Origin of the sequence: Gryllotalpicola reticulitermitis, from assembly GCF_042651345.1 — a bacterium.
In the GTDB taxonomy this organism is placed as follows: domain Bacteria; phylum Actinomycetota; class Actinomycetes; order Actinomycetales; family Microbacteriaceae; genus Gryllotalpicola; species Gryllotalpicola reticulitermitis.
The window spans coordinates 1075586-1291253 of record NZ_JBHSCN010000005.1; the positions used below are offsets into that span (position 1 = coordinate 1075586).

Here is a 215668-nt window from a genome sequence, read left to right on the forward strand (position 1 = left end):
TCCGTTCAGTCTCGTCCGCCACGACCGGCTCCGGCATCGATTCGGCCGCGGTCGGCGTCTCGTGTCGGCGCCGCGCGCTGCGTGCGTCGTCGATGACGAGGTTGCGGGCGACGGTGAAGAGCCAGGCCCGAGCGGATGCCTCTCGCTGATCGAGCACCGCCGGCTTGCGCCACGCGCGCAGCAGCGTCTCCTGCACGATGTCGTCGGCCTGCGCGGCGTCGCTCGTGAGCGACATGACGTACCGCCACAGCGGGCGCGCGTGCTCGTCGTGCAGTGCGCGCAGCAGTGCATCGTCGCTGGTGGATCCTCTCGGCATCGCCGCACCTCCTCACCACAGAACACGAGATGCATGGGGCTCTGGTTCAGGGCATCCGCCGAAAGCCGCGAGCTTCACGTCGTGTCGCGTCATGCCGTGACGTTTCACAGACGTGACGCATCATGCCGTGACGCTTCACAGACGTGACGCTTCACAGAATGGACCTCAACAGCGTCGATATGGTGCGGTCATCGTGAACTTCGACACCTTCGCCGGGCTGCCCCTGCACATTCTGCTCGTCCATGTGATGGTGGTGGGCGGCCCGCTGACGGCGCTCGCCGTGCTGCTGCACGCATTCTGGCCCGAGGCGCGCCGCCGCCTCGGCATCGTCACGCCGATCGCGGGGCTCGTCATCCTGGTGCTGACTCCGATCACGGTCAGCGCGGGGGAGTACCTTCAGGCCGTCCTCGGCACGACCCCCGCGATCGCGCTGCACGTCGAGCGCGGCCTCACCCTGCAGCCATGGTCGATCGCGCTGTTCGCGGTCGCGCTCGCCGAGTGGGCATGGTGGCGGGTGGCGCTCGGGCCTGCGTTCGGCCCGCGGCTGACGCCGGTGGTGCGGTGGGGCGGCACGACGATCATCTGGGTGGCCGCGGCCGTCATCGCGATCGGATTCCTGATCGACATCGTCTTGATCGGCGACAGCGGCGCCCGCGCGGTCTGGGGCAGCACACTGCACTGAGCGGGTGGGGACTGCGGCGGCAGTCGCCGCTCGCGTCAGGTGCGGAAGACCACGTTCTCCGGCGGCTCGCCGGCGAGCAGATGGTCGATCTGGCGGCGCAGCAGGCGTGCCATGCGAGGTTCCATCGCGGATGCCGCACCGCCGACGTGCGGGCTGATGATCACGCCCGGGGCGGTCCACAGCGGGTGGTCGGCCGGCAGCGGCTCGGGGTCGGTCACGTCGAGTCCGAAGCGCAGCCGCCCCGCCTCGGCGAGAACCGCCGACGTGTCGAGCACCGGCCCGCGCGCCACGTTGACCACCACGGCGTCGTCGGGCAGCAGCGCGAGCTCGGCCGCGCCGATGAGTCCGCGGGTGGCGTCGGTGAGGGGGGTGCCGATGACGACGACCTCGGCCCGGGGCAGGAGCTCGCTGAGCTCGTCGATGCCGTGCACCTCGCCCGAGGCATCCGTTCGTGCCCGTGAGGCAACGCGGATCACGCGCGCCACCTCGAACCCTGCCAGGCGCTGTTCGACCGCTTTGCCGACGCCGCCGTATCCGAGGATCAGGACCGTGCGGTCGGCGAGAGCCGGTCGCCGGCCGCCGCGCCACTCGCCGTGCTCGGCCTGCCGGACGAAGTCGTCGATCCCGCGCTGCGACGCGAGCAGGAGCGCGAGCGCGAGCTCGGCCGTCGCGGTCTCGTGCACGCTCGAGGCGTTGGCATAGACGAGCCCGGCGGGCAGCGCGTCGCGCACGCCGTCGTAGCCGATCGACTGCGACTGGACCAGGCCGATGGAGACGCCGTCGAGCCGGCTCCATTGCGCACGACCCTGATACGGCGGCACGAGGATGTCGATGTGGGGCACGGGAGGCGGCCCGTCGACCCCCCACGTGACGAACGTCACACGGTCGTCGCCGAGCGGGGGGAGATGCTCCGCGAGCGCGGCAGTGAGCCTGTCGTCGGGCAGGCTGACGATAATCCGGTCAGGCATGGCGTCAGCCTATCGAAACGATTCGACTCGTGACGTCCCCGCCTGCGCCTGCGATCGCCCCGGCCTGCGCCTGTGGGTCGGCACCCGGTCATGACCGCGATACACAGCGCACTCGCGACGGAAACGCCGCCGCAACACGCCGTTCCTAGATTCGGCTCATGGCAGATCTGTTCGCCGGTTACGGCGCAACGCTCGCACCGGGGCGGCGTCCCGCCTTCGATGAGATGTTCGCGGGGCCGGCGGAGGACGGGCACGTTCGCGCCCGCGAGCCGTACCGCCTCTTGCACGCCGCGCTCAGCAGGATGACGCAGGAAGAGCTGCGTGGGCGCGCCGATGCCCTGGCGAACTCGTACCTCGCCCAGGGCGTCACGTTCGACTTCGCGGGCGAAGAGCGGCCGTTCCCGCTCGACGCCGTGCCGCGCGTCATCCCCGAGAAGGAATGGCGCGACGTCGAGGCCGGGGTGCGGCAGCGCGTGCGGGCGCTGGAAGCGCTGCTCGCCGACGTGTACGGCCGGCAGGATGCGGTGCGCGACGGCGTGCTGCCCGCGTCGCTCATTGCGACGTCGGCCCACTTCTACCGGCAGGCCGCGGGCATCGAGAGCGCGAACGGTGTGCGGGTGCAGGTCTCCGGCATCGATCTGATCCGCGACGAGAAGGGCGCGTGGCGCGTCCTCGAGGACAACGTGCGCGTGCCGTCGGGCGTCTCGTACATCGTCTCGAACCGTCGGGTCATGGCGCAGACGCTTCCCGAGCTGTTCGCGTCGATGCCGGTGCGGCCGGTCGGCGACTACCCGCATCGCCTGCTCGAGGCGCTGCGCGCGTCCGCGCCGGCGGGCGTCGACGACCCGGTGGTGGTCGTCCTCACGCCGGGCGTGTTCAACTCGGCCTATTTCGAGCACACGCTGCTCGCGCGGCTGATGGGCGTCGAGCTCGTCGAGGGCCGTGACCTGTACGTGAGCGGCGGCCACGTGTGGATGCGCGCGACCGCGGGCCCCACCCGCGTCGACGTGATCTACCGCCGCATCGATGACGAGTTCCTCGATCCGCTGCAGTTCCGCGCCGACTCGGTGCTCGGTACCCCGGGGCTGCTCATGGCGGCGCGCCTCGGAAACGTCACGATCGCGAACGCGGTCGGCAACGGCGTCGCCGACGACAAGCTCGCCTACACCTACCTGCCCGACCTGATCCGCTACTACCTCAGTGAGGAGCCGATCATTCCGAACGTGGACACCTGGCGGCTCGAAGACCCCGGTGCGCTCGAAGAGGTGCTGGACCGACTCGACGAGCTTGTCGTGAAGCCCGTCGACGGATCGGGCGGCAAGGGTCTCGTGGTCGGGCCCGCCGCGTCGCGCGCGGAGCTCGACACCCTGCGGCAGAAGCTCATCGCCGACCCGCGCGGCTGGATCGCCCAGCCGGTCGTGCAGCTCTCCACGATCCCGACGCTCACGGAAGACGGCATGCAGCCGCGGCACACCGACCTGCGCCCCTTCGCCGTGAACTCGGGCAACGACATCTGGGTGCTTCCGGGCGGACTCACGCGGGTCGCACTCCCCGCGGGTCAGCTCGTCGTGAACTCCTCGCAGGGCGGCGGATCGAAGGACACCTGGGTGCTCGGCCGCGGCAAGGCGCCGACCACCGACGCGCACGACATCTCGGCCATCACCGCAGCACAGGCGGCGCCGCTCGACGACGGCACGGCGCGACCTCCGGGTCTCGGCGACGCAGCCCACGCAACGCCGCTGCTTCCGCCCCAGGCGGCGCCCGAGGATCAAGCTGACGGATCGGCGCGCCAGCAGCAGCAACAACAGCAGCAGGCCCAGCGCCAGCAGGCCCAGCGCCAGCAGCAATCGCAGCGCCAGCAGGAGGTGGTGCAGCGTGCTGTCTCGGATCGCTGAGTCACTGTTCTGGATCGGCCGCTACCTCGAGCGCGCCGACGGCACGGCGCGCATTCTCGACGTGCAGCTCCAGCTGCTTCTCGAGGACCCCTGGGTCGACGAGGACACCGCCTGCCGTGCGCTGCTCGGCGTCATGGGCTCCGTGCCGCCGCCCGGTGCGCCGATCGACCGTGACGCCGTGCTCAGCATGCTCGCGGCCAACCGGCAGCATCCGGCATCCATCGCGTATTGCCTCTACGCCGCGCGCGAGAACGCGCGACGGGCCCGCGAGATCGTGTCGAGCGAGCTGTGGGAGTGCCTCAACACGACGACGCGCCGCATGCCGAAGCAGATCGCGAACGAGCGGGCGCACGACTTCTTCCACTGGGTTCGCGAGCGGACGGCGCTCGCCGTGGGTACCAACGAGACCGTCATGAGCCGCGACGACGCATATCACTTCTTCACGCTCGGGCTCGCGCTCGAGCGCGCGGACATGACGGCGCGGCTGCTCGCGACACGGGCCCTGACGGATGTCTCCGGCCCGAGCTGGACAACGATCCTGCGCTCCTGCGGCGCCTACGAGCCGTACCTGCGCACGTACCGCGGCGCATCGTCGCTGCGCAACGCGGCGGAGTTCCTGCTCATCGACCGGGTCTTCCCCCGCTCGGTGCTGTTCTCGATCAGCCAGGCGGCCGACAGCCTCGCGGCCCTCGAGCCCCGCCACAACCGTCTCGGCGCCGGCGACCCGGCGTCACGGGTGCTCGGCCAGGCGATCGCGAGCCTCGAATACCGCCCGATGCCCGAGATCCTCGCCGACCTGCCGGGCGCGATGGGCGGAATCCAACGGGCGACCGGCGCGGCGAGCGCCGCGATCACGCAGCGCTACTTCCCGTCGCAGGTCGTGCCGACCTGGGCGGGCGACCGGGTCTGAGCAGCGGAAGGCGTACAGCGCAGATGAAACGAATCAGGGTCACCCACACGACCGGCTTCCGCTACGAGGGCGACGCGAACACCTCCTACAACGAGGCACGGATGCTTCCGGCCACGCGTCCCGGCCAGTTCGTCCTCTCGGCGCACCTCGAGACGCACCCGAATGCGCCCCAGTACGCGTACACGGATTACTGGGGCACGCACGTCACGACCTTCGAGGTGCTCTCGCCGCATCGCGAGCTCGTGCTCTCGGCGTCGAGTCTCGTCGAGCTCGTCGAGCAGCCGCACGAGGAGTGCGAGGTCACGTGGGATGAACTGCGCGAGCTCAGCCGATCGAGCGTCGCGGTCGTCGAGCAGTTGCGGCAGAGCATCCGTACCGAGCCGTCCGACGAGCTCGCAGAACTCGCCCGCTCGATCGCCGACGCGGCGGACGGCCCGTGCGACACCGCCGAGGCGATCTGCCGCCGGGTCGGCGAGGAGGTCGAGTACGTGACCGGCGCGACCGCCGTCGACGGCACGGCGCGCGACGCGTGGGCCAAGCGCAGCGGGGTGTGCCAGGACATCGCGCACATCGCCATCGGCGCACTCAGGTCGGTCGGGATTCCCGCGCGGTACGTCTCGGGCTACCTGCACCCGAAGCCGGACGCTCCGATGGGCGAGACGGTGGTCGGCGAGTCCCACGCGTGGGTCGAGTGGTTCTGCGGTTCGTGGCGAGGCTACGACCCGACGAATCTGATTCCGGCCGGCGATCGCCACGTGTACGTCGGACACGGCCGCGACTACGACGACATCGCGCCGGTTCGCGGGGTGTACGCCGGGGCCGGGACCCGCGACGCGTTCGTCACGGTCGAGATCACGCGCGAGGCGTAGCGGGTCGCAGGTTGCGGGTCGCGGCCTGCTGGTCGCGGGGCTGCGAGTCGCGGTCCGGTTCAGGCCGCGGCGACCTCGGGACGTGCGGCTTCCGGCTCCTCCATGATGAACGCGGGGCGCCCACGCAGTACCCGGAGTCGCAGGCCGCGGTACCGCACGAGGTAGTACACGCCCACGCCGCCGGCGACGATGCCCGAGGCGGCGCCGACGCCGAGCCCCCAGCGCGGCCCCATCGCGTCGGCGACCCAGCCCACGATCGGGGCGCCGATGGGCGTGCCGCCCATGAAGATCGCCATGTAGAGCGCCATCACCCGGCCGCGCACAGCAGGGTCGGCGGCGAGCTGAACGGTTCCGTTCGCGGTCGTCATGAGGGTCTGCGAGAAGAGTCCGATGATCGCGAGGGCGGCGCCGAAGAGCCAGAAGTTCGGCATGATCGCGGCGATGAAGCATCCCACGCCGAACATCAGCGCCCCCGCGAACAGCAGCGAGACGCGCGGTTTCTCGCGCCGCGCCGACAGCAGTGCGCCGATCACCGAGCCGACCGCCATGATCGAGGACAGCACCCCGAACTGCCCGGCACCCTTTCCGAACACCGTCGACGCCATCGTCGACGTGAAGATCGGGAAGTTGAGCCCGAAGGTTCCGATGAGGAACACCATGATGAAGATGACGACGATGTCGGGGCGGTGCCGCACGTAGCGGATGCCTTCGATGAGGCCCGTGCGCTTCGTCGAGCGGATCTGCGGGTTCAGCTGGTCGCGCCGCATCAGCTGCAGCGAGATGAGCACCGCGGCGAAGGTGATCGCGTTGATGAGGAACACCCACCCGGCTCCGACGACCGCCGTGAGCAGACCCGCGACGGCCGGCCCGATGGTGCGCGCGGCGTTGAACGACGCCGAGTTGAGGGCGACCGCGTTGGAGAGGTTCTGCTTGTCGACGAGCTCGCCGACGAAGGTCTGCCGCGCCGGGGCGTCGAACGCGGCGACGATGCCGAGCAGCAGCGCGAACACGTAGACGTGCCAGAGCTGCACGACGCCGGTGACGGTCATGATGCCGAGGCCGGCGCCGAGCAGGCCCATGGCCGCCTGGGTGCCCATGAGCAGTTTCCGCCGGTCGAAGTGGTCTGTCGCCCACCCGGTCACCGGCAGCAGCACGATCTGCGGGCCGAACTGCAGCGCCATCGTCACGCCGACGGCGGTCGCGTTGTTGTGGGTCAGCTCGGTGAGGACGATCCAGTCCTGCGCGGTGCGCTGCATCCAGGTGCCGACGTTCGAGACGAGCGCGCCGACGAACCAGATGCGGTAGTTGATCCCCGCGAGGGACCGGAACATGTTTTTCAAATCACAGCTGCTTTCACGACTCCGCTCACGAGTCGGCGAGGTCTTTCATGATTACGGATGCTTGGCGCAGCGTCTCGCGCTGCTCGGGGCTCAGGTCACGGGTGCGCTTGTGCAGCCAGTGCTCCCGGCGCCGGCGGGTCTCGGTGACGAACGATGCGCCGGCCGGGGTGACGCGCACGACGACCTTGCGCCCGTCGTCGGGCGAGCCCTCGCGGGCGACGTAGCCGCCCGCGACCAGAGCGTTCACGCGCCGGTTCATCGACGGCGGCGTCACGCGCTCGGCCTCGGCGAGCTCGCCCACCGTGTGCGGCCCCTCGCGGAACAGCTGGGCCAGCACGCTGAACTGGCCGTCGGAGATGTCGTCGCTCGCCTTCTCGGCCCGGATGCGACGATTGAGGCGCCCGACTGCGATGCGCAGCTGGGCGTCGAGGTCGAGCTCTTCGGTCACCCTTCGATGATACTACTTAGCCTTCGCTAATTAGCTGAACGCAACTAACCACTGTGAGGCGCAATTCTTCGCCAGGATGAGCCTGTGCCGACTTTCACCGACGACTACGGCGTCGTGGTCACCTACTACGAGTTCCCGGTCCGCGACCCCCGGGCCGTCGTGCAGCTCGCGCACGGCATCGGCGAGCACGCGGCTCGCTACGCCCACGTCGCGCGGGCGCTCAACGACGCGGGTTACGCGGTCTTCGCCGACGACCATCGCGGTCACGGCGCCACCGGGCTCGCGCAGTGGGGCGAGGACGCCAAGCTGCTCGGCAAGCTCGGCCCCGGCGGCCTGCGTGCCACGATCGAAGACCTGAGGCACCTGGAGCGGCTGATCCGCGAGCAGCACCCGGGCGTGCCCGTGGTGCTGCTCGGCCACAGCTGGGGCTCGCTCATGGCGCAGCGGCTCATCAACGAGCACGCCGCCGACTACGACGGCGTCGTGCTCACCGGAACGGCGTATCGCGTGATCGGCTCGATGCGCGCGGGCAACCTCAACGCTCATCACAAGCACCTCGGCACGACGGGCCGGGAGTGGCTGTCTCGCGACCTCGCCGTGCAGACCGGATTCAACGACGACCCGCTGACCTTCGACGCCGATGTGCTCGGCAAGTTCGGGCTGATGGACGCCCTGCGGCTGCTCGGCCGCCCTGCGCGCAATCTCGAGCGCGACGTGCCGCTGCTCATCATGGCCGGATCGGACGATTCGCTCGGCGGCGAGAAATCCGTCGTCAAGCTCGCGAACGCCTACCGCGCGCGCAGCGGGCTGTCCGACGTGACCGTGCATGTCTATACGGATGCCCGGCACGAGCTGTTCAACGAGACGAACAGGGACGAGGTGCTCGCCGACCTCGTCACGTGGTTGCGCAAACGTTTCAGTTGAGTGACTCGATCGCTTGACTTAACCAGTTAAGCGCGCGACCGTCGGGGCAGGACCCGGGCCACGGGCCTGTTCAGGACGTCTCAATGAGGAGTCATCCATGATCATTCGCACTCCACGTGCGGCCGTCGCGCTCGGCGCCGGCCTCGCCGCGGCGGCACTCGTCGTCGCACTCTCATCACCCGCCATGGCGGCGACGCCGCACACCCCGCCCGCACCGCACGGGCCGGTCGCGCCGCAGAAGACCAGCCATGTGCTCGGACAGGCGAAGCTCTTCGTCGCCGCCCCGAGCAGCGATGCCGTCAAGCAGACCATCCAGCTCGCGGCGCACCACGACACCACAGACGCGATCGCGCTCGCCAAAGTCCTCGCGACACCGCAGGCCGTGTGGCTCGACGGCGGCACGCCGGCCCAGGTCCGCAAGACCGTGCAGCGCACGATCGCCGCGGCCACCGTCGAGAGGACGGTGCCGGTCTTCGTCGCTTACAACATCCCCGGCCGCGACTGCGATCAGTACTCGGCGGGCGGCGCGACCGATACGGCGAGCTACGAGGCCTGGATCGCCGCGATCGCCGCAGGCATCGGGAACGCCAAGGCGGGAATCCTGGTCGAGCCGGACAGCCTCGGCCTGATCCCGTCGGACTGCATCGCGACGCACGGCCTCACGACGGCCGAGTATCCGTTCACCGACGCCGACCGTTACGCGCAGCTCAACTACGCCGTGCAGACGCTCGAGGCGAAGCCGAACACGAGCGTCTACCTCGACGCGACGCACCCCGCGTGGGAGAACGTCGGTGACATCTCGTCGCGCCTCATCAGCGGCGGCGTGAACAACGCCCAGGGCTTCTTCGTGAACGTGTCGAACTACCAGTACACGGTGAACGACGTCGACTACGGCACGTGGATCTCCGACTGCATCGCGCTCGTGAACGCCGGTGAGACCACGGCGGCGAACTGCTACAACCAGTACTGGAACGGTGGTCCGAACACCGGCTGGAACGGCGTCGCGCTCGACGACTACAGCCCCTGGCAGAGCACCGATCCGTCGCAGCTGTCGACCTACGCGGGCGACATCACCCTCAAGTACGACAACGACCTCGCGTCGGCGGGCGTCACGCCGACGGCGCACTTCGTCGTCGACACGAGCCGCAACGGCACCGGGCCGAACGACATGTCTGCCTACGCCGCGGCACCGTATGACCAGAGCACCGCGACGATCTCCGCGCTCGTCAGCGGCAACTGGTGCAACCCGCCGGGGGCCGGCCTCGGCCTCACCCCGACCACGCGCACGGGCAACCCGCTCGTCGATGCGTACCTCTGGGTGAAGACCCCCGGCGAATCCGACGGACAGTGCGATTCGGCGGGCGGGGCGCGGGCGTGGGACTACGGCGCGTACACGCAGCCGGGCTGGCCGACGGATGCCTCGAGCCAGGCCCTCTTCGATCCGCTCTGGGGCCAGGTCGATCCGGCGGCGGGCGCGTGGTTCCCCGCGCAGATGCTCGACCTGATCAGGCACGCGAACCCCGCGCTCTAGGGGTAGGCGCAGTCACCACCACCCATGCGCTCAGGCATAGCCTGGGGGCATGGGTGGTGGTCGATCAGATGCACGGTGAGTACAAGGTTCCCGGGGGGAAGCTCGTCGTCGTCGACCTCGAAGTGACCGCCGGGCGCATCTCCGATTTCCGACTGGCCGGCGATTTCTTCCTCGAGCCCGACGAGGCACTGCCCGCCATCAACGCGGCGGTGAACGGGCTCCCTGAGGAGGCCGACACCAAGGCGATCGCGGATGCCGTGCGCCAGGCTCTTCCCGAGGGCGCGGTGCTGCTCGGCTTCTCGCCCGAGGCGGTCGGCGTCGCGGTGCGGCGCAGCCTCGCGCACGCCACGAGCTGGAACGACTACCAGTGGGAGATCGTGCACGCCCCCGCGGTGAGCCCCGCGACCCATCTCGCGCTCGACGAGGTGCTCACGGCATCCGTCGCCGCCGGCACGCGCAACCCCACGCTGCGGTTCTGGGAGTGGGACCAGAACGCCGTCGTCATCGGCAGCTTCCAGTCGGTGAAGAACGAGGTCGACCCCGAAGGCGCCGCGCGGCACGGCTTCGAGATCGTGCGACGCATCACGGGCGGCGGCGCGATGATGATGGAGAAGGGCTCGGTCGTCACCTACTCGCTCTACGCGCCGATCGACCTCGTGCAGGGCATGACCTTCGCCGACAGCTACGCCTACCTCGACGAGTGGGCGATCCTGTCGCTGCAGGACATGGGCATCGACGCGAGCTACGTGCCGCTCAACGACATCACGAGCCCCAAGGGAAAGATCGGCGGGGCGGCGCAGAAGCGTCTCGGAGCGGGTGCGGTACTGCACCACGTCACGATGAGCTACGACATGGACGGTCAGAAGATGACCGAGGTGCTGCGGATCGGCCGCGAGAAGATCAGCGACAAGGGCATCGCGTCGGCCGCGAAGCGGGTCGACCCGCTGCGCAGCCAGACCGGTCTGCAGCGTGCGGAGATCATCGAACGGATGAAGGCGCGCTTCACCGCCATGTACGGCGCGGTTCCCGGCGACATCACCCCCGACGAATACGCGGCCGCCGCGCGCCTCGTCGAGACGAAGTTCTCGACCGACGAGTGGCTGTACCGAGTCCCCTGAGAATCGCGGTTCAGTCGCATTGGGTACCCTGGTGCGCGTGACCCCCCTGATCGTCGCGGCCATCGTGGCCGCAGTCTGCCTTCTGCTGTGGGGTCTGCACCGCCTCGGCGTCGTCGATTTCAGCGACAAGACGCAGAAGCGCGGCTCGGGCTCGGTGGGCAGCGGCATGCTGGGCGCGGCGCTCGACGAGGTGTTCCACCCGGTGCGCTACGAAGCCCAACAGGAGCTCGGGCGCCAGAGCCGGCTGCCGGCGCCGGCACCCGAGGCAGACGGTGACCCGCTCGGCATCGGTCAGGCGGGCGACCCGCGGCCGGGCCACATCGTGATCGAGCTCGACGAGTGGGGTCACACCGCTGGCGCGGCCCCCAGTTCGTCGAAGACCTCGGTGTTGAAGCGGTAGGCGAGCCGCGCCTCGTCGATGACCAGCCGGCGTTCCTCGGGTGACCAGGGAGCGGCATCCAATCGTGCGTGATACGTGTTGCGGAACGCGCGCGGCTTGGCGATGCCGTCGAAGCGGTAGAAGCCGACGCCCCGCTCCTCGAATCCGAAGCTGCGCTGCATGAGCGTGCGGACGATCTGGCCGCCGGAGAGGTCGCCAAGGTAGCGCGTGTAGTGGTGGGCGACGAAGCCGGCCGGCCAGTCGGAGGCGACGGAGCGGATGCGTGCGGCATAGCTGCGCGTGCTCTCGAGCGGCGCGATCCGCTCGCGCCAAGCATCGCCGAGGAGGAAGGCGAGGTCGCTCTCGATCGCGGGGAGCCGGGTCAGCTCAGGCGACAGGAACTCGGTGACGACGGGTTCGGAGGCGAGCAGTTCGGCTGCGCGCTCGAGCGCCGCGTAGATGAAGTAGTGCTGGGCGACCAGAGCGATGTAGTCGTCGCGCGAGCGGTTTCCCGATAGCAGCTGCGTGATGAACTCGGACCGCTCGCTGCGGGAGTGATCCTGCGCCGTGCCGTCGCGCAGTGCGGCGGAGAACGATGGTGCGGCGGAGATCGGCGGCTGGTCGGATTGGGCGGGCTGGTCGGCGTGGTCGGCGGACGGGGCGGCGGGCAGGCGGTGCTCCGGAGTCTCGATCATGGCGACAGCGTAGCGGGATTTGACCCTCCGGACTTAGGTAAGGCTAACCTTTATCAGATCGACGCCAGAAGCCCCTTCCCGCACGAGGAGACCCCATGCGCCGCTTCCTGACCGCTCCCGTCCGTGCCAGTGTCGCTGTTGCCGTCGTGACGGTGCTGGCCCTGTCGGCCTGTACCGAAGGCGCGTCGCCCGGCAGCACCGGCGGTGCGCCGAGCATCGCAAATTCGTCCGGCGCGAATCTGCCGGACCCGAAGACGATCGCGGGGCCATCGACCGCCGGATCCGTCCCGGAGGTCGTGCCGCTCGACGGCGTGAGCACCCCGCGCCTGCCTGTCAAGGTGACCGACCACCGCGGGCGCCCGGTGACGGTGACGGATGCCTCGCGCATCCTCGCGCTGGACATCTACGGAACGCTGGCCGACACCGTGATCGCCCTCGGGCTCGGTGACCGCATCGTCGGGCGTGGCTCGTCCACCACGGCCGCCTCACTCGCGTCGCTCCCGGTCGTGACCGAGAACGGGCATCAGCTGAACGCCGAGGCGATTCTGCGACTCCGGCCCACGGTCGTGCTCACCGACACCTCGATCGGGCCGCTTGCCGTGCAGCAGCAGCTGGCCGCGGCGAAAGTGCCGGTCGTGTTCTTCGACCCGCAGCGCACGCTCGCGAGCACCGGAGCGCTGATCCGGGCGGTCGCGGACGCGCTCGGCGTCGACGAATCCGGTGCGCGGCTCTCGGCACGCGTCGACGCGGAAGTCGCGGCCGGGCAGGCGAAGATCGCGGCGATGGCCCCGGGCGATGCGTCACGACGGCTGCGCATGGTGTTCCTCTACGTGCGGGGAACGGCGGGAGTGTTCTTCGTCATGGGTGCGGGGAGCGGCGCATCCGAACTGATCGCGGGGCTTCACGGCATCGATGTCGCAGCGGAGGCCGGGCTGAAGGGCATCAAGCCGGCGAATGGGGAGGCGCTGCTCGCGACGAATCCTGACCTCATTCTCGTGATGACCGACGGACTGAAATCGACGGGCGGCGTCGACGGGCTGCTCGCGCGCCCGGGTGTGGGGCAGACGACGGCGGGCCGCGCGAAGCGGGTCGTGGACATGGCCGACGGCCAGGTGCTCTCGTTCGGTCCGGGGTCCGCGGCCGTGCTGCTGTCGCTCGCTCGGGCCGTGTACGACCCGGCGGGCGCGCACTGATGCGCGGGCCACGCATATTCGTCCTGATCGGGCTTTCTCTAGGCCTGATCGGTGTCCTCGCAGGTTCCGCCATGGTGGGGCAGTTCGGGGCCGACCTCGGCGAGATCGTCGGGTCGATCGGACGGCGCATCGGTCTCGGCGCCGGCCGCCTCGGCCTGGGCCTGGGCCTGGGCCTGGGCCCCGACTCTTCGTCTGCGCCTCTGCCGGCAACTGGATCGGCGTCGGTGTCGGCATCGGCCGACGCGCTGTACCTCGACGGCGCGCTCTGGAACGTACGATTCCCGCGGCTCGCGCTCGGCGCGCTGGTCGGCGGCGCGCTGGGCCTCGGCGGCGCTCTCATGCAGGGCGCGTTCGGCAACCCGCTCGCCGAGCCCGGCGTCATCGGCGTCTCGGGCGGGAGCGCCGTCGGCGCCGCGGCCGCGATCGTCGCCGGGTGGGACTTCGCCGGGGCGACGACCGTGCCCCTGCTCGCCCTGACGGCCGGTGTCACGACCGCGGTGCTCGTCTCCCTGCTCTCGCGTTCGGGCGCGCGAACCGAGGTGCTCTCCCTCGTGCTCACCGGGATCGCCGTCAACGCGATCGCGTCGGCGCTGATCGCGTTCCTCGTGTTCATCGGCGACACGGCGAGCCGCGAGCAGATCGTGTTCTGGCAGCTCGGATCACTGAGCGGCGCCGACTGGGCGGCCGTCGGCGCGGTCCTTCCCTTCATCGTCGTCGGCACGACGGGCGCGCTCGTGTCGGCCCGGCGTCTCGACCTGCTCGCGCTCGGTGAGCGGTCCGCGGGCCATCTGGGAGTCAGCACCGAGCGGCTGCGGCTCCTCTGCGTTCTGTGCGTCGCCATCCTGACGGCAGCTGCGGTCGCGTACGCGGGCATCATCGCGTTCGTGGGCCTCATCGTGCCGCATCTGCTGCGGCTCGCGCTCGGCCCTGAGCACAGGACCCTGCTGCCGGCGTCCGCGTTGGGCGGGGCACTGCTCGTAAGCGGCGCGGACATCGCCGCGCGCACCGTCGTGTCGTTCGCGGACCTGCCGATCGGCATGTTCACGGCGTGCGTCGGCGCCCCGGTGTTCTTCGTGCTGCTGCGACGCAGCCTGCGCGGGGCTGCGGCATGAGCCTCGTCGCGGAACGCCTCGGGGTGCGGCTCGGCGGTCACGACGTGCTCACGGGCGTCGAACTCGCGCTCGAACAGGGCACCATCACGGCGCTCGTCGGGCCGAATGGCGCGGGGAAATCGACGCTGCTCGCCGCATTCGCCGGTGATCTCAGTGTCGCGTCCGGCAGGGTGCTGCTCGACGGGCATCCGATCACTCGGTTCGCCCCTCGGGATCTCGGCCGCCGTCGCGCGGTCCTCGTTCAGCAGCCGCAGACGGCGTTCGCCTATCGGGCGGGAGCCGTGGTCGCGATGGGGCGGTGGCCTTGGGAGGGCACCGCGCTCGCGGCTGATGACGAGAGCGCCATCGCCGGCGCGGTGGAGCGGGCGGATGTCGCGACGCTGGTCGATCGTTATGCGACCGCTCTGTCGGGCGGCGAGGCGGCCCGGGTCGCGTTCGCTCGCGTCGTCGCGCAGCGCACGCGCGTGGTGCTGCTTGACGAGCCCACCGCGGCGCTCGACATCGGCCACCAGACGAGAGTGCTCGCCACTGCGCGGGACCTCGCTGCGGCGGGTGCGCTCGTCGTGATCGTGCTGCACGACCTGAACCTCGCGGCCGGATACGCCGACCGGATCGCAGTGCTCGACCGGGGCCGGGTCGTCGCCGACGGGGTTCCCGCCGAGGTGCTGACCGGCCCGACCCTGAGCGCTGTGTACCGGCATCCGATCTCGGTCGTGGCGCACCCGTTGTCGGGGGTGCCGCTCGTCCTGCCGCGGCGGGGGTGATGGGCGGGGTGGATCGGTGGGGCTGATCGGCGAACTTTTTCGTTGACCTCGGGACCCGCGGGTCGCTAACGTCACAACTTAGGTAAGGCTTACCTAATATCCTCACGCACCACGCACCACGCACCACGCACCACGCACCACGCACCACGCCATCGCGTCGTCACCGCACGACCGCGCCACATCCGCACCTACGCGCACATGGAGCACCATCATGTCAACGCACTCGACTGAGTCGATCCCCCCACCCGCGTCCCGCAGGCGTCGTTCGCCGCTCAGGGGATTCGCGGCCCTCAACGCCATCGCCGTCGCGCTGGTCGCCACCATTGCCGGCGTCGCACCGCGCGCTACGGCCGCTGCCACGCCCAGTGTTGTTGCGCCCAGTGCTGCCGCGCCCAGTACTGTTGCGCCCGGTGCCGCTGCGCCCGGTGCTGGCATACCGGCTGAGATCCGCGGCGGCACCCTCAGCTGGGGCATCGACGCCGACCACCGCAGCAGCTTCAGCGACCCGAGATACGTGAGCCTCGACGGCGGTGCAGTTCAGGACGGCACCGGAGGCCCCTTCTCGTTCGCGGTCGACCCGAGTCGCTCCAGCTGGAACGAGCAGGACGGCACGGGTTCCGTTCAGCTGACCGGATCTGTACAGCTGGGCTATTTCCTCGGCCAGCCCTCACCCGGCACGACCGTAGGCAACTACGTATACGTCAAGGACCCGGTCATCACCATCGACGGCAAACGCGGCACGCTCAGCGCGATGAGCGCCGGCAGCTCGCACGACCAGCTGACCGAACTGCCGACGCAGGCGCTGCAGGTGCGTGAGCTCGCGACGCTGAGGCTGCCAGATCCGGTGATCGACGACGCCGGTACGAGCGTCACGTGGCCGAACGTATCCACCGCGGTCACGGAGGCCGGCTCGCACACCATCGCCGCCCTCGTCGACGGTGGTGTGCGGTACCGGGAGCCCGGCTCCGCGCTGGACCCGCTGAGCTTGCGCCTCAGCCGCGACGCGCCGGTCGCGCCAGTGCCAGAAGCGCCGCCGGGCACGTCGCCGGATGTGTCGCCCGGGGCTCCGCCGGACACACTGCCGGACACACTGCCGGATGCCCCGCTGGGTGCAGTCGAGACGACCACGTCGGTGCCGGAACTCAGCCCCGCAGCGCCGGTCGTCGCTGGGGTGCCGACCACCCTGGTCGCGCGAGTGAGCGCCGCCGACGATGCCGCGCCGGCCGGCACGGACGGCTTTGCCAACGCGACTCCCGCGCTGAGCAGCAGCCGTGGCCTCTCTGACGTCACCGGCGCGGCGCCGGCCGGCACGGTCCGCTTCGCCGACGCGACCGGCGTGATCGGCGCCGCGCCACTGAAGGACGGCCGCGCGGAACTTCGCGCGACTCTCCCCGCCGGCGGTCACGCCATCACGGCCAGCTATCTCGGCGACTCCGTGCACGCGCCGTCGACGAGCGCTGCCTCCGCGAACTACGGCGTCGTCGACACGTCGCAGCCAACACTGTGCACGCCGGGTCCGGATGCGCCCACCGCACACGGGGTGACCGCCGAGTGGGATTGGTCGGCCTACAGCAACGGCGCCTCCGCGTGGCCGAAGTACGCGGGCGGTGACGCGGCGGTGAGCACCGACGGGCGGACCTTCGAGCTCTCGAGCGGCACCGCGACGGCGGATGCTTCGTGCGCGACCTTCGCGTTCAGTGGCACTCTGCGCGTCGAGGCGTACCAGTCGTTCTTCCCGTCGCATGGCCAGTGGATCGAGCTCGTCGACCCGACGCTCACGATCAACAGTGCCGGCGATGGCGCCTGGAGCGCCGGAGTGCGCGCGGGGGAGAGCGCGTACACCGGCGCGGAGCCCCTCTCGCGCGTGGCGGTCGCCACCGTGTCCGGTGCGCGCTTTCCGACGTTGAGCACCGCGGGTGGGGCATCCGTTCAGCTGGACTACGCGAACACGGTCGCGCCCGGCACCTGGTCGGCCGGGTACGGCGACGCGTGGGCGAACGGATTCGTGATGCTCGCGCCGAGCTCGATCCGGGCGTTCTACTACACCTCGGGTGCCACGGCCGCGCAGGCGAGCAAGCCCCCGTCACCGGTGCGGCTGACCTGGCCGGCGCTCGGGCAGGCGGATTCCCCGAGCGGTCCGGCCAACCCGGCGACCCCCGCGAGCCCTGCAGGCCCCGCCACCCCGGGTGCCTCGAGCCCCGGCAGCCTGAGCTGGGGGTTCCTGTCTTCGTGGCGCGATTACGTCACCGCCAACGGTTCTATCGCGGTGTCCGACGGCGCGAGCAGAGCACGCGAAGGAACGTTCCAGTTCGGCCAGGCCGCCGGCGGCGACTATGACCCTGCGACCGGGAGCGGCACGATCAGGTACCGCGGTACGGTGCGATTCTCCAGTCAGGCGCACGGCTTCGACATTGCGATCGCTGACCCTCACGTGGTGATATCCGGCAAGAGCGCGACCCTCTCAGCGCGGGTGTCGACGGCGGACACCGCGGGCACGGGCAGCATGACCCGCACCGATGTCGCGCGGGTGGATCTCGGTGCGGCGACCCGCACCGCCCAGGGCGGCGTCATCACATGGTCGGCTGCGCCGACGATCTTCGCTGCCACGATGCGGCCGGCCGGCTGGGCGCGCTACGCCGGGCAGTCGGCGGACCCTGTGACGGTGCGCTTCGGAGTCCCGGCCACGAACACCGGTCTCGCGGACGCCGACCTGAGTCACGGTTCGGGCGGCCGACCCGCAGCCTCGGGCGTTGGTCCCGGCTCCGGTGCTGGTGTCGGTGCCGGTGCCAGTGCCGGTGGAGCGGGCGCGGAGGCCGGCGCGCTCACGGACGCGGCGTCCAACTCACCGGGCGAGACGTGCGTGGCGCGTTCCTCCGTCGGTGCGGAGCTCGACTGGGGAGTGAAGCGCAGCTTCCGCGACTACATCGTCGGCGGCATCGCGAACGGCGCCATCACGACCTCGGGTGTGGGCACGAACGACAGCGGATTCCGCTGGAACAACGGTTCCGGCTCGCTGAACCCGAGCAGCGGCACCGGGCGCGTCACGTTCACGGGCAGTGTGCGGATGACCGGCCACGACGGAGTCCTCGACCTGACCATCGCAAACCCGCGCCTGGTCCTGACGAGCGCGAGTCGTGCGTCGCTCTACGCGGATGTCACATCCGCGGCCCCTGATGGTGGCGCACCGAGTACGCGCACCGCCGTCCCCCTCGCCTCAGTCGCACTTCCCGGCAATGCGCCGGTCGGTGGTTCGCTCACGGTTTCGGGGGCGGCGGCGACGCTCACTGCTGACGGCGCGAGTGCGTTCGCCGGCTATTACGCCGCTGGTCAGGAACTCGACCCCGTGTCGTTCGTGCTGCCGCTCGGCGGCAAGGTCGGTTGCGACGCGTATTCGAGTGCCAAGCTCGCGAAGACAGGCACGAATGTGTCGTCGGGTGAATGGTTGGCCGGCGGCCTGCTGCTCTTTGGAGTCGCCGCGCTTGTCGTGGCGCGCCGGCGGAGTGCGGTGCGCTGACGGGACCATCCCGCGCAGCACACAGCGGGCGGCTTGGACTTCGCATTCCGAGCCGCCCGCACCCGCACTGCGTCGCACCCGCACTGCGTCGCACCCGCACCGCGCGTCACCGCGCCGGGGCGGCGACCGCTCGCGTGGAATGATCGACAGCATGCCGCTGTGGAGCCCCGACTACCCGGACACGGTTTTCCACGCCGACAATCTCGAGATCCTGCCGGAGCTGCCAGACGGCGCATTCACCGTCGTCTACCTCGATCCGCCGTTCAACACGGGACGCTCGCAGCAGCGCCGTTCGACGACGTCGATCAGACAGCCGCCTGCGTCGAGCACAACAGCAGTGCCGGGCACACCGGCCGTCTCGGCGATGCCAGCGCCGCAGACCGCGTCAGCCATGCCGACAGTGCCGACAGTGCCGACAGTGCCCGTGCTGCCAACCGCCACGGCCGCCCCAGTCACGCCAGTCCCGGCGCGAACCGGACTGGTCACGGGTTTCAAGGGCCAGACCTACCAGCGCATCAAGGGCGATCTGCTCGGTTACGACGATGTGTTCGACGACTATTGGGCGTTCCTCGAGCCGCGGCTCGTCGAGGCGTGGCGTCTACTGGCCGAGGACGGCACCCTCTACCTGCACCTGGACTACCGCGAGGCGCACTACGCAAAGGTCCTGCTCGATGCGCTGTTCGGTCGCGAATGCTTCATCAACGAACTGATCTGGGCCTACGACTACGGTGCCAAATCGAAACGGCGCTGGCCGACGAAGCACGACACGATCCTGATGTACGTGAAGAACCCCGCCAAGTACTACTTCGACTCGGAAGCGGTCGACCGCGAGCCGTACATGGCGCCCGGTCTCGTCACGCCCGAGAAGGCGGCACGAGGCAAGTTGCCGACGGATGTCTGGTGGCACACCATCGTGTCCCCGACCGGCAAGGAGAAGACCGGGTACCCGACGCAAAAACCGGCGGGGCTGCTCAGACGGATGCTCCAAGCATCGTCCCGCGAGGGCGACTGGGTTCTCGACTTCTTCGCGGGCTCGGGCACGACGGGTGCTGTCGCGGCTGCGCTCGGTCGCCGTTTCGTGCTCATAGACGAAAACCCCGAGGCGATCCGCGTGATGCGGAAACGCCTCGGGGACGGTGTGTTTTCGTCGCGCCTGCCCTAGTCAGGCGCCAGTAGGCAGATCGGCTAGCGGTCGACGCGGTCGCCGGTCAGGTCGAGCGCGCCGGTCTGGATCGACGGGCCGACGGGTGAGCCGGCCAGGTCGGCACCCGCGCGTGCGCTGATCTCGACGTCCTCGGCAGGGTTCTCCGTCGCTGCGCTCTCCGCAGCGGCGGCGTCGGCCTGCTGCTGCAGGGCCGAGACCTTGCGCAGCGGCGGAACGCGGAAGAACAGGCTGAGGATGAACGCCAGCGCGAGGACGAACATGCCGACCCAGTAAATCGTGATCGTCGATGCGTTGAAGCCGTTCAGGAACGGGCGCTTGAGGGCTTCCGTCGCGTTGTTCAGGAACGACGTGTTGCTCGTGTCGATGTTGGTCGAGCTCTTCGACGACGTGCCGCCGTTGACCTGCTTGATGATCGTCGGAACGACCTGGTTCACGAATCCCTCGCGCTGAGCGGCGTTCGAGAAGTCGAGCCCCTGCGGAGCCTGGGCCTTGAGCGGGGTGACGATCGGGGTCCAGAACTGCTTCATGATGCCGGCGTTGTGCGGTGCGGTGGCAACGGTCGGGTTGAGGGCGTCGTCCAGCGCGGCGGTGAGGTCGTGCTTGTTGGTCGTCGCGGTCTGGATGTTTCCAGGCAGCACCGAGAACAGTACCGACAGGAGCACAGCCGTACCGAGCGTTCCACCGATCTGACGGAAGAACGTCGAGGAGGCGGTCGCCACACCCATGTCACGCGGCTCGACCGAGTTCTGGCTGGCGAGCGTCAGGGTCTGCATGAGCTGCCCGAGGCCGAGGCCGATGACGAACAGCGCGATCAGCATGTACCACAGCGGCCGGTCGACGGTCATGAACGTCAGCAGGTAGAAGCCGACGCCCGTGAGTGCCGTGCCGATGACCGGGAAGATGCGGTACTTGCCGGTGCGCGAGATGATCTGGCCCGAGGCGATCGAGGCGACCATGAGGCCGAGCACCATCGGCAGCGTCGCGAACCCGGACGCGGTCGGGCTGAGCCCGGTGACGATCTGCAGGTAGAGCGGAATGGTCAGCATGGCGCCGAACATGCCGAAGCCGACCAGAACACCGAGGATCGTCGCCATCGAGAAGACGCCGGAGCGGAACAGCTTCAGCGGGATGATCGCGTCGTCCTTCATGAGGGTCTCGACGACGAGGAAGGCGACGAGGCCGAGGGCCGAGATCACGTAGCAGGCGAGCGACGCCGCGGAGCCCCAGCCCCACGTGCGGCCCTGCTCGGCGACGAGCAGGAGCGGAACGAGCGTCGCGACGACGGCGGTTGCTCCCCACCAGTCGATGCGGACCTTGCGGCTGGAGAACTTCGGCAGGTGCAGGAACGCGAGGACCATGAACAGCGCGGCGACACCGATCGGCACGTTCACGAGGAATACCCAGCGCCAGCCGGAGATGAACAGGATCTGCGACGTTCCCGCGAACAGGCCGCCGATGAGCGGGCCGATGACGGAGGAGATGCCGAAGACGGCCAGGAAGTAGCCCTGGTACTTCGCGCGCTCTCGCGGAGACAGCATGTCGCCCATGATGGCCAGCGGCAGCGACATCAGGCCACCGGCGCCGATGCCCTGGAAGGCGCGGAACCCGGCGAGCATGATCATCGAGGTGGAGAACGACGAGGCCGCGGAACCGATGATGAACACGGCGATCGCGAAGATGTAGAGCGGCCTGCGGCCGAAGATGTCGGAGAGCTTGCCGTAGATCGGCGTGGCGATCGTCGAGGTGATGAGATAGGCGGTCGTCACCCAGGCCTGCTGGTTGAGGCCGTGCAGATCGTCACCGATGGTACGGATCGCGGTACCGACGACGGTCTGGTCGAGCGCACCGAGGAACATGCCGGCCATGAGGCCGTAGATGACCAGCAGGATCTGCTGGTGCGACATCACCGCCTTGGGTCCGGACGGGGCGCCTGCGGGCGCGACAGCTTCTGACATTGAGGTCCTTTTGGTTGAGACGATGCCGAGCACGGTGCTGCTACACGGTGCCCGCTACACGGTGTTGGCTACCCGATGCGTGCTGCAACGTGGGAGCCGTTACGCGCCGATCATGCCGACGCGGCCGACATGGGCGGAAAGAAATTTGCGGTGACTGCAAATTTACACCTTGCGAAGCGGTTTTACCAATCGACGGTGAACCAGTTGATCCACCAGCAGGGTTACGCAGCCGAATCGAGTTGCGCAAGGCCCCTCTCGATGGTCGCGATCACCGTCGGATCGTCCGGCACCGTGCTCGATCGGAAGCGGGTCACGGAGTCGTCCGGCGCGATGACGAACTTCTCGAAGTTCCACTTCACGGGGCCGCCGAGCTGCGCGTCGTCGAGGGTCTGCGTCAGCTCGTCGTAAAGCGGGTGCGCCTCCTCGCCGTTCACGTCTGTCTTCTCCATCAGGGGGAAGGTGACGCCGTACGTCGCCCTGCAGAACTCAACGATCTCGCCGGCCGTGCCGGGCTCCTGACCGCCGAACTGGTTGCTCGGGAAGCCGAGCACGGTGAATCCGCGCGGCTCGTAGTCCTTCTGCAGTTGCTCAAGGGTTTCGTACTGCGGGGTGAAGCCGCACTTCGAGGCGACGTTGACCACCATCACGACCTTGTCGGCGTAGGCGGCGAGCGAAGTGGTGCCCCCGTCGATCGTCGTCAAGGGGATGTCGCGGATCGATGACATGACTACCCTTCGAGCGCTTCGTCGACGATGCGCTTGGCCTCAGCCTGCACCTGGGCGAGGTGTTCTGCACCTTTGAATGACTCGGCATAGATCTTGTACACATCTTCGGTGCCCGACGGCCGCGCGGCGAACCACGCGTTCTCGGTGACGACCTTCACGCCACCGACAGCCGCACCGTTGCCGGGCGCTTCGGACAGCTTCGCGACGATGGGGTCGCCCGCCAGCTCGGTCGCGGTGATCGCATCACCGGACAGCTTGCCGAGCTTCGCCTTCTGCTCCTTCGTCGCGGCCGCGTCGATGCGCTCGTAGACCGGGTCGCCGAACTTCTCAGTCAGCTCGCGGTAGAGCTGCGACGGGCTCTTGCCGGTCACGGCGATGATCTCGCTCGCGAGCAGGGCGAGCAGGATGCCGTCCTTGTCGGTCGTCCACGCAGTGCCGTCTTTGCGCAGGAACGAGGCACCGGCTGACTCCTCGCCACCGAACGCGACCGAGCCGTCGACGAGGCCGGGCACGAACCACTTGAAGCCGACCGGCACCTCCCACAGCCGGCGGCCGAGGGACTCGGCGACGTGGTCGATGATCGACGACGACACGAGGGTCTTCCCGATCGCGGCATCCGCTCGCCAGTCCGGCCGGTGCGAATAGAGGTATTGGATTGCGACCGCGAGATAGTGGTTCGGGTTGAGCAGACCGCCGTCGGGGGTGACGATGCCGTGCCGGTCGGCGTCGGCGTCGTTCCCGGTCACGACCTGGTACTCGTCTTTGTGCTCGAGAACGCTCGCCATCACGAACTTGCTCGACGGGTCCATGCGGATCTTCTCGTCCCAGTCGAGCGTCATGAACGGCCACTTGGGGTCGACGCGCGGATTCACGACAGTGAGGTCGAGCCCGTACTTCTCGCCGATCAGCTTCCAGTAGCTGACGGATGCGCCGCCCAGCGGGTCAGCGCCGATCTTCACCCTCGCGGCCTTGATCGCGTCGATGTCGATGATGTTGACCAGGTCGGCGACGTACTCTTCGCAGAAGTCGTAGCCTTCGACCCCGCTCGGCTCTGCGCGATCGACCCCCTTCAGCCCATTGGCGATGAGTTCGTTGGCGCGGTTCGCGATCCAGCTCGTCGCGTCGGTGTCAGCGGGACCGCCATGCGGGGGGTTGTATTTGAAGCCGCCGTCGCGGGGCGGGTTGTGGCTCGGCGTGACGACGATGCCGTCGGCCTGCGGGAGACCGGGGTGCTCGCGGTTGTACTTGATGATCGCGTGGCTCACCGCCGGCGTCGGCACGTAGTCGTCGTGCGCGTCGGTGTACACCTCGACCTGGTTGCCGATGAGCACCTCGAGCGCGGTCGTCATCGCCGGGCCCGAGAGCACGTGCGTGTCTGCGCCGATGAACAGCGGGCCGGTCGTGCCCTGCGTCTCGCGGTACTCGACGATCGCCTGGGTGCATGCCGCGATGTGGTCTTCGTTGAACGCGGTGTCGAGCGACGAACCGCGGTGCCCCGAGGTGCCGAACACGACCCGCTGTGCCGGGATCGACGCGTCGGGCTTCAGCTCGTAGTAGGCCCTGACCACGGCTTCGTCGTCGATCAGATCGGATTCCTGCGCGTACGTCCCTGCACGAGAAGTCATATTCCCCATCCTGTCAGCGCCGCCCGGCTCTCAACACCCCGTTGCGGGCGTGCGAACTCGCAGTTGCGCGATGACGCCGTGCTTCGGGATGAGTCGTACGGGTTCTCGCCCCGGCCAGTCGAGCGAGTACCTCGATCCGCGCCGCTCAACCCGGCCGCCCTGGTTGTGCAGGTTGAGGTGATGGAACCTGCACAGCAGAACCCCGTCTCTGGTTTCCGTCTTGTGATTCAGCTCATGTTCGGACCACGGATTGACGTGATGCGCTTCACACGCAGCCGGTGGCATCGTGCACCCGGGCCACAGGCACCCGCCGTCTCTGAGCGCCAATGCCTTGCGTTGTCGTGTCGAGAAGGTGCGCTCGGCTTTGGTCGCGTCGATCGCTCGCCCCGTCTCGTCGAAGAGCACCCCGGCGACCGCGCCGTTGCAGATCGCGCTGACGATCTGAGCACCGCCGACGGGCTGGCTCACCCCGTCGAGCCACCCGAGACCGTCGCCGGGGGAGGCGATCGCACTGCGGAGCTCCGTCGTGGTCACGGCGATGTTCACCGTGGGCACGTATTTTCCGAACTCGCCGGATGCCGCGACGCCCGCTGCGACGAAGCCGGTGAGCGCGTCGGCGAGCAGCTGCTCGTTCGACCGAGGGTCGAGCTCGAGCTCGGTGGCGCGCTCGCGCTCTTCCGCTGTCATGAAGCGCGGGCCGCCGAGGCGCGGTGCGAGATGACGGAAGAGGGGAGTCCAGATCTCGGCGTCGGTCAGGGGATCGACCAGCAGGTCGTACTTGACCATGCCGTCGGCGCGTACCACCCGCTTCAACGAGCGCTGCGAGTGGAGCCGTTCCGCGTTCTCGCGGGCCCACTCGCGGTCGAGGCAGGCGCGCATCGCCTTCGCCGCCCGTGACACGTCTTCCGCGGTGAGCTCGCCCTGCCAGCAGTCGTCGATGAGCTGCAGGGCCGCGTCGCGCCAGGCGCCCCCTCGCTCCGCCGGCGACGGCTCGCCGAGCGCGGCTCTCAGCCGGTCGCCCTGGTCGGTGGAGAGCCACCCATTGCGCATCGCCACCGCGACTGGCGCGTCCCATGCGCCGGTCAGCGTGCGCAGCACATCGAGCGATCGTGGCGCCGGCTCGAAAGACAGCGTCGCGCGCGGCGCTGTGCCACGCTCCCGTGCGTCGGGAGAGGCGAGTGGAGCTATCGCGTGCGCCGTCTCGAGCATTCCGCCGACTCGGACGGCCTTGATCGCGTCGCCGCGCGTGCTCCCGGTGATCTTCTGCACGAGTTCTGCGCCGGACTTCACGCCCGCGCGCCGCGCCAGTGAGTCGGGCCCGAGATCTCGCGCGGACTTCCGGTCGATGTCGGCGGCGACCAGCGAGATCGCGGCGTCGACTCGCCGTCGCAGGGCCGCGAGCTCGGTCAGCAGCGTCGTCGTCGCCGCGCCGGACAGCACGGCGACGTCGTTGACGTCGGGGAGCGCGTCGACTGCGGAAGCAGTCAGCTCGCGAACCCGCCTGATGATCTCGGCCATGAGACAAAGCTACGAGTGACCACCGACATCAGCGCCCCGAAAGGCTACTCAGAGCCGAATCTGTGTACAACTCAGCGAAATGGTCTCCGGTGCTGGGCAAGACCCGCCGCGCCGCCCGCGCCCACCCCCGGTACGCCACCCCCGCCCCACCCCGCGCCCCACCCCCGATCCCCACTACCCTGAATCCCGTGACAACGCACGGTGAGAACGCCTCAGAGACCTATAGCTACCTGGGCCCCGCCGGCACGTTCACCGAGCTCGCGCTCAAGCAGGTCGACGCGGCGCAGGGCAAGCCCTGGCGGGCCGTCAACAACGTGGGCGAGGCGCTCGACGACGTCGTCACGGGCCGGTCGACGGCGGCTGTGATCGCGATCGAGAACTCGATCGACGGCGGTGTCGCCGCGACGCAGGACGCGCTCGCGACCGTGCCGGGCCTCCGCATCATCGGCGAGTACCTCGTGCCCGTCGGCTTCGTCCTCGTGACGCGGCCGGGAACGACGATCGACCAGGTGCGCACCATCGCCGCGCACCCGGTGGCGTATGCGCAGTGCCGCGGCTGGCTCGACAAGAACCTGCCTGAGCACTCCTATGTCCCCGCGGGCAGTAACGTGCAGGCGGCGTCGCAGCTGCTCGAGACGGATGCGGCGGGCAATCCGGCATCCGTCGCCGATGCGGCCATCGCGCCGCCCACGATCGTCGACCATCACCCGCTCGACGTGCTCGCCGAGAAGATCATCGACAACCCGCACGCGGTGACGCGCTTCGCTCTCGTCAGCCGCAGCCGTGCGATCCCGCCGCGCACCGGCGCCGATAAGACGAGTCTCATCGCCGAGCTGCCGAGCGACGCGCCGGGCTCGCTGGTCGAGCTGCTCGAGCAGTTCTCCACGCGGGGCGTCAACATGAGCCTGCTCGAGTCGCGGCCCATCGGCGACGCGCTCGGGCGGCACCGCTTCATCATCGACCTCGAGGGCCACATCACCGAGGAGCGCATCGCCGACGCGGTGCTCGGCCTCTACCGCTTCACGCCCCGCGTGATCTTCCTCGGGTCATACCCGAGGGCCGATGGCGAGCCGCCCGAGTTCGATCCGCGCTACGCGGACGAGGTGTTCGTCGAGGCGCGCGACTGGCTGAGGGCACTCGTGAGCGCGGAGCCCACCGAGTCCTGAAGCTGCACCACTCGGTCGCGCACTGCCTGCTCGAACGCGTTCGCCCAGACCACGTAGCCGCGGTCGTTCGGGTGGAACAGGTCGCCGGCGAACTGGGTGGTGACGCCGCGCACGCCCTCGCGGCGCATCGTGTCGTGCAGGTCGACGACGCGCAGCCCGTATTTCGCGGCGGTGCTGCGCAGAATCCGATTGCCGGCGAGGGCTTTCCGCTCGCCGGGCAGGAAGTAGAAGCTCGGCAGGTCGGCGACGATGGCGTGGGGCGGCAGCTGGGAGAGCAGAAGGTCGAGCTCGCGCTCGAACCGCTCAGCGTCCCACGCGGCGATGTCGTTGGCGCCGACCGAGACGGTGATGACGGCCGCGTCGACCAGCTCTGACCTGATGTGCAGGAAGCGCGGCAGTTCCTTCTCGATCGCCGTGCCGAGCGTGGCACCCGAGATGCTGAGGTTGACGACCCGCACCGCGAGTCCGGTGCGCTTCTCGAGGCGCTTCGCGAGCACGCCGACGTAGCTGCGGGCGGGCCGCGAGGCTCCGATGCCCTGGGCGGCCGAGTCGCCGATCGCGATGTAGACGAGGTCGCCGGGCAGCTCGCGCCGGGCGCGCCAGTACGCGCTGTGCACCGGGATGTTGTCGGCGAGCAGGCGCTGCCACGTCAGCTGGCGGCGGCGGAGCCAGCGCCCCCAGATCAGCCCTGCGCCGACGGCGAGCCCGACGGCCCCCGCGGCGACGATCGCGCTCCGTGCCCGCATGGTCTCAGGGTACGCGCGCGACCTCGGGGGGCACCCTGACGATCAGGCTTCTGGGGTCGGTGCGGAACCGGGCCGCCGTGACGAGCCCGAACGCGTCGCCGTCGAGCTCGGCGTCGAGCGGGTGGTCGAGCTTCAGCGAGACGACCGGGCCGCGCGTGTACTCGAGCACGTTCGGGAGCACGCGCGAACGGAACGACATCATCTTCCGGCCGAAGCCGGTGCGCCGCAGGACGTGGTTCTCCCACATGACGGCGCGGCCGATGTACAGCCAGCCGAACACCGTCTTGGGGTGCATCACGGCCACGTCGAGCACGCCGTCATCGATGAGCGCGCCGGGCAGCAGCTCGACGCCGCCCGGCAGCGCTCCGACGTTGCCGACGAGCACCGAATGCGCGTCGAACGAGCGCACGGTGTCCTCGCCGCCTGGCCGTTCGACGCGCAGCTTCGTGTGAGTCGGCTTCGAGACGAACACCGAGCGCAGCACGCCGTCGACGTAGGCGATCCACCCGATCCGCTGTTTGAGCGCGGGGCTGGTGTTCGCGATCATGGCGGCGTCCACGCCGACGCCGGCGACGACCATGAACGGATGCTCGGTCACCCGCTCATCGGGTGAGGTGAACTCGGCGATCCCGACGTCGACGACCCGGTCCGCGCCGGTGAAGGCGAGCTCGACGGCCGCGTCGGGGTGGCCGATCGGGATCCCGAGGTTGCGCGCGAGCAGATTGCCGGTGCCGCTCGGCACGATGCCGAGTGCAGTGCCCGTGTTGCGCAGCGCCGCGGCCACCGAGCGGATGGTGCCGTCACCGCCCGATGCGATGACGAGTCGCGCGCCCGCGGCGGCGGCCTCGGCGGCCGCTGTGGCGCCGTCGTCGTCGCGCGTCGTCTCGAACCACAGCGGACGCCCCGCATCGGAGTCGTACGCGTGCCGCGCGATCGACTGACGCACGCGCATGACATCGCCCTTGATGGGATTGACGATGGCGGCGACCGTGCCGGCGGAGTCGCGGGCCTCAGTCATTAGCCCAAACTACCGCGGCCATAGACTGAGGCATGTGATCGACCCCGTTCTGCTGCGCGAGAATCCCGATGTCGTGAGAGCCTCGCAGGTGGCCCGGGGTGAGTCTGCCGAGACGGTTGATGCGGCCATCGCCGCCGACATCGAGCGTCGCAGCGCGATCAGCGCCTTCGAGGCGTTGCGCGCCGAGCAGAACGCGCACGGCAAGCTCGTCGCGAAGGCGCCGAAGGACGAGAAGGCGGCGCTCGTCGCGCAGGCGCAGGACCTCGCGGCGCGGGTCAAAGCGGCGCAGGCCGCCGTCTCCGACGCGGAGGCCGTGTTCGAGGCATCCGTTCGCCGCCTCGGCAACGTCGTCATCGACGGCGTGCCCGCCGGCGGCGAAGACGACTTCGTGGTGGTCAAAACGGTCGGGGAGATCCCGAGCTTCGACTTCACCCCGCGCGACCACCTCGAGATCGGCGAGCTGCTCGACGCGATCGACATGCAGCGCGGCGCGAAGGTGTCGGGCGCGCGCTTCGACTTTCTCAAGGGAATCGGTGCTCGCCTCGAGCTCGCGATCATGAACATGGCGCTCGACAAGGCGCTCGCCAACGGCTTCATTCCGCTCATCACGCCGACGCTGGTGAAGCCCGAGATCATGCAGGGCACGGGGTTCCTCGGCGCGCACGCCGACGAGATCTACCGGCTGGAGGCCGACGACCTCTACCTCACGGGCACGAGCGAGGTCGCGCTCGCCGGGTATCACGCCGACGAGATCGTCGACCTCGAGAACGGCCCGCTCAGGTACGCCGGCTGGTCGACGTGCTACCGCCGCGAGGCGGGCTCGGCCGGCAAGGACACTCGGGGAATCATCCGTGTGCACCAGTTCAACAAGCTCGAGATGTTCGTCTACACGAAGCCGGAGGACGCCGAGGCGGAGCACGCCCGGCTGCTCGGGTGGCAGGAAGAGATGATGAACGCGCTGGGCCTCAGCTATCGCGTCATCGATACGGCCGCCGGTGATCTGGGCTCGTCCGCGGCGCGCAAGTACGACGTCGAGGCCTGGGTGCCGACCCAGGGCGCGTACCGGGAGCTGACGTCGACGTCGAACTGCACGACGTTCCAGGCGCGCAGGCTGGGCGTGCGATACCGCGCGACGGATGCCGCAAACGCCGGCAGCGCCGGCAGCGCGGGCAAGACGACGCCGGTCGCGACGCTCAACGGCACGCTGGCCACGACTCGCTGGATCGTCGCGATCTTCGAGACGCACCAGCAGGCCGACGGCTCGGTGCGCGTGCCCGAGGCGTTGCGGCCGTACCTCGGCGGCCTCGAGGTGCTGACGCCCGTAGCGGCCCGCTGATGCTGATCGGCCTCGACGTCGACGGCACGCTGCTGCACGTCGACGAATCCATCTCCGACGCCGTGCGCGAGCAGGTCGATCGCGTGCAGCGCCTGGGCCATGAGGTGACGCTCGCCACCGGCCGCAGCTGGGAGACCGCGGCGCCGATCCTCGACGGGCTGGGCCTCGCGCCCGAGTACGTCGTCTGCGCCAACGGGGCCACGGTGATGCAGCGCGACCTCGCCGAGCCGAGCGGGTATCGCCGCGAGTGGGTCGAGACCTTCGACCCGACCGAGGTGCTCGAGACGATCCGCGGCCATCTGCCGCGCGGCAGCTACCTGGTCGAAGACGCCGTGGGCTTCCGCCGGTACACCGAGGGCATGACCGAGTGGTCGCTCACGAACGCCGAGCAGGTCGACTTCGAGCAGTTGAGCGGATTCCCCGCGAGCCGTGTCGTCGTCGTCTCGCCCGACCTCGGCACCGAGGAGTTCCTGCACATCGTGCGCAGTATGGGCCTCACCGAGGTGTCGTACTCGATCGGCTGGACGGCGTGGCTCGACATCGCGCCGATCGGCGTGAACAAGGCGACCGCGCTCGAGCGCGTGCGCGACGAACTACGGATTCCTGGCTCCGAGGTGCTCGTCGTCGGTGACGGCCGCAACGATGTGGAGATGTTCCGATGGGCGGTCGCAGGCGGCGGCCGTGCGGTCGCCATGGGCCAGGCGCCCGACGAGGTGAAGGCCGCGGCGAACGAGATCACGGGTGCCGTCGACGATGACGGCCTCGCCGCCGTTCTCGCCCGGATCGACTGACTAGACTCGACCACGGATGCGTGGCAGAGCGGCCTAATGCGGCGGTCTTGAAAACCGCTGACGAGCGATCGTCCGGGGGTTCAAATCCCTCCGCATCCGCCGTTCGGCGGCCTTCGATGGCGCGCTTACCAAACGCACAAGCCGTTGCGTGATAATGGCCCTCAGGCTTTTCTCGACGCGCGCCTCCCTCGACGGGCGCCATGAAACCTGAGGTGATATGAGTTCTCCGCGACGTGCGATGGCGATGGTGCGGCATGGGAAGGCCGCGGCCAGGCATCCGCTTGTCTTCGCGGGCAAACTCGTGGCCGCTGTCGTCACCGTCGCGGTGGTGAGCACGGCCGGAATCGCGGGCATCGCGCTCGCCGACGTGACCGGCAATGTGGTCTCGCACCCGGTCGTCCACCTCGTCCAGCAGGACGGCAGCTCGGTTGCGAAGTCGGTCTCGGCGTCGGCACTCAACGGCGAGTTCAACATGCTTCTCGTCGGCTCGGACACGCGCACCGATCAGGGCGCGCAGTATTCGGATGCCGCAGACCAGAGCGCGTCGAGCGGCTTCGGCAACAACGACGTGACGATGCTGCTGCACGTGAACGCGGCGCACACGGCGGCGACGGTCGTGAGCTTCCCCCGCGACATGATGGTGTCGATCCCGCAGTGCCCGAACGCCGACGGCGGCTGGTACGACGCGATGTCGTCGCAGATGCTCAACTCGTCGCTCAGCTACGGCGGCCTCGCCTGCCCGGTGCTCACGATCGAGAACCTGCTCGGCATCACGAACATCAACTACGCGGCCGAGATCACCTTCGACGGTGTGGCCGCGATGTCGAACGCGGTCGGCGGAGTTCCCGTCTGCCTTGCGACGCCGCTGAGCGACCCGTACGTCGGATTGAAGCTGCCGGCCGGCACGTCCACTCTGAAGGGCCAGCAGGCGCTCGAGTTCCTGCGCTCGCGGCACGGTGTCGACGACGGCAGCGACCTGAGCCGCATCAGCAGCCAGCAGAACTTCCTGTCGTCGCTACTGCGCACGACGACGTCAGCAGGCACACTGGCTAACCCGGTGAAGCTGTTCCAGCTGGCCGATGCCGCCACCAAGAACATGACGCTCTCCGACACGCTGCGGTCGAGCCAGACCATGGTCGGCATGGCGCTCGCGCTCAAGGGAATCCCGCTGTCGCAGATCACCTTCGTGCAGTACCCCGTCGTCGCGGACCCGACGAACGCCAACCGCGTCGTCCCTGATGAGACCGAGGGGCCCGTGCTCGCGCAGGCGATTCAGAAGGACGAGCCAGTCTCGCTCTCGGCCTCGACCGGGCGCGGAACGGAGCTGAAGGGCGGTTCGACGGCCTCGCCGAGCCCCACGGCGGCCTCGACTTCTACTCCTTCGCCCACACAGACGCCGGGTGGCTCGACGCCGACATCGACGCCGAAGCCGACGGCGGTCGCGCTCGGTCAGAACGCGACGGGTCAGACCGCCGCGGAGCAGACCTGCACCAAGGGCGTCAATGCCGGTAACTTCTAGTGCCGGTAACTTCTAGTGCCGGGAACTTCTAGTGCTGGCAACTTCTAGTTCCGGTAGCTTCTAGCGAGTGAGTGACCAGCGTGCCGAGCCCGGGCTGGGCGTCGGCCTGCTGGTCGTCCTGTCGGTGCTGGCGGCAGCCGCTCCGCTGTCGATCGACTTCTACCTGCCGTCATTCCCGCAGGTGCTGCGGTCGTTGCATACGGATGCCGCGAGCGTGCAGCTCACCATCACCGCGTTCCTCGTGGGCGCGGGCCTCGGCCAGGTGGCGTGGGGCCCGATCTCGGATCGCTTCGGGCGGCGCCGCCCGCTGCTGATCGGCAGTTCCATCGCAGTGCTCGCGGCGGCTGCCGCGGTGTTCGCGCCGAACGTGCAGATCTTGATCGGCGCGCGGTTCGTGCAGGCGCTCGCCGGCGCGGCCGGCATGGTGGTGAGCCGCGCCATCGTCACCGACCGCACGAGCGGCTTCGTCGCCGCCCATTCGCTGGCGCTGTTGCAGACGATCGTGACGGTCGCGCCGATCATCGCACCGGTGGTCGGCGGCCTCGTGGCCGGCCACCTCTCGTGGCGCGGGGTGCTCGGCGTGGTGCTCGCGGTGACGGTGATCCAGGCGCTCGGGGCGTTCACCGCGGTGCGCGAGTCGCTGCCGCCCGAGCGCCGCACCCCACGGCTGCGATATGCACACATCGGGCAGCTGCTCGGCCGCCCGGGCTTCCTGGGCTATGCGGCGACGATCGCGTTCACCTTCGGGCTGTTGATGGCGTACATCTCGTCGTCGTCGTTCGTCTACCAGCGCGTGATCGGCATGCCGAGCTGGGCGTACGGACTGGCGTTCGGCGCGAACGCCCTGGGCATGATGCTCGGCGGCGCCACCTCGGTGCGCCTCGCGCGGCGGCACGTGCACCCGGCTCGCGTCGTCCGAGTCGCTCTGGTCATCGCCGTTCTCGGTGCGGCCCTGGTGCTCGCTGTTGTGCTGTCGCCGCTGCCGACGTGGCTGATCGTGTTCCCGCTGTGGTTTGCGGTCACCTCGGTCGGATTCATTCAGGGCAACACCACCGCCCTCGCGATGGAGCAGAGCCGTGGCATCGCCGGTGCGGGCAGCGCGGTGATCGGTGGCCTCATGTTCCTGCTCGGGGGTGCCATCTCACCCCTCGGTGGCGTCGCCGGCGATGCGACGGCGCTCCCGTTCGCGATCGTGATGGTCTCGAGCGGCGTGTGCGCGCTCGGCGCATTCGCCTCTGCCCGGGCGTTCGTGCGCCGCCACCCCGACGCCGAGCGCGGCTTCGCGCGGACGGCTGCCTGACCTCGCGCACCGCGTCGTACCGCCGACTCTCTCAACCCCAGCCCTCCCGACCCGCCGCCCACGACCCCGACTCCCGGCCACTCATGAATGGGTAAAACCTAGGTGTGTGCAACCGACATGGTCCAGCAAACTCGCGGGTGTCGCCGGCTCGTCTACGTGGAACCACGCATGTACCACCTAGGCCTCCGAAGCCGGTGAGTGGTGCGCCGTGGGGTACCGGGCCAGTTCGTGCGTGCCTCCACGCATTCGGTCCACCACGCAGCACTCAGAGTCGCGACTGTTACGTGTGCTTCGCCGCGGCGGCGTTTTCGCCAGGCGGAGCCAGTGGTGGCCGGGCGACCCGCCTGCTCGCCAATCTCATTGACGAAAGGATCACGAGACGTGACGCAATTGCCAGTGTCAGAGCCGGGAACGAAGAAGAGCCGGCTTGCGAAACGCCTGATCATCGTGGGGTCGGTCACCGCTCTGGCGGCCGGTGTCGTCGGCATCGGCGCGCTCGACACCCTGAGCGCTTCGGTCGGCAACAACCGCTCGACGGTGCAGGGCACGCACGCCACCGCTCCGGACGTGAAGGTCGACGGCACGCCGTTCGCGATCGAGTACACGAGTGCCGGCGTGGTGAACGGCAGCGTGCCGTCGAAGTGGGAGTTCACCAACGTGGGCGATGCGAACGCCGACTGGGACGCCGTGTTCGCCACGGAGGCCGCCAGCGACTCGCGGGTTGCTGCCGCGACGCACCTGTCCGCGAACGTGCCGATCAGCTTCCAGCAGGAACCGGCGGGCCTTTACAGGGGCCGCATCGACCTCGACCTCGGAACCCTGGCCAATCCGATCTCGGTGAAGCAGGCGTTCGAGAACTGGCGCGCTGAAGGCGGCTATGTGGAGCTTAAGCTGATGAGCGCGGTGCTTACCCCGCAGCGGTCGGACGCGCGCATCACTCTGGGAAACTCCGGCAGGGAATACCTCAGCTTGCCCGGCTCCCTGGGCACCTCGATCGACCTGACGATCACGCCGACCATCGACGAGCTGGCGGCCGGCCCCATCGGGCAGTCCGTGCCCGAGGGCGAGTCGCGCGTGGCGGTCGCCTCGTTCGACTTCACCTACCTGAAGGCATACCCGGCCCTCGCGCCGTAACCCTCACGGCCGCCTAAGGGCGCGTTCGGCGGCATGAACTGTGCCCGATTCGCGCGAGTGTTCCCGTTGTATTGGGCACACTTGCGCGAATCGGGCACCCCGCGCGTCAGGGGGCGCTGCTCAGTTGAGGCTCGGCGGCGTGAAGGTCCACGGGGTGTTCTGCGTGTACGAGCTGCTGGTCGTGCCGTTTCCGAGCTCGCCGTCGCCGCCGTAACCGGCTCCGTAGACCGTGCTGCCGTCGGTGCTGAGGTAGGTGCTGACGTCGTAGCTGCCCGAAGCCTGCGCAACGCCCGAGGCGACGACCAGCGTCGGTGTCGTGACCACGCCGCCCGAATTGACGCCATTCATGAGCGAATTGTCCGACTCGTACCCGACGGAATAGAGGGCACCGGGCGAGGTGACCGCGAGTGAGTAGTCGTAGCCGGCGTTCAGACTCGAGACGCCGCTCGGCCACCCGCCGAGTTGGGTCGCGTACAGCACGTCGCCGGTTCCGAGCGAGGCGCCCGCGCTGCTCTTCGAGCCGAGCTGGTAAGTCGAGTTGTAGCCCCAGCCCCAGACCGCGCCGCTCGTGTCGAGGGCGATCAAATGCCGAGCGCTGTAAGAGAGCTGCGTGACGTTGCCGAGGCTCGTGAGAAGCGACGTCATGACGAGGGTCGCGATGCCTGTCGTGCCTATCGTTGTACCGTTCGCGCGTTCGCCCTCGGCGGCGGTGCCCCAGACGAACACCTGACCGCCGGCCGCGATCGCGCCGCCACCCCAGCCGCCCTGAGCCACCCACGTCGCCGAGGCGGGGATGCCGGTGACCGCGGTGGGCGTCGACATCGACGAGCCCAGGATGTTGCCGTTGGCGAAGTATCCGTTGGCGGATCCCCACGAATACACGTGACCGTCCGTTCCGACCGCGGAGGCCGTGTAGGTCGACGCGGCGATCGTGCCGTAGGACGGCGCGGCTCCGATGGCGGCATTGGGCCGGATCTGCACGGGAACGGGAATCTTGACCTGCCCGATCCCTGCGGGGCTCGCCGTGGTGCCCTGACCGGCCTCGCCGTCGGGGTTGTACCCCCAAGACCACAGCACGCCGGCCGCGTCCAGCACGTAGGAGGTGCCCTGGCTGGTCGCCACGTCGACGGCGGGCGAGCTGAAGCCTGACGGCATGCTCAGCAACGTCGGCATGAGGACGTTCGTGCCGACCTTGCTCGGGTTCGCCTGGCCGTACGGGTTGTACCCCCAGCCGTAGACCGAGCCGTTCGACCCGAGGGCCAGCGTGTGGGCGGCCGTCTGCTGTTCGTTCGCGGTCGCGATCTTCACGAACCCCCAGATGCTGACGGGCACGCTGACGGGTGTCGCGGCGACGTCCTGGTTGTTGGAGACGTTGTAGGTGATCGTGTAGCTGCCCATCGCGGTGCCCATCGCCGCGCCGGTGAGGTTCGGCGACGAGGTGTACGTCTCGGAGGCGGTGATGTCGCCCTGCACCGAGTCATTCGCGGTGGTGAGGCTCCGCAACCAGGCGTCGACGCTCGGCTGCCCGGTCGCGCCGAGCTGGCCCACGAACGCGCTCGTGACCTTCGCGTGCCCGTCGGTCCCGGTCGTCACGGCGCTGATCACCGGCGGCTGCCGCGCCGCGGTCAGGGCGATCGTGCCGTACTCGCTGTCGGTGAACGCGGCGCTGGTGACGCTGGTGAAGAAAGTCGCGGGGAGCGCGGCGACGGCGAGCCCCGCCACGATGAGGCGCATGGGCCGCCGAAGTCGGTTCACGTTCATGATGCGGATTCCTCAGCCAGTGGTGGATGCGCCGGACACCCGCGCGACCATGGCGACGGTCGAGCTGGCGAGCACCGCGCTCGTAAGCTGCGCCGAGACGCTGATCTTGACGGAGGCACCCGGCGCGAGCGCGTCGAGGGGGAGCGCGCCGAGCGCGGTGGTGGGCACGCCCGACACGTCGATGGCGCCGTCCGCGCTCACCACCGCCCAGCTGAGCGCGGCGAGCATCGCGGCGCTGCTGTCGGCTGCGGGGTTCTGCACGATGGCGAGGGTCGCGGTCGAGTCCGTCGTCGACGTCGGCGCGTTCCGGACCCAGAAGGATGTCGTCGCCGTGGTGCCCGGCAGCATCGCGCCGCCGTTCGCGACGGAGAAGGTCAGGGGCGCCTGCGTGTCGGCCGGGATGTTGTCGCTGCCGCTCGCGCCCGGGGCGATCGTGTCGGACCAGGTCGACCCGTCGGGGCTGATCTGCAGGTCGTAGCTGCCGGCGCCCACCGTGGGGAGGTTCGTGTATTCCGAGTCGCTGTACATGGCATCGGTCATGGCCGTCGTCGCGAGCGCGACGAGCACGGCGCCCGCGAGTGCGCCGAAGATCGCGCGCCGCGCGCGACGGGGTCGCGCAACGATGACGGGATAGTCAGGCATCCGGCATCCTTTCGGGAACGAGTGGGAACGAGCGGGAACGAGTGAAAACGAGCGGGAACGCGGAGGAGTTCTTTGGGTGAGGCCGGCTCCGGTCGGGCGGCCCGCTCAGCTGGTGCTCGACGCCCCGTCGACCTCGGCGGTGAGGAACGCGGCTTGGCCCTGCAGGGCGGCGTTCGCGGTCGCGCTGCCCTGGTCGGGCAGGCTCACGACGACCGTGTAGCTCTGTACATCGCCCGGCGCGAGGTGGGGTTTCGACAGGTCGACGCCCGCGGCCAGGTCCGTGTAGCTCTGCTGCGTGACGGTCGCCGATCCGTCTGAGACGGAGAACTGCAGGGCGCTGAGGAGCGCGGTGTCCGACGTGCCGGCGTTCGTGTCGAGCACCAGTTTGAAGTCGTCGATCACTGCGCTCTGGGTGCTGTTCGGCGCGTTGCGGACGGTGAACGTGAAGGTCTGGTTGGTCGTGGCGTCGCCCGGAATGAGGTTGTTCGCGGCAACGTTGCCGACGCTGCTGCCGGCGACGACGGCGGGCGCGGCGGTATCGGTCGCGAGGTTGTCTGCGGTGCCGGGGGTCAAGGGGCTCGTGGTGTCGAGCCAGGCCCCGCTGTCGCCGGCGACCTGGATGTTCCACGTCGCCGCACCCAGACCGCCGCCCGTGCTGTTGAAGCCCGCGTACTCGGAATCGGTGAAGGCAGCCGTGGTGACCGCCGCGATGCCGACGGCCGCGAGCACCCCGAAGAAGAGGAGGCCGGCGAGGCGCCGCTTGCGCAGCTTCGGCTTGACGATCACCGGAGTATCCGGTGTCGTCCCGTCGGTCGCGGTGCTCTTCATCATGCTCTCTTTCGTCACTCGCGTGCTGGTATGTCCAGTCCAGGCCCGCGCCCGCGCGCGGGAGGCCGGTGAGTGGCGCACTTGAGTGGTGGGCGGGGTGCGAGTGAGTGAGCGCCACGCCGGGCTGAGCGCTACGCCTGGGCTAAGCGCTACGCCTGGGCCGAGCGCTACGCTCGATGGCACGGCGAGGGGAGGCGTTCCTGGTGGCGGAGCTCACGCTCGATGCGGTGCGCCGCGACGCGCTGGAGTATCTGCGCTCCGGCACGAGCGTCAACCTCCGGGGGCTCCCCGGTTCCGGCCGTTCGTCCCTGTTGCGCTCGATCGCGGACGCGCTGGAGGCGGCGGGCTGGCTCGTCGTGCGCGTGAGCGGCAACAGCGCTCTCGCGGACAGGCCGCTCGAAGCCCTCGCCCTCGCCGACCTCGGCCCGTCGGCCGCGGGGCGCACCCGCATCACGGTGTCATCGGCGGTGGAGGCATTGCGCCGCGCGCTCGAGGGCCGGAACTCCGTCGTGGTCGCCGACGACGCCGACCTGCTCGACGATGCGTCGGTCGGAGCGATCTCGGCCGCGATCGATGTCGGGGGAGCAACCCGCGTTCCGCTGCTGTCGTCCGAGTCGACGGCGCGCAAGCCGGCGCGGCTGTCTCTGGCCGCTCTGGTGCACCCGGGGGTGCAGCTCAGCATGCCGCCGGTGTCCTTCGAGGACTCGGTGCAGATCGTGCGCGCGTCGTGCGATGGCCGCCAGATCCCGAGCGACGTGGTCGCGCTCATGCACGCGCGCGCCGGCGGGCTGCCGGGTCTCATCGCGATGATCGCGAGCACGGCCCAGCGCCGCGGCCTCATCCCGCAGAACGACGGGGCATGGTCGGCCGGGGCGCGCCTGTGGACCCCTGAGCTGTCTCACGCGGTCGCTCCGTTCCTGCAGGGCCTCGAGCCCGCGGCGCTTGACGGCATCACGGCGCTCGCCCTGGTCGGCACGGTCGACATCGACGTGGCGCAGCGCTTGATCGGGTGGGAGGAGCTGGAGGCGCTCGACGATCGCGGACTGCTCACGCTGACGGATGCCCCGAGCGGGGTTCTGGTCGGCGTGTACCCGCCGCTCCTCGCGGAGTTCCTCCACGACGATCGCATCAGCGCCCGCCGGCTGCGCGTGCTCGGCAGCGTCAGCGAACGCCTCGCACGGGCGGATGCGCCGGGACAGGTGCAGGTGCAGACGCGACTCGCCGACCCCATGAACGCGCGCGCCGCTCTCGGCGGCGGGGGAGACCGTGAGCAGGCCAACGTCGTCCTGAACCGGCTCGTGTTCGAGAAGCGGACCGCGGAGTCACTGGTGCTGCGGGCGGAGTGGCAGCGACGCGGAGACGCGGCATCCGCTCTGAACTACGCGCTCAGCCTGCTCGTGCGCGGCTTCGACCTGGACGAGGCCGAGAGAGTGCTGAGCACTCCTGTCGCGCCGGCCGATCTGGAAGGGCGCGCCCTGCTCACGGTGTGGCGTGCGCTCCTCATCGCCTACGCGCACCACGACCTCGCCGCGGCGGAGGCGCTGCTCGACGAGGTCAGGCCGACCGTCGGCGCCTGGTCCCGCCTGCTCGACGCGAACCGCCGCCATCTGCGCCTCTTCCTCGACCGCGCGCAGAGCGCGGGCGCCGCAGGCGCGTTGCCCGTGCAGCCGGGCGGCGCGTCATCCAACGTCGCTCCGCCGGTGGCTCCGCCCGTCGTTCAGCCGGTCGCTCCGCCCGTCGCTCAGCCCGTCGTTCCGCCCATCGCTCCGCTCGTCGCCGAATTCGAGCGGCAGCTGCGGGCCGAAGAGCTCATCGCCGCGGGATTCCCCGAACGCGCGCTCGCCGTGCTCGATGAGTCCGCGCCGGCCGACCTCACGGACCCGATCATCCGAGAGGGGATGGACGCGGTGCGCGGCGTCGCGCTCGTCGTCGCCGGGCGCCTCGACGAGGCCGAGCGGTGGGCACGGCCCCGATACGACGACGGGCTCGCGACGCTCGACCCCGCGTCGATCATCTCCCACGGCTACGTGCTCACCCTCGTCTATTTCCTGCGCGGTGATGAGGACGTCTTGCGTGAGCACATCGGGCCGCTGCTCGCCCTCGGCTACACGCCCCTGCGGTACTCGCACTACAAGCTCGGCACCCTCGTCGTCGCGACGCGGCTGGCCGCGCGCAGCGGCCGCGCCGCAGTCGTGCGCTCGCTCGCGGAGCAGGTGGCGGCGATCGGACTTCGCCGGGGACCGTTCCCGGTCATGGTCGCGGACCTGGCGTGGGCCCACGCCGACCTCGTCACCGGCCGCGACGTCATCGATGTCGCCGATGAGTTGTGGCACGCGTTCGAGGACCTCGCGGCGCGCGACTACCCGGTGACCGCCGCCGCGACGGGGCTCAGGTCGATCGAGACGTCGCCGCAGGCATCCCGCGCCGCCGATGTCGCCGCGCTCGCCGCGAGGTGCGAGTCGGAACTCGTGTCGATGATCGCGCGCTACTGCGTCGCGCTCAGCAGTGACGACGCCGCGCTGCAGCTGCGTGAGGCTGCGGCGCTGGCCGGCGCCGGCTACCTCGGCTTCGGGCTGCGGCTGCGCGTCGCCGCCGTCGGCCTGCTCGGCGACGACGACCCCGCCGCCCAGAACGAGGCGCAGCAGCTGCGCGCGGACCTCGAGCAGGCGGGACCCGGCTACCGCTACCTCGCGAACGGGCTCGCGCCGGCCGCTCAGCTCACGGCGCGCGAGCGGCAGCTCGCGAACCTCGCCGCGCAGGGATTCAGCAATCAGGACATCGCCGAGCGCCTGAGGCTCAGCGTGCGCACGGTCGAGAACCACCTGAGCCGCTCCTTCCGCAAGCTGGGAATCGACAGCCGCGAGGCGCTGGCCGCTGCATTACTCAAGAACGGCGTCTGACCACCTCACCATGACCCGGGTGCCACTCAGCGCCGGTACTCATGCGGTCATCGGCCTGGGCCGGATCCCCACCATGGAGATGCGAACAACGCAGCTCCGGAAAGGGGAGATCCATATGAGCGACAACATCGGCGGTGCCGCCCCGATCGTGGTCACCAAGTCACACAGGCGCCGTCGCGCTGCGGCAATGCTCGCGGTCGCGTCCCTCGCCACAGCCGGCATCGTCGGCGCGACGATGGCGGCCTTCACGGACTCCGAGTACGCCGGCCTCAACAACGGGCCCGGCCAGGGCGGCTATGCGGCCGCCAACTGGAACATCCAGATCAGCTCGGATAACTCCGATTGGGTGGACACGACCAATCCGAACACCGCGGGCACGACCGACAACACGGCCGACGATGTCCAGGCGCCCATCGACCTCTCGATCGACGGTGCCAGCCAGCTGATCCCGGGCGACGCGAGCACCGACGTGACCACCACGTTCTACGTCCGCAACGACCCCACCAGCACGCAGAACGCAGAGCTCGCCGACTTCAAGCTGATCCCCGACCCCGCCCAGACCACCGACACGACCATGCTCGATGCGCTGCAGTTCACCGTCACCGACGGCACCGACACCGTCACCGCGGTGAGCTACGCCGACCTCAACGCCGGTGTCGCACTCAGCAGCCCCGAGCTCACACCCGGCCAGGTTCAGACCTACACCGTCACCGTGCACCTGCCCGCTCAGGCGACCCAGGCGGAGAACAACGCCCTCGAAGGCCAGGCCGCGTACCTGATCGCCGAGGTCGACGGCACGTCCGCGAACGCCAACTGATCGCTTCCCCGCCGTTCGCTGCTCTCATCGCCGGGCGGCGGGGCACAACCACCCGAAGGGGAGTCACCATGCGCACCGCACCCGTGCGAATCACTCAGAACATCGTCCTCGCCGCCGTGGCCGTCATCGGCGCACTCGCCATCGTCTTCGTCGCCGTCGCCCTCGTCATGGGGCTTCGCCCGGCGGATGTCGTCTCCGGTTCGATGCGTCCCACGCTTCCCGTCGGGTCCATCGTGCTCACGAAGGAGGTACCGGCATCGACGCTGAAGGTCGGCGACATCGTGCAGCTGCCCCGTCAGGACACGGATGGGGTCGTCACGCACCGCATCCAGCACATCGCCGCCGCGAGCAACGGAACGTACCGTCTGACGCTCAAGGGCGACGCCAACAAGCTGGCCGACCCGCAGCCGTACACGGTGCGCACCGCGGGGCTCTACAAAGGCGACATCCCGGTGCTCGGCGCGGTCGCGGAATGGGTCAAGACCTACCCGGTGTACGCCGTCGCCATCATGCTCGGGACGCTGACCTTCGCCTTCTGGGGACGCTCCACCGTCGCCGTCGCAATGCCCGACGGTTCAACGATCGATGGCCTCAGCCGCAAAGAGGCCGAGCGCATCATCGCGGTGTACCGCGGGGCGCCGCAGCACTGAGATCTCAGCGCGGAGACCGCAGCGCTGAAAACCAATGCGGGGCAGCGGTTACGCGGCGACCGCCGAGTTCGCAGGCTCCGCGGCGGCGGCGACGGCCAGCTCCCGGCGGCGTCGGAAGAGGAACGCCGCGAGGAGGCCGCCCACGGTGAAGATGCCGGCCGTGACCCAGTACACCGTCGTGTAGCTGTGCAGGGTCGCCTCGATGGCGACCGCCTGAGTCGGCGGCTGATGGGCCGTGACATACGCAGTGGCCGCGCTCGCCGCGATGGTGTTCAGCAACGACGTGCCGATCGACCCGCCGACCTGCTGGCTCGTGTTGACGAGCGCTGAGGCCACACCCGCGAAGTGGCGGTCGACGCCAAGCGTCGCGGTCTGGATCGACGGCGGCATGATCGAGCCCATACCCGCGCCCATCACCATCAGCGGCGGCAGCACGTCGGCCGCATAGGTGCTGTGGTCACCGAGCCGCGTCAGCAGAACCATGCCGATCGCGACGACGAACATGCCGATCGGAACGAGAATCTTCGGCCCGAAGCGCGGATTGAACACGTTGGTGCCGAACTGCGCGCTCAGGATCAGCATGCCGATCATCGGCAGGAACGCCACGCCCGTCTTGATCGGCGAGTAGTCGAGCGAACTCTGCAGGTAGTACGTCAGGAACAGGAAGAGGGCGAACATGCCCGACCCGGCGATGAGGATCGAGAGGAACGACGCTCCGCGGTTGCGGTTGAGAACGACGGCCAGCGGCAACAGCGGGTGCGAGGCGCGCCTCTGCCACAGCACGAACGCGGCGAGCAGGATGACGCACGCCACAAGCAGACCCCAGGTCTGCACGGCACCCCAGCCGTCCGTCTCGGCGTTCGAGAAGCCGAGCACGAGAGCGAACAGGCCGCCGCTGATGAGCGCCGCGCCCGGAATGTCGAGGCGAGGCCGTGCCTCCCCGAGCCGGGGCGTGTGCACGAAGATAAAGGCGCCGATCACCGCCACGATGGCGAAGACGATGTTGACGTAGAGGCTCCACCGCCAGCTGAGGTCCTGGGTGAGGAATCCGCCGAGCAGCAGACCGACAGCACCGCCCGCACCGGCGATCGCGCCGAATACGCCGAAGGCGCGCGCGCGTTCGCGTGGGATCGTGAAGGTGGTCGTCAGAACAGCCAGGGCAGTGGGTGCGAGTACCGCGCCGAATGCTCCCTGCAGCGCACGCGCCGCGACGAGCATGCCGAAGCTGGTCGCCGCACCGCCGAGCGCCGACGACCCCGCGAAGCCGATCAGGCCGATGATGAACGTGACCTTACGGCCGACGATGTCCGACAGGCGGCCGCCGAGCAGCAGCAGACTGCCGAAGGCCAGAGAGTACGCCGTGACGACCCACTGCCGTTCGGCGTTGGTGAAGCCGAGGTCTTTCTGGGCGGACGGCAGCGCGATGTTCACGACCGATGAGTCGAGTACCACCATCAGCTGAGCGGTTGCGACGGTGGCGAGAACCCACCACCGCGTGGCGCTCGGGGCGGAAGTTTCGGACATGAGATGTCTCCTGGTCGGCACAGACGGGGCAGGGTAGAACTTCAGATCGCGTCTTCATCGACACAGTGGCATTGGCAGTGGCCAGAACGTAGCAGATCACGGAATCATTCCCCTGACGGCAGCAGCATTCGAACTCCGCCCCTTGAGCCACTGACTGGAAGTTTCATGCACGACGACATCCCACTGACCGTAGGCCGCGCGAGCCGGGTGCTCAGCGAGCGCATCACGCCGGCGATCCACGCGCGACGCGTACCGCTCGACGTCGAGTGGCACGAACTGCCGGGCGAGCCGATCGCGCCCGTCGACGGCATCGCGCTCGACTTCGCGCCCTACGAGATCGGCACGTCGTGGGGAGCCGCATGGGGCACGACGTGGTTCCGGCTCACGGGCCGCCTGCCCGAGGACTGGGCGGGGGAGCGAATCGAGGCCGTCGTCGACCTCGGCTTCGACGTCAACATGACGGGGTTCCAGTGCGAGGGCCTCGTCTACGTGCGCGACGCCGTGAGCGGTGAGCCGCAGCCGATCAAGTCGCTGAATCCGCGCAACCAGTGGGTGCGGGTGACGGATGCCGCGGCGCCGGGCGACCCGGTCGAGCTGTTCGTCGAGGCCGCCTCAAACCCCGTCTTGCTCGATCACCACCCCTTCCTGCCGACGCAGGAGGGCGACATCCGGACCTCCTCACCGCGCAAGCTCTACACGACCCGGCACATGGACCTGGCCGTGTTCGACGCCGAGGTGCACGAGCTCGCCCTCGACATCGAGGTGCTCGTCGAGCTGCAGGCCGAGCTGCCAGAGAACTCCCCGCGCCGCATGAAGATCCTCCAGGCCCTCGACGATGCCCTCGACGCGCTCGACCTGCAACACATCTCCGAGACGGTGGCCGAGGCGCGCGCCGCGCTCGCCGAGGTGCTGGCGCGGCCGGCCGAGGCATCCGCGCATGAGATCGCCGCCATCGGGCACGCGCACATCGACTCGGCGTGGCTGTGGCCGCTGCGCGAGACGGTCCGCAAGGTCGCGCGGACGACCTCGACGATGGCGACGCTGATCGACGAGGAGCCCGACTTCCGCTACGGCATGTCGAGCGCCCAGCAGTACAAGTGGATCAAGCAGAACCGCCCCGAGGTGTACGCGCGGGTGAAGGCCGCGGTCGGCGCCGGCCGGTTCGTTCCGCTCGGCGGCATGTGGGTGGAATCCGACACCGTGATGCCGACCGGCGAGGCGCTTGCTCGCCAGTTCCTCTACGGCCAGTCGTTCTTCCGCTCGGAATTCGGGGTCACGTGCCGCGGCGTGTGGCTGCCCGACAGCTTCGGCTACTCGCCTCAGCTTCCGCAGCTCATGCGCCGAGCCGGCTTCGACTGGTTCTTCACGCAGAAGATCTCGTGGAACCAGGTGAACCGCTTCCCGCACCACACCTTCGAGTGGGAGGGCATCGACGGGTCGCGCATCTTCAGCCACTTCCCGCCGATGGACACCTACAACTCCCAGCTCTCCGGCGCGGAGCTCGCCCGCGCAACGCGCCAGTTCCGCGAGTCCCGGCGCGCATCGGCGTCGCTCGCACCGGTGGGCTGGGGCGACGGGGGCGGCGGCACGACGCGTGAGATGACGGGCAAGGCGCGGCGTGTGGCCGACCTGGAGGGCAGCGCGCGGGTGCGCTGGGAGCACCCCGACGCGTTCTTCGACCGGGCGAAGGCCGAGCTGCCCGAGCCGCCGGTGTGGGTGGGTGAGCTCTACCTCGAGCTGCACCGGGCCACGCTGACGAGCCAGCACACGACCAAGCAGGGCAACCGGCGCGGTGAGCACCTGCTCATCGAGGCCGAGCTGTGGGCGGTGACGGCTGCGGTGCGAGCCGGGTTCGCGTACCCGTACGACGAACTCGATGAGCTGTGGGAGGTGCTGCTCCTGCACCAGTTCCACGACATCCTGCCCGGAACGTCGATCGCCTGGGTGCACCGCGAGGCCGTCGAGAACCTGCGGCGCGTGGCCGAGGGGGCCGAGGCGATCATCGGGCGCGCGCTCGACGCGCTGGCCGGCACCGGCGAGTCGGTGCTCGTGTTCAACGCGGCGCCCTTCGTGCGGGCCGGTGCGCCTGCGCTGGGTGCGGGGGTGCTGCAGGGGCCCCCGGCGGAAGCGCCTGTGACTGCGACCCGCGACGAGCGGGGCGTGACCCTGCGCAACGAACTGGTCGAGATCGTCATCTCGCCGGAGGGCCTCATCGTCTCCGCCGTCGATCTCGCCACCGGCCGCGACGCGATCGCCCCCGGCGCCGAGGCGAACCTGCTCCAGCTGCACCAGGACTTCCCGAACAAGTGGGACGCGTGGGACGTCGACCGGTACTACCGCAATCGCGTCACCGACCTGCGTGAGGTCGACAGCCTCACCGTCGAGCAGGACGCGGGTGGCGCGCACGTGGCGATCGAGCGCAGCTTCTCGGCGTCCAGCGTCAGGCAGGTGCTGAGCCTCGCACCCGGGTCGCGTGCCCTCCGCATCGACCAGAGCACCGAGTGGCACGAGACCGAGAAGTTCTTGAAGGTCGCGTTCCCCCTCGACGTTCGCGCCGAGCACACCGCGGCCGAGACGCAGTTCGGGTACTACAAGCGCGTCACGCACACGAACACGAGCTGGGAGGCGGCGAAATTCGAGACATCCATGCACCGATTCGTACTCGCCGAGGAGCCCGGATTCGGCGTCGCCCTGATCACGGACTCGACCTACGGCTACGACGTGACCCGCCACGCGACACCCGACGCTGACATCACCACCACGCTGCGCCTGTCGCTGCTGCGGGCACCGCGCTTCCCGGACCCCGAGACCGACCAGGGCCTTCAGACGCATGCGTACGGTCTCGTCATCGGCGCCGATGCGCTCGGTGCGACCGAGGCCGGCATCGCGCTCAACGCGCCGGAGCGTGAGCGCGCGGGTGCCGCGCCGGTCGCGCCGCTCGTCGAGGCGGAAGGCGACGGGGTGCTGATCTCGGCCGTCAAGCTGGCGCACGACCGCTCGGGCGATCTGATCGTGCGCGTCTATGAGGCGCAGGGAAGGCGGACGCGCGGGGTCGTGCGGGTGGCGGGGCCATTCAGCGCGGCCCGCGTCGTGTCGCTGATCGAGGACGAGATGGAGTCCACGAGTACGGATGCTTCGCGCGGCGGCGCCTCGGTCGAGCTCTCCCTTACGCCGTTCGAGGTGCGCACGCTGCGGTTCAGCCCTGTCAGCGCTGGAAGTGCGTCCGACACCCGCGCAATCCTGCCGCCGGCGACGCCGCGCTCGTAGGCTGGTCATGATGCGAGTGATCAGCTACAACCTTCGCGAAAATCATGCGAGCGGCGAGCTCGTGTCGCTCGTCGGGCGCTTCGACCCCGACGTGCTCTGCCTTCAGGAGTGCGGCTCGACGGGCCTGCCCGACAACATCGGCGAACTGCGCCTCGCGGGTGCGACGCTGCGCAACCGGCTGGGCCTCGCGCTCTACTACCGCCGGAAGCGATTCGAGCTGGTGGCCGCCGAATCCTTCGCGCTCAAGAAGTCGCTGCACGATCACGTGCTCGCGCCGGCCGACGAGCGCCTGGTCGGCACGCGTCTGCGCGACGAGGAGGAGGGCCGCGAGGTCGTGATGGCCTCCTTCCACGCCGCCCCGCTGACCGCGCTGAACTCGCTGCGCCGGGCTCAGATCCAGGCGGCGCACGACCGTCTGCGCGAACTCGGCGCGAGTGCCCCGACTCTCATGGTCGGCGACTACAACTACCCGTGGTTCCACAAGAGCCTGCGGGCGCGCATGGTCCAGTCGGGCTACGAGCTGTCACTGAGCGACCAGACCACGTACGCGCGGTACCGCTACTTCAAGGGCCACTTCGACTTCGCGACCTCGGTCGGGCTGGCGATCGGTGGCGTCCAGACGCTGCCGGCGGGCGCGTCGGACCACCGGCCGATCATGGTGTCCGCCGAGTACCAGAAGGCCGTAGGCGAGTAGCGGGGCGGATGCGTGACGCATCCGCCCCCTCGCACTTAGAGGTTCTTGCGCGCCTCTTGTTCGCTCTCTTCCTGACTGCTCGCGATCGCGTTCTGCGTGATCGGCTTGGCGAGCGCCCACCAGACGAAGAGCCCGGAGACGACGATCATGCCGATGCCGGCGACGAGGTTGACGTTGAAGCCGTCCGCTTTGGCGAGCTGGTTGCTCGGCGTGAACGCCGCGCCCCAGATGACGCAGATGACGCCGTAGATCACGAAGAGCACCGCGATGATCATGCGCAGGTCGAAGAGGATGTTGAGCGCGTTGCTCGTGGGCTGAGCGCTGTCGTTTTCAGGCATGGGTGGACCTCCTAGACGAACATGAAGAAGACGTAGCAGATGGCGGCGAGCACGAGCGCGCCGATGCCGAGCACCCACACGTTCCGGTACCAGACCTCATGCGTGCCGGCCGCCTGCGCGTCGGCCATCGCGTCAGGGTCGGTGAGACCGCGCACGAGTCCGGTGAGCGCCGAGTCGGGCTTCGGCTTCGAGAACAGCGAGACGATGATGCCGACGACGATCGCAAGCACGAGGGCGACGCCGCCGCCGAGGTAGCTCGAGCCCTGGGCCGAGATCGGGATGACGCCGATCGAGTTGAGCACCGAGACGGTGATCGCACCCGCCGTTCCCGTCGCGAGGCCCGCCCAGCCGGCGTGACCCGTCGCGCGCTTCCACACGAGACCCAGGATGAAGATCGCGAACAGCGGCACGTTGAAGAACGAGAACAGCGTCTGGATGTAGTTCATGATGTTGCCGAAGTTGCCCGCGATGAAGGCGGTGCCGATCGCGATCAGCGTGCCGATCACCGTCACCCAGCGGCCGACGGTGAGGTAGTGCTTGTCCGGCTGGTTGGGGCGCAGCCAGCCCTGCCACAGGTCGTAGGTGAAGACGGTGTTGAGCGACGACACGTTGGCCGCCATGCCCGCCATGAACGACGCCAGCAGGCCGGCGAGGGCGACGCCCAGGAATCCGTTCGGCAGCAACTGCTGCATGAGCAGGGGCACGACGTCGTTGTAGCTGACGTTCGAGGTGCCGCCCGCATTCAGCTTCTCGATGCCCGGCACCGACACCGCGGCGATGATGCCGGGAATGATGATGACGAGCGCGATCAGCGTCTTCGGGAATGCGGCGATGAGCGGCGTGCGGCGTGCAGCCGACATGTCCTTGGCGCTGAATGCGCGCTGCACCTCGGTGAAGTTGGTGGTCCAGTAGCCGAACGAGGTGACGAAGCCGAGGCCGAGCACGACGCCGATGACGCTCCAGACCGGGTTGTGGATGCCGGTGAGCTCGTGCGCCGGAAATGCGTGCAGCAGGCTGGAGTGGCCCTGGCTGATCAGCTTCTGCTTGATGCCGCTCCAGCCGCCCGCTTTCGCGAGTCCGATGAGGGTGATCGGCACCATGGCGGCGACGATCACGAAGAACTGCAGCACCTCGTTGTAGATCGAGGCGGACAGACCACCGACGAGCGTGTAGACGAGTACGACGAAACCTGCCACGACGATCGCGAGCCACAGCGGCCACCCGAGCAGAGCGTCGACGACGATCGCCATGGCGTACAGGTTGACGCCGGCGAGCAGAACGGATGCCACGGCGAACAGCACTGCCTGGAATCGCTGTGTGGCCGGATTGAACCGGCGCCGCAGGAACTCAGGAACCGAGCGCACCTTCGAGCCGTAGAAGAACGGCATCATGAACAGGCCGAGGAACACCATCGCCGGGATCGCGCCGATCCAGTAGTAGTGGACCGCCTGGATTCCGTACTCGGCGCCGTTGGCGCTCTGACCGAGCAGCTCCGTCGCGCCGAGGTTCGCGGACATGAACGCGAGGCCGGTCACCCACGCGGGCAGCGAGCGCCCGGAGAGCAGGAAGTCGAGGCTGCTCGCCACCGAGCGCCGGGCGATGAATCCGATTCCAAGAACGAGTGCGAAATAGATCGCGACCAGCACGTAGTCGATCGTGCTGGCGTGCAGGCGCAGGCCGGTATCGGCCAGCACCGCTGCGGTTGCTTCGTGGGCTCCGAGCGACGTCATCATCCTCCTCGCCGAGAGCATCCGCCCCGGCACCGTTAGTTAACGGCAACAAACGATACGCCACATGCTTCGTTGCGACCAACAACATATCGGGGGTTGCGGGCGCACCGGCCGAGTGACTAAGCCGCGGCCGCGCGGGAACGCGCGCATAGACATAGAGCGAATTCATTGTCAAGACCTGGGCTGATGTCGGTGGTCGTGCCCAGGATCGAACCATCACAAACATCCGCCGATGGAGGAGGAGATCATGGGCGCCGCAGCCGCAGCTCTCGAGTCTGATGCGTTGGGCACTCCTCGTGCGTTGGGAACCCCTCGTGCGTTGGGAACCCCTCGTGCGTTGGGCACTGGGGTGGTCGATGTCGACGTGACCCCGATCGGCGGCGAGGGCTGGCGTGTCAGCATCAGCCATGCCGATCGCTCCAACCCGTTCGCGCTGCTCGGCTTCATCACGGCCGTGCAGACGCCGGCCGGCGAGCGATTCCAGGTGTGCGTGATCGGGCGCCCCGGCGACGAGATCGAGAAGCCGACGCTGGCCGAGGCGATCGATGTGCTGCGCCCGGACCCCGGCCAGGTCGAGGCGATCCTCGCGGGCGTGCGCCACTAGCTCCTGGCTGCGCCCCGAGTTCCTGGCTGCGCCACTAGTTCCTGGCTGCGCCCCGAGTTCCTGGCTGCGCCCCTAAAGTTAAGGGCGTGTCCAAGGTCCTCAGCTCCCTTCCCGTCGGCGAACGCGTCGGCATCGCCTTCTCCGGTGGTCTCGACACCTCGACAGCCGTCGCGTGGATGCGTGAGAACGGTGCGATCCCCTGCACCTACACCGCTGATATCGGCCAGTACGACGAGCCCGACATCGCCGCCGTCCCGGGCCGTGCCGGCGAATACGGCGCAGAACTCGCGCGCCTCGTCGACGCGAAGGCGGCGCTCGTGGAAGAGGGCTTCGTCGCGCTGCAGTGCGGTGCGTTCCACATTCGCTCCGGCGGCAAGACGTACTTCAACACCACCCCGCTCGGCCGCGCCGTGACCGGCACCATGCTGGTGCGCGCCATGAAGGACGACGGCGTCGAGATCTGGGGCGACGGCTCGACCTACAAGGGCAACGACATCGAGCGGTTCTACCGCTACGGCCTCATGGCGAACCCCGCACTGCGCATTTACAAGCCGTGGCTCGACGCGAAGTTCGTCAGCGAGCTCGGCGGTCGCAGCGAGATGAGCGAGTGGCTCGTCGCGCGCGGCTTCCCGTACCGCGACTCGAGCGAGAAGGCCTACTCGACCGACGCGAACATCTGGGGCGCGACGCACGAGGCGAAGCGCCTCGAGGACCTCGACGCCGGCCTCGACATCGTCGAGCCCATCATGGGTGTCGCGGCGTGGCGTGACGACGTCGAGGTCGCGACCGAAGAGGTTTCCGTGCGCTTCGAAGCGGGGCGCCCGGTTGCGATCAACGGCGTCGAGTACACGGATGCCGTCGCCCTCGTGCTCGAGGCGAACGCCATCGGCGGCCGCCACGGTCTCGGCGCCTCCGACCAGATCGAGAACCGCGTGATCGAGGCCAAGTCTCGCGGTATCTACGAGGCTCCGGGCATGGCGCTGCTGCACATCGCGTACGAGCGCTTGCTGAACGCGATCCACAACGAAGACACCGTCGCGAACTACCACAACGAGGGACGCCGGCTCGGTCGCCTGATGTACGAGGGCCGTTGGCTCGACCCGCAGTCGCTCATGCTTCGCGAGTCGCTGCAGCGCTGGGTCGGCTCGGCCATCACCGGCGAGGTCACCCTGCGGCTGCGTCGCGGTGACGACTACACGATCCTCAACACGACGGGCTCCGGGCTCAGCTACCACCCGACGAAGCTCTCGATGGAGCGCGTCGGCGACGCTGCGTTCGGCCCCGATGACCGCATCGGTCAGTTGACCATGCGGAACCTCGACATCGCCGACTCACGGGCGCGGCTCGAGCAGTACGCGACGCTCGGCCTGATCGGCGGCCCGACGGCCGAACTCGTCGGCACGCTCGAGTCGGGTCACGCCGAGGAGATCCTCGGCGGCGTCGAACGCCTCAGCGAATCGCAGGAAGAACTCGAGCGCGCGACGGATGCAGCGTCCGAGGGCGCCGCGTTCGACACCGGCACGGACTGACGGGTTTCAGTCTTGCTGCGGGTCGCGCCCTCAGTGGCATGAGGACTTAGCCGGCGCACGCGCTCAGAGCTGACACGCGCTCAGCGCTGACGCGCGCTCAGCGCTGACACGCACCCAGCGCTAAGAGGCGGGTCACCCTGGTGGCCCTACTAACCCTGGTGGCCCTGCTAACCCTGGTGGCCCTGCTAACCCCGGCGGGCGTGCCAACCCCGGTGGCCGCGCCCGCACGGGTCGGTGCGCCGCCCGAGCCCACGGACCGGCGTGGGAGCCGTAGACCCAACGCACTTCGGGCACGCCGGCAGTTATGCGCACCCGCCATGGCCCCGTGTCGATCTGACGGTGGTGGTGCCAGCAGAGCAGAACGCCGTTATCGACGTCGGTCTGGCCGCCCGCGCGCCATGCGCGAACGTGATGCACCTCGCACCAGCGCGCGGGGATCGTGCAGCCCGGGATGACGCACCCCCGGTCACGACCGGCGATCGCCCGGCGCTGGCCCGCGCTGAAGACCCGCTGCGCCCGCCCGAGGTGAAGTATCTCGCCGTCTTCCCCGAACACGAGGCGCTGCATTCCCCCGGTGCACGCGAGCTGCTCTGCTGCGCGCACGCTGAGCCGCGCCGACTCGCCATCGGCGACGGCGGCCCCGGTGCGAGCCTCGAGGGCGACTTGATCGATCGAGACGATCAGCGTGGGATGCGCGCCGCCCATCACCGGTGCTTCGGGGTCGCGCGCTGCCGCGGCGAAGACGTCGCGAAGCACGTCGGCCATGCGCTGGCCGCGGGTGCGCCGATCTTCGGGCTGCAACTCGGCTTCGAGCCGGGGCTCGTCAGCTGCGCGTCGCTCGTCTTCAGGCCGTTGCTCGTCTTCGCGACGTGGCTCGTCGTCGGCCTGCGGCTCGAACGACACGCCCCTACCGGACCTCGGGTTCGCGTAGGCGTCGAGAAGGGCTCGCACGGTTGCGGCGTGCTCGGTGGGCAGCAGGCCATTCACCTTGGCGACGCCGTTCCGCACCGCGCCGATGCTGAAGAACCGCTTCTGCATGGCGGCGTCCTCCGCCGGTTCGACGCCGTCAGGATCGAGCGCCTGAGCCCATGCCTCTGCAGCGTCGCGGAGGGCGTCGGCCGGCATCGCCTGCGCGAGCTCGCACAGTTGCGCCTCGGCCGCGCCGACATCGTCGGGTGAGGCGACCCGCAGAGTCGGCACGAGCTTGCCGGCGATCACGTCGGCTTGATCAAGGGTGACGGACCCGGCCGCCACCGCCTCATCGACCACCGGCAGGCTCTGCAGCTTGCGGGACGTCTTCACCAGGCGATGTGCGGCCGCGCGTGTTCCACGGGTGAGGTATTCCACGGCCTCGACGACCGTGCGATGCCCGAGCTTCGCCGCGAGCGACTCGTCGCCCAGGCTTGCGTCGGACCGATTGTCGAGTTCGCGCACCGTTGCCAGCTGCACGGCAAGTGCCTGCTGCGCAGCCTCGTGGGCGGCGGCGAGCACGTCAAGCAGTTGCTGATCAGAGAGGGCGCTGGGCGCAACCGGCACGAGCGCGTCGAGGCGCTCGAGCACCGCGTGCGCGCCAAGCCCCACAACAGCCACGGTCGACCTCCAAGGTCAAAGTCGCCGGATTCGAAGAATCCGTGATCGTCTCGTGGCGCGGGACTTGGTATTAGTGTATCACACGTTCGACTCTCAACTGACAATCAATGCAAATTCGCACGACGAGTATCGAACTGATCGACACTCAGTCACCGCTCGTCTTCTGCTCGGCCAGGTTCGCCCAGTCGTGGGCGAAGATCTGGTCGAAATAGGCCGCGACCTGTGTGTTCTCGATGATCACTCCGGCGTCGCGGTTGTGCAGTGTGCCGGCGCTCGACCAGTTCTGACTCGACACCAGCACCTTCTCGCCGTCGACGACGACGCCCTTGTTGTGAACGTTGTTCTGCAGCTTCACGTCGTTCGTAACGTCGAGCCCGAGCGCCTGCAACTGTTCGAGGTACCCCGCAGTCTCGTACTCGCTCATGATGATCTGCAGCTCGACGCCGGCCTTCTGCCGGTCAATGACGGCCTGAACCAGATCGACGAACGCCTGGTTCGAGGAATCCGTCGTCTTGGGCAGCTCGATGTACTGGAACTGCATGTGCAGCGTCTTCGTCGCGCTCGCGATGAGCGCCTTGACTGCGTCCACGTAGACGCCCGGGTCGGGCGTCAGCAGCGGCGTGATGGTCATCTGGTCGGTGACCGACTTCGCGGCGAAGAACTGAGCGAAGGGCGGCGTCTCGACGGCGGGCTCAAGCAGCTCCGGCTGCTCAGCAGCAGCGGATGCCGTGTTGTGCTGCGACGCGATCGTGTAGTCGTTCTCGAGGTAGGCGCCGAACGTCTTCGTGAGGTCGGGGCTCTGCACGACGACATGCCAGTCACGGTCTCCCGAGCGCGCGGCCGTCGCGTCGCCGGAGTTCGTCACCGGGTCGATCGCCGGCTGGTTCGAGTTGTTCCAGTTCCCGCTCGAGAGCCAGAGCGTTGCCGAATCCTGCGCGGCGACCTTGATGTGGTAAGCGGTCTGGAAGATCGTCGCCGTCGCCTTGGGGTCCATGCCGGACAGCGCCCAGGCCTGCTCGAAATCGCTGCCGAGGGCGGTCTTGAGGTCGCTGACGGTCTGCTCGTCGGTCTGATCGGCGGTCGGATTCTTCGACGGGTGGTCGAGCGTCAGTGTGACGTCCTTCCCCTTCGTCGCGGCCTCGAATGCCTGCAGCACGTGCGCGGAGGTGAAGTCGTACATGCCGATCACGAGGTCGCTCTTCGCCTCACCGAGAAACGACTGCAGCTGGCCCCAGCCTGCGTCCGGCGACGCGGCAACCGAGATCGTGAGCTCACCCGAGACCGGCGTCAGGCTGACGCCCGCCGGCGGCGTGTAGGCCAGCTGCGTCTTCTTCGCGGCGGCGGCGAGGGCATCCGCCCCCGCTATGTCTTGCGGCTCGGCCTCGGGCGTGGCGACCGCGATCTCGTGCTCGAACTCCGGCACCTTGCCCTGGTCGGGTGCGGTCGCACCGTGCGCGGCATACGCCTGCGGAGTGACGATGGATGCCGCCTTCCGCGCCGACGCGACGCGCACATCGACGGGAGCGCCGCCGATCTCGGACGGCAGCCCGTGCGGGCGCTCGCCATCGACGGTGACGACGATGGCCGGGGTCGACGTGAGCCACCCGTCGACGAGCTCGAACCCTGGTCGCACGCTGAGCACGCCGGGCAGTCGGAACGCGTCGAGACGACGCGAGATCAGTTCAGGCAGTTCGGCGAACGTCGGGGTGTCAGTCACGGCCGCGACCCTACCCCGAACAGGTGACATCGCAACCCCCCGCGGAGGAGCCTGAACGGGCCCCGGCGAAAGCAGGCCGGGTTGGCCCGAGTCGGCCGCGGCGGCCCCAAGTCAGCCCGAGTCAGACGCCGAGGATCTCGCGGCGGAGCTGCGCGGCGCTGACGGATGCCGGTGGCCTGCGCTCCTCGGCGGCACGACGCGCCGCGCGCTGCAGACCCTCGTTAACCGGCGCGGGCACGCCGACACTGCGCGCGAGGCGTGCGATCTCGCCGTTCAGGTAGTCGCTCTCGATGCTGCCGGATCCGCGTGCGAGCGACTGCCAGCTGGAGCCGCCGAGCGGACCCTCCACTCCGGGCACGGGTCGCACGTCGAAGGCGTTGCCGCGCCACAGCGCTTCCTCGTCATCGCTCGGGATCGCGATGCCGGCCGCCGCGTAGACATCGAGGCCCTCCTGCCGGGTGCGCGCGTACAGGTCGCGGGCCGCCTGGTCATCGGTCTGCCCGAGGAGCGCCTGAAGGGAGTTGCCGAGGTTGCTGATCAGCTTGCGGTGCTTCCACGGCATCACGTCGTCGACGACGTGCACGCGGAACGTGGCGTGCTCCCAATCGGTGCGGAGCTCCTCGAGCAGCACGGCGTCGGCCGAGGCATCCGCCTCGTCGATCGCCTCGCCGTACCTGCCCACGATGAACACGCCGCTGACGGGGGCGATGCGCACGGTGAACTCGCCGGGCGCGAGGTGCACCGCCGGCAGCCACACGCACACGCCGAACACGCGGCGGAAGAATCGCAGCGCGAGGCGCTCGGCTTCGACGCCGTTGAGCGCGGTGAGCACGGGCAGCAGCTCGCCGGCGGTTCCGACCACGACGCCCGCCGAATCCTGCACCGGCTGGTCGACCCAATCGAGCAGCGCCCGCTGCAGCTGGTGGGTCTTCGTGGCGAACACCAGCACATCGTCGGTCGTGAGCGTCGCCTCGGACGGCTGGGTTGCGACCGGGGCGTCGACGCGCACCTCGTCGTCGGGGGAGCGCAGCAGCATGCCATCGGCCCTGATCGCCTCGGCGTTGTCGCCGCGGGCGATGACGAGCGGCGGTTGATCACTGTGCTGAGCAAGCCGCGCGGCAACGGTGCCGCCGATCGAACCTGCGCCGACGATGACGTATCTCACGCTCCCACTCTAAGGAGCGGCCGCGGATGCGGCACTTGTTGATCTCAGCGCTTGCCGGTGCCAGCGCTTGCCGATGTCCGTGGCGACGGATAGGAAGAATCCATGCCGGAACTCCCCGAGGTGCATGCGCTCACCGTCGATCTCGGCGCGCGCCTCACCGGCAGGGTCGTGAAGCGGCTCGACATCCTGGCGATCTCCGCGCTCAAGACGTTCGCCATCCCGCCCGACGCGCTGCGCGGCCAGACCATCAGCGGGGTGACCCGTCACGGCAAGTTCCTCGACATTCAGGTCGGCGACATCCACCTCGTCATTCACCTCGCGCGCGCGGGGTGGGTGCGGTGGCGCGCGGGCGAGCCGAAGACGAGTGCGCGCCCGGGCCGTGCTCCGCGGAATCCGCTCGCCGCTCGCCTGCTCCTCGAGCCCGACGGGGCCGGGCTCGACATCACGGAAGCCGGCACGAAGAAGAGCCTGCAGCTCCATCTCGTGCGCAACGCGAACGAGGTCGAGCGGGTGAGCACGCTCGGGCCGGAACCGCTCGACCCGTCGTTCACTCGCGAGGTGTTCGCGAGCATCCTGCGGGCGGCGGGGCGCGCTCAGATCAAAGGTGTGCTGCGCGATCAGGCGACGATTGCGGGAATCGGGAACGCGTACAGCGACGAGATCCTCTGGGCGGCGAAGATGTCGCCGTTCAAACCGGCGTCGATGACGGATGCTGAGACGGCACGCCTCTACGACGCGCTGCAGTCGACGCTGCATGACGCGATCGCCCGGTCCGACGGGTTGGCCGCGAGCGAGCTCAAGGCCGAGAAGCATGAGGGGCTGCGCGTGCACGGCCGCACCGGGCAGCCGTGCCCGGTCTGCGGCACGACGATCCGCCAGGTGACATTCGCCGACTCGAGCCTGCAGTACTGCCCCACCTGTCAGACCGGCGGGAAGGTGCTGGCAGACAGGGTGCTCTCCCGGTTGCTCAAATAAGCAGTTGCTCAAATGAGACTGGCGCTCATCTGCCCGGTTGATTGGCGTACCCTCAGAACTCGATGTACGTCCCAACCGAAGCCCTGTGGGCGCCGCAGTCCGAGCCGGAATCGCGCATCGAGCTGTCCCGTCGTCCGCTGGGGCGTCAGCTGCTCGCCGTCACCGGGCTCTACGCTGCATCGCGCATCTTTTCGACGGCTCTCATCATGCTCGCGACGTGGTTCGTCGTCACCCACGGCTGGCACATCCCGTGGCTGACGACGACGCCGTCGTTCTGGATCAGCGACGGCAGCTGGACTCCCAAGGTGCCGAGCCTCGCCGATATCTCCGCCCTGTGGGACGGCGCGCGCTACCAGTCCATCGCCACAGTCGGCTACCCGGTGCAGCTGCCGCGCACCAGCGACGGCGCCATCATTCCGAACACCTGGGCGTTCCTGCCGCTGTACCCGTACCTCGTCGCCGCGCTGCAGCTCGTGTTCGGCACCGGCTTCGCGTCCACGGGCGTCGTGGTCGCGTCGGTGTTCGGCGCTGCGGCGACCCTCATGCTGTACATCGTGGTGCGCGACCGGGTCGGCTACCGGCCGGCGTGGTTCACGGCGACCCTGTTCGCCTTCGGGCCCCTGGCGTTCCTGCTGCAGATGGCGTACGCCGAGAGTCTCTTCCTCTTCTTGATGTTCTCGGCGCTGTATCTCATGCAGAGACGCAAGTACTGGTGGATGCTTGCGCCTGCCGTCCTCGCCGCGTTCACCCGGCCGGGAGAGGTGGCGCTGGCGCTCGCCATCGCGGTCGTCTTCGTCGTGCGCTGGCGTGCGGCCCGACGCGACGCCGACCCGTTTCCCATCCGCCAGCGCGTGGCGATGGCGAGCGGCATCGTCGTGACCGGCCTGGCCGGCTTCGCCTGGCCGCTCGTCGCGTGGGTCGTGACCGGGTTGCCGAACGCATACACGGCGACGGAGCTGTCGTGGCGTGACGGATTCCTCGGCCACACGAACTTCCGCATCTTCACGGCCTGGTTCGAGCTCGCGGGCCGCTACCTCGGCGTCGGCGGCGTGCTCATCGTGGTGCTCGTGGTGGTGCTGTTCGCGCTGTGGGTGGGGCGGCGAGGCATCCGCCCGCTCGGAATCGAGATCGTCGCGACGACCGCGTCCTACGCGCTGTATCTGCTCGCTGTGTTCATGCCGCAGCAGAGCATCTTCCGCGTCGCGATGCCGCTCGCACCGCTGATGGGCGACCCGCGCATCGTCGAGCGCGCCTGGCTGCGGCGCGTGATCCTGTTCGTGGCGGTGGCGGCGCAACCCGTCTGTATCGCCGTGCTCTGGTTCTACGCGAACCCGTAGCCGACAGCGTCGCGCAGCACGCGCACGAGCTCGTCGGTGCGCCCGACCAGATCGTCGAACCAGGCGACGGGCTCGAACCGCTCGAGCTCGTCGCGCGGGTGGCCGCCGGTGCCGACTGCAACCCAGGGGATGCCCGAGCCGACCGCGCAGGCGCCGTCGTTGACGGTGTCGCCGATGATGACCGCAGACGGGTGCCTGGCCCGCGCCGCCTTCGCCATCTCGACCCGGTCGCTCCACTCACGGCCGAAGAAGGCGGCGTCCCAGTCGAACAGGGTCACGTCGAATCCGGCCGACTCGAGCTTCAGCCGTGAGACGGGTCGCCCGTTCCCGGTGAGGACCGAGTTGGTGAACCCCGCCGCTGCGAGAGTCGCGACGGCTTCGGCTGCGCCAGGAATCGCGACGCGCGGCACCTCGGCGAAGTGGTCGACGTAGAGGGCGTCGATCGCGGATTCGAGCGGCGTCAGGTCCTCGGGTACGGGGAGCTGCGCGTGCTCGAAGAGCCGCGTCCACACCATGCGCTCGGTAGCGCCCGCGCCGAACCCGGGCCGCTCGAGGTCGATGCCCAGCACATCGTGGATCGCGCGCATCTGCATGCGCGACCCTTCGCCGCGGGTCTCGTGCACGAGCGTGCCGTCGATGTCCCACAACACCAGAGGAGAATCGGATGCCTTCGCCGCGCCACTCACGGCACCAGCCTGTCAGGTTCTGGGGGGGCCGTGGGCCGTGGGCCGTGGGTGGGTGGCGCGCGGGTGCTGGGTGCTGGGCGCTGGGCTGTGAGCAGCCGCTGGCTCGATTTGGGCGGTGCCCGGAGCGGCTGTTATTCTATTCAGGTTGCGCCCGCGCGCCTGTAGCTCAACGGATAGAGCATCTGACTACGGATCAGAAGGTTGGGGGTTCGAGTCCCTTCAGGCGCACACTGTGTTGAGACAGTAGAACGCGAAAAGCCCCGGAATTCCGGGGCTTTTTCGTTTCCTGGGGCGAGTTGAGCAGCTGACCGACGCGCTCGGCGAACCCGGGAGCTCCGGCCGCCTCGCGTCGATGGTGTGCGGCGACAGCGCGTCAGCTGAGACGTGACGGAGGTTGAAGGTCACGAGCACTTCTGCGTTCGCTCGCACGGCCGCGGCGAAATCATGGCGGTCGCCGGCTTCGTTCGTCATCGCCGCTAAGGATCGCACTGGTGTCAAAGAATGCAAGGCCACTCGCCTACGCGTCCCCCTCGTCGGGACGTGAAGCAGCGCCACCCGCCCTGATGAAGCCGACGCGCTCAGGCTGGTCCCGGGCGGAGGGATTCCTTGGGATTCCCGCTGAGCGGCACCGACTCGTACAGCACCGGCGGTCGAAGGGGTGCTGCGAGAAGCGCCGCCAGCCGGGGGACGTTCGGCCGCATCCAGACGGCGTGCTCGTCGAACGCCTCAACGGAGGAGTAGGCCTGGATGATCGTCAACGGTCCGGTCTCATCGGGGGCCTGGTGCACGGAGTAGTGAGTGCAGCCCGGCTCCGCGTGGATGGAAACGGCGAACTCGGTCAACAGTGCGATGAGCTGATCGCGCTGTCCGTCTTTGGGCTGCATCTGGTTGATGCTCACGAACGTCGCCTTCGGGGAAGTCCCGTCGGTGCGCGGCCGTCCGTCGCGGCTGGGGTCTGGCATCACTTGGCCCCTCCAAGGCGCGCGAGGACATCGTCTGCGGCCCGGCGGTCGTGCAGCTGGAGATGCGCGCCCGGGGAGGTCGAGGCGGATGCCGCCACGGCGACGGCGCCGACCTGCTCGGCGGTGATCTGGGCGGTGTCGCCCGTCGGGATGTGTCGGGTCTTGACAGGGCCGAGTTCGAGCAGGAACACCCGCTTGGCATCCTGCAACTCGGCCGTCAGTACGCGGTGCATCATCTGGAGTGCGGCCTGCTCCATGCTCACGAGACCACTGCCGGGAATCGGCGTGGAGGCGGATTCGCCGACGATGATCGAGTAGGCGCCGATCCTGGTCATGCGGGGCAGGGCCGCTCGCAGCACCGCCATGTGCGTCGTCGCGAGCTCTACGAACGCGGTCTGCCAGTCAGCGTTGTCGATCTCCCAGAGCGTCTTGCCGTGCCACCAGCCGCCGATCGGGGCGACCACGTCATCGATGCCGCCGAGCCGGTCGAGCATCGTCGTCACGAGTGCATCCGCACCGGCGAAGGTTGTGTAGTCGTGTTCGAACAGGTGCAGGTGGTCGCCCGCCGCCGCCCCGAGGAGGCTGCGGAACTCATCCGCCCGCTCCAGGCTCCGGGTGGGGACGACGACATCGGCACCGGAGGCGAGGTAGGCGCGTACCGCGCCCTCGCCGACGCCGCCGGTGCCACCGGGAATGAGGACCCGCCGGCCGGACAGGTCGGGAGTCGAAGAGATGTCGGACATACAAATGCTCCTTCAGGAAACGGCGCAAGCAACGCTCGTGAACAATACGTTGGGGTAGCCAACGTTGGTGATCCCAATGTAACACGGAAAGTTGGGGTCCCCAACGGTTACGCTGGGTCAGTGGCCGAGATGGATGATGACCCGCTGGCGCCGGCACGGTTGCGGGCCCTGGCGAGCTGGCAGGCGAGCCGGGTTTCCACGATCGGCGCCCGTATGACCGCCCGGCACATGCCGCTGACGGCGCGCTCTGATTTCGCCGTCCTGGCCGCACTGGAGGAATACGGTCCGCTCAGCCAGGCGGAGCTCGGCCGACGGCTTGGGCTCGACCGCAACGACGTCAGCGGCATCGTGACCCGCCTCGCCGCCGGCGGTCATGTCGACCGACGGCCCGATCCGGATGATCGGCGTCGCAATGAGGTGAGCCTTACTGGCCCGGGTCTGCGTCGCCTCGACGAGATCCAGCACCACGCCGATGCGGCGCAGGCGGAGCTCCTCGCCGGACTCAACGAGGGGGAGCGGAACCAGCTCAACCTGCTGCTGTCGAAGGTTCTGGCAGCACACAGACCAGAGCCTGCCTAAGCCGCTACCTCCGCTGCGCCGGTCAATGCCTCCGTGTTGATGCCACGCCATTCGCCGCGGGTCCCACGCTCTGCCGCACTGTGAGCGTGGGCACCGGAAGCACGCGGTCGCCGTTGGAGTCGAATGTGTCCTCGCTCATCGGGAGCGCCGGCCTCGCGTACGCCCGTGCGCTGTCGCCCGCGTGGGCGTGGTTACCCAGAAGGTCGAGCAGTCGGAGCGTCAATTGCTGGCCGAACTCGACGATCGGATGTTTGAGCGCGGTGATCGGCGGCATGGCTACCTCGCACAGCGGTGAGTCGATGAACGACGCGATGGAGATGTCGTCGGGCACCCGTAACCCGAGCGCGTGGCAGGCCGAGACACCGGCCAGCGCCATGATGTCGCTGTCGAAGACGAGGCACGTAGGCGGCGTATCCGAGCGCAGCAGTTCGACGGCGGCGTTGGCGCCGGCAGCCGGGCTGTAGTCGGTGAATACGGTGACGACGGACGCCTCGTGCTCCCGCGCCCAGAGCAACGTGGCTCGCTCGCGAACGAGCACCGCGGCCTTCAAAGGGTCTCCACTGATCCAGCCGATGCGGCGATGGCCATGCTCCAACACGTGGTCCAGCAGCCCCGACACTGTGGGCAACTCGGGCAGCCACACCGACGGGGCGTGCGCACCGCCACTAGGCGCCGGTTCGCCAGAGACCCCCGGCTGAACGTTCAGCCGGCTGTGGAAAGCAGCGAAGGGCAGCCCGAGCTCATTGAGACGGTCGAATCGCCAGTCGGGGGCATCCACGTCGGACAGCAGGACTCCGTCGACACGGCGCTCGGCCGCCCAATGCGCGTAGAGCTCGTCCTCCTCCTCGCGCTCGGTGACGAGTTTCGCAACCAGAGACAGCGGGGTGGCGGCGAGCGCAAGCTCAATGCCGGAGAAGAGCTCGGTGAAGTACGGATCGATGGTGGGCGATTTGGGGGTGCGCACGATCGCCCAGCCGAGGGCATCCGCTCGCGAACCTGACAGCGCGCGCGCGATCCCGTTCGGGAACCATCCGAGCGCCGTGGCGGCGTCGCGCACGCGGGCGCGGGTGGCGTCGGAAACGCCTGGGCGGCCATTGAGGGCGTGTGACGCCGCACCCTTGCTCACGCCGGCGGCACGGGCAACATCGGCGATTGTCGGGCGAGCGGGCATGGGGGAACTTTAGGTCATATTCCTCTTGCGGATGTTGTCAAAACACTTGCGCGGGCTCTTGAGTAGTAAACCGGTTTTGCGATAACGTCTCGGCCAGGTAATAAACCGGTTTACTTCGGTGCACCAAGAACAAGGGAGTTCGAACGTGGATAGCGACGCAGTTCGTCGGCTCAGCCGACGCGGATTCATTGGAGTGGGAGCGGCGGCGGCCGTGACGCTCGGCCTAGCGGCATGTGCGCCGAACAGCGGCGGTACCACTCGCGGCGGGGGCACGCTCAAGTTCTGGGACATGGTGTGGGGCACCGGCACCCCCTACACGAACGCTTCGCGCAAGATCGCCAGCGCGTACAAGCCGACGGGCAAGAACCTCGGGGTCACCTTCCAGTCGGTGCCCTGGGATAACTGGTACCAGACATTCACGTCGGCGGCGGCATCGAAGACGACCCCGGCGGTTGCGTCGGGTGCTGCGTTCCTGCCGTTCTACTTCCTGGAGCAGGGTGCCGTCGCTCCGGCCGACGACCTCGTCAAACTGCTCGACAAGAACGGCACGAACGACTTCCTGCCGGGTCTGCTGCCGTCGATGAAAACGAGCAAGGGCTACGCTGGCGTGCCGTGGTCTCTTGATCTTCGCGTTCTTTGGGTCAACACGAGCATCTTGGAGAAGGCCGGCGCGGAAATCCCGACCGACTGGGACAGCTTCATCACCGCAGGATCGGCACTGAAGAAGCAGGGCGTGGTCGGCTTGGGCATGGCTGCCGGCAGCACTACGACCGACGCTCAGCACACCGTCGGCGCACTCCTCATCAATAACGGCGGCGGCCTGTTCGACGCGGACGGAAACCCGGATTGCGTCACGGATCGCAACGTCGAGACGCTGGACTTCCTCAATGAGTGCGTTCAGAAGGGAATCATCGATCCCAACGCCGCGAGCTACACGTCAGACAATCTTTCGAACGACTGGCTGAGCGGGCACATCGGAATGGGCTTCAACCAGACCGGCCTCGACAAGACCTTCCCGGCGGCCAAGCAGGGTGACGTGAAGGTCATCGACCCGCTCACGGGCCCCCACGGCGACAAAGGAACGGTCTACTACATCAACCCGCTGATGATGTTCACGACGACGCCGTCGCAAACCTCCTCCGAGGCGTTCCTCGCCTATTACCTCGACCAGATCCACGTGTACTGGACGAGTGGCGTCGACACCGACCTGCCGGTGAAAAAGTCCATCACGAACCTTCCGGTGATCCAGAACAACCCGAACCTCGTTAAGTCGATCAACGAGTGGCAGCCGATCGGGCAGACAATCGGCGCGAAGGATCCCCACGCGTTCGGTGCCCTGAACGCGGTGGATGGCGGCTCCGCGAGCGCGGCATTTGTGCAGCAAATCGTGCAGGGCAAGCAGTCGTCAAAGCAGATCCTGGAGACGCTACAGGCGGCACTCGAGAAGCTGGTCAAGTAGCGCGTGAGCACGCACACTCTCTCATCTGGACCGACCGCTCTCGTGCGTCGCCGCGGGCGTCGAGGCGCTGTGTTGGGACGTCGCATGACTATGACGACGTTCGCGTTGCCCGCCTTGATCGTGATGCTGGTGGTGAACGCGTACCCGGTGATCTACGCGGCCGTCCAGTCCCTGCACAATGGGTCGCTTTTGCAGACTGGACCGTTCGTCGGACTCAGCAACTTCGGCGCAGCGCTGACTGATCCGGCGTTCTGGGCAGCGGCACGGTTCACGCTGATCTTCGCGCTGTGCGGCGTCTTGGGGAGCTGGGTGATCGGGTTCGCGCTCTCGCTGCTCCTCCATCCGGACTTCCCGGGCAAGTCTCTCTACCGGGTGTTGCTCCTTGTCCCGTGGATCGTGCCGATCGTGGTGTCGTCAATGAGCTGGAACTGGCTCGTGGCCACGCGTACCAGCATCGTGCCGGAACTGGCGCGGAGCGTCGGCATGGGCAACGTTCTCTTCCTCGCGAACCCGACGCTCGCCGCGGTGGTGGTGTGCGTCTTCAAGGTGTGGATCAGCTACCCGTTCATGATGATGATGTCGTCGGCCGCGCTGGAGACGATCGACCCGAGCGTCTACGAAGCGGCGCGCGTAGACGGAACGACGGGCTGGCAGCAGCTGCGCTACATCGTTCTCCCCATCACAAGTCGGTCGACGTACATCAGCTGGATCCTGATGGCGATGTTCTCCGTGAATGACTTCGCCACGATCTACCTGATCACTGGTGGTGGCCCCGTCAATTCGACGACGTCGCTTGTCGTTCTCGCGTATCAGTCCGTCTTCCAGAACTTTCAGCCGGGGTATGGCGTCGCGGTTGCATTCCTCATGACAGCGGCACTCGTGATCATCTCGGTCGTGCTGTTCCGGCAGATTCGAAAGGCTGGCCTCGAATGAGCTCGCAGACACAGCAGGCTGCAGTGGCCGCGTTAGGCTCTGCGCGGCCGGGGGAGCGGCCATCCTCGAGTAGCCCAGAGCTGCGAGGGCAGATTCTTCAGCGTCGCCGCCGCGTCGCAGGCATTCGTCGCTCGCTCATCGTCGGCGTTGTCACCCTCGTCCTGCTGGTTCCGATCCTCGTCGTGTTGTGGCTGTCGCTACGGCCGAGGCTGTACTCGAACATCCCGGGGCCGACGCTGAGCAATTACAGCTACATCTTCGGGCATACCCAGGTGCTGGTCTGGCTGGGTAACAGTCTGCTGGTCTCGATCCTGGCCACCGTGGTCTCAGTCGCGGTAGCTGCGCCAGCCGGCTACGTCCTTTCGCGTGGTCGGGGCCGCGTGGTGTCTGCTTTCTCGCTGCTCATCTTCGTCGTGCAGAGCTTTCCCGTCGTGGTGTTCATCATCCCGCTCTTCATCCTGTTCTCCGCGGTCGGGCTGGTCGACTCGCTCGGCGGGGTGGCCATCGTGTATGTCGCCTCATCGACATCCGTCGCGTGTTGGATGATGGCGGCGTACTTCGACACGATCCCCATGGCTCTCGAGGAGGCGTCGTGGATCGACGGAGCGTCACTGTTCGGGGGCTTTGTGCGCATCGTGTTGCGCAACTCGCTCCCCGGCATACTGTCCACGGCGATCTACAGCTTCTTGCTCGCCTGGAACGACTACCTCGTCGCGCTCGTGTTCCTGCGCTCTGATTCGCAGTTCACGCTGCCGATCGGGCTGCAGACGTTTTTCCAGCAGAACCAGACGGACTGGGGGCCGGTCATGGCCTGCGCGGTCGTGATGCTCGCGCCGCCAGTAATCGTGTTCGCCGTCCTCCACCGCTTCTTCAGCGTCGGCGGCATCGGCGGCTCGCTCGCCGGTCGGTGAGCGTCACCGCGCCGACTTTACGCGGTCGACCTCGCGCCGGCACGCCTCACCCATTTGTCCGTCACCGACCGCTGTCTGATTGGCCAATCGAATGTCTCTCACAGAAGCAAGTCCCGCTGCGATCTTCCTTGCCGCACGACATGACGCCGTCGGAGTACTCGCGGACCGGGTCGTTCCGCGGGACGATTGGCCGTCGGCGTCAGACGCGGGGGCGCTCGAATTCCTCGGCACCGTGTTGGGCGAGCGCGAGGATTGGATTCCGCGGCTCGACGAGCTGCTCACGGCGATCGACCCCACCACTAGCGAGCACTGGGAGTGGTTCGCGCAGCTCATCAGTGGCGGGTTCTATGCGGACCCGGCGAATGGTGGCAACCGAGGCCGTGCATCGTGGCGAATGCTCAACTGGCGACCTGAACCGAGAGACGGCTGGCCGGCGACGGTTCCTGTTGATGACGCTCTCGTTACCCCGACGACGCCCGGCGCACTGAGACAACGATATGACGCCATCGTGATCGGTTCGGGTGCGGGCGGTGGCGTGGCGGCGGCGGGGCTCGCTGAGAGCGGCTATCGCGTTCTGGTCGTTGAGGCAGGTGGGTGGCCGACGGTGGGGGATCTGTCTCGTGACCACATTCGCAATCCCCGGTCAGAATGGAATCTCTCCGTGCTGAGCGGATTCGCCGACTTCGGACACCCTCGTGTGCTGGCTAACAGTGACGGCGAGCACGTGCTGCGTGCGTCGGACCAGGGCTACAGCAACAACGCGTCGACGGTTGGGGGCGGCACCCGCGTCTATGGCGCCCAGGCATGGCGCTTCGCGCCGATCGATTTTCGGATGGCGTCAACGTACGGCGTGCCGGCGGGCAGCTCACTCGCGGATTGGCCCATCGGCTACGAGGACCTCGAGCCGTTCTATTCGCGTGCGGAGTGGGAGCTCGGCGTGAGCGGCGACGTGCGCGATGGCGCGCATTCTGGGTCCCGGTCGAGGCCGTATCCGATGCCGCCGCTGCCCAGAACGCGGCCGGGCAATCGTCTTCGGGACGCGGCAGCGCAGCTCGGCGTCGAGACGGTGGCACCTCCGCTGTTGATCAACTCCCGCCCATACCTCGGCCGGTTGGCTTGCGTACAGTGCGCGCAGTGCGTCGGCTTCGCATGCCCGGTTGACGCAAAGAACGGCAGCCAGAACACCATGCTGACCCGGGCTTTCGCGACTGGCAACTGCAGCATCGTCGTCGCCGCAACCGCCGAGCGCATCGTGACCGATGCCAGCGGGCGAGTCACCGGGGTCGCGCTGGTCGGCGAGTCGCACGACGGCATCTGGCGCCGCAGCATCGATGCCGAGCAGGTTGTAATCGCGGGTGGCGCCGTCGAGTCAGCGCGGTTGCTGCTCAACAGTGCGAGTTCACGCGAGCCGAACGGCCTCGGAAACAATGCCGACCAGGTCGGTCGTCACTTGCAAGGGCACGTGTATGGCGGTGCGACGGCGCTGTTCGAGGACCCGATCGTCGATCTGCGCGGCCCGGGTCCGTCGATCGCGATCACGCAATACCGGCACGGCAATCCCGGAATCATCGGTGGCGGCATGATCGCAGACGAGTTCGTCCCCACGCCGTCGAACACATACAGATACCTGGTCTCGGCTGGCTTCCTGCCGTCGTGGGGCGCAGGCGCAAAGCGAGGCATGCGCGAGCTTGCCGAACGGATGCTCCGCGTGATGGGCCCGATCCAAGAAGTAACCAGCGCCGATTCGCGTGTGTCGATCGACTCGCGCGTCACTGATCGATTCGGTATCCCGGTTGCGCGCCTGTCTGGCGCACTTCACCAGGAGGACTATCGCGCTCGCGACTTCTTGGCCGACCGTGCGAGCGAGTGGCTGGAAGCTGCCGGAGCGACGCGCATCGCGCTGATCGGCCGCGGCCGGTCTGATTGGGCGCCGAGCGGGGGACAGCATCAGGCCGGCACTTGCCGGATGGGCTCGGACCCCGCAAGCTCTGTTGTGGACCCAGAAGGCCGCGTGTGGGGGCACGACAACGTGAGGGTCGCCGACGGATCGGTTCATGTCACGAACGGGGGTGTCAACCCTGTTCTGAGCATCCTCGCCAACTCGCTCCGCATCACCGACCTGATGGTCCGCGCGGGGCGCTGAGGCCGCTTTGGCACGCGGCGCCATCGCCAAACTCGTGTAACCGGCGCCCGCGACACACGCGGACCTCGAGGCGGAGGTGGGAATCTGCAGAGTTCCGCTCTCGCCTGGAGGTCCTCGTCGCAGCGACGGCGCGTCAGAGAGTGACTACGAGCTTCTTCGCGGAGACGCCACGCCTGAGCTGCTTGAGCCCGGCGGGGATCGCGTCGAGGCCGTGGCCGACGACCTCGGCGTCGGGAGCGCTGCGGTAGGCGCCGGTCGCGAGGGCGGCGGGGAGCAAGTCGACGAACACGGCCGGGCCGACCTCGTTGTCCTTGAGCGTGCCGCCCCAGATGCCGCTGACCTGCACGCCGAGTCGCTTGGCACCCCGCGACTGCAGCCGGGTGACGAACGCGGGGGCGGCCGAGGCGACCCGCTTGGTGCCGGGTGCGCGGGCAGCGAGCTGCATGACCGGGCGCACTGAGCCGTTGCCGATCGCGAGCGAGCCGGCCAGCGGACTGTCGCCGATCGCCGCGACGAGCTCGTCGACCGCGGTCGCGCTGTTCCGATCGACGGTCGCGGCGGCGCCGAGAGTGCGGAGGTACTCGAAGTTACGCGGCGATGCGGTGGCCACCACTCGGTAGCCGGCGCCCCGGGCGAGCTGGATCGCGTTGCTGCCGACCCCGGTCGAGCCGCCCCAGACGAGTACCGTCTCCGGCCGTTCGGGCGGATTCGCCGTCGGCAGCGCGAGACCGAGGTGGTCCTGTTGGAACAGCCCGGTCGCCGCAGTCGCCAGCTGCAGCGGTAGCACAGCGGCCTGCTCGAAGCTCATCGTCTCGGGAATCGGCGAGACCATGTGCTCCATCAGCACGGCGAAGTTCTGGAATGCGCCCTCGGCCGGCCGGTTCTGGGAGCGTTCGAGACCGAGCGCGAGCCCAAGAATCCGATCGCCCGCATGAAATCGGGTGACGCCCGCGCCTACCTCCACGACGTCTCCGGCGACGTCCCCGCCGAGGACTGCGGGGAACTTCAGCCACGGTGCGACAAGTCCGAGCAGAACGCCGCTGACGCTGTCGACCAGATTAAGGCCGACCGCGCGCACGCGCACGACGATCTCGCCCGGCCCAGGCGGGGTGTACGGCGCGGGGCCGACCGTCAGTCGGGCGAAGCGGTTGCGCAGCCACAGCGCGGTGTTCTGTTCGGGCACGGCATTTGCCTTTCGATGATGACATGCGATGCCATCACTGTATCAGTGACGACACGGCATGTCATCACGTAGGCTGAGTGAATGAGCCGGTGGAGTCCTGACGCGCGCGAGCGTCTCGAGGCCGCCGCCCTCGACCTCTTCGAGGAGCAGGGCTTCGCGGCCACCACCGTCCCGCAGATCGCCGAGCGCGCAGGGCTGACCACCCGGACCTTCTTCCGGCACTTCGCCGACAAGCGCGAGGTCATCTACGCAGACGATCAGCTCCCCGCCATTGCGCGGCGCATCCTCGCGGAGGCCCCGTCCGATGCGGACCCCCTCGAACTCATCGTGGAGGGCATCCGGCGCTTCGCCGATGACGAACTCGAGCAGCAGCGCGCGAAGGTACTGCGACGCACCGCGATCATCATGTCTGACGCCGGGCTGCTGGAGCGAAGCCTGCGCAAGCGCGCCGACCTCGCCGCAGCCATCCGTATCGGCTACCTCGAGCGAGGCATCCCCACAACGACTGCCACGCTGCTCGCCGAGACCGTCGCGAGCGTCGTCGAGACATCCCTCGCGGCCTGGGTCGGTGGCGACGATGGCCGCCCGCTCAGCGACATCACCGCCGAGCAGCTGCGGATGCTTCGTGCCGCGCTCACGACGGACGCGACCCGCCTCGATGCCCAGGGGAAGTCCTGACGGGCGGCGGCGCGGGCGCAAATACGCTGCTCAGCGCGTGAACGACTGAGAGGCGACGCCGTTGACGGTCGTCCCGCCCTGCTGCCAGTCACGTGCCGTCGCCTCGAGGAAGGCGAACGGGAAGCCGAGCTCGGGCGTGGTCAGCTCATCGAGGCGGTGGAGCTCGTCCGCCGGGACGTCGATGTCGAGCGAGCCGAGGTTCGCGTCGAGCTGCTCGACGGTGCGGGCGCCGATCAGCGTGGTCGTGACCGGTTGCTGCTGGCGAACCCAGGCGAGCGCGACGGATGACACTGAGGTGTCGAGCTCCGCGGCGATGCGTCCCAGCTCGTCCAGGAGGGCGAAGGTGCTCTCTGTGAGGTAAGGGGAGGGACGCAGCGCCGCGCGACCTGAGCCCTCGGGCTTCAGATTGACGCGGGTGTACTTGCCGGAGAGCACGCCGCCGGCCAGTGGGCTCCACGGCGTGACACCGAGACCGAGTGCGCGCGCCGCGCCGAACAGCTCGCCCTCAACCGTGCGCTGCACCAGGGAGTACTCGACCTGAATGCCGGCGATCGCCGACCACCCGCGCAGCTCCGCGATGGTCGCCATGCGTGACACGGCCCAGGCCGGCGTGTCAGACAGGCCGATGTAGCGGATCTTGCCGGCGCGCACGAGGTCTTCGAGTGTGCCCAGGGTCTCGTCGACGGGCGTGTGCCGATCCCAGTTGTGCAGCCAGTACAGGTCGACGTAGTCGGTGCCGAGCCGGGCGAGGGATGCCTCGAGCTGCTGCACGATCGCCTTACGGCCGGCGCCTCCGCCGTTCGGGTCGCCGGGGAACATGTTGCCCGCGAACTTCGTCGCGAGCACGACGCGATCGCGCAGGCCCGGATGCTTCGCGAAGTAGCCGCCGAGCGTCTCTTCCGAGCGGCCACCCGTGTAGCCATTCGCGGTGTCGATGGCGTTGCCGCCCGCGTCGAGGTAGTGGTCGACGATCGCTTCGGAGGCTGCGGTGTCAGCGCCCCAGCTGGGGTCGCCGAAGGTCATTGCGCCCAACGTCAGTGGGCTGACACGCAGGCCGGTGCGGCCGAAGGTGCGGAAGTCGGTGAGGTTCACGATAAAGCTCCAATCAGACTGACTAGTCGGAATTAAAAGTACGCTGTACTGACGCGGACGTCAAACCGACTAGTCAGTCGGATATACTGGAAGCCATGGCCTACGACTCTGCGGCGATGCGTCAGCGCTTTCTGGACGCGGCCTTCGACGAGTTCGTCCAGCACGGCCTTGCGGGTGCGCGCGTCGATCGCATCGCCGCAAAGGCGGGCGCGAGCAAACAGGCGATCTACTCGTACTTCGGGTCGAAGGAAGGCTTGTTCGATGCCGTCCTCACGCAGCGGCACCACCAGATGATCGAGGCCGTTCCGCTCACGCCCGACGATCTGCCCGGCTATGCGGGGGCCATCTATGACTACCTCACGGAGCATCCCGAATACGCGCGCCTCACGATGTGGCGCCGGCTCGAGCGCGAGGACGCATCCGAGGCGGATGTCGAGGCCTACCGCTCCAAGCTCGGCCAGCTCGAGCACGCCGTCGGGGTCGACACCACCAAATGGGGTGTGATCGACGTGATTCTGCTGGTGCTTGCCGCGGCGAACGCGTGGGAGAGCATGGCGCCAGGCATCCGTAACCTCGATCCGGATGCGACGGGGCCCGCCGATCGTCGAGCCCGGGAACGGCGCGCACTGACCACCGCTGTCGCGGCGGCCGCGGCCGCGTTGACGGCCCCGGCATCAATCGATAGTTAATGGCTTGACTATTAACTACTTACCTATCTAGGCTCGAAGGGCGGCGCTGACCGCGGCCCCGGAGAGCGCCTCCGGCGGCGTTGTACCGAAGGACGGCCATGATGACGGCAGAAACCGACGCGATCGCTGTGGTGCGACGCAGCCTGGCGCTGTGCCGAGCGGGCAAGGACCGCCCGCACACCGCCGACGGCGACGCGAACTCGCAGGAACTGATCAACCAGGAGTGGAAACCGGTCGATCCGGACGGTGAATCGATGGATCTCGGCATCCTGCTCACCATGACGGGGCCGCGCATCGAGTTCTTCGACGAGCAGGTCCTGAACGCCATCGCAGGCGGGATCACCCAGGTAGTGATCTGCGGGGCGGGATTCGACGACCGGGCTCTGCGCTTCCGCACCCCGGGGCTGCGATTCTTCGACCTCGACCTGCCCGAGGTGTCGGCCGAGAAAGCTCGCCGGCTCCGCAGCGGCGGCGCTGACACGTCCCGGCTGACGCTCGTCCCGATCGACTTCCGCACCGACGACGTCGCCGCGGCACTGGACGTCGCCGGCCACGACGCGAGCCAGCCGACCCTGTTCCTCGCCGAGCACCTGTTCGTCTTCCTGACGAAGAGGGACGTGATCGCCCTCCTCGCCGGCCTGCACCGGCGCGCTGCAGCGGGAAGCCGTCTTGCGGCGACGCTGGAATCGCACGCCGCCGGTCTCGACTCCGACACGGTGATCGCCGAGTTCAACAGGGAATTCTTCGGCGACATCGTGGCGATGCCGTCGATCTACTCGCGGAGCACGTTCCTCACTCTCTTCGTCGACGCCGGCTGGGCGGTCGAGGCGCCGGACGTCGTCAGAGGCGTCCCGCACACGGATGTCATCGACACGGAGTTCGTCTCCGCGATCGCGTGATCGCGTGATCGAGCGATCGAGCGATCGAGCGATCGAGTGATCGAGTGATCGCGTTATGCGCGTCGCATGGTCCTAGCCGCGTCCGTTAGCGTCGGCCGTATGCCATCCCGTCGCCCGGTCGCCGTCAGCGCTCTTGAGAAGCTCCGCGTGATCAACTGGGCGCAGGTCAGAGCCGGGCAGGAGTGGATTCGCAGTCGCGGACTGACGCTGCAGCAGGCATTCGTCCTCAACTATCTGGCCGAGCATCCGGGAGCGATGCAGCGCGACATCGCGAACGCGACGCGCACCACCGCCGCGAACGTCTCCGGCGTGGTGCGCGGGCTGGAGGGCCGGGGGCTCGTCGAGCGGCGCACCGCCACCGGCGACGAACGCAGCAAGCGCGTCCACGCCACATCCGCAGGACTCGCGCTCCTCGACGGACGCGACGCGGCGATGGCCGCCGTCGACGAGAGCCTCCTCGCGCCGCTGGACCCGTCGGAGCGGGAGTTGTTCGATCACCTCCTCGACAAGATCACGGCCGGACTTCCCGCGCCAGAACCCGAGCAACTCGAGAGCGACTAGACATCGCGGTTAGACACCGCGGCTGCGCGCCGAGACTAGGGACCGCGCCACAGGCATCCGGGCCTGACCGGCGCCGGGGACCGCGAGACGCGCGATCACGCGGAAGGCGCGTCGTATTCCGACGGCTGGTTGAAGATCACTGCGAGCGCGACGATCTTGCCGTTGCGGATCGAGAAGTAGTTGCTCAGGATCAGCTCGTCCGGCAGGTTCGTCTTGTCGTAGTCGCCGTCGTAGCGGCCGCGCACGATCACGTCGCCGTAGTGGTCGAGCACCTCGACGGGGTCGATGGTGACGTGGTCGCCGACCATCTCCTTCTCGACCCACCGGCGCACAGCATCCGTGCCGCGGATCTCGCGCCGCGCGTCGTTGACGTACGCGTCCTCTGCGAACGTCGCCATGATCGCGTCGACGTCGAACGAGTTGACGGCGCGCAGGTGCTCGGCGACAACGCCGTCCAGGGGGATCTCGGTAGCCATGCTGGCTCTCCTTTCGTGTCGTTCTCGGGCTGTTCCCGGAACTGGTTCCACGTTGGGCGATGCCGCAAGGGGAGGGTCAAGTCGCTGTCGGCACTGGACTCTCCCCTTACCGGAGAGTCCACACTGGGCTCATGTCCGAGCTGCTGTCGATCGGCGACTTCGCCCGCGCCACCCACCTGAGCGTCAAGGCGCTGCGGCATTATCACGAGCAGGGGCTGCTGGAGCCGGCGCAGATCGACCAGGCATCCGGGTACCGCCGCTACGGGCTCCGTCAGATCGGGACCGCGCAGATCATCCATCGCTTCCGTGACCTCGGGATGCCGCTGGAGGACATCCGAGACATCCTGCACACCAGTGATCTGTCTGCCCGCAACGAGCTGATCGCACGCCACCTTCGCCGCCTCGAGCGCGAGCTCGCCGGCACCCAGGCTGCCGTCGCGTCACTGCGCGATCTGCTCGAGCATCCGCAGGTCGCGACCCCGATCGAGCACCGACGGCTGCCGGCGCGCCGCGTGGCCGCCGTGACCGGAGACGTCGCGACTCCTGACATCGGCGCCTGGTACAACGGCGCGCTGGGCGAGCTGTACGCGGTCGCCGACAGCCAGCACGTCGAGCCGACGGCCGCTGCCGGGGGAATCTATGCCGACGAGGTGTTCACGGTCGAACGCGGTGAAGCCACCGTCTACCTGCCGATCGCGGCGCAGCTGCGGCCAGCCGGACGCGTCCACCTGCGTGAGCTGCCACCGGTGGAGCTGGCGGTGATCGGCCACGACGGCCCGGACGAGGGGATCGACCGCGAGTACGGCGCCCTTGCCGACTACGTGAGCCGCCACGCCTTGGCGGTCGAAGGTCCGATCCACGAGTTCTACCCCGTCAACCGGCACCACACCGCGGACCGCACCCAGTGGCGCACCGAGATCGGCTGGCCGATCTTCGCCACGGCGACGACCCCGTGAGCGGGCCGTGACCGGGGCCTTAGCGTCGCGGAGTCGGCCGGGGTTCGCGCGCGGCTCACCGTGTCGCTGCGGCGCGGCGGATCATCTCGATGGTTCTGCCGGGGTCATCGACCTCGATGACGAGGTATGCCAGCCGGTTTCCGTCGAGCTCGATGACGATCGCTGAGCCGCCGTAGCGGTACAGCCACCAGCTTGGGCCGTCCGCGCCGACCATGTATCCGGCGCGCACGCGCCCCGGCAGCCCTGTGCCGCCCACGCGCAGGTTGGCAGGATGCGACGAGCGTGGGTCGGGGTCAGCTCGGCAACCGACGACCTGGTTCAGTGACGCGACGATCCGTGTGGTGAGGGACAACACCTTCCACGGGCCGCGCGGGACGACGATGAGGCGGCCGTCCTCGATGATGACGTCGGCGAGTCCAGCCGCATCCGATCCAGCCGCGTCCGAACGTGCGCGCCGAGCTGAATTGATGCCCCACCATACGATCGCAAGGACCCCGACGGCCGCACCGACCCCGATGAGCACTCCGCCGAGAGCCTGCACGGTTGTCAGGCTACGCCGCGCGAGCCGGGCGAGCAGAGCCGGCCGGGCGAGCCGAGCGAGCCGGGCGATGCCGCAGGGATGGGAGGATCGCTTCCATGGCAGATGAGCTGGACCGCGGTGCGCTGGTCGCCACGATGCGGCCGTGGTCCGTCGGCATCAATGCCGCCGGCTACCCCGTCTCCGCCGGCTTCCCCGGTGCTCGTCGGTTCCAGATCTACGAGGGTGGCCTGCTCGTCCAGGCCCTGTCGGTCGTGCAGTTCATCGAGCGCGCTGAGATCCTGGCGATCCTGCGAGTGCCGCTCGGCGTGCGCGTGCACTGGGAGCTCGGCGCGGGCGAGGGAATCGCCTTCGTATCATCGCCGGCGCGCGGTCGCATGATCCGGGCGCTGGAATCAGCCGGCTACACCGTGGCCTGACCCGTGCCCGGAATACGCTCGACTGGTGCGCCTGTACCTGTCGTCGTACCAGCTTGGTGACCGCCCCGACCTGTTCGCGAGTCTGGTCACCGGTGACCGGCGCGGCTGGGTGGTCATGAATGCGCTCGACGGTTTGGACGAGACGCGCCGTCAGGCCGATGTCAGCGTGCAGATCGCCAATCTGGGTGCGCTGGGCCTTCGTGCCGAAGACCTGGATCTGAGGAACTACGACCCGGCCACGTTGAGCGAGCGCTTCGGGGCGCCGGACTTCGTCTGGATCCGCGGAGGGAACGTCTTCACGTTGCGGGCGGCGATGGCGAGATCAGGGTTGGACGCCATCGTCACCGAGCGGTTGCGTCAGGACACGATGGTCTATGCGGGCTTTAGCGCGGGTGCGTGCGTGCTCGCGCCAAGCCTCGCGGGCCTCGAGCTCTGCGACCCGACCGACGTGTGCGCCGCCACGTACGGGACGGTCCGGTATGACGGCCTCGGAATCCTCGATCGTCCGGTCGTTCCGCACCTGCACTCGCCGGGCCATCCCGAAACCGAGATTCTCGGAGACGTGGCTGCCCAGTATGCAAGCGCCAGACAGCCGTTCTGGCCGTTGCGCGACGGGCAGGCGCTGGTCGTGAATGGGAGCAGCGTCGCGGTCGTATAGCGCGCAGGGCGCTGGGCGCTGGGCGCTCGCATCCGCAACGGGCGTTCACGCGCCGGACGGCCGGGCGGTCAGACCGGGCGGTCACACCGGAACAGCCGCCTCGCGCAGCGCGGCTTGAACCGCCGCGATCGCGGGGTTGGTCTGTGCGACGGCACGGGTGGTGACCACCACGCGCCGATGGTGCTCCGGCGACAGCAGACGGCGGTGCACGTTCGATTCGGGGTGCGGCGGAAGCAGGTCGGGCAGGAACGCGACGACGTGGCCGGCGCCGGCGAGTCGCTCGTGCACGACGACATCCGTCGACTCGAACTGGATGTCTGGCTCGAAGCCCGCGGCGCGGCAGGCCGCCACGGCCCATTCGCGGGCGGGGCTGCCCTCAGGTTCCAGGACCCACGGGGCGTCGGCGTAGGCCCGTAAGGTCTCGTGCGATGGCGCGTGCGCCGATTCGGACAGGCGCATCGGGTCGGTGAAGAGCAGCTGCTGGTGCAGGAGCGCGGACCGCGCGAGCGGGTAGCCGGGGTAGACCTCGTCGACGACGAGGTCGAAATCGCGGGGGAGCAGGCCGGAGCGAGCGAGCTCGGACTCGGCCTGGACGATCTCGACTCGCAGCAGCGGGTGGTGCTCCTTGAGGTAGGTGAGCGCCGGGGGGAACAGCGCGAGCACCGCGGTCTGGAACGCGGCGACGCGCACGGTCCCGCTGATCTCCTCGCGAGAGCGTGCCAGGTCGGCCTCGGCCTGTTCGAGGCGATTGAGGATCGCCTCGGCGTGCGTGACCAGGATGTGCGCCTGCGGGGTGAGCCGCAGCCCCCGGCCGTCAGGTTCGAGGAGCGTGGCGCCGACCTCTCTCTGCAGCAGTTTGAGTTGCTGCGAGACGGATGCCGAACTGTAGTTGAGAGCCTCCGCCACGGCGGCGATCGTGCCGCGGAGCGAGAGCTCACGAAGGAGCCGCAAGCGGTGCAGATCGAACTTCACAGGCACTCGCGCTCCAATTGTTCGGCTTCTCTTAACGATAGTAGGCGGACAATGTTGCTTTTCCTGAGGTAGGCGATGACCGCACCATCGTCTGCATGGTGGAACTGACAACCGAAGCCCTGTGGTACGCGAATCCGACGAGTCGAGGCTGGTCGTGTGAGCCGCCGGTAGAGACTGCGATCGAGTTCCACCGCGGGCTGCCGGGCTACGCGCCGACGCCGCTCGTCGAGAGCCCCGCGCTGGCAGCCAAGCTCGGCGTCGGCCGCGTGTTCATCAAGGACGAGTCACAGCGTTTCGACCTCGGCGCCTTCAAGTTCCTGGGCGCTTCGTGGGCCGTGCATCGCACGATCGCGGAGAATCCGACCGCTGTCACGATCACGACCGCGACCGACGGCAACCACGGCCGGGCCGTCGCGCGCATGGCGCGCGAACTCGGGCTGGACGCGGTGGTCTTCATGCCGCGTGCCGTGCCCGTGCTCGCCGTCGACCGCGTCCGCGCCGAAGGCGCCGAGGTCACGGTGCTCGAGACGGACTACGACGGCGCCGTCAAGGCGGCGCGCGCCTACGCCGACAGCCACCAGAACGTCGTGATCGTCCAGGACACTGCATGGGAGGGCTACGAAGACGTACCCGGCTGGATCGTCGAGGGGTACTCGACGCTGTTCGTCGAGATCGATGAACAGCTTGCGCAGCTGCACGCACCTGAGCCCACGATCGTCGCCGTGCCGGCTGGTGTCGGCAGCCTCGCGCAGGCTGCCGTCGCGCACTACCGCAACACTGCGGTCGCGCGGCCGCCCCGCCTGCTCGCCGTCGAGCCGGACACCGCGGCCTGCGTGCTGGCGAGCGTGCGCAGCGGCCGACTCGAATCGGTCGAGACGGCCGGCACGATCATGAACGGATTGAACTGCGGCACGCCGTCGTCACTCGCGTGGCCGTATCTGCGCGGCGGCCTCGATGCCGTGATCGCCGTGACGGATGCCGCATGCCGCGCCGGCATGGAGACGCTCGCCTCAGCCGGGGTGCCATCGGGCCCGTCCGGCGCCGCGGCGTTCACCGGCATCCGTGCCGCTCTGACCGGCGCCGGCGCAGCCGAGCGCCGCGCCCAGCTCGGCATCGACGCGAGCTCGACCATCGTCTGCCTGTCCACCGAAGGCCCCATCCGCTGAATCCCGCACCACGGCCGCACCAACCACCAACCACCAAACCCGCACCACGCCACCTCACCCGCCGCCCCCAGGAGAACCCCGTGACACTCACCGCAACGCGACCCGAAGCCGGACTCAAACGGCATCTTTCCGGTCTGAACATTCTGCAGATCGCGATCAACTCGATCATCGGCACCGGTTGGCTGTTCAGCTCGCTGAACGCCGCCGCGTCCGCCGGCCCCGCCGCGCTCATCGCCTGGTTCATCGCCGCCGCCATCATGGTGCTGATCGCGTTCAACCACGCGGAGCTCGGCGCCATGTTCTCGGTCGCCGGCGGCTCGGCGCGATTCGTGCACTACTCGCACGGGACCACCGCCGGTTTCGGCATCGGCTGGATGGTGTGGATCTACGGCGCCGCCACGGTGCCGATCGAGGTCCAGGGCGTGCTGTCCTACGCGGAGGGTTACCTGCCGAGCTGGCACATGTTCCACAACGATGGCACCCTCACCGGCTTCGGCTACTTCATCGCCGCCGTGCTGCTCGCCGTCTTCGTGGTCGTGAACCTGTTCGCCATCCGGATGCTGGGACGCATTCACAACTTCATCACGTGGTGGAAGATCGCGACGATCGTGCTCGTGATCGCCGCCATCATCACCGTGCACTTCGACGGCTCGAACTTCAGTTCCCACGGCTTCGCGCCGTATGGCGTGAAGGGCATCCTCGCGGCGGTGGCGATCGGCGGAATCGTGTTCGCCTACACCGGCTTCGAGCAGACGGTGCAGCTCGGCGCAGAGACGTCGAACCCCGGTCGCAACATCCCGTTCGCCCTGCTCGGCTCGGTGATCATCTGCACCATCCTGTACGTCGGCCTGCAGGTCGCTTTCCTCGGCGGCATCAACCCCCATCAGCTCGTGCACGGGTGGTCGGGCATCAAATTCAACGGCGACACCGGGCCGTTCGCGACTCTCGCCACGGCCGTCGGGCTCAGCTGGGTCGCCGTGATCATCTACATCGACTCCGTCGTCTCGCCCGGCGGCAACGGCATCGCCTACGTCACCTCGACGGCGCGCGTCGCCTACGGGCTCGGCCGCAGCAAGTACGTGCCCGCGCTGTTCTCCTACGTCAACGCGCGCGGCGTGCCCCTCGTCGGCGTTCTGCTGACCTTCGTCGTCGGGCTGCTCGCCATGCTGCCGTTCCCCAGCTGGCAGTCGCTCGTCGGATTCCTCACCTCCGCGACCGCCGTGCTGTGGGCCGGCGTGCCGATCGCTCTCGGCGCGCTCCGCAAGACCTTCCCCGACAAGCGCCGCCCGTTCCGGTTGCGGCCCGCCGGCCTCTGGGCGCCCGTGTGCTTCATCTTCTGCGACCTGCTGCTGTTCTGGACAGGCTGGCAGACCGACTGGAAAGTGTTCGTCGCCATCCTCCTCGGCTACGCGCTGTTCATCCTGAACCGCGTCTTCCAGAGCCCGGGCGAGCGCCCGAACCTCAACCTCAGGTCGTTCTGGTGGATGGCCGTCTGGCTGGTCGGCATGGCCGTGATCAGCTACTTCGGCACCTTCGGCGAGGCGAAGCACCCGCACGGCCTCGGATACCTGCCCTTCGGGTTCTGGGACACAGCAGTCGTCGCCGCCTTCAGCCTCGGCGTCTACTACCTGGCGATCGCAACGCGACTTCCGGCGGCGCAGGCCGCGCTCTACGCGCCGGACGAGCTCGAGACCGGTGCCGTCGACCTGACCGAGATCGATGCCATGGCGGCTCGCGGGGTGTGACGGGACGCGGGGCGCGGCGGCCCGTGCCGTTCCGGGGCCCGGGTGTGCCTGCCTTCCGCACCGTCCGCTGCGGGTCCATGATGGAGCCGTCCGTCAGAGGAGGGGGCCGACATGCGCGCGTCACGGCGGCTCCCGGGCAACCCCTGGCCGCACGACATGGTCCTCGCCATCGACAGCCCGCCGTTCCTGCTCGACCTGCTGTGGATTCGCGAGGCATGGGGCCTGCGCCCGCGCGGCGGCGACCTGCCGCCCGCGCTCACGACGACGCCGGTGCCCGTCGACCCGGCCGCGCGTGCCGCCGCACCGATTTCGGAATGGGAGGCCGGCTGGCCGGACGTGTGGGATGCCTGCCTCCAGCACGCCGGCGAGGCGCGCGACGATGACCTGCTCCAACGCATCCGGCGCACGGACCTGAGCAGCGAAGAGCGCCACGCCCTTATGAGCCGACTGCGCGGACCGGCCTGGCACGATCGCTTCGGCACTGACGCGTACGCCGATGGTCGACGGGAGTGGGCGAACGGCGCGGTGAGTGAGAAGCGCGCGGCGTTTCGAGACGTCGAGCGGTCGCTTCTCGACGCGGTGATCCCCGCCTGGAAGGCGGGCCTCACCACCATCGTCGAGATTCCATGCCGCGGCACCTTCACCCGTCGAGTCGGCGCTCACGGGCTGCTCGTCACCGCCGGGACCCGCGCCGACGACGTACAGTACCGGCACGCGCTCGCCCTGTTCCAGTAGGCAAGGAAGCAGCCCCAGACTCGAGTGATTGTCGCGCACGTCGTTGCGCGATGCATCGCCATAGACTCTCGCGCGTGTTCAGGCGAATGATCTACCACCCGGCCGGCACGCGCCGCGCGGCGAAGCCGGATGACGTCGTGCTTGACCGCGGACGCATTCAGCTGCGGGGCGTACAGGTCAACCCTGGGCGCAAACGCGGCCTGGTCTACTTCGGCGGCAACGCCGAGAACTCCGAGGTTTGGGCATCCGCCTTCGGTGCAGCCTTCCCAGAGCACACGATCTACCTCTTTGCATACCGCGGGTACGGCGCCAGCAACGGCAGACCGACCCAGCGCGGCATCGTCGCTGACAGCGTCGCGCTTCATCAGCTGGTCGCCCAGAATCATCCGGAACAACGAGTGGATGTCATCGGCCGCAGCCTGGGGAGTGGCGTCGCCGTCCAACTTGCAGCCCGCGTTGCGCTTCGCCATCTCGTCCTCGTGACGCCGTTCGAGTCGACTCTTGGGTTTGCGTCCGGCATTCCGCCATGGATCGCGGGTCTGCTCATCTCCGATCACTGGAACTCGGCGTCGGCCGTCACGAAAGTCAGCTGCCCGACGCTCGTGCTCCGCGCCGGAAATGACGCGACGGTGGTTCCGGCTCGAACCGATGCGCTTCTCACGGCCGCGCCATTCGCGACGGTCCGCAGCTTCCCTGCCGCAGACCACGGCAGCATCGCGCGTGAGGACGACTACCTTCCCACGATCGCGGCTTTCCTCGCGAACTGACGGGCTCATCAATCGCGGTGCGTGCCGCGAGCGCCGGCGACTTGCCCGCGTGCGAGTGACGCTGCCCCTCGGACGCCGTCCTTTAGCGACCCGGTGCCGTCGCACACAAGGGACGTGACCCATGCGCTGCGCGCTGCAAAACTGGCGAGCATGCGGATTCCGTTCGAAAAGTCGCCACGTTCGACGGTCGGTCTCGAGTGGGAGCTGATGCTCGTCGACCCCGACACCGGGGAGCTCGTTCCGGCAGCCCCCGGGATTCTGCAGGTCCTCGACGGCGGCCCGCAGATCACCGCCGAGCTGCTGTCGAACACCGTCGAGATCACCAGCGATCCGCGCGAGCGGATCGCCGATGCGGTGAACGACCTGCGGCGGCGCGTCGACCTCGTGCGGCCGGAGGCCGAACGCCACGGGGCGCGCCTGACCTCCTCGGGCAGTCATCCGTTCGCCCGCTGGCACGAGCAGCACCTCACCGAGAAGAGCAGGTACCGCACGCTCATCGACCGCACCCAGTGGTGGGGGCGCAACCTGATGATCTGGGGCGTCCACATGCACGTCGGCGTCGACGACGTCGACAAGGTGTTCCCGATCATCAACGAGATCACGCGCTACCTCCCGCACCTGCAGGCGCTTTCCGCGTCGAGCCCCTACTGGGCCGGCGACCAGACCGGGTATGCGTCCAACCGCGCGCTCGTGTTCCAGCAGCTGCCGACGGCGGGTCTGCCGTGGGAGTTCGCCGACTGGGCCGCGTTCGAGCGCTACGTCGACGACCTGGTCGGCACCGGTGTGATCGGCCAGGTCGACGAGCTGCGGTGGGATGTGCGGCCCTCACCCCACTGGGGCACCATCGAGATCCGCGCGAGCGACTCGATGAGCAACGTGGCCGAGCTCGGGGCGCTCGCCGCTCTCGTGCAGTCTCTGGTCGAGTGGTGCTCCCGGCGCCTCGACGCGGGGGAGGTGTTCGAACCCCTGCCGCCGTGGTTCCACCGCGAGAACAAGTGGCGTGCCGCGCGCTACGGGCTCGATGCGACCGTGATCACGGGGCGCGACGGCAGCCAGGCATCCGTTCGCGATCACCTCGACCAGCTGCTGCCGACGCTCGAGCCGGTCGCCGCCGATCTCGGTTGCAGCGCCGAACTCGCGACGCTGCGGCGGATTCCCGAGCTCGGCGCGGGCTACCAGCGGCAGCTCCGCGTGGCTCAGGCGAGCGACGGCGATCTCGTCGCCGTGGTGAAGCACATCGTCGACGAGTTCGACGCCGAGCGACCGTTGCCCGCGCCGGTCGTGGAGCGCGGCGAGGTGCGATGACCGAGCCGGACCTCCCGACCCAGACCGTCGAGCTGCTGCGCGAGCTGATCCGGAACGCCTGCGTCAACGACGGCTCGCCCGATTCCGGCGGTGAGGCGCGCAATGCGGCGACGCTCGAGCGCTTCCTCACCGCGCCGGACCTGGACCCGGACCTGGCCCCGGCCGCGGGTGCCGCCGCCGGTCCCGGCCTGAGCATCCAACTGCTCGAGCCGCACCCCGGCCGCGTCTCGCTGATCGCCGAACTGCCCGGAACCGACCCGACCGCGCCCAGCCTGCTGCTGCTCGGCCACACCGACGTCGTGCCCCCGGGCCGCGGCTGGGCGCGTGAGCCGTTCGGCGCCGAGATCGTCGACGGCGTCATCTGGGGCCGCGGCGCACTCGACATGCTGCATCTGACGGCGGCGTACGCGGTCGTGATCCGCACTCTGGCGCGGAGCGCGGTACGGATGCCGGGAAAACTGATCTTCGCGGCCGTCGCCGACGAGGAATCGGGCGGCCACTACGGCGCTCAGTCGCTCGTCGCACAGCGCCCGGACCTCCTGGCGGTGAGCGGCGTGCTCAGCGAGACCGGCGGTATTCCGCTCGCGTCGGGCGGTGCCGTGCGCGGGGTGACGGTGACAGTGGGTGAGAAGGGGATGTCGGGGCGCCGGCTGCGCTTCGAGGGGCATCCGCGGCACGCCTCGACCCCGTGGGGAGCCGACAACGCTCTCGTGACAGCCGCCGATGCGGTCTCGCGCATCGCGGCGCACCCGGCGCTCGCCGAGATCGACGACCTCTGGCCGCAGTACGTCGAGGCGCTCGACGTGCCGCCCGAGCTGCGCGCCGCGCTGACCGACCCGCTGCGTATCGACGCGGCGCTGCCCGAGCTCGGACCGCTCGCCGGGCTCGCCCATGCGGTCACGCACACGACCTGTTCGCCCGACATCATTCGGGCCGGCGAGAAGCTCAACGTCGTTCCGCAGAGCGCGCACGTCGACCTCGACATCCGCACGCTGCCGGGTGTGAGCGCCGGCGCCGTCGACGCGTACCTGCGCGACGCGCTCGGGCCGCTGGCCGACCGGACCGCGATCGAGCCGATCGGCTCGGAATCCGTCGCGAGCCGGTCGCCGCTCGGCACCCCGCTGTATGCGGCGCTCGCCGAGGCCGTCGACACCGCCTACCCGGGAGCGCGGGCGGTGCCGGTGATCGCGCCAGGCGCGGCAGACAGCAGGCTGTTCCGCTACGCAGGCGTGCCGGCTTACGGCTTCGGCATGTTCTCGCCCCGGTGGACGCACGCCGACTTCCGGCACCTCGTGCACAGCGTCGACGAGCGCATCGACGTCGAGACCGTGGGCCTCGTCGTTCGCGCGGTGCTGCAGGTGGCTGAGCGCGTCCTCGCCTGAGCCGCCGGTAGGGTGAATCCGTGACGGCACTGGAGCGGCGTGGGCGCTGGTGGCGTTTCGCGCTGGTCCTGATCGTGACGGCGCTCGTGCTCGTGCCGTTGGCGGGCACCCTGTCGAACGCGCTGGGGCTGCCGGGCATACACGGGCCGGCCGGGCCGGCCGGGCTGGCCGGGCCCGGGCGATCGTGGGCGGCAGGCATCCGTCAATCGTTCGCCTCTGCTCTGCAGCCGCCCTCGAGCTACTGGTTCGAGAACAGCCTCATGCTCGCCCTCGGCGCGGTCGTCGTGTGCATCGTGCTCGGCGCGCCGGCCGGCTACGTGCTCGCGCGCGGTCGCGGGCGTCTCGTCTCGGGGTACGCGCTCGCGATCTTCCTGCTGCAGTCGTTCCCGCCGGTGATGCTGATCGTGCCGCTCTTCCTGATGTTCGCGCGCGTGCACCTGATCGACAACCTGTTCGGCCTCGGACTCGTCTATCTCGCGCTCACGCTGTCGTTCGCGATCTGGATGTGCGCCGCGTACGTCGACACGATCCCCATCGAGCTCGAAGAGGCGGCCTGGATAGACGGATGCTCCGTCTTCGGCGCCTTCTTCCGCGTCGTGCTGCGCAATGCGCTGCCCGCCATGCTGACCGTCGCGATCTTCACGTTCCTCACCGTGTGGAACGAGTACATGGCGGCGCTCATCTTCCTGCGCTCGATCAACAACTACACGCTCGGAGTCGGCCTCCAGGCCGCCGGCCACTCGCCGGTGCTCGCCGTGGTGATGGCGCTGCCCCCGGTCCTCGTGTTCGTGGTGCTGAACCGCTACTTCAGCCTCGGTGGCGTTGCGGGGTCGCTCGCGGGGCAGTGAGCGCGCGCGTCGCGTCGACCGCGGCGGCGAGAGCGGTGACGGACGCCTCGAGCTCGGCCGCCTCGACATCGGCGGTCCACGTGAAGCGGAGTGCGGCGGAAGCGTCATCGGTCGTGAGCCCGAGGGCGACGAGCACGTGCGACGGTTCCGTGCGCCCGGCCGCGCAGGCGGACCCGCTCGATGCGATCACACCGTGCCGCTCGAGTTCGAGCAGCACGGTCTCGCCGTTCACCCCTGGAACGACGAACGAGGCGTGACCCGGCAGCCGGGCGTCGGGATCGCCGGTGAGCCTGACGCCCGGAATACTTGCACATACCTGTGCGATAAAACGGTCGCGGGCGGCATCGCCCGGCTCGCTTGCGGCGCGCTCGGCCGCCAGCTCACGGCACGCCGCCGCGAGCGCGACGGCCCAGGCGACGTTCTCGGTGCCGGAACGGCGTCCGCGCTCCTGACCGCCGCCATGCAGTAGCGGCTCGAGCGGCACGCCGGCTCGGACGAACACCGCACCGGAACCCTTCGGCGCGCCCAGCTTGTGGCCGGACAGCGAGAGCGCGTCGACGCCGAGCGCCGCCACGTCGATCGGCAGGTGCGCCGCCGCCTGCACGGCATCGGTGTGGAACAGCGCTCCCGCCTCGTGCGCCACCGCCGCGAGGGCGGCGATGTCCTGCACGGTGCCGACCTCGTTGTTGGCCCAGCCGATCGTCACGAGCAGTGCTGTGCTGGTGCCTGTGCCTGTGCCTGTGCCTGTGCCGGTTCCTGTGCTCGTGCCCGTGCCGGTTCCTGTGCCGAGGGCGGTGCGCAGCGCTGCCGGCGAGACGCGGCCCGACGCATCCGTTTCGGCGAACGTCACCGCGAAGCCGTGCACCCGCGCGAGATAGTCGACCGACGCGAGCACCGCCTCGTGCTCGATCCGCGTCGTGACGATGCGCCGCGCGTGCGACCCGGCGGCGTCGAGCGCTGTGCCGAGCGCTGCGCCGAGCGCCAGCCCCTTGATGCACAGGTTCGCACCCTCCGTACCGCCGCTCGTGAACACGACCTCGGCGGATCGGCAGCCGAGGAAGCGTGCGACGGCGGCGCGGGCATCCGTCATGCCGCGCGCCGCCGCGAGGCCCGGCTCGTGCACGCTCGACGGGTTCCCGAACGTGCCGGTCAGGTACGGCCACGCCGCCTCGAGGGCGGCGCGCCGCACCGGCGTCGTCGCGGCCGCATCGAGCAGGATCATGGCGCGAGCACCACGTCCAGCCCGAGGTCGAGGGCGCGGGTCGAGTGCGTCAGAGCTCCGACCGAGATCAGGTCGACGCCGGTTTCGGCGATCGCGCGCACGGTGTCGAGGTTGACCCCGCCCGAGGCCTCGATGGTCGCCCGGTCGTGGACGACGCGCACCCCCTCACGCAGTTCGTCGATCGAGAAGTTGTCGAGCATGATCGTGTCGATGCCGGCCGCGAGCACCGCCTCGATCTGATCGATGCGATCCACTTCGACCTCGAGGTGCACCGTGTGGCCGATGCGGCGGCGCACCTCGCGCAGCGCCTGTGTCACCGACAGGCCGCCGGCGGTGAGCACGGCGAGGTGGTTGTCCTTCACGAGCACGGCGTCCGAGAGCGAGTAGCGGTGGTTGTGGCCACCGCCGGCGACGACCGCGTGCCGCTCGAACGCGCGCAGGCCCGGGGTCGTCTTCCGCGTGTCGACGATGCGGGCGCCCGTGCCCTCGACGGCCACGACGTAGCGCGCGGTGAACGTCGCGATCCCGCTCATGCGCTGGATGAAGTTGAGCGCCACGCGCTCGGCCGTGAGCACCGAGCGCGCCGGCCCGCTCACCTGGGCGAGCACCGACCCCGCCGCGAAGAACGCCCCGTCGGGCTGCCTCACGGTCGTCTCGATCGCCGCGTCGGTGAGCCGCATCGCGGCGGCGAACACGGCACCGCCCGCGAGCACCCCCGACTCACGTGCGACGAGGCGCGCCGTCGCGGTCGCATCGGCCGGGATCACGGCCTCGCTCGTCGCGTCGCCCCACGGGGCGTCCTCGGTGAGCGCTGCGGCGACGGCGGCGTCGATGATCTGCGGGGTCAGCATGCGGATACTCCTTGTTGTGCGTGCACTTCCAGTCGTTCGTGCGCTTCCTGTCGTTCGTGCGCTTCCTGTCGTTCGTGCGCTTCCTGTCGTTCGTGCGCTTCCTGTCGCTCGTGTACTGGTCGTCGTGCGTGGACCCGCCGCTCGGCGAACTCGGGTCGGGGCAGCGGGAAGTCGGTGCGGTAATGCGCCCCCCGCGACTCTTCGCGTGCGAGCGCGAAGTCGACCACGATGCGCGCGAGATCGAGCAGGTTGCGGTCTTCGGGCGTGGTCGCGTGCCACGTGTCGAGAACGGATGCCGCCCGCTCGAGCCCCTCGCCGGAGCGCTGCACCCCGGCGTGCTCCCACATGAGCCGCTGGAGCGCGCTGCGAGAGAAGCTCCCGCCCGCGCGACCAGCGCCGCCAGTGCCCCCAGCGTTGCCCGCGCCCCCCGACGCACCCGCGCCGCCGCGCCGAGAACGGAGTTGTTGCGGCTGCGCACCCCCGAAACGCGCATCTTCTCCGGTTTCGATGCCGCGCGCGTCGAGGACGTCCGCGATCGCGCGGTGCGCGAACACCGCCGCCTCGAGAAGCGAGTTCGAGGCCAGGCGATTCGCGCCGTGCGCTCCGGTCGACGCGCACTCGCCGACGGCCCACAGGCCGGGAAGGCTGGTGCGGCCGCGGGCATCCGTCGAGATCCCGCCCATCCAGTAGTGCGCGGCGGGCGTGACCGGAATCGGCTCGCGCGCCCAGTCGTAGCCGGCGGCGCGCGTCGCCGCGTCGATGGTCGGGAAGCGACGAGCGAGAACGGATGCCCCGAGCCCGGTCGCATCGAGCAGCACGGGCGTTCCGCCCTGGGCCGACATCTCCGTCGCGATGGCGCGGGCGACCACGTCCCGTGGTGAGAGCTCGGCAGTCGGGGTGTGCACGGCTCGCATGAAGCGCTCGCCGCGGGCGTTTCGCAGCACAGCGCCCTCGCCGCGGACCGCCTCGGAGATGAGGAACGAGCCGGGCGCCGCGAGCGCCGTCGGGTGGAACTGGTAGAACTCGGCGTCCGCGAGCGCGGCACCGGCGCGCCACGCTGCCGCGACGCCGTCGCCGGTCGCGACCGCGGGGTTCGTGGTGTGCGCGAAGAGCTGCCCGGCGCCGCCGGTGGCGAGTACGACGGCATCCGCGTACTCGATGGCCGCTGCCGCGGGTGCCCCCGCCGCCGCGGGTGCGCTGCCCGGATCCGCCGGGTGCGCCTCGGACCCGGGCCGCGCACCGCGGATCGCGACAGCGGAACCGGAACCGGAAGGGGCAGGGGAAACGGAGGCGGAAGGGGAAACGAGCACGGCGCGCGGGGCGGCGAGCTCGACGCCGACCACACGACCGGAGTCGACCACCAGGTCGGTGAGGGCGGTGTGCTCGCGGACCGTGACCCGAGGGGCGTCCGCGAGCGCTGCGATGAGGGCGCGCTCGATCTCGGCGCCGGTCGCATCGCCGCCGGCGTGCAGCACCCGTGCCGTCGAGTGCGCGGCCTCGAGGCCCCGCGCGAAGCCCGTGCCCGCGCCCGCGTGGGCGTCGCTGCGGTCGAACCGGACCCCCCGGGCGATGAGCTCGCGCACCCGGTCGGGGCCTTCGGCGCACAGCACCTCGACGGCCGCGGGGTCGCACAGCCCGGCGCCGGCAGCGAGCGTGTCGCTCACGTGCGACGCCACGGAGTCGTCGGCGAACATCGCCGCGGCGATGCCGCCCTGCGCCCGAGTCGTGTTCGCATCGGCGAGCGAGCCCTTGGTGATGAGCAGCACGTCTGCTCCGGCCTCGGCGGCCTCGACGGCTGCGAGCAACCCTCCGAGCCCGGACCCCACGACGATCACGCGCATGCCACGCGCCCCTGTTCGCGCTCCTGTGCCCGCTCCCGTTCCCGGCCCTGGCTCCGCGCTACAGTTACGGGCTCGAGCGCCTGGCGCATCTGCCGCGTGGGCCCGCAACTGTAGCGCGCGCCGCCCTCGGTGCCCACCGCTACGCCGCCATCGTCGTGTCGGGGCGGGCGGCAAGCATCCGCTCGAGGGCGATCCGGGCGCCGTCTGCGACCCGCTCGTCGACGGTGATGCGGTTCACGACGCGGCCGGCGACGAGTTCCTCGAGCACCCAGGCGAGATAGCCCGGGTGAATGCGGTACATGGTCGAGCAGGGGCAGATCACCGAGTCGAGGCAGAAGATCTCGTGCTGCGGGTAGTCGGCGGCGAGCCGCTGCACCAGGTTGATCTCGGTGCCGATCGCGAAGGTCGAGCCCGCCGGGGCGGCGGCGATCGCCTTGACGATGAAGTCGGTCGAGCCCGCGGCGTCCGCGGCGTCGACGACATCCATCGGGCATTCGGGGTGAACGATCACCCGTACGTCGGGGTGTGCGGCCCGCGCCGCCTCGATCTGCGAGACGCTGAAGCGCTTGTGCACAGAGCAGAAGCCGTTCCACAGGATGACGCGCGAGTCGCGCAGCGCATCGGCGGACAGGCCGCCCGAGACGCGGGCGGGGTTCCAGAGGGGCATCGCCGAGAGCGGCACGCCCATCGCCTTGGCAGTGTTGCGACCCAGGTGCTGGTCGGGGAAGAACAGCACGCGCTGCCCCCGTTCGAACGCCCACTCGAGCACGGTCGCCGCGTTCGACGACGTGCAGACGATTCCGCCGTGCTCGCCGCAGAACGCCTTGAGCGCGGCCGACGAGTTCATGTAGGTCACCGGGATCACCGGCACGCGCCCCGATTCATCGGGTGCCGAACCGAACAGTGCCTCGAGTTCGGCCCAGCATTCCTCGACGGAGTCGATGTCTGCCATGTCGGCCATCGAGCACCCCGCGGCGAGGTTCGGCAGGATGACCGCCTGGTCGTCGCCCGTCAGGATGTCGGCCGTCTCGGCCATGAAGTGCACGCCGCAGAACACGATCGCCTCGGCGTCCGGCAGCTCGCGTGCGGCGCGGGCGAGCTGGAACGAGTCGCCGACGAAATCGGCGTACTGCACCACTTCGTCGCGCTGGTAGAAGTGCCCCATCACCGCGACGCGGGAGCCGAGGGATGCCTTGGCCGCCGCGATCCAGTCGGACAGCTGCTGCGGCGTCGCCTCGCGGTACCGCGCAGGCAGCTCGCCCTGCGTGGGCGAGCCCGCAGGCAGGCTGTCGCCCTGCGAAGCGCCCGGGCCGTAGCCCGGCATGCCGAGATCGAAGGCCCACGGGCCGTCGGCGAGTTCGGGTGCGCAGGTCTCGCCCTGCAGGCCGCCGTTCGAGATGCCGGCGATGGTGTGGGCGACGGATGCTTCGAGCCGGTCACTCAGGAGGGTCATGACGTCTCTTCTCCTACTGTTCTCACTGCCGCCCGTTCTCGGGGCCGGCTGTTCTCACTGCTGCTGACTGTTCTCACTGCTGCGCCGCACGGCCCAGCGGGCCCTGGTCGGCGAGATCGACGGTCGTGTTGTAGCGGTACAGGCGCGGTGGTCGATGCCGCACGCCCGTGAGGACCTCGCCGGTGTCGACGAGGGCTCCGGTCGCCTCGACCTGGCGGCGGAAGTTCGCCGGGTCGAGGACCTGGCCGCGCACGGCCTCATGCACCTCGCGCAGTTGCGCGAGCGTGAACGTGTCGCCGAGGAAGGCGCTCGCGATGCGGCTGTACTCGACCTTGTTGCGCAGCCGCCACAGGGCGTACTCGACGATCAGATTGTGGTCGAAGGCGAGGCGCGGCAGCTCCTCGGCGCGGAACCAGCGCACGTTCTGGCCGACGCGCGCGGCGCGCGCCTCTTCCTCGCCGACGAGAGCCCAGTAGACGACCGAGACGACGCGCCCGACGGCGCGGCCCGTCTCCTCGCCTGGTGCCGTGTCACCTGAGCGGTGCGGGTCGCCGAAGGCGTAGAGCTGCTCGAGGTACCGGGGCGCGAGCCCGGTCGTGCGTTCGAGCGTGGCCGTCGCGGATTCCGCGAGGCCCTCGTCATCGCCGAGGGGCCCGCCGGGCAGTGCCCACATGCCGTCGTACGGCTCTCGAATGCGGCGCACCAGCGGCAGCCACAGGGCACGCTCGCCCTCGTCGCCGCCGAATCGGCCGGAGGAGCGCAGCGCGAAGATCACGGTCGAAACCGCGAGCGAGGCGTTCACACGTACCTTCTTTGTTATGGTCAGCGCCACTCTAACCCCGCGCAGCACTTAATGTGCAAGTGACTTGAACTGAAGTTAGGCGTCGCTGAATGCTGGGGGACGGCCCGCTGGGCTCGCCGCGTGCCGAGCCCTCATGGAAGGCTTGTCAGCCGATGAGCATGAGTGAGCAGCCCGATCAGCCCAGCACCCCCGATCAGCCCAGCACGCCCGATCAGCCCAGCACCCCCGATCAGCCCAGCACGCCCGATCAGCCCAGCGCGCCGAGCGAAGCGAGCCTGCGCCGGTGGCGCCGTTACCTTGCGGATGAGCGGGCCGAGGCATCCGTTTACCGTGACCTCGCCAGCCGCCGCCAGGGCGAGGAGCGCGAAATCCTGCTCGCGCTCGCCGACGCGGAGTCGCGGCACGAGCAGCACTGGCTCGACCTGCTCGGCGCCAGGGTCGGCAAGCCGCTGCGCACCGATCTTCGCACCCGCCTGCTCGGGTGGCTCGCCCGCCGCTTCGGCTCCGTGTTCGTGCTCGCGCTCGTGCAGCGCGCCGAGTCGCGGTCGCCGTACGAGTCGGACCCCGACGCGACCGATGAGATGGCCGCGGACGAGCAGATCCACGAGGAGGTCGTCCGCGCACTCGCCGAACGGGGCCGCAGCCGCCTCTCCGGCACGTTCCGCGCGGCGGTGTTCGGCGCCAACGACGGCCTCGTCAGCAACCTGTCCCTGGTGCTCGGCGTCGGGGCGAGCGGGGTCGCGACGCACGTCGTGCTGCTGACCGGTGTCGCGGGCCTGCTCGCCGGCGCGCTGTCGATGGGCGCGGGGGAGTTCGTCTCGGTGCACTCCCAGCGCGAGCTGCTCGCCGCCTCGACCCCGAACGTCGACGTCGGCGACGCGATCGGGAAGCTCAACGCGAACCGCAACGAGCTCGCACTCGTGTTCCGCTCGCGCGGCATGACCGAGCGTCAGGCCGAGACGCGCGCGGCGCGGCTGCTGTGGGGAATGGGCGCGGGCGCCCGCGACCTGCCCGGCGGCACCGACGGCGACGACCACGAGGCGATCGGCACCGGCATGAGCGCCGCGCTCTCAAGCTTCTGCTTCTTCGCGTCGGGCGCCATCGTGCCGGTCATCCCGTATCTCTTCGGCATGTCGGGGCTCGGCGCGGTCGCGCTCGCCACGGTGCTCGTCGGCATCGCGCTCGTCGGCACGGGCGCGGTCGTCGGCCTGTTGTCCGGCTCGTCGCCGCTGTCGCGCGCACTGCGCCAGCTCGCGATCGGCTACGGCGCGGCCGCGGTGACGTACCTGCTCGGCCTGCTGTTCGGGCACGTCGCCGGCTGAGCCCGAGATCGGCGGCGGATGACTGTGCTGGGCGATTTGTAACCGGAAGCGATGCCCATTGTCAACGGGGTGATCCGCACGCGGGGCTGCCGCTTCAATGGAACTACGCGCCACCTGATGCAGGGCGGGGGAGCGGTTAGTGGGGACAGAGGGCCTCGTTCCGGATGGGGAACGAGGCCCTACCCATGTCCGGGCGCGCCGGTGGGACTACCAGCGCCGGTGGGACTACCAGTCGGCGACCTCGCCGGTCACCGAGGTGAGCAGGTCGATCGCTCGGTGCGGGTCGCTGAGCGGGCTCGAGAAGTACGTGGCACGGATGCCGTAGGCCCGCAGCCGCTCGAGCTCGGCGAGCAGCGAGTCGCGAGTCGTCTCCTCGTCGATGCGGCCCTGCGCGGTCTTCTCGATCGTGTCGAAGTCGCGGCCGACCGCGTCGCAGTGACCCTTCAGCACGTCGATCAGGTGGGGGAAGTCGGCGTTCGCGAACCAGTTGGAGGCATCCGCGTACTGCGCGACGAGACGCAGCGTCTTGCGCTCGCCGACGCCGCCGATGATCAGATACGGGCGCGGCTGCGAGATGGTCTTCGGCACCGAGAGCGTGCGCCCGAGCTGGTAGTAGCGGCCTTCGTACGGCTCTTCCGAGTCGCTCCACATCTGCAGGATGATCTGCAGAGCCTCTTCGAGGCGCTCGAAGCGCTCCTTCGTCGGCGGGAAGTTGAAGCCGAGGCCCTTCGACTCCTCCTCATTCCAGGCGGCGCCGATGCCGAGCCCGGCGCGACCGCCGGAGAGCACGTCGAGTGTCGAGACCGCTTTGGCGAGCAGCCCGGGCTCGCGGTACACGACACCCGTGACCATCGTGTGCAGCAGCACCTTCGAGGTGTTGGCCGCCAGGAAGCCGAGGAACGTGTACGCCTCGAGCATGTCCTTCTCGGGCGGCCCGTAGCCGCGGATCTGCCAGAAGTGGTCCATGACGGTGAGGCGCGCGATGCCGCCGTCTTCTGCGTCGTGAGCGATGCGGGTGAGGGTGGGGCCGAGTTGCTCGGGCCCTGAATCGAAGGTCAGGTGTGCCAGATGAAAACCGAGGTCCATAGCGGCCACGCTACGCCGGAAGCCCAGCTACGGATGGTTGAGTGTCCCCCATGCAGGTGATCGTCGATCTGGTCCTCGCGGTCGTTGGGGTCCTCACGGTGATCCGCTATGCGCGGCGGGGTGTGATCGCGGCGGTCGCGGCCCTCATCGGCTGGGCGATCGGGTTCTGGGTCGGGCTGGTGCTCGCGCCGGGCATCGTCTCCGCGGTGGGTGCGCTCAGCTCGCTGCAGACCTGGGGGCGCAGCATCACGGTGCTGATCATCACCCTGCTCATCGCGGCGGTGTGCGCGACCATCGTGATCACGATCGGCAGCTTCATCCGCAGGGCCGTCCGGCCGCTCCCGGTCGCCGGTGGCGCCGACGCCGTGCTCGGCGCCGTCTTCGGGCTGCTCAGCTGGGCGGTCGTCGTGTGGCTGCTCGCCGGGTTCGTCGTCTCGACCGGGTACGGCCCCGCGACGCAGCTCGCGAACTCCTCGCGCATCGTCGCCACCCTCGATTCCATCGCGCCCATGCCGACTGCGCGCGTCTTCGGCGCCGTCGACGACGCGATCGCGGCCGCCGGCCTGCCGAAGGTCTTCGAGTCGACCGAGCAGGAGAAGATCCCGAACATCGCGGCACCGACGAGCGACGTGCCGTCGGCCGTGAGCGCTGTCGCGGATTCGATCGTCGAAGTCCAGGCGGACGAGCCGCAGTGCGGCACCGCGTCGTCGGGAAGCGGGTGGGTCGTGGCATCCGATCGCGTGATCACCAACGCGCACGTCGTCGCCGGCTCGTCCTCCGCCGACGTTCTCGTCAACGGGAAGAGCGAGCGCCTCTCGGCGACGGTCGTCGGTTACGACCCCGAGACCGACATCGCCGTTCTCGACGTGCCGGGGCTGCACGCGAAGCCGCTCGCGCAGAACCCCGCCGTGCAGGGCGTCGGTGCGAGCGTGTTCGCGGCCGGCTACCCGGGCGGCGGCACGTACACCGTCGCGCCGGGCCGCGTGCGCGACAGCATCCGCGCCATCGGCAAGGACATCTACGACGACAAGACGGTGACCCGCGACGTCTACTCGCTGCGCGCCATCGTCCGGCCGGGCGACTCGGGCGGCCCGCTGCTCGACGCGCAGGGACGCGTCACCGGTCTCGTGTTCGCGATGTCGACGACGGACTCCGAAACGGGCTATGCCCTGACGTTCAAACAGATCGCCCCGACGCTCGAGCGTGCGGCGACCCTCACGAAACCGGTCGCGACCGGCGCCTGCGTATCCGGCTGATGTGGAGTTTCTGTGGGTGTTCCTGGGAACAATCGACGCGTGACTGAACGGATGCCACGCCTCCTGCTCATCGAAGACGACGAGCGCCTCGCGCCCATCATGATCGAGTATCTCGGCGAGGCGTACGACGTGACGCACCGCGCCGATGGCGACGCGGGGCTCGCGACGGCGCTCGCCGAGGAGTTCGACGTGCTGGTCGTCGATCGACGGCTGCCCGGGCGCGACGGGGTCGAGGTCGTCCGCGGCATCCGTCGTGCGCGCATCGCCACGCCGATCATCATGCTGACCGCGCTCGGCGCGACCGATGACCGCGTCGAGGGGCTCGACGCGGGGGCCAACGACTACCTCGTCAAGCCGTTCGAGTTCGCCGAGCTGCTCGCGCGGCTGCGGGCGCTGCGTCGCACGTACACGGCGAACGACTCGTCGCTCACGATCGGCTCGTGGGAGTTCTTCCCCGAGGACCGCATCATCCAGTCGCCGTACCTCGGGCCCGTCGCGCTCACGCCGAAGGAGACCGAGCTGCTCGCTCTGCTCGCCCACAGCCCGGATCGCACGTTCAGCCGCAGCCAGATCCTCTCGGCGGTCTTCACTCCGAACGACCTGCCGGGCACGGTCGACACCTATGTGCACTACCTGCGCCGCAAGACGGAAGAGTCCGTGGTGCTCACGGTGCGCGGCAAGGGGTACCGGCTGGGGTATCTGTGAGCGAGCCTCGCGCAGGCAGGGCCAATACTGGCCGGGCGAGCACAGACAGCGATGTCCTCGCCGTGCGCAAGGCGGCGGCATCCGTCACGCGGCGGATCTCGATCGCGAGCTGCGCGCTCGTCGTCGCGATCATCATCGTCGCGGTCGGCGTCGTCATCTGGCAGTCCGAGCCCAGAGAACTGGCCGAGACCAACCGCCCCGGCGAGGACAAGATCTACATCAGCGCCACGAAGGTGCTCATTGCGCTCGTCATCATCGGCGCAGCCGCCATCGTGTTCGCGGCGGTCATCAGCTGGCTGATCGCCCGGCGCGCCGTGCGTCCGCTCGGGCAGGCGCTGCAGTTGCAGAGGGCGTTCGTCGCCGACGCCTCGCATGAACTGCGCACACCGCTCGCCGTGCTCGACGCGCGGCTGCAGCTGCTGCAGCACCGCCTCGGCGCGACCGACCCGAGCGCGCGCACCGTGACCGAGCTGCGGTCGGACACGGCGGCGCTCATCGGCATCGTCGGCGAGCTGCTCGCGGCGGCCGGCGGCGAGCAGGGCGAGCCGGACGAGGTGACGGATGCCTCGGCCACCGCGGCGGAGGCGATTGCGGCCCTGCGCCTGCTGGCCGACGCGCGAAACATCCGTATCGAGCTGACGGGCGATGTTGGCTCCGAGCTCGCGGCCGAGCCTGGTGCGGCCGAGCCTGAAACTGATCGCGCACCCGATCGCGCAACGCGTGTTCTGATGCCGCAGGTGTCTTTCCGGCGCTGCGTCACCGGACTCGTCGACAACGCCATCGGGCACACCCGTGATGGCGGGTCCGTCGAGGTGGATCTCATTGCGGCGCCGCGCACCGTGACGCTGTCGGTCGCGGACCACGGCCCCGGCATCCGCGGGATCGCCCCCGAGCGGGTGTTCGACCGCTTCGCCCACTCGGATCCGGACGAGAGCGACGGCCTGCCCCGCCGCCGCGGCTTCGGCATCGGCCTGGCGCTCGTGCGCGACGTGGCCGCGCGCAACGGCGGCACGGTGCGGGTCGACAGCACCGGCCCGGAAGGCACGGTGATCTCGCTCGAGCTGCCCCGCGTCTAGGCGGGCGGCAGGTTCGCGCGCAGCTTCGTGGTGAGCCGGGTGAGTTGCTCGAGCTCGTCCGGGCTGAGTGCGTCGCCGACGATGCGATCGATCGATGCGCCGTGCACGCGCGCGACGGCGTGGAACGCGTCGCGGCCGGCGTCGGTGAGGCGGATGACGGTGCCTCGCGCATCCGTCTCGTCGGGCAGCTTGTCGACCAGTCCGCGAGCCGCCAGCCGATCGACGAGCCGGCTCACGCTGGGCTGCGTGAGCAGCACTGCCCGGGTGAGGTCGCGCAGCCGTAGGGCACGGTTCGCGGCGCGCGTGAGGGTGAACATGACGTCGTACTCGTTGAATGAGATGTCGTTGCGGGGGAAGTCGGCGCCGAGGCGGCGCATCACGGCGACCTGAGCGCGGAACAGCGCCTCCCAGGCGGCGACCGAGCGCGCCTCATCTCTCATCCCGCCAGCCTACGATCGCCGTGCGCGGGCGCTGACACAGAGAAGGGCCGGAGCCTTGTTAGCTCCGACCCGTCTCTTGCACCAAGAGTGTCCTGCAATCACATTCCGCGCCGGCTGCCACAGCAAACAACTAACGCTCTACGAATGTATAACGGGCTGATAACGCTGTCTAGTTATCGTTTCGTGATTTTTCCTGCGACTTCGTTATGCGTCGGCAAGCAGAACGTCCTGAACGGCCGCCGGTCTTGAGCAACGTCATTTCTGATTCATCTTGCGATCCATCTGTAACGAACCTCCCGTCCGGGGCAATGCACCCCCACGGCGGCACTTACGGCCGCCACCGACTACGGAGGTTTATCCGAAGATGCAGAATCGAAAGCTCATGATGCTGTCGACCGGCACTGCGGTTGTCGTTGGCGGATGCCTGATCGGTGGCCTCGCGGCCAACGCAGACCCGGTCCCGGCATCCCTGTCCTCGACCGCCGCGCCCTCGACGGCTGCACCCACCTCGGGCGACCCTGCCGGCACTGCTGGCACCGGCACCTCGCCGACGAGCACATCGACCGGCACACCCGCGCCGACGTCCTACGTGCCTGTCCCGGTGCCCACCGCGACCGGAACACCGAACCCGGCTCCGACGTCGACCACGCCGCCCAAGCCGTTGCCCACCCCCGTGCACCACCGCAAGCACCATCACCACCGCCGCCACCACTTTGGCTGGTGGGGCTGGCTCGCCTTCTGGCACACGCACCACGCTCCGGTGACCCCGAAGCCCGCGTCGAGCCAGCCAGCCACGAGCACCCAGGCTCCGTCCGCATCGACGACCTCGAAGCCCGCGACCCCGGTCATCCCCGCGAAGCCGGCTGTTCCCGCGAAGCCCGCCGTCCCGGCCACGCCCGCGAAGCCTGCTGTTCCGGCCGTCCCGAGCACGCCGGCACACAGCACGGTCCCGGCCGTCCCGGCCAAGCCCGCAGTCCCGGCCACACCGGCCCCCCCGGCTTCGCCGTTCGGCTCGACCGGCTCGGCCGGCAGCATCCCTGCTCCGACCGTGACGCACGTGCCGACCCCGGTCGCGCACTGGACCGCTCCGGTGGCGCGCCACGCCCCCGCGACGCAGCAGCACGCGCCTGAGCCGCACGCCGGCGCACGCCGCTAAGCGGTAAGCACAAGACAGGGGCGCCGTCGCCGAGAGGCGGCGGCGCCCACGCACGCCCGGATCAGTGGCCGCGGATCAACAGCGGCCGATCAGTGCCCGCCGATCAGGGCTCGCCGATCAGTACCCGACGACGAAGCGCTGGTTGATGTGGGTCGGCGTCACGATCTCGTCGACGAAGGCCAGAGCGTAGTCAGCGCCTGAGATCTCAGACTTGCCGTCGGAGTCGCGCAGCACGGTGTCCGCACTCGTGCGGTACGAGCCGATCGGGGTGCCCGGGTTGTAGCCGCCGTACGTCTCGGCCGGGCTCACGTAGAACCACTGCAGACCGGCCGGAGTCTCGTCGCTGCGCAGCCAGTCCAGAACGCCGGCGTGCGCGACGGCCTCGGGCTTGTAGGCCTCGACGAAGTCGGGGCTGTCGACCAGCCGCGGGCCGCCGACGCCCTCGAAGGTCGAGCCCGCGCCGCCGACGAACGCGAGACGCGCGTCCCCGGCGACAGCACCCTCGGCGAGGCCCGGCACGAGCGCCGGCAGGACCGGGTTGTTGTCGCCGTCGACGGCATGGATCGCGACGATGACCACATCGTGGTCCGCGGCGAGCTTGTCGGTGAAGGCGCGGTCGGCGATGTCATCCGTGACGTAGGTGACGCCGTCGATCGGATGCTCCGGCTCATGCCGCGCGACCGCGGTGACCTGGATGCCGCGCTTCACCGCCTCCGCAGCGATGTTGCTCCCCGAGTACCCCGTGCCGCCGATGATCGCAATAGATGTCATAGGACGGACAGCGGTCGGCGCCGCTGTCGTATTCCATGCATTCGCAACAAAACTCGCGGGCGGCGAGGACGCCCGCGACAACAAACTCAGAACCGGTCAGGCGACGGTGCGTGCGACTGGCGGATCGCGACGTCGGCGTGCCGATCGAAGCGGTATCCGACGCCGCGCACGGTGCGCACGATGTCCTCGTAGCGGCCGAGCTTGGCGCGCAGGCGTCGCACGTGCACGTCGATGGTGCGCTCGTTCGGGATCTCTTCGTCGCTCGCGGCCGACCACAGCGAGGTGATCAGCTCGGTGCGCTCGATCGTGCGTCCTTCGCGCAGGACGAGGTACTGCAGGAGCTCGAACTCTTTGAACGTGAGCGACACGCGGTCGCCGTCGAGCAGCAGGTGGCGCCGGGTGACGTCGATCACGACGCCGGTCTGGTCGGCCCGCTCGTCGCGGGCCTCGCTGGGCCGGAACTTGGCGACGGCGGATGGGTCGCGCAGCGCGAGGCGAACCACGTCGACGTCGCGGCCGCCGGCGCCCTCTGGCGCGAGCGCGACCGAGGCGAACGATTCTGCGCCGGGGGCGACCTCGGCGAGAACCCGCTTGAGTGCGGCGACGACGGTGGTGAGGTCGGTTCCGGCCGCGGCGGCCTTGGCCTCGTCGAAGCCGACGTAGAGCCCGAAGCCCCGCGGGGTGCCGGCCGGTCGAGCTGCGGGGGAAGCGGAGGTGAGAGCGGAAAGGGGAGCGGTGATCGTCATGCGGATCAAGACCTTCTGGTGATGATGCGATGGCCGGCACCTGAGGAGGTGCGAGCGGCCGAGGTGCGCGTCTGCTGTGACGCGGCAGGGGCGGATGCCTCAGACATCCGTGGAGTCCGCTTCCCGGTGATCAAGCTGCGATGAGCGATCGGTGTCGGGGGGACTCAGGCGAACGGGGAATTCAGGCACACATTCGACACATCATGACTGCACAGCCGGGCATCATCATGCCGGCCGTCTCGCTCACCTCAAGGGTGGGACGAAGGCGCAGGGTGTCAGTCATGCCGCCCAGCAAAACACGTAACGTGGCGAAAAGTCAAGAAAAAGTCAGCCCGCGAGCCCGTAGAGTCGATCGCCCGCGTCGCCGAGGCCGGGCACGATGTAGCCGTTCTCGTTGAGTCGTTCATCGAGGGCGCCGAGCACGAGCGTGACGTCTTTGCCGACAGTGGCCTGCTCGACGTGCTCGATGCCCTCGGGGGCGCCGAGAATGCAGATCGCGGTCACGTCTGATGCGCCCCGCTGGAAGAGGAAGTCGAGGGCCGCGCCGAGCGAGCCGCCCGTCGCGAGCATCGGGTCGAGCACGAAGCACTGCCGGCCGGCCAGGTCGCGCGGCAGACGCTCGGCGTACGTCGTCGGCTGCAGCGTCTCCTCATCGCGCGCCATGCCGAGGAATCCGACCTCGGCGTTGGGCAGCACCGCCATCATGCCGTCGAGCATGCCGAGACCGGCGCGCAGGATCGGCACCACGAGCGGGACGGGCTTCGAGATGGTGAGGCCCGTGTACGGCGCGACGGGGGTCTGCACGGTGACCGGCTCGACGCGCACATTGCGGGTGGCCTCGTAGCTGAGCAGCGTGATCAGCTCGGCGACGAGAGACCTGAACTGCGGGCTCGGCGTGTTCTTGTCGCGGAGGGCCGTGAGCTTGTGGGTGATCAGCGGGTGGTCCGCCACGTGCACGCGCATAGGCTTCAGGGTACTGGACCACCCGGGGCTGGCCCCGGCCGCGCAAGCGATTCGACACTGAGCGATTCGACGCTGAGTGATACGACGCTGGGTGGTTCGACGCTGAAGGGATTCGATGCTCATACCGCCGCCGGAATATGACGCGTGGATGGGCCTCGCGCTCGATGAGGCGCGCGCGGCGCTCGCCACGGGCGACGTGCCGGTCGGCGCGGTCGTCGTCGGGCCGTCGGCCGAGGTGCTCGGGCGCGGTCGGAACGCGCGCGAGGCGCGACAGGACCCGACCGCGCACGCCGAGATCGAGGCGCTTCGGGCCGCGGCGGCCGCGCGAGGCGAGTGGCAGCTGACGGATGCCGTGCTCGTGGTCACCCTCGAGCCGTGCGCCATGTGCGCCGGTGCGATCCTCTCGGCGCGCGTGCCCACGGTCGCGTTCGGGGCGTGGGACGAGAAGGCCGGCGCCGCCGGCTCGGTCTACGATCTGCTGCGGGATCGCCGCCTGCCGCAGCGCGCGACGGTCTACGCGGGCATCCGGGAGCCCGAGTGCGCGGCCCTGCTCACCGAGTTCTTCGACGAGCGCCGCGCGCCGAGAACGGAGTAGGTGCGGCCCGAACGCGGCCTGTGGCGCAACAACTCCGTTTTCGATCGCGGCGCCGGGCGCGCGCCCGGCACTAGGGTCGGTAGACGTCGGGCTCGAGGTAGATGAGGTGCGCGACCGGCACGGCGGCACGGATGCGCCCCTCGATCACGTCCGTGGCCCGCGCGGCATCCGCCAGCGACCGCTCGGGCGGCATCGCGATCTTCGCGGCGACCAGCAGCTCCTCCGGCCCGAGGTAGAGGGTGCGCAGGTGGATGATCCGGTCCGTCTCGCCGCCCGCGAGCACCGCCTGCTCGATCGCTCGCAGCTCGCCTTCGGTGGCGCCCTCACCGACGAGCAGGCTCTTGACCTCGGTGCCGAGCACGATGGCGACCGTGACGAGCAGCGCGCCGATCGCGATCGATCCGGCCGCGTCGAAGATTCCATTGCCCGTGATGAGCGAGAGCGTGACGCCGATCAGCGCGAAGATCAGGCCGGTGAGCGCGGCGACGTCCTCGAGCAGCACGGCAGGCAATTCCGGATTCTTCGCACGCCGGATGAACTGCACCCACGTGCCGGAGCCCTTGTGCGATCGCGACTCGCGCATTCCGGTCCGAAGCGAGGTGCCCTCGAGGACAGCGGATGCCAGCAGCACCGCGATCGGCAGCCACCACAGCTCAGGGCGCACGTAGTGCGACGCCGACTGGACCTTCTCGATGCCCTCGAAGATCGAGAAGACCCCGCCGACCGAGAACAGGATGATGGCGACCACGAACGCGTAGATGTAACGCTCGCGGCCGTATCCGAACGGATGCGCGGGGTCCGCGGCACGTCTCGCGCGCCGGCCGCCGAGCAGGAGCAGCAACTGGTTGCCCGAGTCGGCGAGCGAATGCACGGCCTCCGCGAGCATCGAGCTCGACCCCGACAGCAGGAACGCGACGAACTTGACGATCGCGATTCCGACGTTGGCGCCGAGCGCGGCGAGGATCGCGAGCGGGCGGCCGCCCTCGGGCTGGTCGCCGCGCTCATCCCCGCGCTGGTCGCTCACGCGGCCCATCATATGAGTGGGCTCTGCGCCCGTATGGTGGGGGCATGAGCGACGCTCGAACGATTCAGCTGCCCGCCATCGCATTCATCGGCGCCGGTTCCATGGCCGGCGCGATCATCAACGGTCTGGCGTCGCCGGTGGTCGACGTCGAGGGCGGCATCCGCGTCACCAGCCGGAGCGCAGCGACCGCCGCCCGTTTCGCCGAACTGCGCGGCGTGAGCGCGCACGCGACCGAGAACGAGGCGGATGCCAACCCCGAGGCCGTTCGCGGCGCCAAGCTCGTGGTGCTCGCCGTGAAGCCGTACCAGGTGCCCGACGTCCTCGCCGAGATCGCGGGGGCCCTCGAGCCCGGCACCGTCGTGGCGAGCGTCGCCGCAGGGGTGACGGTCGCGACGATGGAGGCGGCGGTTCCGGCATCCGTTGCCGTGGTCCGCACCATGCCGAACACGCCCGCGCAGGTCGGTCGCGGTGTCACCGGGGTGAGCGGCGGAACGCGCGCGACCGCCGATGACGTGGCGCTCGTGCGCGCCCTCTTCGAGACCGTCGGTGCGGTGGTCGAGGTGCCCGAGTCGCAACTCGATGAGCTGTCGACGATCTCCGGTTCCGGGCCCGCCTACGTGTTCCTCCTCATCGAGGAGTTCACCAAGACCGCCGTCGCCAAGGGCTTCTCGCGCGAGCAGGCGGAACTCCTCGTCGGGCACACCTTCCTCGGCGCGGCAGAGCTGCTCGCGGCCACCCATGAGGAGCCGGCCGAACTGCGCCGCCGCGTCACGAGCCCGGGCGGCACGACCGAGAAGGCCATCGAGGTGCTGCAGGCCGCCGACCTGTCGGGGCTCTTCGATCGCGCGACCGACGCCGCACTGGCGCGGGCGAGGGAGCTCGCCTCGGGCGCGTAGCGCTAGTCGTCGAGCGAGGCGAAGCGTTGCACATCCGCCTCGCCGCCCGAGACGACGATGATGTCCTCGTGCTCGACGATGGTCGAGCTGCCCGCATAGGTGAACGGCTTGCCGGGCTCCTTGATGCCGACGACGGTGACACCGTGCACGCCGCGCAGGTCGGACTGGGCGAGCGTGCGGTCGCTGATCGCCTTCGGCGCGAACATCTTCACCAGCACGAAGTCGTCGTCGAACTGGATGAAGTCCAGCATCCGCCCGCTCACGAGCCGCGCGATGCGGGAACCCGCCTCGGCCTCCGGGTAGATGACGTGGTGCGCGCCGATGCGCTCGAGGATCCTGCCGTGCGCGGGCGAGATCGCCTTCGCCCAGACCTGGGGGATCCCGAGCTCGACCAGATTCGCGGTGACGAGCACGGATGCCTCGATCGACGACCCGACCGCGACGATGGCGATCTGGAAGTCGTCGGCGCCGATCTGGCGCAGAGCATCCACCTGGGTGGCGTCCGCCTGCACGGTGTGGGTGACCCGATCGGCCCACTCCTGTACGCGGGTCGCGTCGCGGTCGACGGCGAGCACCTCGCGGCCGAGCAGGTCGAGCTCGGTGGCTGCGGCCGAGCCGAAGCGGCCGAGGCCGATGAGCAGCACGGGCGCGTCGTTGTGAATCGGACTAGCCAACGATGGGCCTCTCTTCCGGGCGGGCGTAGAGCCGCTGGCGCTGGCTCTGGGCCAGTGCGGCGGCGAGCGTGATGCTGCCGATCCGGCCGAGGAACATCGTGGCGGCGAGCACGTAGACGACGGGCGGCGACGCGCCCATGGCGAGGCCGGTCGAGAGACCGCAGGTCCCGAAGGCGCTGATCACGTCGAAGAGCACGTGGTCGAGCGAGTCCCCGGTGATCGCGAGCACCGTGACCGAGGCGGAGGCGACGATCGTGGCGCCCCACAGCACGACCGAGACGGCGACGCGCAGCACGTCGTTCGGGATGCGACGGTGGAACGCCTCCATGCTCTCGACGCCTTTGGCCTCCGCGATCGCGGCGAGGAACAGCACGGCGAGCGTCGTCACCTTGATGCCGCCGGCGGTCGAGGCCGACCCGCCGCCGATGAACATCAGCATGTCGGTCACGAGCAGGCTCGAGCCGTGCAGGTGCGAGATGTCGATCGTCGAGAACCCGCCCGAGCGGGCCATGGCCGAGAGGAAGAAGCTCTGGAAGACGCCGTCGCCCGCGCTCAGGTGTCCGAGAGTGCGGGGGTTGCCGTGCTCGAGCAGCCAGTAGAGCACGCCGCCGAGCGCGAACAGCACGAAATAGGCGACGAGCGTGAGCTTGACGTGCAGCGAGATGATGCGCCGCCTCTGGCCGGGATGCCGGACGACGCGGGCCAGGGAGTAGATGACGGGGAATCCGATCGCCCCCAGCATCACCGTCAGCCCGATCGTGGAGAGGAACGCGTAGTCGTGCGCGAAGGGGACGAGGCCGTTGCTGTTCGGCGTGAATCCCGTGTTCGTGAACGCCATCGCCGAGTAGTAGACGGCGTCCCGCGCCGCGGCGCCGATCGTGAAGCCGTGCGTGAGCAGCAGCGGGAAGAGGATGACGCTCGCGGCCGCCTCGATCGCGACGACGCTGATCGCGATGGTGACCAGCAGCCCGCGGACCTCGCCCAGACGCACCGCCTGGCCCTCTGCCACGGGGCCGCGGTGCGCGCGCAACGGGTTGGTGTCGCCGGCGGCGATGAGCCTTGCGCGCAGTCCCAGATGTCGGCTGATGATGAGGCCGAGCGTGCTGGCCAGCGTCAGCACGCCGATGCCGCCGATCTGCACGCCGAAGTAGATGACGACCTCGCCGAACCTCGACCAGTGGGCGGTCATGTCGACCGTCGAGAGACCCGTGACGCACACCGCGGACACCGCGGTGAAGAGCGCATCGGCGAAGGGGGTCGCCGCGTGGCTCGCGCTGGATACGGGAAGGCCGAGGAGAGCGGTCCAGAGCAGCACGAGCAGGGCGAACACGATGATGGCGAACCGGCTCGGGCTCGCCGCCGCGAAGTCGGACAGCGCCTGGCGGAGACGGCGCGAACCGGGTCGCGCCCCGACCACCGTCACCGGCACCGAGCCTCCTCCACGCGCCCATCCTGCCGTGCCCTCTGCGGACTGGCTACTCTTTCTGCATGGCCGACATCTTTGACATCGTTGCGGACTCGACCAGGCGAGAGATCCTCCAGGTTCTTCTGGAGGCGCAGTCATCGGTGAGCGGCGAGGTCAGCGTGTCGCAGATCGTGCACGCCCTCGAGTTGAGTCAGCCGACCGTGTCGAAGCACCTGAAGGTGCTGCGCGACGCGGGGCTCGTCGCGGTGCGCGAAGAGGGCCAGCACCGCTATTACCACCTCGACTCGACGCCGCTGGAGGCGATCGACGACTGGCTGCTGCCGTTCCTCGGCACCACCGAGGACATCGAGCCGACGGATGCCTCGGCCATCGGCGCCGCGTCGTCGGTCGGCTTCGGCGCCACTGGCCTGTCCGAGTCGCAGCGGGAGTTCGCGGCCTCCGTCGGCAAGGTCGCCGCCGGTGCTGCCGCCCGCGCTGCGGCGGTGGTCTCGAAGGTCAAGCGCTGAGGCCGGCCGGGGCCCGATTCGGCGCTTGAGGCGGCGTGCGGTAAACTTGCTCTTTGTGCCGCGGCGAGTCGCGGCATCCCCGATCTTTGTGAGGTTTCCGTGGGTTCTGTCATCAAGAAGCGCCGCAAGCGCATGGCGAAGAAGAAGCACCGCAAGCTTCTTCGCAAGACGCGCCACCAGCGTCGCAACAAGAAGTAGGCGTCCGCCTGCTTCAGTAAGTCGGTCGGTCTCGACCGACTTCAGCTCCGAGCGTCAGGGCACTTGCCCAGGCGCTCGTTGCAGTTAACTCGGTGGAGTTAACTGGACGAGTGTCCGACCAATCCAGCCAGCCCGAACATCGCATCACCTTCTATTCGAAGCCCGGCTGCCACCTGTGCGAAGACGCGCGGGCCGTCGTCGACGACGTCGTGGCCCGGGTCGAGGAATCCGTCGCCGGGGGCATCGCGATCGACGAGGTCGACATTCTCGGCGACCCGGCGCTGCAACAGCGTTACGGCGAGGAGATCCCCGTCGTGCTCATCGATGGGAAGATGCACACGTATTGGCGCGTCGACGCGGCGCGTCTCGAGAATGCGTTGAAGGAGCTGGCATGACCCTGCGTCACATCGTCGCGTGGACCCTGAAAGCGGATGACGCGGAGCAGCGTCGCAGTGACGCGGAGGGCATTCGAACCCGCCTGCTGGCCCTGCGCGGCGTCGTGCCGTCGATCCAGGCGATCGAGGTGATCATCGACGAGGTCGACGAGCGCCCGACGAACTCGGTGGCCGTCGTCGCCGACTTCGCGGACGCCGCGGGGCTCCAGGAATACCAGGTGCACCCGGCTCACCTCGAGGCCGCCGCCCTGACGCGTGCGGTCGTCAGCTCCCGTACCGCGGTCGACGGCACGGTCTAGCGTCCCAGATGCGCCGGACGGACCGGAGTGCGCCGCACGGGCATCCGCACCGCGCACTCGAGTCCACAGAGCGCACCTGAGCGGGGGAAGGGGCGCGGCGCTACGGCGCCAGGCGCGTCGGGCCGCGGAACAGCAGCGTCGTCTCGCGGATCGACTGCTCGCCGAGTAGCAGCATGAGCACGCGGGCGAGGCCCATGCCGAAGCCGCCGTGCGGGGGCACGCCGTACTTGAAGAACTCGAGGTACTCGCCGATGCCGGCGGGGTCGAGGCCCTTGTCCTTCGCGTTGGCGATCAGCTCGTCGATGCGGTGCTCGCGCTGTGCGCCGGTCGTGATCTCGGTGCCGTTGTAGATGAGGTCGTAGCTCTTGGTGAGCCCGGTCTCGGCGTCGCGCATGTGGTAGTAGGGGCGGATGTTCGTCGGGTAGTCGGTGACGAACACGAAGTCGTGACCGAACTCACCCTTGACGTAGGCGCTGATCTGGCGCTCGCCCTCGGGGTCGAGGTCGCCGTCTTCGCGGGGCACCGTGTAGCCGCGCGACTCCTTGAGGACCGTGTGCACCTCGGCCAGCGGAATGCGCGGGAACGGAATCGCGGGCACCTCGACCTCGATGCCGAACAGCTCGCGGATCTCGTCGCCGTGCTTCTCTTTCACCGCCGCGATGCCCGCGGCGAGCAGCTGCTCCTGCATCGCCATGACGTCTTCGTGCGAGTCGACCCACGACATCTCGGCGTCGACCGAGATGAACTCGGTGGCGTGACGTGAGGTGAACGACGGGTCGGCCCGGAAGACGGGGGAGATCTCGAAGACCTTGCCGAAGCCGGCGGCCTGGGCCATCTGCTTGAAGTGCTGCGGGCTCTGCGCGAGGTACGCGGTGCCGAGGTCGAAGTAGTCGAGCTGGAACAGCTCGGCTCGCGACTCGGACGGCGACTCCATCAGCTTCGGGGTGTGGATCTCGACGAATCCGTTCTCGACCCACCAGGTGCGCCACGCGTGCTCAAGCGTCGTCTGCACGCGGAAGATCAGCGCGTTCTTCGGCTGGCGCAGGTCGAGCCAGCGGTAGTCGAGGCGCTTGTCGAGGCTCGAATCTGCGGCGATGGGCGCCTCGGGCTCGGACGGTGCCGCGACCGAGAGGTCGCCGATCTTCACCTCGAGGCCGCCGAGCTTGACGCGCTCGTCGTGCTTGAGCTCGCCGGTGACGCTGATGAACGTGCCGAGCGACAGCGCCGTGATCGACTCGGTGAGGGCGACGGCCGCTGCCTGCCGCGCCGCGTCTTCTGCAGTGCCGTCAGCTGCAGTGCCGTCAGCTGCAGTGCCGTCAGCTGCAGTGCCTTCAGCGCCGCTCGCGACCTCGCGCACGGCCGGGTTCACGAGCTGCGCCGCACCGGACTCGTCGCGCAGGACGATGAACTGCACCTTCTTCTGATCGCGCACCGTCTCGACCCAGCCGGCGACGGTCACCGGGCCGTCTTCACGGGCGGACAGGTCCTTGATGAGGGTGCGTTCGGTCACGGGGGACGAGTCTACCGGGCCGCTTCTTCCAGGAGTTTCAGGGGTTGGGCTTCCGTAAACTGGCGCACGTGGCAAGTCGGCTGGTGCATCTCGTGCGCCATGGCGAGGTGTACAACCCCGACCATGTGCTCTACGGGCGACTCCCCGACTTCCATCTCTCGCAGCTCGGCCGGCGCATGGCGCAGGCGGCGGCCGACGAGTTCGCGGCCCGCGAGCGCCCGGTCGCGGCGCTGATCGCCTCCCCGCTCGTGCGGGCACAGGAATCCGCCGCCCCGTTCGTGACACGCTTCGAACTCGACCTCCGCACCGAGCCGCGCATCATCGAGCCGCGCAATCACTTCGAGGGCAAGGTGATGGAGAAGGCCGTGAAGAACCCGGTCAACTGGCCGTGGCTGATCAATCCCGTGCGCCCGTCGTGGGGCGAGCCGTACGGCTCGATCGCGAAGCGCATGACCGCGGCGATGGCGGATGCCTTCACGCTGCCGCCCCTCGACGACCAGACCCCCGGCGACGTGGTCATGGTCAGTCACCAGCTGCCGATCTGGGTCACGCACCTCGCGCTCGCGCAGGAGCGCCTCATGCACGATCCGCGGAAGCGTCGCTGTAACCTCTCGAGCATCACGACCTTCGAGCAGACACCGGGTGGCGCGATCCGCGAGGTCGACTACGCCGATCCCGCCGCGCCGCTGCTGCCCGCCGCCGTCGATGTCGGGGCGGTGTAGCGCGTGGCCTCGATCTCCAGGGTGCGCCGGCTCGCGGCATCCGTCATCTCCGCTGCGGCCGCCGTCGCGCTGCTCGCCGGCTGCACCGTGACCGCGCTGCAGTCGCAGTACGACAACGCCGACAACAAGGGGTACATCGCCGGCAGCGGTGTGACCGAGATCAAGCCGGCCGATCGCAAGGCGCCGGTCGTCTTCTCCGGCACGACGGAAGACGGCACGACCTTCTCGTCGAAGGCGTACAAGGGCGACGTCATCGTCGTCAACTTCTGGTACGCCGGCTGCCCGCCGTGCCGCCTCGAGGCGAAAGACGTGCAGAAGCTCAACGCGCAGTTCCAGGGCAAGGGCGTCCAGTTCGTCGGGGTGAACACCCGTGACGACGGCCCGAGCGCGAAGTCGTACGACAAGACCTTCGGCATCACCTACCCGTCGATCCTCGACGCGGACTCGGGCAAGGTGCAGCTCGCGTTCAGTGGCGCCTACCGGCCGAACTCGACCCCGACCACGCTGATCCTCGACAAGGAGGGGCGCATCGCCGCCCGCGTCGAGGGCCCGATCAACGACCAGCCCTCGACGGTGCAGACGCTCATCACCAGCGCGTTGGCCGAGACCACCCCATGAGCTTCGGGCAGCTCGTCTCGAGCGGCCAGTTGCTGGTCGCCGTCCCGATCGCTCTGCTCGCGGGGCTCGTCTCGTTCGCGTCGCCCTGTGTGCTGCCGCTCGTTCCCGGCTATCTCGCGTACATCGGCGGCTACACCGACGGGCGCTCGACCGCGGCGCGCGGGGACCGGCGCGGTCAGAGCCGACTTGCCCTGGGCGTCCTGCTCTTCATCCTCGGCTTCGCCGCAGTGTTCGTCGTCGGGGGCTTCATCTTCGGGGCGCTCGGCACCTGGCTCAACATCTACCGCGAGCTGATCACCCGCATCGCCGGCATCGTGGTCATCCTGCTCGGCCTCGTCTTCATCGGGCAGTTCTCGTTCCTGCAGAACATCGTGAAGCCCAGCTGGCGCGCCGGCTCCGGGCTCGCGGGGGCGCCGCTGCTCGGCATCGCCTTCGCGATCGGCTGGAGCCCGTGCACCGGCCCGACTCTCGCCGCCATCGACGCGCTCGGCTTCAACGGCGGCTCGCCATGGCAGGGTGCGCTGCTCGCCCTCTGCTACGCCCTCGGCCTCGGCATCCCGTTCCTTCTGATCGCGCTCGGTCTCGGCTGGGCGTCGTCGGCGGTCGCGTTCCTGAAGCGGCACGTGCGCCTCGTCAATGTGATCGGCGGCGCGCTGCTCATCGTGATCGGCGTGCTCATGGTCTCGGGTCTCTGGAACACCTGGATGCTTCAGCTGCAGGAGGTGATGCCGTATTTCCGCACGGCAGTCTGACGGCACCGCGCAGTTCTCGCGCACCGAGCTCGGAGACCTGCTGCCGAGCGACCACATCGACACGATCGACCCGGGCGACGGCCCCGCGACGTCGGGCCGCCTCGGCCCGTTCGGCTGGGCCCGGTGGTTCTGGCGGCAGCTCACGAGCATGCCGACCGCGCTCATGCTGCTCCTGCTGCTCGCGCTCGCGGCCGTGCCGGGGTCGCTGGTGCCGCAGCAGTCCGCCGACCCGAACGGCGTCACGCAGTACAAGCTCGACCACCCGACGCTCTACCCGATCCTCAACCACCTGCAGGTGTTCAACACCTACTCGTCGGTGTGGTTCTCGGCCATCTATCTGCTGCTGTTCATCTCGCTGATCGGCTGCATCATTCCGCGCGTCAAGCACCACGTGCAGGCGATGCTGGCGCACCCGCCGAAGACGCCGTCGCGGCTGACCCGCATGGTCGGCTATCGCGCGGAGCCGGCACCCGAGGGTACGGATGCGCTGGCCGCCATCACCGCAGCCCAGAAGCTGCTGAGGAGCCAGCGGTACCGCACCGTGGTCCTCACGGGCCCCCGCGAGATCTCCGTCTCCGCCGAGCGCGGCTACCTGCGCGAGACCGGCAACCTCGTCTTCCACATCGCACTGCTCGGCGTTCTCATCGTCGTGGGCATCGGCGGCGGCTTCGGGTGGACGGCGCAGCGCATCGTCGCCGTCGGCCAGACCTTCGTCGACACCAACGTCAACCTCGACTCGTTCAACCCCGGCCGCTTCGTCTCGGGCGACAACCTGCCGCCGTACTCGGTGCGCCTCGACGATCTCAAGGTGCAGTACGAGAGCAGCAACGTGAACGCGATCGGCCAGCCGCTCGACTACGACGCATCCGTGACCGCGACGAAAGCGAACGGCGCCGTGACGAAGACGCACATCAAGGTCAACCACCCGCTGCAGATCGACGGGACGAACGTCTACCTGCTCGGCAACGGCTACGCCCCGGTGCTGACGATCCGCGACGCGAGCGGCAAGGTCATCGGCCGGCAGGTCGTCCCCTTCCTCGCGGACGACGCGAACCTCACCTCCCAGGGCGTGGTCAAGGTGACGGACGGCCTGCCCAAGCAGCTCGGCATGGTCGGCGTCTTCATGCCGACGGCGGGGCGGGCGGCGAACGGGCAGCTCGTCTCGACGTACCCCGGCCTCAAGAATCCGCGCGTCTCGCTCACGGTCTACCAGGGCAACCTCGGCCTCGACACCGGCGTGCCGCAGTCGGTCTACGAGCTCAACACCGACAAGCTCACCCAGATCGCGGGCCCTGACGCGAAGGCGCAGGCCCTGGACCTCGGCATCGGCCAGACAGCCCAGCTGCCTGATGGCCTCGGTTCGGTCAGCTTCGACAAGGTGGAGCGCTACGCGTCGCTCGACATCCACCGCGACCCGACGCAGGGCTGGGTTCTCGTCTTCGCGATGCTGATCCTCGCCGGCCTGCTCACCTCGCTGTTCGTGCCGCGGCGTCGCATGTGGGTGAAGGCGAAGACGGATGCGTCGGGCGCCGTCACCCTCGAATACGCGGGCCTTGCCCGAGGCGAGGACCCGAGGCTCGAGGAGGCGGTGGCCGCGCTGGCATCCGCTCACGTGCGACGCGTCTCGGCCGATGCCGAATCTGTCGGCTAACTCAATAAATCGAAGGCGTAGCGTACTGACGTGACCGATACCCTCTCCACCATCTCTGAGATCGCGATCTACGTGGTCATGGGGCTCTATACGGTCGCCTTCGTGCTCTTCGTGCTCGATCTGGCACGGCGCAGCTCAGAGGGCGCCGAACCGGCCGTTGTGCGCAGCGCAGTCGAGCGCCGCGCCGAGGCCGCCGCCGCGGGCGCGACACGCTCCGCGACCGCCACTCTCGTGCGCCAGTCGACCGACACGGTCGAGAAGGTGCCGGCGCGCGGCGCCGCCACGTCGCGGCTGATGCGCGCGGCGATGACGGTGACGACGGTCGGCTGGGTGATCCACCTGCTGTCCGACATCACGCGCGGCGTCGCCGCCGGCCGCGTGCCGTGGGCCAACATGTGGGAGTTCTCGCTCACGGGCACGCTCGTGATCATCGGCATCTTCCTGGCCGCGAACCTGCGGTGGGACATCCGCTGGATCGGCACGTTCATCACCGGCCTCGTCTGCGTGCTGCTGATGATCGCGCAGACCCGCTACTACGTGCCGGTCGTCCCGCTGCCGCCGGCCCTCCAGTCGTACTGGCTCGTCGTGCACATCCTGGTGGCGATCCTCGGCACGGCGTTCTTCGCGCTCGGCTTCGCGCTCTCCGCGGCCCAGCTGCTGCAGGGGTACCGCGAGCGCCGCCAGGAGTTGTCGCTGCCGCCGGTCATGCCGTTCCTCAAGAGCCTCCCGAACGCGCTGACGCTCGAGAACCTCACGTACCGCGTCAACATCATCGGCTTCATCTTCTGGACTTTCACGCTCATCGCCGGCGCGATCTGGGCCGAGAAGGCCTGGGGCCGGTACTGGGGCTGGGACACCAAAGAGGTCTGGACCTTCATCATCTGGGTGATCTACGCCGGCTACATCCATGCACGCGCGACGCGCGGCTGGCGCGGGTCGCGCTCGGCGTGGCTCTCGGTGGTGGGTTTCGCGGCCGTCATGTTCAACTTCGGCATCGTGAACGTGTTCTTCCACGGCCTGCACTCGTACTCGGGTCTGTCGAGCTAGCGGTCGGGACCTGTCGAGCTAACGCTCCGGGGCTGCCGGGCGAAGCGGCTGTCCGCCGCGGCTCACGCCACATCCAATACATCCGAGCTAATACGTCCGAGACTTTGGGCAGCCTCTCGAATCACTGTCGTGAGGGAACACTTTTGCTGCGCGTTCTACCGCGCGTCAAAAATGTTCCCTCATGACAGTCGCGCGACAGGGTCCCGTCGGGTCTGCGTCTCGGCGCACACTGAGGCTGCTCGATGCGAGCGGGTTTCCCGATGCAGGCGCGAGCGGGAGTGCCGATCCGGGCGCGAGCGGGTTCGCCGATCCAGGCGAGGGCCCGCCCACTGAGGGGGTTCGCGGCGTGCTGGGGCTGGCGTCACCCGATCCGGGCGTGCTCGATGTCGAGCTCGACCCGCGCGGCGGCGAATCGGGCGATGCCGAACTGCAGCGGCGTGCCGTCGGTGAGAGTGTCGAGCGAGCGCACGACGAGCACCACCGAGCCGGGCGCGAGCCGGAGCAACTCCGCTTCGTCGGCCGTTGCGTAGCGGCCGCCGACTGTGGTCGCAGCACGCAGATAATCGGCGATGCCGATCTCTTTGAGCGAGCCGGTGACGGTGCCGAGCCTCGCGAAGATCTCCGGCAGCCCCGGGACCTGCTCGGCGACCCACCACTGCGTGCCGAGTGAGATCGGCTGACCGTCGACGAGGCGCATCTGCTCGAGCCTGAGTGCCGGGCGCCCGTCGAGTCGCAGTCGTTCGGCGATGTCGGCGGGCGGATCGGGCTCGATGGCCGAATCCAGCAGGCGAGCGGATGCCGTGCTGCCGCGCAGGCTGTCCGTCAGGCGCGTGCGCGCACCGATGCGGTGTACGAGCAGGGTGTGCTCGGCCACGAAGGTGCCGCTGCCCCGCTTGGAAGTCACGAGCCCGTCGGCGACCAGCGCCGCGACGGCCTGTCGAACGGTGTTGCGATGCACCTCGAAGCGCGCCGCCAGGTCGTTCTCGCTCGGGAGCTTGGCGCCGGCGGGCCACGCGCCGTCCGCGATCTCGCGCCGGAGCTCTTCGGCGATGAGTCGCCACGTGGAGTACCCGCTCGGTGACCTGCTGCTCTGAGTGCTCATGTCGTCGGCACTCTACCGACGCCGGGGCCGGGGCTCGGTCAGCATTCGCACGATGTATCACCCTGAACGGTCGATCCGGGGTGGCGGATCGTGCGTTCTGCGACACGGAGGGTGCTCGCTGGCATCCGTTCGCGTGCCGTTTACCCCACGGGCTCGAGAACAGGGCTAGCGTGAAGTTATCTAGATCACTAGACAACTTATGGAGGATGCGTGACGCAGCAAACGGTGGCGGCGGGTCGTGAGTCGCTCGCGGACGGTGAGCGGCAGCGACAGCGCTGGATGCATGCCCTCGCCATGGCCGAGACGGATGTCCTGGCCGGCGCCTGGCAACAGTGGGCTCCCAAGCCCGAGGTCGAGGCGATCCGCGGGCCGGAGGCGGGCCTCGTGATGGTCCGCAGCCGCGTCGACGCGGGCGGGGCCAAGTTCAACCTGGGCGAGGCGACGGTCACCCGCGCGACGGTGCGTCTGCACGGCGAGCCGCTGGCCGCCGACGTGCTCGGCACCGCCTACGTGCTCGGCACCGACCTCGAGCACGCGCGGCTCGCCGCGATCTTCGACGGCCTGCTCGCCGACGACGCGCAACGGCAGCGCGTGCTGAGTGAGGTCGTGACCCCGCTCGAGGAGCAGCAGCTCGCCCGCGACGAGGCGCGTCGCGCGGACTCGCGCAGCACTCTCGTCGACTTCTTCACTGTCTCGAGGGAGCACGAATGAGCACCGTCACGGACCAGCCGTCCGCCATTCCCAACCCCGGATTCGCCGACCCGACACGCGAGGCCCAGTCCGCGTTCCGCTCGGTTCTCGATGCACTCGCGCACCCGACGCGGTCCTACCCGCTCGCGGGCCCGGCGCAACCGCCGGCCGCGCTCGGCAGCGGGCTCGGCGCCATTGCGCTGACCGTGCTCGACGAGGACACGACCGTGTGGCTCTCCGGTGCGCTCGCGAGCGACGCCGAGGTCGTCTCCTGGCTCAGCTTCCACACCGGGTCGCGGCGGGTCGACGACCCGGCGCTCGCGGACTTCGCCTTCGCGACCCCCGATGCGCTGCCCGTGTTCGACACCTTCCGGCAGGGCACGGACGAGGCGCCGCACCTGTCGACCACCGTCGTGGTCGACACCCGCGAGATCGTCTGCGATTCACCGCGGGAAGTCCACCACTTCACCGCGACCGGTCCCGGCATCAACGTCGAAGCGGAGCTCGACGCCCCCTGGGCCGACCACATCACCGACTTCGCGGCCCAGTGGCGCGCGAACGTGCGGCTCTTCCCGCGCGGCGTCGACCTGCTGATCGTCGATGAGGGGAGCATCTCGGCGCTCCCGCGCACGACGCAGCTCGCGTCGCTGAACCCTGGACAGGAGGCCTGATGTACGTCGCAGTCAAGGGCGGCGAGAAAGCGATCGCCAATGCCCACGCCCTGCTCGCGAAGGAGGGTCGAGGCGAGGAATCCGTCCCGCAGCTCACCCACGAGCAGGTCGCCGGGCAGCTTTCCGTGCTCGTCGCCCGTGTCATGAACGAGGGGTCGATGTACGACCCCGCACTCGCCGCCCGCGCCATCGTGCAGGCGCAGGGCGACGTGCTCGAAGCGATCACGCTCGTGCGCTCGTACCGCACCACGTTGCCGCGCTACGGCTACACCGAACCCGTCGACACGGCAGAGCTGCCCCCGCAGCGCCGCGTCTCGGCGACGTTCAAGGACATCCCGGGCGGCCAGCAGCTCGGCGCGACGTTCGACTACACGCACCGCCTGTTCGCCGATGGCGGCTACGGCGGCGAGTTCCAGGAGAACGACAGCGCCTCCGCCCAAAACGACAGCGCCGCCGGCAAAAACGACGCAGCCGAGCACGACGAGGCGATGCCCCGGGTCGCGGATCTGCTGGGCACCGAGGCCCTCATGGAACCCGAGCGCCCCGCAGGATTCACCGACCCCGAGCCCGCGGACCTCACGCGCGAGCCGACGCTGTTCCCCATGAGCCGCGCCGAGCGACTGCAGGCCCTGGCTCGCGGCGACGAGGGCTTCCTGCTCTCGCTCGGCTACTCGACGCAGCGCGGCTTCGGTCGCACGCACCCCTTCGCCGGCGAGATTCGCGTCGGCGAGGTCGAGGTCGAGTTCGTGGCGCCCGAGCTGGGCTTCGCCGTGCCGCTCGGCCGGATCGAGCTCACCGAGTGCCAGATGATCAACCAGTTCACCGGGAACGCCGATACCGCGGCGCAATTCACGCGCGGTTACGGCCTCGTGTTCGGTCGCGCCGAACGCAAGGCGATGTCGATGTCACTGGTCGACCGTGCGCTGCGCCACGAGGAGTTCGGTGAGCGCATCGTCGCCCCCGCGCAGGACGAGGAGTTCGTCATCACGCACGCCGACAACGTCGAGGCGACGGGCTTCGTCGAGCACCTGAAGCTGCCCCACTACGTCGATTTCCAGGCCGAGCTCGGGCTGGTGCGGCGACTGAATCGTGAGTTCGAAGAACGGCGAGCGGATGCTTCGCCGAAGCAGGAAACGGAGGTGGTGTCGTGAGCGAGACGCCGGGAGCAACCACGCGCGCCGAATTGAGCAATGGCCTGCCGCAGTACAACGTCGGCTACCTGGACGAGCAGACCAAGAGGATGATCCGCCGCGCACTGCTCAAGGCCGTGGCGATCCCCGGGTTCCAGGTGCCCTTCGCCTCGCGAGAGGTGCCGATGCCGCGCGGCTGGGGGACCGGCGGTGTGCAGGTGACCGCCGCGATCATCGGCGAGCAGGACACCCTGAAGGTGATCGACCAGGGAGCCGATGACACGACGAACGCCGTGTCGATCCGTGCATTCTTCGCGAAGGTCGCGGGTGCCCGGACGACGACGCACACCGCGGACGCGACGATCATCCAGACCCGGCACCGGATTCCCGAGCTCGAGCTCACCGAGGGGCAGACCATGGTCTACCAGGTGCCGATCCCCGAGCCGTTGCGCTTCCTCGAGCCGCGCGAGACCGAAACGCGACGCATGCACGCGCTCGAGGAGTACGGCCTCATCTACGTGAAGCTGTACGAGGACATCGCGAAGTACGGCCACATCGCCCAGACGTACGCGTACCCGGTGATCGTGAACGGCCGCTACCTGATGGACCCGTCGCCGACGCCGAGCTTCGACAATCCGAAGCTCGATCAGAGCCCGGCGCTGCACCTGTACGGCGCAGGCCGCGAGAAGCGCATCTACGCGGTACCGCCCTATACGGATGTCGTGAGCCTCGGGTTCGAGGACCACCCCTTCGAGCCGCAGCGCTTCGAGCAGCCGTGCGCGATCTGCGGATCGACCGGCGTCTACCTCGACGAGATCATCACCGACGACGCGGGCGGCGTGATGTACGCGTGCTCGGACACGGACCACTGCGAGCGCACAGTCGCTCGTGCCGCCTCGGCCGAGCAGTCCGGCGCCGTCGCGGCGCAGCAGACGACGCAACCGCAACAACAGGAGGTATCGGCATGACGCTCGAACAGTTGCACCTGGGGGCCGACGAGCGGCCTTTGCTCGAGGTGCGCGACGCGGGCCACAAGTACGGCGACCGCTACGGATGCCGGGACGTGAGCTTCGAGCTGTGGCCCGGCGAGGTGCTCGCCGTGGTGGGAGAGTCGGGCTCGGGGAAGTCGACCCTGCTCGGCACGCTGTCCCAGCGTCTCGACCTCAGTGAGGGAAGCATCCGCTATCGCCTCGCCGACGGCGAGGTCGTCTCGCTCGCCGATCTCAGCGAGGCGCGCGTGCGCCGCCTGTGGCGCAGCGAGTGGGGCTTCGTGCACCAGGACGCGGCCGACGGGCTGCGCATGCACGTGAGTGCGGGCGGCAACGTCGGCGAGCCGCTGATGTCGACCGGCTGGCGCCACTACGGGAAGATCCGCCAGGCGGCAGCGGAGTGGCTCGAGCGCGTCGAGATCCCGGTCGACCGCATCGACGACACCCCCGCCTCGTTCTCCGGCGGCATGCGCCAGCGTCTGCAGATCGCCCGGAACCTCGTGGTGTCGCCTCGACTCGTCTTCATGGACGAGCCGACCAGCGGACTCGACGTGTCGGTGCAGGCGCGCCTGCTCGACCTGATCCGCTCCCTCGTCGCCGAGCTCGGCCTCGCCGTCGTGATCGTGACCCACGACCTCGCGGTCGCGCGCCTCATCTCGCACCGCACCCTGGTGATGAAGGACGGCACCGTCATCGAGTCCGGCCTCACCGACCGCGTGCTCGACGACCCGCAGGCCGCGTACACGCAACTTCTCGTTTCCTCGATCCTGCAAGGGTGAACGCAATGACCATGACGCAGACCGTTCTCTCCGTCTCCGACGTCGAGAAGAACTTCACCATGCATCTGCAGGGCGGCACGCGGCTCAACGTGCTGCGCAACGTGAACTTCGAGGTGCACGCCGGCGAGTGCGTCGTGCTCGGAGGCGCCTCAGGTGCGGGCAAGAGCTCGATCCTCAAGATGGTGTACGGCAACTACGCCGCAGCGGGCGGCTCGATCGTCCTGGACGCCGGGACAGCAGGCGGGGCCGTCGACCTCGCCATCGCGGACCCGCGGCGGGTGCTCGCCGCGCGCCGGGACTCGATGGGCTACGTCAGTCAGTTCCTCCGCTGCGTGCCCCGCGTTCCGGCGATCAGCGTCGTCGCGGAGCCGCTGCTCGAGCGTGGTGTGGGCGCCGACGAGGCACGCGACCGTGCCGCGGCACTGCTCACTCAGCTGGGGATTCCGGAGCGGCTGTGGACGCTCCCGCCCGCGACGTTCTCGGGCGGCGAGCAGCAGCGCGTCAACATCGCCCGTGGCTTCATCGCGGAGCTGCCGATGCTGCTCCTCGACGAGCCGACCGCGTCACTCGACTCGCGCAACCGCGATGTCGTCGTCGACCTGATCGCCGAGAAGCGGGCGAAGGGCGTCGCGATGCTCGGCATCTTCCACGACGTCGAGGTGCGCGAGCGCGTCGCCGACCGGATCATCGACGTCGAGGCGTTCGCGTGAGCGCGCGGGTCGCGATCTACGCGGCACCCGGCTCACTGCCGGCGGATGCCGTGGGCGCCCGTCTCCTCGAGCAGGCGGAGTGGTGGATCGGCCGCAGCGCGGCGGGCAACCCGGTGGCGCCGGCGGCGCCCGCAGGCTGGAGCCGCGCCGACGTCGACGCGATCACGATCGACGCGCGGCGCTACGGCTTCCATGCCACGCTCAAGGCGCCGTTCCGGCTCGCCGAGGGGCGTACGCTCGCCGACCTCGAGCAGGCGGTCGAGCGCTTCGCCGCCGCGCATTCCGTCGTCGAGGTCCCGAACCTGGCGCTCACGCGCCTCGGCGCCTTCTTCGCCATCATGCCGGGCGCACCGGCCGAGCCCCTGTACTCGCTCGCGGCCGAGGTCGTCACCGAGTTCGACGAGTTCCGGGCCCCGGCATCCGATCAAGAGATCGCTCGCCGCAATCCTGCGGGCATGACCGAGCGCCGGCGCGAGCTGTTCGAGCGCTGGGGCTACCCCTACGTCCTCGACGAGTTCCGTCTGCACTTCACTCTCACCGACCCGATCGAGCCCGAGCGGCGGGACGAAGTAGAGGCGGTGCTCGCCGAGTGGTTCCGGTCGAGTCTCGGCCGGACGCTGCCGATCGACTGCCTCGCGATCTATACGGAGTGCGAGCCCGGAGCCCCGTTCGAGCTTCACGCGGTGTACCCGCTCGGCTCCGCATCCGCCCCCGAATCGTCCGCCACCGCCCGAGGCTCCCAGAACGCCGAGCCCGCGACCCAAGGAACCCGATGACCCGCGAAACCGTCCTCACCAACGCCCGGATCGTGCTCGACGACGCCGTCGTGACCGGCTCGGTCCTCATCCGCGATGGGCGGATCGCCGACGTGGGGGCTGCGCCCGCCACCTCGTCCGGCGTGATCGCCGAAGACCTCGACGGCGACTACCTGCTGCCCGGTCTCGTCGAACTGCACACCGATCATCTCGAGTCGCACATCCAGCCGCGCCCCGGCACCAACTGGGACCCGGTTCCCGCGGTGCTCGCCCACGACGCCCAGATCAGCGGCGCCGGCGTCACGACCGTGTTCGACGCGGTGCGCATCGGCGGCATGGAGGCGCAGGCGCGCCCCGTGACCGACCTCGCGGCGCAGGTCGCCAGCGCGATCGGGTATGCAAGCGATGCCGGCATGACCCGCTCGGAGCACTTCATCCACGTGCGCTGCGAGGTCTCGTCCCCGAACGCCGTCGAGGAGTTCGAAGCGCTCGCCGGCGTCGGCCACATCCGCCTCGCGTCGCTCATGGACCACACGCCCGGCCAGCGCCAGTACGCGGACGTGGAGGCGTTCCGAACGTACATGGTCGGCAAGGGCCACATCTCCGACGAGAGGTTCCTGCCCTATATAGAGGAGCTCAAGCAGGTCGCCGCGGTGCACTCGGTGCCGAACCGGGCCGAGATCGCGCGGCGCGCCAAGGAGCGCGGCATCGCGCTCGCCGCGCACGACGACGCGACGATCGAGCACGTCGACGAGTCCGCGGGCTTCGGGGTGCTCATCTCCGAGTTCCCGACCACGCGTGTCGCGGCGGAGGAAGCGCGCAAGCGCGGCCAGCTGATCGTCATGGGCGCGCCGAACATCATGCGCGGCGGGTCGCAGTCGGGGAATGTCGCGGCAGCCGAACTGCTCGCGGCCGGGCTGCTCGACATCCTCTCGTCCGACTACGTGCCCGCGAGCCCGCTGCAGGCCGTCTTCCTGCTCGACGCCGAGGGAACTCTGCCGCTCGTCGAGGGCGCCAAGATCGTCTCGTCGAACCCGGCCCGCGCCGTCGGGCTCACCGACCGCGGCGCGATCGAGGCCGGCCGCCGCGCCGACCTCGTGCGCGTGCGCACTCACGACCTGCCCCCGAGCGAGAAGCGGCCGTTCGGCCACCGCGTGCCCGTGGTGCGCGGCGTATGGCGTGAAGGGGCGCGCGTCTCATGACCGCCGAGCCTGCGAGTGGGGCACAGATCGGTCCCGGCGCCTTCGTCGCGATCGTCGGGGCGAGCGGCGTCGGCAAGGACGCGCTCATGAGCTACGCGCGTGAGCGCCTCGCCGCCCGCGCGCAGCCCGCACCCGACGTGCATTTCCCGCGTCGCGTGATCACACGGCCGGCGGGCGCGGGCGAGGAGTTCGACTCGAGCGACGAGGCGGCGTTCACGGATGCGTCGAGCTCCGGCGGTTTCGCGATCTGGTGGCGCGCCCACGGGCTCGGCTACGGGATTCCGGCGTCCGCCGACGATCGCGTGCGCGCTGGCGGCGTCATCGTCGTCAACGTCTCGCGCGCCATGCTCGACGATCTCGCGGCGCGCTACCGCCGGCTGGTCGTGGTGCGGGTCACCGTGTCCGACGAGGTGCGCGCCGCGCGGCTCCACGCGCGCGGGCGGGAGGAGGCGCACGACATCCGTCAGCGTCTCGCCCGGCACGACCCCGCGCCCGACTTCCCGGTCGATGCCGAGATCCGCAATGACGGCACGCTCGCCGAGGCCGGCGAGCAACTGCTGCGCATCATCTCCGACGCCGCGGCGCTGGCGCTCGACGCATGACGCGCTATCAACAGCTCGCCACGGAACTGCGCACCCGCATCACCCACGGCGACTTCCCCGTCGGAAGCGTGCTGCCCTCGGAGCATGCGCTCGCCGCCGAGTACGGCATCTCCCGCGGCACCGTGCGCAACGCGCTCAGCGTCCTCGCGCTGCGGGGGCTCGTCGAGCCGACGCGGGGCAACGGCTGGGCCATCTCGTCTGCGCTGCAGACCCGCGAGTTCAGCTCGATGCGAAGCTTCCCCGAGTGGGCCGAGAGCCAGGGGCTGCGCCCCGGTGGTCTCGTCGTCGAGTCGAGACGGGACATGCCCACGCCGACGGAGGTGCGCGCCCTGCGCATCAATCGACGCGAGCCCGTGCTGCGGGTGACGCGTGTGCGGACGCTCGACGACAAGCCGGTGATGATCGAGCGCACGGCGTTCGCGCCGTGGGTCGCCCCGATCATCGAGTCGCTGCCGAACGATGAGCCATCGATCGTGCGGGTGCTGCTCAGTGAAGGCATCCGATCGACGCACGGTACGCACCGCATCGACGCCGTCGCCGCGACGAGCGAGGACTCCCGGCTGCTGTCCATCGCACGATCGAGCCCGGTGCTGCGGGTGCGCCGCGAGTACAGCGACAGCCTGGGCCGCATGATCGAGGTCGGCGAGGACCGGTATCTGGGCGGCGCGGTCGCGTTCGCGGTCGAGGTGGCTGCTACCACGGCCTGAGCGCTTGAGCGCCTGTGCGACTGAGCGCTGAGCGCCTGTGCGACTCAACGACTGAGGGCTGTGCGCCGGCGGCGCAACTACTGCCGCGCGCGGAACGTCGTCACGACGCGGGGCCACCTCGGGCCGTCGTCGACGAGAGCGAAGTCGGCACGCAGCCCCGGCGCTATCCGACCGCGGTCCGCGAGTCCGGCGACGGCCGCGCCGCCGGAGGTGATGAGCGCGAACGCCTCGGCGACAGGAAGCGACCTGTCGCGCACGACCCGTGCCACGCTGCCGAGCAGGGCGCTCGGCAGGTAGTCGGACGAGATCGTGTCGACCAGCCCCTCGGCGAGCAGTTCGGCGGCGGCGACATTGCCCGAGTGGGAGCCGCCGCGCAGCAGGTTCGGTGCGCCGGCGACGATCAGCATGCCGAGCTCGCGGGCCCGGCGAGCAGCCGCGAGCGTGGTCGGGAACTCGGCGATCAGACCGCCGCGCGCGGCGAGCTCGTCGATCGCCTCCGGCGAGTCGCAGTCGTGCCCCAGCAGGCGCGCCGTGCCGGTGCGGGCCAGTTCCCCCGCCCACGCGAGGTTCGCCTCGCGCACCTGCTCGGTGGCGCGCGCCTCGTCGATGCGCCGCTGGATGTTCGCCGTCGCCTCCTCGCGATCCGCGCCGCTCGCGACGAGGAAGTCGAGGTGGTGCTCGAGGTCCGCGTACTGGCCCTGGCCCGGCGTGTGGTCCTCGTGCGAGAGCTGGATGGGCAGGGCATCCGCCGGCAATCCCTCGATGCGCCCACGCAGCACCGCCGCGCCCTCATCGGCGCGCACGTCGAAGCGGTGCAGCACTCGGTGATCGACCTGGTGTTCCGTGCCGTCGTGGTGCAGGGCATCGATGAAGTCGGCGAGCTCGCGCGAGGCCTGCGGGCTGCGCACGACGCCCTGCGACGAGTTGTTGTGGAAGCCGAAGCCATGGAACACCGTCGTGATGCCGACGCCCGCGATGCGCGACTCGAACGAGTTGATCGTGAAGTCGAGCGGCAGGTGCACAGAGGGGCGCGGGGTGCGCTCCTTCTCGAAGGCGTCGCTGTGGGTGTCGATGAATCCCGGTGTGAGCAGGTACCCGCCGCCGTCGACGTCGCCGCGCAGGGGCGCGCCCGACGCGGTGCGCTCGACGACCTCGACGATGCGGCCGTCCTCGACGACGACCGCGGCGGATTCCGTCACCCGGTCGGGCAGCACGGCGCGCACGTCGCCGATGGTGTAGGACGCGGGGGATGCCCCGAGCCGCCACGGCGTGGCATCCGCGGTTGATTCGCGTTCGGTTTCACACACAGTCATGCGATGAGTTCCTCCAGTGGGGGTGCGCCCTCAGCGCGTGGGGGCGAGGTGATGCAGCAGATAGCCGGCGATGCCGGCGGAGTCGAACGAGTCCCAGCCGGGCAGCCGGCGGTCGCCGATGAACCACACGGTCTCCTCGAGCTCCTCGCGGCCGCCGTGGCCGCCGCCGTCGCGGTGACCGTGATCGGTCGTCACGACGACGGTCCATTCGTCGCGGTCGGCGCGGGCGTCGAGAGCGGCGAGCACGTCGCCGACAAGCTCGTCGACGCGTTCGATGGCGGCGGTGTACTCGCTGCCCGTGCCGATGCGGTGCCCGGTGCCGTCGACCTGCCCGAAGTAGATGAAGCCGGCGGTGTGGCCTGTGCCTGTGCCTGTGCCTGTGCCTGTGCCTGTGCCCGTGCCTCTGCCTGTGCCTCTGCCCGTGCCCGTGCCCATGCCCATGCCCATACGGATGCCCGTGCCCGCGTCCCCGTCCGCGAGCGCCGCGACCGCGCGCTGCGCGACCTCGGCGTCAAGGATGGCCCAGTCCTCGTCGTGCCCGGCCTCGTCGGGGTCGCCCTCGATGCCCTCGGCGGTGACGAGCTCGGCGTCTACGGTGAGGACCGGGCCGCAGCCCATCGCGGTCGCGAGCGGCGCCCAGCTCACCAGGGCGAATGGCCGGCCGCCGTGCTGCTCGGCGTGCAGATCGAGGAAGTCGCGGAAGCCGTCGACGCGCGCCTGGCGGACGTCGTTGTCGGGCACGCCGTGCTGGTCGGCCCACGCGCCGTAGAGCACGGTCGACCACATGGGGCCCGAGATGGTGGCGGTGTGGGGTGGAATGCGCCCCTCGCGCAGGAATCCGCTCTCGATCAGCGAGTCGAGGTGCGGCGTATGCGCTGCCGTCAGCCGGTCGAGCCGGACGCCGTCGATCCCGATCAGGAGTGCGCCGCTCACGGGTTGAGCACCTCAGCGGTGAGCGCCTGGATGAGCGCGTGGTGCACGATCCGGCTCGCCGTGTCGGCGGAGCGGTACGCGTCGGCCGGCGCACCGGCGACGAGCACGACGTCACAGGTCTCCGCGATCGGCGAGTTCGCGAAGCTGGTGATCGCGACGGTCGGCGCACCGCGCACCGCGGCGATTTCGACGGACCGCAGCGTGTTGGTCGTCGTGCCCGAGTGGCTGACCCCGATGCACACGTCCTGCGGTCCGAGCAGGCGCGCGACCGCCTCCTGCGTCTCGACGTCGCTCGGGTACTGCACGGTGAGTCCCGCGCGGGAGAGCGACGAGCCGAGCGTGACGGCGACCGGCTGCGACGGCCCGGACGAGCAGATCAGCAGCCGCTCCGCCGAGCGGATCACGTCGGCCGCCCGGCGCAGGACGCGCACGTCGATGCTCGCGACACTGCGTGCGAGGTCGTCGAACGACTGCCAGAGCACACGCTCGGCCACGGATTCCGGTGCGGGGCGCCCCTCGACCGTCGAGCGCAGCCCGTGCCCGAGGCTCGCGGCGAGCCTGAGCTGGAAGGCGTTGTAGCCGGGCAGCCCGAGGCCCTGGCAGAACCGCACGACCGACCCGACCGAGGTCTCCGACGTCTTCGCGAGGCGCGCGGCCGACATGCCGATGACGTGATCGGAGTCCCGGAGCACCGTCTCCGCAACCTGCCTCCCGCTCGCGGGGAGGGAGGGGACTCGAGAGCGGATCAGCTCGAGCAGGTCGCCCTGGTTACCGAGCTCGGGGCTCTGGGCGTCCGCAATACTGCGTGTCACCCTCCGAGGCTCAGCACGCAGATTGACGCGCAAGTGAACGGACGGCGACATGGAATGGCCATTCCCATGGATGTTCGGGAGCGTAATTTCGTTCCACATTCCGGTTCATCCGGCGTTAACCGACCCCTGCAGACAGCAGTTCGGAAACCTCGGCGTTGCTTGCCTCCGGTTCGTCGCCCGTTCACATCCGCCAGTGACGGTGAAAAGCGTCCGCTGACCCCCGGCGGCCTCTGCCGGGGCACATTCCCACCCGAAAGGCCCATCCAGATGCCCTTCCGCATCCGTACGAAGGTGGCTCTCGCCGCCGCGTCGAGCATTGCGCTGGTCGCTCTGCTCGCCGGTTGCTCGACCTCCTCAGCAAGCTCCACGAAGGCGACGAGCGAGCCCGGCAAGTTCGCGCTGAACTCCAAGACCCTCGTGGTCAGCAGCCTTCCCTCCGACAACGGCAGCGACCCGAACGCGTCGCTCGACAAGTACCTCGGCAAAGAGACCGGCCTCACGATCAAGTACGTCCCGACCACGTCGTACAGCGCACTGATCGCCGCCGGCGTCGCGAACCAGCTCGACGTCGCGGTGTTCTCGGGCGCCACCTATGTCACGGCGCTGAACAAGGGCGCGAAGCTCGACGTCGTCTCGGCTGAGATCACCTCGCCGGGCCTCACGGTTCCGGGCTACTACTCGGACCCGATCGTCGCGAACAAGAACGCGTCGAAGTACCAGACGGTCTCGCAGTTCAAGGGCAAGAAGATCTGCTTCGTCGACCCGACGTCGACCTCGGGCTACTTCTACCCGCTGCTCGCGCTCAAGGCCGCCGGCATCGACATCACCCCGACGGGTACGGATGCCTCGGGCAACCCGACCTTCAAGGACTTCACCGCCTACTTCGCCGGCACGCACCCCAAGTCGGTTGAGGCGGTCGCGAACGGCCAGTGCGACGTCGGCTTCGCCGAGGACGCCGAGTCCGAGGCCAAGGGCTCGGGCGTGACCGTGGTCAAGGACGCCGCGAAGGTCGGCGACGGCCTCGGGCGCCAGCTCGTTCCGGGAAGCCCCGTCGTCATCAACGACCAGCTGCCCGCCTCGCTGAAGACGAAGCTCACCAAGATTCTCGGCACCGTCAGCCCGACCACGCTCAAGAACGCCGGCTTCCCGCCGCCCGCGAGCGAGGACTTCTACGGCATCCTCCCCGAGACGAAGTCGTTCTACGACCCGATCTACAAGGGCTGCGCCGACCCGACCATCGCGAAGGCGGCCTCGGCCGTCTGCGGTTGATGACGCGCCCGCTCCCACGAGAAATCAATAGTCAGAGAACCGAGTAAGCCAGCATGAGCACGACGACCTCCCCTGTCATCCAGGTGACCGCGGTCACGAAGGACTTCGGGTCGACTGTCGCATTGAGCGACGTCGAACTGACGGTCAACCGGGGGGAGGTCGTCGTGCTGCTCGGGCTTTCCGGTTCCGGCAAATCGACACTCCTGCGCCACATCGACGGACTCGAGCGGCCCACGAAGGGCACCGTCGAGGTGCTCGGTGTGCACGTTCCGAAGCTCAGGGCGAAAGAGCTGCGGCGACTCCGGGGCCGCGTAGCGATGATCTTCCAGCAGTTCGAGCTCGTGCCGTCGCTGACGGTGCTGGAGAACGTGCTGACCGGCGCGCTCGCGCAGCTCAGCGGCCCGAAGCTCGGCCTGTGGGCGTACCCCAAGTCCTTCAAGCAGCGCGCCCTGCAGCACCTCGACCGCGTCGGGCTGCTCGAGAAGGCGTACCAGCGCGCCGATCAGCTCTCCGGGGGCCAGCAGCAGCGCGTGGCGATCGCGCGAGCGCTGATGCAGGACCCCGAGATTCTCCTCGCGGACGAACCCGTGGCGTCGCTGGACCCTGAGTCCAGCGACCAGGTCATGCGGCTGATCCGCGAGATCGCAGCGGATGACGGGCTCACGGTGGTCTGCTCGCTGCACCAGGTCGACCTGGCACTCGGGTGGGGCGACCGCATCGTCGGTCTGCGCCACGGCGAGGTCGTGCTCAACACGCCTGCGCTCGGCCTCTCCAAGGAGGAGGTCATGGAGATCTATGGCCGCGTCGCTACCACGACGACCGAGCTCACCGCGATCGAGGCCGAGCTCGTCGCGAACTCGGCCGAGTCCGCCGCGACGACGAGCGCCTCCGCGATGACGGAGCCCGCCGCAGTGACCGGGACCGTACTGTGACCGCCACTGCTCAGGCGCCCACGCGGACCCGTGCCCGCGGGCCGGTCAGCCCGCAGACGCTCTCCGGCGAACCCCCGCGCCGCCGTGTCTCCGCCGAGCGGATCGCCGGCTGGGTCGTCATCGTGGCCCTCATCGCCTTCTCGGTCTACTCGCTGTCGCAGATGGGCCTCGACGCCCAGTACATCGCGACGGCGTCGCAGAAGGTGCACAGCTTCTTCGGCTCGACGACGAACGCGATCAGCTTCCCGCCGTTCGCCGACCTCATCTACCTGACCGGGCTGACTCTCGGCGTCGTGATCCTCGGCACCGTGATCGCCGCCCTCATCTCCATTCCTGTGGCGTACATCGCGGCGGCGAACACGGCGCCCACGCCGTGGCTGCACTGGCTCGGCCGGGCGATCGGCGTGCTGACGCGTGCCGTGCCCGACGTCGTGATCGCGTTTTCGCTCTCGCTGATGTTCGCGCTCGGGTCCACGATCCCGGGCATCATCGCGATCGGCATCCACTCGATCGGCATGATCTCCAAGCTCTTCGCCGACGCGATCGAGCAGGTCGACGAAGGCCCGCGGCTCGCGATCCGCGCCGCCGGCGGGTCCAAGGCCCAGGAGTTCTGGGCCGGCGTCTTCCCGCAGGTCCTGCCGTCATGGATCGCGACCGCACTGCACCGCTTCGACATCAACCTGCGCGGGTCGGCGATCCTCGGGTACGCCGGTGTCGGCGGCCTCGGCTACGCGATGATGCTCGCGTTCAATCAGTTCAACTACGGCCGCGGTCTCGGCATCGCGTTCGTGATCTTCCTGCTGTGCATCGTGCTGGAGATCGTCTCCTCGACCATCCGCCGCACCCTGCTCGGCATCGAGCCGGCCGGCAACAGCATCGGCGACCGCCTGGTGCGCGTGGCGGGTCGCCGCCGCGCAAGGGCCGCGGCCCGCGGTGCCGGCTCGGTGCCCGCCGCCGGCTCGCTGCCCGCCACCGCTACTGGCACCCCAGGACGACTTGCGCCCCTCACCGTCGAGGCCGCGATGCGCCGCCCCTGGTCGCGTGAGCGTGTGCGCGACACCTCGTGGGGCATCATCGCCGTCGCGGTGGTCCTCGCCTCGATCTGGCTCGCTCAGGTGGATCCGCGGCAGATCATGTGGAAATACGTGTGGCCGGGCATCCGTAGCTTCTGGCCGCCGAATCTCGGCAGCGTGGGCGCGAGCGGCCTGCTCGCGGCCACCATGTCGACCCTTGAGATCGCATTCGCGGCGGCCATCATCTCGCTCGTCTTCGCGCTCGTGATCGGTTCGTTCGCGGCGCGCAACATCGCGCCGAACGGAATCGTGCGAAGCGTCTTCCGCGTCATCCTGACGATCCTGCGCGGCATCCCCGAGCTGATCGTCGCCCTCTTCCTCATCGTCATCGCGGGCCTCGGGGCGGTGCCCGCACTGGTTGCGCTGGCGCTCGGCGGCGTCGGCCTGCTCGGGAAACTGATCGCCGACTCGTTCGAGGAAGTGCCCCGCGGCCCCGAGACCGCGCTCAGCGCGGCGGGCGCGACCCGTGGTCAGCGGTTCGCCTCGGCCACCCTTCCGCAGGGGTTGCCCTCGCTCATCGGCAACTCGCTGTACCTTGTCGACTCGAACTTCCGTTCTGCCGTTCTTCTCGGAGTCGTCGGCGCGGGCGGCATCGGCTACTACCTCGCGCTCTCGGCGCCGCAGCTGAACCAGCACGGCATGGTCACAGCCCTCGTCGGCGTCATGATCGTGGTGGTGCTCATCATCGAGGGCATCGCCGCCTGGCTCCGTCGCGTCTTCAAGTAGCGCCGGCGCGCCAGCGCGCCAGCGCCCCCGCTCGGCTGGGGTGCGCCAGACAGACTGACGTGCGCACTACGTCGCGCCGTCGGGCGCAGTTGGGTCTGTTCGGCGCACCCCAGCCGAGCGGGGCGCGGTCAGCCCCGCGACAGCAGCGCGTGGCAGCGCGTGATGCGCTTGAGCCACCAGGCGCGGCGGTCCGCGGGCGCCGCGTTGCGCTCGAGCAGCTCCGGCGACGGCGTGACCCGAGCGGCCGGGATCGCCCCGTCGACGGGCAGCAGCGGAGCATCCGTCACATCCGACGCGAACAGCGCAGCGGTGCCGAGGCCGCAGTCGAAGTCCTGCGTGGGCAGCGCTGCCGCGAGCTGCGCGCCCATCGCGAGCCCGATCGACGTGTCGAGCGCGCTCGAGACGACGCACGGCAGCCCGGCGGCCGCGGCGATGGCGAGCGCCGACCGGATGCCTCCGAGCGGCTGCGCCTTGATGATCAGCACGTCCGCGGCCCCGGCCCGCGCGACCGCGAGCGGATCGGTCGCCTTCCGCACACTCTCGTCAGCGGCGATGAGGATGCCGAGCCGCTCGACCCGGCGCCGCACCTCGACCAGCTCGTCGACGGACGCGACGGGCTGCTCGACGTACTCGAGGTCGAAGCCCTCGAGCGCCCGAATCGCGTGCTCCGCCTCATCGACGTTCCAGAGGGCGTTCGCGTCCACGCGGATCCGCCCCTCGGGCCCGAGCACCTCGCGCACCGCAGCGACGCGCGCCACGTCGTCCTCGAGGGTCTGCCCCGGCTCGGCGACCTTGACCTTCGCGGTGCGCGCACCCGGGTAGCGAGCAAGCACCGCGGGCACCTCCGTCGCGGCCAGCGCCGGGACGGTCGCGTTGACGCGCACCGTCGGGCGCAGCAACGTTGCGTCGGGGCCCCACCCGTAATCGAGTGCGGCGGCGAGCCACGCGGATGCCTCGGCATCGCCGTACTCGACGAACGGGCTGAATTCTGTCCAGCCGTGCGGCCCCTCGAACACTGCGGCTTCGCGCACCGTCACGCCGCGGAACTTCGTGACCATCGGCAGCGCCACGACGTGGACGTTCGCGAGCACTTCGGGCAGCGCAGGCACGACAGGCGCCGGGCCCCCTGATGCCGCCGCGTCGGTCATCAGTTGATGCAGCTCGTCTTGCTGTAGTTCGTCGTCGGCGCGCTCGGCTTGGCACTCGGCGATGCACTGGACGAGCTGGACGAACCCGACGACCCGGTCGACGGCGCAGTGCCGCCCGACGAACCCGTCGAGGGCGAAGAGCCGGCAGCCGCAGGCATCCGCCCGTCCGTCCCCAAAACCACGGTCACGTGCTTGTACTGCGACGACTGCGCGACGGCCGCACCGGGCAGGTGCTGCAGCACGGCCTTCGCCTGCGCCTCGTCGCCCGAGGGGAAGTAGACGGTCGTCGTCTGCTGTGATGACGGGGCATCCGCCGGCTGGCCGGTCTGGAACCCGAGCGACTTGTACGTCGCGAGCGCCGTGCTCGACCCGGCCGCGGTGCCCGCGCCGTTCAGCACGTCGACGGTCACGGACGACGGGCTCGCCGCCTTCGCCTTCGCGACCCGCTGGGCGGCGGTCGGCTGGCCGGAGATCGTGGCGATGAAGTCGGGCATCGCGTCGTAGTTGACCTCGACCACGGAGCCGACGCCCGGAACCGTGCCGTACGGGTCCGCCATCAGGGGGATCGTCGCCGAGTGGATGCCGCCACCCTTCAGGCTCTTGAGCTGCGTGGCGAGCGAGATGAAGCTCAGCTTGTCATCGGTCTCGAGCGACGAGCCGACCGCCTTCACGACCCGGTTGAGCTTGACCGGGTTCAGCAGCGTGCCGGCCGACAGCACCTGCTGGGCCTCGACCGAGAGGAAGTACTGCTGGCGCACCTCGCGGTCGAGGTCGCCGTTCGGCAGGCCGTGCCGCTGGCGCACGAACTGCAGCGCCTGAGTGGCGTTCAGCTGCTGCACGCCGGCGGGGAAGTGGGCGCCCGAGTACGGGTCGTTGACGGCGTTGTTCAGGCACACGGTGACCGGCCCGAGCGTCTTCGCGATGTTGTAGAAGCTGAGCAGGCTCACCTTGACGTAGTGGTTGATGGTGAGGCCGCTGAGATTCTGGATCGTCTCGACGAGCAGCTTCATGCCCGCCGCGTCCTTCTGGGCCGCGGTGCCGTTCGAGGCGGCGGCGCCTTCCACGTAGGCCGCGTTGAGCTTGTTCTGCCCGTGGCCCGGGATCGACACGTACGCGTCGCGCGGGAAGGAGACGAGCGTCGCCGAGGCGCCGTTCGCGGGGATGTGCAGCAGGATCATCGTGTCGGTGTTCGAGCTGCCGCCGTCATCGGTCGTCGACAGCTCGGCGAACTGCTGCTGCGTCATGTTCGCGGGGCGCTGGTCGTTGCCGACGAGCAGGATGTTCTGCGCTGTTCCGGCCTTGCTGCCGCCCACGACACCGCCGACCCGGTCGACGCCGCCGATGAAGTTGAAGTACGTGACGCCGGCGTAGACAGCGACGGCCACGAGCACGACCGCGAGGCCGAAGGCCACCCAGGCGATGGTGCGACGGAGGCGCCGTTTGCGCCCGTCGGACCACCCGCGGCGAGGGCCTTCGGGTTCGTAAAGAGGAAGATCGTCGTATCGAGTCACCACGCGGAACCTTAGCCTGACGGACCTGGGCGACCGGTGGCCACACGCGGGGAGCAAGCTGAGTTCCTCGCTCGCCTTAGGCTTCTCAACATGGCCGATCAGGTGTCCGAGATCTTCGATCCGACGCGGTGGGCGGTCGCGCCCGGCTTCGAGAAGCTGACCGATGTCACGTACCACCTCGCGACAGGCGACGAGCTCGATGGCCGGGTTGCGCGCATCGCCTTCAACCGACCCGAGGTGCGCAACGCGTTCCGCCCGCACACGGTCGACGAGCTGTACGCGGCTCTCGAAGACGCGCGCACGAACCCGCGGGTCGGCGTCGTGCTGCTCACCGGAAACGGGCCGAGCCCGCGCGACGGCGGCTGGGCGTTCTGCTCGGGGGGCGACCAGCGGATCCGCGGCCGCGACGGCTACAAGTACTCGGAAGACGAGACATCGGTCACCGACAATGCCCGCGCCGGTCGCCTGCACATCCTGGAGGTGCAGCGCCTGATCCGCTTCATGCCGAAGGTCGTCATCGCGGTCGTGCCCGGCTGGGCGGCCGGCGGCGGTCACTCGCTGCACGCCGTCGCCGACCTCACGATCGCGAGTGCGGAGCACGGGCGGTTCAAGCAGACGGATGCTGATGTCGGCAGTTTCGACGCGGGCTACGGTTCCGCGTACTACGCGCGGCAGATCGGTCAGAAGCTCGCACGCGAGGTGTTCTTCCTCGCTCAGGAGTACTCGGCCCAGCGCGCCTACGAGATGGGCGCCGTGAACGCCGTCGTGCCGCACGCCGAGCTCGAGCCGACGGCACTCGAGTGGGCGCGGGTGATCCTCGGCAAGTCGCCGACGGCGATCCGCATGCTGAAGTACGCGTTCAATGCGGTCGACGACGGGCTGGTCGGCCAGCAGCTCTTCGCGGGCGAGGCGACGCGGCTCGCGTACGGCACCGATGAGGCGGTCGAGGGCCGCGACGCGTTCCTCGAGAAGCGGTCGCCCGACTGGGGCAGTTTCCCGTGGCAGTTCTGATGACGGTGCTGAGCAGCCGTGTCGCGTGAACTGAGACGGATGCCGGACGCCGACGTCCCGGCGCTGATGGCGGCTCTGCGCGCAGCGGTGGACGGGAGCGGCCCAGCGATATTGCCGTATGACGCTGGTGCTGACAGCACCGCGTCCGACAGCACCGCGTCCGACAGCGCCGCGTCCGACAGTGCCGCGTCCGACAGCGGCGTGCCCGACAGTGCCGCGCCCGACAGTGCCGCGCCCGACGAGGTTGCGCTCGTCATCGAGACGTCGGGGTCCACGGGGGTGCCGAAGCGCGTCGGCCTGTCGGCTGCGGCGCTGATTGCGAGCGCCGAGGCGAGCGCCGACTGGGTCGCGGCGCACGCCGGGCGCGCCGGGCGGGCGCGCCTCGATGGGTCGCCGGTCACGGGCCGCGGCCAGTGGTTGCTGTGCCTGCCTGGGCACTACGTCGCGGGTACGAACGTGCTGGTGCGATCGATCCACGCCGGAACCGAGCCCGTCGTCATGCCCGCCGGCCATTTCGATGCCGACGTGTTCACCGAGTTCGCCGTGCAGCTGACCGCGCCCGAGCGCTATGTGTCACTCGTGCCCGTGCAGCTGGCCCGGCTCGTCGAGACGGCAGAGACCGATGCCGGTGTGCTGACGGTGCTGCGCCGCTTCGACGCCCTGCTCGTCGGCGGCCAGGCTCTGCGGCCCGAGCTGCGTGAACGGTGCCGGGAGCTGGGCATCCGCATCGTCCGCACCTACGGATCGAGCGAGACCTGCGGCGGCTGCGTCTACGACGGCGAGCCGATCGGCGGCACGCGGGCCCGGGTTCGCGACAGCGTGCTCGAGCTCACGGGCCCCACGCTCGCCGCCGGTTACCTCGGCGATCCCGCCCGCACCAGTGCGACCTTCGACACCGACGAGAGGGGCACCCGGTGGTACCGCACCGGTGACCTCGGCGAGGTCGCCGCCGACGGCCGCGTCACCGTGCTCGGCCGCGCCGACAACGTGATCATCTCCGGCGGCGAGAAGGTGCTGCTCGATGCGGTCGAGCGTCACGTGAAGTCGCTGCCAGGGCTCGCCGACGCGATCGTCGTCGCTGCGAACGATGAGCAGTGGGGCCAGGTTCCGGTCGTGGTGACCACCGCGCGGGGAGTCGAGCTCGCACGCATCCGTTCATCGGCCGCCGCCGCCCTCGGCCGCGCCGCCGCGCCGGCTCGCGTCGTCGTGCTCGACACGATCCCCCACCTGCCCTCGGGCAAACCCGATCGGGTCACGCTCGCCGCGCTCGCGGGCGCGAACGGGTGAGTGGTTCGCGGCACATGGGCGATGCCTGCTGCGGCCGGCTCCTATCACCCGCGCAAGCCCCGTGCATCGGCGATGCATAGCCTGCGCCGATAAACTGCGGCCGAAATGTCGAAGAAGCCCAAGTCGAACTCGCGCCGCCCCGGCGGCAATCCCGCAAAGGTGCAGCCCGCCACCGTCGGCGACTGGATCGGCGGTGCCCGCCTGCGCACCCTGCCGCTCGCCATCGCGCCGATCCTGATCGGCACGGGTGCCGCGCGCGCGGTCAGCGACCCGGGCGTCTGGCACTGGGTGCGTGCGCTCGCCGCGCTCGCCGTTGCCCTGCTGCTGCAGATCGGCGTGAACTACTCGAACGACTACTCTGACGGGGTCCGCGGCACTGACGAGTACCGCGTCGGCCCGGCCCGCCTGACCGGGGCGGGCAAGGCGAAGCCGCGCACCGTGCTCATCGTCGCGCTCGCGTTCTTCGCCGCGGCAGCGGTCATCGGCGTCGTCACCGTCATCGACACCCAGCTGTGGTGGCTGCTCATCGTGGGCGCGGCCGCCGTGGTCGCCGCGTGGTTCTACACCGGCGGCAAGCGCCCGTACGGCTACTACGGGCTCGGCGAGGTGTTCGTCTTCCTGTTCTTCGGGGTCGCCGCGACCGCGGGCACGCAGTACGTGCAGGTGAAGCACGTCACCCAAGAGGGCTGGATCGGCTCCGTCGCAGCCGGACTCCTCGCGTGCGCGGTGCTCATGGTGAACAACCTGCGCGACATCGACTCCGACCGGCTCGCTCGCAAGCGCACGCTCGCCGTGCTGGTCGGGAACCGGTGGGCGAAGGTGCTCTACGCCGTCTTCCTGTTCCTGCCGTTCGTGCTGCTCGGCCTGTTCGCGCTCGTCTACCCGATCGCGTGGCTCGGATTCCTCGTGCTGCTGCTCGCGGTCCCCGCCGCCATCATCGCGATGACCGGGCGAACCGGGCGCGAACTCGTTCTCTCGCTGCAGCTCACGAGCTTCACGGCGCTCGCCTTCGCGGTGATTCTGGGGATCGCGCTGGGCCTGTAGGGGCCGGCGCCACTCACGCGCAGTGCCTACTCGCAGTGCCTACTCGCAGTGCCTACTCGCAGTGCCTACTCGCAGTCCGTACCCGCAGTGCCTATTCGCAGTACTCACTCGTCGTCGTCGCCGACAGATGCCTGGATCTCCGCATCCTCCGCCGCGTCATCACCCTTCGCGACCGGCTTCCGGTTGCGGTTCGCGGCCATCTCCTGCGCCATCGCCTCGCGCGGGCCGCGCAGGAAGATATAGGACAGCGCGAAGCCCGCGACCACCGATGCGACCACCCAGACGATCCAATACTGCGACCCGAACAGGATCAGCAGCACTGCCAGCGGCACGGCGATGAACAGCAGCCGCAGCAGGGTGTATCGCAGCCAGGCGGGCATCGTTCTCACGCCTCTTAGGGTACGGCTGAGAGTCTGTGCAGGCGCCCAGCAGCGGGGGCCGCAGCGGGCGATCACAGGAATACGATGAGCACATGTTTCGCCTGTGGCTCGTCATCGGCTTCCTCGCCACGGTGTTCTACGTCTACTCGATCGTGAACGTCAGCCTCGCCCAGCGACTCGGCATGCGCGGCCTTCCGAAGGCCGCCTGGATCGCCGTCGTCGTGATCTTCCCCTTCATCGGAGCGGCCCTCTGGTATTCCGTGGGCCGCGGCGGACTGCGCAGCGGCCGCGTGATCGCCCCCGATGACGACCCCGAGTTCCTCGCCACGCTCGGCAACAATTCGAAGAGCGACGACAACGGCGCAGATGGGTGAACGGTCCGGCCCCGCAGTTCACCCAGCCGCTGCAGGCGACGCCACCCCGGCCACCGGCAATCCCGGCGTCGACTTCTCGATCGACCTGCTGACCTCCCTCGTCCGCCACGGAGTCCGCCACTTCGTCGTCGCGCCCGGCTCGCGGTCGCAGGCGCTCGCGCTGGTCGCGGCCGAGCTCGAGCGCGCCGGCGCGGCTGAACTGCATGTGCGTATCGACGAACGCGTGGGCGGATTCCTGGCGCTCGGCCTCGCACTCGAATCGGGCGCCCCGGCCGTGGTCGTGACGACGAGCGGAACAGCGATCGCGAACCTGCACCCCGCGGTGCTCGAGGCGCACGAGGCGCGCGTGCCGATGATCGTGATCACCGCCGACCGGCCGAGCGAGCTGCGAGGCATCCGCTCGAATCAGACCACGACGCAGGACGGCGTGTTCGGTCACGCGACGCCGTGGTCGCGCGACGTCCATGCGGGGGAGCCGGGCACGGATGCCTCAGCCCTCGCCGCCGAGCTGTGGGAGGCCGCGGCCGGGGGGCGCGCCCCAGCGCACCTGAACCTGGCGCTGCGCGACCCGCTCTCGGCGCCGATCCCCGATCTTTCGCTTCTCGCACCCTCTTTGCTCCCCGGCCCCATCCCCATCCCCGACCCCGTCGCCGCCCTGCTCGAGAGCGGGCCGCTGACTGTCGTAGTTGCTGGGGACAAAGCCGGACCCGCCGCCGAGGAACTCGCGCGCGCCGGTGGCTGGCCCCTCATCGCCGAGGCGTCGAGCAGCGCCCGCTTCGGGCCGAATCTCGTGGTCGCGTACCGCGAGCTGCTCCGCGACGCCGACTTCGGCGGCCAGGTCGAGCGTGCGGTCGTCTTCGGGCATCCGACGCTGAGCCGCGAAGTGCCGGCACTGCTCGCACGCGAGGGCGTCGAGGTGGTGGTCGTCGATGAGTCGGGCGCGGGCGACTTCTACGACCCGGGCCGCAGCGCCCGTCGCGTCGCGAGCGTGGGCGTCGCGGCATCCGTCGACCCGCGTGACCCCGCTACGCGCAGCTGGACCGGCCGCTGGGTGTTCACGAGTCGCAGGCTCGTCGAGGCGTCGGCTGAGCCGGCTGACGGGGAAGCATCCGTGCATCCCGCTGATTCTCCCCATTCTCCCGGGCCTCATTCCCCCGAGCCCCATTCTCCCGAGCCCTCCGATTCCCCCGAGTGGAGCGACAGCGCGTCCCGCGCGGCCTACCTGCGCGACGAGCTCGCGGCGATGCGCGAGCCGGTGACGAGGCGGATGCTCGCCGACGCCGCCTGGCGCTACACCTGGCCCCACGATCGGCTGGTGCTCGGTGCGTCGCGACTGATCCGCGAGCTCGACGCGACGGTCGCCGGCAAGAAGATCACGGTGCACGCCAACCGTGGGCTCGGTGGTATCGACGGCACCGTGGCCACGGGCCTGGGCGTCGCCCTGGCGCTCACGGCCGACACGACCCGGCAGTCGGGCATGACCCGCGTGCTGCTCGGCGACCTCACGCTGCTGCACGACGCGGGCGCACTGCTGCGGGCTCCTGGCGAGCGGATGCCTCCGCTCCAGGTCATCGTCGGCAACGACCGCGGCGGCACGATCTTCGCGGGGCTCGAGGTCGCGGCATCCGCTGACCCCGCCGCGTTCGAACGCGTCCAGCTCACGCCGCGCGACGTTGACTTCGCGGCGCTCGCTCAGGCTTACGGCTGGCGCTACGTTCGCGCGGCGACCAGATCGGAGCTCGATCAGGCCCTGTCCGCGGTGACTCCGGTCCCGACCCTGATCGAGGTTCCGCTCGCGTGAGTGAACGCGCACGTACCTGCCGTGCGCTCCAGCGAACGCGCGCCTGAGCGGTCGAGCGCCTAACTGGTCGCACGCCTGACTGGTCGAGCGCCCGACTGGTCGAGCGTCTAACTGAACGCGTCGACGATCGGGCGGAACTTCATGGTGGTCTCGGCCACCTCGAGCACCGGGTCGCTGTCGGCGACGATGCCGCCGCCGGCGAACGCCGTGACGGTGCGATGCCCGTCCGCATCCGCGATCTGTGCGCTGCGCAGCGCGACGGCCCACTCGCCGGAGCCGTCGGCGCCGATCCACCCGACGGGGCCGGCGTACCGACCGCGGTCGAAGGGCTCCAGCTCGCGGATCACCGCAAGCGCCGTCTGCCGAGGCGTACCCGCCACGGCGGCGGTCGGGTGGAGGGCGTCGACGAGGTCGAGCGCGGAGCATCCGTCGCTCAGCGTGCCCGCCACGTCGCTCGCAAGGTGCCACAGATTCGGCAGCTGAAGCGTGAACGGATCACTCGCGCGCAGCCCGGTGGTGTGGGGCCGCAGCGAGTCCAGCACGCTGTCGACGGCGAACGCGTGTTCGGATCGGTCCTTCGCACTGGCGGCGAGCTCTGCCGCCGCCCCTGCGTCGGTGTCGTCGTCGGCGCCGCGCGCGGCGGTCCCGGCGAGCACCTGGGCGGTGACGCGTCCCTCGGACACCCGCACGAGCGTCTCCGGCGACGCGCCCAGGAAGCCGTCGACGACGAAGACCCAGCAATCGGGATACCCGCCGGCAAGCTCGCCGAGCGCGTGGCGCACGTCGGCGCCCTGCGGCAGCTCGGCGCGCAGCAGGCGCGACAAGACGACCTTTTCGACCTCACCCGCGGCGATGCGATCGACAACGGCGGCGACCGCATCGCCATAGCCGCCGGCAGTCAGCTCGCCCGGAGTCATGGTGAGTCCGAACGACGCGCCCAGCGACGTCGACGAAGGCACCTGCGCCTCCGACACCCGCTGATCCCCGCCCGCGACCGAGACGCGGGTCAGCCAGGACTGGCCGTCGCGACGCCCGACGATCAGCGCGGGCACGATCAGAACGGACGTCGCGGCCGAGTCGTCCGCGAACGCGAAGGTGCCGAACGCCACCAGCCCCGAACCGGGCACCCGCAGGGGATCGACCACGTGCGCCGCCGCGCTGATCGCGCGCCACGCCTCGGCGGCGTCGGCCACGCGCGTCGGCCCCGAGAACTCGAGGCGCAGTGCTTCACCGAGACCCGCGATACCCGCCAGGTTCTCGCCGGCACCGCGCTGCCACAGCAGAGGGCGGTCGGCGTCCAGGAACGGGATCAGTCGGCGGACATCATCAAGCGGGGTGGTCTCGACGGTCAGCGCCTGCACGGGGGCGGCGGTTCGTGTCACGAACTCAGACTCTACGCCGGAGATGCTCATGGTCCGCCGGTGGCCGGCGCGCGCAGTGCTGATCGTCCGCCGGTCCTCGCCCGGCGCAGTGCTGATCGTCCGCCGGTCCTCGCCCGGCGGACACGCCTGGCTAAGCTGGGATGGTGAACAAGGCCGACCTCACGAAGCGACCTGCCGAGGTCGCGTCGATGTTCGACGAGGTCTCCACCCATTACGACCGCATGAACACGGTCCTGTCCGCGGGCAACGACCACCTGTGGCGCATTGCGACGACGCGTGCGATCGCCCCCCGCCCCGGTGAGCTGGTGCTCGACGTCGCCGCAGGAACCGGAACCAGCTCGGCCGCCATCGCCGCCGAGGGCGCTCACGTCGTCGCCGCTGACTTCTCGGCCGGAATGATCGAGGTCGGCACGGCGCGGCAGGCGGGGAATCCGCGCGTCGAGTTCGTGCAGGCCGACGCGACGCAACTGCCCTTCGGCGACGACGAGTTCGACGCCGTCACCATCTCATTCGGCCTGCGCAACATCGTCGAGCCGAAGAAGGCGCTCGCCGAGTTTCTGCGGGTCACGAAGCCGGGCGGCCGGCTCGTGGTGTGCGAGTTCTCCGCTCCGCCGCAGCCCCTGCTGCGGAACGCCTACTACGCCTATCTCAAGTACGGCATGCCGGTCGTCGCGCGACTGGCGTCGTCCAATGCGCCCGCCTACAGCTACCTGATGGACTCGATCCGTGCGTGGCCGCGTCAGCGGCAACTCGCCGGCTGGCTGCGCAACGCCGGGTACGAACGCGTTGCGTACCGCAACCTCACCGGCGGCATCGTCGCCCTGCACCGGGGGTTCAAGGGGGCCGCCTCGTGACGGCATCCGTTCTCAGCAGCCAGTTCGGGCTCGCCGAGAGGCTGACCGCCTCGCCCGCCGAGCGCGCGCTGGCGAAGCAGCTCGACGCGTCGCTGGTGCGGGTCGAGGAGGGGCTGAAGCAGCAGATGCGCTTCGCCGACCGCGTGGCGGACGTCACCGCGACCTACCTCATGAACGCGGGCGGCAAGCGGGTCCGTCCCGTGCTCACGCTGCTCGCCGCGCACCTCGGCAACGGCGTCAACGAGCAGGTCATCACGGCTGCGCAGGTCGTCGAGATCACGCACCTCGCCTCGCTCTACCACGACGACGTGATGGACGACGCACCGCTGCGCCGCGGGGTGCCCACGGCTCAGCTCGTGTGGGGCAATTCGGTGGCGGTGCTCACCGGCGATCTGCTCTTCGCACGCGCCAGCCAGCTGATCGCCGACCTCGGCGAGCGGGCGATCCGGCTGCAGGCCGACACCTTCGAGCGCCTCTGCCTCGGCCAGCTGCACGAGACGATCGGCCCCGACGAGGGCGAGGACCCGGTGGAGCACTACCTCAACGTGCTCGCCGACAAGACGGGCTCGCTGATCGCGGCGGCCGCGCAGTTCGGTCTGGTCTTCTCGGGCGCTCCGACGGAGTTCGAGCCCGCCGTGCGCCAGTTCGGCGAGAAGGTCGGCATCGCTTTCCAGCTCATCGATGACGTCATCGACCTGTCGGCCGACGCCGCAGACACGGGGAAGCAGGGCGGCACCGACCTGCGCGCGGGCGTCGTCACGATGCCGCTCCTCAAACTGCGAGCGCGTGCCGCGACGGATGCTTCGGCCGCCCGGCTCCTCGACCACCTCGAGACGACCGTCATCGGTGCGCCCGACGACGTCGACGTGAGTGCCGGGGTCGAACTGCTGCGCGCCCACCCGGTCACCGCCGAGACCGTCGCCGACGCCCGCGAGTGGGCTCGCCAAGCCGTCGCCGCACTCGACCCGCTGCCCTCCGGCGCCGTGAAGAAGGCGCTCACGCGCTTCGCCGACACGGTCGTCGATCGCTCGAACTAGGCCATCGAGCGGCCCGCCTGCCGAGCCGCCGCGAGCTTCCACCAGCCAAGACATCCCAGACACACCACACACACGCCTCACCCACGCACCACCCACATACCAAGACACATCCCAGGAGACATCCGCAGTATGACGAAGCTTCGCCTCGCGATCGTCGGCGCCGGCCCGGCCGGTATCTACGCCGCAGACATCCTGCTCAAGGCGGAGCGCAGCTTCGACGTCTCCATCGACCTCTTCGATCACCTGCCGGCGCCCTACGGGCTCGTCCGTTACGGCGTCGCCCCCGACCACCCGCGCATCAAGGGCATCATCACGGCCCTGCGCGACGTGCTCGACCGCGGTGACATCCGCATCTTCGGCAACGTGCGCTTCGGCGCCGATCCGGCGACGGGCCTCACCCTCGATGACCTGAAGAAGCACTACAACGCGGTGATCTTCGCCACGGGCGCCGTGCGTGACGCCGACTTGCGCATCCCGGGCATCGAGCTGCCCCAGTCCTACGGCGCGGCCGACTTCGTCAGCTGGTACGACGGCCACCCCGACTACCCGCGCACCTGGCCGCTCGAGGCGAAAGAGGTCGCGGTCGTCGGCAACGGCAATGTCGCCCTCGACGCGGCGCGCATCCTCGCGAAGCACGCCGACGACCTGCTGCCGACCGAGATCCCGGCGAACGTGTACGACGGTCTCAAGGCGAGCCCGGTCACCGATGTGCACGTCTTCGGGCGCCGGGGCCCGACCTCCGTCAAGTTCACTCCGCTCGAGCTGCGCGAGCTCGGCGAGCTGCGCGACGTCGACATGATCGTCTACGACGAGGACTTCGACTACGACGAGCACGCCCGCCAGTCGGTCACCGGCAACAAACAGATCATGGTCATCGACCGGGTACTCCAGTCGTGGCGGAAGCGCGAGGTGGGCCAGGCGAGCCGACGGCTGCACCTGCACTTCTACGCGCGGCCGCTCGAAGTCGTGGCGGATGCGTCGGGCGCCGTCTCCGCGCTGCGGTACGAGCGCACCAAGCCCGATGGTCAGGGCGGGGTCGTCGGTACGGGCGAGATCCGTGAGACGCCGGTCCAGGCGGTCTATCGGGCGGTCGGCTACTTCGGGTCGCCGCTGCCGGGCGTGCCGTTCGACGAGAAGCACGGGGTGATCCCGAACCACGAGGGTCAGGTCATCAACCCTGACAACAACGAGCAGGTGTACGGCACCTACGCGACGGGCTGGATCAAGCGCGGCCCCGTCGGCCTGATCGGGCACACCAAATCGGATGCCATGGAGACGGTCGAGCACGTCATCAACGACGTCGGCAACTGGTGGACCCCGACCTCGCCCGAGGAGGAGTCGATCGTCGAGCTGCTGGAGCAGCGCGGCATCCGATTCACCGATCTCGACGGCTGGCACGCGCTCGACAGTCATGAGATGTCGCGCGGCGAGCCGGAAGGGCGCGCCCGCATCAAGGTCGTCGACCGCGACGAGATGGTGCGCGTCTCGCGCCGCGACGCGTGAGCTAGACGGCCGGATAGATCCCACCCCATCTCTGGGGGTGCTGGACGACTGGTTTGAGGATCATAAAGATCCCTATGGTGAGCGAGCGGTCATGGTGATCGCCCACCACCCCTGGAGTGCACCCGAAGATGAAACGCACCATTCCGGTCTGTGCTGCCCTCGCGGCGCTGACCACGCTCGCCGTCGCGGCGGGCGCCGCGCCCGCCTACGCGGCCGGAAGCACAACCCCTAACGCGTCCTCTGCCAGCGCGAGCGCGCCCGCAACCGCGCCGACCACCGAGAGCCTGCTCGACTACACCGTGACGGGGCCGGCCCCGTCACTCGGGCCGAGCGGACTCCAGTTCAACGGCGCCGCCGCCACAAACGGCAGCAACATCGAGCACACCGAGACGGTGCCGATCGCGTCGATCACCGAGCTGGGCTACAACGTCGTCTCCAAGGCGACCAGCACCGGCGACCCGGCGTACAGCCTCGACGTCGACACGACCGGCAGCGGCGCCGACATCACCCTGCTGGGCGAGCCGCAGTACAACGGCGACCCCGCGAATGCGTCGAACAACTTCGATGTCACCGGCTGGAACTTCTGGGACAGCGCGCTCGACCCCTCGGCCGCGGGCGGCTCGGGCAGCCCCGAACCGCTGTCGTGGTGGGCCACGCAGTACCCGAGCGCGATCGTGCGAGGTCATGGCATCGCCCTCGACCAGACCGCGCAGGCGACGTCCGCCTTCGTCACGTCGACGTCGTTCAACGGCATCACGACGGACTTCACGCTCGGCGCGCAGACGAACCCCATCACGACCTCGACGGCCCCCGCGGGCGGCACTGACACCAAGTCGGCGACGTTCACGGGCGTGAACCAGAAGACGGGCCTCGGGACCGAGCATGACGTGTGGACCGCCTCGTCCGCGTTCGGCACCGTCTACTACAACGTGACGACCGCGAACGCGAAGGCGCCCAAGGTCTCGGTCTCGAAGGCGCCGTCGATCAGCGGCACCGCCCAGGTGGGCAAGACCCTGACCGCGAACCTCGGCACCGTCACTCCGACCGGCGCGAAGCTCAGCTACCAGTGGCTGCTGAGCGGCAAGGCGATCAGCGGCGCGACGTCGAAGACTCTGACCCCCGGTACGAGCTCCTACGTGGGCAAGAAGCTCAGCGTGACGGTCACCGCCGCGATCGACGGCTACGTGTCGTACGCCGCGACGAGCGCCCAGACCGCCGCGATCAAGGTCGGCACGCTCACCGCTCCGGTGCCCACCATCAGCGGAACAGCTGCGGTCGGCAAGAGCCTCACCCTCAAGGCAGGCACGTGGACCTCTGGCACGACGTTGCACTACCAGTGGTACGCATCGGGCAAGGCGCTGTCGGGCCAGACCCACAGCACTCTGTCGCTCGGCACCGCTGAATACGGCAAGACGATCACGGTCAAGGTCTCCGGCTCCAAGTCGGGCTACACCTCGGTCGCGAAGACCAGCAAGGCGACGGGCAAGATCGGCAAGGGTACGCTGACCGTGTCGAAGACGCCGACGATCACGAGCTCGTCGTCCGCCGGCGGCACGCCCATTGTGGGTTCGACGCTCACCGCGCACTCGAGCGGCTGGACGTCGGGCACTTCACTGCACTACCAGTGGTACGCGAACAGCACCGCGATCAAGGGCGCGACGAGCTCGACGTACAAGATCCCGGCGAGCCTCTCGGGCCACACCTTCTACGTCCACGTGACGGGCTCGAAGACCGATTACAACTCGCTCGCGAAGAACTCGGCCGCGACCGCGAAGGCGATCCAGACGCTCGCGTATTACAAGTCGCACTCCGGCAACAAGACGGAGTACAAGTTCGTCGTCACCGGGCTCGAAGGCCTGACCGGCGCGGGCGTCAACGGCGACCCGGGCGGCATCATCGCGGCCTGGGGGACGAAGGGCGCCGCCAACCCGACGGGCTACTTCGTCGACTCGAACAACACCTCCTACACCGAGACGATCACGGTGCCCACCGCCGACGAGCTCGACGTCCTGGTCGACCCCGGTTTCGACAACGCCGGCAACGCGCCCATCGCGACGCTGAAGCTCTATTCGCTGCCGGCGGGAGCGCCGAGTGTCTACTACTCGCTGGCCAGGTCCATGTCCGGCTCCGAGGAGCTCGAGATCGGCATCAACGACCCTGCCGAGTAGCGGGTCTGCCCTCTACACGAGGGTGACATGAGAGCGGATGCCGCGGGCCACGGTTCGCGGCATCCGCTCTCGCGCCTGCAGCACTGAGCGCTTGTGCCGTCCCGGGCGCTCGATGCTCGCGCGACATTAACTGAGAATCACTCGAATTGGGGGTATTTTCTCAGTTAGTCGCCGGTCTAGTTTTTCCCCGGGGATACCCCGCCCCCTTCGCTTCGTTCGCACTCTGGGAGCACTACCGTGGCACGTCGTCGCCTCTTGTCCATTGCGCTCGCTGCCGTCGTCGCCGCAGCGGTGAGCATCCCGTCCGTCCCCGCCTTCGCGGCGGACGCATACGCGCCGGCCGGCGGTGCCAGCACTGCCAGCAGTGCCAGCACCGCGCCGGCAAGCACCGCGCCGGCAAGCGCCGCGCCGACCGTTGCCTCGACGCCAGCACCCACCGCCACAGTCGCACCCCCCGCCGCCGCGCCCACCCCGGCAGCGACCCCCGTGCCGGCAGCGACGCCCGTGCCGACCGCGGCAGCGACGCCGGTGCCGACGGCGACCCTTGCACCGACCCCGTCCGTGACCCCGTCACCGAAGGCGACCCGCGCAGGGCCCTCGACGTCAGTCGCCACCCCAGCAGCCAAAGCCACCCCAGCAGCCAAAGCCACCCCAGCAGCCAAAGCCGCCACGGCAGCTACAGCAGCGACAGCAACAACAGGCACCGTCAGCGGCACCGTCACGCTGCAGGGCGGCGGCGACCCGAGCTCGCTCATCGACGTGAGCATTCAGAACGCGGACTACTCGTACAGCAACGACACCAGCCCGAGCTCGACCGGCGCGTACTCGTTCACCGGCGTGCCGGCCGGCTCGTACATCGTCTCGTTCAACGACTGGGACGGCACGTACCTCACCCAGTACTGGAAGAACACCACCGACTACTCGTCGGCGACCCCCATCGTTCTCGCCGCAGGCGCCACCCAGACCGGCATCAATGCGACCATGACCAAGGCCGGCTCGATCACCGGCACGCTGACCGGACCAGGCGGGGCGCAGCCGGGCAGCGCATCGTTCGCGGTCTACGACTCGAACTGGAACCCGGTCTCATCCAACGCGTCGTTCAATGGCAGCACGTACGTCATCGGTGGCCTGACCACAGGCAGCTACTACGTGCTCGCCACCGACCAGGGCGACGGCTGGGCGCAGCAGTGGTACTCGGGCGCAACCTCCCGCGCGTCGGCGAAGGCGATCTCTGTGACCACCGGGGCCGCGACGACGGGTAAGAACTTCGTGCTCACGGCCGGTGGAACGATCGCCGGCACGGTCAAGCTCTCCGACGGTGCCGACCTCTCTCAGAACTACGTCTCGATCTCCGTCACCGACGCCGACGGCGACTCGGTGGGCAACGCGTCAGCGGATCAGACCGGCGCATATTCCGTGGCCGGTCTCGCTGCGGGCACCTACACCGTCGACATCTCGTCGCAGGGCTATGCCGACGCCATCGGAACGATCACGGTGACGACCGGCGGCACGGCACAGGACAACGCGACGCTGCAGAAGCTCGGCACCATCACGGGCACGGTCAAGGGCTCGAACGGCACGGCGCTCGCGAACGTGCAGATCACCGTCTGGGACTCGAATGGCGATGGCCAAAGCGTCAGTACCGACGACACGGGCGCGTTCCAGGTCACGGGCCTCGCCGCCGGCCAGTACACCGTCCAGGCCGACGCAAGCGGTCTGCCGGTCAGCTATCTCGGGCAGTGGTGGCAGGGGGCCGATTCCCAGGCCGACGCCACGCCGATCACAGTGAGCAACGGCGGCACGGTGAGCGGCATCAACTTCACCCTTGCGCCCGCGGCGACGATCTCGGGAACGGTGACGGATGCGTCGACCGGCGCCCCGATCGCGAACGCGTCCCTTCAACTTGTCTCCACCGCCAACGGCGGCGGTTGGTACACCTCGAGCGACAGCACGGGTGCGTACAGCTTCACGGGCGTCGCGCCGGGCAGCTACCAGATTCAGGCATCCCCTCCGACGGGCGCGAACTACATCGCGAACTACGTCGGCGGCAATGCCAACCCGACCACGATCACGGTCACCGGCACGCAGACGATCACCGGTGAGAACGTGAAGCTGGCCGAAGGCTCGACGATCACCGGAAAAGTGACGGACGCCTCCACCGGCTCGCCCATCGCCGAGGGCAGCGTTCAGGCGTATGGCGTGTCCGGCACCGGTGCGGGTGGCTACTACTACGCCCAGACCTCCTCGGACGGCAGCTACACCCTCACGGGGCTTCCTGCGGGAGGGTATTCGCTCTCGGCGACGTATTACGGCGGCGGTGCCGGATACCAGCAGAGCTCCGTCGATGTGACGGTCGGCGCCGCCGGCAGCACGGTGACGCAGAACATCGCGCTGCAACCCGGCTATGAGATCACGGGACATGTCCAGAACGCGAGTGGGACCGGCCTCGCGAATGTCCAGATCGACGCGTACGACCAGTCCGGTGATGACGTGGCAACAGCCGACACGGACATCAACGGCGACTACACGATCTCGGGCCTCGGCGCGGGCAGCTACCGCCTGCACGCCCAGAGCCAGAACTCCTCCTCGATCGCCCCGATCTGGTACCCGGCCGTGAGCAGCGAACTTCAGGCGACTCAGCTGAACGTCACCACTGCTGCTGGGCGCATCAAGTCCGGCGTCGACTTCACGGTCGCCCAGCTCGGTTCGCTCGCGTACACGCTGACTGACTCTGCCGGCAAGGCCATCACCGAGCTGAACTACGTCTCCCTCACTGTCACGAACTCCGCGGGAGCCACCGCCGCCTACGGTTACGGCGACTCCGGCACGCTCGGGGGTCTGGCTCCCGGCACGTACACGCTGACTGCCTCGGCGCTCGGCTACCTCAACGCGAGTACGACCGTGAAGATCACCTCAGGAACGACCACGGTCACCATCGCGCTCGCCACGCCGAACACCATCGCGGGCTCGCTCACCGATCTGAATGGAGCGTCGGGGGCTCAGGTGCTGGCGACGTCGGCGAGCGGCGAGCGCTACTGGGCCGACGTCGAGGGCACGGCGTACACCTTCACAGACCTGCCGGTTGGCAGCTATTCGCTGCAGGCGACCGTCGGCACGCGCAGTTCGGCTGTCAAGACCCTCACTGTTGCGGCGAGTCCCAGTGCACAGACGGGACCGGCGCTCGACCTCGGCGGCGTCGCCACGATCTCCGGCACCGTACGCACGCCGTCGGGTGCGGCCTTCGACGGCACCGTGTCCAGTACGAACGTCGAGGCGTCGTACGTCATTGCGACCGACCCGGCGGGCGACACCGACTCCGCCTCCATCGCGGCGAACGGCACCTATGAGTTCAGCGACCTCACCCCCGGCGTCGCGTACACGATCATGGTGATGCCGGTCGACAGCGGCCTGCTGGGTACGTGGTACCCGAGCGCGGCGCGGGCGGATGCCGGGAAGACGGTCACGACGGGTGCTGCCGGCAGCACCGCGACGGCGAACGTGACGCTGCTGGCCTCCGACTCGATCACCGGCACGGTCACGGGTATGAGCGCAGCACTGGGCACGGTCGAGGTGCAGGCGCTCGACCTCGATGGCAACCTCCTCGGCACGGCCCAGGTCGCAGCCAACGGCACGTTCGAGATCGACGGCCTGACTCCCGGTACTCGCCTTCTCGAGCTCGTGCAAGACTCCGGGCCTGATGTGGAGCCCGCCGCGACTGCAGGAGCGGGCGCCCAGAACGCCGTGACGGTGAACCTCTCCGGTTACGGTCAGACGGTAGCGGCGGCCGCGCTCGCGGTGCCCAGTTCGTTCGTGAAGCCCGGCTCCCTCTCCGGTCAGATCACCGGCGCGGGTGCCGACGCTGCGAACTTCACTGTGTTCGTCTTCAACTCGAACGGCGTCGAGATGGCGTCGGCCGTACCGGATGCCACCGGTGCATACAGCATTGACGGCGTCGCGCCGGGCAGCTACACGATCGAGGCGACGAACTCGTACGTCTCGACGCTGCTGAGCTCCGCCTGGTACGGCGGCGCGACCGCGAAGGCGGTATCGGTCACCGCCGGCGCCAAGGTCACGGGTCTCAACATCGCGCTTGTCGAGGGCGGATCCATCACGGGAACCGTCACCGACGCGACCACGAAGTCCGACCTGGCCGGCGTCAGCATCAGCGTCTATGACACCAAGGGCGCCAGCGTGGGCTGGGCGACGACCGGCGCCGACGGCAGCTATGAAGTGACCGGCCTCGCGACGGGCTCGTATGTCGTCGAGGCGAGCCCTTCGGCTGGTGCAAGCAGCGTCTCGGCGGCGTACTACGGCGGCGGCTATACGGCGGCGACGGCGACCAAGGTGGCCGTCACCGCGGGCGCGGCGAGCACAGGCAAGAACATCGCACTGCCGCTCGGCGCCACGCTCGCGGGGAAGGTGACCCTCGACGGCAAGCCCGCCGCGGGCGTCTCGATCGAGGTATACGACGGCGCCACGCCCTACGCGGCCGGCGCCGACACGTACTGGATGACGACGGATGCGTCCGGCGCCTTCTCCGTCACCGGAATGGTGCCGGGAAGCTATCGGGTTGAGGCCGACCCCAGCTACGCGGCCAGCCCGATCTCCGCCGCCGCGGTCAGCTACTACAGCGCAACCGCGGGCGGCGCGCCGTCGGCCATCACCCTCGCCGCGGGCGCGACGGCCACGCCGATCACGATCCCGCTCAGTCACGGCGCGACGATCTCGGGCACTGTCACCGACTCGACGCAGCACGGGCTCAGCGGCGTCGAGGTCATCGCGACCTCGACCGCGGCTACCGCGGGCGGCGTGGCTCAGGTCGTGGCCAGCGCGAACACCGAGCTCAACGGCACCTACACGATCATGGGTCTGCCGGCTGGGAGCTACGCGGTGAGCTTCCGTGACACCGGCGCCTGGGGGATCGGCATCGGGCAGTACCGCGCCCAGTGGTGGAAGGACGGCTCGTCGGCCGCAACCGCCACCCCGGTCGCGGTCACGGCGTCGTCGACGACGGCGTCCGCGGTCACCGGCATCAATGCGGTGCTCACCAACACTGCGGCCGCTTCGCTGCCGGCCGGCAAGGTCGCGATCTCGGGTACGGCGAGGGTCGGCTCCAAGCTCACCGCCTCGGCCACCGGCTGGCCGACCGGTGCGTCGCTCGGCTACCAGTGGTACGCCGGCGGCGTGGCGATCTCAGGTGCGACGGGCACGTCGCTCACTCTGGCCGGCACCCAGTACGGCGCAGCGATCACCGTCGTGGTCACCGGCACGAAGAGCGGATTCGACTCGACATCCGTCACGTCGTCGGCCACCGCGAAGGTCGCGGCCGGCACGCTCACCGCCCCCACGCCGACCATCTCGGGCACCGTCAAGGTCGGCGACACGCTGACCGCGGTGCCGGGCACGTGGACGTCCGGAACGAAATTCGCGTACCAGTGGTATGTCGGCACGACGAAGATCTCGGGGGCGACCTCGGTGCACTACACCGTTCCTTCCAGCTATGCGGGCAAGACGTTCAAGGTCGTCGTGACGGGCAGTCAGACCGGTTACACGAGCGTGGCGAAGACCTCCGCGTCGACGAAGGCCGCCGCGCTCGGCACGCTGAGCGCCGCCACGCCCACGATCTCCGGCACGGCGGCCGTCGGCCAGACGCTCACCGCGGCACGTGGCACGTGGACCTCAGGCGTCTCGTTCTCGTACCAGTGGTACGCGTCGGGCGCGGCGATCTCGAAGGCGACCGGCTCGACCTTCCACCTGACCAGTGCGCAGAAGGGCAAGACGATCACGGTTCGGGTGACCGGCAAGCGCAGCGGTTACACGTCGGTCGCGAAGACCTCGAAGGCGACCGGGAAGGTCACCGCCGGCCTGATCAGCGGCCCGACCCCGACGATCAGCGGCACCGCGCAGGTCGGCAAGGCGCTCACGGCGAAGCCGGGCACCTGGTCGGCCGGCGCGAAGCTCGCGTACCAGTGGTACGCGAACGCGAAGGCCGTATCGGGCGCCACCAAGTCGACCTTCACGCCGGCTGCCTCACAGCTCGGCACCAAGATCACCCTGGGTGTGACCGGCTCGCGCTCGGGCTACACATCGAGCACGAAGAAGTCGGCCGCGACCAAGGGCGTCGCTCCGGGGGCTCTGACGGCCCCGACGCCCAAGATCTCGGGCGTCGCGGCGGTGGGCCAGAAGCTCACCGCGGTTCCGGGCACCTGGACCTCCGGCACGTCGCTCAGCTACCAGTGGCTGGCCGGGGGCACGGCGATCGCGGGCGCCACGGGCAAGACATTCGGACTGACCACGGCCCAGCACGGCCTCGCGATCACGTTGAAGGTGACGGGTAAGAAGACCGCCTACACGACGGCCTCACACACCTCGGCAGGGACGGCGAAGGTGACCTCGGGCCTCGTAAGCGGCCCGAAGCCGAAGATCTCGGGCACCGCGAAGGTCGGATCGACACTCAAAGCGAGCGCGGGAACCTGGAGCACGGGCGCCACGCTGAAGTACCAGTGGTACGCGAACGGGTCGGCGATCTCGAAGGCGACAGGCACGTCGTTCAAGCTGACGAGCGCGCAGTATCAGAAGACGATCACCGTGCGCGTGACGGGCTCGAGGTCGGGCTACACCTCATCGACCGAGATCTCGGCCGCGACGGCGAAGGTCGCCAAATAATACGGATGCTGGTCACACCGACGCTGGCAACGCCGATGCTGATCAGGCAGGGGTTGCGCGCTCTACCGGAAGTTCGTGAACTGAAGGTCGACGTCGAGGTCCTTGCCTTTGAGCAGGGCGATCGTCGCCTGCAGGTCGTCCCGTGACTTCGACGACACCCGCAGCTCGTCGCCCTGAATCTGGCTCTTGATCGACTTGGGCGCCTCGTCGCGGATGATCTTGGAGATCTTCTTCGCGTCGTCCTGCTCGATGCCGTTCTTGAGCTTGGCCTCGATGCGATACTCCTTGCCGCTGGGGAACGGCGAGCCGGCGTCGAGGGACTTGAGGGAGATGCCGCGCTTGATCAGCTTCGACTGAAGCACGTCGAGCACTGCGGTGACGCGCTCTTCGGAGCTGGCCTTCAGCAGGAGCTGCTCGCCAGACCAGTCGACGGAAGCGCCGACACCCTTGAAGTCGTAGCGCTGCTCGATCTCTTTCTTGGCCTGATTGACCGCGTTGTCGGCCTCCATCTTGTCGACTTTGCTGACGATGTCGAATGAGGAATCTGCCATGCGGTCCAGCTTATTGAAGGCGTGCGCTCTGGTCGTCGACGCATGCGCGCGGCTTGCCGCAGGTGTGAGCTCTGCCCCCGATTTCGTGGGAGCGCAAGCCCCGAGTAACATTGGGACGCGCCTTCGGCCGGGTGAATACACGCGGTCGGGAGCGTCAACGGCGAGTTACCCAAGCGGCCAAAGGGATCTGACTGTAAATCAGCCGGCTTAGCCTTCGGGGGTTCGAATCCCTCACTCGCCACTCGTGCAAAAGTCCCGGTCAGACACCATATCTGGCCGGGTTTCTTTTGTTTGGTCGGTTGCTACGGCTTACCGTCGTCGATCCACCGCTGATGCGCTCGAAGCCCGTGTGTGATGGCGAGCCGGAGGACGAGGTAGACGATCAGACACCAGACGAGGACCGCAAGCACGGCCACCGCCACATAGAAGACGAGCAACGGGGCGAGATCATGTGAGAACGTCACACCGGTCATGCTTGCACTTGCCGAAGGATCCCTCCCCTGTTTCGTTAACCAACTCAGCCCGCTCCTCTTCGGGTGAGGCGCGGGCTGCGTATGGGTTCTTGGGGTTGAGGTCGCGGCTTCGGGTGCCGCTGGTATCAAGTCTGCGGGTCGCGCCGAAGGTTCGCCGCACTCGCTGGTCAGGAGTCGCTCAACATCGTCTCCGGATCGTCTCCATAACGCCCGCGGACCGCTCTGGACCTCAGGGTTGCCGCAACGCGATCAAAATCGCCTCAGCGGTCGAAGCGCGCCCCCTCCGGCTTCGGCCCCTGCAGGGTGAAGATGAGCAGCACGATGCTGCCAACTATCGCGACAATGCCGCCCACCAGAAGAAGAACACCGCCAATGCCGTGAGCGCCCGCGATTGCGACCACGGCACCGACCGCCGCGAGGATCGCGCCGACCACGGCAAAGATGATCGGGGCGAGCGCCCAGATGCCACTGCGATTGGTGTCGTGGAGCCGTCGCCAAAGCAACGCCAGTGTGGGCACAATGATCGCGAGACCCCAGATCCCCTCGATCACGCCGAAGATAACGCCGACGGGACCGTGGATATTGCGGAGGCCGCTGAGCACGGCGTTCACGATGAAGCCGATCAGGTACCACCACCAATACTCAGAGCGGCTCGCGCGGCCCGAGAACGTGGCGTACTTAGTCCAGAACCGGCGGAATGCGGCGGCGAACGGCGCTCCGTAGTACGGCTGGTCGAGCGGCGGCTCGCCACCACCGGCATACGCCCCGGAACCGTACTGTGCGGGCGGTGGCGGAGGGACGGGCGGCCCTGGCGGGGTCGGCGGCCCAGACGGCGGCGGCGGAAAACCAGACATACGTGAATACCCCCAACTATGTGCCCCGGTCGGCATTCTGATCGCCGCGGGATCGCCGCCAGAGTAGGGCATTAGTCGTGCTGCGCAACAGGGCACAGCAGGGTAAAAGAATGGCGGGCCCACTGAGTCGCACATCTCAGGGGCCCGCCCGCTATGGAGGAATACCGGTCACGCACCCCGATATCGATGACTACATTCGTCGCGGAGGCTGGCAACGGCGTTGCCCCCGGTTATGAATCAGGTGTATGGGGCGGCCGCTTCGCTATCCGGCATCGCGCCCGTACGCTCGGAGGGTGACTGCCGAGAGCGCGCCGACCCCCGCGAACGCCGCGAATCCTGCGAACCCTGCGAACCCTGCCGAACTGCTCGAGATCGCCCGCACGACCGCCCTCGCCGCGGCCGAGCTCGTGCGCAGCAAACGCCGCGAGGGCGTCGACGTCGCCGGCCTGAAGTCGTCGCCGGTCGACGTGGTGACCGAGGCGGACAAGGCGTCCGAGGCGCTGATCCGGTCGCTGCTCGCGCAGGCGCGGCCGGGTGACGGATTCTTCGGCGAGGAGACCGGCGCGGGTGCCACTCCCGACGCGGCCGCCGCGACGGGCATCACCTGGGTCGTGGACCCGATCGACGGCACGGTGAACTACCTCTACGACATTCCGGCCTACGCGATCTCGATCGCGGCGGTCGAAGGCGGCGCCGATCCCGGCGAATGGACCGCTCTCGCGGGCGTGGTCGTGAACCCCGTCCTCGGCGAGGTCTACACCGCCGTGCGCGGAGGCGGCGCGTACCTCGGCGACCGGCGACTCGAGGTCGCGACGGGCAAGGACATGTCGGTCGCGCTGGTCGGCACCGGGTTCGGCTATCGCGCCGAGCGCCGTGCTGAGCAGGCATCCGTCGTGTCGCAGTTGCTGCCGCGTGTGCGCGACATCCGCCGCATCGGATCAGCGGCGCTCGACCTCTGCTCCGTCGCCGCCGGGCGCCTCGACGCGTACTACGAGCGCGGCCTGCAGCCGTGGGATCACGCCGCGGGCGCACTCATCGCGGCCGAGGCGGGAGCACAGGTCGCGGGTCTCAGCGGCGCCCCGGTGACCGACCGATTCGCGCTCGCCGCTGAACCCGCGCTGTTCGCGCAACTCGAGCCGCTGCTGGTCGAGTTCGGCGTCTGACAGGGGCCGTTCGGCACGAATTCGGCGCTCGCAGAGTTCACCTCGGGGTCATAACCCGGCCCCGAGCGCGTAACGGACCGCACGGTACGGTCGAATCTTGGCCACGGGCCAGGGGGTACGGGCTCAGGCCCGCGCCGTCGAACCGGCTCGGGGGAGCAACGTGCGCACGGGAAATCGGGGAACCCTACGCTCTCCTGTGGCGTACCTCTTCGTGCTGCCGGCGCTGCTGATCTTCCTCGTCTTCTCGATCGGGCCGACGGCCTATACCTTCGCGCTGTCGCTGTTCAAGTGGAACAAGTTCAACCCGGCGCTGTCGAAGTTCATCGGCCTCGAGAACTATCAGACGGTATTCACCGGCACGGGTAACCCGAGCTTCTGGTCGACCCTCGGGGTGTCGTTCTACTACGTCGCCGGAATGGTGATCGGCGGTACCGCCCTCGGGCTGGTGTTCGCACTGCTGCTCGCTCGGGGCGGCCGGTGGCTCACCTCGGCGCGCACGATGGTGTTCCTCCCGCACGTCACGCCGATCGTCGCGACCTCGCTCGTGTGGGTGTGGATCTTCAACCCGCAGTTCGGCCTCGCGAACCTCGTCGTGCACGCGACGGGCCATAAGAACATCGACTGGCTCGGGAACTCCGACTGGGCGATGCCCGCGGTGCTCGTGTACTCGCTCTGGCATGAGCTCGGCTTCGTGACGATCGTGTTCCTCGGCGGTCTGACGACCATCTCGGGGGAATTGTCCGAGGCGGCCGAACTCGACGGGGCCAACGCGTGGCAGGAGTTCTGGCACGTCACCTTCCCGCAACTGCGACCGGTCGTCACGCTCGTGCTGCTCATCGAATCCGTGGGGAGCCTGCAGGCGTTCACGCAGTTCTTCGTCATGACCGGGGGCGGACCCGGCTATGCCACCGCGACGCTCGGCTTCCAGCTTTACCAGCAGGCGTTCGTGTTCTCGAACACGGGGTACGCGGCCGCGCTCGCCGTCGTGCTCTTCGTCGTCACCGCAGCGCTCAGCATCCTTCAGCTGCGCCTGCAGGGCGGCACATCGTCTTCCGACTCCCATCACCGAAATCGCACTCGTCAGAACCGCTCTCACCACAACCGCATTCATCACAACCGCACTCACCACAACCGCTCTCAATCTCTGAGAAAGGCCACCACCTCATGAAGCGCACCACCCGCGCAACCCTGTCCGTCCTCGCGGCGGGCGCGGCGATCACCGCACTCGCGCTGACCGGATGCTCGTCCGCCGGCTCTGCGTCCAACTCCTCCAACTCCTCCGGTTCCTCGAACTCCTCGAAGAGCGCTCCCACCCTCGCCCCGAACAAGAAGGTCACCATCACCTTCGCCGAGGCCATGTCCTCCGGCTCCCTCAAGACCGAGCTCGACAAGCTCACGCAGCAGTTCGAGCAGAAGAATCCCAACATCACGGTCACGCTTCAGCCCCAACCGGACTACGGCACCCTCAAGACGAAGGTCGACGCCGCCGTCACGGCGGGCAGCCCGCCGACCATTTCGCAGGTGTACGGCAACTGGGCCGCCGCATATGCGCAGTCGGACGTGCTCGAGCCGTTGACCGCCTACGCCGCCGCAGATCCGTCCGCGGCCGAGGGTCTCTACAAGGGCATCAAGAACAGCCTCTACATCGGCAAGACGATGTACATGTGGCCGTTCAACGCGAGCACGGTCGTCACGTTCTACAACCCCGACATGCTGAAGGCGGCCGGCCAGAGCGTGCCGACCACGTGGACGCAGTTCGCCGCCGTGGCCAAGGCGGTCTCGAAGAACGGCGTCGTCGCGCTTCCGATCGACCCGGGCTCGTCGTCGGGCCCCGCCGGCGGCACGACCATCTTCGAGCTGATCGCGCAGGCCGACGGCACGCCCGTCTTCAAGAACGACGGCACGCCGCAGTTCGACTCGCCCGCCGCCGTCAAGGCGCTCGACTACCTCGTCGACCTCAAGAAGGCCGGCGCCGTGCAGACCGGTACCAACTACCCGGGCGAGACTGCGCTCGGCGCGCAGAAGGGTGCGTTCGACATCTCGACGTCGACGAGCTTCTACTACGACCAGCAGGCCGTCGGCGGCAAGTTCCAGGTGGCCGTCGCGCCCGTGCCGGGGGCCGAGGACGGCACGCGCGTCAACCAGATCAACGGAACCAACATCGCCATGTTCAGCAACGCGAGCGACGACCAGAAGGCCGCCGCGTGGAAATACATGCAGTTCTTGACGGATGCCGAGACGCAGAGCGCGTGGGCGCAAGCCACCGGCTACCTGCCGGTCAACCCGAAGACGCTCGACCTGGCGGACATGAAGGACTACATCGCCAAGAATCCGTACGTCACCTTCGCGAGCAAGGACCTCGCCGACTCGTCGGCCGAACCGCCCTACGCGTGGGTGGACGAGGCCGAGGGTGACCTTGCGGCCGCTCTGCAGTCGGCGCTCGCCGGCAACGCGACCCCCACGGCCGCGCTGAAGGACGCGCAGGACAAGGCCGAGAAGGTCATGGCGTCCGACCAGTAGCCGGGCACGCAGAACACAACAGAACAGGTACGCAGAACAGGTACGCAGAACAGGCATGAAAAGAAGACGGATCCGGCGAGGCCAGGTCGTGCTGGTCATCATCGCCATGGTCGTCGGGCTGGCGTTCCTCGCACCGCTCCTCTGGGTGCTGAACACCAGCCTGTCGAGCCGCGGCGAGGTGTACCGCTTCCCGCCGGCGTTCTGGCCGGATTGGCAGTGGAGCAACTATGCCGCCGCGTGGTCGGCTGCGCCGTGGGTGCGATATTTCATCAACACGGTGTTCATCGGCGCGTGCACGGTCGCGCTGGTGCTCACCACCTCGATCCTCGCCGGATTCGCCTTCGCCCGCATGCGCTTCCTCGGGCGCACCGCCCTGTTCCTTCTCGTGCTCTGCGTGATGATGGTCCCCCAGACGGTGCTCATCATCCCCAACTACGTGATCGCCTCGCGGCTCCACCTGCTCGACACCTACTGGATCCAGATCCTTCCGTTCGGCGCATCCGTGTTCGGCATCTTCCTGCTGAGGCAGTTCTTCCTGTCGATCCCGACCGAGATCTTCGACGCCGCCCAGGTCGACGGCGCCGGACCGCTGCGCATGGCGTTCCAGATCGCGGGGCCTCTCGCCCGGCCGTCGCTGATCCTCGTCGGTCTCAACACCTTCATGGGGTCGTGGAATGCCTTCGTGTGGCCCTACATCATGACCACGAGTCCGTCGATCCGGCCGATCGAAGTGGGCCTGAACGCCTTCTACGGGGTGAATGGAACCGACTGGACGACACTCTCCGCGGCGGTCGTCTTCACCACGATCCCGATCGTCGTCCTGTTCCTGTTCCTCCAGAGATACTTCGTGACCGGCCTCTACTCGACCTCAGGAGCAATTCGATGACGGATGCCCGCGCCACCGCCCGCACGAACACCGCCCGCACGAACACCGCCCGCGCGAACACCGCCCGCGCGAACCCCGCTCACAAGAACGCCGCCCACACGACGATCGAGTTCTTCGGCGGCCTCGGGGTGATCGGTTCGTCGAAAATCGAGATCAGCCATGGGGGCGGCGAGTCCGGTCGCGTGCGTGCGCGCGTGCAGCTCGACATGGGCCTCGAGATCCCGAACGGCGACGACCTCATGGCCGCACCCGTCGGGCTCGGATCTCGGCCGGGCCGCGAGCTGGCCGACCTGCTCCGGATCGGCGCGGCGCCACGCATCCCCGGCCTCTACGATCCCCGCTGGCTGCGCGCTGGCGTCGCAGCTGATGGCGCAGCCGATCTCCCCGCCGATTTCACAGCTGATGTGGCAGACGATCTCTCCGCCGATCTCCCCGCCGATCTCCCCGCCGATCCCGCCACCGATCTCGCCACCGACATCGCGACTGACGCGGCCACCGCCGAGCTGCTGGAGCCGGCCGCCGGCCCTCACGCCCTCTTCATCAGCCATGCCCACCTCGACCACATGGGGCTCGCCGGATTCGTGCGACCGTCCGTCCCGATCTACGCGACGGCGCAGACCGTGGCCCTGCTCCGCGCGCTTCACGCGAGCGGCGACGGCGTGCTCGGCGCCGAGCCCGATTGGCGCGTCATCGAGTTCGGCGAGCTCGTCAGCGTGGGCGAGATCACGGTGCAGGCGCTTCCCGTCGACCACGACGTGCCGGGCGCGTGCGGATTCCTCGTCACCACCCCCGACGGCCGTGTGGCGTTCACGGGCGACCTGCGCTTCCACGGCGACGAGGACTATCTGAGTCACGACTTCGCCGAGCGCGTTGCCGGCGTCGACGTGCTGGTCACGGAGGGCACTTCGCTCTCGTGGGAGCCGCTCGGCGACCGGCCGGCCGGTGAGCACGACATCGTCGAGCGATTCCGCGCGACGCTCGAGACGCAGCGTGGGCTGGTGCTTCTCGCGCTCTATCCGCGGAACGCCGCTCGCGCGCTCCAGTTCCGGTACGCCGCGAGTCGCGCAGGGCGCACCCTCGTGTGGAGCGGTCAGATCGCCGCGCTGTTCGCACGCCTCGGCTGGTCGGATGTCGTGACGTGGGACGAGAGCCGGCCGCAGGCATCCGCGCACCTGAAGGCGATCGCGGCCGCGCGCGCCGACGGATTCCAGTTGACGACCGTCTCGCTCAACGACGTGCACGCGCAACCGGACCGCTTCGTCGTGATGCCCGACCCGCACGACCTGCCGAGCCTGCTCGATCTGCCGATCGTGCCGGGCGACGTGCTGCTGCATTCCAACGGCCAGCCGCTCGGCGAATTCGACGCCTGGTGGCGCCCCTTCACCGCGTGGCTCGACAGGCTCGGGGTCGAGCTGCGGTTCCTGGGTTCGAGCGGACACGCCTCGGCGGACGATCTGCACGCCATGATCGAGCGGATCGCACCGCGCGTCGTCTTCCCGATCCACACCTTCAGCCCGCGCCGGCTTCAGGTGCCGACGGGGGTGCGGCGTGTGATCGCGGAATACGGTGTGCGGTACTCGCTCGACGGTGACGCGCAGGACCCCGACAGTGCTCTGGGCACCGCCGACGCTCTGGGCGCCGCCGACGCGGGACGACGCGGCTAGTCGGTCACGACCCACACTGTCGTGTCCGGCGCGAGGTTGCGCCCGACCGGCTCGCTCGCGCCGATCACGCGGCCGTCGGGGACCTGGATGTCCCACCCGCCGAGGTTCGCGATCACCGTCACCTGGCCGTTGCGCAACGCGATGACGTCCTCGCCGTAGCCGTCGAGGAACTCAAGGGTGCCGAGGCCGAGCTGACGCTGGCGGCGCACCTCGATCAGCTCGCGGTACATCGCGAGCGGCGATGCGGGGTCGGATTCCTGCACATCGCGTGCGTATTCGGCCCAGAGCGCCGGCTGCGGCAGCCACGACGCGCCGGTCGGACTGAAGCCGTACGCAGGGGCGTCGGCTTCCCAGGGGATCGGCACCCGACATCCGTCTCGCCCGTATCGCTCGCCGCCCGTACGGAACCAGGTCGGGTCCTGCCTCGCGTCGTCAGGAAGGTCGACGACCTCGGGAAGACCGAGTTCCTCGCCCTGGTAGATGTAGGCCGAGCCCGGCAGCGCAAGCATCAGCGCAGTCGCGGCGCGAGCCCGTCGCAGCCCGAAGTGACGCTCGGGCACGTGCTTCAGGTCACGCGGCCCCAGGCCCGCGCCCTGCGGGCTGTCGACGGTGAGCGACAGCCGGGTGGCGTGCCGCACGACATCGTGGTTCGACAGCACCCAGGTCGACGGAGCGCCGACCGCCCCGAATTCATCGATCGATGAACGGACGACTTCGCGCAGCGCCTGCGCCCTCCACGGTGTCTCGAGGTACGTGAAGTTGAAGGTCTGCTGCATCTCGTCGGGGCGCACCCACAGCGCGAGGCGCGACAGCGGCTCGACCCACGCCTCACCGCAGAGGGCGCGGTCGCCGTCGTACTCGGCGAGGACCTCGTGCCACTCGCGGTAGATCTCATGCACGCCGTCCTGACCCCAGTAGGGTGCGAGCGGCTCTTCGTCTTCGGCGTCCTCGGCGCCGGGGCGGCCGCCCGTCGCGCCGCCCATCGAGCCGCCGGCACCCGGCGTCGTGCCGACCGCCGCGGGCGGCGTGTAGTCGGGCAGCCCGTCGGCCTTGACCAGCCCGTGGGCGACGTCGACACGGAAGCCGTCGACGCCGCGGTCGAGCCAGAAACGCAGGATGTCGCGGAACGCGGCGCGCACGAACTTCGAGTGCCAGTTGAGGTCGGGCTGGGAGATGTCGAACAGGTGCAGGTACCACTGCCCCGGCGTGCCGTCGGACTCGGTGACCCGCGTCCATGCGGAGCCGCCGAAGACCGACTGCCAGTTGTTCGGCGGCACGTTTCCGTCGGACCCCTTGCCGTCGCGGAACATGTACCAGTCGCGTTCGGCCGACCCGGGGCCGGCTGCGAGCGCGGCCTGGAACCAGACGTGGTCGGACGACGTGTGGTTCGGAACGAGGTCGATAATGACCCGAAGGTCCAGGTCGGTGGCGCGCGCGATCATCGCGTCGAAGTCCCCGAGCGTGCCGAACAGCGGGTCGACGTCGCAATAGTCGGCCACGTCGTAACCGGCGTCGTGCTGAGGCGACGTCATGAACGGTGACAGCCAGATGGCGTCGGCGCCCAGATCGCGGATGCTTCCCAGCCGGCTCGTGATGCCGGGCAGGTCGCCGACGCCGTCACCGTCGGAATCTGCGAAGGACCGGGGGTACACCTGATAGATAACGGCCGACCGCCACCATTGCGCTGCCATACGGCCACGTTACCGGGTGGCGTGCGGCGCCCTGGTTTCGGCTCGGGCAGTCGGCTCTGTTATGATCTTCAGGTTGCCAGCAGGTGCTCCACACCAAGGCGAACGCCCCGATAGCTCAGTGGTAGAGCACTTCCATGGTAAGGAAGGGGTCGTCAGTTCAATCCTGACTCGGGGCTCTGCTCTTCAATGGCTTTGCTCTTCGAGAGCTGCTCTTCGAGAGCTGCGGCGGGATAGCTCAGGTGGTTAGAGCACACGGCTCATAATCGTGGTGTCGCGGGTTCAAGTCCCGCTCCCGCTACCAGAAAGCCCCTTTGGTCAGGGATTCTTCGATCAGAGGGGCTTATTCTTGCGGCGGATCGCCTGGCGCTGCGGCCGTGCTGTGTTCGAGTTGCGTCCGCGCCGTGTCGCAAATCACCGGCTTAACGGATTCTTAGCCGGCGGCCCGATAGAGTCGCCCCGGGTTGAGTGGACGCTGCTCGCGCAAGCGCGGGTGGCGGGGGCCCGGCAGCGTTCTCCCTGCGCGCCGGGCCCCGTAAACAACCAGCCCCCACTTGTACTCGCGTGCGTAACACTGCGCGTAACAACCTCCCCAGCGGCACCGCCGGACCGCCCCGGTACGAGTGATAGCTCGTCGGGACTCATTCGGGAGTGACGTTGTCCCCTCGCCGCTGCGCGCGTCGCGCAGACCGTGCAGACCGTGCAGACCGTGCAGACCGTGCAGGTCGTGCAGGCCGTGAAGGCCGTGCGGGCCGCACCGGCTGCATCCCGCCGCGCTGAGTGGCGGCTCGACCGAGATCGGAGGCGCGGCGCGCACTCGACGCGATCACTGCGACGGTGAGGTTGAGCAGCTCGTGCCCGCGCGACGCTGCCCGCTGGCGGCTGCCGCCACTCCCGCGCCGCGCGCGGAGCCGCAACTGACGCGCGGCCATGACCACTCGCAGCTCTTGGCGTAGCAGGGGCAGTGTGCGCACCGCCAGGCCGAGGCTGTGGGCCCACTCGTCAACGGGTGCGCCGAGCGCCCGCGCGGGGCGGGCAATCCGGACGAACGCCGCCGGGAGCGCCTCAACGCGGGTGGTCCAGACCACGAGAAGCGTCATCGCCAGGAACAGCGCGGTGAGGATGAGCGACTGGAGGTACGGGACGATATTGCCGCCGAAGGCCGCCGTGACCCCCAAGACGACGAGGAACCCGAACAGCGACCACGGCATCCGTGGAATGGCCGAAAGCGGCGGGCGGGCCGCGAGAGTTCCGACCGCGACCAGGACTGCCAGCGCCGCAATGCTGTACCAATTTGGAAGGAGGATGGCACCGACGGTGGCAGCAGCCACGGCGAGCAGCTTCGCCACCGCGCTCACGCGATGCAGCGGTGATGTTCCGGGGATCGTGCGGAACACCAGCGGGCCACGGCGGAGACGCCGCGGTTGGGGCGAGTGGTCGCCCGCACTCGAACCGGTCGTCACCCCGTCAACCATCTCGACTGTGCGGGTGCAGACGCGCTCGAGATCGTCGAAGTCGTGAGAGATGATGACGAGCGTGAGGTGATCGTCCCGACGCAGTCGTTCGAGGAGTTCGACGAGGTCGCGTCGGCTATCGCGGTCGAGTCCGGCCAGCGGCTCATCGAGAATGAGGACCCGCGGCTTGGCGGCGAGCAAGCCCGCCAGCGCGACTCGACGCATCTGACCGCCACTCAACTCGTCGATCGTCCGAGCCGCCAGAGCCGGACTCAGGCCGACGCGTTCGAGACTCTCGGTGACCAGCCCCCGATCAGGCGATGAGTGCGGGTCGACGCCCGCGGCGGCGAGGATGTCGTCGCCGACCGTCCGCTGCTGCAGCTGCAAACGCGCGTGCTGGAACGACACGGCGATGGCGCCGGCGTTCTCGGCGACCGGACGCCCATCGATCAGCACCGACCCGGTGGTGGGCCGCAGCAGGCCGACTAATACCCAGGCGAGCGTCGATTTGCCCGAACCATTGCGGCCTCTGATCACGACCGCTTCACCGGCGTAGATGTCCAGGTTCACGCTGCGCAGGGCGACGACCTCCCAAGGGGTCCCTGCGTCGAAGCGGTGAGCGACGTCATGGGCGGAGAGCACCGGGTCGCCGGAGCGGTCGCCCGCCTCCGCCTGAGGAGCTTCGACGACCCGATCTGTCTCGACGACGCGGTCTGCTTCGACGACGCGACCTGTCTCGACGACGCGACCTGTCCTAACGACGCGACCTGCCTTGACGACGCGACCTGCGTCGAGGTGGATCACACGGTCCGCGCGCGACGCCTCGGTCGCGTCGTGCGTGATGTGCACCACCGCTGCCCCCGTCCGCCGGGGCAGCGTCGCCAACAGATCGAGCAGCGCCGCGCGGCCATCGGAGTCGACCATCGCCGTGCACTCGTCGGAGATCAGCAGCGCCGGGCGCCGCGCGAGCGCCGCGGCGATCGCGAGACGCTGCAGCTGACCGCCGGACAGCGTCTCCGTGCTCTGCGACGCCGCCCCGGAGAGACCGACGGTATCGAGCAGCCGGTCCACGTCTACGTCCCCGCCCCTGCCCACACCCACATCCCCGCCCCTGCCCACACCCACATCCCTGCCCACACCCACCCGCGAATTCGCGAGCAGCCCCCACCGCACGTCTTCGGCGACCGTGCTGCCGATGATGCTGGTCTCCGGCCGTTGGGTGACGATTGCCGTTCCACCCGGCCGACCCAGGCCGGGCGCACCGGGCCGCCGTACAGCGCCGCTCGTGGGTTCGGCTCCGGCCAGCACGGCGGCGAGCGTCGATTTGCCGGCGCCGTTCGGGCCGACGATCGCGACGAACTCGCCCGGATTGATCCTGAGGTCAACGCCCTCGAGGGCCGGGTCCGTCATCGACGGATGACGGAACCCCACGCCGAGCAGTTCAACGGGCACCGGGGCGATCGGCATCCCCGCCACCGCTGCCGCATGGAATGCACGCGTGATCGGATCCGCTCGCGCGATCCACTCCACCCGCTGCATGATCACGACGACGAATGCGTTCGTGGCGAGCATCCCGATCGGCACGAGGACGAGTACGGCGCCGGCAATGAGGACCGGCCACGCGGCGAGCCCGGCATCGACCGCGGTCATCAGCAGGCGACCGTCGGCGTTCGGCGCTCCGAGTGCCTCGGCGACGCGCACGGCGCCGAGCATGCTCGTTCGCATCGAGGCGAAGGCCAGTTCTCGCGCACTCGCGAACACATACAGCAGGCCTACGGCTGCTGCCGCGCTCAACGGCGCCAAGCCGGCCGCAACCAGTCCGACCGTTCCCGCGCCCCGCCGGTGGCGGCGAACGACCCCGCACAGGCCGCCGAGAACCGCGCTCGCGGCGACCACGCCGGTGGCGCTGACTCCTGCCACCAGAAAAGTGAGGAATCCCGCGGCGACCGCCGCCGCCATCACCGCGCGAGCCCGGTTGCGGACGCCCACGATCGCAAACGGCACGACGGCGAGCAACTCGATCACGCCGAGATGAGGGAGAAACGCCCCGACGGATGCGACCACGACGGCCAGCGCGGCGAACACTCCTGCGTCGGCGATCTCCGCCGGCTCAAGCGGTTCACGTCTGCCGCGAGGCGGGTCTGCGGGGCTCACACGGGCTCGTCAGCGCGGATAGACCGCGACGAAGTCGCGTGATGACGGCTGCAGGTAGCGATCGGCGTGCACGTAAGGGTTCGCCGGCGGCAGCAGAGTGGGCATGGCGGTCGTCGATGACGGATGCGTGTACGTGATGTAGTTCGTCCAGGATGGGTTGATGTCGAGCTCCATCGCCGTGACGGCGCCCGCGTCATGAAGCACATTGGCCAGAGTCTCCACGTCCATCGCCGGTCCGACGACCGAGACGATCGAGCCGTCGGCGCGCACGCCGATGCCGCTACGCCAGACATAAGCGAGGTTGCCCACCGTGCGGCCCCAGGCCGCCGCGTTGGCCTGGGTTGCTGCGGGCGAGATCACGCCGTGCTGGATGAGCGGGTCGAGATTCTGCCGGACAGCGGCGATTCCGGGCCCGGGAGCCCCGCCCGGCCATGACTCCACTCGGACGTGCCCATCCGTGGTGAAGACCATTGATGCGGCGCCTGTGCGCAACGGGACGACCGCGTGACCGTTCTGCCAATATCCGCCCCGGGCGTCGGTCATGAGGAATCCCGAGTTGAAGGTGGCGAGCACGGAGCCGAGCTTCGCCGTCGGGATGCGGTTCGCGGCCCCGGCCACAGCGCCGGGCACCTTGTAGCCCGGGTAGAGCGTGAACGAGACGAGGCGGGGGTCCATCCAGATCACCTGAACGTAATAGGAGGTGTGCAGCGAGTCCGGCCGCAGGAATGCGACGCGGGCCGCCGTGCGCCCGTGCACCGCGAACAGGTCGTGCCACGCGCCCTCGCCGGCGAGCGTGGTCGTGTGCACGAGCGGCGCGAGCGGCGGCGGGGGAGCTGTGGTCGTCGCCTGGCCAGTCGCCGTTGCGTGGCCAGTCGCCGGCTGACTGGCGGATGCGTTCGGCCGGGTCCTGGCGGAGGACTTGCCGATCGTGGGCAGGCCGCCGGCGACGACCCCGCCGGTCTTGGGTTTGCTCAGCTGGTACTGGGCCTGTTCCATGCCGGTCACGGCCCAGCCGAGGCCGTGCTGGCGCCCCCACTCGGCCACCCGGGCGGAGGTCGGGTCCGTCCCCGGAGCGGTCAGCGCCCCCGCTAGCGAGATGCCGAGCCACGCGATGACGATGACCACAACGATGACGAGGGCGGCGAGAGCCGCGTGGACCGCGCGTGGCTGCCTACTGAGCTCGCGGTCGAGGCCGGTTTCGGCGCTCGGCTGGCGAAGGCGCATGCGTGAAGCTCCTTGGTTCTGGCTCATAGGTCGAGCCGGTTGAAGATCGGACGGGGGATGCTGCGCACCGCGGCCATGATCGGGCGCCAGACCGCGGGGGCATAGACGACCGGGCGACGAGCGATCACGGCGGCGGCGATTCGCTCGGCGACGTCCTGCACGTCCGCGAGCCGGGCGCCGAACTGCGCGAGCTGGTCGGTCATCGGTGTGCGCGTGGGGCCCGGTTTGATCAGCACGATGTGCAGCTCGGTGGAGGCGAAGCGGTGCTGCAGCCCCTGAGCTACGTGTTCGATGAGGCTCTTGCCCGCGCCGTAGAGGTAGTTGCTGCGGCGGCCGCGGTCCCCGGCGACCGACCCGACGATCGCGAGCGTGCCGTGCGTCATCCGATCGGCGAATGCCTCCAGCCAGAGCGCAGGCGAGACGCCCGTGACGACGAGCTGCTCGTGAGCTGCGCGCAGGTCCTGCTGGGCGGTCTCCTGCGAGCCCAGCGAGCCGTGCGCGATCAGGACGATGTCCGGCTCCCCGGCATCCACCGTCCGCGCAACCATTCGGGCAACCGTCCTGTCGATCTCGTCGACGTCCACCAGGTCGACGGCCTCGAATGTGAAGTGCGATTCGGGGTGGCGCACGGTGAGGTCCCGCTGCACATCCTGCAGGCGCTGTGCGTGCCGCCCGATCAGATGAACCGATGCGGGTCCGGCGGCCAGCCACGCGCGCAGCACGTGCTGAGCTATCACCGAGGTGCCCCCGATGACGACGATGCGTCGTGTGGTCATCACTCAACTCCCCAGAAGTCGTCGCGCTAGATCCGAGGCGATGCCCGGGTCCCGGTAGGTCGCGAACTCGTCGATACGCGGATAGCCCGCACGGAACAGCTCGCGCGGCATTCGCGCGTCCTTGGCGGGGTAGATGCGGCCTTCGGCGGTCGCGACGATGCGGTCGAGTCGCTCCAGCAACGCAGGCGTCTCCGGCGAGGCCGCCGGGAAGTCGAGGGCGACGCTGACCCCGGGCGCGGCGAAGCTCAGCATGCCGACCGGCGGGGTGGTGCCCATGGTCTTCAGCACGCCGAGGAAGGAACCGGTCCCGGTCTTCCCGATCTCTGCCAGGATCTCGCGCGTCGCCTCCCGGGCACTCGCCGGGGGAATGACGCTTTGATGCTGATAGAAGCCCCTCGGTCCATACAGCCGGTTCCAGTTCGCGATCGCATCCAGCGGGTAGAAGAACGTGCGGTAGTGCTCGACCGAGCGGCCCGCGGAGCGCTTCTGCAGGTGGAAGTAGGCGCGGTTCAGCGCCGGGAGCGTCGCACGGTTCACGAGCGAGAACGGCGGGACCAACGGCACTCCGAGGGGACGAGTGCTGCGCTCATCAGGCCCGCGCCCACCACGCCTGCGGTCATCAGGCCCGCGCCCATCAGGCCCGGCTCCATCAGTGGGGGTCGCGCGCGTGAGAATCCCGCGCCGGCCGCCGTCGGTGGTGATGTCGATCCAGGCAACGGTGTAGGGGAACGTGGCCGAGCTCGCCTCGGAGAGCTCGAAGAACTCATCGAGGCTCTCGAAGACGAGCCTCTCGACGGCGAGCCACAGCCCTGGCACCCGCGCCAGCTGCACTGTCGCTTCCAGGATGACTCCAGTGAGCCCGAGGCCGCCGACCGTCGCGGCGAACCAGTCCGGGTTCTCCGTCGGGCTGCACTCGATGATCTCGCCGTCGGTGCGCAGCAACGTCACGCTGAGGACGTGGTTCCCGAACGAGCCGGCCACGTGATGGTTCTTGCCGTGCACGTCATTGGCGATCGCGCCCCCGACGGTCACGAGCGCGGTGCCCGGCGTCACCGGCAGCATCCACCCGCGCGACGAGAACGTCGCTTGGATGTCGCGCAGCAGCACGCCCGACTCGCAGCTGAGGATGCCGGTGTCCTCGTCGAACGCGAGGAACTTGTCCAGCCCGCGGCAGTCCCAGAGGGTTCCGCCCCGGTTCGTCGAGACGTCACCGTAGCTGCGCTCCATGCCGACGGCGAGTCCCGGAAGTGACGAGGCCGCGATGAGTGACCCCGCAGTCCTACGGTCCCGCAGCGCGATCACCTGGTGCGGGTCGTGTCGCAGGCGCCCCCATGAGCTCACCCGAGTCTCGCGCGTCATAGCGGCACCACCACTGCCGCGGCCGCGATCGCGGCGAGCACGCCCGCGGTGATGACGCTCGCGGGGTCGCGCAGCGCGAAGACCACGGGGTCGTCGTGCATCGAACCGCGGTCGGTCAGCATCCAGGCGCGGGCGATCCAGTAGAGCAGCACCGGAACGGCAAGCCATAACAGCACAGGCGCGTCGTACAGACGGTCGGCGGCGAGACTGTTGATGTACAGGCCGAACACCAGAATCGATGCGACCCCCGAGGTGATACCGAGGGATGTCAGCACCCCACGGTCCTTCGGAAGATATCCGCGGCCGCTGCGGGCGGTGTCCACTCGTCGGCCGAGCTCCGCGCAGCGCTTCATCAACGCCAGGCTGAAGAAGATGAAGACGCAGTACAGCAGCAGCCACACCGACGGGACGATGAGCAGAGCGGCACAGCCGGCCAGAACGCGAATGATGTAGAGGGCCGCGAGGACGATGACGTCTGCGACGGCGATGCGCTTCACGAACGCCGAGTAACACGAGGTCGTGACCAGGTACAGCGCGAGGATCGCAGCGACAAGCGGGTTGAGGAACAGAGCGGTGACGAACGCGCCGGCACCGCACAGGACGCAGACCACTAGGGCCTGGGGGATGCCGATCGTCCCCGAAGCCAGCGGCCGATAGCGCTTCGTCGCGTGAGCGCGGTCGGAGTCCAGGTCGCTCAGGTCGTTCCAGATGTACACGACGGAGGTCAGCAGTGTGAATGCGACGAACGCGAGGACGCTCTCTCCCGCGTCGGCCCAGCTGCGTTCCCGGAGACTCGCGAGGAGGGGCACGAACACAAGGGCGTTCTTGACGGATTGATGAAGGCGCACCTGCCGCAGCCACACCCGCCAGGACGGACGCGGAGTGCGCAGATTCTCAGACTCGATCCCCATCGTTGCGATCCCCGACTGCACGGCGGCGGAAGCATCCACCGAAATGGCCCGGCCCGCGTGTCGCCACACGTTCAGATCGCGCTGGGAATTGCCGGCGTAGGTGAAGCCCCGCTCACCGAACCGTTCGATGAGCGCCTGCGCCTTGGCACGACCAGACAGGTTCACGCCGCCTTCGGTCGCGATGACCTCGTCGAAAATGCCCAGCGCATCCGCGACCTGACGGGCGTAGGGCTCCGGTGATGCGGTCGCCAGTACGGTGTGCGCACCGTCCGCCCGCGCCGCAGTCACCAGAGCGACCACAGCCTGGTTGTACGGCAGCAGCTCGGCCTCGAGAGAGACGCGAGCGGCGAGCCAACTCTTGAGCCGCGCAGGTCCGCGCAGCACCATCGCGATCACCGCGATCACCCGTAGCGGGTTGCCGGCGAGGAACCGGACGGTCGCCTCCCACAGCAGATCCGATCTGATGAGGGTCTCGTCGAGGTCAACGCACAGTACTTGCGCGCCGATGACCGGCGTGCCTTCGATGTCGACCATTTCACCCCCGCGCGTCGTGCTTGCTGTTGTGACTGTTGTCGCTGCTGTGGCTGTTGGGCTAGCAGCTGTGGCTGTTGGGCTAACAGCGCTTTCAGGCCAACTAAGCGAAGCGCGACTCAGAATGCGCTAATCGATCAGTGCGGTCGCCAAGGTCGGCCGCCTTCGACCAGCGGTTCGCTCTGCCCAGACTTTTCTGGGAGTTCGGGGGCTGCCTGCGGCTGTGTGAATTCTTCGGCACCCGAGCCCACCATCCATACCGTGGACGGAATGAGTGCCCGGCGAATGGATGCCTGGCGAATGCCTGCCTGGCGAATGCCTGCCCGGCGGATGAATGCCCGGCGCTGGTCGGCGCTCACGGTTGCCGGGTTCGGGTTCGTCGTGTCATTCGCCCTGAGCTGGGTGCCGTCACTCGACTTCAATGAGGCGGCGACTGTGGTCTCCGCACGCCGGCCGTGGAGTGCGTTCTGGACCGAAATCCACCACGTCGACGCGGTGCACGCCACGTACTACGCGTTCATGCACCTGTGGCTGGGCGTGTTCGGCTACACGCCCATGGCGCTGCGCACCCCGGCGAGCATCGCCGCCGGTGTTGCTGCGGGGCTCGTGGTGATGCTCGGGAGCCGTCTCTCCGGTCTGCGCGTCGGCGTCGCCGCAGGCGTCGTCTTCGCCGTGCTGCCGATCACGATGTGGGAGGGCTACTGGGGTCGCGAGTACGAGCTGACGATGGCCCTCGCCACCGGACTCGTTCTCCTGTTCCTCGCTGCGCGCGACCGGACTCTGCGAGAAGAGCGCTCGTGGCCGTGGTGGCTCGCCTTCGCGGTGATGGCCGCCGCGAGCCAGTACGTCTTCGGCTACCTGATCATGGTGTGCATCGGACTCGCCGGCAGCGTGGCCCTCCCCGCGATCCGGAGGCGCCCGCGCGCGCTGAGCGCAATGGTGCGCTTAGGTCTCGCGTCCGCTGTTGCGATAGCAGCATGGGCTCCCATCGCCCTCCTCGAGATGCGCGAGAAGGGGCAGGTGTCCTGGATCCCGGGGCTGTCGGCGAACACGATCACCGGTGTCCTCGAGGTCCAGTACTTCCAAGGAAGCGTGCCCCTTGCGATCATCGGGTGGACCGCCGCGGCCGTCGCCACAATCGGCGGTGTCTGGGCCTGGCGACGCCGCGCCAGTGCCGCCGGCGACGCCAGTGCCACCGCCAGCCCCGGCGCCAGTGCCACCGGCGACGCCAGCGCTACCGGGGGTGCCAGTGCCACCGCCTCGCTCGTCACCATCTGCCTGCCCTGGCTCGTGGTTCCCACCGGCATCCTGCTCGTCCTGACCGGGTTCGGGGCGCACGTCTATGTGCCGCGCTACGTGGCCTTCACCGCCCCGGCGATGGCCCTGCTGATCGCGGCGCCTGCCGCGTGGATCCGTTGGCGCCCGGGACTGTGCACCGCGAGTATCGTCGCCGTTCTTCTTGCGATCGTCGCGCCGACTTGGGCGGCGCAGCGCACGCCTGGTGCCCGTGAAGCGGATACCTGGAACACGATCGCCGCCACGGTCGCGGCGGCAAGGAAAGCCGAGCCTGCGGGCGCTCGCGACGCCGTCGTGTTCGGGGCGGCCCATGCGCACAAGGTCGCCACCTCGCAGGTCATCGCGGACATCTACCCCGCGGCATTCGCAGGCATGACGGATGTCACACTCGCCGTTCCGTATACGAAGGCGAGCGGGCTCTGGAGTGTCGGCAGACCCTTCACTCGGGCGCTGCCGTCAGCGTGCGGGGCCGACTACATCTGGGTCCTCGCCACCGTGGAGTCGCACCAGGCGTCGGCCGCGATCGACGTCCTGTCTGGCAGTCGTTATCACGTCTCCAGGGAGTGGCTCTTCCACGGCGAGCAGCTCGTGCAGCTCGCTGCCGACACCCCTCGTGGGATTCCACGGCGACGGCCACGCAGCCGGCCGGCAGCCGGCGCGCGCCAGACAGCCCGAGCAGCCCGAGCAGCCCGAGCAGCCCCAACAGCCCCAACAGCCCGAATGACCCGAATCACCCTCGCGGCGACTCCGCTGGCACCGTAATATTTCGTAACACGGCCGGATGCGCCGTCACGCGGCCGGATGCGCCGCACCACGACCAGCGCGAGCGAACGAGCGAAACGGAGACCGACGTGGACACGATGGAGATGATGAAGTCCATGGCCCAGTCCATGGCCCAGTCCATGAGCATGGACAGCATGCCGATGGACATGCACATGGACATGGGCGCGATGCAGGAGTGCATCCAGGCGATGAACTCCTGCTCAATGGCGGCGACGATGTGTGCCGCAACGGACATGTCGATGGGTGCCGAGATGGCCACCTGCGCAGCGATGTGCTCGAACATGGCGAACCTCGCCGACGCCGGCATGCGCATGATGATGCGCCCCATGGGCATGAACATGGACGTGATGCAGACGATGCTGATGGCCTGCATGACCATGGGCAAGGCCTGCGCGGCGGAGTGCCGCATGCACGCCGAGATGGACGAGATGTGCCGCTACTGCGCCATGGCGTGCGACGACATGGTGGCGAAGTGCGAGGCCGTCATGGCCTCGATGACTGCGTAGCGCTGGATAACGCGTAGCGCTCGCTGACTGTGTAGCGCTGCTGCGTAGCGCCGGATGACTGCGTTGCGATTGAGCGGCGCCTGCTGGCTACAAGCCAGTTCGGGCGCTACGCGACTCGAGCGGTTGTCACCAGGCGGGCGGCGTCGAGCAGCTCTGCAACCGGGTGGTAGGCCACCGGTTCCCCTGCAATGAGTTCCACGGCAGGGCCCACCACCCGGAGTGTGGCGACGGCCCCGTCAAGGAACACGACGGATGCCGTCGCGCCGGATGCCTCGACAACCAGCCCGTCGCGCCACGCCGAGGGCGTGGCGCCGGCCATGGCGCGCTGGATGGGGAGGACTGTCGACGAGATCGTGCGGGACATGGCTTCACCTACTTCCAGCGGGGCTTGGTGTCTCGAAGTTACGTGGCGGGTGCACCAAGGCAAAGCGAGCTAGTCGCATTCCGTAACACCGCGGTTTCGCGTTTCGCGTCTCGCCGCCGCAGGGGACTCGCGGCGGCAGGGGAATCGTCACGTGACCGCCGTGGTTACGCCGAGCATGACAACTCTCGGATTCGTCGGTGCCGGTCAGATCGGCGGCACCCTCGCGCGCCTCGCAGCTCAGCTCGGATATGACGTCGTCGTCAGCAACTCCCGGGCGCCGGAAACCCTCGCAGACCTCGTGGCCGAGATCGGCCCGAAGGCGCGTGCGGCGTGGGCTGCCGAAGCATCCGCCGCCGCTGATGTTGCGATCGTCTCGATTCCGTTGAAGAACATCTGGCAGATCGATCCCCAGCCGCTCGCGGGCAAGATCGTGCTCGAGACGAACAACTACTACCCGGTGCGCGACGGTCGGATCGCTGCGATCGACGAGGAGCGCGCCACGACGACGGGCCTGCTGCAGGACCACCTGCCGACCTCGCACGTGGTGAAGACGTTCAACCACATCAACTGGAAGCACATCCCGGTGCATGCGGCGCCGGCCGGTGACCCGGGGCGTCGCGCGATCGCCATCGCGAGCGACCACGCGGACGCGCTGGAGTGGGCACGCAACTTCTACGACGAGCTCGGCTTCGACGCGGTCGACGTCGGCTCGGTGGCCGAGAGCTGGCGCATCGAGCGCAACACCCCGGGCTACGGGCCGCGGCTGACCGCAGCAGAACTGAAGGCGCGGCTGTCTGAGGCGACCCGCGCCGTAGTGCACGACTGAACAGCGGTGCACGACTGAGCAAGCGGTGCACGACTGAAAGCGGTGCACGAGTACCAGCGGTGAACACCAGCGCCGGTCAACGCGGCGACAGGTCAGCCGGGCGGCGCGGCGACGGTAAGTGGTGGCGGTGCGGCCCATAGCCACTCGGATGCGTGTGAGCCGTAGACCCACCTGACCTGTGGTCTGCCGCTCAGCATCTGCACCCGCCACGGGCCGGCATCGATCTCGTGGTGATGGAACCAGCAGAGGTGCACAGCGTTGTCGATGTCAGTGCGGCCACCGTCTTTATGGTTGGTTACGTGATGCACCTCGCACCACCGAGCCGGGGTGCTGCAGCCGGGGATGATGCACGTATTCCCATCGCGCAGGGTGAGCGCACGGCGCTGTCGATGGGTGAACGCGCGACGAGTGCGGCCGAGCCGCAGCACCTCGCCGTTGTCGTCGAAGATCACTTCCTGCACGCCGCCCGTGCACGCCGCCTGATCGGCGACGGACACGGGAACCGGCTCGGCGACGCCGTCGAGGAACGCCAGCCCGCGCCCCGCGGCGAGCTCGGCCTCGGTGGTGCGTACCCACACGGAGGGGTGATCGCCGCCGAGCTCGGGGGTCTGGTCGGCGCGGGCCTGTGCCGCGAACACGTCGCGCAAGGCATCCGCCCGCTTCTGGCCGGCGTTGCGCAGATCGCGCGGCAGGAGCGGCTCGTCGCTGGTGTCATCGCCAGCCGTGTCATCGCCGGCGGGCCGGAACTGAACCTTCGCGCGAGGGTTGGCATAGGCGTCGAGGACCGACTGAACAGCCGCGACGTGGGTCGCCGGAAGGAGACCCGAAACCTTTGCCAGACCGTCCACGACCTTGCCGATCGTGAAGTGGCGCTGCTCGATGATTCGTTCGAAACTCGGCTCGATTCCGTCTTGATCGAGCCGTAGCTGCCAGAGCTTCGCCTGCTCGGCCACGAGGTCGGCCGAAATGGCGCGGGCGGACTCAACGAGCGAGGCCTCGGCCGTCGTCACCGCGTCGCTCGCCGCGACGCGAGCCGCCTTCCCGAGGGGCACCATGATCGCCTCGGCGTGCTCGAGTCCGATCTCGCCGGCCGTCAGCGCCTCGTGCACGAGCGGGAACGCGCGCAGCTTTCGAGAGGCGCGCACTCGACGTGCGGCCTCGCGCGCGGTCGACCTCGTCACCATCTCCAACGCTTGTGCCGGGCCGCGCTGGCCGAGTTTGTGCGCAAGTGACTGCTCGCCGTCAGGGGCGCCTTCCGAGCGCACGTCGAGTTCGTGGGTGAGCGCGAGCTGCAGCGAATCGACGTGGCGCGAGAGCTCTTCGACGAGCTCGAGCGCGCCCAGCAGCTGCTGATCGGCGAGCCGCGCAGGGGCCAGTGGAAGCAGAGCGGTGACGCGCGCCATGGCGTCGCTGGCGTCGCTGGCGGTTGCGTCGGCGTCGCTTGCGTCGTCGGCTGCCGGATCATCGCCGGCCAGGCCGTCGGCTCGAGTCATGTCGCCCCCTTCCATCGCCGAAATCGGTACCTTTAGGATAGAACAAACCACCGACACTCACGCGAAAATCGTGTCACCTGTGAATAACTCGGCGCCGGCCCGGTCAACGCACCCGTCATCGCACCACCCCACGTCGCGCAGGCATATTTGCGCACGCGCGGCGTAGCGTAGACACACTGTGAGCGACGACCTCGAAGACCTGTACCGCGAGACGATCATGGATCACGCGCGCACCCCGCATCACTTCGGGTTGCGCGATGGAGCCGCCGCGGAATCGCACCAGCTGAACCCCACCTGTGGCGATGAGGTCACCGTTCGGGTCCATCTCAACGACGCGGGGGATCGCATCGAGGCGCTCAGCTGGGAGGGCCACGGGTGCGCGATCTCTCAGGCATCCGCATCGTTGCTCTCTGACCTCGTCGACGAGCTCGAGCCTGCCGACCTGCGCAGCCGCGTCGACGAGTTCCGCGAGATGATGCGTTCCCGCGGCACCATCGAGGGTGACGAGGAACGGCTCGGAGACGCGGTCGTGCTGCAGGGCGCGTCGCGCTACATCGCGCGGGTCAAGTGCGCGATGCTCTCGTGGGTCGCCGTCGAGGACGCGCTCGCGAAGCTGCCGCAGGCGGCATAGCGCGGCATAGCGCGCCACTGCCGGCTCAGAGCCCGACCCACTCCGAGACCCCGTCGTCGAAGCGCTGTCGCTTCCAGATCGGCACGCGCTGCTTGATCAGCTCGACGAGTTCGGCGCACGCCGCGAACGCCTCACGACGGTGGGGCGCGGCGACCGCTGCGACGAGCGCGGTGTCACCGACCTCGAGCGCGCCCACACGGTGGATCGCCGCCACGCGAAGGCCGGTCGAGGCCGCGACCTCGCGGCAGCATTCGGCGAGGAATCGCTCCGCGTCGGGGTGGGCCTCGTACTCGAGCGCGCTGACCGGGCGACCGCCGTCGTGATCGCGCACGACGCCCGCGAATGTGACGATCGCGCCGTTGACGGATGCCTGCACGAACGCCTCGACCGCCGCCGTCGAGATCGGCTCGGCGCTCACGCTGGCGAGGATCTGCACCATGCGACGATACGTCACCGGGGTTATCGTGACGCAATGACCTCGATCGCGCTGGGCATTCCGCAGCTTCGGCGCGACCCTCGCGCCGATCCGCCGGCCGACGATCGGCCCGACGTTCCTGAGTTGGTGGATCGCTTCGGGCGCATCGCGCGGGATCTGCGCGTCTCGGTCACCGAGCGCTGTTCGCTGCGCTGCACGTACTGCATGCCCGAGCAGGGGTTGCCGCCCATCGACCGGGACGATCTGCTGCGGCCCGACGAGATCGGTCGGGTCGTCGGCGTTGCCGTGCGCGAACTCGGTGTGCGCGAGGTGCGCTTCACCGGCGGTGAGCCGCTCATGCGTCACGACCTCGCCGAGATCATCGGCGCGAGCCGTGCGGCGGCGCCCGACGCCGACCTGTCGATCACGACGAACGGCATCGGCCTCGACCACCGGCTGCCCGCGTTGTTGGCTGCCGGGCTGGACCGCGTGAACATCTCACTCGACACGGTGAACCCTGAGCACTTCGCGCGGCTCACCCGGCGCGATCGCCTCGATTCCGTGCTGGCGGGCATCCGTGCCGCGAAAGCCGCGGGAATCACGCCGCTCAAGCTGAACGCCGTCATGATGCGCGAGACGCTGGCGGATGCCCCCCAACTGCTCGCCTGGGCGATCGAGCACGGCGCTCAACTGCGGTTCATCGAGCAGATGCCGCTCGACGCCGACCACAACTGGGCGCGTGACCACATGGTCACCGCGGCCGAGCTGATCGCGGTGCTCGGTGAGCACTTCGACCTCGCGGAAGTGGGCCGCGACGACCCCGCGTCCCCCGCCGAGGAGTGGCTCGTCGACGGCGGCCCCGCCACGCTCGGCATCATCGCGTCCGTCACGCGCACCTTCTGCGATGCCTGCGACCGCACGCGGATCACCGCTGAGGGCACGGTGCGTTCGTGCCTGTTCGGCGACGATGAGACCGACTTGCGCGCGCTGCTGCGCGAGGGGGCGACGGATGCTCGGATCGCCCGTCGCTGGCGCGCCGCCATGTGGAACAAGCAATCCGGGCACGGCATCTCGCTGCCGGGATTCGCGGCGCCGCTCCGGTCGATGGGGGCGATCGGTGGCTGAGGCGCAGGACGTCGCCGAGACCGGGCGGGCTGGTAGGACCGGGCACGCTGGTGAGGTGCAGGACGTCGCTGCGGCGACGTCGGTGCGGGTGGCCGTGCGGTACTTCGCCGCGGCGACCGAGGCGACTGGACGCGAGGGCGAGTCGCTCGAACTGCTCGCGCCGGCGACGCTCGGCGCCGTTCAGGATGCCCTGCTCGAGCGCTACGGCGAGCCGATGGAGCGCATTCTGCGGTCCGGCTCGTTCCTCGTCGGCGGCGTCGTGCGCCGCGGGCGTGACATTCCCGTGTCGGGCACGGTCGACGTGCTGCCGCCCTTCGCCGGCGGGTGAGAGTTCAGCAGCAGTCAGCCGCGATCAGCCGCGATCAGCGGCAGACAGGGTTCAGCAGCAACCGGCAGCGATCAGCAGCAGCCCGCAGCGATCAGTACCGCGGCACCACCGGGTCGATCTCGCGCGACCACGCGTCGATGCCGCCTGCGAGCGAGCTGACATTCTCGAAGTCGATCGAGCGGAGCATGTCGCGGGCGTGCGCCGAGCGGACCCCGGCGTGGCAGTAGAGCACCGTCGGCGCCGCCGGGTCGAGCTCGCTCCAGCGGGCCGGCAGCTGGCCGAGCGGGATCAGCACTGCGCCGTCGAGCGACGCGATGTCCGCCTCCCACTGCTCGCGCACGTCGACGAGCTGAATCGGCTCGCCCGCTGCGCGGAGCGCCGCCAGTGCCGCCGGGCTGATCTCCGCCGGCGCGGCTTCGTCATGGCCGCCGGCCGAGTTGCTGCCGGCCGAGTTGCCGCCGGGCGAGTTGACCGAGTTGGGCGAGTTGACCGAGTTGACCGAGTCGGGCGAGTTGGGTTCGGTGGGGGACGTCATCGTTGCAGCATCCGTTTCTCGTGAGTTCGGTGTGGCGGGCGGCAGTCCGCAGAAGTCGTCGTAGTCGATGAGCCGGGTCACCGGCATCCGTTCGGGGTCTCGGCCGTATTCGAGCTCGCGGAACGAGCCCTCGCGGGCGTCGTACGCGACCACGCGCCCGAGCAGCGGCCGGCCGATGCCCGTGATCAGCTTGACCGCCTCGCTCACGAGCAGCCCGCCGACGACGGTGCAGACCGACGGAAGCACGCCGGCCTCCGCGCAGGAGGGCACGGTGCCCGGCTCGGGCGGAACGGGGAAGAGATCGCGGTAGCTCGGCCCCTCGGCGTACCACGACACGCCCGCCTGGCCGCCGAACTGGTGCAGGGCGCCCCACACCACGGGGATGCCGCTGAGCGTCGCCGCATCGTCGACCAGGTACCGGGTCGGGAAATTGTCGCTGCCGTCGATGACCAGGTCGTAGCCGGCGAACAGGCCCAGCGCATTCGCCGAGTCGAGCCGATCGAGGTGCACTCGCACGCTGACGTCGGCGTTGAGCTCACGCAGTCGCGCCGCGGCGCGCGCAGCCTTGGGAGCGCCGACGTCGGAGACCGAGTACAGCGTCTGGCGGTGCAGGTTCGTCGTGTCGACCACGTCGTCGTCGGCGATCCCGATCGTGCCGATGCCCATCGCCGCGAGCTGCGGCAGCACCGCGCACCCGAGGCCGCCTGCGCCGATGACGAGCACGCGCGCCGCACCGAGCGCGCTCTGCCCGGCGGACCCGAAGCCGGGCAGCATCAGCTGTCGGGAGTATCGCGCGAGACCTGGCATCACTCGATTCTCACACTGCGTGTCTCACTGCGGTCGCACTGCGTGCCTCACGCAGTGCGCCTCACGCAGTGCGCCTCACGCAGTGCGCCTCGCGCCGTGCGTCTCACACCGCGCGGCAGATCGACTCAGCGTCAGCTCCACAGTGCGACGTGAAATTTGTTGCCCCGGCGGGAGAGACCGCGCGACCCCGTCGGCGACACCATCGCGGTCGTCGCCTCGGCGTTCGTGACGAAGCGCTGAAGCATGCGCGCCTCGGTGCTCGCGCGACCTCCGTCGAGGGTGGTCGCCCACCACAGACCCGCGATCGGTGTGCCCGCGACGGGAAGGCGCACCAGCTCGGACGCGGCCCCGTCGACGGCGCCCGGCTCGGCGAGGCGACCGACGGTGTGGCGCAGGGCGAGCATGACCCCCTCGCCGCCGGCGACCGTGGCGAGGGCATCCGTCTCGCTCGTCAGCTCGACGATCTCGGGCAGCGCGGGCAGCTGGCCGAACCAGCGGCCCTCCTCCGTCGACGGCTCGAAGCTCCCCGGCCCCGCGAACCAGGGCACCGACAGGAGCCGGCGCAGCGGCACCGGCCCCGGCTGCGCGGCGAACGGATGCCTGCGCGAGGCGACCATGACCCGCTGGTACTTGAAGAACGGCACCAGCTCGAGCCCGGCGCTCACGGCCCGGGCCGGCCGTGCGCCGAGCGCGATGTCGTACGCCCGTTCGCGCAGCAGCGTCGGGATGTCCTCGGCACCCTCGACGATCACGTCGACCGTGTCGGGCGGCACCCACTTGCCGAACAGGTCGAAGACGCGGCCGGCCGCGTGCTCGGCGAACGCGGCGGTCGCGAGCACGCGCAGTTCGAGGTCCGACGCGGCGGCGTGCGCGACGTCGCGGCGGGTCGCCTCCGCGAGCCCGACCATCTCGCCGGCGCGCTCCGCGAGGGCGCGGCCGCCGGGCGTGAGTGTGATGCCGGACGAGGTGCGCGTGAACAGCTGATCGCCGAGTTCGACCCGCAGGGCGGCGACCGCAGCGGACACCGCGGGCTCGCTCACGCCGAGCACGGCCGCGGCGCCGCGCAGCGACCCGTGCCGTGCGACCAGCGCAAATGTGCGCAACTGGCCCAGCGTCATCGCCATTGCTGATAACCCTTCGCTTATCACGATGTTGACACCCCGAAACCTCGGGGGCAACGTTGCCGACGGCGAACCAGGTGGTGGTCCGCGCGCAGTGTTGCGGGGCAAGCGGCGCTGCTTGGGAAAGGGGGCCGCCATGCAGATCTCGGCGCCGTTCGACTACGCACGAGCGCAGAGCGTCGATGATGCGCTCGCGCTGCTCACCCGCTACGGCGAGGATGCGCGGCTGATCGCGGGCGGTCACAGCCTGCTGCCGATGATGAAGCTCCGGCTCGCTCGGCCCGAGTGGCTGATCGACATCAACGAGCTGCAGGAGCTGGACTTCATCCGCCGCGACGGCGATCGGCTCGTCATCGGTGCGCTCACCCGCCACAACACACTGCTCGAGTCGGACGAGGCTCGCACGCTCTTCCCGATCATCGGTGAGGCCGAGCGCTTCGTCGCCGACCCCGTGGTGCGCAACCGGGGCACGATCGGCGGGTCGCTCTGCCAGGCTGACCCGGCCGAGGACCTCTCGACCGTCTGCACAGTGCTCGGCGCCGAGGCGGTCGTGCACAGCGCGAGCGGCGACCGGGTCATCCAGATGGCGGACTTCACCCGCGGCCCGTACGAGACCGCGGTCGAGTTCAACGAGATGCTGACGGAGGTGCGCATCCCGATCCGTCCGCGCTCGTCGAGCGCGTACGAGAAGGTCGAGCGACGCGTCGGCGACTGGGCGGTCACGGCCGCGGGCGCCGCGGTGACGGTCGCGGAGGACGGCACCCTCGCTGATGTCGGGATCGGCCTGACCGCGGTCGGGCTCGAAGGCAGGGCGACGGATGCCGAGAACGACCTGCGGGGGGAGCAGCCGACTGACGAGCTCATCGCCGCCGCCGGCCGGGCCGCCGCCGCCGCGTGCGAGCCGATGAGCGACCAGCGCGGCTCGGAGGAGTACAAGCGGCATCTCGCCGATGTGCTCACGCAGCGGGTGCTGAAGCGCGCCATCGCGCGGGCGCAGGAAGTCCAGGAGTAGAGCAGGTTCTGAAGTGCGCTCTCGGGCGAGCACAGGGCGCCCAGAAAGCGGCGTCCAGGAAGAGGAGATACGACGATGCACGTGACGATGACGGTCAATGGCGACGAGATCGAGCGCGACATCGAGCCGCGCACGCTGCTCGTGCACTTCCTGCGCGAAGAGCTCGGCATGACGGGAACGCACTGGGGCTGCGACACCTCGAACTGCGGCACGTGCGTGGTGCAGCTCGACGGCAAGCCCGTCAAATCGTGCACCGTGCTCGCGGCGATGGCCGACGGGCACAGCGTGCGCACGGTCGAGGGGCTCGAGCAGGGCGGCCGGCTCGACCCGATCCAGCAGGGCTTCATGGAGGAGCACGGCCTGCAGTGCGGATTCTGCACCCCGGGCATGATGCTCACGACGCGCGCGCTGCTCGACAAGAATCCGAACCCGACCGAGCGGGAGATCCGTGAGGCGATCTCGGGCCAGATCTGCCGGTGCACCGGCTACGCCACGATCGTGCGCGCGGTGCAGTGGGCCGCGGACCACCCCGCTGCGGCGGCGGAACCGGACGGAGCGGATGCTGAGACCACGCTCGAGACGGAAGGAGCACAGGCATGACCATCGTCGATGAGCCGAAGACAGGCAGCACAGGTGACGGGCACGGCGATGGGCATGGCGGTCACGGCGGTCACGGCGACCTCGCAGGCTACGAGCACGGGCGCGAGCACGAGCACAACCCGGGTGCCGCCGACAGCGACCGCCCGATCGGCTTCGGCCGCCTGCAGCGCAAGGAGGACCCGCGGTTCGTGCGCGGGCAGGGCAACTACACCGACGACGTCGTGCTGCCGGGCATGCTGCACGGCGCGATCCTGCGCGCGCCGGTCGCGCACGCCCGCATCGTCTCGATCGACACGAGCGAGGCACTGGCGCGCCCCGGCGTGCGCGCCGTCATCACGGGCAAGGACCTCGAGCCTCTGAAGCTCGCCTGGATCCCGACGCTGTCGTACGACGTGCAGGCCGTTCTCGCGACCGACAAGGTGCGCTTCCAGGGGCAGGAGGTGGCCTTCGTCATCGCGGACGACCGCTACGCGGCCCGCGATGCGCTCGAATCGATCGACGTCGAGTACGACATTCTCGATCCGCTCGTCGACGCGCGGCACGCGCTGGATGCCGATGTGCCCGTCATCCGTGACGACCTCGAGGGACGCACCGACAACCACATCGCCGACTGGGAGTGCGGCGACGCGGCGGCGACGCAGGCGGTCTTCGACAAAGCCGAGGTCGTCGTGTCGCAGGAGATCGTCTACCCGCGCGTGCACCCCGCACCGATGGAGACCTGCGGCGCGGTCGCCGACTTCAACCCCGTCTCAGGTGAGCTCACGCTGTACGAGACGAGCCAGGCCCCGCACGCGCACCGCACGATCATCGCCATGGTCGCGGGCATCCCCGAGCACAAGATCCACCTGATCTCGCCCGACATCGGCGGCGGCTTCGGGAACAAGGTCGGCATCTACCCCGGGTACGTGCTCGCGATCGTCGGGTCGATCGTCACGGGGCATCCCGTCAAGTGGATGGAGGACCGCTCCGAGAACCTGATGTCGACCTCGTTCGCGCGCGACTACATCATGCAGGGCGAGATCGCGGCGACGAAGGATGGCAAGCTGCTCGGCCTGCGCGCGAACGTGCTCGCCGACCACGGCGCGTTCAACGGCACGGCGCAGCCGACGAAGTATCCGGCCGGATTCTTCAACCTGTTCCCGGGCAGCTACACCTGGGAGTCGGTGTACGGCAAGGTGACGTCGGTCTACACGAACAAGGCACCGGGCGGCGTCGCGTATGCGTGTTCGTTCCGGGTCACTGAGGCGAGCTACTTCGTCGAGCGGATGGTCGACCGCCTGGCCATCGAGTTGAACATGGACCCGGCCGAGCTCAGGCTCAAGAACTTCATCGCGCCGAGCCAGTTCCCCTACGACAACAAGGCGGGTTTCGAGTACGACTCGGGCGAGTACGAGAAGACCATGCACCACGCGATGAAGCTCATCGGCTATGACGAGCTGCGCCGCGAGCAGGCCGAGAAGCGGGCGCGCGGGGAGCTGATGGGCATCGGCATCTCGTTCTTCACCGAGGGCGTCGGTGCGGGGCCGCGCAAGCACATGGACATCCTCGGCCTCGGCATGGCCGATGGTGCCGAACTGCGGGTGCACCCCACCGGCAAGGCCGTGGTGCGCATCTCGGTGCAGTCCCAGGGGCAGGCGCATGAGACGACCTTCGCGCAGATCGTTGCGGAGGAGATCGGGATTCCGCCCGAGGACATCGATGTGGTCCACGGCGACACCGACCGCACACCCTTCGGCCTCGGCACCTACGGCAGCCGCTCGACACCCGTGAGCGGCGCCGCGGTCGCGCTCGTCACCCGCAAGGTGCGCGACAAGGCGCGCCTGATCGCCGCCGCGATGCTCGAGACCCGACCCGAGGACCTCGAGTGGGAGAAGGGCCGCTGGTTCGTCAAGGGCGACCCGAGCGCGGGCAAGACGATCCAGGAGATCGCGCTCGCGGCACACGGCACCATGCAGCTGCCCGAGGGGGTCGACGGGAATCTCGACGCCGAGGTGACCTACGACCCGCCGAACCTCACCTACCCGTACGGTGCGTACTTCTGCGTCACCGACATCGACAAGGACACCGGCAAGGTGACGGTGCGTCGCTTCCTCGCGGTGGACGACTGCGGCACCCGCATCAACCCGATGGTCATCGAGGGGCAGGTGCACGGCGGCCTCACCGACGGGGTCGGCATGGCGCTCATGGAGATCATCGAGTTCGATTCCGACGGCAACAACCTCGGCGGGTCGTTCATGGACTACCTCATCCCGACCGCGATGGAGGTGCCCGACTGGGAGACCGGGTACACCGTGACGCCGTCGCCGCATCACCCGATCGGCGCGAAGGGCATCGGCGAGTCGGCCACCGTCGGATCGCCCGCGGCGATCGTCAACTCGGTCATCGACGCCTTGCGGCCGACGGGAGTCACCGGCATCGACATGCCCTGCACCCCGGCGCGGGTCTGGGATGCGATGCAGGGTCACGCGAAGGCGCCGATCTAGATGACCGCGGCCCCTGCTGTGACGAACAAGGAGCGCGAGCTCGCCGGGCAGCGCCAGGCGTATGTGCGCGCGACCGTCGTGCGCACGCAGCACCCGACGAGCGCGCGCGCCGGCGACGTCGCGGTCATCGACGCGCTCGGGGCGATGACCGGATTCGTCGGCGGAAACTGCGTCGAGGCATCCGTTCGCGAATTCAGCCTGCACGCCCTCGAGAGCGGCGAGCCGCTGCTGCTGCAGGTGCGCCCGGGCGATGTCGGGCGCACCGAGCTCGAGGGTGCCGTCGAGGTGCACAACCCGTGCCTCTCCGGCGGCTCCATCGACGTGTTCCTCGAACCGGTGCTGCCGGTGGCGCACGTGGTCGTCGTCGGCGGCACGCCCGTCGCGCAGGCCCTGGCGAAGCTCGGCGCCGATGTCGGCTTCGAGATGGAACTGGTCGACGGCGAGGAGTGGCGACCGGGCGAGACGGATGCCGCTGTCATCGTCGCCTCGCACGGACGCGGCGAGGAACCCGCGCTGGAGCGCGCGCTCATCGCCGGCATCCCGTACATCGGACTCGTCGCGAGCGCCAAGCGCGGTCCCGCCGTCGTCGCGTCGCTCAACGTGCCCGACGAGCTGCGCCCGCGCGTCCACACACCGGCGGGCCTGCGGCTCGGAGGCTCGGCGCCGGCCGAGATCGCGCTCGGGGTGCTCGCGCAACTCGTGCAGATCCGTGCCACCGCGGGGGAGGGCGCCGTCGCTGAATCTGGCAGCGGGCCCACCACCGCCATCGACCCCGTCTGCCACATGACGGTGGTCGCGGCCGACCCCACGCCGCACGCCGACGTCGAGGGCACGACCGTGTGGTTCTGCTCCGACGGGTGCAAGTCCGCCTTCGTGACCGATCCGAGCGCCTATGCCGCGGCCTGAGGCGCGCTTCGCGGCACTGGTGCTGGCGGCAGGCGGCTCGTCCCGCCTCGGCAGCCCGAAGCAGTTGCTGCCCTACGGCGACGGGCTGCTGCTCGACGCCGTGCTCGATCTCGCCCGCGGCTTCCCGTTCGAGCAGCGCGTGCTCGCGCTCGGCGGCTATGCCGACGAGGTGCGCGACCGGGTGGATACGACCGGCTTCGACGTCGTGATCAATGAGGAGTACACGAGCGGCTGCTCATCGTCGATCTCGGCCGCCATTGGGGCGGTACGCGACGACATCGACGGCGTGGTGATGCTGCTCGGCGACCAGCCCGGGGTGCGACGCGAGACGATCGCCGAGGTGCTCGCCGGGCGCGGCAACGCGCCGATCGCGGTGACGCGCTACGACGACGGCATCGGGCATCCGTTCGTGCTGGCCCGCTCGACGTTTCCCGCCGTGGCCCTGCTGCGCGGCGACCGCGGTGTGTGGAAGCTCATCGACCGGCTCGGCACGGCGGTCGCACGGGTGCGCGTCGCGGGGCCGGTGCCGCGGGACGTCGACACGCTCGCCGACTACGAGGCGTTGCAGCGGGCGGCGTCCTCGTGAACGCCGCAGCGCCCCTTGTGGCCGACCCGGCCGCGCTCGCCGCAGGCCTGGAGCGCAGCGGGTACCTCGCAGACGAGGGTCTGCTGACGGCGCTGTTCCTGGCGGTACGGATGCGTCAGCCGCTGCTCCTCGAAGGCGAGGCCGGCGTCGGCAAGACCGAGGCCGCGAAGGCGCTCGCCGAACTGCTCGACACCCCGCTCTACCGCCTGCAGTGCTACGAGGGGATCGACGCGGGCGAGGCGCTGTACGAGTGGAACTATCAGCGGCAGCTGCTCGCGATCCGCCTCGCCGAGACCCGCGAGACGCCGCTCGGCGATGACGACCTGTTCACCCGCGACTACCTCTTGCAGCGGCCGCTGCTGCAGGCGATCGAGCACCCCGGCCCGCGCCCGGCGGTGCTGCTGCTCGACGAGATCGACCGGGCCGATGCCGAGTTCGAGGCGTTCACCTTCGAGGCGCTGGCCGAGGCATCCGTCACCGTGCCGGAACTCGGCACGATCCGGGCGACCGAGCGGCCGATCGTGATCCTCACCTCGAACCGCACGCGCGAGCTGCACGATGCGCTCACGCGCCGCTGCCTCTACCACTGGATCGACTTCCCCGCGCCTGCCCGCGTGCTCGACATCGTGCGCCGGCGCGTGCCCGGGGCGTCCGAGCCGCTCGTCGTGCAGACAGCCACGGCGATCACCCGGCTGCGCTCGCTCGACCTCGTGAAGCCGCCGGGTGTCGCCGAGCTGATCGACTGGGTCTCGGCGTTCACGGTCCTCGGCGTGAACCGGCTCGACGCCGAGTCGGTTGCGCTCACGTGGGGCGCTGTCGTGAAGAACCGCGACGATCTGGAGACGGTCGGCGCGCGCGGTGCCGAGTGGCTGGTGACAACGGATGCCTGAGCCCCGGATGCCTGAGCCACGGCTGCCTGAGCCGCCAACGCTCGGGTCGCGAACGTCTGTACGCGAGGACACGCGCGCCTTCGCCGTCGACACCGCCGCATTCGCCGCGGCGTTCTCGGGCGCGCTGCGCCGAGCGGGCCTCGCCGGGACCCCCGACCGCGCTGCGTGGCTGGTCGAGGCGCTTCGGCTCATCCCGCCGCGCACCCGCAGCGAACTGTACTGGGCGAGCCGGGCCGTGTTCGTCACCTCGCACGATCAGCTTCCCGTCTTCGACGCGCTGTTCGACACCGTCTTCGGCGGTGCGATCGACGTCAGCGACTCTCGAGGCGATCCGAACGCCCCGAGCGCCGACACGGTGCGCCGCCGCGCGGCCGCCGACTGGCGGCCGCCGGCACCGCCCTCAGGTGCGCCCGCGAACGGCCCCACGCCGCCCGCGCTGCCCGGATCCGGTGACGGCGCCGATGACCGCGAGACGACCGATGCCGTGCTGCTCGCGAGCAGCAGGGAGGAGCGGTTGCACGAGACGGCCTTCACCGCGCTCGACGCGGACGAGCTCGCCCGCATCCGTCGCCTGGCCGCCGCGCTCGCGCTCGCGACGCCGCTGCGGCCCGGTCGCCGCCCGCAGCGCTCGCCGCGCTCGCGCGATCGCCTCGACCTGCGGCGGACGGTCCGCGCCGCGCGCCGCACCGGCGGCGATGCCGTGCGTCTGCTGCACAGCGAGCCCCGCCCGCGCCCGCGACGCCTCGTGGTCCTCTGCGACGTGTCCGCGTCGATGGAGCCGTACACCGAGGTGTTCCTCTCATTCATGCAGGCGGCGGTCGTGACGAGCCACGCCGAGGCCTTCGTGTTCGCGACGCGCCTCACGCGCCTCACCCGGCAGCTCGCGGTGCGCGACCCCGACCGGGGCCTCGAGCGCGCGGGCGCCGGTGCCAGGGACTGGGCGGGCGGTACGCGCCTCGCCGACGGCATCCGCTCCTTCATCGACGAGTACGGCAGGCGCGGCATCGCGAGAGGCGCGATCGTCGTCATCGTCTCCGACGGCTGGGCGCAAGACGACCCGGCCGAGATCGGCAGGCAGATGGCGCGCCTCACTCGTCTCGCCCATCGCATCGTGTGGGTGAATCCACGCAAGGCGCAGCCGGGCTATCAGCCGCTGGTCGGCGGGATGGCGGCGGCGCTGCCCTATTGCGACGCGTTCGTGAGCGGCCATAGCTTCGCCGCGCTCCGCGAGCTGGTCGCGGTGATCGCAGAGGAAAGGACACATTACTGATGGATCTCGACAGCAGCTTCAGCGTCAACGCGCCGATCGAGGAGGTGTGGGCGACGGTGATGGACGTCGAGCGCGTCGCCGGCGCCGTTCCCGGGGCCGAGCTCACCGAGAAGCTCTCCGATACCTCTTATAAGGGCGTGGTCAAGGTGAAGGTCGGCCCGCTCACCATGCAGTACCGCGGGCAGATCGAGCTCGTGTCCCGCGACGACGTGAACCACGTCGCCACCTTCAAGGGCAAAGGCCAGGAGAAGGCGGGTCAGGGCACGGCCGAGGGCACCGCGACCGTGACGCTGACCCAGGCCGAGGCTGAGGCTGGAGCAGCGGGTGCGGGTGCGGGCGCGGGCGGGGCCGAGGGTGCGGCCGGCGTTGTGACGACCGGCGTCGTGCACGGCGACCTGAAGCTGTCGGGCAAGGCGGCGGCCATGGGCAAGGGCGTCATCAACACGGTCTCGCAGCAGATCATGAAGGTGTTCGCCGGCAACCTGCAGGACATGCTCTCGGGCGATGGCGGTGCGGGAGGCGCGGGTGGCGCAGGAGGCGCGGGCGCCGGTAACAACGGCAAGGGCAACGCGCTGAACGGGGCGTCACTGATGGCCGGTGCGATCGGCTCGATGTTCCACCGGGAGAAGAAGGACTGAGCCGCCATGCGTGATGTCCTCGATCCGCTGCTGCGGGCCTGGCGGGCGGGCGAGACCGCCGGCCTCGTCACGGTCGTGCGCACCTTCCAGTCGGCGCCACGCGACCCGGGTGCCGCCATGCTCGTCACGGCCGACGGAACCGCATCGGGCTCGGTGTCGGGCGGCTGCGTCGAGGGCGCCGTCTATGAGCTGGCGACGGATGCCATCGCCGGGGCGCCGCCGATCCTCGAGCGCTATGGGGTGAGCGACGACGACGCCTTCGCGGTGGGCCTCAGCTGCGGCGGCATCATCGACGTGTTCGTCGAGGCGGTCTCTCGTGAGGACTACCCCGAGCTGGAATCCATCGCCGCCGACGTCGCGGCCGATCTGCCCGTCGCCGTCGCGACCGTGATCGAGCACCCCGACCCGGCGTGGCTCGGTCGCCGGCTGATCGTGCGGCCGGACTCGGCCGAGGGCAGTCTCGGCTCGCCCCTCGCCGACCTGCGTGTCGCCGAGGACGTGCGCGGGCTGCTCGCGCAGGGTCGCACCGAGACGCTCGGCTTCGGCCCGGACGGCGAGCGCATGGGCTCGGGAATGCGGGTCTTCGTGAACAGCTTCGCGCCCGCCCCGCGCATGCTCGTCTTCGGCGCGATCGACTTCGCCTCGGCCCTCGCGCGGCTCGGCACCTACCTCGGCTACCGCGTCACGGTCTGCGACGCGCGGCCCGTGTTCGCGACGCCCGCGCGCTTCCCCGAGGTCGATCAGGTCGTCGTCGACTGGCCCGCCCGCTACCTGCAGGGCGAGATCGACGCCGGTCGCATCGACAAGCGCACCATCATCTGCGTGATGACCCACGACCCGAAGTTCGACGTGCCGTTGCTCACCGCTGCGCTGCGCGGCCCCGAGGTCGCGTATATCGGGGCCATGGGGTCGCGGCGCACGCATGAGGATCGCGAGCAGCGGCTGCGGGAGGCCGGCCTCACCGACGCCGAACTCGCGCGCGTCAGCAGCCCGATCGGCCTCGATCTCGGTGCGCACACGCCGGAGGAGACCGCCGTCTCGATCGCCGCGCAGGTCATCGCGCTGCGCTGGGGCGGTTCGGGCGATGCGCTCGCCGAGGCATCCGGCCCGATCCACCGTCGCGCGGCGGCGGCTGCCGCAACGGCCACTACGGCGGCAGGCGCGCGCGGCGCCTAGACCTCCCGCACGACCTCGTCCGGTGACTTGTCGGGGCGCAGGCCCCGCCACGAGGGCTGGCGCAGTCGGCCGTCGCGCGTCCACTCGGCGAACTCGACCTCACCCACGAGCGAGGGCGTCAGCCAGTGCGCGTCCCTCGCGTCGGCGCGTGGGACATCGATGAGAGCGGATGTCTTGCGCTCCTGCTTCTTCGCCAGCTTCGACAGCTCGTCGAGCGCCCGGTCGTTGAACCCGGTGCCGACGCGACCCACGTACTGCAGCCCGTCGTCGCCCGGGATCCCGAGCAGCAGCGACCCGACCGTGCCCGCGCGTCGGCCGTTGCCCGGGCGCCAGCCGGCGACCACGACCTCCTGAGTGCGATGCAGCTTCACCTTGAGCCACGCCTCCGACCGCCGGCCGACCCGATACGGCGCACTGCGGTCCTTGACCATGATCCCTTCGAGGCGCAGTTCTCGTGCTCGGTCGAGGCCCTCCGAGACCGTGCCGTCGAACGCGGGCGGAACGAGCACCTCGCCTTCCGAGCGCACGGTGTCCTCAAGCATCCGACGCCGCGCCTCGTAGTCGCGGTCGGTCACGTCCTCGCCGTCGAGCTCGAGCACGTCGAAGAGCATGAACTTGACCGGCACCCCCTTCGCCGCCTTCGCGACGTCGGCGGGCTTCGTGAGCCGCATGCGCTGCTGCAGCAGGCCGAAGTCGGGCAGGCCCCGCTTGTCGACGCCGATCACCTCGCCGTCGAGCACGATGTCGTGACCGTCCGTGCGATCGGCGAGCTCGGCGAGCTCGGGATACGTCGTCGTGATGTCGATGCCGTTGCGGCTCACGAGTCTCGTCTTGCCGTCGCGGACGTACGCGAGCACGCGCACGCCGTCCCACTTCATCTCGACGGCGGCGTCGCTCCCGTCGCCGACCTTCGCCTCCGAGCTGAGCGTCGCGAGCATCGGCGTGTACTCCTTTGGCCGATGTGCGCCCCTCGGCTTCTTCGTGCTGTCGGGTTCCGTGCGCGCCTCCGTGCGCGTCTCCGTATGCGGCTCAGGGTGTGTCTCAGTGTGTGTCTCAGTGTGCGTCTCAGTGCGCATGCGGTGAATCAGCCAGTTCTTCTCGTCGTCGCCCTGCTTCGTCCGGATCAGCGCCACCTTGACCGGCTCACCGCCGAGCCCGCCGTTCTTCTGGCCGTGCAGCGTCGCGATGACCTCGCTGTCGCGGAACTTCTCGGCCTCATACTCGCCGTGATCCCAGATGTCGACGTGGCCCGCTCCGTACTCGCCCTTGGGAATGTCGCCGGAGAATCCGCCGTATTCGAGCGGGTGGTCCTCGACGTGCACCGCGAGGTGGTTCTTCTCGCCGGGCCCCGGCACTCCCTTCGGCAGGGCCCAGCTGACGAGCACGCCGGCGTGCTCGAGGCGGAAGTCGTAGTGCAGGTTCCGGGCCGCGTGCTTCTGAATGACGAACGATCGCCCGGAACCCGAGTCGGGCGCGTCGGCCGGCACCGGCTCGGGCGTCTTGCCGGCGTCGCGCATGCTGCGGTACTTCGCGAGCCGGTCGAGCTCGGCGTCGTCCGCGCTCTGCGGCTTCGCGGGCATCAGAGGCTCTGCCGCGTCGCCGCGCTTCTTCAGGATCTTGAGCACTTCGCCGATCTCGACCTGCCGCAGGCGGCCCGAGGTGATCTCGCGCCACGTGCGCGGCATCGCGACGAAGGGCCGCGACCGGCCTCGCAGCGAGTACGGCGTCACCGTGGTCTTCGACGCGTTGTTCTGGCTCCAGTCGACCATGACCTTGCCGCGGCGGTCGGCCTTGCGCATGGTGCTGATGACGAGGTCCGGGTGGTCGGCCTCGAGTGAGCGGGCCAGCTCGTGCGCGACCTGCGACACCTCGTCGGACGTCGACGTGCCGTCGAGCCGCGCGTAGAGGTGGATGCCCTTGCTGCCGCTCGTGACCGGAACCGCCTCGAGCCCCATGTCGTCCAGCACGGCGCGCACGAGCTTCGCCACCTCGACGCACTCCGGCAGCCCGACGCCGTCGCCCGGGTCGAGGTCGAGCACCATGCGGTCGGGGTGGCCGGGCTCACCGGCATCCGTGAATCGCCACTGCGGCACGTGCAGCTCGAGTGACGCGATCTGCGCGAGCCAGGTCAGAGTGGCGACGTCGTTGAGCAGCGGGTAGGAGTTGTCGTGCTGCTTGTGGTGGATCGTCTGGCGCGCGACCCAGTCGGGCGTGGAGTCGTCGAGGTCCTTCTGGAAGAAGACCATGCCGGGCTTCTCGTCGGTGCCGACGCCGTTCACCCAGCGCTTGCGCGTCACGGGGCGCCCGGCCGCATAGGGGAGCAGGTAGGGCGCCACCGCCGTGTAGTAGCTGATCACGTCGCCTTTGGTGGTGCCCGTCTCGGGGTACATGACCTTGTCGAGGTTGCTCAGCGTCAGGCGGTGGCCCTCGATCTGGACGATCTGCTCGTTCGACTTCCTGCTCGCCATTGCCGCAGGCTAGGCAGCGCATTCGCCGGGCCACCAGGGCTTGACGCGCGGCGGTGGCGCGTAGGGACCCGCCAGGGCTTGACGCGCGGCGGCCGCGCGTAGAGAAAGGACACTATGCGAGCAATCGGCAAGCGCACTATCTCGTTCGGTCTGGTCGCGGTGCCCGTGAAGATCTATACAGCCACGGAGGACCACGACATCGCGCTGCACCAGGTGCACGACAAGGACGGCGGTCGCATCCACTACGAGCGGCGCTGCGAGGTGTGCGGCAAGGTGATCCCGTTCGAGCACATCGACCGCGCATACGACTCGGGGGAGCGCACCGTTGTGCTCGACGACGACGACCTCGAGGCGTTGCCGGAGGCGAGCCGTGACGACATCGAGGTGGTCGAGTTCGTTCCGGACGAGCAGCTCGATCCGATCACCTTCGAGCGCAGCTACTACCTCGAGCCCGAGAAGTCGGGGGTCAAGGCGTACGTTCTGCTGCGCAGCACGCTCGAGCGCACGGAGCGCACCGCGATCGTGCGCTTCGCGCTGCGGAACAAGACGCATCTCGGCGCGCTGCGCGTGCACGAGGACGGGGTCATGGTGCTGCAGTCGCTGCTCTGGGGCGACGAGGTGCGCGAGGCTGATTTCTCGGTCCTGGGCCGGGCGCCCAAGGTGACTCCGAAGGAGCAGCAGCTGGCGGATTCGCTGGTGAAGAGCCTTGAGGGCGACTTTCACCCGGCTGACTACCGCGACGAGTACCAGGAGGAGTTGCGCAAGCTGATCGACGCGAAGCTCGAGAACGGCGACGCCGTCGACACGGCGGCCACCTTCGGCGAGGAGCCCGGCGCGGGCAGCGCGGGCGGCGCGGGCGATGAGCGCGGCGGCAGTGGAGGCAGTGGAGGAAGTGGCGGTAGCGGCAGCGACGACGGCGCTGAGGTCATTGACCTGATGGAGGCGCTGCGCCGCAGCGTCGATCGCAAGCGCGGCGCCACGACGTCATCGTCGGGAAGCGCGTCGACGTCGAAGAAGCCCGCGCCTAAGAAGCCCGCCGCCAAGACGTCGGCGCCCAAGAAGCCCGCGGCAGGGAAGGCCACTCCGAAGAAGCGCGCTGGCTAAGCTCGAGCGTGCTCATCGCGGTCTTCGTTGCCCTTGCGTCGGCCGCGTCGTACGGCGTCAGTGACTTCTACGGCGGCATCAGCTCGGCCCGCCTCCGCGTCGCCCCCACGTCGCTCATCGGCTATGGGTGCGCTGCCGTCACGGCGCTGGTCGCCCTGATGTTCGTGGGAGGGGACTGGAGTCTCGGCGCCGTCGGGTGGGGCGCGCTCGCCGGCGTGCTCTCGATCACCGGCACACTCCTCTTCTATGCGGCGCTGATCGCCGGTCCGATCAGCATCGGCGCCCCGATCGTCGGGACCACCGAGTCGGCGATCCCCGTGATCGCGGGCGTCCTGTTCGGGCAGCAGATGCCCGGGTTGGCGTGGCTCGCGATCGTGCTCGCCGCGGCCGGTGGCGTGCTCGTCTCGCTGCGCTGGGGGCCGGCGGGCACGATGACGGCACGTGCGGGCGTTCTGGCTGTCGCCGGCGGGGTGCTGTTCGGCTGTTCGATCCTCGCGCTGGATCGAGCGCCGCACGGCGCCGGCCTCATTCCCGCCGTGTTCATCGGTGTCGTCGGCTTCGCTGTGATGGCAGCGCTGCTCGGCACCGCGCGGCTGAGCGGGCGCGTGCGCCGCGTGCTGAACCTGCTGGACGGCATGGGTGGCACGGATGGCATGGACGGCATGGGTGGCACGGATGGCATGGGTCGCACGGACGGCACGGGTGGCACGGACAGCACGGATGCCGGTGGCGCCGGCTCCACGCAGGGGAGCCCCGGGCGAGGCATCCGTCACGCGCTCCCCGCTGTCGTCGCCGGCGTTCTGCTGGGCGGTGGCAATGTGCTGCTCGTTCTCGCTCTGCGCGCAGGGCCGCTCGCCGTCGTCGCGGTGCTGTCGGACCTCTACCCCGTAGCGGCCGTGCTGCTCGCGTGGTTCGTCGCGCGTGAGCGGCTGTCGCTGATGCAGTTCGCGGGGGTCGCGCTGGCGATCGGGTCGTCGGTGCTATTCGCCCTCGCGTAGTCCTCGTCAGGGGCGCCTTCCGGAGTCGTGTAATGAGGTTGTCTTCCGGCCACCGCGATGCGGGTGCATGCTGGCGCCGACACGAAAGGCAGGACCATCATGCTCACGTCAACGTATGCGTTCAGCGGTCTCGGCGTCTCAGATCTGACCGCCGCGAAGCACTTCTACGGTGGCCAGCTCGGGCTCGAGCTCGAGGAGGACATGGGCGGCCTCCGCATGCAGCTTCCAGGCGGTCAGTCCCTGTTCGTCTACTACTCGCCCGCCTTCAGCGCAGCGGGCTATACGGTGCTGAACTTCCAGGTGCCCGACATCGACGCCGCGGTGCAGGAGCTTACGGATGCCGGGATCCAGCTCGAGCGCTACGAGGGGATGCAGTTCGACGAACTGGGCATCAGCCGCGGCAAGGCCACGAGCCAAGGGCCTGACATCGCGTGGTTCCGCGACCCGGCGGGCAACGTGCTGAGCGTGCTCGAACCCTAGCCGGCAGGGGCGCCACTGCTGCCCGGGCCGGCACGGCCCGGCGTGGGCCGGCGTGGTCAGGCAGCCCGACCGCTGTTCCTGACCACGCCAGCCCAGTCAAGGGCTTAGCGCGTCACTGACGAATTGCGTCAGTGCGCTGGTCCTTGCGACGCAGCAGCAGGGCGACCGCGCCGGCGAGCAGCAGGGCGAGGGCCGCGAACAGTCCGCCCAGGATGTTCGTGCCGGTGGTGGCGAGCGAGCCCGCCATCAGGGCGCCCGCAGCGAGCGCGCCGCTCGCGTTCGACCACAGCGTGCCGAGTCCGGCCGCCGCGACTGCGCCGGCGTCGCCGACGAGAGCCGCCGGACTGACCGCGCCTGTCGTGCCCCCGCCGGTGGAGCCGCTGCCGGTTCCTGTGCCCGTCGAGCCGGTTCCCGTGCCGGGTCCGGTGCCGGTGCCGGTTCCGGTTCCGGTGCCGGTTCCGGGGCCGGTGCCGGTACCCGTGCCCGGGCCGGTACCCGTTCCAGGGCCGGTACCCGTTCCCGTGCCGGGGCCGGTACCTGTTCCGGTACCCGGACCTGTCCCTGTGCCGGCCGCGCCGAGAACATCGACGAGGACCGGGTCGAGCAGGCCCGTCTTGCCGGTGACGTCGCTGCTCACGACGCCGAGGGTGGCACCGATGGGGTCGCCCGATTCGAGCGCGGGGCCGAGATCGGCGACCGTCGTGCCGAGGCCGGTACCGGCGTCGTCGATGGTCTTCGCGGCATCCGTGCCGGCGTCGGTCACGGCGGTGGCGATTGCGCCGGTCGTGCCACCGCCGGACTCGAGGTCCCCGAGCAGCGTGTCGGCGTTGCCGACGGCGTCGCCCACGAGACCGCCCTGAACGATCGCGCCGTCGCCGACGACGTCGTCCACAGCCGAGTTGTCACCGGTCACGTCTGCGATGGGGGAGCTGTCCCCCGTCAGCGGCGCGAGTGCGCCCGTATTGCCGAGCAGCGGGTCGACGATGGGGTCGCCGACGGCGGTGTCGAGCGGGCCGGTGCCCGCGGCGGTGATGTCGCCGAGCAGATTCCCGTTGTCGGTCACCTGGTCGACCGCGTTGCCGCTGCCGAGCAGGTCGTCGACCACGCCGCTGTCGAGTGCGCCCGTCACCGGGTCGCCGCCCGCACCTGAGCCGGTGCCTGCGCCGGTGCCGGTGCCTCCGGTCGCCGGGGTGCCGGCGCCGAGGACATCCGTCGCCGCGTCCTTCGTCAGACCGGTCGTGCTCACCGCTGCCGCAGTGTTCGTGCCCGCGTCGGACACCGTCTTCTGCACGTCGCCGACCACATCGCCGCCGCTCAGCGCGTCGGCGACGGTCTGCCCCGCGTCGGTGCCGGCGTCGCTCACGAGTCCGCCCGCGACCTGCGTGTTGGTGTTGTCGGCCGCGTCGCTCACGGTGGTCGCCGTGTCGTTGACGACTCCGTTCACGGTCTTACCGAGGTCGGAGGCGGCCGGGCTGCCGGTCGCGAGGTCGCCGAGCACGGAGTCGCCGTTGGCCGCGGCGTCGCCGACGAGGCCGCCCTGCACGAGGTCGCCGTCGCCGGCGACCGAGCCGAGGCCTGAGCCGCTGCCGACGGCGGAGCCGACCACATCGCTTGCGGCGGTGGTGCCGGTGAGAGCGTCAGCCGTAGCGGTGACCGGCGCGGCCGCAGCCGGGATGGCCGTCTTCGCGCCCGTCACGGGCTCGACCACGTCGTTGCCGACGGTCTGGTTGATGGGGCCGCTCGCGTCGGTGAGGTCCGTGAGAGGGGTGGCAGCGGCGGTAGCTGCCGCGGACGGCGCCGCGACGGGCACCGCAGCAGGCACAGCTGCCGCGGCGGGCACAGCAGCTGCGGCAGGTGCCGCGGCTGTGTTGGAGGACGTGCCGCTCGTCGTCGCGGCGTTTGCCGCGGCGGCGCCGGCGAGGGTCAAACCCCCGAGGGCGACTGCGAACCACAGTGCCCTGGCGGTGTTAGCTTTCATGGTTACAACTCCTTGACTGGGTAGGAGGAGTCGCCCGTGATTCAGGCGACCCGGGGTGCGTCTGTCCGCCACACGTTCACCGCGGGGGTGAGGGGCGGACGTCGGCCTACCTAGTCAGGCGTCGAGTCGTGCTCGAAGACGGGCGACGCGGGCAGCGCATCGGATGCCTCGAGCACGGAGTTCCCCGCCGACAGCGGGGTCAGGAAGTCATCGGCCGGCACAGCGGAGACCGCAGACGGGAATCCGTTGCCGCCGGAGCGGCCGCCGCTGAACGCGGCAGAGCTCGCCGCCACGACGGCCGACGCAGGGGACCCGGGAAGACCGCCGGGGAGGGCAGGTGCCCCGGGCAGGCTGGGCGCAGTGCCGGCCGTGGCGGCCTCGGTCGGCGCGATCGTGTCGGTCGCGGGCGGTGCCGTCGCGCCGGGGAGGTCTGAACCAGCCCCGATCGGGCTCGCAAGCGCGCGAGTCGTGGTGGGGAACGGGCCGAAGACACCGGTCTGCGACGCGCCGGCGGGCTTCGCTGTCGCGGGCGCCGCCGATACGCCGGGCGAGTTGGGGACGACGGATGCCTGCGGCGCGATGCCGGTGTCGGGCGCCGGCCCGCCGAGCACAGGGCTGACGAGCGCTGGGCCGACGGCCGGAGCCCCTGGCGCGACCGGCGGTACGCCCGGCGCAGCACCGGTGGTCACGGTCGTTGCCGGCGGGAGCGAATTGCTCCCGGGCTGGAGCGCTGAGGTGACCGGCTGGAGTGCGGACGTGACCGGCTCGAGCGAGGAGGTCACGGGCTGGAGTGCAGAGGTCACGGGCGCGAGCGAGGAGGTCACCGGCTGGAGCGCCGACGTGACCGGCTGCACTGCCTGGGTCACGGGCGTGAGCGCGGTCGTGATCGGATGCACCGCGGTCGCGACGCTCGTCGTGACGGGGGCGATCGCATGGGCCACTGGCGCCACGACTGCGGTCGTTGTCGGGGCGACCGCGCTCGTCACGTCATGAACTGTGCGCGTCGCGACGTCGACCGTCTGGGCCACCGGATGCGTCGTCGGCACCGGACTCAGCGCCGTGGCGAGCGGCGCGGTGACGTCGTGCACCGTCTTTGCGACGGGCGCGTAGCGGGCCTGGTGCTCGTGATGACTCGGCGCAGTGACGGTCTCGGCGTGGGCCGCGGACGGCGCGAGAGCCTGCGACAGGACGAACAGCCCGCCGCCGAGAGCGGCGGTCACGATGGCGGCACGAATCGTGGCTTTGAGCCACGACGGCGTGCACCGATCGGCGTCCACGAGTCCCCCAAGATCGAGATGATCGCGCTCACCGTACCTCGAATGGGGGCGGTGATCAACGGGTGACCAACGGATGGTCAACGGGATTCATCGAGTTCGATCGGCTCGATCAGCGTTGCATCGTCCGACTTCGCGGTTCGCACGTTGTTCACGCGCCGGCTCACGGGGTGGCTCGTGATCGTCTGCGCGACCCGTTCGCTCTCGGCCATCAGCTCGTCGACGAGCTCCGCTGGGCTGGCCGGATGCTCGGGTGAGATCCATCGCTCGAACAGCTCGCTGTCGAGCGGGATGAATGCAGGCATCCGCTCGTGCACCTCGCCGCTCGCATCTCGCGCCTCGCGCGTCACGATCGTGAAGGTGTGGGTCCAGCTGCCGTCGGCTTCCTGCTTCCCTGCGTAGAGCGCGGCGGCGGCCAGCGGCTGGTCGCTGTGCAGCAGGATCGGCTGTTTGCCGCCATCAGCCGCCTCGTACCACTCGAAGTAGCTCGTCTGGGGCACGACGGCCCGCGAGCTGTTCAGCGCGCCGCGCCACATTCCGGTCGTCAGCTTCTCGATGCGGCTGTTGATCGGCCGCGGCTGGCCGGGCCGCATCCACGCGGCATCGAAGCCCCACGTGACGATCTCGATCCGGCGCACCGGGTCGCCGTCGCCCTCCGCCGGTCGCGCGTGCAGAAGCGGCGCGGTCTCGCGCGGTGCCACCGTGTAGGCGGGCATCCAGGTACCGACGAGGTCGAGGTCGACGGAATAGGCCTCGGCGAGTTCCGACTGCGTGAGCACCGTGCTGAAGCGACCGCACATGACGGCGAGCATACGTCGCGATCGCGGGCCGGGGAGAGCGTTCGGGAGCCGGAAGGTAAACCTTTCGTTGGATGATTGCGGGCCGCTCACGGCGAGAGTAAGCACCAGATAATGCGTCCCCGGCGCTCGAAGTCGCCGCGCAGATCGAGAGGAGCGACATATGCCCACGATCACGACCTCCGACGGCACGGAGATCTTCTTCAAGGACTGGGGCGCGGGCCAGCCCATCGTCTTCAGCCACGGCTGGCCGCTCTCGTCCGACGACTGGGACGCGCAGCTGATGTTCTTCGTTCAGAACGGCTACCGAGTCGTCGCCCACGACCGCCGCGGCCACGGCCGCTCGGCGCAGGTCAGCGACGGGCATGACATGGACCACTACGCGGACGACCTCGCGGCCGTCGTCGAGCACCTCGACCTGCACGACGCCGTCCACGTCGGTCACTCGACCGGCGGCGGCGAGGTCGCGCGCTACCTCGCCCGTCACGGCGAGAGCCGAGCGGCCAAGGCTGTGCTGATCAGTTCGGTTCCGCCGCTGATGGTCCAGACGGACGCGAACCCCGGCGGTCTGCCGAAGAGCGTCTTCGACGACTTCCAGGCGCAGACCGCGCAGCGCCGCTCGTCGTTCTATCGAGAGGTCGCGTCGGGCCCGTTCTACGGCTTCAACCGCGCGGGCACGGATGCTGACGAGGCCATCATCGAGAACTGGTGGCGGCAGGGCATGACGGGAAGCGCGAAGGCGCACTACGACGGGGTCGTGGCGTTCTCTCAGACCGACTTCACAGAGGACCTGAAGAAGATCACCATTCCGGTGCTCGTCATGCACGGGGATGACGACCAGATCGTGCCGTACGCCGACTCAGCGCCGCTCACGGCGAAGCTGCTGCAGAACGGCACGTTGAAGACCTACGCCGGTTTCCCGCACGGCATGCCGACGACCGAGGCCGCGACCATCAACGCCGACCTGCTCGCGTTCATCGAGAGCTGATCGCGCAGGCGACTCACTCTGCGCCGGGCGGCGGCGCGGCGAAGCGGACTCGGGCGAGCATCCGCTCGAGCAGCTCCTGCAGCTGCCGCTGCTCGGCGCCGTCGAGCGCGTCGATGAGCGGCATCATCGCCGTGCCGATGGTCGCGCGCGTACTGAGCGCCAGCTGCGCGCCGTCGGGCGCGATCGTGACGCGCACGGATCGGCGGTCGCCGTCGTCCGGCACGCGCTGCAGCAGGCCGCGCTTCTCGGCGCGCAGGACGAGGCCTGACAGCGTCGACTTCTCAAGGCCGAGCAGCTCGGCGAGCTCGCTCATGCGCAGGCGGCGGTCGCGCAGGATCTCGATCGCCCGCAGCTGCGTCAGCGACAGGTCGTTGTCGGCTGCGGCTTTGCTCAGTACGGCCATGGTGGCGAAGGCGATCTGAGCGAGGGCGTCGATGACGTCATCGTCGTCAGCGGCGGCGGCGGCGGCCGGCTGGGCGAGTTTCATGGCCGAAGACTAGTTGATTTAGTTCGCGACACCAACTAAAGTAGTTCGTAACACGAATTAGATTGAACGGAGTCACCCATGAAGGCCGCCGTCGTCACCGACTTCTCCCTCCCTCCCCGCTACGACGAGTTCCCCGAGCCGACCGCATCGGGTGAGCACGAGCTCGTCGTCGACGTCCTGGCCGCAGGCCTGCACCCGCGCGTGCGATCGCAGGCCTCCGGTTCCCATTACACGAGCACCGGCAGTCTCCCGATGGTGCCCGGCGTCGACGGAGTCGGCCGCGACGAGCGGGGCCGTCTGCGCTACTTCGTGCTCGACGAGCCCACCCTCGGCGCCATGGCCGAGCGCACCGTGATCGACGCGCGACGCAGCATCGTGCTGCCCGACGACGCCGACCCGGTGCAGATTGCGGCGGCCGTGAACCCCGTGCTGTCCTCCTGGCTCGCCCTCAAGAACCGTGCCGGGTTCCAGCCCGGTCAGAGCGTGCTCGTCCTCGGAGCGACGGGCAGCGCGGGGCGGATGTCGGTGCAGGTCGCCCGGCATTTCGGTGCAGGCCGCGTGGTCGTGGCGGGGCGCAACGCGGAGCGACTGGCGCTGGCCGCCGCAGCCGGCGCGCAGGCATCCGTCTCGGTGCTCGGCGACGACGACGCCGTCGCCGACGCGATCGCGCGCGAGGCCGCCGACGTCGACGTGGTGCTCGACTACGTGTGGGGCCCGCTCACCACGCTCGCGATGACCGCGCTCATCACCGCGCGACCCGACCGCGGCAAGCCGCTCACGTGGGTCGAGATCGGCTCGGTCGGCGGCGGAACGGCAGGGATTCCGTCGGCGGCGCTGCGCTCGTCGAAACTGTCGCTCGTCGGCAGCGGCCAGGGCTCCGTCGGCGCAGCCGAGATCGTCGCCGAACTGCCCGCCATGGCGGCAGCGATCGCGGCGGGCGACTTCTCGCTCGACGCCACGACCGTGCCGCTCGCCGAGGTCGAGCGCGCGTTCGCGGACCCCTCGCTCGTTGAGGCGCGCGTCGTGATCGTGCCGCGCTGACCTAGCGTTGATCGAGTGACGATGCGTCGCGCAATCGGTGACCGACGAGAAGAGACTGCCTGATGACCCTGCCCGACGAACTGCTCGCGCTCCTCAAGACCCGAGCCGTGTGCTACCTCGCGACGACCATGCCCGCCGGCTCGCCCCAGCTCACGCTGACCTGGGTCGACACCGACGGCGAGCACGTCGTCATCAACAGCGTGCTGACGTACCAGAAGGTTCGCAACGTGCAGCGGGACCCGCGCGTCTCGGTGGCGATCTCGAGCCCCGACGACCCGTCGTCGTACTACCAGGTGCGTGGCCGGGTGATCGACGTGACCACCGACGGGGCCGTCGACCACATCGAGGAGCTCTCGCAGAAGTACACCGGCAAGCCCTACCCGTGGTGGGGTGGTCGCGACCAGACCAGGGTCAAGCTGGTGATCGAGGCGGCGAGCATCAGCGGTCAGCACTGACGCAGGAACGCCTCTGCCGGGAATAACGCGCGCTGCACCTCAGTTCCATGCAAACGTATGGAAATCAACGGAGGTAATGGAGTCATGACTTCTCAGCCCATGCAGTTTGGGGTCTTCTCGGTGAGCGACATCACTCCCGACCCGACCACTGGCATCACGCCGAGCGAGAGCGAGCGCATCAAGGCCGCGATCGCGATCGCGAAGAAGACCGAAGAGGTCGGCCTCGACGTCTTCGCCATCGGGGAGCACCACAACCCGCCGTTCTTCTCCTCATCGCCGACCACCCTGCTCGCCGCGATCGCGGCGCAGACCGAGCGGCTTCTCGTCTCGACGGCGACCACGCTCATCACGACGAACGATCCGGTGAAGATCGCCGAGGACTTCGCGATGCTCCAGCACGTCTCCGACGGGCGCGTCGACGTGATGCTCGGCCGCGGGAACACGGGGCCGGTCTATCCCTGGTTCGGCCAGGACATCCGTCAGGGCATCAACCTCGCGATCGAGAACTACGCGCTGCTGCACCGCCTGTGGCACGAGGACGTCGTCGACTGGGAGGGTCACTTCCGCACCCCGCTTCAGGGCTTCACCTCCACGCCGCGGCCGCTCGACGGGGTGCCGCCGTTCGTGTGGCACGGCTCGATCCGCAGCCCCGAGATCGCCGAGCAGGCCGCGTATTACGGTGACGGATTCTTCGCCAACCACATCTTCTGGCCGAAGGAGCACACCGAGCGCATGATCGCGCTCTACCGGCAGCGGTTCGCGCACTACGGCCACGGCGCCGAGAAGGACGCGATCGTCGGCCTCGGCGGCCAGGTGTACCTCGCGAAGAACTCGCAGGACGCGAAGCGCGAGTTCCGCCCGTACTTCGACAGCGCGCCCGTCTACGGTAACGGCCCCAGCCTCGAGGAGTTCACCGAGATGACGCCGCTCGCCGTCGGCAGCCCGCAGGAGATCATCGACAAGACCCTGAGCTTCCGCGACTACGTCGGCGACTACCAGCGCCAGCTGTTCCTGCTCGACCACGCGGGGCTGCCCGTCGACGCCGTGCTGAAGCAGCTCGACCTGCTCGGCGAGGAGGTGCTGCCCACCCTCAAGAAGGAGTTCGAGGCGCGACGCGCCCCCGGAGTGCCCGACGCGCCGACCCACGCCGCCCTCGTCGAGGCCGCGGGCGGCTCCCGCGAGTTCCGCCCCGGCGAGAACCGCGGCGACAATCTCACCGCAGGCTCCCCGTACCAGGAGGCGTGAACACATGACCGAGCCCACGACCACCCCCGCTGTATCCACGAAACGCCTCGCCGTCGTCTCTGCAGGCGTCGGCGCGCCGTCCTCGACGCGCATGCTCGCCGACCGCCTGACGGCCGCGGCGAGCGAGGCGCTCCGCGACGAGTTCGGCACCGAGGTGCAGGCATCCGTCTTCGAGCTGCGCGAGCTCGCGAAAGACGTGACGAACAACCTCGTGACCGGATTCCCGAGCCCGAAGCTCGCCCAGGCGATCGAGACCGTGGCCGGCGCCGACGGACTGATCATCGTGACCCCCGTCTTCAACGCCTCGTTCAACGGGCTGTTCAAGTCGTTCCTCGACGTGATCGAGCCGAGTGCACTGACCGGGCTGCCGACGCTCATCGGCGCGACCGGCGGCTCGCCGCGGCACTCGCAGGTGCTCGATTACGCGATGCGTCCGGTGCTGACGTACATGCACGCCGACGTGCTGCCGACCGGCGTGTACGCGGCGACCGAGGACTGGGCAGGGCACTCGGATGCCGGGCTGCCGAGCCTCCCCGATCGCATCGCTCGGTCGGCCCACGAGTTCGCCGCACGGGTCGCCATCACCGACCGCTCGACGCGACTCGCCGACCCGTTCGCCCTCGACGGGTCCTTCTCGGTGACGGGCGGATTCTCCGCCGAGTAACGCCGGAAGCTGTGCACAACTCGCCGAATGTCAGTGGTTCAGGGCACTCTGCCTGGGGATGAAATTGTGGGCAATCTGTGTTGAAGCCTGTGGAAAGAGCAGCGTCCATCACTTTGCGCAGAAACACCACATCTAGTGGCATGACAAAGGTGTAATTCCCGATATATAGTGTTCCTACCGCATCCGCGGAAGAGGTTCTCACTCAGAGCACCTCGCCACACAGGCTTCGAATCGAGGGGGCAACCATGGACTACGAAAGCAACGACACCGTCGGCGGTTACGCGGTTCCCGTCGACCCGATGGACCTGCTGCAGTGCGACAGCTGCCAGTAGGCACCGCGTCATAACCGACACGGCCGCAGACATTGTGTCTGCGGCCGTTTTGTCGTCTTGGCGTGGGGCGACTGATCAGGGTGCGCGAGCGAGGCTCAGTGCTCCGCGTCGGGGTCGCCGGCACCGAACGCAGTGAGCAGGCGCTCGGCGACGCGATGCCAGTGCTCGTTGCTCTGCTTCTGCTTGGTGTAAAGCGCCTGCTGCTGCAGCTCGAGCAGCCAGTCCGCGTACTCGCGCTCTTCCGTCTCGGACATCGTGTTGCGGGTCATCACGCCCTCTTTCCTCGTGGCCTGTTCGTGTCTCCAGAGTGACGCGGACCACCGACATTCATCGGCGCCGATCGGCCGTCGCGGTCGGCGCGGCCGCGGGGCTCGCGGGCGGCCGCTCACCGACGGGCGGTTAGGCTTCTCGGGTGCCGATCAATCCCGACCTCCAGGGCCGCACGCTTCCTCCGACCGCGCCATATCTGGTCGGCCGCGAGAAGGTCCGCGAGTTCGCTCGCGCCGTGTTCGCCACGAATCCGATCAACCTCGACCCGGAGGCCGCACGCGCCGCAGGCTACGCCGACGTGGTCGCGCCGACGACGTTCCCGATCGTGATCCAGCAGCTCACGCTCGACCAGCTGCTCGCCGAGCCCGAAGCGGGCATCGACTTCAGTCGCGTCGTGCACGGCGATCAGCGCTTCAGCTATGCGCGCGCGATCGTCGCCGGCGATGAGCTCACTGGCGAGCTGACCGTCACGAGCGTCAAGTCGCTTGCGGGCAATTCGATGGTCACGGCCGAGACCGTCATCACGGACGCGGCGGGCGAGCATGTCGTGACTGCGATTTCGACTCTCGTCGTGCGCGGGGAGGACTGAGAACGGATGTCTGACACCCTGACCGTCGGCGACATCGTCGCCACCGCCGCCGTCCCGCTGACCCGTGACTCGCTCGTGCGCTACGCCGGTGCGTCCGGCGATTTCAACTCGATCCATTACCGCGACGACATCGCCGCCGCGGTCGGCCTGCCGGGCGTTCTGGCGCACGGCATGCTCACAATGGGGCTCGCGGTGCAGCCCGTCTCCGACTGGCTCGGCGACCCGGGCCGCATCGTCGACTATCAGGTGCGATTCACGCGCCCGGTCGTCGTCGACCCCGAGTCCGGCGCCGAGATCGGTGTCGTCGCCAAGGTCGGCAAGCTCGATGACGAGGCGGGTCAGGCGCGCATCGACCTCACCGTCACGGTGGGCGAGCAGACCGTGCTCGGCAAGGCTCAGGTCGTCATCCGCCTGTGAGTGACGTGACGAAGCAGCCGGGCGCAGCGATTCCGGCCCTCGCGGAGCTCACCACCCTGCGTGTCGGTGGTGTTCCCGAGCGACTCATCGCCCCGACGACGGGGGCCGAGCTGATCGAGGCCGCGACCGGTCTCTGGTCGAGCGATGAGGCCTGGGCGATCCTGGCGGGCGGATCCAACACCGTCGCCGCCGACGACGGTTTCGACGGCACGGTGCTGCACGTCGTGACGCGCGGTATCGAGCGCCTCGACGCGCCGACCGGTGAGGTACGGCTGCGCGTGCAGGCGGGCGAGCCGTGGGACGACGTGGTTCGCTACGCCGTCACGAACGGCCTCGCGGGCATCGAGGCACTGAGCGGGATCCCTGGCTCCACCGGCGCCGTGCCCGTGCAGAACGTCGGCGCGTACGGGCAAGAGGTGAAGAGCGTGCTGGTGGCGGCCGAAGTGCTCGACGCCGACTCGCTCGAGGTGCGCCGGCTCGAGGCATCCGATCTCGCGCTCACCTATCGCAGCTCGATCTTCAAGCACGGCTACGAGGGCCTCATCACGGCGGTCGAGCTGAGACTCGCGCAGGCCGGCGCGGATGCCTCGGCGCCCGGCAGCCCGGTCGCATACCCCCAGCTCGCCGCAGCTCTCGGAGTGGACCTCGGCGCACGCGTGCCGCTCGAGGCGGCGCGCGAGAGCGTGCTCGCGCTGCGCCGGTCGAAGGGCATGGTGCTCGACGCCGACGATGCCGACTCGGTGAGCGCCGGCTCGTTCTTCACGAATCCGATCGTGCCCGAGGCGGTTGCACGTCAGCTGCCGGGCGACGCTCCGCGCTGGGCGGTCGCGGCCGATGATCAGCCCGATGACGGCCCGGCACTCGTCAAGCTCAGCGCCGCGTGGCTCATCGAGCACAGCGGCATCTCCCGCGGATTCGCGCTGCCAGGCTCGCGCGCAGCGGTCTCGGGCAAGCACACGCTCGCACTCACCAACCGTGGGGGAGCGACGGCGCGCGAGATCCTCGAGCTCGCGACGTTCATCCAGGCGCGCGTCTCGAACGACTTCGCGATCAACCTGCAGCCCGAGCCGACCTTCCTCTAGCTCGCTCGCTCGCTCGGCCGACTGCTGCGGCGCTCTTGCGTCCCCGGGGCCGTCTCGCTATCTTGAACGCGATATATCGCGATATAGCGAGAGGAACCCACCATGATCCACGCCCGCGGGCTCGCCCGGAGCTTCCAGACCCGACGTGGCCGAGAACGCGTCGAAGTGCAGGCCGTCAAGGGCGTCGACCTCGACGTCGAGTCCGGCGAGATCGTCGGATTCCTGGGGCCGAACGGCGCCGGCAAGACGACGACGCTGCGCATGCTCACGACGCTGCTCACCCCGACCCACGGCACGGCGACGGTCGCCGGCCACGACCTCAAGACCGACCCGGTGGGGGTTCGCCGGTCGATCGGCTACGTGAGTCAGAGCGGCTCGACGGCGATGTCGGGCGTTCACGCCGGCGAGGAGGTCGTCGACCACGGCGCGATGTACGGCATCGAGCGCAGCCGCGTCGAGGCCCGCGGGCGCGAGCTGTTCGGTCAGTTGGACCTCGACGGCCTCTGGGACCGGGAGCCGAAGACCCTCTCGGGCGGCCAGCGCCGGCGTCTCGACATCGCGATGGGTCTCGTGCACGACCCGAGCCTGGTGTTCCTCGACGAGCCGACGACGGGCCTTGACCCGCAGGCGCGCGCGAACCTGTGGGTGCATATCGCGAGCCTCCGCGACCGCCTGGGCACGACGGTGTTCCTCACGACCCACTATCTCGACGAGGCCGATGCGCTCTGCGATCGCGTGCTCGTCATCGATCACGGCGAGATCGTCGCCGCAGACACTCCCGACGCGCTCAAGCGGCAGGTCGCCGGCGACCTCATCGAGCTCGTGCTCGGCGACCCGACTCACGTGAGCGTCGCGGCGCAGCAGCTGGCGCGCATCACGTCGGATGCCGCGACCGACGTCAACGGCGGCGTCGTCTCGGGGCGCGTCGCCAGCGCAGGGACGGAGCTCCCCGGCCTCCTGCGCTCGCTCGACGCCGCCGGTGTCGCGCTGGCGTCGATCGAGGTGCGCCGCCCGACCCTCGATGACGTCTTCCTCACCATGACGGGCCGTTCGCTCCGCGACGCCTGAGACCCCGACACCGCCTCAGCCCAAAGGACCACAGCTATGACCGCCCTCGCCGCAACCGCCATCGTCTACCGCCGCCAGCTGCGCCAGAACCTGCGCAACCCGGTCTGGATCATCATCGGGCTCGCGCAGCCGATGCTGTACCTCGTGCTCTTCGGCCCGCTGCTCAAGCCGCTCGCGGCGCAGATCGGCACGACGAACGCCTACACCTTCTTCGTTCCGGGCCTTCTGCTTCAGCTCGGACTCTTCGGCGCCCTGTTCGCGGGCTTCGGCCTCGTGTCGGAATGGCGAGAGGGAGTGGTCGAGGCCGAGCGGGTCACACCGGCTCCGCGCACGACGCTGCTGCTCGGTCGCGTGCTGCGCGACGTCTCGCTCGTGGGGGTCCAATCGGTGATCCTCATCGCCCTATCGTTCGCCTTCGGCCTGCGGGGCTCGATCGGCGGGATGATCCTGGGTGTCGTCATCACGATGCTGCTCGGCGGGGCGTGCTCGTCGGCCTCCTACGCGCTCGCCCTCTCGACGAAGAGCGAGGACGCGCTCGCGCCGATCCTCAACAGCATCGCGCTGCCGGTGATGCTCCTCTCGGGCATCATGCTGCCGATCAGCACGGATTTCGGCGCACCGAAATGGCTCGTCGTGGTATCGAACATCATTCCGACGAAATACATCGTGAACGGACTGCGCACCGCCTTCACGGGAGACATCCTGGTGAATCCGACCCTGTGGGCGGTGTTCTGGGCGATCGTCTTCCTGATCGTCGGCCTCTGGATCGGAACCCGCACCTTCCGCCGCGACGCGTAGCCGCGCGACGCTCGTGCCGCCGCGTTGCTAGGCGCGGGGGCGCGTCGCGGCGCGGAGTGCCGCGATGAGGCCCAGCACCAGCAGCAGGGCGCCGATCGCGAACGCGGCGACGATGGCCCAGCCGCCATCGTTGAGGGTGAGGATCCAATCGCTGAAAGCCGAGCGCCGCTCGTGCGACTGCATCGTCCACAGCGCGAACCACCCGCTCGCCACGAAGACCAGTCCCCAGATGATGCCGCCCCAACGGATCCGGGGCGTGGTGCGCTGAGGCGCCTTCCCCCACTGGCTCAACCATGCCGGCTCGGCCTCGGGCAGCGCGGCGGCCGGCTGCGCAGCATCCGTATTGGGAACCTGATCGGGCTCCGGACCGTCACCGCGCTTGGGCGTCTCAACGGGCTTGGGAGCCTGACCGAGCCCGAAGTCCTCGAGCTTCGCGGTCGGCTGTTCGCTGGTGTCGTCGCTCATAGTCCTGTCCTCAGTCGAGATAGCCGTGGCCGCTGTTCGGCCGAGCGCCGCCGCCGTCATATACGTAGACGGCTCCGCGCCCCTGCGTGATGTCGATGACGAGCTCGGGGGAGCCGCCGTTGGTGTTGCTCCACGTGCGTTGCGCGGTACGGCTGCCGGCACCGGAGCCGACCGCGACCTCGCGCGGCCGGGTGGTCGTGCCGTCAGCGCCGAGCTGAACAGAACGGATGCGTGAGCCGGCGCTCGTGACGCGGACGTGCGCATCGACGCCGTCTCCGACATAGACGGCCACGGCACCGAAGGTCTGCGTGACGTGGATCGTGCGCGTGCCCCCGCCGAGATCGGCCGCGGCCGCATCGACCTCGATCTGGCCGGCGAACTGGCTCACCGAGGCGTCCCGGTCGGCCCGCAGCTGCGTGAAGCCGGCGGCGGAGTCGTGTACCGGCCACCCGAACGACCCCAGCCCGATCACGACGGTCACGATCGCGAGGGTCGCGAGGGCGCCGCTGCGCCGCCGGGCGATGCCCGCGACGACCATCCCGAGCCCGATCACCATCAAAGCGGTGGCGAGACCGATCGGGGCCGCGTAGCGGGCGAGCCCCGCGTCGGCGGCCGCGACGGTGCCGGCGATGCCGCCGGCGACCAGAGCCGCGCCGAGCACCAGGGCGACGACCCAGCCGGCCGCCCGCGGGTTGGCGGCAGCCCGTACGCGGCGGCGTTCGGCGGCTTCGGCCGCGTATGCCTGGGAACGGGCGCGCGACTCGGCGCTGCGCGCCGTCCGTTCCGACTGCGAGGCGGCCCGTTGCTGCTCCTGCCACGCGGCGTGCTGTTCGCGCCACGCGGCGTACTGCTGTCGCCACCTGGCCAGGTCGTCATTCACGGGCGGCGCCCCGGGCGCCTCCGTGCCGGGAGCACCGGTATGGGTCGTCGTCGGCGACATCGTCGCCGTCGTCTCGGTCGTGCCGTTCGGCGTCGTCGTGAACGCGGCGGTGCCCTCGGCTGCCGCGGCGGCTCCCGCAGATCCCGCAGTCCCCGATCCCGCAGGCCCCGATCCGGCAGCCCCCGATCCGGCATCCGTGTATCCGGCATCCGTCGATCCTGCCGGCGCCGGCGCTGGCGCCGACCCGCGGGGCCGACCGAACGGTCGACTGCCCGGGGGCGCATTCCGGTACCGGATCCCGAGCCAAACAAGGAACCACACGATCGCGGCGACGATCGCGAGGTTCCACAGCACGCGCAGCGCCTCGGCGGGCGCGGCGAGCCACCACACGGCACCGGTGATGTGCCCGCCGAGCCACCACACACCCTGCGTGAAGGGAACGAAGGTGAGGGCGACGAGAACGGCGATCGCGATGAGCGGCGCGTCGAAGATCCCGCGCAGCATCCGCTCGAGATGGATCTCGCCGTGCGTATCGGGCAGCAGCAGCCACGCAACCGCATAGAAGAACAGTGCGGGGCCGCCGAGGATCGCGATGACGACGGCGATGCCGCGCACGATCAGCGGGTCGAGCCCGGTGCGAAGGGCGATTCCGCCGCAGACGCCGCCGGCCCAGCCGTCGGCGCGCGCGATGCCGAGGCCGCGCAGCCAGGTGAAGAACCTGTTGGATTCTGCGGGGCGCGGCGAAGATGATGTCGGTTCACTCACACGTCAATGGTCCGGGCGGCTGAGCGAGCGCACCATGCGGGGACGCCCTGACCGCACCCTGAAATCCGCCGATCCACGGCTCAGGGTCGGGCGCCGGAGTGCTTTGATTCCCTACGTGACCTCCCTGCCCGCCCCGCCGCGCCGCGCACCTCTGCTGCGCCCCCGCGACTGCGTCGTCGGCGGCGTGAGCGTCGGCCTCGCGCGCCATCTCGGCTGGTCGGTCGAGAGCGTCCGGTGGCTGTTCGTGGTCACGAGCCTGCTCGGCGGGGCGGGGGTCCTCTTCTATGCGTGGCTCTGGGCGACCGTGCCGGTCGAGGACGGCGAGACGGATGCCTCGACCGCGACCCCCGTGCGCCACCGCATCCCGCTGCGCTGGCTCGGCGTCATCGTGTGCGCGGTCGGTGCGGTCGTGATCCTGCTCGCGTGGGATCGCACGGGCGGCGTCGTGTCGGGCCTGCTGCTCACTCTCGCGGTGCTGCTCGCCGCGGTGGGGGTGTTCGGCCCGTGGGGGCTCCGGCTGTGGCGCGAGCTCAGCGCCGAGCGCACCAAGCGCGTGCGAGAGGAGGAGCGCGCAGAGATGGCCGCCCACCTGCACGACTCGGTGCTGCAGACCCTCGCCCTGATCCAGAATCGGGCAGGCGCGTCGAGCGAAGTGGCGCGCATCGCCCGCGCCCAGGAACGCGAACTGCGCGAGTGGCTCTATGCCGGCGTCGGCACGGCGGACAGCGACCTCGCCACGGATCTCAAGGACTACGCCGCGGCCCTCGAACTCGACTACTCGGTCCGGTTCGAGGTGGTGGTCGTCGGTCAGACGAGCGAGCGCTCGAGCGGAGAGCTCGCGGCCGCCGCGCGCGAGGCGATGCTCAACGCTGCGCGCCACGCCGGCGGAGAGGTCTCCGTGTACATCGAGACGGCGGACGGCTCGGTCGACGTGTTCGTCCGCGATCGAGGACCGGGGTTCGATCCCTCCGCGGTTCCGGAGGACCGCCTCGGCGTGCGAGAGTCGATCATCGGGCGGATGCGTCGCGCCGGCGGCGCGGGGGCCGTGCATGCGGGCGCGGGCGGCACCGGCACCGAGGTCCACCTGCACTTCGAGCCCAGCCGGAAGGACGAGTGATGAGCGACGCCGCAGCGCCTGGGGATCGGAACGCCGCAGTGCCTGCCGATCGGGTCACGGTCGTCGTGGTCGACGACCACTCGATCTTCCGCTCCGGCCTGCGCGCCGATCTGGACGAGACCGTGCACGTCGTGGGTGAGGCCGGCGACGTCGATACGGCGATCGCGGCGGTCGCCGAGCACAGGCCGCAGGTCGTGCTGCTCGACGTCCATCTGCCCGGCGGTCACGGCGGCGGGGGTGCCGAGGTGATCCGCCGCGCTGCCCCCACGGCGCTCGGCACCCGCTTCCTCGCTCTGAGCGTCAGCGACTCCGCCGAGGATGTCGTCGGCGTCATTCGCGCGGGCGCTCGTGGGTACATCACGAAAGGCAGCTCGGGCACCGAGGTGAGCCGGGCGATCGCGACGGTCGCCGGCGGGGACGCCGTGTTCTCACCGCGCCTCGCGGGCTTCGTGCTCGACGCGTTCGGCGCGGTGGCGGGCGAGCAGGCCCAGACCGACGAGGAACTCGACCGGCTGTCATCGCGCGAACGCGAGGTGATGCGGTTGATCGCGCGCGGATTCTCGTACAAAGAGGTCGCGGCTGAGCTCTTCATCTCGATCAAGACGGTCGAGACGCACGTGTCTGCCGTGCTGCGAAAGCTTCAGCTCTCGTCGCGCCACGAGCTCACCGCCTGGGCGCTTGAGCGGCGCTTGCTCTGAGCGGCGTCGATCTCGTTTTGCGCCCCTCTCCCGCCTCGCCTAAACTGTCCAGAGCAGTCGAAACCTGCAAAGCTTTTCCGTGCCCAAAACACCGCAGGTTTCTCATAGGGCGGTGGCTCAATTGGTAGAGCAGCGGTCTCCAAAACCGCAGGTTGCAGGTTCGAGTCCTGTCCGCCCTGCAAGCCGGCGCTGACGCGTCGGCCCGTGAAAGGTGAGCTGAGTGGCCCGAAAAATCGTCGACGAGCCCAGCGAGGACGTCGTAGCGGTAGCGAAGAGGCAGCGCGCAGAGCGCCGCAACCCCTTCGCTCGCGTCGCGCTGTTCTTCCGTCAGGTAATGGGCGAGCTGCGCAAGGTCGTCACTCCGACGCGCGGCGAACTTCTCAGCTACACCGGTGTCGTCCTGATCTTCGTGATCATCATGATGGCCCTCGTGTTCGGCCTCGACCAGCTGTTCAGCTGGCTCGTGCTGCTCGCGTTCGGCAAGCCGGGTTCCTGACTTTCACGGGTGGCGGTCCGCGCGGTTGTGTGGGCCGAGTAACAGAAATGGATTGGTGACCAGTGGCTAAGAGTGAGCGCGAAGACGTCGATTGGGCGACGGCTGCAGAGCAGTCGGCCGAAGACGACGAGGCGCAGACGGGCAATGTCCTCGCGTCCGACGAGGCAGACGTCGACTCGGCTGAGCGCGAGGCGCTGCACGTGAGCGGCGACGACGAGGGCGACGCCGTCGACCTCGACGCCGTGCTCGACGCGATGGTCGAGTCCACCGATTCCGAGGCCGATGAGGTCGTCGACGAGGCACTCGACGTTTCGACCGCAGAAGACGCGGAAGCCGCCGTTGAGGCACTGGAAGACGCCGAGGAAGAGGAAGCCGAGTCCGAGGCAGACCCCTACGAGGCCTTCAAGGTCGAGCTGCGCACCAAGCCGGGCAAGTGGTACGTCATCCACTCCTATGCCGGGTTCGAGCGTCGGGTGAAGTCGAACCTCGAGAACCGCATCCAGTCGATGGACGTGCAGGACTACATCTTCCAGATCGAGGTCCCGATGGAAGACGTCGTCGAGATCAAGAACGGCCAGCGCAAGATGGTCACGCGCGTGCGCATCTCCGGCTACGTCCTGGTCCGCATGGACCTGAACGAAGACAGCTGGTCGGTCGTTCGCCACACGCCGGGCGTCACCGGCTTCGTCGGCAACGCGCACAACCCGACGCCGCTCCGTTTCAATGAGGCGTTCGAGATGCTGAAGAGCCTGGTGCAGGTCGAGGCCGCTCCGGCGGGCCGCCCCGGCGCCAAGGGTTCGAAGCCGGCGACGCGCGCGATCCCCGCCGAGGTCGACTTCGAGATCGGCGAGACCATCACCATCAAGGAGGGCTCGTTCGCGGGCCTGCCCGGCTCCATCAGCGAGATCAACACGCAGAGCGGCAAGCTCACCGTGCTCGTCTCACTGTTCGAGCGCGAGACCCCGGTCGAGCTCAGCTTCGACCAGGTCACCAAGCTGTAAGCGGCACTCAGCCACTTCGTCTAAGATTCCACGGTCCACCGCCGGCGACCGCCGCGCGGGAGAGCGCGCGCTCTGCTTTCACGCAGCCAGCGCCCACTCGAAGAGAAAGAAGGAAAGCTATGGCTCCCAAGAAGAAGGTCACTGGTCTGATCAAGCTTCAGATCAAGGCCGGCGCCGCGAACCCTGCTCCGCCGATCGGCCCCGCGCTGGGTCAGCACGGTGTGAACATCATGGAGTTCTGCAAGGCGTACAACGCTGCCACCGAGGCGCAGCGCGGCAACGTCATCCCGGTCGAGATCACCGTCTACGAGGACCGTTCGTTCACGTTCGTCCTCAAGACCCCGCCGGCCGCTGAGCTCATCAAGAAGGCCGCGGGCGTCCCCAAGGGCTCCGGCGTTCCCCACACCAACAAGGTGGGCAAGATCACCCGCGACCAGGTCCGCGCCATCGCGCAGGAGAAGCTGGTCGACCTCAACGCGAACGACCTCGACGCCGCCGAGAAGATCATCGCCGGCACCGCCCGCTCCATGGGCATCACCGTCGACGCGTAACGCACCCCGCTGACTGGCGCGCTCGTCTGGCGCGCCATGAAGCCAGCACTTCAGCACATCCCTTTCGTGGCAGCGCCGGCCAGGCGCGTAGACCACCATCTCTGACGAGGAGAACAACATGGCACAGAAGTCGAAGGCCTATCGGGCCGCGGCCGACAAGATCGAGGTCGGCAAGTTCTACACCCCCAACGAGGCCGTCACGCTCGCACGCGAGACCGGCTCGGCGAAGTTCAACTCGACCGTCGAGGTCGCGCTGAAGCTCGGCGTCGACCCGCGTAAGGCAGACCAGATGGTGCGCGGCACCGTCATCCTGCCGCACGGTACGGGCAAGACCGCCCGAGTCATCGTGTTCGCGACCGGAGCGGCGGCCGAGGCTGCTATCGCGGCGGGCGCTGACGAGGTCGGCGGCGACGAACTGATCGAGAAGGTCGCGGGCGGCTACACCGCCTTCGACTCCGCGGTCGCGACGCCCGAGCTCATGGGCAAGGTCGGCCGTCTCGGCAAGGTTCTGGGGCCGCGCGGCCTCATGCCGAACCCGAAGACGGGCACCGTGACCCCGAACCCGGCGAGGGCCGTGGAAGAGATCAAGGGCGGCAAGATCGAGTTCCGCGTCGACAAGCACGCCAATGTGCACTTCGTCGTCGGCAAGGCCGGGTTCTCGGCCGACCAGCTCGCTGAGAACTTCAAGACCGCCCTCGACGAGGTGCAGCGTCTCAAGCCGGCGGCTGCGAAGGGCCGTTACATCCAGAAGGGCGCCGTCTCGACGACCTTCGGCCCGGGCATCCCGCTCGACGTCAACGCGCTGTAAGCACCGGTTTCTCCCTCGAAAGGCCCGCCCCTCGGCGGGCCTTTCGTCGTCCCTGGACGAGAATTTGCCTCGCTTTTGGGGCGACACGCCCGGGCCGCGGGCCCGATTTGAACGTTGGCGGGCGGGGACGTAAATTACTTACTTGTCACCCCAAAGGTGCGGCTGAGCCGGTCGGCTCGCCCCCTCAAGCAGTGACAATCTTCGGCTTCTCAAGCCCGCCCCAATTTGGAGAGCGTCGCTTGAAATGCTAAGATAGACAGGTTGCCTCGGAGAGGTGCTGGCCGGTTGGTCAGAAGAATCCGGATGCGTATGGTCTTTGAGAACTCAACAGTGTGCACATTGTCAATGCCAATTTCCTGGTGTCGCATCGTTTGGTGTGGTGTTGGGGTTGTTGGTTTTTGATGTCAGC

The 215668-nt window shown here is 69.3% G+C and carries 198 protein-coding genes, 6 tRNA genes and 1 pseudogene (1 of these 205 only partly in view); 132 read left to right on the forward strand and 73 right to left on the reverse strand.

Annotated features, from left to right (window positions below; genetic code table 11):
• Nucleotides 1-316, reverse strand: partial view of a sigma-70 family RNA polymerase sigma factor gene (locus tag ACFOYW_RS12180; RefSeq protein ID WP_390229194.1) — the 5' portion only. The gene continues 206 nt to the left of window position 1, outside the view; 316 of the gene's 522 nt are visible here — the first part of the coding sequence; the start codon lies at nt 314-316; the stop codon falls past the left edge of the window.
• Nucleotides 317-509: 193 nt separating this feature from the next.
• Between ACFOYW_RS12180 and ACFOYW_RS12185 the strand changes: the two genes are divergently transcribed.
• Nucleotides 510-998: a hypothetical protein gene (locus ACFOYW_RS12185; RefSeq protein WP_390229195.1), complete on the forward strand. Its 489-nt coding sequence runs from the start codon at nt 510-512 to the stop codon at nt 996-998.
• 35 nt (nt 999-1033) lie between these two features.
• On the opposite strand, the gene ACFOYW_RS12190 is transcribed toward ACFOYW_RS12185, so the two are convergent.
• Nucleotides 1034-1966 carry a 2-hydroxyacid dehydrogenase gene (locus ACFOYW_RS12190; protein ID WP_390229196.1) on the reverse strand — a complete coding sequence of 311 codons (933 nt, stop codon included), beginning with the start codon at nt 1964-1966 and terminating at the stop codon, nt 1034-1036.
• Between the two features lie 158 nt (nt 1967-2124).
• Here ACFOYW_RS12190 and ACFOYW_RS12195 point away from each other — a divergent pair, with 158 nt between their 5' ends.
• Genes ACFOYW_RS12195 through ACFOYW_RS12205 form a run of 3 tightly spaced genes read left to right on the forward strand, consistent with a single transcriptional unit; the run spans nt 2125 to nt 5640 of the window.
• Complete coding sequence (locus tag ACFOYW_RS12195; RefSeq protein ID WP_390229197.1) at nt 2125-3861, forward strand: circularly permuted type 2 ATP-grasp protein; 1737 nt, start codon at nt 2125-2127, stop codon at nt 3859-3861.
• Nucleotides 3842-4771, forward strand: coding sequence for an alpha-E domain-containing protein (locus tag ACFOYW_RS12200; protein WP_390229199.1), 930 nt, complete (start codon nt 3842-3844; stop codon nt 4769-4771). Before ACFOYW_RS12195 ends, ACFOYW_RS12200 begins: the two co-directional genes overlap by 20 nt.
• A gap of 23 nt (nt 4772-4794) precedes the next feature.
• Nucleotides 4795-5640 carry a transglutaminase family protein gene (locus ACFOYW_RS12205; protein WP_390229201.1) on the forward strand — a complete coding sequence of 282 codons (846 nt, stop codon included), beginning with the start codon at nt 4795-4797 and terminating at the stop codon, nt 5638-5640.
• A 59-nt stretch (nt 5641-5699) separates the two neighbouring features.
• Here the strand turns inward: ACFOYW_RS12205 and ACFOYW_RS12210 are convergent, their stop codons facing one another.
• Nucleotides 5700-6971 carry an MFS transporter gene (locus ACFOYW_RS12210; protein ID WP_390229203.1) on the reverse strand — a complete coding sequence of 424 codons (1272 nt, stop codon included), beginning with the start codon at nt 6969-6971 and terminating at the stop codon, nt 5700-5702.
• A 34-nt stretch (nt 6972-7005) separates the two neighbouring features.
• Complete coding sequence (locus ACFOYW_RS12215) at nt 7006-7428, reverse strand: MarR family winged helix-turn-helix transcriptional regulator (RefSeq protein ID WP_390229205.1); 423 nt, start codon at nt 7426-7428, stop codon at nt 7006-7008.
• A gap of 84 nt (nt 7429-7512) precedes the next feature.
• Here ACFOYW_RS12215 and ACFOYW_RS12220 point away from each other — a divergent pair, with 84 nt between their 5' ends.
• The 4 genes from ACFOYW_RS12220 (at nt 7513) to ACFOYW_RS12235 (ending at nt 11401) form a co-directional block, all read left to right on the forward strand.
• Nucleotides 7513-8352 (forward strand): alpha/beta hydrolase, encoded by an 840-nt coding sequence (locus tag ACFOYW_RS12220; protein ID WP_390229207.1) that lies wholly within the window; start codon nt 7513-7515, stop codon nt 8350-8352.
• 97 nt (nt 8353-8449) lie between these two features.
• Nucleotides 8450-9883, forward strand: coding sequence for a glycoside hydrolase family 6 protein (locus tag ACFOYW_RS12225; protein WP_390229209.1), 1434 nt, complete (start codon nt 8450-8452; stop codon nt 9881-9883).
• A 68-nt stretch (nt 9884-9951) separates the two neighbouring features.
• A complete protein-coding gene (locus ACFOYW_RS12230) occupies nt 9952-11001 on the forward strand; it encodes a lipoate--protein ligase family protein (protein ID WP_390229647.1) in 1050 nt (349 codons plus the stop codon).
• 37 nt (nt 11002-11038) lie between these two features.
• A complete protein-coding gene (locus ACFOYW_RS12235) occupies nt 11039-11401 on the forward strand; it encodes a hypothetical protein (RefSeq protein WP_390229211.1) in 363 nt (120 codons plus the stop codon).
• Here ACFOYW_RS12235 and ACFOYW_RS12240 read toward each other — a convergent pair.
• Nucleotides 11347-12075 carry a biliverdin-producing heme oxygenase gene (locus ACFOYW_RS12240; protein WP_390229212.1) on the reverse strand — a complete coding sequence of 243 codons (729 nt, stop codon included), beginning with the start codon at nt 12073-12075 and terminating at the stop codon, nt 11347-11349. The two genes, ACFOYW_RS12235 and ACFOYW_RS12240, sit on opposite strands and share 55 nt — an antisense overlap.
• Nucleotides 12076-12170: 95 nt before the next feature.
• Between ACFOYW_RS12240 and ACFOYW_RS12245 the strand changes: the two genes are divergently transcribed.
• The 5 genes from ACFOYW_RS12245 (at nt 12171) to ACFOYW_RS12265 (ending at nt 19820) form a co-directional block, all read left to right on the forward strand.
• Nucleotides 12171-13268 carry a heme/hemin ABC transporter substrate-binding protein gene (locus tag ACFOYW_RS12245; protein ID WP_390229214.1) on the forward strand — a complete coding sequence of 366 codons (1098 nt, stop codon included), beginning with the start codon at nt 12171-12173 and terminating at the stop codon, nt 13266-13268.
• Nucleotides 13269-13339: 71 nt separating this feature from the next.
• The gene (locus ACFOYW_RS12250) at nt 13340-14380 is read left to right on the forward strand and encodes a FecCD family ABC transporter permease (protein WP_390229216.1); all 1041 of its coding nucleotides are present in this window, start codon (nt 13340-13342) and stop codon (nt 14378-14380) included.
• A complete protein-coding gene (locus tag ACFOYW_RS12255; RefSeq protein ID WP_390229218.1) occupies nt 14377-15144 on the forward strand; it encodes a heme ABC transporter ATP-binding protein in 768 nt (255 codons plus the stop codon). The genes ACFOYW_RS12250 and ACFOYW_RS12255 overlap by 4 nt, the downstream gene beginning before the upstream one ends.
• A gap of 211 nt (nt 15145-15355) precedes the next feature.
• Nucleotides 15356-18658, forward strand: coding sequence for an HtaA domain-containing protein (locus tag ACFOYW_RS12260; protein WP_390229220.1), 3303 nt, complete (start codon nt 15356-15358; stop codon nt 18656-18658).
• A gap of 151 nt (nt 18659-18809) precedes the next feature.
• Nucleotides 18810-19820, forward strand: a complete 1011-nt coding sequence (locus ACFOYW_RS12265) for a DNA-methyltransferase (protein WP_390229222.1) — start codon at nt 18810-18812, stop codon at nt 19818-19820.
• 23 nt (nt 19821-19843) lie between these two features.
• Here the strand turns inward: ACFOYW_RS12265 and ACFOYW_RS12270 are convergent, their stop codons facing one another.
• The 4 genes from ACFOYW_RS12270 to ACFOYW_RS12285 form a co-directional block, all read right to left on the reverse strand.
• Entirely contained in the window at nt 19844-21778 is a 1935-nt protein-coding gene (locus tag ACFOYW_RS12270; RefSeq protein WP_390229224.1) for an MDR family MFS transporter, read from the reverse strand.
• A 221-nt stretch (nt 21779-21999) separates the two neighbouring features.
• Nucleotides 22000-22503, reverse strand: coding sequence for a glutathione peroxidase (locus ACFOYW_RS12275; RefSeq protein ID WP_390229226.1), 504 nt, complete (start codon nt 22501-22503; stop codon nt 22000-22002).
• 2 nt (nt 22504-22505) lie between these two features.
• A complete protein-coding gene (pgm, locus tag ACFOYW_RS12280; RefSeq protein ID WP_390229228.1) occupies nt 22506-24128 on the reverse strand; it encodes a phosphoglucomutase (alpha-D-glucose-1,6-bisphosphate-dependent) in 1623 nt (540 codons plus the stop codon).
• Nucleotides 24129-24158: 30 nt separating this feature from the next.
• A complete protein-coding gene (locus ACFOYW_RS12285; protein ID WP_390229230.1) occupies nt 24159-25646 on the reverse strand; it encodes an HNH endonuclease signature motif containing protein in 1488 nt (495 codons plus the stop codon).
• Between the two features lie 188 nt (nt 25647-25834).
• Between ACFOYW_RS12285 and pheA the strand changes: the two genes are divergently transcribed.
• Nucleotides 25835-26812: a prephenate dehydratase gene (pheA, locus tag ACFOYW_RS12290; protein ID WP_390229232.1), complete on the forward strand. Its 978-nt coding sequence runs from the start codon at nt 25835-25837 to the stop codon at nt 26810-26812.
• On the opposite strand, the gene ACFOYW_RS12295 is transcribed toward pheA, so the two are convergent.
• Both ACFOYW_RS12295 and ACFOYW_RS12300 read right to left on the reverse strand, forming a co-directional pair.
• Nucleotides 26737-27558, reverse strand: coding sequence for an SGNH/GDSL hydrolase family protein (locus tag ACFOYW_RS12295; protein ID WP_390229234.1), 822 nt, complete (start codon nt 27556-27558; stop codon nt 26737-26739). The two genes, pheA and ACFOYW_RS12295, sit on opposite strands and share 76 nt — an antisense overlap.
• A gap of 4 nt (nt 27559-27562) precedes the next feature.
• Complete coding sequence (locus ACFOYW_RS12300) at nt 27563-28576, reverse strand: diacylglycerol/lipid kinase family protein (RefSeq protein ID WP_390229236.1); 1014 nt, start codon at nt 28574-28576, stop codon at nt 27563-27565.
• Between the two features lie 34 nt (nt 28577-28610).
• On the opposite strand from ACFOYW_RS12300, the gene serS reads away from it, so the two are divergent.
• The 6 genes from serS to ACFOYW_RS12330 all read left to right on the forward strand — a co-directional run bounded on the left by serS (nt 28611) and on the right by ACFOYW_RS12330 (nt 34656).
• Nucleotides 28611-29912: a serine--tRNA ligase gene (serS, locus tag ACFOYW_RS12305; protein WP_390229238.1), complete on the forward strand. Its 1302-nt coding sequence runs from the start codon at nt 28611-28613 to the stop codon at nt 29910-29912.
• Nucleotides 29912-30703: an HAD family hydrolase gene (locus ACFOYW_RS12310; protein ID WP_390229240.1), complete on the forward strand. Its 792-nt coding sequence runs from the start codon at nt 29912-29914 to the stop codon at nt 30701-30703. Before serS ends, ACFOYW_RS12310 begins: the two co-directional genes overlap by 1 nt.
• A 14-nt stretch (nt 30704-30717) precedes the next feature.
• A tRNA-Ser gene (locus ACFOYW_RS12315) sits at nt 30718-30802 on the forward strand.
• Between the two features lie 118 nt (nt 30803-30920).
• Nucleotides 30921-32222, forward strand: coding sequence for an LCP family protein (locus ACFOYW_RS12320; RefSeq protein ID WP_390229242.1), 1302 nt, complete (start codon nt 30921-30923; stop codon nt 32220-32222).
• A gap of 67 nt (nt 32223-32289) precedes the next feature.
• Nucleotides 32290-33522: a multidrug effflux MFS transporter gene (locus ACFOYW_RS12325; RefSeq protein ID WP_390229244.1), complete on the forward strand. Its 1233-nt coding sequence runs from the start codon at nt 32290-32292 to the stop codon at nt 33520-33522.
• Nucleotides 33523-33903: 381 nt separating this feature from the next.
• Nucleotides 33904-34656, forward strand: a complete 753-nt coding sequence (locus ACFOYW_RS12330; RefSeq protein ID WP_390229246.1) for a hypothetical protein — start codon at nt 33904-33906, stop codon at nt 34654-34656.
• Between the two features lie 120 nt (nt 34657-34776).
• On the opposite strand, the gene ACFOYW_RS12335 is transcribed toward ACFOYW_RS12330, so the two are convergent.
• The 3 genes from ACFOYW_RS12335 to ACFOYW_RS12345 all read right to left on the reverse strand — a co-directional run bounded on the left by ACFOYW_RS12335 (nt 34777) and on the right by ACFOYW_RS12345 (nt 37890).
• Complete coding sequence (locus ACFOYW_RS12335; RefSeq protein WP_390229248.1) at nt 34777-36417, reverse strand: RCC1 domain-containing protein; 1641 nt, start codon at nt 36415-36417, stop codon at nt 34777-34779.
• 12 nt (nt 36418-36429) lie between these two features.
• Nucleotides 36430-37059: a hypothetical protein gene (locus ACFOYW_RS12340; RefSeq protein ID WP_390229250.1), complete on the reverse strand. Its 630-nt coding sequence runs from the start codon at nt 37057-37059 to the stop codon at nt 36430-36432.
• 105 nt (nt 37060-37164) lie between these two features.
• Entirely contained in the window at nt 37165-37890 is a 726-nt protein-coding gene (locus tag ACFOYW_RS12345) for a hypothetical protein (RefSeq protein ID WP_390229252.1), read from the reverse strand.
• A gap of 200 nt (nt 37891-38090) precedes the next feature.
• Here ACFOYW_RS12345 and ACFOYW_RS12350 point away from each other — a divergent pair, with 200 nt between their 5' ends.
• The 3 genes from ACFOYW_RS12350 (at nt 38091) to ACFOYW_RS12360 (ending at nt 42254) form a co-directional block, all read left to right on the forward strand.
• Nucleotides 38091-40787 (forward strand): helix-turn-helix transcriptional regulator, encoded by a 2697-nt coding sequence (locus tag ACFOYW_RS12350; RefSeq protein WP_390229254.1) that lies wholly within the window; start codon nt 38091-38093, stop codon nt 40785-40787.
• A 115-nt stretch (nt 40788-40902) separates the two neighbouring features.
• On the forward strand, nt 40903-41604 hold the full coding sequence (locus tag ACFOYW_RS12355; RefSeq protein WP_390229256.1) for a hypothetical protein: 702 nt from the start codon (nt 40903-40905) through the stop codon (nt 41602-41604).
• 68 nt (nt 41605-41672) lie between these two features.
• Nucleotides 41673-42254, forward strand: coding sequence for a signal peptidase I (locus ACFOYW_RS12360; RefSeq protein WP_390229258.1), 582 nt, complete (start codon nt 41673-41675; stop codon nt 42252-42254).
• Nucleotides 42255-42302: 48 nt separating this feature from the next.
• Here ACFOYW_RS12360 and ACFOYW_RS12365 read toward each other — a convergent pair whose 3' ends face one another.
• Nucleotides 42303-43778, reverse strand: coding sequence for an MFS transporter (locus tag ACFOYW_RS12365; protein ID WP_390229260.1), 1476 nt, complete (start codon nt 43776-43778; stop codon nt 42303-42305).
• 165 nt (nt 43779-43943) lie between these two features.
• Between ACFOYW_RS12365 and ACFOYW_RS12370 the strand changes: the two genes are divergently transcribed.
• A complete protein-coding gene (locus ACFOYW_RS12370; protein WP_390229262.1) occupies nt 43944-47045 on the forward strand; it encodes an alpha-mannosidase in 3102 nt (1033 codons plus the stop codon).
• Nucleotides 47046-47055: 10 nt separating this feature from the next.
• On the forward strand, nt 47056-47739 hold the full coding sequence (locus ACFOYW_RS12375) for an endonuclease/exonuclease/phosphatase family protein (protein WP_390229650.1): 684 nt from the start codon (nt 47056-47058) through the stop codon (nt 47737-47739).
• Between the two features lie 35 nt (nt 47740-47774).
• Here ACFOYW_RS12375 and ACFOYW_RS12380 read toward each other — a convergent pair whose 3' ends face one another.
• On the reverse strand, nt 47775-48077 hold the full coding sequence (locus ACFOYW_RS12380; RefSeq protein ID WP_390229264.1) for a hypothetical protein: 303 nt from the start codon (nt 48075-48077) through the stop codon (nt 47775-47777).
• 11 nt (nt 48078-48088) lie between these two features.
• Nucleotides 48089-49807 carry a sodium:solute symporter family protein gene (locus ACFOYW_RS12385; RefSeq protein ID WP_390229266.1) on the reverse strand — a complete coding sequence of 573 codons (1719 nt, stop codon included), beginning with the start codon at nt 49805-49807 and terminating at the stop codon, nt 48089-48091.
• Between the two features lie 349 nt (nt 49808-50156).
• On the opposite strand from ACFOYW_RS12385, the gene ACFOYW_RS12390 reads away from it, so the two are divergent.
• Both ACFOYW_RS12390 and argG read left to right on the forward strand, forming a co-directional pair.
• Complete coding sequence (locus ACFOYW_RS12390; RefSeq protein ID WP_390229268.1) at nt 50157-50411, forward strand: hypothetical protein; 255 nt, start codon at nt 50157-50159, stop codon at nt 50409-50411.
• A gap of 86 nt (nt 50412-50497) precedes the next feature.
• On the forward strand, nt 50498-51940 hold the full coding sequence (gene argG / locus ACFOYW_RS12395; protein ID WP_390229270.1) for an argininosuccinate synthase: 1443 nt from the start codon (nt 50498-50500) through the stop codon (nt 51938-51940).
• A gap of 132 nt (nt 51941-52072) precedes the next feature.
• Here argG and ACFOYW_RS12400 read toward each other — a convergent pair whose 3' ends face one another.
• From ACFOYW_RS12400 to ACFOYW_RS12410, 3 genes are all read right to left on the reverse strand, one after another.
• Complete coding sequence (locus ACFOYW_RS12400; RefSeq protein ID WP_390229272.1) at nt 52073-53530, reverse strand: HNH endonuclease signature motif containing protein; 1458 nt, start codon at nt 53528-53530, stop codon at nt 52073-52075.
• A 145-nt stretch (nt 53531-53675) separates the two neighbouring features.
• The gene (locus ACFOYW_RS12405) at nt 53676-55247 is read right to left on the reverse strand and encodes a phospholipase D-like domain-containing protein (RefSeq protein ID WP_390229274.1); all 1572 of its coding nucleotides are present in this window, start codon (nt 55245-55247) and stop codon (nt 53676-53678) included.
• Between the two features lie 121 nt (nt 55248-55368).
• Nucleotides 55369-56412, reverse strand: a complete 1044-nt coding sequence (locus tag ACFOYW_RS12410; protein ID WP_390229276.1) for a ketopantoate reductase family protein — start codon at nt 56410-56412, stop codon at nt 55369-55371.
• A gap of 102 nt (nt 56413-56514) precedes the next feature.
• Here ACFOYW_RS12410 and ACFOYW_RS12415 point away from each other — a divergent pair, with 102 nt between their 5' ends.
• Nucleotides 56515-57387 (forward strand): Fpg/Nei family DNA glycosylase, encoded by an 873-nt coding sequence (locus tag ACFOYW_RS12415; protein WP_390229278.1) that lies wholly within the window; start codon nt 56515-56517, stop codon nt 57385-57387.
• A 62-nt stretch (nt 57388-57449) separates the two neighbouring features.
• On the forward strand, nt 57450-58724 hold the full coding sequence (locus tag ACFOYW_RS12420) for a hypothetical protein (protein WP_390229280.1): 1275 nt from the start codon (nt 57450-57452) through the stop codon (nt 58722-58724).
• Here the strand turns inward: ACFOYW_RS12420 and ACFOYW_RS12425 are convergent.
• Entirely contained in the window at nt 58709-59410 is a 702-nt protein-coding gene (locus tag ACFOYW_RS12425) for an HAD family hydrolase (RefSeq protein WP_390229282.1), read from the reverse strand. The genes ACFOYW_RS12420 and ACFOYW_RS12425 overlap by 16 nt on opposite strands.
• A 155-nt stretch (nt 59411-59565) precedes the next feature.
• On the opposite strand from ACFOYW_RS12425, the gene ACFOYW_RS12430 reads away from it, so the two are divergent.
• A tRNA-Arg gene (locus ACFOYW_RS12430) sits at nt 59566-59638 on the forward strand.
• Nucleotides 59639-59988: 350 nt separating this feature from the next.
• On the opposite strand, the gene ACFOYW_RS12435 is transcribed toward ACFOYW_RS12430, so the two are convergent.
• The gene (locus tag ACFOYW_RS12435; protein ID WP_390229284.1) at nt 59989-60372 is read right to left on the reverse strand and encodes a putative quinol monooxygenase; all 384 of its coding nucleotides are present in this window, start codon (nt 60370-60372) and stop codon (nt 59989-59991) included.
• Nucleotides 60372-61115, reverse strand: coding sequence for an SDR family oxidoreductase (locus ACFOYW_RS12440; RefSeq protein ID WP_390229286.1), 744 nt, complete (start codon nt 61113-61115; stop codon nt 60372-60374). Before ACFOYW_RS12440 ends, ACFOYW_RS12435 begins: the two co-directional genes overlap by 1 nt.
• 129 nt (nt 61116-61244) lie before the next feature.
• On the opposite strand from ACFOYW_RS12440, the gene ACFOYW_RS12445 reads away from it, so the two are divergent.
• Nucleotides 61245-61694, forward strand: a complete 450-nt coding sequence (locus ACFOYW_RS12445; RefSeq protein ID WP_390229652.1) for a MarR family winged helix-turn-helix transcriptional regulator — start codon at nt 61245-61247, stop codon at nt 61692-61694.
• 22 nt (nt 61695-61716) lie between these two features.
• Here the strand turns inward: ACFOYW_RS12445 and ACFOYW_RS12450 are convergent, their stop codons facing one another.
• Nucleotides 61717-62865: a LacI family DNA-binding transcriptional regulator gene (locus tag ACFOYW_RS12450; RefSeq protein ID WP_390229288.1), complete on the reverse strand. Its 1149-nt coding sequence runs from the start codon at nt 62863-62865 to the stop codon at nt 61717-61719.
• Nucleotides 62866-63010: 145 nt separating this feature from the next.
• On the opposite strand from ACFOYW_RS12450, the gene ACFOYW_RS12455 reads away from it, so the two are divergent.
• From ACFOYW_RS12455 to ACFOYW_RS12470, 4 genes are all read left to right on the forward strand, one after another.
• On the forward strand, nt 63011-64324 hold the full coding sequence (locus ACFOYW_RS12455; protein WP_390229290.1) for an ABC transporter substrate-binding protein: 1314 nt from the start codon (nt 63011-63013) through the stop codon (nt 64322-64324).
• Nucleotides 64325-64408: 84 nt separating this feature from the next.
• Nucleotides 64409-65257: a carbohydrate ABC transporter permease gene (locus ACFOYW_RS12460; protein ID WP_390229292.1), complete on the forward strand. Its 849-nt coding sequence runs from the start codon at nt 64409-64411 to the stop codon at nt 65255-65257.
• Nucleotides 65254-66168, forward strand: a complete 915-nt coding sequence (locus tag ACFOYW_RS12465; protein ID WP_390229294.1) for a carbohydrate ABC transporter permease — start codon at nt 65254-65256, stop codon at nt 66166-66168. Before ACFOYW_RS12460 ends, ACFOYW_RS12465 begins: the two co-directional genes overlap by 4 nt.
• 91 nt (nt 66169-66259) lie before the next feature.
• Nucleotides 66260-68311 (forward strand): GMC oxidoreductase, encoded by a 2052-nt coding sequence (locus tag ACFOYW_RS12470; protein WP_390229296.1) that lies wholly within the window; start codon nt 66260-66262, stop codon nt 68309-68311.
• 133 nt (nt 68312-68444) lie between these two features.
• Here the strand turns inward: ACFOYW_RS12470 and ACFOYW_RS12475 are convergent, their stop codons facing one another.
• Nucleotides 68445-69494: a zinc-binding alcohol dehydrogenase family protein gene (locus ACFOYW_RS12475; RefSeq protein ID WP_390229298.1), complete on the reverse strand. Its 1050-nt coding sequence runs from the start codon at nt 69492-69494 to the stop codon at nt 68445-68447.
• Nucleotides 69495-69575: 81 nt separating this feature from the next.
• Here ACFOYW_RS12475 and ACFOYW_RS12480 point away from each other — a divergent pair, with 81 nt between their 5' ends.
• Nucleotides 69576-70172, forward strand: coding sequence for a TetR/AcrR family transcriptional regulator (locus ACFOYW_RS12480; RefSeq protein ID WP_390229300.1), 597 nt, complete (start codon nt 69576-69578; stop codon nt 70170-70172).
• A 30-nt stretch (nt 70173-70202) separates the two neighbouring features.
• Here ACFOYW_RS12480 and ACFOYW_RS12485 read toward each other — a convergent pair whose 3' ends face one another.
• On the reverse strand, nt 70203-71264 hold the full coding sequence (locus tag ACFOYW_RS12485; RefSeq protein ID WP_390229302.1) for an aldo/keto reductase: 1062 nt from the start codon (nt 71262-71264) through the stop codon (nt 70203-70205).
• Between the two features lie 95 nt (nt 71265-71359).
• On the opposite strand from ACFOYW_RS12485, the gene ACFOYW_RS12490 reads away from it, so the two are divergent.
• The 3 genes from ACFOYW_RS12490 (at nt 71360) to ACFOYW_RS12500 (ending at nt 73413) form a co-directional block, all read left to right on the forward strand.
• Nucleotides 71360-71953 (forward strand): TetR/AcrR family transcriptional regulator, encoded by a 594-nt coding sequence (locus ACFOYW_RS12490; protein WP_390229304.1) that lies wholly within the window; start codon nt 71360-71362, stop codon nt 71951-71953.
• 101 nt (nt 71954-72054) lie between these two features.
• Nucleotides 72055-72852, forward strand: a complete 798-nt coding sequence (locus ACFOYW_RS12495) for a class I SAM-dependent methyltransferase (protein WP_390229306.1) — start codon at nt 72055-72057, stop codon at nt 72850-72852.
• Between the two features lie 99 nt (nt 72853-72951).
• Nucleotides 72952-73413 (forward strand): MarR family winged helix-turn-helix transcriptional regulator, encoded by a 462-nt coding sequence (locus tag ACFOYW_RS12500; RefSeq protein ID WP_390229308.1) that lies wholly within the window; start codon nt 72952-72954, stop codon nt 73411-73413.
• A gap of 95 nt (nt 73414-73508) precedes the next feature.
• Here the strand turns inward: ACFOYW_RS12500 and ACFOYW_RS12505 are convergent, their stop codons facing one another.
• Entirely contained in the window at nt 73509-73889 is a 381-nt protein-coding gene (locus ACFOYW_RS12505) for a nuclear transport factor 2 family protein (RefSeq protein ID WP_390229310.1), read from the reverse strand.
• Nucleotides 73890-74020: 131 nt separating this feature from the next.
• Here ACFOYW_RS12505 and ACFOYW_RS12510 point away from each other — a divergent pair, with 131 nt between their 5' ends.
• Nucleotides 74021-74845, forward strand: coding sequence for a MerR family transcriptional regulator (locus tag ACFOYW_RS12510; RefSeq protein ID WP_390229312.1), 825 nt, complete (start codon nt 74021-74023; stop codon nt 74843-74845).
• A 55-nt stretch (nt 74846-74900) separates the two neighbouring features.
• On the opposite strand, the gene ACFOYW_RS12515 is transcribed toward ACFOYW_RS12510, so the two are convergent.
• The gene (locus ACFOYW_RS12515; RefSeq protein WP_390229314.1) at nt 74901-75386 is read right to left on the reverse strand and encodes a hypothetical protein; all 486 of its coding nucleotides are present in this window, start codon (nt 75384-75386) and stop codon (nt 74901-74903) included.
• A gap of 95 nt (nt 75387-75481) precedes the next feature.
• On the opposite strand from ACFOYW_RS12515, the gene ACFOYW_RS12520 reads away from it, so the two are divergent.
• The gene (locus ACFOYW_RS12520) at nt 75482-75802 is read left to right on the forward strand and encodes a hypothetical protein (protein WP_390229316.1); all 321 of its coding nucleotides are present in this window, start codon (nt 75482-75484) and stop codon (nt 75800-75802) included.
• Between the two features lie 25 nt (nt 75803-75827).
• Nucleotides 75828-76460, forward strand: coding sequence for a Type 1 glutamine amidotransferase-like domain-containing protein (locus ACFOYW_RS12525; protein WP_390229318.1), 633 nt, complete (start codon nt 75828-75830; stop codon nt 76458-76460).
• An 81-nt stretch (nt 76461-76541) separates the two neighbouring features.
• On the opposite strand, the gene ACFOYW_RS12530 is transcribed toward ACFOYW_RS12525, so the two are convergent.
• Nucleotides 76542-77438 (reverse strand): LysR substrate-binding domain-containing protein, encoded by an 897-nt coding sequence (locus ACFOYW_RS12530; protein WP_390229320.1) that lies wholly within the window; start codon nt 77436-77438, stop codon nt 76542-76544.
• Nucleotides 77439-77527: 89 nt separating this feature from the next.
• Between ACFOYW_RS12530 and ACFOYW_RS12535 the strand changes: the two genes are divergently transcribed.
• The 7 genes from ACFOYW_RS12535 (at nt 77528) to ACFOYW_RS12565 (ending at nt 85380) form a co-directional block, all read left to right on the forward strand.
• Nucleotides 77528-78598 (forward strand): pyridoxal-phosphate dependent enzyme, encoded by a 1071-nt coding sequence (locus tag ACFOYW_RS12535; RefSeq protein WP_390229322.1) that lies wholly within the window; start codon nt 77528-77530, stop codon nt 78596-78598.
• 80 nt (nt 78599-78678) lie between these two features.
• Entirely contained in the window at nt 78679-80343 is a 1665-nt protein-coding gene (locus ACFOYW_RS12540; protein WP_390229324.1) for an APC family permease, read from the forward strand.
• A 111-nt stretch (nt 80344-80454) separates the two neighbouring features.
• The gene (locus ACFOYW_RS12545; RefSeq protein ID WP_390229326.1) at nt 80455-81078 is read left to right on the forward strand and encodes a hypothetical protein; all 624 of its coding nucleotides are present in this window, start codon (nt 80455-80457) and stop codon (nt 81076-81078) included.
• 74 nt (nt 81079-81152) lie between these two features.
• Nucleotides 81153-81845 (forward strand): alpha/beta hydrolase, encoded by a 693-nt coding sequence (locus tag ACFOYW_RS12550; RefSeq protein WP_390229328.1) that lies wholly within the window; start codon nt 81153-81155, stop codon nt 81843-81845.
• Between the two features lie 150 nt (nt 81846-81995).
• Nucleotides 81996-83150 carry a glutamate--cysteine ligase gene (locus tag ACFOYW_RS12555; protein WP_390229329.1) on the forward strand — a complete coding sequence of 385 codons (1155 nt, stop codon included), beginning with the start codon at nt 81996-81998 and terminating at the stop codon, nt 83148-83150.
• Nucleotides 83147-84532, forward strand: a complete 1386-nt coding sequence (locus tag ACFOYW_RS12560) for a M20/M25/M40 family metallo-hydrolase (protein ID WP_390229331.1) — start codon at nt 83147-83149, stop codon at nt 84530-84532. Before ACFOYW_RS12555 ends, ACFOYW_RS12560 begins: the two co-directional genes overlap by 4 nt.
• Nucleotides 84533-84552: 20 nt before the next feature.
• Nucleotides 84553-85380, forward strand: coding sequence for a carbohydrate ABC transporter permease (locus ACFOYW_RS12565; RefSeq protein ID WP_390229333.1), 828 nt, complete (start codon nt 84553-84555; stop codon nt 85378-85380).
• Here ACFOYW_RS12565 and ACFOYW_RS12570 read toward each other — a convergent pair.
• The 5 genes from ACFOYW_RS12570 to ACFOYW_RS12590 all read right to left on the reverse strand — a co-directional run bounded on the left by ACFOYW_RS12570 (nt 85340) and on the right by ACFOYW_RS12590 (nt 91549).
• Nucleotides 85340-86602 carry a cysteine desulfurase family protein gene (locus ACFOYW_RS12570; protein ID WP_390229335.1) on the reverse strand — a complete coding sequence of 421 codons (1263 nt, stop codon included), beginning with the start codon at nt 86600-86602 and terminating at the stop codon, nt 85340-85342. The two genes, ACFOYW_RS12565 and ACFOYW_RS12570, sit on opposite strands and share 41 nt — an antisense overlap.
• The gene (gene nadC / locus ACFOYW_RS12575) at nt 86599-87453 is read right to left on the reverse strand and encodes a carboxylating nicotinate-nucleotide diphosphorylase (RefSeq protein WP_390229337.1); all 855 of its coding nucleotides are present in this window, start codon (nt 87451-87453) and stop codon (nt 86599-86601) included. The genes ACFOYW_RS12570 and nadC overlap by 4 nt, the downstream gene beginning before the upstream one ends.
• Entirely contained in the window at nt 87447-89294 is a 1848-nt protein-coding gene (locus ACFOYW_RS12580) for an L-aspartate oxidase (protein WP_390229339.1), read from the reverse strand. Before ACFOYW_RS12580 ends, nadC begins: the two co-directional genes overlap by 7 nt.
• Nucleotides 89295-89433: 139 nt before the next feature.
• Nucleotides 89434-90747, reverse strand: a complete 1314-nt coding sequence (nadA, locus tag ACFOYW_RS12585) for a quinolinate synthase NadA (RefSeq protein WP_390229341.1) — start codon at nt 90745-90747, stop codon at nt 89434-89436.
• A 73-nt stretch (nt 90748-90820) separates the two neighbouring features.
• Nucleotides 90821-91549, reverse strand: coding sequence for an NUDIX hydrolase (locus ACFOYW_RS12590; protein ID WP_390229343.1), 729 nt, complete (start codon nt 91547-91549; stop codon nt 90821-90823).
• Between the two features lie 158 nt (nt 91550-91707).
• Here ACFOYW_RS12590 and ACFOYW_RS12595 point away from each other — a divergent pair, with 158 nt between their 5' ends.
• On the forward strand, nt 91708-92871 hold the full coding sequence (locus ACFOYW_RS12595; RefSeq protein WP_390229655.1) for a VIT1/CCC1 transporter family protein: 1164 nt from the start codon (nt 91708-91710) through the stop codon (nt 92869-92871).
• Between the two features lie 225 nt (nt 92872-93096).
• Here ACFOYW_RS12595 and ACFOYW_RS12600 read toward each other — a convergent pair whose 3' ends face one another.
• Nucleotides 93097-93957, reverse strand: a complete 861-nt coding sequence (locus ACFOYW_RS12600; RefSeq protein WP_390229345.1) for an LLM class F420-dependent oxidoreductase — start codon at nt 93955-93957, stop codon at nt 93097-93099.
• Between the two features lie 50 nt (nt 93958-94007).
• Between ACFOYW_RS12600 and ACFOYW_RS12605 the strand changes: the two genes are divergently transcribed.
• The 3 genes from ACFOYW_RS12605 to ACFOYW_RS12615 are packed head-to-tail and all read left to right on the forward strand — an operon-like array spanning nt 94008 to nt 96994.
• The gene (locus ACFOYW_RS12605; protein WP_390229658.1) at nt 94008-95213 is read left to right on the forward strand and encodes a MarP family serine protease; all 1206 of its coding nucleotides are present in this window, start codon (nt 94008-94010) and stop codon (nt 95211-95213) included.
• Between the two features lie 39 nt (nt 95214-95252).
• Complete coding sequence (locus tag ACFOYW_RS12610; protein WP_390229347.1) at nt 95253-95918, forward strand: response regulator transcription factor; 666 nt, start codon at nt 95253-95255, stop codon at nt 95916-95918.
• A complete protein-coding gene (locus tag ACFOYW_RS12615) occupies nt 95915-96994 on the forward strand; it encodes a sensor histidine kinase (RefSeq protein WP_390229349.1) in 1080 nt (359 codons plus the stop codon). The genes ACFOYW_RS12610 and ACFOYW_RS12615 overlap by 4 nt, the downstream gene beginning before the upstream one ends.
• On the opposite strand, the gene ACFOYW_RS12620 is transcribed toward ACFOYW_RS12615, so the two are convergent.
• On the reverse strand, nt 96991-97434 hold the full coding sequence (locus ACFOYW_RS12620) for a MarR family winged helix-turn-helix transcriptional regulator (protein WP_390229350.1): 444 nt from the start codon (nt 97432-97434) through the stop codon (nt 96991-96993). The genes ACFOYW_RS12615 and ACFOYW_RS12620 overlap by 4 nt on opposite strands.
• Before the next feature lie 364 nt (nt 97435-97798).
• Between ACFOYW_RS12620 and ACFOYW_RS12625 the strand changes: the two genes are divergently transcribed.
• On the forward strand, nt 97799-98590 hold the full coding sequence (locus ACFOYW_RS12625) for a hypothetical protein (RefSeq protein ID WP_390229352.1): 792 nt from the start codon (nt 97799-97801) through the stop codon (nt 98588-98590).
• A gap of 117 nt (nt 98591-98707) precedes the next feature.
• Here the strand turns inward: ACFOYW_RS12625 and ACFOYW_RS12630 are convergent, their stop codons facing one another.
• Nucleotides 98708-99361 (reverse strand): NAD(P)-dependent oxidoreductase, encoded by a 654-nt coding sequence (locus ACFOYW_RS12630; protein ID WP_390229354.1) that lies wholly within the window; start codon nt 99359-99361, stop codon nt 98708-98710.
• An 86-nt stretch (nt 99362-99447) separates the two neighbouring features.
• On the reverse strand, nt 99448-100107 hold the full coding sequence (locus ACFOYW_RS12635; RefSeq protein ID WP_390229355.1) for a winged helix-turn-helix domain-containing protein: 660 nt from the start codon (nt 100105-100107) through the stop codon (nt 99448-99450).
• A 21-nt stretch (nt 100108-100128) separates the two neighbouring features.
• Between ACFOYW_RS12635 and ACFOYW_RS12640 the strand changes: the two genes are divergently transcribed.
• A complete protein-coding gene (locus ACFOYW_RS12640) occupies nt 100129-100251 on the forward strand; it encodes a hypothetical protein (RefSeq protein WP_390229357.1) in 123 nt (40 codons plus the stop codon).
• Nucleotides 100252-100434: 183 nt separating this feature from the next.
• Here ACFOYW_RS12640 and upp read toward each other — a convergent pair whose 3' ends face one another.
• Nucleotides 100435-101070 carry a uracil phosphoribosyltransferase gene (gene upp, locus ACFOYW_RS12645; protein ID WP_390229359.1) on the reverse strand — a complete coding sequence of 212 codons (636 nt, stop codon included), beginning with the start codon at nt 101068-101070 and terminating at the stop codon, nt 100435-100437.
• A gap of 115 nt (nt 101071-101185) precedes the next feature.
• Between upp and ACFOYW_RS12650 the strand changes: the two genes are divergently transcribed.
• Entirely contained in the window at nt 101186-101665 is a 480-nt protein-coding gene (locus tag ACFOYW_RS12650) for a nucleoside deaminase (RefSeq protein WP_390229360.1), read from the forward strand.
• A gap of 70 nt (nt 101666-101735) precedes the next feature.
• Here the strand turns inward: ACFOYW_RS12650 and ACFOYW_RS12655 are convergent, their stop codons facing one another.
• Complete coding sequence (locus tag ACFOYW_RS12655) at nt 101736-102698, reverse strand: cation diffusion facilitator family transporter (RefSeq protein ID WP_390229661.1); 963 nt, start codon at nt 102696-102698, stop codon at nt 101736-101738.
• Between the two features lie 35 nt (nt 102699-102733).
• Between ACFOYW_RS12655 and proC the strand changes: the two genes are divergently transcribed.
• The gene (gene proC / locus ACFOYW_RS12660) at nt 102734-103585 is read left to right on the forward strand and encodes a pyrroline-5-carboxylate reductase (protein WP_390229362.1); all 852 of its coding nucleotides are present in this window, start codon (nt 102734-102736) and stop codon (nt 103583-103585) included.
• Nucleotides 103586-103587: 2 nt separating this feature from the next.
• On the opposite strand, the gene ACFOYW_RS12665 is transcribed toward proC, so the two are convergent.
• Nucleotides 103588-104259: a potassium channel family protein gene (locus tag ACFOYW_RS12665; RefSeq protein ID WP_390229364.1), complete on the reverse strand. Its 672-nt coding sequence runs from the start codon at nt 104257-104259 to the stop codon at nt 103588-103590.
• Entirely contained in the window at nt 104252-105688 is a 1437-nt protein-coding gene (locus ACFOYW_RS12670) for a TrkH family potassium uptake protein (protein WP_390229366.1), read from the reverse strand. Before ACFOYW_RS12670 ends, ACFOYW_RS12665 begins: the two co-directional genes overlap by 8 nt.
• 59 nt (nt 105689-105747) lie before the next feature.
• Between ACFOYW_RS12670 and ACFOYW_RS12675 the strand changes: the two genes are divergently transcribed.
• The 4 genes from ACFOYW_RS12675 to ACFOYW_RS12690 all read left to right on the forward strand — a co-directional run bounded on the left by ACFOYW_RS12675 (nt 105748) and on the right by ACFOYW_RS12690 (nt 107083).
• Nucleotides 105748-106191: an ArsR/SmtB family transcription factor gene (locus ACFOYW_RS12675; RefSeq protein ID WP_390229368.1), complete on the forward strand. Its 444-nt coding sequence runs from the start codon at nt 105748-105750 to the stop codon at nt 106189-106191.
• Nucleotides 106192-106290: 99 nt separating this feature from the next.
• Complete coding sequence (locus ACFOYW_RS12680) at nt 106291-106389, forward strand: 30S ribosomal protein bS22 (protein ID WP_003792170.1); 99 nt, start codon at nt 106291-106293, stop codon at nt 106387-106389.
• A 110-nt stretch (nt 106390-106499) separates the two neighbouring features.
• The gene (locus ACFOYW_RS12685; protein ID WP_390229371.1) at nt 106500-106784 is read left to right on the forward strand and encodes a glutaredoxin family protein; all 285 of its coding nucleotides are present in this window, start codon (nt 106500-106502) and stop codon (nt 106782-106784) included.
• Nucleotides 106781-107083: a Dabb family protein gene (locus tag ACFOYW_RS12690; RefSeq protein ID WP_390229373.1), complete on the forward strand. Its 303-nt coding sequence runs from the start codon at nt 106781-106783 to the stop codon at nt 107081-107083. Before ACFOYW_RS12685 ends, ACFOYW_RS12690 begins: the two co-directional genes overlap by 4 nt.
• Before the next feature lie 100 nt (nt 107084-107183).
• Here the strand turns inward: ACFOYW_RS12690 and aspS are convergent, their stop codons facing one another.
• Nucleotides 107184-108593: an aspartate--tRNA(Asn) ligase gene (gene aspS / locus ACFOYW_RS12695; RefSeq protein WP_390229375.1), complete on the reverse strand. Its 1410-nt coding sequence runs from the start codon at nt 108591-108593 to the stop codon at nt 107184-107186.
• A gap of 68 nt (nt 108594-108661) precedes the next feature.
• Between aspS and ACFOYW_RS12700 the strand changes: the two genes are divergently transcribed.
• From ACFOYW_RS12700 to ccsB, 5 genes are all read left to right on the forward strand, one after another.
• Nucleotides 108662-109315, forward strand: a complete 654-nt coding sequence (locus ACFOYW_RS12700; RefSeq protein WP_390229377.1) for a histidine phosphatase family protein — start codon at nt 108662-108664, stop codon at nt 109313-109315.
• A 3-nt stretch (nt 109316-109318) separates the two neighbouring features.
• A complete protein-coding gene (locus tag ACFOYW_RS12705) occupies nt 109319-109933 on the forward strand; it encodes a TlpA family protein disulfide reductase (protein WP_390229379.1) in 615 nt (204 codons plus the stop codon).
• On the forward strand, nt 109930-110685 hold the full coding sequence (locus ACFOYW_RS12710) for a cytochrome c biogenesis CcdA family protein (RefSeq protein WP_390229380.1): 756 nt from the start codon (nt 109930-109932) through the stop codon (nt 110683-110685). Before ACFOYW_RS12705 ends, ACFOYW_RS12710 begins: the two co-directional genes overlap by 4 nt.
• A 148-nt stretch (nt 110686-110833) precedes the next feature.
• Entirely contained in the window at nt 110834-112336 is a 1503-nt protein-coding gene (resB, locus tag ACFOYW_RS12715; protein WP_390229381.1) for a cytochrome c biogenesis protein ResB, read from the forward strand.
• 30 nt (nt 112337-112366) lie between these two features.
• Complete coding sequence (ccsB, locus tag ACFOYW_RS12720) at nt 112367-113383, forward strand: c-type cytochrome biogenesis protein CcsB (protein WP_390229383.1); 1017 nt, start codon at nt 112367-112369, stop codon at nt 113381-113383.
• 361 nt (nt 113384-113744) lie between these two features.
• Here the strand turns inward: ccsB and phnF are convergent, their stop codons facing one another.
• Nucleotides 113745-114485 carry a phosphonate metabolism transcriptional regulator PhnF gene (phnF, locus tag ACFOYW_RS12725; RefSeq protein ID WP_390229385.1) on the reverse strand — a complete coding sequence of 247 codons (741 nt, stop codon included), beginning with the start codon at nt 114483-114485 and terminating at the stop codon, nt 113745-113747.
• Nucleotides 114486-114695: 210 nt separating this feature from the next.
• Here phnF and phnG point away from each other — a divergent pair, with 210 nt between their 5' ends.
• Genes phnG through ACFOYW_RS12775 form a run of 10 tightly spaced genes read left to right on the forward strand, consistent with a single transcriptional unit; the run spans nt 114696 to nt 122720 of the window.
• Entirely contained in the window at nt 114696-115196 is a 501-nt protein-coding gene (gene phnG, locus ACFOYW_RS12730) for a phosphonate C-P lyase system protein PhnG (RefSeq protein ID WP_390229386.1), read from the forward strand.
• Nucleotides 115193-115846 (forward strand): phosphonate C-P lyase system protein PhnH, encoded by a 654-nt coding sequence (gene phnH, locus ACFOYW_RS12735; RefSeq protein ID WP_390229388.1) that lies wholly within the window; start codon nt 115193-115195, stop codon nt 115844-115846. Before phnG ends, phnH begins: the two co-directional genes overlap by 4 nt.
• On the forward strand, nt 115846-116997 hold the full coding sequence (locus ACFOYW_RS12740) for a carbon-phosphorus lyase complex subunit PhnI (RefSeq protein ID WP_390229390.1): 1152 nt from the start codon (nt 115846-115848) through the stop codon (nt 116995-116997). The genes phnH and ACFOYW_RS12740 overlap by 1 nt, the downstream gene beginning before the upstream one ends.
• The gene (locus ACFOYW_RS12745; protein WP_390229392.1) at nt 116994-117944 is read left to right on the forward strand and encodes an alpha-D-ribose 1-methylphosphonate 5-phosphate C-P-lyase PhnJ; all 951 of its coding nucleotides are present in this window, start codon (nt 116994-116996) and stop codon (nt 117942-117944) included. Before ACFOYW_RS12740 ends, ACFOYW_RS12745 begins: the two co-directional genes overlap by 4 nt.
• Entirely contained in the window at nt 117941-118744 is an 804-nt protein-coding gene (gene phnK / locus ACFOYW_RS12750) for a phosphonate C-P lyase system protein PhnK (protein ID WP_390229394.1), read from the forward strand. The genes ACFOYW_RS12745 and phnK overlap by 4 nt, the downstream gene beginning before the upstream one ends.
• Before the next feature lie 5 nt (nt 118745-118749).
• The gene (phnL, locus tag ACFOYW_RS12755; protein ID WP_390229395.1) at nt 118750-119454 is read left to right on the forward strand and encodes a phosphonate C-P lyase system protein PhnL; all 705 of its coding nucleotides are present in this window, start codon (nt 118750-118752) and stop codon (nt 119452-119454) included.
• Complete coding sequence (locus tag ACFOYW_RS12760; protein WP_390229397.1) at nt 119451-120230, forward strand: DUF1045 domain-containing protein; 780 nt, start codon at nt 119451-119453, stop codon at nt 120228-120230. Before phnL ends, ACFOYW_RS12760 begins: the two co-directional genes overlap by 4 nt.
• Nucleotides 120227-121411: an alpha-D-ribose 1-methylphosphonate 5-triphosphate diphosphatase gene (locus tag ACFOYW_RS12765; RefSeq protein ID WP_390229399.1), complete on the forward strand. Its 1185-nt coding sequence runs from the start codon at nt 120227-120229 to the stop codon at nt 121409-121411. The genes ACFOYW_RS12760 and ACFOYW_RS12765 overlap by 4 nt, the downstream gene beginning before the upstream one ends.
• Complete coding sequence (gene phnN, locus ACFOYW_RS12770) at nt 121408-122013, forward strand: phosphonate metabolism protein/1,5-bisphosphokinase (PRPP-forming) PhnN (RefSeq protein ID WP_390229401.1); 606 nt, start codon at nt 121408-121410, stop codon at nt 122011-122013. Before ACFOYW_RS12765 ends, phnN begins: the two co-directional genes overlap by 4 nt.
• Nucleotides 122010-122720, forward strand: a complete 711-nt coding sequence (locus tag ACFOYW_RS12775; RefSeq protein WP_390229403.1) for a GntR family transcriptional regulator — start codon at nt 122010-122012, stop codon at nt 122718-122720. Before phnN ends, ACFOYW_RS12775 begins: the two co-directional genes overlap by 4 nt.
• A gap of 77 nt (nt 122721-122797) precedes the next feature.
• Here ACFOYW_RS12775 and ACFOYW_RS12780 read toward each other — a convergent pair whose 3' ends face one another.
• From ACFOYW_RS12780 to ACFOYW_RS12790, 3 genes are read right to left on the reverse strand one after another with little or no spacing between them, the layout of a single operon-like run.
• A complete protein-coding gene (locus ACFOYW_RS12780) occupies nt 122798-124033 on the reverse strand; it encodes an alpha-D-ribose 1-methylphosphonate 5-triphosphate diphosphatase (protein WP_390229405.1) in 1236 nt (411 codons plus the stop codon).
• Between the two features lie 30 nt (nt 124034-124063).
• Nucleotides 124064-124966, reverse strand: coding sequence for an alkaline phosphatase family protein (locus tag ACFOYW_RS12785; protein WP_390229407.1), 903 nt, complete (start codon nt 124964-124966; stop codon nt 124064-124066).
• Nucleotides 124963-125778, reverse strand: a complete 816-nt coding sequence (locus ACFOYW_RS12790) for a MurR/RpiR family transcriptional regulator (RefSeq protein ID WP_390229409.1) — start codon at nt 125776-125778, stop codon at nt 124963-124965. The genes ACFOYW_RS12785 and ACFOYW_RS12790 overlap by 4 nt, the downstream gene beginning before the upstream one ends.
• 267 nt (nt 125779-126045) lie before the next feature.
• On the opposite strand from ACFOYW_RS12790, the gene phnD reads away from it, so the two are divergent.
• From phnD to ACFOYW_RS12805, 3 genes are read left to right on the forward strand one after another with little or no spacing between them, the layout of a single operon-like run.
• A complete protein-coding gene (gene phnD, locus ACFOYW_RS12795) occupies nt 126046-127047 on the forward strand; it encodes a phosphate/phosphite/phosphonate ABC transporter substrate-binding protein (RefSeq protein WP_390229411.1) in 1002 nt (333 codons plus the stop codon).
• Between the two features lie 53 nt (nt 127048-127100).
• Nucleotides 127101-127979, forward strand: coding sequence for a phosphonate ABC transporter ATP-binding protein (gene phnC, locus ACFOYW_RS12800; RefSeq protein WP_390229413.1), 879 nt, complete (start codon nt 127101-127103; stop codon nt 127977-127979).
• Complete coding sequence (locus ACFOYW_RS12805) at nt 127976-129778, forward strand: PhnE/PtxC family ABC transporter permease (RefSeq protein WP_390229415.1); 1803 nt, start codon at nt 127976-127978, stop codon at nt 129776-129778. The genes phnC and ACFOYW_RS12805 overlap by 4 nt, the downstream gene beginning before the upstream one ends.
• A 128-nt stretch (nt 129779-129906) precedes the next feature.
• Here ACFOYW_RS12805 and ACFOYW_RS12810 read toward each other — a convergent pair whose 3' ends face one another.
• The gene (locus tag ACFOYW_RS12810; protein WP_390229417.1) at nt 129907-130926 is read right to left on the reverse strand and encodes an o-succinylbenzoate synthase; all 1020 of its coding nucleotides are present in this window, start codon (nt 130924-130926) and stop codon (nt 129907-129909) included.
• The gene (locus ACFOYW_RS12815; RefSeq protein WP_390229419.1) at nt 130926-132437 is read right to left on the reverse strand and encodes an LCP family protein; all 1512 of its coding nucleotides are present in this window, start codon (nt 132435-132437) and stop codon (nt 130926-130928) included. The genes ACFOYW_RS12810 and ACFOYW_RS12815 overlap by 1 nt, the downstream gene beginning before the upstream one ends.
• 90 nt (nt 132438-132527) lie before the next feature.
• On the opposite strand from ACFOYW_RS12815, the gene ACFOYW_RS12820 reads away from it, so the two are divergent.
• From ACFOYW_RS12820 to ACFOYW_RS12830, 3 genes are all read left to right on the forward strand, one after another.
• Entirely contained in the window at nt 132528-133448 is a 921-nt protein-coding gene (locus ACFOYW_RS12820; protein WP_390229421.1) for a 1,4-dihydroxy-2-naphthoyl-CoA synthase, read from the forward strand.
• A 39-nt stretch (nt 133449-133487) separates the two neighbouring features.
• The gene (locus tag ACFOYW_RS12825) at nt 133488-134735 is read left to right on the forward strand and encodes an AMP-binding protein (protein WP_390229423.1); all 1248 of its coding nucleotides are present in this window, start codon (nt 133488-133490) and stop codon (nt 134733-134735) included.
• 105 nt (nt 134736-134840) lie between these two features.
• Complete coding sequence (locus tag ACFOYW_RS12830; RefSeq protein WP_390229425.1) at nt 134841-135779, forward strand: 1,4-dihydroxy-2-naphthoate polyprenyltransferase; 939 nt, start codon at nt 134841-134843, stop codon at nt 135777-135779.
• Between the two features lie 104 nt (nt 135780-135883).
• On the opposite strand, the gene ACFOYW_RS12835 is transcribed toward ACFOYW_RS12830, so the two are convergent.
• A complete protein-coding gene (locus tag ACFOYW_RS12835) occupies nt 135884-136159 on the reverse strand; it encodes a DUF4229 domain-containing protein (RefSeq protein WP_390229663.1) in 276 nt (91 codons plus the stop codon).
• 92 nt (nt 136160-136251) lie between these two features.
• Between ACFOYW_RS12835 and ACFOYW_RS12840 the strand changes: the two genes are divergently transcribed.
• The gene (locus ACFOYW_RS12840; RefSeq protein WP_390229427.1) at nt 136252-136533 is read left to right on the forward strand and encodes a PLD nuclease N-terminal domain-containing protein; all 282 of its coding nucleotides are present in this window, start codon (nt 136252-136254) and stop codon (nt 136531-136533) included.
• Entirely contained in the window at nt 136526-138334 is a 1809-nt protein-coding gene (menD, locus tag ACFOYW_RS12845) for a 2-succinyl-5-enolpyruvyl-6-hydroxy-3-cyclohexene-1-carboxylic-acid synthase (RefSeq protein ID WP_390229429.1), read from the forward strand. The genes ACFOYW_RS12840 and menD overlap by 8 nt, the downstream gene beginning before the upstream one ends.
• A gap of 107 nt (nt 138335-138441) precedes the next feature.
• Here the strand turns inward: menD and ACFOYW_RS12850 are convergent, their stop codons facing one another.
• Entirely contained in the window at nt 138442-139716 is a 1275-nt protein-coding gene (locus ACFOYW_RS12850; RefSeq protein WP_390229431.1) for an isochorismate synthase, read from the reverse strand.
• Nucleotides 139717-139859: 143 nt separating this feature from the next.
• Between ACFOYW_RS12850 and ACFOYW_RS12855 the strand changes: the two genes are divergently transcribed.
• From ACFOYW_RS12855 to ACFOYW_RS12875, 5 genes are all read left to right on the forward strand, one after another.
• The gene (locus ACFOYW_RS12855; protein WP_390229433.1) at nt 139860-140570 is read left to right on the forward strand and encodes a class I SAM-dependent methyltransferase; all 711 of its coding nucleotides are present in this window, start codon (nt 139860-139862) and stop codon (nt 140568-140570) included.
• Complete coding sequence (locus tag ACFOYW_RS12860) at nt 140567-141607, forward strand: polyprenyl synthetase family protein (RefSeq protein WP_390229435.1); 1041 nt, start codon at nt 140567-140569, stop codon at nt 141605-141607. Before ACFOYW_RS12855 ends, ACFOYW_RS12860 begins: the two co-directional genes overlap by 4 nt.
• A gap of 129 nt (nt 141608-141736) precedes the next feature.
• Nucleotides 141737-143110, forward strand: coding sequence for an FAD-dependent oxidoreductase (locus ACFOYW_RS12865; RefSeq protein ID WP_390229437.1), 1374 nt, complete (start codon nt 141737-141739; stop codon nt 143108-143110).
• A gap of 128 nt (nt 143111-143238) precedes the next feature.
• Nucleotides 143239-145278, forward strand: a complete 2040-nt coding sequence (locus ACFOYW_RS12870) for a hypothetical protein (RefSeq protein WP_390229439.1) — start codon at nt 143239-143241, stop codon at nt 145276-145278.
• 237 nt (nt 145279-145515) lie between these two features.
• Entirely contained in the window at nt 145516-151944 is a 6429-nt protein-coding gene (locus ACFOYW_RS12875; RefSeq protein ID WP_390229441.1) for a carboxypeptidase regulatory-like domain-containing protein, read from the forward strand.
• Between the two features lie 62 nt (nt 151945-152006).
• Here ACFOYW_RS12875 and ACFOYW_RS12880 read toward each other — a convergent pair whose 3' ends face one another.
• Nucleotides 152007-152495: a YajQ family cyclic di-GMP-binding protein gene (locus ACFOYW_RS12880; protein WP_390229443.1), complete on the reverse strand. Its 489-nt coding sequence runs from the start codon at nt 152493-152495 to the stop codon at nt 152007-152009.
• Nucleotides 152496-152654: 159 nt separating this feature from the next.
• Here ACFOYW_RS12880 and ACFOYW_RS12885 point away from each other — a divergent pair.
• Nucleotides 152655-152736 (forward strand) — tRNA-Tyr (locus ACFOYW_RS12885).
• A gap of 61 nt (nt 152737-152797) precedes the next feature.
• Here ACFOYW_RS12885 and ACFOYW_RS12890 read toward each other — a convergent pair.
• Both ACFOYW_RS12890 and ACFOYW_RS12895 read right to left on the reverse strand, forming a co-directional pair.
• Entirely contained in the window at nt 152798-152959 is a 162-nt protein-coding gene (locus ACFOYW_RS12890) for a hypothetical protein (protein ID WP_390229445.1), read from the reverse strand.
• A 269-nt stretch (nt 152960-153228) separates the two neighbouring features.
• Nucleotides 153229-153957: a DUF805 domain-containing protein gene (locus ACFOYW_RS12895; protein WP_390229447.1), complete on the reverse strand. Its 729-nt coding sequence runs from the start codon at nt 153955-153957 to the stop codon at nt 153229-153231.
• A 158-nt stretch (nt 153958-154115) separates the two neighbouring features.
• On the opposite strand from ACFOYW_RS12895, the gene ACFOYW_RS12900 reads away from it, so the two are divergent.
• From ACFOYW_RS12900 to ACFOYW_RS12920, 5 genes are all read left to right on the forward strand, one after another.
• Nucleotides 154116-154985, forward strand: a complete 870-nt coding sequence (locus tag ACFOYW_RS12900; RefSeq protein ID WP_390229449.1) for an inositol monophosphatase family protein — start codon at nt 154116-154118, stop codon at nt 154983-154985.
• Nucleotides 154986-155181: 196 nt separating this feature from the next.
• Nucleotides 155182-156153 carry a carbohydrate ABC transporter permease gene (locus ACFOYW_RS12905; protein ID WP_390229451.1) on the forward strand — a complete coding sequence of 324 codons (972 nt, stop codon included), beginning with the start codon at nt 155182-155184 and terminating at the stop codon, nt 156151-156153.
• Entirely contained in the window at nt 156150-157505 is a 1356-nt protein-coding gene (locus ACFOYW_RS12910; RefSeq protein WP_390229453.1) for an ABC transporter substrate-binding protein, read from the forward strand. The genes ACFOYW_RS12905 and ACFOYW_RS12910 overlap by 4 nt, the downstream gene beginning before the upstream one ends.
• A gap of 55 nt (nt 157506-157560) precedes the next feature.
• Entirely contained in the window at nt 157561-158391 is an 831-nt protein-coding gene (locus ACFOYW_RS12915) for a carbohydrate ABC transporter permease (protein WP_390229455.1), read from the forward strand.
• Nucleotides 158388-160055, forward strand: a complete 1668-nt coding sequence (locus tag ACFOYW_RS12920; RefSeq protein WP_390229457.1) for an MBL fold metallo-hydrolase — start codon at nt 158388-158390, stop codon at nt 160053-160055. Before ACFOYW_RS12915 ends, ACFOYW_RS12920 begins: the two co-directional genes overlap by 4 nt.
• Here ACFOYW_RS12920 and ACFOYW_RS12925 read toward each other — a convergent pair.
• Nucleotides 160052-161746: a glycoside hydrolase family 13 protein gene (locus tag ACFOYW_RS12925; protein WP_390229459.1), complete on the reverse strand. Its 1695-nt coding sequence runs from the start codon at nt 161744-161746 to the stop codon at nt 160052-160054. The two genes, ACFOYW_RS12920 and ACFOYW_RS12925, sit on opposite strands and share 4 nt — an antisense overlap.
• Nucleotides 161747-161850: 104 nt before the next feature.
• Between ACFOYW_RS12925 and ACFOYW_RS12930 the strand changes: the two genes are divergently transcribed.
• Nucleotides 161851-161922: transfer RNA gene (locus ACFOYW_RS12930), tRNA-Thr, on the forward strand.
• Nucleotides 161923-161970: 48 nt separating this feature from the next.
• A tRNA-Met gene (locus ACFOYW_RS12935) sits at nt 161971-162047 on the forward strand.
• Nucleotides 162048-162384: 337 nt separating this feature from the next.
• Here the strand turns inward: ACFOYW_RS12935 and ACFOYW_RS12940 are convergent.
• The 5 genes from ACFOYW_RS12940 to ACFOYW_RS12960 are packed head-to-tail and all read right to left on the reverse strand — an operon-like array spanning nt 162385 to nt 170155.
• A complete protein-coding gene (locus tag ACFOYW_RS12940; protein WP_390229461.1) occupies nt 162385-165351 on the reverse strand; it encodes an ATP-binding cassette domain-containing protein in 2967 nt (988 codons plus the stop codon).
• A gap of 9 nt (nt 165352-165360) precedes the next feature.
• Nucleotides 165361-166575, reverse strand: coding sequence for a phosphodiester glycosidase family protein (locus ACFOYW_RS12945; protein WP_390229463.1), 1215 nt, complete (start codon nt 166573-166575; stop codon nt 165361-165363).
• Between the two features lie 23 nt (nt 166576-166598).
• On the reverse strand, nt 166599-167351 hold the full coding sequence (locus ACFOYW_RS12950) for an SDR family NAD(P)-dependent oxidoreductase (protein ID WP_390229465.1): 753 nt from the start codon (nt 167349-167351) through the stop codon (nt 166599-166601).
• 3 nt (nt 167352-167354) lie between these two features.
• The gene (locus ACFOYW_RS12955; protein WP_390229467.1) at nt 167355-168710 is read right to left on the reverse strand and encodes an FAD-binding oxidoreductase; all 1356 of its coding nucleotides are present in this window, start codon (nt 168708-168710) and stop codon (nt 167355-167357) included.
• Nucleotides 168707-170155: a UbiA family prenyltransferase gene (locus ACFOYW_RS12960; RefSeq protein ID WP_390229469.1), complete on the reverse strand. Its 1449-nt coding sequence runs from the start codon at nt 170153-170155 to the stop codon at nt 168707-168709. Before ACFOYW_RS12960 ends, ACFOYW_RS12955 begins: the two co-directional genes overlap by 4 nt.
• 267 nt (nt 170156-170422) lie before the next feature.
• Between ACFOYW_RS12960 and ACFOYW_RS12965 the strand changes: the two genes are divergently transcribed.
• Both ACFOYW_RS12965 and ACFOYW_RS12970 read left to right on the forward strand, forming a co-directional pair.
• A complete protein-coding gene (locus ACFOYW_RS12965) occupies nt 170423-172210 on the forward strand; it encodes a glycosyltransferase family 39 protein (protein WP_390229471.1) in 1788 nt (595 codons plus the stop codon).
• A gap of 98 nt (nt 172211-172308) precedes the next feature.
• The gene (locus ACFOYW_RS12970) at nt 172309-172737 is read left to right on the forward strand and encodes an aldehyde dehydrogenase (RefSeq protein ID WP_390229666.1); all 429 of its coding nucleotides are present in this window, start codon (nt 172309-172311) and stop codon (nt 172735-172737) included.
• 106 nt (nt 172738-172843) lie between these two features.
• On the opposite strand, the gene ACFOYW_RS12975 is transcribed toward ACFOYW_RS12970, so the two are convergent.
• Nucleotides 172844-173101: a nuclease gene (locus tag ACFOYW_RS12975; RefSeq protein WP_390229473.1), complete on the reverse strand. Its 258-nt coding sequence runs from the start codon at nt 173099-173101 to the stop codon at nt 172844-172846.
• A gap of 73 nt (nt 173102-173174) precedes the next feature.
• Between ACFOYW_RS12975 and ACFOYW_RS12980 the strand changes: the two are divergent.
• Nucleotides 173175-173927, forward strand: a pseudogene (locus tag ACFOYW_RS12980) (NADPH-dependent F420 reductase); the annotation flags it as partial.
• Between the two features lie 92 nt (nt 173928-174019).
• Here the strand turns inward: ACFOYW_RS12980 and ACFOYW_RS12985 are convergent.
• Nucleotides 174020-175420, reverse strand: a complete 1401-nt coding sequence (locus ACFOYW_RS12985) for an HNH endonuclease signature motif containing protein (RefSeq protein WP_390229475.1) — start codon at nt 175418-175420, stop codon at nt 174020-174022.
• A 178-nt stretch (nt 175421-175598) separates the two neighbouring features.
• Between ACFOYW_RS12985 and sufU the strand changes: the two genes are divergently transcribed.
• On the forward strand, nt 175599-176051 hold the full coding sequence (gene sufU, locus ACFOYW_RS12990; protein WP_390229477.1) for a Fe-S cluster assembly sulfur transfer protein SufU: 453 nt from the start codon (nt 175599-175601) through the stop codon (nt 176049-176051).
• Between the two features lie 25 nt (nt 176052-176076).
• Here the strand turns inward: sufU and ACFOYW_RS12995 are convergent, their stop codons facing one another.
• Nucleotides 176077-176490 carry a molybdenum cofactor biosynthesis protein MoaE gene (locus ACFOYW_RS12995; RefSeq protein ID WP_390229669.1) on the reverse strand — a complete coding sequence of 138 codons (414 nt, stop codon included), beginning with the start codon at nt 176488-176490 and terminating at the stop codon, nt 176077-176079.
• 33 nt (nt 176491-176523) lie between these two features.
• Between ACFOYW_RS12995 and moaA the strand changes: the two genes are divergently transcribed.
• Together moaA and ACFOYW_RS13005 are read left to right on the forward strand one after the other, a co-directional pair.
• Nucleotides 176524-177591 (forward strand): GTP 3',8-cyclase MoaA, encoded by a 1068-nt coding sequence (gene moaA, locus ACFOYW_RS13000; RefSeq protein WP_390229479.1) that lies wholly within the window; start codon nt 176524-176526, stop codon nt 177589-177591.
• Nucleotides 177584-177919 carry a MoaD/ThiS family protein gene (locus ACFOYW_RS13005; protein ID WP_390229481.1) on the forward strand — a complete coding sequence of 112 codons (336 nt, stop codon included), beginning with the start codon at nt 177584-177586 and terminating at the stop codon, nt 177917-177919. The genes moaA and ACFOYW_RS13005 overlap by 8 nt, the downstream gene beginning before the upstream one ends.
• A 91-nt stretch (nt 177920-178010) precedes the next feature.
• On the opposite strand, the gene ACFOYW_RS13010 is transcribed toward ACFOYW_RS13005, so the two are convergent.
• A complete protein-coding gene (locus ACFOYW_RS13010; RefSeq protein ID WP_390229483.1) occupies nt 178011-179261 on the reverse strand; it encodes a ThiF family adenylyltransferase in 1251 nt (416 codons plus the stop codon).
• Nucleotides 179262-179392: 131 nt separating this feature from the next.
• Nucleotides 179393-180385, reverse strand: coding sequence for a LysR family transcriptional regulator (locus ACFOYW_RS13015; RefSeq protein WP_390229485.1), 993 nt, complete (start codon nt 180383-180385; stop codon nt 179393-179395).
• 133 nt (nt 180386-180518) lie between these two features.
• On the opposite strand from ACFOYW_RS13015, the gene ACFOYW_RS13020 reads away from it, so the two are divergent.
• The 9 genes from ACFOYW_RS13020 (at nt 180519) to ACFOYW_RS13060 (ending at nt 189943) form a co-directional block, all read left to right on the forward strand.
• Nucleotides 180519-181394 carry an FAD binding domain-containing protein gene (locus tag ACFOYW_RS13020; protein WP_390229487.1) on the forward strand — a complete coding sequence of 292 codons (876 nt, stop codon included), beginning with the start codon at nt 180519-180521 and terminating at the stop codon, nt 181392-181394.
• A gap of 75 nt (nt 181395-181469) precedes the next feature.
• A complete protein-coding gene (locus tag ACFOYW_RS13025) occupies nt 181470-181994 on the forward strand; it encodes a (2Fe-2S)-binding protein (protein WP_390229489.1) in 525 nt (174 codons plus the stop codon).
• Nucleotides 181991-184477 (forward strand): aerobic carbon-monoxide dehydrogenase large subunit, encoded by a 2487-nt coding sequence (locus tag ACFOYW_RS13030; RefSeq protein ID WP_390229491.1) that lies wholly within the window; start codon nt 181991-181993, stop codon nt 184475-184477. The genes ACFOYW_RS13025 and ACFOYW_RS13030 overlap by 4 nt, the downstream gene beginning before the upstream one ends.
• Nucleotides 184478-185383 carry an XdhC family protein gene (locus ACFOYW_RS13035; protein ID WP_390229493.1) on the forward strand — a complete coding sequence of 302 codons (906 nt, stop codon included), beginning with the start codon at nt 184478-184480 and terminating at the stop codon, nt 185381-185383. It abuts the gene before it with no gap.
• Nucleotides 185370-185969, forward strand: coding sequence for a nucleotidyltransferase family protein (locus ACFOYW_RS13040; RefSeq protein WP_390229495.1), 600 nt, complete (start codon nt 185370-185372; stop codon nt 185967-185969). The genes ACFOYW_RS13035 and ACFOYW_RS13040 overlap by 14 nt, the downstream gene beginning before the upstream one ends.
• Nucleotides 185966-186859, forward strand: a complete 894-nt coding sequence (locus ACFOYW_RS13045) for an AAA family ATPase (RefSeq protein WP_390229497.1) — start codon at nt 185966-185968, stop codon at nt 186857-186859. The genes ACFOYW_RS13040 and ACFOYW_RS13045 overlap by 4 nt, the downstream gene beginning before the upstream one ends.
• 7 nt (nt 186860-186866) lie before the next feature.
• Nucleotides 186867-188129: a vWA domain-containing protein gene (locus ACFOYW_RS13050; protein ID WP_390229499.1), complete on the forward strand. Its 1263-nt coding sequence runs from the start codon at nt 186867-186869 to the stop codon at nt 188127-188129.
• Nucleotides 188129-188767, forward strand: a complete 639-nt coding sequence (locus ACFOYW_RS13055) for an SRPBCC family protein (RefSeq protein ID WP_390229501.1) — start codon at nt 188129-188131, stop codon at nt 188765-188767. Before ACFOYW_RS13050 ends, ACFOYW_RS13055 begins: the two co-directional genes overlap by 1 nt.
• 6 nt (nt 188768-188773) lie before the next feature.
• Nucleotides 188774-189943, forward strand: coding sequence for an XdhC family protein (locus ACFOYW_RS13060; RefSeq protein WP_390229503.1), 1170 nt, complete (start codon nt 188774-188776; stop codon nt 189941-189943).
• Here the strand turns inward: ACFOYW_RS13060 and ACFOYW_RS13065 are convergent.
• Nucleotides 189940-192411, reverse strand: coding sequence for an ATP-dependent DNA ligase (locus tag ACFOYW_RS13065; protein ID WP_390229505.1), 2472 nt, complete (start codon nt 192409-192411; stop codon nt 189940-189942). The genes ACFOYW_RS13060 and ACFOYW_RS13065 overlap by 4 nt on opposite strands.
• 114 nt (nt 192412-192525) lie before the next feature.
• On the opposite strand from ACFOYW_RS13065, the gene ku reads away from it, so the two are divergent.
• The 3 genes from ku to ACFOYW_RS13080 all read left to right on the forward strand — a co-directional run bounded on the left by ku (nt 192526) and on the right by ACFOYW_RS13080 (nt 194993).
• Complete coding sequence (ku, locus tag ACFOYW_RS13070) at nt 192526-193515, forward strand: non-homologous end joining protein Ku (RefSeq protein WP_390229507.1); 990 nt, start codon at nt 192526-192528, stop codon at nt 193513-193515.
• Between the two features lie 8 nt (nt 193516-193523).
• On the forward strand, nt 193524-194513 hold the full coding sequence (locus ACFOYW_RS13075) for an EamA family transporter (RefSeq protein WP_390229509.1): 990 nt from the start codon (nt 193524-193526) through the stop codon (nt 194511-194513).
• Between the two features lie 99 nt (nt 194514-194612).
• Nucleotides 194613-194993: a VOC family protein gene (locus ACFOYW_RS13080; protein ID WP_390229511.1), complete on the forward strand. Its 381-nt coding sequence runs from the start codon at nt 194613-194615 to the stop codon at nt 194991-194993.
• A gap of 112 nt (nt 194994-195105) precedes the next feature.
• On the opposite strand, the gene ACFOYW_RS13085 is transcribed toward ACFOYW_RS13080, so the two are convergent.
• From ACFOYW_RS13085 to ACFOYW_RS13095, 3 genes are all read right to left on the reverse strand, one after another.
• Complete coding sequence (locus ACFOYW_RS13085) at nt 195106-196971, reverse strand: hypothetical protein (RefSeq protein WP_390229513.1); 1866 nt, start codon at nt 196969-196971, stop codon at nt 195106-195108.
• Nucleotides 196972-197081: 110 nt separating this feature from the next.
• Nucleotides 197082-198248 carry a hypothetical protein gene (locus ACFOYW_RS13090; protein ID WP_390229515.1) on the reverse strand — a complete coding sequence of 389 codons (1167 nt, stop codon included), beginning with the start codon at nt 198246-198248 and terminating at the stop codon, nt 197082-197084.
• 77 nt (nt 198249-198325) lie between these two features.
• Nucleotides 198326-199045 (reverse strand): SOS response-associated peptidase, encoded by a 720-nt coding sequence (locus ACFOYW_RS13095; protein ID WP_390229517.1) that lies wholly within the window; start codon nt 199043-199045, stop codon nt 198326-198328.
• A gap of 160 nt (nt 199046-199205) precedes the next feature.
• Between ACFOYW_RS13095 and ACFOYW_RS13100 the strand changes: the two genes are divergently transcribed.
• Nucleotides 199206-200030 carry an alpha/beta fold hydrolase gene (locus ACFOYW_RS13100; protein WP_390229519.1) on the forward strand — a complete coding sequence of 275 codons (825 nt, stop codon included), beginning with the start codon at nt 199206-199208 and terminating at the stop codon, nt 200028-200030.
• A gap of 13 nt (nt 200031-200043) precedes the next feature.
• On the opposite strand, the gene ACFOYW_RS13105 is transcribed toward ACFOYW_RS13100, so the two are convergent.
• Entirely contained in the window at nt 200044-200517 is a 474-nt protein-coding gene (locus tag ACFOYW_RS13105; protein ID WP_390229521.1) for a MarR family winged helix-turn-helix transcriptional regulator, read from the reverse strand.
• A gap of 78 nt (nt 200518-200595) precedes the next feature.
• Between ACFOYW_RS13105 and ACFOYW_RS13110 the strand changes: the two genes are divergently transcribed.
• The 4 genes from ACFOYW_RS13110 (at nt 200596) to ACFOYW_RS13125 (ending at nt 203922) form a co-directional block, all read left to right on the forward strand.
• Nucleotides 200596-201558, forward strand: a complete 963-nt coding sequence (locus ACFOYW_RS13110; protein WP_390229523.1) for a zinc-binding dehydrogenase — start codon at nt 200596-200598, stop codon at nt 201556-201558.
• Nucleotides 201559-201620: 62 nt separating this feature from the next.
• Nucleotides 201621-202013, forward strand: coding sequence for a TIGR03618 family F420-dependent PPOX class oxidoreductase (locus ACFOYW_RS13115; RefSeq protein WP_390229525.1), 393 nt, complete (start codon nt 201621-201623; stop codon nt 202011-202013).
• 99 nt (nt 202014-202112) lie between these two features.
• Nucleotides 202113-203258, forward strand: coding sequence for an LLM class flavin-dependent oxidoreductase (locus ACFOYW_RS13120; RefSeq protein WP_390229672.1), 1146 nt, complete (start codon nt 202113-202115; stop codon nt 203256-203258).
• 4 nt (nt 203259-203262) lie between these two features.
• Entirely contained in the window at nt 203263-203922 is a 660-nt protein-coding gene (locus ACFOYW_RS13125) for a CE1759 family FMN reductase (RefSeq protein ID WP_390229527.1), read from the forward strand.
• A gap of 427 nt (nt 203923-204349) precedes the next feature.
• On the opposite strand, the gene ACFOYW_RS13130 is transcribed toward ACFOYW_RS13125, so the two are convergent.
• Entirely contained in the window at nt 204350-204523 is a 174-nt protein-coding gene (locus tag ACFOYW_RS13130) for a hypothetical protein (protein WP_390229529.1), read from the reverse strand.
• A gap of 143 nt (nt 204524-204666) precedes the next feature.
• Between ACFOYW_RS13130 and ACFOYW_RS13135 the strand changes: the two genes are divergently transcribed.
• From ACFOYW_RS13135 to ACFOYW_RS13155, 5 genes are all read left to right on the forward strand, one after another.
• Nucleotides 204667-205113 (forward strand): FAS1-like dehydratase domain-containing protein, encoded by a 447-nt coding sequence (locus ACFOYW_RS13135; RefSeq protein WP_390229532.1) that lies wholly within the window; start codon nt 204667-204669, stop codon nt 205111-205113.
• A 6-nt stretch (nt 205114-205119) separates the two neighbouring features.
• Nucleotides 205120-205530: a MaoC family dehydratase gene (locus ACFOYW_RS13140; protein WP_390229536.1), complete on the forward strand. Its 411-nt coding sequence runs from the start codon at nt 205120-205122 to the stop codon at nt 205528-205530.
• Complete coding sequence (locus tag ACFOYW_RS13145) at nt 205527-206612, forward strand: UDP-N-acetylmuramate dehydrogenase (protein ID WP_390229539.1); 1086 nt, start codon at nt 205527-205529, stop codon at nt 206610-206612. Before ACFOYW_RS13140 ends, ACFOYW_RS13145 begins: the two co-directional genes overlap by 4 nt.
• A gap of 102 nt (nt 206613-206714) precedes the next feature.
• Entirely contained in the window at nt 206715-207680 is a 966-nt protein-coding gene (locus ACFOYW_RS13150) for an ATP-binding cassette domain-containing protein (protein ID WP_390229541.1), read from the forward strand.
• Between the two features lie 36 nt (nt 207681-207716).
• A complete protein-coding gene (locus ACFOYW_RS13155) occupies nt 207717-208478 on the forward strand; it encodes an ABC transporter permease (protein ID WP_390229544.1) in 762 nt (253 codons plus the stop codon).
• A 27-nt stretch (nt 208479-208505) separates the two neighbouring features.
• Here ACFOYW_RS13155 and ACFOYW_RS13160 read toward each other — a convergent pair whose 3' ends face one another.
• Together ACFOYW_RS13160 and ACFOYW_RS13165 are read right to left on the reverse strand one after the other, a co-directional pair.
• Complete coding sequence (locus ACFOYW_RS13160) at nt 208506-208943, reverse strand: hypothetical protein (protein ID WP_390229547.1); 438 nt, start codon at nt 208941-208943, stop codon at nt 208506-208508.
• Between the two features lie 10 nt (nt 208944-208953).
• Nucleotides 208954-210588 (reverse strand): PspC domain-containing protein, encoded by a 1635-nt coding sequence (locus ACFOYW_RS13165; protein ID WP_390229550.1) that lies wholly within the window; start codon nt 210586-210588, stop codon nt 208954-208956.
• 115 nt (nt 210589-210703) lie between these two features.
• On the opposite strand from ACFOYW_RS13165, the gene ACFOYW_RS13170 reads away from it, so the two are divergent.
• The 7 genes from ACFOYW_RS13170 to rplA all read left to right on the forward strand — a co-directional run bounded on the left by ACFOYW_RS13170 (nt 210704) and on the right by rplA (nt 215259).
• Nucleotides 210704-211705: an ATP-binding protein gene (locus tag ACFOYW_RS13170; protein WP_390229553.1), complete on the forward strand. Its 1002-nt coding sequence runs from the start codon at nt 210704-210706 to the stop codon at nt 211703-211705.
• The gene (locus tag ACFOYW_RS13175; protein ID WP_390229556.1) at nt 211705-212403 is read left to right on the forward strand and encodes a LuxR C-terminal-related transcriptional regulator; all 699 of its coding nucleotides are present in this window, start codon (nt 211705-211707) and stop codon (nt 212401-212403) included. Before ACFOYW_RS13170 ends, ACFOYW_RS13175 begins: the two co-directional genes overlap by 1 nt.
• Before the next feature lie 106 nt (nt 212404-212509).
• A tRNA-Trp gene (locus ACFOYW_RS13180) sits at nt 212510-212582 on the forward strand.
• Nucleotides 212583-212623: 41 nt separating this feature from the next.
• Nucleotides 212624-212899, forward strand: coding sequence for a preprotein translocase subunit SecE (gene secE, locus ACFOYW_RS13185; RefSeq protein ID WP_390229559.1), 276 nt, complete (start codon nt 212624-212626; stop codon nt 212897-212899).
• Nucleotides 212900-212961: 62 nt separating this feature from the next.
• Entirely contained in the window at nt 212962-213900 is a 939-nt protein-coding gene (gene nusG / locus ACFOYW_RS13190) for a transcription termination/antitermination protein NusG (RefSeq protein ID WP_390229562.1), read from the forward strand.
• 119 nt (nt 213901-214019) lie between these two features.
• Nucleotides 214020-214451 (forward strand): 50S ribosomal protein L11, encoded by a 432-nt coding sequence (rplK, locus tag ACFOYW_RS13195; protein WP_390229565.1) that lies wholly within the window; start codon nt 214020-214022, stop codon nt 214449-214451.
• 118 nt (nt 214452-214569) lie between these two features.
• Nucleotides 214570-215259 (forward strand): 50S ribosomal protein L1, encoded by a 690-nt coding sequence (gene rplA / locus ACFOYW_RS13200; RefSeq protein WP_390229568.1) that lies wholly within the window; start codon nt 214570-214572, stop codon nt 215257-215259.
• Nucleotides 215260-215668 lie beyond the last annotated feature (409 nt).

Bases quoted from the DNA above. Each gene is read 5' to 3' on its own strand.
- ACFOYW_RS12460 (WP_390229292.1), top strand. From the start codon at position 64,409: ATGACTATGACGACGTTCGCGTTGCCCGCCTTGATCGTGATGCTGGTG.
- ACFOYW_RS13110 (WP_390229523.1), top strand. From the start codon at position 200,596: ATGAAGGCCGCCGTCGTCACCGACTTCTCCCTCCCTCCCCGCTACGAC.
- ACFOYW_RS13015 (WP_390229485.1), bottom strand. From the start codon at position 180,385: ATGGCGATGACGCTGGGCCAGTTGCGCACATTTGCGCTGGTCGCACGG.
- ACFOYW_RS12910 (WP_390229453.1), top strand. From the start codon at position 156,150: ATGAAGCGCACCACCCGCGCAACCCTGTCCGTCCTCGCGGCGGGCGCG.
- phnK (WP_390229394.1), top strand. From the start codon at position 117,941: ATGACGCTCGAACAGTTGCACCTGGGGGCCGACGAGCGGCCTTTGCTC.
- ACFOYW_RS12380 (WP_390229264.1), bottom strand. From the start codon at position 48,077: ATGCCTGAAAACGACAGCGCTCAGCCCACGAGCAACGCGCTCAACATC.
- ACFOYW_RS12245 (WP_390229214.1), top strand. From the start codon at position 12,171: ATGCGCCGCTTCCTGACCGCTCCCGTCCGTGCCAGTGTCGCTGTTGCC.
- ACFOYW_RS12635 (WP_390229355.1), bottom strand. From the start codon at position 100,107: ATGACGATCACCGCTCCCCTTTCCGCTCTCACCTCCGCTTCCCCCGCA.
- ACFOYW_RS12600 (WP_390229345.1), bottom strand. From the start codon at position 93,957: ATGGACCTCGGTTTTCATCTGGCACACCTGACCTTCGATTCAGGGCCC.
- ACFOYW_RS12625 (WP_390229352.1), top strand. From the start codon at position 97,799: ATGCAGAATCGAAAGCTCATGATGCTGTCGACCGGCACTGCGGTTGTC.
- phnN (WP_390229401.1), top strand. From the start codon at position 121,408: ATGACCGCCGAGCCTGCGAGTGGGGCACAGATCGGTCCCGGCGCCTTC.
- ACFOYW_RS12275 (WP_390229226.1), bottom strand. From the start codon at position 22,503: ATGTCATCGATCCGCGACATCCCCTTGACGACGATCGACGGGGGCACC.
- ACFOYW_RS12810 (WP_390229417.1), bottom strand. From the start codon at position 130,926: ATGACCGACGCGGCGGCATCAGGGGGCCCGGCGCCTGTCGTGCCTGCG.
- ACFOYW_RS12505 (WP_390229310.1), bottom strand. From the start codon at position 73,889: ATGGCTACCGAGATCCCCCTGGACGGCGTTGTCGCCGAGCACCTGCGC.
- ACFOYW_RS12370 (WP_390229262.1), top strand. From the start codon at position 43,944: ATGCACGACGACATCCCACTGACCGTAGGCCGCGCGAGCCGGGTGCTC.
- ACFOYW_RS13050 (WP_390229499.1), top strand. From the start codon at position 186,867: ATGCCTGAGCCACGGCTGCCTGAGCCGCCAACGCTCGGGTCGCGAACG.
- ACFOYW_RS12225 (WP_390229209.1), top strand. From the start codon at position 8,450: ATGATCATTCGCACTCCACGTGCGGCCGTCGCGCTCGGCGCCGGCCTC.
- ACFOYW_RS12535 (WP_390229322.1), top strand. From the start codon at position 77,528: ATGGTGGAACTGACAACCGAAGCCCTGTGGTACGCGAATCCGACGAGT.
- ACFOYW_RS12230 (WP_390229647.1), top strand. From the start codon at position 9,952: ATGCACGGTGAGTACAAGGTTCCCGGGGGGAAGCTCGTCGTCGTCGAC.
- nadA (WP_390229341.1), bottom strand. From the start codon at position 90,747: ATGACCCTCCTGAGTGACCGGCTCGAAGCATCCGTCGCCCACACCATC.
- ACFOYW_RS12870 (WP_390229439.1), top strand. From the start codon at position 143,239: ATGAAACGCACCATTCCGGTCTGTGCTGCCCTCGCGGCGCTGACCACG.
- ku (WP_390229507.1), top strand. From the start codon at position 192,526: ATGCGAGCAATCGGCAAGCGCACTATCTCGTTCGGTCTGGTCGCGGTG.
- rplK (WP_390229565.1), top strand. From the start codon at position 214,020: ATGGCTCCCAAGAAGAAGGTCACTGGTCTGATCAAGCTTCAGATCAAG.
- ACFOYW_RS12640 (WP_390229357.1), top strand. From the start codon at position 100,129: ATGATGCGATGGCCGGCACCTGAGGAGGTGCGAGCGGCCGAGGTGCGC.
- ACFOYW_RS12945 (WP_390229463.1), bottom strand. From the start codon at position 166,575: ATGCGCCTTCGCCAGCCGAGCGCCGAAACCGGCCTCGACCGCGAGCTC.
- phnD (WP_390229411.1), top strand. From the start codon at position 126,046: ATGCCCTTCCGCATCCGTACGAAGGTGGCTCTCGCCGCCGCGTCGAGC.
- ACFOYW_RS13030 (WP_390229491.1), top strand. From the start codon at position 181,991: ATGACCATCGTCGATGAGCCGAAGACAGGCAGCACAGGTGACGGGCAC.
- ACFOYW_RS12480 (WP_390229300.1), top strand. From the start codon at position 69,576: ATGAGCCGGTGGAGTCCTGACGCGCGCGAGCGTCTCGAGGCCGCCGCC.
- phnC (WP_390229413.1), top strand. From the start codon at position 127,101: ATGAGCACGACGACCTCCCCTGTCATCCAGGTGACCGCGGTCACGAAG.
- ACFOYW_RS12490 (WP_390229304.1), top strand. From the start codon at position 71,360: ATGGCCTACGACTCTGCGGCGATGCGTCAGCGCTTTCTGGACGCGGCC.
- ACFOYW_RS13155 (WP_390229544.1), top strand. From the start codon at position 207,717: ATGACCGCCCTCGCCGCAACCGCCATCGTCTACCGCCGCCAGCTGCGC.
- ACFOYW_RS12765 (WP_390229399.1), top strand. From the start codon at position 120,227: ATGACCCGCGAAACCGTCCTCACCAACGCCCGGATCGTGCTCGACGAC.
- ACFOYW_RS12265 (WP_390229222.1), top strand. From the start codon at position 18,810: ATGCCGCTGTGGAGCCCCGACTACCCGGACACGGTTTTCCACGCCGAC.
- ACFOYW_RS12960 (WP_390229469.1), bottom strand. From the start codon at position 170,155: ATGGTCGACATCGAAGGCACGCCGGTCATCGGCGCGCAAGTACTGTGC.
- ACFOYW_RS12355 (WP_390229256.1), top strand. From the start codon at position 40,903: ATGAGCGACAACATCGGCGGTGCCGCCCCGATCGTGGTCACCAAGTCA.
- ACFOYW_RS12775 (WP_390229403.1), top strand. From the start codon at position 122,010: ATGACGCGCTATCAACAGCTCGCCACGGAACTGCGCACCCGCATCACC.
- ACFOYW_RS13010 (WP_390229483.1), bottom strand. From the start codon at position 179,261: ATGCCAGGTCTCGCGCGATACTCCCGACAGCTGATGCTGCCCGGCTTC.
- ACFOYW_RS12285 (WP_390229230.1), bottom strand. From the start codon at position 25,646: ATGGCCGAGATCATCAGGCGGGTTCGCGAGCTGACTGCTTCCGCAGTC.
- ACFOYW_RS12340 (WP_390229250.1), bottom strand. From the start codon at position 37,059: ATGCCTGACTATCCCGTCATCGTTGCGCGACCCCGTCGCGCGCGGCGC.
- ACFOYW_RS12495 (WP_390229306.1), top strand. From the start codon at position 72,055: ATGACGGCAGAAACCGACGCGATCGCTGTGGTGCGACGCAGCCTGGCG.
- rplA (WP_390229568.1), top strand. From the start codon at position 214,570: ATGGCACAGAAGTCGAAGGCCTATCGGGCCGCGGCCGACAAGATCGAG.
- ACFOYW_RS13040 (WP_390229495.1), top strand. From the start codon at position 185,370: ATGCCGCGGCCTGAGGCGCGCTTCGCGGCACTGGTGCTGGCGGCAGGC.
- ACFOYW_RS12445 (WP_390229652.1), top strand. From the start codon at position 61,245: ATGGATGATGACCCGCTGGCGCCGGCACGGTTGCGGGCCCTGGCGAGC.
- ACFOYW_RS13150 (WP_390229541.1), top strand. From the start codon at position 206,715: ATGATCCACGCCCGCGGGCTCGCCCGGAGCTTCCAGACCCGACGTGGC.
- ACFOYW_RS12415 (WP_390229278.1), top strand. From the start codon at position 56,515: ATGCCGGAACTCCCCGAGGTGCATGCGCTCACCGTCGATCTCGGCGCG.
- ACFOYW_RS12965 (WP_390229471.1), top strand. From the start codon at position 170,423: ATGAGTGCCCGGCGAATGGATGCCTGGCGAATGCCTGCCTGGCGAATG.
- ACFOYW_RS12545 (WP_390229326.1), top strand. From the start codon at position 80,455: ATGCGCGCGTCACGGCGGCTCCCGGGCAACCCCTGGCCGCACGACATG.
- pgm (WP_390229228.1), bottom strand. From the start codon at position 24,128: ATGACTTCTCGTGCAGGGACGTACGCGCAGGAATCCGATCTGATCGAC.
- ACFOYW_RS12895 (WP_390229447.1), bottom strand. From the start codon at position 153,957: ATGTGCGACTCAGTGGGCCCGCCATTCTTTTACCCTGCTGTGCCCTGT.
- ACFOYW_RS12270 (WP_390229224.1), bottom strand. From the start codon at position 21,778: ATGTCAGAAGCTGTCGCGCCCGCAGGCGCCCCGTCCGGACCCAAGGCG.
- upp (WP_390229359.1), bottom strand. From the start codon at position 101,070: ATGCGCGTGCACGTGGCGGACCACCCGCTGATCACCCACAAGCTCACG.
- ACFOYW_RS12950 (WP_390229465.1), bottom strand. From the start codon at position 167,351: ATGACCACACGACGCATCGTCGTCATCGGGGGCACCTCGGTGATAGCT.
- ACFOYW_RS12465 (WP_390229294.1), top strand. From the start codon at position 65,254: ATGAGCTCGCAGACACAGCAGGCTGCAGTGGCCGCGTTAGGCTCTGCG.
- ACFOYW_RS13035 (WP_390229493.1), top strand. From the start codon at position 184,478: ATGACCGCGGCCCCTGCTGTGACGAACAAGGAGCGCGAGCTCGCCGGG.
- ACFOYW_RS12470 (WP_390229296.1), top strand. From the start codon at position 66,260: ATGTCTCTCACAGAAGCAAGTCCCGCTGCGATCTTCCTTGCCGCACGA.
- ACFOYW_RS12985 (WP_390229475.1), bottom strand. From the start codon at position 175,420: ATGACTCGAGCCGACGGCCTGGCCGGCGATGATCCGGCAGCCGACGAC.
- phnH (WP_390229388.1), top strand. From the start codon at position 115,193: ATGAGCACCGTCACGGACCAGCCGTCCGCCATTCCCAACCCCGGATTC.
- ACFOYW_RS12880 (WP_390229443.1), bottom strand. From the start codon at position 152,495: ATGGCAGATTCCTCATTCGACATCGTCAGCAAAGTCGACAAGATGGAG.
- ACFOYW_RS12250 (WP_390229216.1), top strand. From the start codon at position 13,340: ATGGTGGGGCAGTTCGGGGCCGACCTCGGCGAGATCGTCGGGTCGATC.
- ACFOYW_RS12925 (WP_390229459.1), bottom strand. From the start codon at position 161,746: ATGGCAGCGCAATGGTGGCGGTCGGCCGTTATCTATCAGGTGTACCCC.
- nadC (WP_390229337.1), bottom strand. From the start codon at position 87,453: ATGCTGACCCCGCAGATCATCGACGCCGCCGTCGCCGCAGCGCTCACC.
- ACFOYW_RS12375 (WP_390229650.1), top strand. From the start codon at position 47,056: ATGCGAGTGATCAGCTACAACCTTCGCGAAAATCATGCGAGCGGCGAG.
- ACFOYW_RS12570 (WP_390229335.1), bottom strand. From the start codon at position 86,602: ATGATCCTGCTCGATGCGGCCGCGACGACGCCGGTGCGGCGCGCCGCC.
- ACFOYW_RS12335 (WP_390229248.1), bottom strand. From the start codon at position 36,417: ATGAACGTGAACCGACTTCGGCGGCCCATGCGCCTCATCGTGGCGGGG.
- ACFOYW_RS12825 (WP_390229423.1), top strand. From the start codon at position 133,488: ATGCCGGACGCCGACGTCCCGGCGCTGATGGCGGCTCTGCGCGCAGCG.
- ACFOYW_RS12365 (WP_390229260.1), bottom strand. From the start codon at position 43,778: ATGTCCGAAACTTCCGCCCCGAGCGCCACGCGGTGGTGGGTTCTCGCC.
- ACFOYW_RS13055 (WP_390229501.1), top strand. From the start codon at position 188,129: ATGGATCTCGACAGCAGCTTCAGCGTCAACGCGCCGATCGAGGAGGTG.
- ACFOYW_RS12205 (WP_390229201.1), top strand. From the start codon at position 4,795: ATGAAACGAATCAGGGTCACCCACACGACCGGCTTCCGCTACGAGGGC.
- ACFOYW_RS13025 (WP_390229489.1), top strand. From the start codon at position 181,470: ATGCACGTGACGATGACGGTCAATGGCGACGAGATCGAGCGCGACATC.
- ACFOYW_RS13125 (WP_390229527.1), top strand. From the start codon at position 203,263: ATGACCGAGCCCACGACCACCCCCGCTGTATCCACGAAACGCCTCGCC.
- ACFOYW_RS13175 (WP_390229556.1), top strand. From the start codon at position 211,705: ATGAGCGACGCCGCAGCGCCTGGGGATCGGAACGCCGCAGTGCCTGCC.
- ACFOYW_RS12975 (WP_390229473.1), bottom strand. From the start codon at position 173,101: ATGTCCCGCACGATCTCGTCGACAGTCCTCCCCATCCAGCGCGCCATG.
- ACFOYW_RS12995 (WP_390229669.1), bottom strand. From the start codon at position 176,490: ATGGTGCAGATCCTCGCCAGCGTGAGCGCCGAGCCGATCTCGACGGCG.
- ACFOYW_RS12310 (WP_390229240.1), top strand. From the start codon at position 29,912: ATGCTGATCGGCCTCGACGTCGACGGCACGCTGCTGCACGTCGACGAA.
- ACFOYW_RS12520 (WP_390229316.1), top strand. From the start codon at position 75,482: ATGGCAGATGAGCTGGACCGCGGTGCGCTGGTCGCCACGATGCGGCCG.
- ACFOYW_RS12190 (WP_390229196.1), bottom strand. From the start codon at position 1,966: ATGCCTGACCGGATTATCGTCAGCCTGCCCGACGACAGGCTCACTGCC.
- ACFOYW_RS12605 (WP_390229658.1), top strand. From the start codon at position 94,008: ATGCAGGTGATCGTCGATCTGGTCCTCGCGGTCGTTGGGGTCCTCACG.
- ACFOYW_RS12320 (WP_390229242.1), top strand. From the start codon at position 30,921: ATGAGTTCTCCGCGACGTGCGATGGCGATGGTGCGGCATGGGAAGGCC.
- ACFOYW_RS12840 (WP_390229427.1), top strand. From the start codon at position 136,252: ATGTTTCGCCTGTGGCTCGTCATCGGCTTCCTCGCCACGGTGTTCTAC.
- ACFOYW_RS12820 (WP_390229421.1), top strand. From the start codon at position 132,528: ATGGCCGATCAGGTGTCCGAGATCTTCGATCCGACGCGGTGGGCGGTC.
- phnL (WP_390229395.1), top strand. From the start codon at position 118,750: ATGACCATGACGCAGACCGTTCTCTCCGTCTCCGACGTCGAGAAGAAC.
- ACFOYW_RS13100 (WP_390229519.1), top strand. From the start codon at position 199,206: ATGCCCACGATCACGACCTCCGACGGCACGGAGATCTTCTTCAAGGAC.
- ACFOYW_RS12345 (WP_390229252.1), bottom strand. From the start codon at position 37,890: ATGATGAAGAGCACCGCGACCGACGGGACGACACCGGATACTCCGGTG.
- ACFOYW_RS12450 (WP_390229288.1), bottom strand. From the start codon at position 62,865: ATGCCCGCTCGCCCGACAATCGCCGATGTTGCCCGTGCCGCCGGCGTG.
- ACFOYW_RS12655 (WP_390229661.1), bottom strand. From the start codon at position 102,698: ATGGGCCGCGTGAGCGACCAGCGCGGGGATGAGCGCGGCGACCAGCCC.
- phnF (WP_390229385.1), bottom strand. From the start codon at position 114,485: ATGAGCACTCAGAGCAGCAGGTCACCGAGCGGGTACTCCACGTGGCGA.
- ACFOYW_RS13160 (WP_390229547.1), bottom strand. From the start codon at position 208,943: ATGAGCGACGACACCAGCGAACAGCCGACCGCGAAGCTCGAGGACTTC.
- ACFOYW_RS12675 (WP_390229368.1), top strand. From the start codon at position 105,748: ATGGCCGACATCTTTGACATCGTTGCGGACTCGACCAGGCGAGAGATC.
- ACFOYW_RS12255 (WP_390229218.1), top strand. From the start codon at position 14,377: ATGAGCCTCGTCGCGGAACGCCTCGGGGTGCGGCTCGGCGGTCACGAC.
- ACFOYW_RS13085 (WP_390229513.1), bottom strand. From the start codon at position 196,971: ATGAAAGCTAACACCGCCAGGGCACTGTGGTTCGCAGTCGCCCTCGGG.
- ACFOYW_RS13105 (WP_390229521.1), bottom strand. From the start codon at position 200,517: ATGAAACTCGCCCAGCCGGCCGCCGCCGCCGCCGCTGACGACGATGAC.
- ACFOYW_RS12650 (WP_390229360.1), top strand. From the start codon at position 101,186: ATGCTCATACCGCCGCCGGAATATGACGCGTGGATGGGCCTCGCGCTC.
- ACFOYW_RS12555 (WP_390229329.1), top strand. From the start codon at position 81,996: ATGCGGATTCCGTTCGAAAAGTCGCCACGTTCGACGGTCGGTCTCGAG.
- ACFOYW_RS12580 (WP_390229339.1), bottom strand. From the start codon at position 89,294: ATGCGCGTGATCGTCGTGGGGTCCGGGCTCGGAGGGTTGCTCGCAGCC.
- ACFOYW_RS13065 (WP_390229505.1), bottom strand. From the start codon at position 192,411: ATGGCGAGCAGGAAGTCGAACGAGCAGATCGTCCAGATCGAGGGCCAC.
- ACFOYW_RS12835 (WP_390229663.1), bottom strand. From the start codon at position 136,159: ATGCCCGCCTGGCTGCGATACACCCTGCTGCGGCTGCTGTTCATCGCC.
- ACFOYW_RS12630 (WP_390229354.1), bottom strand. From the start codon at position 99,361: ATGACATCTATTGCGATCATCGGCGGCACGGGGTACTCGGGGAGCAAC.
- ACFOYW_RS12435 (WP_390229284.1), bottom strand. From the start codon at position 60,372: ATGCCAGACCCCAGCCGCGACGGACGGCCGCGCACCGACGGGACTTCC.
- ACFOYW_RS12295 (WP_390229234.1), bottom strand. From the start codon at position 27,558: ATGCGGGCACGGAGCGCGATCGTCGCCGCGGGGGCCGTCGGGCTCGCC.
- moaA (WP_390229479.1), top strand. From the start codon at position 176,524: ATGACCTCGATCGCGCTGGGCATTCCGCAGCTTCGGCGCGACCCTCGC.
- ACFOYW_RS12195 (WP_390229197.1), top strand. From the start codon at position 2,125: ATGGCAGATCTGTTCGCCGGTTACGGCGCAACGCTCGCACCGGGGCGG.
- resB (WP_390229381.1), top strand. From the start codon at position 110,834: ATGCCGACCGCGCTCATGCTGCTCCTGCTGCTCGCGCTCGCGGCCGTG.
- ACFOYW_RS12510 (WP_390229312.1), top strand. From the start codon at position 74,021: ATGTCCGAGCTGCTGTCGATCGGCGACTTCGCCCGCGCCACCCACCTG.
- ACFOYW_RS13060 (WP_390229503.1), top strand. From the start codon at position 188,774: ATGCGTGATGTCCTCGATCCGCTGCTGCGGGCCTGGCGGGCGGGCGAG.
- menD (WP_390229429.1), top strand. From the start codon at position 136,526: ATGGGTGAACGGTCCGGCCCCGCAGTTCACCCAGCCGCTGCAGGCGAC.
- ACFOYW_RS12440 (WP_390229286.1), bottom strand. From the start codon at position 61,115: ATGTCCGACATCTCTTCGACTCCCGACCTGTCCGGCCGGCGGGTCCTC.
- ACFOYW_RS13080 (WP_390229511.1), top strand. From the start codon at position 194,613: ATGCTCACGTCAACGTATGCGTTCAGCGGTCTCGGCGTCTCAGATCTG.
- ACFOYW_RS12300 (WP_390229236.1), bottom strand. From the start codon at position 28,576: ATGACTGAGGCCCGCGACTCCGCCGGCACGGTCGCCGCCATCGTCAAT.
- ACFOYW_RS12865 (WP_390229437.1), top strand. From the start codon at position 141,737: ATGACGAAGCTTCGCCTCGCGATCGTCGGCGCCGGCCCGGCCGGTATC.
- proC (WP_390229362.1), top strand. From the start codon at position 102,734: ATGAGCGACGCTCGAACGATTCAGCTGCCCGCCATCGCATTCATCGGC.
- ACFOYW_RS12780 (WP_390229405.1), bottom strand. From the start codon at position 124,033: ATGACTGTGTGTGAAACCGAACGCGAATCAACCGCGGATGCCACGCCG.
- ACFOYW_RS13115 (WP_390229525.1), top strand. From the start codon at position 201,621: ATGACCCTGCCCGACGAACTGCTCGCGCTCCTCAAGACCCGAGCCGTG.
- ACFOYW_RS12710 (WP_390229380.1), top strand. From the start codon at position 109,930: ATGAGCTTCGGGCAGCTCGTCTCGAGCGGCCAGTTGCTGGTCGCCGTC.
- ACFOYW_RS12210 (WP_390229203.1), bottom strand. From the start codon at position 6,971: ATGTTCCGGTCCCTCGCGGGGATCAACTACCGCATCTGGTTCGTCGGC.
- ACFOYW_RS12260 (WP_390229220.1), top strand. From the start codon at position 15,356: ATGTCAACGCACTCGACTGAGTCGATCCCCCCACCCGCGTCCCGCAGG.
- ACFOYW_RS13130 (WP_390229529.1), bottom strand. From the start codon at position 204,523: ATGACCCGCAACACGATGTCCGAGACGGAAGAGCGCGAGTACGCGGAC.
- ACFOYW_RS12740 (WP_390229390.1), top strand. From the start codon at position 115,846: ATGTACGTCGCAGTCAAGGGCGGCGAGAAAGCGATCGCCAATGCCCAC.
- ACFOYW_RS12620 (WP_390229350.1), bottom strand. From the start codon at position 97,434: ATGAGAGATGAGGCGCGCTCGGTCGCCGCCTGGGAGGCGCTGTTCCGC.
- ACFOYW_RS13120 (WP_390229672.1), top strand. From the start codon at position 202,113: ATGCAGTTTGGGGTCTTCTCGGTGAGCGACATCACTCCCGACCCGACC.
- ACFOYW_RS12830 (WP_390229425.1), top strand. From the start codon at position 134,841: ATGTCGAAGAAGCCCAAGTCGAACTCGCGCCGCCCCGGCGGCAATCCC.
- ACFOYW_RS12595 (WP_390229655.1), top strand. From the start codon at position 91,708: ATGAGTGAGCAGCCCGATCAGCCCAGCACCCCCGATCAGCCCAGCACG.
- ACFOYW_RS12690 (WP_390229373.1), top strand. From the start codon at position 106,781: ATGACCCTGCGTCACATCGTCGCGTGGACCCTGAAAGCGGATGACGCG.
- ACFOYW_RS12920 (WP_390229457.1), top strand. From the start codon at position 158,388: ATGACGGATGCCCGCGCCACCGCCCGCACGAACACCGCCCGCACGAAC.
- ACFOYW_RS12955 (WP_390229467.1), bottom strand. From the start codon at position 168,710: ATGACGCGCGAGACTCGGGTGAGCTCATGGGGGCGCCTGCGACACGAC.
- ACFOYW_RS13020 (WP_390229487.1), top strand. From the start codon at position 180,519: ATGCAGATCTCGGCGCCGTTCGACTACGCACGAGCGCAGAGCGTCGAT.
- ACFOYW_RS12360 (WP_390229258.1), top strand. From the start codon at position 41,673: ATGCGCACCGCACCCGTGCGAATCACTCAGAACATCGTCCTCGCCGCC.
- ACFOYW_RS12385 (WP_390229266.1), bottom strand. From the start codon at position 49,807: ATGACGTCGCTCGGAGCCCACGAAGCAACCGCAGCGGTGCTGGCCGAT.
- ACFOYW_RS12500 (WP_390229308.1), top strand. From the start codon at position 72,952: ATGCCATCCCGTCGCCCGGTCGCCGTCAGCGCTCTTGAGAAGCTCCGC.
- ACFOYW_RS12420 (WP_390229280.1), top strand. From the start codon at position 57,450: ATGTACGTCCCAACCGAAGCCCTGTGGGCGCCGCAGTCCGAGCCGGAA.
- ACFOYW_RS12240 (WP_390229212.1), bottom strand. From the start codon at position 12,075: ATGATCGAGACTCCGGAGCACCGCCTGCCCGCCGCCCCGTCCGCCGAC.
- ACFOYW_RS12970 (WP_390229666.1), top strand. From the start codon at position 172,309: ATGGAGATGATGAAGTCCATGGCCCAGTCCATGGCCCAGTCCATGAGC.
- ACFOYW_RS12915 (WP_390229455.1), top strand. From the start codon at position 157,561: ATGAAAAGAAGACGGATCCGGCGAGGCCAGGTCGTGCTGGTCATCATC.
- ACFOYW_RS12560 (WP_390229331.1), top strand. From the start codon at position 83,147: ATGACCGAGCCGGACCTCCCGACCCAGACCGTCGAGCTGCTGCGCGAG.
- ACFOYW_RS13095 (WP_390229517.1), bottom strand. From the start codon at position 199,045: ATGTGCGGTCGCTTCAGCACGGTGCTCACGCAGTCGGAACTCGCCGAG.
- ACFOYW_RS13140 (WP_390229536.1), top strand. From the start codon at position 205,120: ATGTCTGACACCCTGACCGTCGGCGACATCGTCGCCACCGCCGCCGTC.